General features: G+C 35.6%; 179 protein-coding genes, 2 tRNA genes and 6 pseudogenes (1 of these 187 running past the window's edge). 99 read left to right on the forward strand and 88 right to left on the reverse strand.

All coding sequences use genetic code 11. The annotated features are described in order from the left end of the window. Nucleotides 1–159 precede the first annotated feature (159 nt). Nucleotides 160–1116 carry an MBL fold metallo-hydrolase gene (locus BXU11_RS01190; protein ID WP_078210709.1) on the forward strand — a complete coding sequence of 319 codons (957 nt, stop codon included), beginning with the start codon at nucleotides 160–162 and terminating at the stop codon, nucleotides 1114–1116. Nucleotides 1117–1535: 419 nt separating this feature from the next. Here BXU11_RS01190 and BXU11_RS01195 read toward each other — a convergent pair whose 3' ends face one another. Together BXU11_RS01195 and BXU11_RS01200 are read right to left on the reverse strand one after the other, a co-directional pair. Continuing rightward, nucleotides 1536–2075: a 3-hydroxyanthranilate 3,4-dioxygenase gene (locus BXU11_RS01195; protein WP_024982489.1), complete on the reverse strand. Its 540-nt coding sequence runs from the start codon at nucleotides 2073–2075 to the stop codon at nucleotides 1536–1538. A gap of 412 nt (nucleotides 2076–2487) precedes the next feature. After that, complete coding sequence (locus tag BXU11_RS01200) at nucleotides 2488–3597, reverse strand: endonuclease (protein WP_078210710.1); 1110 nt, start codon at nucleotides 3595–3597, stop codon at nucleotides 2488–2490. A 399-nt stretch (nucleotides 3598–3996) separates the two neighbouring features. Between BXU11_RS01200 and dcuC the strand changes: the two genes are divergently transcribed. The 6 genes from dcuC to BXU11_RS01230 are packed head-to-tail and all read left to right on the forward strand — an operon-like array spanning nucleotide 3997 to nucleotide 11443. Beyond that, a complete protein-coding gene (gene dcuC, locus BXU11_RS01205; protein WP_078210711.1) occupies nucleotides 3997–5361 on the forward strand; it encodes a C4-dicarboxylate transporter DcuC in 1365 nt (454 codons plus the stop codon). A gap of 2 nt (nucleotides 5362–5363) precedes the next feature. Continuing rightward, nucleotides 5364–6515, forward strand: coding sequence for a beta-aspartyl-peptidase (iadA, locus tag BXU11_RS01210; protein WP_024982486.1), 1152 nt, complete (start codon nucleotides 5364–5366; stop codon nucleotides 6513–6515). Nucleotides 6516–6529: 14 nt separating this feature from the next. After that, on the forward strand, nucleotides 6530–7861 hold the full coding sequence (locus BXU11_RS01215) for a porin (protein WP_078210712.1): 1332 nt from the start codon (nucleotides 6530–6532) through the stop codon (nucleotides 7859–7861). 2 nt (nucleotides 7862–7863) lie between these two features. Then, nucleotides 7864–9384 (forward strand): M14 family zinc carboxypeptidase, encoded by a 1521-nt coding sequence (locus BXU11_RS01220; RefSeq protein ID WP_024982484.1) that lies wholly within the window; start codon nucleotides 7864–7866, stop codon nucleotides 9382–9384. Nucleotides 9385–9390: 6 nt separating this feature from the next. Continuing rightward, nucleotides 9391–10674 (forward strand): hypothetical protein, encoded by a 1284-nt coding sequence (locus BXU11_RS01225; protein ID WP_078210713.1) that lies wholly within the window; start codon nucleotides 9391–9393, stop codon nucleotides 10672–10674. A gap of 10 nt (nucleotides 10675–10684) precedes the next feature. Further along, nucleotides 10685–11443, forward strand: coding sequence for a lamin tail domain-containing protein (locus BXU11_RS01230; protein ID WP_189318493.1), 759 nt, complete (start codon nucleotides 10685–10687; stop codon nucleotides 11441–11443). A gap of 69 nt (nucleotides 11444–11512) precedes the next feature. Here the strand turns inward: BXU11_RS01230 and BXU11_RS01235 are convergent, their stop codons facing one another. From BXU11_RS01235 to BXU11_RS01300, 13 genes are all read right to left on the reverse strand, one after another. Further along, nucleotides 11513–12220: a (Fe-S)-binding protein gene (locus tag BXU11_RS01235; RefSeq protein WP_078210715.1), complete on the reverse strand. Its 708-nt coding sequence runs from the start codon at nucleotides 12218–12220 to the stop codon at nucleotides 11513–11515. Nucleotides 12221–12333: 113 nt separating this feature from the next. Continuing rightward, the gene (locus BXU11_RS01240; protein WP_078210716.1) at nucleotides 12334–14433 is read right to left on the reverse strand and encodes an FAD-binding and (Fe-S)-binding domain-containing protein; all 2100 of its coding nucleotides are present in this window, start codon (nucleotides 14431–14433) and stop codon (nucleotides 12334–12336) included. A gap of 430 nt (nucleotides 14434–14863) precedes the next feature. Continuing rightward, complete coding sequence (locus BXU11_RS01245) at nucleotides 14864–15604, reverse strand: hypothetical protein (RefSeq protein ID WP_078210717.1); 741 nt, start codon at nucleotides 15602–15604, stop codon at nucleotides 14864–14866. 167 nt (nucleotides 15605–15771) lie between these two features. Further along, complete coding sequence (locus tag BXU11_RS01250) at nucleotides 15772–16611, reverse strand: hypothetical protein (RefSeq protein WP_078210718.1); 840 nt, start codon at nucleotides 16609–16611, stop codon at nucleotides 15772–15774. Between the two features lie 690 nt (nucleotides 16612–17301). Next, the gene (locus tag BXU11_RS01255; RefSeq protein WP_078210719.1) at nucleotides 17302–17958 is read right to left on the reverse strand and encodes an aspartate kinase; all 657 of its coding nucleotides are present in this window, start codon (nucleotides 17956–17958) and stop codon (nucleotides 17302–17304) included. A gap of 120 nt (nucleotides 17959–18078) precedes the next feature. Next, a complete protein-coding gene (locus BXU11_RS01260; RefSeq protein ID WP_078210720.1) occupies nucleotides 18079–18438 on the reverse strand; it encodes a YraN family protein in 360 nt (119 codons plus the stop codon). A 471-nt stretch (nucleotides 18439–18909) separates the two neighbouring features. Then, nucleotides 18910–19806, reverse strand: a complete 897-nt coding sequence (locus BXU11_RS01265) for an LD-carboxypeptidase (protein ID WP_078212007.1) — start codon at nucleotides 19804–19806, stop codon at nucleotides 18910–18912. A 343-nt stretch (nucleotides 19807–20149) separates the two neighbouring features. Beyond that, nucleotides 20150–20443: a type II toxin-antitoxin system RelE/ParE family toxin gene (locus BXU11_RS01270; RefSeq protein ID WP_078210721.1), complete on the reverse strand. Its 294-nt coding sequence runs from the start codon at nucleotides 20441–20443 to the stop codon at nucleotides 20150–20152. Further along, complete coding sequence (locus BXU11_RS01275; RefSeq protein WP_024982476.1) at nucleotides 20440–20688, reverse strand: hypothetical protein; 249 nt, start codon at nucleotides 20686–20688, stop codon at nucleotides 20440–20442. Before BXU11_RS01275 ends, BXU11_RS01270 begins: the two co-directional genes overlap by 4 nt. A gap of 129 nt (nucleotides 20689–20817) precedes the next feature. Next, nucleotides 20818–24186 (reverse strand): transcription-repair coupling factor, encoded by a 3369-nt coding sequence (gene mfd / locus BXU11_RS01280; protein WP_078210722.1) that lies wholly within the window; start codon nucleotides 24184–24186, stop codon nucleotides 20818–20820. Then, nucleotides 24179–24787, reverse strand: a complete 609-nt coding sequence (locus tag BXU11_RS01285; protein WP_078210723.1) for a hypothetical protein — start codon at nucleotides 24785–24787, stop codon at nucleotides 24179–24181. The genes mfd and BXU11_RS01285 overlap by 8 nt, the downstream gene beginning before the upstream one ends. A 449-nt stretch (nucleotides 24788–25236) precedes the next feature. After that, nucleotides 25237–27354: a glycoside hydrolase family 97 protein gene (locus BXU11_RS01295; RefSeq protein WP_078210725.1), complete on the reverse strand. Its 2118-nt coding sequence runs from the start codon at nucleotides 27352–27354 to the stop codon at nucleotides 25237–25239. A 280-nt stretch (nucleotides 27355–27634) separates the two neighbouring features. Further along, entirely contained in the window at nucleotides 27635–29299 is a 1665-nt protein-coding gene (locus tag BXU11_RS01300; protein WP_078210726.1) for a DUF6377 domain-containing protein, read from the reverse strand. A gap of 287 nt (nucleotides 29300–29586) precedes the next feature. Between BXU11_RS01300 and BXU11_RS01305 the strand changes: the two genes are divergently transcribed. Together BXU11_RS01305 and BXU11_RS01310 are read left to right on the forward strand one after the other, a co-directional pair. Then, entirely contained in the window at nucleotides 29587–30525 is a 939-nt protein-coding gene (locus tag BXU11_RS01305) for an L-threonine 3-dehydrogenase (RefSeq protein ID WP_078210727.1), read from the forward strand. Nucleotides 30526–31067: 542 nt separating this feature from the next. After that, nucleotides 31068–32297, forward strand: coding sequence for an IS4 family transposase (locus BXU11_RS01310; protein ID WP_078210728.1), 1230 nt, complete (start codon nucleotides 31068–31070; stop codon nucleotides 32295–32297). A gap of 352 nt (nucleotides 32298–32649) precedes the next feature. Here BXU11_RS01310 and BXU11_RS01315 read toward each other — a convergent pair whose 3' ends face one another. Next, nucleotides 32650–33180 carry a hypothetical protein gene (locus BXU11_RS01315; RefSeq protein WP_078210729.1) on the reverse strand — a complete coding sequence of 177 codons (531 nt, stop codon included), beginning with the start codon at nucleotides 33178–33180 and terminating at the stop codon, nucleotides 32650–32652. Between the two features lie 338 nt (nucleotides 33181–33518). Here BXU11_RS01315 and BXU11_RS01320 point away from each other — a divergent pair, with 338 nt between their 5' ends. Then, nucleotides 33519–34235, forward strand: coding sequence for a hypothetical protein (locus tag BXU11_RS01320; RefSeq protein WP_078210730.1), 717 nt, complete (start codon nucleotides 33519–33521; stop codon nucleotides 34233–34235). 557 nt (nucleotides 34236–34792) lie between these two features. Here the strand turns inward: BXU11_RS01320 and BXU11_RS01330 are convergent. Next, on the reverse strand, nucleotides 34793–35680 hold the full coding sequence (locus tag BXU11_RS01330) for a winged helix-turn-helix domain-containing protein (RefSeq protein ID WP_078210732.1): 888 nt from the start codon (nucleotides 35678–35680) through the stop codon (nucleotides 34793–34795). Between the two features lie 111 nt (nucleotides 35681–35791). On the opposite strand from BXU11_RS01330, the gene BXU11_RS01335 reads away from it, so the two are divergent. Beyond that, nucleotides 35792–36340 carry a hypothetical protein gene (locus tag BXU11_RS01335; RefSeq protein ID WP_078210733.1) on the forward strand — a complete coding sequence of 183 codons (549 nt, stop codon included), beginning with the start codon at nucleotides 35792–35794 and terminating at the stop codon, nucleotides 36338–36340. A gap of 971 nt (nucleotides 36341–37311) precedes the next feature. Here BXU11_RS01335 and BXU11_RS01340 read toward each other — a convergent pair. After that, complete coding sequence (locus tag BXU11_RS01340; RefSeq protein ID WP_078210734.1) at nucleotides 37312–39186, reverse strand: M1 family metallopeptidase; 1875 nt, start codon at nucleotides 39184–39186, stop codon at nucleotides 37312–37314. 202 nt (nucleotides 39187–39388) lie between these two features. Further along, nucleotides 39389–40996: a S8 family peptidase gene (locus BXU11_RS01345; protein ID WP_078210735.1), complete on the reverse strand. Its 1608-nt coding sequence runs from the start codon at nucleotides 40994–40996 to the stop codon at nucleotides 39389–39391. 249 nt (nucleotides 40997–41245) lie between these two features. Between BXU11_RS01345 and BXU11_RS01350 the strand changes: the two genes are divergently transcribed. From BXU11_RS01350 to BXU11_RS01360, 3 genes are all read left to right on the forward strand, one after another. Beyond that, nucleotides 41246–42556: an NCS2 family permease gene (locus BXU11_RS01350; protein ID WP_078210736.1), complete on the forward strand. Its 1311-nt coding sequence runs from the start codon at nucleotides 41246–41248 to the stop codon at nucleotides 42554–42556. 248 nt (nucleotides 42557–42804) lie between these two features. Beyond that, on the forward strand, nucleotides 42805–48288 hold the full coding sequence (locus BXU11_RS01355; RefSeq protein ID WP_078210737.1) for a T9SS type A sorting domain-containing protein: 5484 nt from the start codon (nucleotides 42805–42807) through the stop codon (nucleotides 48286–48288). A gap of 3 nt (nucleotides 48289–48291) precedes the next feature. Next, nucleotides 48292–48984 (forward strand): SusE domain-containing protein, encoded by a 693-nt coding sequence (locus tag BXU11_RS01360; RefSeq protein WP_078210738.1) that lies wholly within the window; start codon nucleotides 48292–48294, stop codon nucleotides 48982–48984. A 75-nt stretch (nucleotides 48985–49059) separates the two neighbouring features. Here the strand turns inward: BXU11_RS01360 and BXU11_RS01365 are convergent, their stop codons facing one another. Both BXU11_RS01365 and dprA read right to left on the reverse strand, forming a co-directional pair. Further along, on the reverse strand, nucleotides 49060–49917 hold the full coding sequence (locus tag BXU11_RS01365; RefSeq protein WP_078210739.1) for an MBL fold metallo-hydrolase: 858 nt from the start codon (nucleotides 49915–49917) through the stop codon (nucleotides 49060–49062). Nucleotides 49918–50298: 381 nt separating this feature from the next. Beyond that, complete coding sequence (gene dprA, locus BXU11_RS01370; protein ID WP_078210740.1) at nucleotides 50299–51399, reverse strand: DNA-processing protein DprA; 1101 nt, start codon at nucleotides 51397–51399, stop codon at nucleotides 50299–50301. 234 nt (nucleotides 51400–51633) lie between these two features. On the opposite strand from dprA, the gene BXU11_RS01375 reads away from it, so the two are divergent. After that, nucleotides 51634–52617, forward strand: a complete 984-nt coding sequence (locus BXU11_RS01375; RefSeq protein WP_078210741.1) for an SPOR domain-containing protein — start codon at nucleotides 51634–51636, stop codon at nucleotides 52615–52617. A gap of 155 nt (nucleotides 52618–52772) precedes the next feature. On the opposite strand, the gene BXU11_RS01380 is transcribed toward BXU11_RS01375, so the two are convergent. The 6 genes from BXU11_RS01380 to BXU11_RS01405 form a co-directional block, all read right to left on the reverse strand. Continuing rightward, nucleotides 52773–55043 carry a helix-turn-helix domain-containing protein gene (locus BXU11_RS01380; protein ID WP_078210742.1) on the reverse strand — a complete coding sequence of 757 codons (2271 nt, stop codon included), beginning with the start codon at nucleotides 55041–55043 and terminating at the stop codon, nucleotides 52773–52775. Nucleotides 55044–55287: 244 nt separating this feature from the next. After that, entirely contained in the window at nucleotides 55288–55854 is a 567-nt protein-coding gene (locus BXU11_RS01385; protein WP_024980478.1) for an OmpH family outer membrane protein, read from the reverse strand. 227 nt (nucleotides 55855–56081) lie between these two features. Continuing rightward, nucleotides 56082–56942, reverse strand: a complete 861-nt coding sequence (locus tag BXU11_RS01390) for a bifunctional 2-polyprenyl-6-hydroxyphenol methylase/3-demethylubiquinol 3-O-methyltransferase UbiG (RefSeq protein ID WP_078210743.1) — start codon at nucleotides 56940–56942, stop codon at nucleotides 56082–56084. 178 nt (nucleotides 56943–57120) lie between these two features. Further along, nucleotides 57121–58992, reverse strand: coding sequence for a tRNA uridine-5-carboxymethylaminomethyl(34) synthesis enzyme MnmG (gene mnmG, locus BXU11_RS01395; protein WP_078210744.1), 1872 nt, complete (start codon nucleotides 58990–58992; stop codon nucleotides 57121–57123). A gap of 194 nt (nucleotides 58993–59186) precedes the next feature. Then, nucleotides 59187–59606: an rRNA maturation RNase YbeY gene (ybeY, locus tag BXU11_RS01400; protein WP_078210745.1), complete on the reverse strand. Its 420-nt coding sequence runs from the start codon at nucleotides 59604–59606 to the stop codon at nucleotides 59187–59189. Further along, the gene (locus tag BXU11_RS01405) at nucleotides 59599–62895 is read right to left on the reverse strand and encodes a hypothetical protein (RefSeq protein ID WP_078210746.1); all 3297 of its coding nucleotides are present in this window, start codon (nucleotides 62893–62895) and stop codon (nucleotides 59599–59601) included. Before BXU11_RS01405 ends, ybeY begins: the two co-directional genes overlap by 8 nt. Before the next feature lie 145 nt (nucleotides 62896–63040). Between BXU11_RS01405 and gltX the strand changes: the two genes are divergently transcribed. Continuing rightward, nucleotides 63041–64555, forward strand: a complete 1515-nt coding sequence (gltX, locus tag BXU11_RS01410) for a glutamate--tRNA ligase (RefSeq protein ID WP_078210747.1) — start codon at nucleotides 63041–63043, stop codon at nucleotides 64553–64555. 213 nt (nucleotides 64556–64768) lie between these two features. Next, nucleotides 64769–65749 (forward strand): SPFH domain-containing protein, encoded by a 981-nt coding sequence (locus tag BXU11_RS01415; RefSeq protein WP_078210748.1) that lies wholly within the window; start codon nucleotides 64769–64771, stop codon nucleotides 65747–65749. Between the two features lie 17 nt (nucleotides 65750–65766). Here BXU11_RS01415 and BXU11_RS01420 read toward each other — a convergent pair whose 3' ends face one another. From BXU11_RS01420 to BXU11_RS01435, 4 genes are all read right to left on the reverse strand, one after another. After that, nucleotides 65767–66018 carry a DUF6327 family protein gene (locus BXU11_RS01420; protein ID WP_078210749.1) on the reverse strand — a complete coding sequence of 84 codons (252 nt, stop codon included), beginning with the start codon at nucleotides 66016–66018 and terminating at the stop codon, nucleotides 65767–65769. Nucleotides 66019–66021: 3 nt separating this feature from the next. Beyond that, nucleotides 66022–66372 (reverse strand): phage holin family protein, encoded by a 351-nt coding sequence (locus BXU11_RS01425; RefSeq protein WP_078210750.1) that lies wholly within the window; start codon nucleotides 66370–66372, stop codon nucleotides 66022–66024. An 8-nt stretch (nucleotides 66373–66380) separates the two neighbouring features. Beyond that, a complete protein-coding gene (locus tag BXU11_RS01430; protein ID WP_078210751.1) occupies nucleotides 66381–66710 on the reverse strand; it encodes a YtxH domain-containing protein in 330 nt (109 codons plus the stop codon). Between the two features lie 303 nt (nucleotides 66711–67013). Next, nucleotides 67014–69053, reverse strand: a complete 2040-nt coding sequence (locus BXU11_RS01435; protein WP_078210752.1) for a glutamine--tRNA ligase/YqeY domain fusion protein — start codon at nucleotides 69051–69053, stop codon at nucleotides 67014–67016. A gap of 186 nt (nucleotides 69054–69239) precedes the next feature. Between BXU11_RS01435 and folB the strand changes: the two genes are divergently transcribed. Together folB and BXU11_RS17800 are read left to right on the forward strand one after the other, a co-directional pair. Then, nucleotides 69240–69599 carry a dihydroneopterin aldolase gene (gene folB, locus BXU11_RS01440; RefSeq protein ID WP_024980488.1) on the forward strand — a complete coding sequence of 120 codons (360 nt, stop codon included), beginning with the start codon at nucleotides 69240–69242 and terminating at the stop codon, nucleotides 69597–69599. Between the two features lie 116 nt (nucleotides 69600–69715). Further along, a tRNA-Cys gene (locus BXU11_RS17800) sits at nucleotides 69716–69786 on the forward strand. Between the two features lie 520 nt (nucleotides 69787–70306). On the opposite strand, the pseudogene BXU11_RS01445 reads toward BXU11_RS17800, so the two are convergent. The 3 genes and pseudogenes from BXU11_RS01445 to rnr form a co-directional block, all read right to left on the reverse strand. After that, a pseudogene (locus BXU11_RS01445) lies at nucleotides 70307–70980 on the reverse strand (LysE family translocator). Nucleotides 70981–71053: 73 nt separating this feature from the next. Continuing rightward, on the reverse strand, nucleotides 71054–71719 hold the full coding sequence (locus BXU11_RS01450) for a head GIN domain-containing protein (protein WP_078210753.1): 666 nt from the start codon (nucleotides 71717–71719) through the stop codon (nucleotides 71054–71056). A 7-nt stretch (nucleotides 71720–71726) separates the two neighbouring features. After that, complete coding sequence (gene rnr / locus BXU11_RS01455) at nucleotides 71727–73907, reverse strand: ribonuclease R (protein ID WP_078210754.1); 2181 nt, start codon at nucleotides 73905–73907, stop codon at nucleotides 71727–71729. 119 nt (nucleotides 73908–74026) lie between these two features. Here rnr and BXU11_RS01460 point away from each other — a divergent pair, with 119 nt between their 5' ends. Together BXU11_RS01460 and rpiB are read left to right on the forward strand one after the other, a co-directional pair. After that, entirely contained in the window at nucleotides 74027–74260 is a 234-nt protein-coding gene (locus BXU11_RS01460) for a hypothetical protein (RefSeq protein WP_078210755.1), read from the forward strand. A 909-nt stretch (nucleotides 74261–75169) separates the two neighbouring features. After that, nucleotides 75170–75601 (forward strand): ribose 5-phosphate isomerase B, encoded by a 432-nt coding sequence (rpiB, locus tag BXU11_RS01465; protein WP_024980493.1) that lies wholly within the window; start codon nucleotides 75170–75172, stop codon nucleotides 75599–75601. Nucleotides 75602–75683: 82 nt separating this feature from the next. Here rpiB and BXU11_RS01470 read toward each other — a convergent pair whose 3' ends face one another. From BXU11_RS01470 to BXU11_RS18400, 3 genes and pseudogenes are all read right to left on the reverse strand, one after another. After that, the gene (locus tag BXU11_RS01470; protein ID WP_078210756.1) at nucleotides 75684–76793 is read right to left on the reverse strand and encodes a M48 family metallopeptidase; all 1110 of its coding nucleotides are present in this window, start codon (nucleotides 76791–76793) and stop codon (nucleotides 75684–75686) included. A 4-nt stretch (nucleotides 76794–76797) separates the two neighbouring features. After that, nucleotides 76798–77169, reverse strand: coding sequence for a DUF898 family protein (locus BXU11_RS18395; protein WP_255373933.1), 372 nt, complete (start codon nucleotides 77167–77169; stop codon nucleotides 76798–76800). A gap of 36 nt (nucleotides 77170–77205) precedes the next feature. After that, a pseudogene (locus BXU11_RS18400) lies at nucleotides 77206–77715 on the reverse strand (YjgN family protein); the annotation flags it as partial. A 281-nt stretch (nucleotides 77716–77996) separates the two neighbouring features. Between BXU11_RS18400 and BXU11_RS01480 the strand changes: the two are divergent. The 7 genes from BXU11_RS01480 (at nucleotide 77997) to BXU11_RS01510 (ending at nucleotide 83922) form a co-directional block, all read left to right on the forward strand. Next, nucleotides 77997–78326, forward strand: coding sequence for an iron-sulfur cluster assembly accessory protein (locus BXU11_RS01480; protein WP_024980496.1), 330 nt, complete (start codon nucleotides 77997–77999; stop codon nucleotides 78324–78326). A 10-nt stretch (nucleotides 78327–78336) separates the two neighbouring features. Then, nucleotides 78337–79785, forward strand: a complete 1449-nt coding sequence (gene sufB, locus BXU11_RS01485; protein ID WP_024980497.1) for a Fe-S cluster assembly protein SufB — start codon at nucleotides 78337–78339, stop codon at nucleotides 79783–79785. A 79-nt stretch (nucleotides 79786–79864) separates the two neighbouring features. Then, nucleotides 79865–80254 carry a four helix bundle protein gene (locus BXU11_RS01490; protein ID WP_078210757.1) on the forward strand — a complete coding sequence of 130 codons (390 nt, stop codon included), beginning with the start codon at nucleotides 79865–79867 and terminating at the stop codon, nucleotides 80252–80254. Between the two features lie 41 nt (nucleotides 80255–80295). Beyond that, nucleotides 80296–81048, forward strand: coding sequence for a Fe-S cluster assembly ATPase SufC (sufC, locus tag BXU11_RS01495; protein ID WP_024980500.1), 753 nt, complete (start codon nucleotides 80296–80298; stop codon nucleotides 81046–81048). A gap of 82 nt (nucleotides 81049–81130) precedes the next feature. Further along, complete coding sequence (sufD, locus tag BXU11_RS01500) at nucleotides 81131–82444, forward strand: Fe-S cluster assembly protein SufD (protein WP_078210758.1); 1314 nt, start codon at nucleotides 81131–81133, stop codon at nucleotides 82442–82444. A gap of 118 nt (nucleotides 82445–82562) precedes the next feature. Further along, nucleotides 82563–83162, forward strand: a complete 600-nt coding sequence (locus BXU11_RS01505) for a Uma2 family endonuclease (RefSeq protein ID WP_078210759.1) — start codon at nucleotides 82563–82565, stop codon at nucleotides 83160–83162. 184 nt (nucleotides 83163–83346) lie between these two features. After that, nucleotides 83347–83922, forward strand: a complete 576-nt coding sequence (locus BXU11_RS01510) for a chalcone isomerase family protein (RefSeq protein ID WP_078210760.1) — start codon at nucleotides 83347–83349, stop codon at nucleotides 83920–83922. 64 nt (nucleotides 83923–83986) lie between these two features. Here BXU11_RS01510 and BXU11_RS01515 read toward each other — a convergent pair whose 3' ends face one another. Next, entirely contained in the window at nucleotides 83987–85333 is a 1347-nt protein-coding gene (locus tag BXU11_RS01515; protein ID WP_078210761.1) for a serine hydrolase, read from the reverse strand. A gap of 199 nt (nucleotides 85334–85532) precedes the next feature. Here BXU11_RS01515 and BXU11_RS01520 point away from each other — a divergent pair, with 199 nt between their 5' ends. From BXU11_RS01520 to BXU11_RS01550, 7 genes are all read left to right on the forward strand, one after another. Next, nucleotides 85533–86747 (forward strand): aminotransferase class V-fold PLP-dependent enzyme, encoded by a 1215-nt coding sequence (locus BXU11_RS01520; protein ID WP_078210762.1) that lies wholly within the window; start codon nucleotides 85533–85535, stop codon nucleotides 86745–86747. A 13-nt stretch (nucleotides 86748–86760) separates the two neighbouring features. Continuing rightward, complete coding sequence (locus tag BXU11_RS01525) at nucleotides 86761–87186, forward strand: glutathione S-transferase N-terminal domain-containing protein (RefSeq protein ID WP_078210763.1); 426 nt, start codon at nucleotides 86761–86763, stop codon at nucleotides 87184–87186. Nucleotides 87187–87188: 2 nt separating this feature from the next. Further along, a complete protein-coding gene (locus BXU11_RS01530) occupies nucleotides 87189–87611 on the forward strand; it encodes a SufE family protein (RefSeq protein ID WP_078210764.1) in 423 nt (140 codons plus the stop codon). Between the two features lie 30 nt (nucleotides 87612–87641). Beyond that, entirely contained in the window at nucleotides 87642–88055 is a 414-nt protein-coding gene (locus BXU11_RS01535) for a GxxExxY protein (RefSeq protein WP_078210765.1), read from the forward strand. 119 nt (nucleotides 88056–88174) lie between these two features. Next, nucleotides 88175–88498: an SUF system Fe-S cluster assembly protein gene (locus tag BXU11_RS01540; RefSeq protein WP_078210766.1), complete on the forward strand. Its 324-nt coding sequence runs from the start codon at nucleotides 88175–88177 to the stop codon at nucleotides 88496–88498. 152 nt (nucleotides 88499–88650) lie between these two features. Continuing rightward, nucleotides 88651–89160: a DUF2480 family protein gene (locus tag BXU11_RS01545; protein WP_078210767.1), complete on the forward strand. Its 510-nt coding sequence runs from the start codon at nucleotides 88651–88653 to the stop codon at nucleotides 89158–89160. Between the two features lie 225 nt (nucleotides 89161–89385). Continuing rightward, on the forward strand, nucleotides 89386–90315 hold the full coding sequence (locus BXU11_RS01550) for a DUF3078 domain-containing protein (protein ID WP_024980511.1): 930 nt from the start codon (nucleotides 89386–89388) through the stop codon (nucleotides 90313–90315). Between the two features lie 57 nt (nucleotides 90316–90372). Here the strand turns inward: BXU11_RS01550 and BXU11_RS01555 are convergent, their stop codons facing one another. Then, nucleotides 90373–93021 (reverse strand): glucosidase, encoded by a 2649-nt coding sequence (locus BXU11_RS01555; RefSeq protein WP_078210768.1) that lies wholly within the window; start codon nucleotides 93019–93021, stop codon nucleotides 90373–90375. Nucleotides 93022–93278: 257 nt separating this feature from the next. Between BXU11_RS01555 and trpS the strand changes: the two genes are divergently transcribed. Then, a complete protein-coding gene (gene trpS / locus BXU11_RS01560; RefSeq protein ID WP_078210769.1) occupies nucleotides 93279–94259 on the forward strand; it encodes a tryptophan--tRNA ligase in 981 nt (326 codons plus the stop codon). A 307-nt stretch (nucleotides 94260–94566) separates the two neighbouring features. Continuing rightward, nucleotides 94567–95706, forward strand: a complete 1140-nt coding sequence (locus tag BXU11_RS01565) for an ATP-binding protein (protein WP_078210770.1) — start codon at nucleotides 94567–94569, stop codon at nucleotides 95704–95706. On the opposite strand, the gene BXU11_RS01570 is transcribed toward BXU11_RS01565, so the two are convergent. Next, nucleotides 95689–95961: a DUF1294 domain-containing protein gene (locus BXU11_RS01570; protein ID WP_078210771.1), complete on the reverse strand. Its 273-nt coding sequence runs from the start codon at nucleotides 95959–95961 to the stop codon at nucleotides 95689–95691. The two genes, BXU11_RS01565 and BXU11_RS01570, sit on opposite strands and share 18 nt — an antisense overlap. Nucleotides 95962–96051: 90 nt before the next feature. Between BXU11_RS01570 and BXU11_RS17985 the strand changes: the two genes are divergently transcribed. The 3 genes from BXU11_RS17985 (at nucleotide 96052) to BXU11_RS01580 (ending at nucleotide 99029) form a co-directional block, all read left to right on the forward strand. Further along, complete coding sequence (locus BXU11_RS17985; RefSeq protein WP_223253645.1) at nucleotides 96052–96579, forward strand: BRO family protein; 528 nt, start codon at nucleotides 96052–96054, stop codon at nucleotides 96577–96579. A 72-nt stretch (nucleotides 96580–96651) separates the two neighbouring features. Beyond that, on the forward strand, nucleotides 96652–96870 hold the full coding sequence (locus BXU11_RS17990; protein ID WP_223253646.1) for a hypothetical protein: 219 nt from the start codon (nucleotides 96652–96654) through the stop codon (nucleotides 96868–96870). Between the two features lie 35 nt (nucleotides 96871–96905). Then, nucleotides 96906–99029 carry a Tex family protein gene (locus BXU11_RS01580; RefSeq protein ID WP_078210772.1) on the forward strand — a complete coding sequence of 708 codons (2124 nt, stop codon included), beginning with the start codon at nucleotides 96906–96908 and terminating at the stop codon, nucleotides 99027–99029. A 60-nt stretch (nucleotides 99030–99089) separates the two neighbouring features. Here BXU11_RS01580 and BXU11_RS01585 read toward each other — a convergent pair whose 3' ends face one another. Then, nucleotides 99090–102764 (reverse strand): HYR domain-containing protein, encoded by a 3675-nt coding sequence (locus tag BXU11_RS01585; RefSeq protein ID WP_078210773.1) that lies wholly within the window; start codon nucleotides 102762–102764, stop codon nucleotides 99090–99092. A gap of 227 nt (nucleotides 102765–102991) precedes the next feature. Between BXU11_RS01585 and BXU11_RS18570 the strand changes: the two are divergent. Next, nucleotides 102992–103123: pseudogene (locus BXU11_RS18570) on the forward strand (S1 RNA-binding domain-containing protein); the annotation flags it as partial. Nucleotides 103124–103193: 70 nt separating this feature from the next. Here the strand turns inward: BXU11_RS18570 and BXU11_RS01595 are convergent. From BXU11_RS01595 to BXU11_RS01605, 3 genes are all read right to left on the reverse strand, one after another. Then, complete coding sequence (locus BXU11_RS01595; RefSeq protein ID WP_078210775.1) at nucleotides 103194–104540, reverse strand: S9 family peptidase; 1347 nt, start codon at nucleotides 104538–104540, stop codon at nucleotides 103194–103196. Nucleotides 104541–104643: 103 nt separating this feature from the next. Further along, nucleotides 104644–105219, reverse strand: coding sequence for a hypothetical protein (locus tag BXU11_RS01600; RefSeq protein ID WP_078210776.1), 576 nt, complete (start codon nucleotides 105217–105219; stop codon nucleotides 104644–104646). 2 nt (nucleotides 105220–105221) lie between these two features. Continuing rightward, nucleotides 105222–105488 (reverse strand): DUF2089 family protein, encoded by a 267-nt coding sequence (locus BXU11_RS01605; protein WP_078210777.1) that lies wholly within the window; start codon nucleotides 105486–105488, stop codon nucleotides 105222–105224. A gap of 138 nt (nucleotides 105489–105626) precedes the next feature. On the opposite strand from BXU11_RS01605, the pseudogene BXU11_RS01610 reads away from it, so the two are divergent. After that, nucleotides 105627–106292 (forward strand): annotated as a pseudogene (locus tag BXU11_RS01610) (helix-hairpin-helix domain-containing protein); the annotation flags it as partial. 816 nt (nucleotides 106293–107108) lie between these two features. On the opposite strand, the gene BXU11_RS01615 reads toward BXU11_RS01610, so the two are convergent. The 5 genes from BXU11_RS01615 to rseP form a co-directional block, all read right to left on the reverse strand. After that, entirely contained in the window at nucleotides 107109–109169 is a 2061-nt protein-coding gene (locus BXU11_RS01615; protein ID WP_078210778.1) for an AAA family ATPase, read from the reverse strand. Nucleotides 109170–109173: 4 nt separating this feature from the next. Further along, entirely contained in the window at nucleotides 109174–109671 is a 498-nt protein-coding gene (locus tag BXU11_RS01620) for an ABC-three component system middle component 4 (RefSeq protein WP_078210779.1), read from the reverse strand. Between the two features lie 2 nt (nucleotides 109672–109673). Next, on the reverse strand, nucleotides 109674–110921 hold the full coding sequence (locus tag BXU11_RS01625; RefSeq protein WP_139363426.1) for an ABC-three component system protein: 1248 nt from the start codon (nucleotides 110919–110921) through the stop codon (nucleotides 109674–109676). Nucleotides 110922–111275: 354 nt separating this feature from the next. Then, a tRNA-Asn gene (locus tag BXU11_RS01630) sits at nucleotides 111276–111349 on the reverse strand. A 133-nt stretch (nucleotides 111350–111482) separates the two neighbouring features. Continuing rightward, a complete protein-coding gene (gene rseP / locus BXU11_RS01635; protein WP_024980526.1) occupies nucleotides 111483–112826 on the reverse strand; it encodes an RIP metalloprotease RseP in 1344 nt (447 codons plus the stop codon). 279 nt (nucleotides 112827–113105) lie between these two features. Between rseP and BXU11_RS01640 the strand changes: the two genes are divergently transcribed. The 6 genes from BXU11_RS01640 to hflX all read left to right on the forward strand — a co-directional run bounded on the left by BXU11_RS01640 (nucleotide 113106) and on the right by hflX (nucleotide 123140). Next, nucleotides 113106–114146: a Gfo/Idh/MocA family oxidoreductase gene (locus tag BXU11_RS01640; RefSeq protein WP_078210781.1), complete on the forward strand. Its 1041-nt coding sequence runs from the start codon at nucleotides 113106–113108 to the stop codon at nucleotides 114144–114146. 89 nt (nucleotides 114147–114235) lie between these two features. After that, nucleotides 114236–115447 (forward strand): MFS transporter, encoded by a 1212-nt coding sequence (locus BXU11_RS01645; protein ID WP_078210782.1) that lies wholly within the window; start codon nucleotides 114236–114238, stop codon nucleotides 115445–115447. Between the two features lie 392 nt (nucleotides 115448–115839). Further along, entirely contained in the window at nucleotides 115840–118677 is a 2838-nt protein-coding gene (locus BXU11_RS01650; RefSeq protein ID WP_078210783.1) for a TonB-dependent receptor, read from the forward strand. 24 nt (nucleotides 118678–118701) lie between these two features. Then, the gene (locus BXU11_RS01655; protein WP_078210784.1) at nucleotides 118702–120057 is read left to right on the forward strand and encodes a DUF5689 domain-containing protein; all 1356 of its coding nucleotides are present in this window, start codon (nucleotides 118702–118704) and stop codon (nucleotides 120055–120057) included. A 401-nt stretch (nucleotides 120058–120458) separates the two neighbouring features. Beyond that, the gene (locus BXU11_RS01660; RefSeq protein ID WP_078210785.1) at nucleotides 120459–121322 is read left to right on the forward strand and encodes an RHS repeat protein; all 864 of its coding nucleotides are present in this window, start codon (nucleotides 120459–120461) and stop codon (nucleotides 121320–121322) included. 585 nt (nucleotides 121323–121907) lie between these two features. Next, nucleotides 121908–123140 carry a GTPase HflX gene (gene hflX / locus BXU11_RS01665; RefSeq protein WP_024980532.1) on the forward strand — a complete coding sequence of 411 codons (1233 nt, stop codon included), beginning with the start codon at nucleotides 121908–121910 and terminating at the stop codon, nucleotides 123138–123140. 48 nt (nucleotides 123141–123188) lie between these two features. Here hflX and BXU11_RS01670 read toward each other — a convergent pair whose 3' ends face one another. Next, a complete protein-coding gene (locus tag BXU11_RS01670; protein WP_078210786.1) occupies nucleotides 123189–124553 on the reverse strand; it encodes a S9 family peptidase in 1365 nt (454 codons plus the stop codon). 166 nt (nucleotides 124554–124719) lie between these two features. On the opposite strand from BXU11_RS01670, the gene BXU11_RS01675 reads away from it, so the two are divergent. Further along, entirely contained in the window at nucleotides 124720–125436 is a 717-nt protein-coding gene (locus tag BXU11_RS01675) for a PPC domain-containing protein (protein ID WP_078210787.1), read from the forward strand. A gap of 111 nt (nucleotides 125437–125547) precedes the next feature. Here the strand turns inward: BXU11_RS01675 and BXU11_RS01680 are convergent, their stop codons facing one another. The 3 genes from BXU11_RS01680 to BXU11_RS01695 all read right to left on the reverse strand — a co-directional run bounded on the left by BXU11_RS01680 (nucleotide 125548) and on the right by BXU11_RS01695 (nucleotide 127794). Beyond that, nucleotides 125548–126450 carry a CPBP family intramembrane glutamic endopeptidase gene (locus BXU11_RS01680; RefSeq protein WP_078210788.1) on the reverse strand — a complete coding sequence of 301 codons (903 nt, stop codon included), beginning with the start codon at nucleotides 126448–126450 and terminating at the stop codon, nucleotides 125548–125550. A 77-nt stretch (nucleotides 126451–126527) separates the two neighbouring features. Then, on the reverse strand, nucleotides 126528–127292 hold the full coding sequence (locus tag BXU11_RS01685) for a DUF3667 domain-containing protein (RefSeq protein WP_078210789.1): 765 nt from the start codon (nucleotides 127290–127292) through the stop codon (nucleotides 126528–126530). A gap of 325 nt (nucleotides 127293–127617) precedes the next feature. Then, a complete protein-coding gene (locus BXU11_RS01695; RefSeq protein WP_024980534.1) occupies nucleotides 127618–127794 on the reverse strand; it encodes a twin-arginine translocase TatA/TatE family subunit in 177 nt (58 codons plus the stop codon). 244 nt (nucleotides 127795–128038) lie between these two features. Between BXU11_RS01695 and BXU11_RS01700 the strand changes: the two genes are divergently transcribed. The 7 genes from BXU11_RS01700 (at nucleotide 128039) to BXU11_RS01730 (ending at nucleotide 136496) form a co-directional block, all read left to right on the forward strand. Continuing rightward, nucleotides 128039–128494 carry a peptidase gene (locus BXU11_RS01700; protein ID WP_223253647.1) on the forward strand — a complete coding sequence of 152 codons (456 nt, stop codon included), beginning with the start codon at nucleotides 128039–128041 and terminating at the stop codon, nucleotides 128492–128494. A gap of 7 nt (nucleotides 128495–128501) precedes the next feature. Continuing rightward, entirely contained in the window at nucleotides 128502–129989 is a 1488-nt protein-coding gene (locus tag BXU11_RS01705) for a GH3 auxin-responsive promoter family protein (RefSeq protein ID WP_078210792.1), read from the forward strand. Between the two features lie 113 nt (nucleotides 129990–130102). Further along, a complete protein-coding gene (locus BXU11_RS01710) occupies nucleotides 130103–131782 on the forward strand; it encodes a hypothetical protein (RefSeq protein ID WP_078210793.1) in 1680 nt (559 codons plus the stop codon). 7 nt (nucleotides 131783–131789) lie between these two features. Next, a complete protein-coding gene (locus BXU11_RS01715) occupies nucleotides 131790–132773 on the forward strand; it encodes a hypothetical protein (protein ID WP_078210794.1) in 984 nt (327 codons plus the stop codon). 31 nt (nucleotides 132774–132804) lie between these two features. Continuing rightward, a complete protein-coding gene (locus tag BXU11_RS01720) occupies nucleotides 132805–134115 on the forward strand; it encodes an MATE family efflux transporter (RefSeq protein WP_189318494.1) in 1311 nt (436 codons plus the stop codon). A gap of 40 nt (nucleotides 134116–134155) precedes the next feature. Further along, nucleotides 134156–135220, forward strand: coding sequence for a hypothetical protein (locus BXU11_RS01725; protein WP_078210796.1), 1065 nt, complete (start codon nucleotides 134156–134158; stop codon nucleotides 135218–135220). Then, nucleotides 135180–136496, forward strand: a complete 1317-nt coding sequence (locus BXU11_RS01730; protein WP_223253648.1) for an O-antigen ligase family protein — start codon at nucleotides 135180–135182, stop codon at nucleotides 136494–136496. Before BXU11_RS01725 ends, BXU11_RS01730 begins: the two co-directional genes overlap by 41 nt. On the opposite strand, the gene BXU11_RS01735 is transcribed toward BXU11_RS01730, so the two are convergent. Further along, entirely contained in the window at nucleotides 136432–137538 is a 1107-nt protein-coding gene (locus tag BXU11_RS01735) for a glycosyltransferase (protein WP_078210797.1), read from the reverse strand. The two genes, BXU11_RS01730 and BXU11_RS01735, sit on opposite strands and share 65 nt — an antisense overlap. 290 nt (nucleotides 137539–137828) lie before the next feature. Between BXU11_RS01735 and BXU11_RS01740 the strand changes: the two genes are divergently transcribed. Continuing rightward, nucleotides 137829–138812 (forward strand): UDP-glucuronic acid decarboxylase family protein, encoded by a 984-nt coding sequence (locus tag BXU11_RS01740; protein ID WP_078212008.1) that lies wholly within the window; start codon nucleotides 137829–137831, stop codon nucleotides 138810–138812. 24 nt (nucleotides 138813–138836) lie between these two features. Further along, nucleotides 138837–140186, forward strand: a complete 1350-nt coding sequence (locus BXU11_RS01745) for an exopolysaccharide biosynthesis polyprenyl glycosylphosphotransferase (RefSeq protein WP_078210798.1) — start codon at nucleotides 138837–138839, stop codon at nucleotides 140184–140186. Here the strand turns inward: BXU11_RS01745 and BXU11_RS01750 are convergent. The 4 genes from BXU11_RS01750 to BXU11_RS01765 are packed head-to-tail and all read right to left on the reverse strand — an operon-like array spanning nucleotide 140183 to nucleotide 144348. Beyond that, nucleotides 140183–141367 (reverse strand): glycosyltransferase family 4 protein, encoded by a 1185-nt coding sequence (locus BXU11_RS01750; protein WP_078210799.1) that lies wholly within the window; start codon nucleotides 141365–141367, stop codon nucleotides 140183–140185. The genes BXU11_RS01745 and BXU11_RS01750 overlap by 4 nt on opposite strands. Then, nucleotides 141367–142461, reverse strand: a complete 1095-nt coding sequence (wecB, locus tag BXU11_RS01755) for a non-hydrolyzing UDP-N-acetylglucosamine 2-epimerase (RefSeq protein ID WP_078210800.1) — start codon at nucleotides 142459–142461, stop codon at nucleotides 141367–141369. The genes BXU11_RS01750 and wecB overlap by 1 nt, the downstream gene beginning before the upstream one ends. Nucleotides 142462–142468: 7 nt before the next feature. After that, nucleotides 142469–142996, reverse strand: a complete 528-nt coding sequence (locus tag BXU11_RS01760) for an ORF6N domain-containing protein (protein WP_078210801.1) — start codon at nucleotides 142994–142996, stop codon at nucleotides 142469–142471. A 32-nt stretch (nucleotides 142997–143028) separates the two neighbouring features. Further along, on the reverse strand, nucleotides 143029–144348 hold the full coding sequence (locus tag BXU11_RS01765; RefSeq protein ID WP_078212009.1) for a phenylacetate--CoA ligase family protein: 1320 nt from the start codon (nucleotides 144346–144348) through the stop codon (nucleotides 143029–143031). A gap of 153 nt (nucleotides 144349–144501) precedes the next feature. Between BXU11_RS01765 and purD the strand changes: the two genes are divergently transcribed. After that, a complete protein-coding gene (purD, locus tag BXU11_RS01770; RefSeq protein ID WP_078210802.1) occupies nucleotides 144502–145776 on the forward strand; it encodes a phosphoribosylamine--glycine ligase in 1275 nt (424 codons plus the stop codon). 81 nt (nucleotides 145777–145857) lie between these two features. On the opposite strand, the gene BXU11_RS01775 is transcribed toward purD, so the two are convergent. Continuing rightward, nucleotides 145858–146088, reverse strand: a complete 231-nt coding sequence (locus tag BXU11_RS01775) for a hypothetical protein (RefSeq protein WP_024980552.1) — start codon at nucleotides 146086–146088, stop codon at nucleotides 145858–145860. A gap of 147 nt (nucleotides 146089–146235) precedes the next feature. Here BXU11_RS01775 and BXU11_RS01780 point away from each other — a divergent pair, with 147 nt between their 5' ends. Continuing rightward, entirely contained in the window at nucleotides 146236–147165 is a 930-nt protein-coding gene (locus BXU11_RS01780; protein ID WP_078210803.1) for a DUF6427 family protein, read from the forward strand. Nucleotides 147166–147375: 210 nt separating this feature from the next. Here BXU11_RS01780 and upp read toward each other — a convergent pair whose 3' ends face one another. Beyond that, nucleotides 147376–148029, reverse strand: a complete 654-nt coding sequence (gene upp, locus BXU11_RS01785) for a uracil phosphoribosyltransferase (RefSeq protein WP_078210804.1) — start codon at nucleotides 148027–148029, stop codon at nucleotides 147376–147378. A gap of 86 nt (nucleotides 148030–148115) precedes the next feature. Here upp and BXU11_RS01790 point away from each other — a divergent pair, with 86 nt between their 5' ends. From BXU11_RS01790 to BXU11_RS01805, 4 genes are all read left to right on the forward strand, one after another. Beyond that, nucleotides 148116–148721 (forward strand): DUF4254 domain-containing protein, encoded by a 606-nt coding sequence (locus BXU11_RS01790; RefSeq protein WP_024980555.1) that lies wholly within the window; start codon nucleotides 148116–148118, stop codon nucleotides 148719–148721. Between the two features lie 136 nt (nucleotides 148722–148857). Then, nucleotides 148858–149847, forward strand: a complete 990-nt coding sequence (locus tag BXU11_RS01795; RefSeq protein WP_078212010.1) for a glycosyltransferase family 9 protein — start codon at nucleotides 148858–148860, stop codon at nucleotides 149845–149847. 233 nt (nucleotides 149848–150080) lie between these two features. Then, entirely contained in the window at nucleotides 150081–152864 is a 2784-nt protein-coding gene (locus BXU11_RS01800) for an outer membrane beta-barrel protein (protein WP_078210805.1), read from the forward strand. Between the two features lie 81 nt (nucleotides 152865–152945). Then, the gene (locus BXU11_RS01805; protein ID WP_078210806.1) at nucleotides 152946–153707 is read left to right on the forward strand and encodes a GLPGLI family protein; all 762 of its coding nucleotides are present in this window, start codon (nucleotides 152946–152948) and stop codon (nucleotides 153705–153707) included. 89 nt (nucleotides 153708–153796) lie between these two features. On the opposite strand, the gene BXU11_RS01810 is transcribed toward BXU11_RS01805, so the two are convergent. Beyond that, nucleotides 153797–154105, reverse strand: a complete 309-nt coding sequence (locus BXU11_RS01810; RefSeq protein ID WP_078210807.1) for a hypothetical protein — start codon at nucleotides 154103–154105, stop codon at nucleotides 153797–153799. Nucleotides 154106–154194: 89 nt separating this feature from the next. Beyond that, entirely contained in the window at nucleotides 154195–155247 is a 1053-nt protein-coding gene (locus tag BXU11_RS01815; protein ID WP_078210808.1) for a ferredoxin--NADP reductase, read from the reverse strand. A 141-nt stretch (nucleotides 155248–155388) separates the two neighbouring features. Here BXU11_RS01815 and BXU11_RS01820 point away from each other — a divergent pair, with 141 nt between their 5' ends. The 13 genes and pseudogenes from BXU11_RS01820 to atpG all read left to right on the forward strand — a co-directional run bounded on the left by BXU11_RS01820 (nucleotide 155389) and on the right by atpG (nucleotide 167821). Continuing rightward, nucleotides 155389–155724, forward strand: coding sequence for a PadR family transcriptional regulator (locus BXU11_RS01820; protein WP_078210809.1), 336 nt, complete (start codon nucleotides 155389–155391; stop codon nucleotides 155722–155724). Between the two features lie 12 nt (nucleotides 155725–155736). Next, nucleotides 155737–156444, forward strand: coding sequence for a hypothetical protein (locus BXU11_RS01825; RefSeq protein WP_078210810.1), 708 nt, complete (start codon nucleotides 155737–155739; stop codon nucleotides 156442–156444). Nucleotides 156445–156658: 214 nt separating this feature from the next. Then, nucleotides 156659–158119 carry a DUF5687 family protein gene (locus BXU11_RS01830; protein WP_024980565.1) on the forward strand — a complete coding sequence of 487 codons (1461 nt, stop codon included), beginning with the start codon at nucleotides 156659–156661 and terminating at the stop codon, nucleotides 158117–158119. Nucleotides 158120–158169: 50 nt separating this feature from the next. Beyond that, nucleotides 158170–158864: pseudogene (locus BXU11_RS01835) on the forward strand (ABC transporter ATP-binding protein). Between the two features lie 191 nt (nucleotides 158865–159055). Beyond that, entirely contained in the window at nucleotides 159056–161566 is a 2511-nt protein-coding gene (locus BXU11_RS01840; protein ID WP_369803197.1) for a gliding motility protein, read from the forward strand. Between the two features lie 4 nt (nucleotides 161567–161570). Further along, nucleotides 161571–161963 carry a polymer-forming cytoskeletal protein gene (locus BXU11_RS01845; protein WP_024980568.1) on the forward strand — a complete coding sequence of 131 codons (393 nt, stop codon included), beginning with the start codon at nucleotides 161571–161573 and terminating at the stop codon, nucleotides 161961–161963. Further along, a complete protein-coding gene (locus BXU11_RS01850; RefSeq protein WP_024980569.1) occupies nucleotides 161944–162171 on the forward strand; it encodes an AtpZ/AtpI family protein in 228 nt (75 codons plus the stop codon). Before BXU11_RS01845 ends, BXU11_RS01850 begins: the two co-directional genes overlap by 20 nt. A 514-nt stretch (nucleotides 162172–162685) precedes the next feature. Next, nucleotides 162686–163849 (forward strand): F0F1 ATP synthase subunit A, encoded by a 1164-nt coding sequence (gene atpB / locus BXU11_RS01860; RefSeq protein ID WP_078210813.1) that lies wholly within the window; start codon nucleotides 162686–162688, stop codon nucleotides 163847–163849. A gap of 103 nt (nucleotides 163850–163952) precedes the next feature. Further along, entirely contained in the window at nucleotides 163953–164144 is a 192-nt protein-coding gene (gene atpE, locus BXU11_RS01865) for an ATP synthase F0 subunit C (protein WP_078212011.1), read from the forward strand. 90 nt (nucleotides 164145–164234) lie between these two features. Further along, a complete protein-coding gene (locus BXU11_RS01870; protein WP_078210814.1) occupies nucleotides 164235–164735 on the forward strand; it encodes a F0F1 ATP synthase subunit B in 501 nt (166 codons plus the stop codon). 2 nt (nucleotides 164736–164737) lie between these two features. Next, nucleotides 164738–165271, forward strand: coding sequence for an ATP synthase F1 subunit delta (gene atpH, locus BXU11_RS01875; protein ID WP_078210815.1), 534 nt, complete (start codon nucleotides 164738–164740; stop codon nucleotides 165269–165271). Nucleotides 165272–165309: 38 nt separating this feature from the next. Continuing rightward, nucleotides 165310–166887 (forward strand): F0F1 ATP synthase subunit alpha, encoded by a 1578-nt coding sequence (gene atpA, locus BXU11_RS01880; RefSeq protein WP_078210816.1) that lies wholly within the window; start codon nucleotides 165310–165312, stop codon nucleotides 166885–166887. A gap of 73 nt (nucleotides 166888–166960) precedes the next feature. Continuing rightward, complete coding sequence (gene atpG, locus BXU11_RS01885; protein WP_078210817.1) at nucleotides 166961–167821, forward strand: ATP synthase F1 subunit gamma; 861 nt, start codon at nucleotides 166961–166963, stop codon at nucleotides 167819–167821. Between the two features lie 54 nt (nucleotides 167822–167875). Here atpG and BXU11_RS01890 read toward each other — a convergent pair whose 3' ends face one another. After that, a complete protein-coding gene (locus tag BXU11_RS01890) occupies nucleotides 167876–168145 on the reverse strand; it encodes a hypothetical protein (protein ID WP_078210818.1) in 270 nt (89 codons plus the stop codon). A gap of 232 nt (nucleotides 168146–168377) precedes the next feature. Between BXU11_RS01890 and BXU11_RS01895 the strand changes: the two genes are divergently transcribed. From BXU11_RS01895 to BXU11_RS01935, 9 genes are all read left to right on the forward strand, one after another. Beyond that, nucleotides 168378–168821, forward strand: coding sequence for a GNAT family N-acetyltransferase (locus tag BXU11_RS01895; protein WP_078210819.1), 444 nt, complete (start codon nucleotides 168378–168380; stop codon nucleotides 168819–168821). Between the two features lie 293 nt (nucleotides 168822–169114). Continuing rightward, a complete protein-coding gene (locus BXU11_RS01900; protein ID WP_078210820.1) occupies nucleotides 169115–170578 on the forward strand; it encodes a lipopolysaccharide biosynthesis protein in 1464 nt (487 codons plus the stop codon). A gap of 70 nt (nucleotides 170579–170648) precedes the next feature. Beyond that, nucleotides 170649–171083 (forward strand): dUTP diphosphatase, encoded by a 435-nt coding sequence (gene dut / locus BXU11_RS01905; RefSeq protein ID WP_078210821.1) that lies wholly within the window; start codon nucleotides 170649–170651, stop codon nucleotides 171081–171083. Nucleotides 171084–171219: 136 nt separating this feature from the next. Beyond that, nucleotides 171220–172236 (forward strand): sugar phosphate nucleotidyltransferase, encoded by a 1017-nt coding sequence (locus tag BXU11_RS01910; RefSeq protein ID WP_078210822.1) that lies wholly within the window; start codon nucleotides 171220–171222, stop codon nucleotides 172234–172236. Nucleotides 172237–172249: 13 nt separating this feature from the next. After that, nucleotides 172250–173599 (forward strand): lipopolysaccharide assembly protein LapB, encoded by a 1350-nt coding sequence (locus BXU11_RS01915; protein ID WP_078210823.1) that lies wholly within the window; start codon nucleotides 172250–172252, stop codon nucleotides 173597–173599. Then, on the forward strand, nucleotides 173599–174372 hold the full coding sequence (locus BXU11_RS01920) for a DUF4292 domain-containing protein (protein ID WP_078210824.1): 774 nt from the start codon (nucleotides 173599–173601) through the stop codon (nucleotides 174370–174372). Before BXU11_RS01915 ends, BXU11_RS01920 begins: the two co-directional genes overlap by 1 nt. 55 nt (nucleotides 174373–174427) lie before the next feature. Continuing rightward, nucleotides 174428–175618: a murein hydrolase activator EnvC gene (locus BXU11_RS01925; protein ID WP_078210825.1), complete on the forward strand. Its 1191-nt coding sequence runs from the start codon at nucleotides 174428–174430 to the stop codon at nucleotides 175616–175618. Between the two features lie 209 nt (nucleotides 175619–175827). Then, nucleotides 175828–177240: a murein hydrolase activator EnvC gene (locus tag BXU11_RS01930; protein WP_078210826.1), complete on the forward strand. Its 1413-nt coding sequence runs from the start codon at nucleotides 175828–175830 to the stop codon at nucleotides 177238–177240. A 59-nt stretch (nucleotides 177241–177299) separates the two neighbouring features. Beyond that, nucleotides 177300–178037, forward strand: a complete 738-nt coding sequence (locus BXU11_RS01935; protein WP_078210827.1) for a 1-acyl-sn-glycerol-3-phosphate acyltransferase — start codon at nucleotides 177300–177302, stop codon at nucleotides 178035–178037. A gap of 185 nt (nucleotides 178038–178222) precedes the next feature. Here BXU11_RS01935 and recA read toward each other — a convergent pair whose 3' ends face one another. From recA to BXU11_RS01955, 4 genes are all read right to left on the reverse strand, one after another. Continuing rightward, nucleotides 178223–179230, reverse strand: coding sequence for a recombinase RecA (gene recA, locus BXU11_RS01940; protein ID WP_024980587.1), 1008 nt, complete (start codon nucleotides 179228–179230; stop codon nucleotides 178223–178225). 137 nt (nucleotides 179231–179367) lie between these two features. After that, nucleotides 179368–179880: an acyl-CoA thioesterase gene (locus BXU11_RS01945; RefSeq protein WP_078210828.1), complete on the reverse strand. Its 513-nt coding sequence runs from the start codon at nucleotides 179878–179880 to the stop codon at nucleotides 179368–179370. A 22-nt stretch (nucleotides 179881–179902) separates the two neighbouring features. Continuing rightward, complete coding sequence (locus BXU11_RS01950; RefSeq protein ID WP_078210829.1) at nucleotides 179903–180286, reverse strand: DoxX family membrane protein; 384 nt, start codon at nucleotides 180284–180286, stop codon at nucleotides 179903–179905. Between the two features lie 5 nt (nucleotides 180287–180291). Beyond that, complete coding sequence (locus tag BXU11_RS01955) at nucleotides 180292–181440, reverse strand: DNA polymerase III subunit delta' (RefSeq protein ID WP_078210830.1); 1149 nt, start codon at nucleotides 181438–181440, stop codon at nucleotides 180292–180294. 350 nt (nucleotides 181441–181790) lie between these two features. On the opposite strand from BXU11_RS01955, the gene BXU11_RS01960 reads away from it, so the two are divergent. The 7 genes from BXU11_RS01960 (at nucleotide 181791) to BXU11_RS01990 (ending at nucleotide 205386) form a co-directional block, all read left to right on the forward strand. Next, nucleotides 181791–182231, forward strand: a complete 441-nt coding sequence (locus BXU11_RS01960; protein ID WP_024980591.1) for a hypothetical protein — start codon at nucleotides 181791–181793, stop codon at nucleotides 182229–182231. Nucleotides 182232–182343: 112 nt separating this feature from the next. Further along, complete coding sequence (locus tag BXU11_RS01965; RefSeq protein WP_078210831.1) at nucleotides 182344–183636, forward strand: hypothetical protein; 1293 nt, start codon at nucleotides 182344–182346, stop codon at nucleotides 183634–183636. A gap of 123 nt (nucleotides 183637–183759) precedes the next feature. Next, nucleotides 183760–185217, forward strand: a complete 1458-nt coding sequence (locus BXU11_RS01970) for a gliding motility-associated C-terminal domain-containing protein (RefSeq protein ID WP_223253649.1) — start codon at nucleotides 183760–183762, stop codon at nucleotides 185215–185217. Between the two features lies 1 nt (nucleotide 185218). Beyond that, nucleotides 185219–188803: a type IX secretion system membrane protein PorP/SprF gene (locus tag BXU11_RS01975; protein WP_078210833.1), complete on the forward strand. Its 3585-nt coding sequence runs from the start codon at nucleotides 185219–185221 to the stop codon at nucleotides 188801–188803. 119 nt (nucleotides 188804–188922) lie between these two features. Continuing rightward, complete coding sequence (locus tag BXU11_RS01980) at nucleotides 188923–200412, forward strand: hypothetical protein (RefSeq protein WP_078210834.1); 11490 nt, start codon at nucleotides 188923–188925, stop codon at nucleotides 200410–200412. Then, on the forward strand, nucleotides 200397–203666 hold the full coding sequence (locus BXU11_RS01985) for a T9SS type B sorting domain-containing protein (RefSeq protein ID WP_078210835.1): 3270 nt from the start codon (nucleotides 200397–200399) through the stop codon (nucleotides 203664–203666). Before BXU11_RS01980 ends, BXU11_RS01985 begins: the two co-directional genes overlap by 16 nt. Before the next feature lie 757 nt (nucleotides 203667–204423). Further along, nucleotides 204424–205386, forward strand: a complete 963-nt coding sequence (locus BXU11_RS01990; RefSeq protein ID WP_024980596.1) for a type IX secretion system membrane protein PorP/SprF — start codon at nucleotides 204424–204426, stop codon at nucleotides 205384–205386. Between the two features lie 381 nt (nucleotides 205387–205767). On the opposite strand, the gene BXU11_RS01995 is transcribed toward BXU11_RS01990, so the two are convergent. The 18 genes and pseudogenes from BXU11_RS01995 to hemA all read right to left on the reverse strand — a co-directional run bounded on the left by BXU11_RS01995 (nucleotide 205768) and on the right by hemA (nucleotide 222527). Further along, complete coding sequence (locus BXU11_RS01995; protein WP_024980597.1) at nucleotides 205768–207369, reverse strand: fumarate hydratase; 1602 nt, start codon at nucleotides 207367–207369, stop codon at nucleotides 205768–205770. 118 nt (nucleotides 207370–207487) lie between these two features. Further along, a complete protein-coding gene (locus BXU11_RS02000) occupies nucleotides 207488–208228 on the reverse strand; it encodes a hypothetical protein (RefSeq protein WP_078210836.1) in 741 nt (246 codons plus the stop codon). A gap of 43 nt (nucleotides 208229–208271) precedes the next feature. Beyond that, nucleotides 208272–209711, reverse strand: coding sequence for a nucleoside recognition domain-containing protein (locus BXU11_RS02005; protein WP_024980599.1), 1440 nt, complete (start codon nucleotides 209709–209711; stop codon nucleotides 208272–208274). A gap of 3 nt (nucleotides 209712–209714) precedes the next feature. After that, the gene (locus BXU11_RS02010) at nucleotides 209715–210149 is read right to left on the reverse strand and encodes a hypothetical protein (RefSeq protein ID WP_078210837.1); all 435 of its coding nucleotides are present in this window, start codon (nucleotides 210147–210149) and stop codon (nucleotides 209715–209717) included. An 11-nt stretch (nucleotides 210150–210160) separates the two neighbouring features. Further along, nucleotides 210161–210874, reverse strand: a complete 714-nt coding sequence (locus tag BXU11_RS02015) for a 3'-5' exonuclease (protein WP_024980600.1) — start codon at nucleotides 210872–210874, stop codon at nucleotides 210161–210163. 75 nt (nucleotides 210875–210949) lie between these two features. Further along, on the reverse strand, nucleotides 210950–211420 hold the full coding sequence (locus BXU11_RS02020; protein ID WP_078210838.1) for a methylated-DNA--[protein]-cysteine S-methyltransferase: 471 nt from the start codon (nucleotides 211418–211420) through the stop codon (nucleotides 210950–210952). 562 nt (nucleotides 211421–211982) lie between these two features. Continuing rightward, entirely contained in the window at nucleotides 211983–212390 is a 408-nt protein-coding gene (locus BXU11_RS02025; RefSeq protein ID WP_024980602.1) for a c-type cytochrome, read from the reverse strand. A 60-nt stretch (nucleotides 212391–212450) separates the two neighbouring features. Beyond that, entirely contained in the window at nucleotides 212451–213455 is a 1005-nt protein-coding gene (gene hemB, locus BXU11_RS02030; RefSeq protein ID WP_024980603.1) for a porphobilinogen synthase, read from the reverse strand. A gap of 32 nt (nucleotides 213456–213487) precedes the next feature. Further along, nucleotides 213488–214429: a DUF4421 family protein gene (locus BXU11_RS02035; protein WP_024980604.1), complete on the reverse strand. Its 942-nt coding sequence runs from the start codon at nucleotides 214427–214429 to the stop codon at nucleotides 213488–213490. Beyond that, nucleotides 214420–215322, reverse strand: a complete 903-nt coding sequence (gene hemF, locus BXU11_RS02040) for an oxygen-dependent coproporphyrinogen oxidase (protein WP_078210839.1) — start codon at nucleotides 215320–215322, stop codon at nucleotides 214420–214422. Before hemF ends, BXU11_RS02035 begins: the two co-directional genes overlap by 10 nt. Then, nucleotides 215319–215654, reverse strand: a pseudogene (locus tag BXU11_RS17805) (GNAT family N-acetyltransferase); the annotation flags it as partial. The pseudogene BXU11_RS17805 and the gene hemF, both read right to left, overlap by 4 nt. A gap of 263 nt (nucleotides 215655–215917) precedes the next feature. Beyond that, nucleotides 215918–216751 (reverse strand): Bro-N domain-containing protein, encoded by an 834-nt coding sequence (locus tag BXU11_RS02050; protein WP_078210841.1) that lies wholly within the window; start codon nucleotides 216749–216751, stop codon nucleotides 215918–215920. Nucleotides 216752–216821: 70 nt separating this feature from the next. Then, nucleotides 216822–217400, reverse strand: a complete 579-nt coding sequence (locus BXU11_RS02055; protein WP_078210842.1) for a GNAT family N-acetyltransferase — start codon at nucleotides 217398–217400, stop codon at nucleotides 216822–216824. A gap of 59 nt (nucleotides 217401–217459) precedes the next feature. Beyond that, entirely contained in the window at nucleotides 217460–218485 is a 1026-nt protein-coding gene (gene hemE, locus BXU11_RS02060; protein ID WP_078210843.1) for a uroporphyrinogen decarboxylase, read from the reverse strand. Between the two features lie 108 nt (nucleotides 218486–218593). Next, nucleotides 218594–219262, reverse strand: a complete 669-nt coding sequence (locus tag BXU11_RS02065) for a uroporphyrinogen-III synthase (protein WP_078210844.1) — start codon at nucleotides 219260–219262, stop codon at nucleotides 218594–218596. Then, on the reverse strand, nucleotides 219262–220254 hold the full coding sequence (hemC, locus tag BXU11_RS02070; protein WP_078212012.1) for a hydroxymethylbilane synthase: 993 nt from the start codon (nucleotides 220252–220254) through the stop codon (nucleotides 219262–219264). Before hemC ends, BXU11_RS02065 begins: the two co-directional genes overlap by 1 nt. 135 nt (nucleotides 220255–220389) lie before the next feature. Further along, nucleotides 220390–220815 carry a GxxExxY protein gene (locus tag BXU11_RS02075; protein ID WP_024980611.1) on the reverse strand — a complete coding sequence of 142 codons (426 nt, stop codon included), beginning with the start codon at nucleotides 220813–220815 and terminating at the stop codon, nucleotides 220390–220392. Nucleotides 220816–221270: 455 nt separating this feature from the next. After that, entirely contained in the window at nucleotides 221271–222527 is a 1257-nt protein-coding gene (gene hemA / locus BXU11_RS02080) for a glutamyl-tRNA reductase (protein WP_024980612.1), read from the reverse strand. Between the two features lie 228 nt (nucleotides 222528–222755). Here hemA and BXU11_RS02085 point away from each other — a divergent pair, with 228 nt between their 5' ends. The 6 genes from BXU11_RS02085 to BXU11_RS02110 all read left to right on the forward strand — a co-directional run bounded on the left by BXU11_RS02085 (nucleotide 222756) and on the right by BXU11_RS02110 (nucleotide 228366). Further along, a complete protein-coding gene (locus BXU11_RS02085) occupies nucleotides 222756–223631 on the forward strand; it encodes an AraC family transcriptional regulator (RefSeq protein WP_024980613.1) in 876 nt (291 codons plus the stop codon). 131 nt (nucleotides 223632–223762) lie between these two features. Then, a complete protein-coding gene (gene hemH / locus BXU11_RS02090; protein WP_078210845.1) occupies nucleotides 223763–224779 on the forward strand; it encodes a ferrochelatase in 1017 nt (338 codons plus the stop codon). Nucleotides 224780–224841: 62 nt separating this feature from the next. Next, on the forward strand, nucleotides 224842–225390 hold the full coding sequence (locus tag BXU11_RS02095; protein WP_078210846.1) for a CopD family protein: 549 nt from the start codon (nucleotides 224842–224844) through the stop codon (nucleotides 225388–225390). A gap of 139 nt (nucleotides 225391–225529) precedes the next feature. Continuing rightward, the gene (locus BXU11_RS02100; RefSeq protein WP_223253650.1) at nucleotides 225530–227002 is read left to right on the forward strand and encodes a PAS domain-containing sensor histidine kinase; all 1473 of its coding nucleotides are present in this window, start codon (nucleotides 225530–225532) and stop codon (nucleotides 227000–227002) included. A gap of 11 nt (nucleotides 227003–227013) precedes the next feature. After that, the gene (locus tag BXU11_RS02105) at nucleotides 227014–227796 is read left to right on the forward strand and encodes an enoyl-CoA hydratase/isomerase family protein (RefSeq protein ID WP_024980617.1); all 783 of its coding nucleotides are present in this window, start codon (nucleotides 227014–227016) and stop codon (nucleotides 227794–227796) included. Nucleotides 227797–227964: 168 nt separating this feature from the next. Further along, nucleotides 227965–228366, forward strand: a complete 402-nt coding sequence (locus BXU11_RS02110) for a hypothetical protein (protein WP_078210848.1) — start codon at nucleotides 227965–227967, stop codon at nucleotides 228364–228366. Nucleotides 228367–228437: 71 nt separating this feature from the next. Here the strand turns inward: BXU11_RS02110 and BXU11_RS02115 are convergent, their stop codons facing one another. The 3 genes from BXU11_RS02115 to BXU11_RS02125 form a co-directional block, all read right to left on the reverse strand. Then, a complete protein-coding gene (locus BXU11_RS02115; protein ID WP_078210849.1) occupies nucleotides 228438–229091 on the reverse strand; it encodes an HD domain-containing protein in 654 nt (217 codons plus the stop codon). 103 nt (nucleotides 229092–229194) lie between these two features. After that, a complete protein-coding gene (locus tag BXU11_RS02120) occupies nucleotides 229195–230181 on the reverse strand; it encodes an acyl-ACP desaturase (protein ID WP_024980620.1) in 987 nt (328 codons plus the stop codon). A 32-nt stretch (nucleotides 230182–230213) separates the two neighbouring features. Beyond that, nucleotides 230214–230686 carry the 3' portion of a 1-acyl-sn-glycerol-3-phosphate acyltransferase gene (locus tag BXU11_RS02125; protein WP_078210850.1) on the reverse strand. It continues 262 nt past the right edge of the window, so only the last 473 of its 735 coding nucleotides appear in the window; its start codon lies off the right edge, out of view; it ends in the stop codon at nucleotides 230214–230216.

Here is a 230686-nt window from a genome sequence, read left to right on the forward strand (position 1 = left end):
AGTAAACACCAAAAAATCAAGACTTTCTGCTGATTGAAGTCCTTTTGAGAAGCCGTAAAAGTAACCTAAATCCCAAAATTAAGGTAGATTTCATTTAGAAAAAACAGTCATTTTCCGCAGAAGCCGTACTTTTAACCTTTAATTTTCAATGTAGAAAAGATGAGAAAAATTTTTGGATGGGTGCTGTTGTTTTTAGTGTCCACGATAGTTTCTTTTGGACAAAAAGCAAAACCCTTTTTTGAAGTGGTGCCTTTGGGAGTTTATGGCGGAATCGATGAACGCAATTTATCGGCCTATTTAGTGGCTCCTTTCGGAACAAAGGAATACGTTTGTTTAGATGCTGGAACCGTTCATTCAGGTATTGAAAAAGCAATTGAAAAAGGTACTTTCTCGGTGTCTTCAAGTACAGTTTTGCGCCAATACATCAAAGGCTATTGTATTTCACACGCGCATTTGGACCACGTGTCGGGATTGATTATCAATTCACCTGCTGACTCGACCAAAACCGTTTACGCCATAGCTCCTGCTATGAAAATGATGCAAAACCATTATTTCAACGACCAGACTTGGGCGAATTTTGGCGATTCAGGCATAGGTAAACCCTTGAAAAAATACCATTTCGAAACCCTTTCTTTTGGGAAAACAATACCCATTTCGAATACGTCAATGACGGTACAAGCGTTTCCGTTGAGTCACGTAAATCCCTACGAAAGCACAGCCTTTTTAATAAAAAAAGACAACAATGCGATCTTGTATTTAGGTGATACAGGACCTGACTCCGTAGAAAAAACCACAAACCTAGCCGACCTTTGGAAGACCATCGCACCCTTGATTCAAAAACAAGAGTTGAAAGGTATTTTTATAGAAGTTTCGTTTCCTAACGAACAACCCGATGGATTCTTATTCGGACATTTAACGCCTAAACATTTGATGAAAGAAATGCAGGTTTTAGCAGCACTCACTGGAAAAGGAGCCTTGCAAAAATGTAAAATCATCATTACCCATTTGAAACCTCCAGCTGCTGCTATCCAAAAAATAAAGCAACAATTAGCGGCTCCAAACGAGTTGGGATTGACTTTTGTTTTTCCTGAACAAGGCGTGCGTATGGAGTTGTAGTATACAATTGAAAAAAATGAAACATAGGAGACATTTTAGTTTCTATTTTTTTTAACCATATAAACTTAAGGGCATTTAAGTTTTGTTTAAATCCATAGTGTGTTTGGTAAAAAGCTTAACCGCAAAGGGCGCAAGGTTTTACGCAAGGGACGCAAAGTGAAAGAGTATTGCTTTGTGTAAAAAATTTAACCACAAAGGACACAAGGTTTTGCACTAAGTTCGCAAAGGAAGCTATAAAAACTTTGTGCTTCTTCGTGACTTCTTTGTGTTGCTTAGTGGTAAAATGGTCACATAGTAAATTCTTAAATGACCTTAAATGCCTTCTATGGTTCACAAAATAATAGCATAATTCACAAGTATTTACACAAAGGATGCAAAACTCCTATGCCTTATATGTTTTAAAAATTTAGTGCAAACGTTTACTTCTTCCCCATAAATCTTGGGTCGGTATCCATCACGGTGCCACAATTTTGGCAAGTACGCAACGCCTCAGAACTATAGAAATGTTGAAAATGAGGGAGAAAATCTTTTTCAATGTTGTGGAGTTCAAAATAGACTTCGTGCAGTTTATGATTACAAGAGTCACAATGCCAAAGCAAACCATCGGTAAAACCCAATCCTGCTCTTTTACGTTCAATGACTAGTCCAATAGAACCTTCGGAGCGAACGGGCGAGTGTGGAATTTTAGCGGGATGCAAATACATATCTCCTGCGTGCAATTCCATTTCCTTACGCTGCCCTTCTTCTTGGATGATGACTTTTATACTACCTTCGAGTTGGTAAAACAGTTCTTCTGTTTCGTTATAGTGGTAATCTTTTCGGGCATTCGGACCCGCCACAATCATCACTATATAGTCGCCAGAATCAACATAAAGATTCTTGTTGCCAACGGGTGGTTTTAATAACTCACGGTTATCTTGAATCCATTGGTTGAGGTTGAAGGGTTTTGCTATGGCCATTGTTTTTGTACTAAAATTGGAAAGGCTAAGATAAGGAAAATGATACTATCAAATGATACTATCAGAAACCGTTTCTCTTCCTACTTCAGGGAATTCGCTTTAAAAAAGTTAGCAACGACTCAAGCATAGCGAACCGCGAAGTAATACTAATAAATTATATAAAATAGTTCATTTTGTCAGTTCGAGCGCAGTCGAGAACCCTTGTTGTATCTCGACTGCGCTCGATATGACAAAAATTCGATTGGGGTTTATTGAAATAGTGTTTAGTATAATTACACCAATTATCATCGAAATTGAAATCAAATGTCACAAATTCCATTAGCTTTAATAATTCGTGCCATTAAAACATATTGTAGTTCGTTATTTATTAGTGAATTCGTGGCGGAAATTTTTAAACGCGAATGCCGAGTCCCTATTTCCCTTCTCTAATCAAATAGACATATACTGGGAAATGGTCACTGTACCCAACTTCGGTTAGGGAATGCCTAAGTGGATAGCCTTTGAATTTTCCTTGCGTTTGAATGAGGTAATTCCGCTGGAATATGCCTGCTTTCCAATACTGCCAAGTCGAATAATCTGAACTTAGCCAAGTACCTGTAAGCATAATTTGGTCAAAAATATCCCAAGCATCTTGGTGCGCAATTGTACCCAAGCCTTTGCTCAACAAAGCCTCAAACGGATTGAAGATTTCGTGTGGAGCTACCGCTGTTTTTTTTCCTTTGGCTCCTAAAGCCAATTTTATACTCTTGTTATGAGGGCCATCGTTGAGGTCGCCCATCGTAATGATTTTTGCATTGATATTGAGTTGTTGTAGCGAATCGATGATTTTCTTGTTCAGTTTTCCAGCGGCTTCTCGGTATGCACTTGTTTTTTGTTCGCCACCCGAACGAGAAGGCCAGTGATTGACAAGTAGATGGATTTCTTCTCCTTCTAAATAGCCGCTAACCAGCAATTGGTCTCGAGTGTAAATTCTTTTGGTTGGTGCTAGAATGGGAACATCATCTTCAGTTTTTTCAGCCAATGATGCAGCGGTATTGGTTTTTTCAGACTCTGGAGTAACATTCAAATACAAGGGAATCACACTGTAATTTGTCGGACGAAACCATTTTTTTCGGTATAACAAAGCCACATCAATGCCACGTTTGTCGGGTGAATCAAAGTGGATGATGCCATATTCAGCCTCTTGTAATTGGGATTGTTGAATCAAATCTTCGAGTACGGCTCGGTTTTCGATTTCGCATCCGCCAATGAAGGTGGGCAATTCTTTATTTTCGGGCGTGCCAATTTCCGAAAGGACTTGAGCCAAATGGCGGAGTTTGGTTTGGTATTTTGTTTTCGTCCATCGTTGCAAACCATCGGGTGTCCATTCTTCGTCAAAAGTATCGGGGTCATTGATGGTGTCAAAAAGGTTCTCAAAATTGTAAAATGCAACCGTATGAATTTTGAATTTCTTGGTTTGAGCCTGTAACGAAAAAAGCCAAGGCAATTGAAATAAGCAAATTAAAAGAGTCTTATAAATCATATCAAAAAAATAGCGAAAATAAAGTTAAGTGATTTTAGATTAACATTCTAATTTTCAACCAAAAGACACTTCTTCTAATTGTATTTTTAATCCCAAATCCGCGAAATCAAAGCAGAATAAACACTTTGTAAAAAACACTTTGCTGCAGATTAACACATATTAACAAAGCCTGTTAAACCTTTATTAATACGCAAGTTCTTTGATTTTTATCATAAAAGCTTCCCTCACTAATTTTTAAATTTGCATAATTTCTTACATTTTAGAGGATGTGTCTCACATTCGACTTTCACTCTATTTATTGTAACGCACTTTCGGAAATAATAAATTTCATACCTTTATACAACACAAAACACTAATCAACAAGAACTTAGATGTTGAATAAATTTTAAATCAAGTATTATGATATTAGCAGGATCACTAATTGCAATCGTTTTCATTGCAATCGTAGCAAGGTTATTAATCAAAAACTATTATGCCCATGCTGTTTTAATTATTAGCGGCTTGTTAATGCTTGGAGTCGCCTCAGTGTTGGGTTTTGAAATGCCAAAACTAGACAAACCCACCGGCTCTGCATTCTTCGATATTTTTGAGTATATAAATATCGCTTTTAGTCAAACTAATGCAAATGTTGGCTTAATGATTATGGCCATTGGCGGATTCGTAGCCTTTATTGATAAAATTGGCGCCTCAGATGCCTTGGTGTATCTGGCCATGAAACCCCTTTCTTTACTCAAAAAATACCCCTACATCATTGCCTCAATGGTGATCCCTATTGGGCAATTTCTATTCATTTGTATACCATCGGCGGCAGGTTTAGCCCTTTTGATGATGGCCTCTATTTTTCCAATCATGGTCAATTTGGGTGTCAGTCGGCTTTCTGCGGCATCGGTAATTACAGCTTGTACGGCCTTTGGAGTGGGTCCAGCTTCAGTAATCACTGCGCGCTCGGTTAAAATTATCGAAACCGATTCAGTATCGCATTTTTTTAATTCACAAATCCCATTGATGGTGCCTTTGACCATCGCATTAATGATCACTTATTACTTTGTCAATAAATATTATGACAAAAAAATGAAGGTGGAAGTTACTGCCGTTGAAACCAAAGAAATCGAATTGAAAGTTCCGGTTTTTTATGCCATTATTCCCATTTTACCGCTCATCATTTTATTAGTTTTTTCAGATCTTTTTCAGTTTTTTGAAAATCCGATACGCGTCAATACCACTATGGTGATGATCTTTTGTGTTTTTGTGGGGATTGTATTTGAAGCGATTAGAACGCGAGACGTCAAAGTGGTTTTTAATTCTTTGAAAATCTTCTTCAACGGAATGGGAGATATTTTTAAATCGGTTGTGACGCTTATCATTGCTGCCGAAATTTTCTCTAAAGGATTAATTGCGTTGATGTTCATTGACGGCTTAATTACTAGTTCACAAAGTCTTGGTTTGGGTGCTGATGGCATCAGTATTGTAATGGCTTTAATGATTTTCCTAGCTTCGATTTTGATGGGAAGTGGCAATGCAGCCTTTTTTGCTTTTGGCCCATTAGTTCCCAAACTCACGGGTGAATTGGCTGTTTCCACCACACACATGATTTTACCAATGGAATTTGCTGCTTCAATGGGTAGAACGGTTTCCCCTATTTCAGGTGTACTGCTGTCAACTTCTGAAATCGCTAAAGTTTCCCCTTTTGATATTGCCAAACGCAATGCCATTCCGTTCGTTGTTGCCTTATTAGTCATGCTTATTCACCACTTTATACTATAGTTATGTTAAAACTTATTCAAAACGCCACCGTTTATGCCCCAGAATTTTTAGGCAAAAAAGACATTCTTATTGCTGGAGAAAAAATAGTTGCCATTGAGGATACTATTGACGTTTCGACCCTGTTCTCAGAAGTGATTGATTTTAAAGGTAAAATCCTAACTCCAGGTTTAATTGACCAACATGTGCACATTACGGGCGCAGGAGGTAAACATGGCTTTGGTTCTATGACACCCGAAATCATGTTGAGTGAATTTATTGCTTGTGGTACTACAACTGTTGTAGGATTATTAGGGACTGATGGAAGTGCTAGAAGTATAAAAACTTTGTATGCCAAAGCTAAATCATTGGAGTCTGAAGGAATCTCGGCCTATATCTTGACCAGTTATTTTGGGTTGGATGCCGTTACTTTCACCCAATCGATACAAGATGATATGATTTTTATCGATAAAGTAGTGGGTTGTAAAGTAGCCATCAGCGACGAAAGATCTTCGTACCCTGAAGCTATTGATTTACTTCGTGAATTAAAACAAGTGCGAGTGGGTGGCTTAATCGCTGGAAAAAAAGGTATTCTTCATATCCATCTAGGCGCGCTAAGTTCTAGAATGGACGTTTTGTTAGAATTAGTTCAGAAATACGAATTCCCAATCGAACATATTTCTCCAACGCACGTGGGGCGTACCCTTCCTTTATTTGAACAAGCCATTGAGTTCGCCAAACTGGGCGGGATGATCGACATTACTTCAGGCGGAACCAAGTATACGGATCCCTACAAATCTGTGCTGTATGCTCTAGAAAAAGGCGTATCCATCGATAAAATGACCTTTAGTAGCGATGGTAATGCTGGAATCGGAATTGTCAACGAACAAGGCGTTACTATCGGCTTCAAAAAAGCACCGATTCATTTGAATTTAAAACAAGTGGTATTGTTAGTGCAAGAAGGAAAATTACCCATTGAACAAGCCTTTAAGTTAATCACTACTAATCCAGCCAAAAATTTGGCTTTAAAACATAAAGGAAGTATAAAAGTAGGTTTCGATGCCGATTTTTGTGCTTTCACCAACGATTTACAACTGACTGATGTAATCGCAAGAGGTAAACAAATGATGAAAGATGGCAACATCATTGTTTATGGAAATTTTGAAACTAAAAATTAATTAACAGCTACACTATGAATGTAACAAAACTAAATCATTACCTGATTGTATTGTTGTGTTTTGTCTTTGGCGCCAGTACTTATGCTCAAGACGACGACAAAGATAACTATGATAATGATGAAGATATTAACTTAGACTCAAGCTCTAGTATCGTACGTTTAAAAAGGAATTACAACATTGGAGATGGTATCAATTTTATCTCTGAAAATGGTTCCTCGATGAACATTACTCAAAGCGTTCAATCATTATATCTAATGAACACCTCCGACGATTTTGAAACGATGAATTCCCAGTTTAGAATCCGAAGAGCTCGTATGAAAGTGAGCGGTAACCTTTTTGACAAGAAATTGTATTACAGAATTCGTTTGAATTTTGCCTCGGATTATCAAAGTACCACTTCTGGAAATCGTTCGTTCAATAACCTTTTACAAGACGCTTATATCGAGTATCGTCCAGCCAAAGGCCACCGCATCAATTTTGGTCTAAGAGCCGATTATTTGGATTCTAGAGAAACCAGAATTGAAGGTGAGGTATTAGGATTCATTGAACGAAGTGAACTTTCGAGTGCATTCGACGCGATATTTGATTACGGAATTCGTTATCAAGGTCAATTTAGAATCGGCGGTCAATTGTTCAAACCTTACGTTTCCATCACAACAGGTGAAGGACAATCCGGGTTAACCAAGAACTACGGCGGATTTAAATATGGCGCCCGTTTGGATTATCTTCCTTTTGGATCCTTTTCTAAACTTGGCGAATTCTACATGGAAGATTTGGCCAGAGAAAAAAAACCAAAATTGGTACTCGGAGCCGTGTACAGCTACAATGACGGTCAAACCTCAGCCAAAGGAACTAACGGTGGTCGTTATTTGTATGGCGATGCGAACCAAAATATCGTGCTGCCTGATTATCAAAAATTTGGGGTTGATTATATGTTCAAATACAGAGGATTCTATTCTTTGGGAAGTTATTTCATGACCCAAGCCAGTGTTCCTAACAATATTGCCGGTGAATTTTCTTTGTCGGGTAAATTTACACCCTACACCGGAACGCCCGAAGAAGCCAAAAATAAAGTCCTTTCCAGATTAAACTTAGGATCTGGTTTCAATGTTCAAGCGGGGTATTTATTGCCTTCTAACTGGTCTTTTGGAGTTCGTTATACCCAATTGTACCAAGATGAAGTGTCCAATTCCTTCGATACATACGATAAAAACTATTCACTTGTAGCTACCAAATATTTAGCAGGTCACGATTTGAAAATTCAAACCGAAATTGGAAAATCGAACATCAAAGGTGGCGCCAATGACTATTTATACGGACAAGTAATGGTAACTATACAATTATAACAATGAAAAAAACAATCCTTACCATAGTTGGTTTTCTTTTTGCCCTGAACCTCATGGCGCAAGAAAACGACATCTACTCGACCTTTTTTAAAGATCCCGAAAAGCAATTTCCTGTACCAATTACCAATGGCAGCGATTATTATACGAGTTACAATAATGTGATCAAGTTTATCGATAATTTGGCCGTAAAATTTCCCGAAACGATGACCGTTTCCACTATTGGAAAATCACAACGAGGCAATGCAACACCCGCAATTATTTTAAACAAAAAAAGCAGTACTAACGATGCTCAAAAAGTAAAAGTAACCTTCTTAGGATGCATGCACGGTGACGAACCCATCAGTACCGACGCCATGCTCAATACGTTATATGAAATTTTGGAGAATCCCGCCTATAGTTCGTATTTGGATAAAGTAATCCTGCAAATCGTTCCGATGGTAAATGTGGATGGTCATAAAGACGAAACCCGTTTTTCAAATGATGAAACCGATTTGAACCGAAACTTAGGTATTTTAAATGTTCCTGAATCAGTCAATATCAAGAACGCTATCAATGCTTTTGATCCGCAGGTCGTGATCGATTTTCATGAGTACAATCCGAATCGAAAAGATTTCTTAGATATAGATGATTGTTTGACCTCTTCATATGATGCCATGTTTTTATTTTCAGGCAATCTCAACGTAGATGCTTCCATTCGAAAAATGATCGAAACTGATTTTGTTAACCCAACGAAAGCCTTTTTAGAAAAAAATCAAAGAGTAGTCCGTAATTATTGTACTTCGCAACGCATGGACAACGAAGTCATTCTAAATATTGGCGGTATTACCTCGCGTTCAAGTGCTACCAATTATGCTTTACAAAATAGAATTTCGATTTTGATGGAAATTCGAGGAGTGACAGAGAAAGAAAAAGCAGCCAAAAGAAGAATTGAAACCTCAACCCTAGCCGCACTTTCGTACTTGGACATTGCCAATACATTAGCAGACAAGATCAAATCAACCGTTGACAAAGCCAATCAAAAAGCTGTTGAGGGCAAAACAGAGATTGTTATTGCTTCAAAACCAACGATGATTGAATCGAACTTTCAATTTGTAAATACGTGTACCAATGCCTATTCGATCTACAAATTCAAAGCCAAAGACAACATCAATCATATCGCAACAGCCACTAGAAAACGTCCTGAAGGATATGTGATTATTACCAAAAGTAAGCCACTATTCAATGTATTGAGAACCTCAGGAGTGGATTTTTCAATAACCGAAAAAGCGTACGAAATGGAAGTAGAAACGTATATCCCTGCCGCTAATGATACGTTCGAATTGCAAAAAGAAACCATGACTATTCCCGCTGGCTCCATCTTGATTAACGCCCATCAAAAAATGGGAAATACCGTGATCGACCTCTTGGAGCCTGAAGGAAACAATTCGTTGTATCAAAACAAGATTTTAAAAACATTACCCAATTCCGATAGGTTACGACTACTACGCGTGAATTTGAGTCAAATCGTTCAACTACAAAATTAATTTATCATGCAAAAAATATTTACTTATACCATCGCTGCAGTATTACTCATCAGTACGTACAGTAATGCACAAGAAATAAAGGAGGCCAAAAAAACAGATTCGACCTTTATTTACAAAAATGGAGAAGGTACCTTCATCAATCTGGGTAAGAAAAACAAATCCGTGATTAATATTTCTGGGACCATTCAATCGGGTGCCGCCTTCAACAAAGCCGATAACGGAACCGATACCGAAAACACCAGCAGAATGTCGATCAATATGGCACGTATCTACTTGAACGGTTCTTTTTTGAATGATAAAGCACGTATTGGTTTGGTGACTGATTTTACGGGAACCAAAGGCCTTTTGGAAGCTTGGGTAGGACTGAATCTTTACAAAAAAAACGCCTACCTTTATTTTGGAGAAAAAAGAACGAATACCAATAATAGATTGGCTTTAGAAGACGAACGCTTTGCTCAAAACATCTCACAAACTATAGCTGGACAGTCCAATGACGGCATTGCTTATGGCGGATTGATGCAAAACTTTGTAGGCGCAACACGTGAAGGAGGTTTGTTCATTGAAACGAATTTCACAATTGGAGGAGTTAGATTGTATCCCTCAGTATCGATCACCACGGGAGATGGTCAAATTGCATTTGGTGAAAAAGCCGATTCAGGATTGAAATATGGTGGTCGTTTAGACATCATGCCTTTGGGTGATTTCATCAAAAACAATGCGTTTATTAGTCACGATTTGTACTACGAACCATCGTTAAAAGTAGCTTTTGGTGTAGCCGGCAGCTATAATGTAAAAGCCAGCGAAGCTAGAGGAAGTGGTAATGGTATCATCACTGGAATTTTTGATAAAGACGGTAAAGCGGCCTATGCTGATTACCGAAAAGTAGTAACCGATTTCATCGTCAAATACAAAGGATTTTCTTTCATTGGAGAGTATACTCATGCCTCAGTGAATGGAAAAGATTTGTACAGCAACAGCTCGGCTTCTACCCTTTTGAATGCAGAAACTTCAGCTTCTAAATACAACATGGGGTATGGCGTGAATTTACAATCATCATACGTAACCCGCAACGGATGGGCTTTTGACACTCGCGTTTCTTTCATTGAACCTGAAGTAGCATCGGTAACTTCTTTGGTCCAAAAAGAAAATTGGTACACAGTGGGTGTCAACAAATACTTAAAAAACAATGCCCTGAAAATTGGTTTGAACACCTCTTATGTGGATCGCAAAATTGAACCTACCAACACATCCAACTGGAACACCAATCTTGGTGTACAATTAACCTTCTAAAATTATGATCATGAAAAAATATTTATATATAAGCTTATTAAGTGCTGCATTCTTCACCGGTTGTTCCTCTGATTTCACCGAAGAAAAAGTGGAGATTCCAACCAATGCCTTTCAAGAATTGTTGATTTCAGAAATTGCCACATTTGTGAACACCGACAATTCCAAAAGAAATCATTACATCGAATTGTACAACGGAACAGATAATGCTATCGATTTATCCAACTACGTCATCGGTTACCAAGCGACCACTGATGAAGCGACTTTATCTGAATGGAATTTTACAGATGCCAACAATTCACTTCCATTAACTGGAACATTAGCGAGCATCAAAACCTATGTTATTGCTTCAGTACAAGCTGATCCGGCTGTGGTAAAAAGCGATGTAACTTGGGGTACAACAAGTTCCGCTAATGCTAGCGCCAGTTTACCTTTGCAGTTAAGTGGGAACAGCGCTATCGCTTTATTGAAAAAAGATGCAGCTGGACCCCATACCATCAATGGTGCAAAATATAAAATTATCGATGTGTTTGGAAGTCCAAAAGTAGCCCGAGTTACTGCGGCAACTTCATCTTCTAGAAACAACTTTATTTGGTCGATCGCAGGAGAATCCGCTGAAACCCGAAACAATACGTTTTGGAGAAAGAAAACCGTGACCAAACCTAATACCGATTGGTCGGTTTCTAAAGGAACTACTGCTACCGATTCAGAATGGAACATCTCTGCACCAAGAACATGGGATTATTCTAATATTGGATCTTATTCTAATTAAATCCAAAAAAATAACAAAGAAGCCAGCAATTTTGCTGGCTTCTTTGCTTTATAAACCTTTCAAATCTTCTTATCGCGTCACTTCTTCAATCAAATAAAAAATAGAAGTAAACGATATTCCGCTCGATTTTTCTAAACCAATTTCACACGTTCTACTGGTGGAATAGCCACTAGTACAATTACTCGGTATTTGATTTTTAATATCTCTTAATCCGTATTCGTTTAATTGAGGAATCAAGAAACCACGGTCACCCGCAAAGCCACAACAGTTGCTGTCAATCATCGTTACGTCCTCAGCACAATAGTGCGCCAAAGCCAATAATTGGTCCATTTTTCCGATTTTCTTTACCGAACAAACAGGAAAAATAGTCACTGCTTCCTTTTTCTTTTTTACGGTTAATTTGGGTAGGACAAAGTCCAACATAAAGGCAATTGGGTCAACAATTTTCAAATTGCTGGTGAATTCTTCTTTGGAATGGTAAAAACAAGGACTCATATCGTACAAAATAGGATACTTGCCATTCTCTGAAACACTTAGCAAATCCGCTTCTAAAAGTTGGGATTGCTTATGATTCACCTCGGCAAAACCTTTGCTCGAGAACGGCATTCCACAACAATGCGCATCCAATTCTTTTGGATAAATAATGGTATAACCCGCCCGCACCAACAACTGATGGGTCAGTGCTGTGAGTTGTAAGTCTTCTTCTTTTTGAAATTCGTTTTTTCCCATCGCACGGTTGATGCAGGAAGGGAAATACACTACTTTTAAATCAGCCATTTTTCTTTATTTTTTGCCACGAATGCACGAATTAATCCTCAATCTATTTTACCGCAAATTATTCTCTACACCTACTTAAATTTAAAATCGTGAATTAGTAGCCAATCTTTCGTTTACTTAATTTTATCCGCTCCTTTCGGGATTTGGGGAATCCATTTAGGAATATTGCCTCCTGAAATCCAATGTAATCCACTAGAAATCGATGACATAATTCTCGTCCCAAAAACCGAATGAAAAAACGACACTACTTTTAACCCCATTCGCATTATCGCGGTAGTACTTTCCATATTTGAACCTATGTAGTCGGCCACTTTCTTTTGAGTATCCGTAATCGCGTCGGCTCGCCAGTGTTTGACAAACTTACCCGTATCAATGTGAACCGGACAAGCCAAAGCACACAAACCATCGGTAGCACAAGTTTCATCCAGTTGATAGGTAACATCTTTCCGAATGTCTGCCAATCGTTGCGGGTCGTCATTAGTTGCTTCTAATCGACTGATTTCTCTAGCAATAACGATGCGTTGTCTAGGTGAAAGCGTTAATCCTTCGGAAACACAATGCGGCTCACAGAATCCACATTCCATACATTTATCGATAATATCGTGAGATTCTGGTAAAGGTTTTAAGTGTTTCAAATGCGCTTTTGGATCTGGATTGATCAAAACATCAGGATTGATTTGGTTCTTGGGATCAAAGATCTTCTTAATGCGTTTCATAATGTCATAAGCCGCCGCTCCCCATTCTTTTTCCACAAAAGGGGCCATATTACGTCCCGTTCCGTGTTCCGCCTTTAAAGAGCCTCCAAATTGATCCACAACAATTATCGCCAATTCGGCCATTAAGTCTTCATAGCGTTGCACTTCCTTCGGATTCGAGAAATCTTGTGAAAACACAAAATGCAAATTTCCTTCTAACGCGTGTCCAAACAAAACCGCGTCGTGGTATTGGTGTTTTTTGAATAAGGCTTTTAGTGCCACACAAGCTTCTGCCAATTGCGGTAGCGGAAAAGCCACATCTTCAATAATCACTGTGGTTCCTGTTTTTCGTAAACCGCCTACCGTTGGTAACAAACCTTTTCTGGCCTTCCAATTAAAATAATATTGTTTAGGGTCTGATGTGAATTCATAATCCGTAAAAGTCGGTATACTCACAATTTGAGCTTTCACTTGTTGTTGTTTTTGCAACAACACTTCTTTATCATTGTCTCTACATTCAACCAATAAAGCACAAGCGTCTTCGTGTAACGTTTTAAAATAATCAGGTGCTTCGGAATCATTTTCTACCGAGCGAATGGAATCTCTGTCTAGCAATTCTACGGCGGCAACAGGACTTGATTTCAACAAAATCGTCGCGTTACAAGCATCCTGAATCGAATTGAAAATCAACAACGAGCAAGATTTATGCTTTTCGTCTACAACCGTCTTGAAAGTCACATTCGAGATAAACGCCAAAGTCCCTTCAGAGCCCACCATCAAATGCTTGATGATTTCAATAGGGTCTTCATAATCCACCAAAGCATTGATGCTGTAGCCCGTAGTATTTTTGATTTTAAATTTCTGACGAATGCGCTCCTCCAAAGCCGGATTCGCAATAATAGTATGTCGTAAGTCCTTAATTTCCTCAATTAAATGCGCCTGAGTTTCATAAAACGAAGCCACACTTTCCGCATCGGCTGTGTCTAGAACTGTCCCATCGTGCAAAATCATTCGAATATCAGCAATGGTTTTATACGAATTTTGAGCCGTTCCGCAGCACATCCCGCTGGCGTTATTGGCTACAATTCCACCAATCATCGCCGCACCAATAGAAGCTGGGTCGGGACCAATTTTTAGTCCGTGTGGCGCCAAAAAAGTATTCGCTCGAGCGCCTACAATTCCGGGTTCTAGTTTTATCTTTTGCTTGTCATCTAGTAATTCGTAATGCTTCCAGCCGTGCGTCGCCACGACCAAAACCGAGTCCGTTATCGCTTGTCCCGACAAACTCGTTCCCGCCGCTCGAAACGTCAAGGCAATATTCAAGGCATTTGCCGCTTTGATAATCGCCACCACTTCAGCTTCAGCATGTACCAAAAGCACCATCTTCGGAATCAACCGATAAAAACTCGCATCCGTTCCGTAAGCCAAGGTTTGCAAAGGATTCGTCAATATGCGCCCCGAGTCGAGCACAGCTGCTATTTGGTCTTTAAACTTTTGATAAGAAGGAGATAATGACATTATATTATTTTTAAACCACAATTAAAGCAGGTAAATTTAAGCATTAGTTGTTGTCGCAGCACAAAAAAATCAGATGCATTATTTTTTTTAGAAGCAGTAAAAATAGGCTTTATCAAAAGGCAAAGTCCCGCTGTCCTTCCTATCTTTTTTTAGCGCTATTCGGTTTGAAAAACCGCCTAGCCCTAAAAAAAGGATATTCCCTCCCATCGGGGCTAGGCGAGGACTTTTGGTTTTCATAATAAAAAAAACAATGATGTTTTGATACTATTGCTGTTCTCATTTGCTAGCGCGATGCCTCTGGCTCGTGCTAATAGTTAAGTAAAATCTATCGTATGGAGGTTGCCGATTTGTATTGTATGAATTGTGGATAAGAGGGTGACGCTAGCGTTAGCGGGACTATTGATTGCAAATTCGAGTTATCAGGGTAATTTTACTTCTTAAGTTTCTTGTTTATGTATTCATTCATATTTGTATTTGTATAAATTTTATATTTTCCTGTGTCTATTATTTTGAAGATTTTATAATTTTCTTCGAATAAATATGAAATAGCATTTGAGTAAAAGCTTAAATCTTTTCCAAGCGAAATTGTTCGGTTATTTAAATGATAGAATTGATCGATAGCATCAAGCATATTTACAATATGTCCTAGTAACTCTGTTTCAATAGTTGAGTTTAGAATCATTACTTCAGTCAGTAGGAGCTTAATTTTGTCAGTTTTGTATTTTAGATATTCTCTCCAATTTACAAAACTATTTATACGTGACTCTGTAACTTGTGATGCAGGATTTATATTTTTACAAGCCTCGTTTATTATTTCTTCTGTTAAGTTTAAATCTCTATTGTTAATGTTTAACATTTCTGACAACCAAACCAATTCATTGTTGACATAAACTAATTTACTACGAATATATTTATTCGTTTTTAGATTTCTATCTTCTTTTGGAAGATGCTGGTTAATTAAAAAAAATATTGATGTAGCAACGATTGAATAACATATTTTTAAGTATATGTCGCCAATGATATAAAAAGAATGAGAAGGCGCGGAAAAGTTTTTAAATAAAATTTCTATTGTAAGTATTGACAAAAGAGAAATAAAAAAGGCAAATTTTATTTCTCTTTTTATAGATTTAAGTTTTATAATAAAACTTATTGAATTTCTTTTTTTAGCCATTTGTTCCTATAAATTTGGTTACTAGCATTACTTATGTTTAATTCTTAAGGATGAATTTATCTACTAAAGTAAACCATTTTTAGGATTTGCCAAAAGTAGAAATGAAAAATGGTCTATTAAGCTAATTGCCCAAATCCGTTGGTAGCTGTTACTGGTAGTTTATTTTACTAAAACCGATTAAAATTATATCTTTTTAAGTGAGTTTCGGGATCCTTGAATATGTAATTTGTGTTTTTCGAAAGTTCATAAACAACAACGTTTGGTTTTGAAGGATAGGGTGAAATAGATTCAATAATATTTGTAAGAGTAATTTTTCCAACTTCAATTAATTTATTTACTGCATCATCATCATTTTCCCAATTTTTAAAAACAAATTTATTAATTTCAGAATGTGCTTTATTTGTCAGTTGTGCGATTGTGTTTTCATCCTTAGTCGCGCTCATTGAATGAATAAAAATATGATCTGTAAGTATATTGGTTTCACTACCAACCATATGATTACCTTTAATATTATAATTTCCAACTCGGATTCGGAATGGATTATTTTCTACGGAAAATAAAGCTATAGATGTTGGATTAAATCCCCCTTGTAGAGTTATAAATACATCTCGAACAAATGGATACATAATTTTATCGTCCTTGATGGAATTTAACAAAGCAACGGTGTCTATGTTTCCATTTAAATCAGTAAATTTTATGTAAAGCTCATTCTGCTTACGAAGCATTTCTTCTGTGATATTATCTGTTCCAAAAGAAGATTCTAAATCTTCAATAATTTCATCAAATGAATTATTATGTCCTAATTCATTAAGTTTCCAAACGTAATTAGAAATGTCAGAAGTTTTGTAAAATTCACCAACGCAAGCAATTGCTAAATTATCGAGCAAAACAGAAACTTTTTGTGCATCGTTTTTCTTAATTTCTTCATCACCAATTTTTAATTCAAAATTAGTGTCAGCTAAAATAAGTATAAATTTATTTGTCACAATGTATGCGATACTCTCCATAGTCTATATGTTTATTACGAATGATTGTTAAATTGCCAATAACTGGTATAAATACGAAATAAACCTTCGTGTGTACACTTATAATCGGGCAGATAACCAAAGGCTGTTATCGCTTCAGGCATTCCAAATATATTTAATTATTCCTACAAATCATAATCAAGCTATTTATTTAATAGCAGTTTATAAGCTAATTATAAAACACCTACAAGGTTTTGAAAACCTTGCAGGAGTAGGGATTTTAGTGACCCTTTCAGAGTTTCAAACTCTGAAAGGGTTGTATTCATAACGTTAGGTGTTTTGAAAACAATTCGTCTTTTCTAGCCCCGGGAGGAGCCTACCGTCTGGACACATTTTCTGATAGGCCACGGATTGAACGGATTTAAACTAATAAATTTGTTGTGGTGAAAAAAAATGTGTTGAAAAAACATAAGTTTTGTAAATAATATTTTTAATATACAACCAAAAATCAGCGATAATCTGCCCAATCTGCGTGCCATTTTAACATAAAAATATTTCTGTCCAGACGGTAGCCTCCCATCGGGGCCTAAAGACCAACATTTGGCCTATTTATCGGCAACTCAAACTTCATGTTTATCGCCTTAAAGTAGCAGAATTTTTCCATAAAAAAAGCTTCGTAAGACCTGAACGGTTTTAAGAAGCTTTGTTACATAACTATTTTAGGGCGTATGCCTAATTCTTCAAGTCTTTAATCACTTTAAAAGCAACATCTACCTCATCTTCGCTCACCAAAATAGTAAACTCATTAGAAGTTGAAATCACCTCGTTGATAATGACTCCTTCCCAGGCCAAACGCTGAAATATAAAGTAATAAATTCCAGGAACAACAATGTTTTCTTTGGGTAATTTAACCGTGATCGAAGCCAAATTTTCTAATTTCTGAATCAGTTTTTCGTTAGCAAAATGCTTGTCTACCAAATGATTCACGCTATTACTCACTACAATATTCGTTTCATTTACTCCACGAGAAGAGGTGTAAAAAATATCCGAAAACGTATTGATATCCGTAATTAAATCCGCTTGTTTGTTCAAAACCGTATCCGATGCCGCAAAAGTATAATCCGTCAGCTCTGAACGCACCGTGATTTCACCAATATTGCGAATCACTTTATTGATTTTGTGATTCAATTTAAAATCCAATTCCTCCGTTAATCGTTTCAAGGCCATCACCACAGCGCCTTGTTTTACTTCTTTACCAAAATCACTTTCCAGCTCGGTCATAATATTCCGAGACAAAGACGTCAAATTGATAATGCCCATCGAAAGTGCATTCAATAAAAAAGGTTTGGTTTTGATGTAATTTTCAACAATAGATGAAACGGTTTTCATAACAAAGTCATTTTTTAAATGGATAAAAAGAAAAATATTTAACTGACAAAATGTGTTAAAATATTTTGCAAATATAAATAAAAAACAAAATGTTACAAATGTAACAAAGGATTTTTTCCATTAAAAATGATAAAAAGCATCGGTAAGGTGTTCAATTGCAAAGGATTCCTTTTCTTTTTGGATCGCAATAATGTCAAATCTCACATTTACATCGATTTCGTTGAGGGTCACATAAGCATCAACAGCTTTTACTAATAATTGGATTTTTTTTGGTTTTACAAAGTCCTGAGGCAATCCAAACTCGATAGAAGACCTTGTTTTGACCTCAACAACGGCCAAAACATCTTCTTTTTGAGCCAAAATATCAATCTCCGCCTTCTGAAAAATCCAATTCGTTGCTAAAATCGTGTACCCTTCTTTTTTCAGAAAATCAACCGCTAGCTCCTCGCCTAGTTTTCCTAATTCGTTATGTGCTGCCATAATTTAAATCAAAATCCTTATGAAATTTTAAACATATGAGTCATTTCAGTTTTTTAAAAACCATAAAAGGCATTGTAGGTCATTTAAGATTTGAATAGGAATGTGCATTATCCCATTCATTATAATGCAAACCCAAATCAGACTTTAGCCAAAATACAGCATAATTTGGGCTAAAGCCTTTCTAAATTCAAATTAAAAAACATCCCGCTAAAGCAGGATGCAATTGATGATTATGAAAACTATTACTCTCACTATTTCAATCTATGGAATCTGTTTTTAAACAATCATAAGAAAACACATATTTAAGAACTCAGATTATTGTGAATTAATCGAATAAAAGAAAACCATCTTTCTTAGTGAGCCTTGTGCCTACCTTTGTGACCTTCGTGGTTAAAACCCAACTTATATGCCCTTCAATTATGGTTCAATAAAAAATAGAAACTTATATGACTTCTATGTTTAAACCAAAAACTATTCAAAAACCACAGTAGAGCCTGTAGCGGTAACTTCAAGTGTAATGGTGTTTCCCAAAATCAACGCGCGATTGTCCTTAATATGCCCCGCTGGGAAATTATACACCACGGGAATGTTATAGGATTTGGTTACATCTTCAATAATTTCAAGCGCATTTTTGCCCCAAGGAATATCGTTATCTTTCATTTTGGTCATACCGCCTACGATAATTCCTTTGATGCTTTCCAAACAACCATTGCGTTTCAAATTCATCATCATACGGTCGATGTGGTACAAATACTCATCCAAATCTTCGATAAAAAGAATTTTATCCGAACAATCAATTGCAGAAGGCGAACCAAACAAACTATACAAAATCGATAAATTCCCACCTACCAATTCTCCTTTGGCTTTGCCCAAACGATTCATTGGAGTAGGTTCAATAGTGTAGGCTAAAGGTTGTCCAAACAAGGCTTTGTACAAAGTAGCAATCGATTCTGGAGCGGTTCTAGGAATACTCACAGGCATAGTTCCGTGAATGGTTTTGTAGCCCAACGTATTCAAATGATTGTGTAAAACCGTAACATCACTAAATCCTACTATCCATTTAGGGTGCTTTTTGAAAGTTGAAAAATCCAATAAATCAATCATTCTCACCGTTCCGTAACCGCCGCGAGCGCACCAAATAGCTTTAATGTTAGGATTATCCATTTGCTTTTGAAAATCGGCAGCACGTTGCGCATCTGTCCCCGCCAATTGATTTTGGTCTAAACCAATGGTGCTTCCAATCACCACTTCGAGCCCCCAACTGTGCAATAAATCGATAGTTGGTTGTAAATTATCCTCAATGTTTTTTCGAGCGGTAGCCACAATGGCAATAGTATCTCCTTTTTGAAGCGTAGGTGGTGTAATCATCTTTTTTTGAGCTTGAGCATTAGTAAAAGTACATACATAAAACAAGAGCGCCAAAACTGCACGCACAGGAGTCAAGAAACAGAACGGTTTCTTATGTATCTGAGCATCGCAATTGAAATGGGGTGAGATTGGCATTCGAACGGATTATAAAAACAAAGATATACATTTCTAAAAAAAGGCCATACCATCATATTATAATCGAAGAAAAATAAGAGCAAAATGAGTCAACTAGATTAAAGATCTCGATTGCTCCCTCCCAACAATTCCATCAACTCCAAATAGCTACGGGTGGTTTTGGCATTATCGAAAGTGTGTATAAAAATTAATTTAAATGAGTTTGAATTTAATAGTTATCCAACTTCTTGGGGTTTTGTCTTCCGTCAAAAACATCCAAAATAATAACACGATCAGCTGTTCTTTCATATAGTATCTTGTAACTCCAAATACTAATGTGACGAAATTTTTGCTTGTTGATTATTGGATCAATAGCGTATTCAAAATTATCGTTTTTTAAAGTTTCTGCTAGATCAATGATTTTATCCACTACCATTACGGCATTTTGAGGGCTATCTTTGAGAATATAATAGTAAATAGAAGCCAGTGAATTGGATGCTTCTTCGGACCAAAGCAAAATCATTTTTTAATAGAAAAAATACGCTTTCTGACTTCCTCTGTAGTAACGGTTTTTGCTCCATTAGCAATAGACTCGCTAATAGATTCAATGTGATTTATATATTGATTTTTGGTTAACGGTTTACCATCAATCGTATGAGCAACAATATAATTCCCATTTAAAACCCTATCAATTTCATCCAAAAGGCTATCATCTTGAATGCTTTGTAGTTTTTGGATAATCTTGGTTTTATGTTGCTCTAAATTCATTATTAAATTTTTAGTGAAGTAAAGTTATTAAAAAATGAAATAGCCTTTAGCTAAAACTCCATTAATTTTGAATAAAGCCCATTCCTATTCATTTTTGTCTAAAAAATTGAAATCGGTTTTTAAAAATTATTACTCCCCTCCCAACAATTCCATCAATTCCAAACATCTACGGGTGGTTTTGGCATTATCGAAAGTAAGTAACAAACGAAGGCCTGCTGGGGTTTGCTTTTCTTTCATTTTGCATAGATTAGGATGCTTTTGTACAAAATCCAAGACTTTATTGAAGCGATTCGATTGGTAAAAATCCGATTGTTGGTCGGAAACAAAATACCCAATCATTTTGCCTTGTTTTAGTACTAGTTTTTCGATGCCTACGCGGGTGGCAATCCACTTAATGCGAATGCTATTCATTAAGGCATTGGCTCTTGCTGGCAAAGGACCAAATCGGTCAATCAACTTATTAATGAAAACCGTGAGTTCTTCTTCATTTTTGACTTCTCCTAGTGCGTTGTACAGCAGCAATCGCTCCGAAACGGTATTGATGTATTCATCTGGGAATAACAACTCAAAATCGGTGTCGAGTTGCAGGTCTTTGACGTATTGTTTGGTTTCGATGTTGTTCTCTTCTGGATACAACTCTTTGAATTCATTCTCCTTGAGTTCCTCAATGGCTTCGTTCATAATTTTTTGATAGGTATCAAAGCCAATCTCATTGATGAAACCACTTTGTTCGCCTCCCAACAAATCTCCTGCGCCACGAATCTCTAAATCCTTCATCGCAATATTGAAACCACTACCCAATTCGCTAAATTGTTCCAAAGCTTGAATGCGTTTTCGGGCTTCTTCGGTCATCGCAGAATACGGCGGACAAATGAAATAACAAAATGCTTTTTTATTGCTTCGTCCCACACGTCCGCGCATTTGGTGCAAATCTGAAAGTCCAAAATTATTGGCATTATTAATGAAAATGGTGTTCGCATTAGGCACATCCAATCCACTTTCGATGATGGTGGTGGCTACCAAAACATCGAATTCACCGTTCATAAACGCCAACATTAATTCTTCGAGTTTTTTGCCATCCATTTGCCCGTGACCAATGCCTACCCGTGCGTTGGGCACCAAACGCTGAATCATACCAGCGATTTCTTTAATATTTTCAATACGGTTATTGATGAAATACACTTGACCATTGCGCTGAATTTCATACGAAATAGCATCTCGAATGGTTTCTTCATTAAAACCCACCACGTGCGTTTCTATCGGATAACGATTGGGCGGTGGCGTAGTAATTACCGATAAATCTCTGGCCGCCATCAACGAAAACTGCAAGGTTCTTGGAATAGGCGTTGCTGTAAGGGTAAGCGTATCTACATTAGCGGCAATGGTTTTGAGTTTGTCTTTTACATTTACCCCAAACTTTTGCTCCTCGTCTACTATCAATAAACCTAAATCTTTGAAGACCACATTTTTGTTAACCAATTGATGTGTCCCAATCAAAATATCTAACTTTCCTTCGGCGAGTTGCTTTAGAGTTTCTGCTTTTTGCTTGGCGGTTCTAAAACGGTTCAAATAACCCACAGTCACGGGCATATCTTTCAATCGCTCGCTAAACGTTCGGAAATGTTGGTAGGCCAAAATTGTGGTCGGCACCAAAACCGCGACTTGTTTGCTATTGTCCACGGCTTTGAAAGCAGCACGAATTGCCACTTCGGTTTTACCAAAACCTACATCCCCACAAACCAATCGGTCCATTGGGCGTTCGCTTTCCATATCGGCTTTGACATCCTGAGTCGATTTTACTTGGTCGGGCGTGTCTTCGTAAATAAATGAACTTTCCAACTCGTTTTGCAAATAACTATCGGGCGCAAATTGAAAGCCTTTTTCCAAACGACGTTTGGCGTACAACTGAATCAAATTGAACGCAATATGTTTGACTCTGGCTTTGGTTTTTTGCTTTAAAACTTTCCAAGCATTCGAGCCTAATTTGTAAATTTTGGGTGGCGTTCCGTCTTTGCCATTGTATTTCGAAATTTTGTGCAGCGAATGAATGCTCACATACACAATGTCATTATCAGCATACACCAACTTAATGGCTTCTTGGGTTTTGCCTTCGACTTGTATTTTTTGCAAGCCTCCGAATTTCCCAATTCCGTGGTCAATATGCGTCACATAATCGCCAACAGAGAGTGAGGTCAGTTCTTTGAGCGTTAAATTTTGCTTTTTCGAATAGCCGTTTTTGATGCTGAATTTGTGATAGCGTTCAAAAATCTGGTGGTCGGTGTAACAAGCGATTTGGTTTTCTTCATCGATAAAACCTTGATACATCGGCAACACGATGGTGTGGTATTGCTTTCGAATATTTTCGGCATTGGCTTCGTCTAAACTTTCAAAAATATCGTGAAAGCGTTTGACTTGTCCGTCATTGGAACAAAACAAATAATTTTTGTAGCCGTTAAAATGGTTTTCGTTCAGATTATTCAATAACAAATCGAATTGTTTGTTGAACGACGGCTGTGGCTGAATATGAAATGGAAAGTCGTTTGCGATTTTAAACACAGCTTTGCTCCCCCATTCGACCACCGAAAAATCCAAAGCGCGCTTGATGAAACTGGCTTGGTTCAAGAACAATTGCTCGGGAGTGGAGCGTTTGATTTCTTGGGATAATTTCGAGAAAGCTTCTTCGGCTTTGCCAAATTGTTTGTCTAAATCGACCAATAACAACTCGGTATTTTGAATAAAAATTACCGTTTGTGGCGAAATATAGTCTAGAAAAGATTCTCGATTTTCTTGAAAAAAAGAGTTTTCTACATTGGGAATAATCGTGATTTTTTTCTTGGTCTCAATCGATAATTGGGTGGCAACATCAAAGGTTCGAATACTTTCAACTTCGTTGCCAAAAAACTCGATGCGGTACGGATTATCATTCGAAAATGAAAATACGTCTACGATTCCTCCACGCACGGAAAACTCTCCGGGTTCGGTAATAAAATCAACTCTTTTGAACTCGTATTCAAACAATACCTCGTTGATAAAATCGATAGAAATCTTATCATTGACCGCAACTTTCAAGGTGTTTTTGTCCAATTCCTTTCGGGTAACCACTTTTTCAAAAAGGGCTTCGGGATAGGTGACAATCACGGCAGGTTTTTTACGCGAATTAATGCGGTTCAATACCTCAGCACGCAACAACACATTGGCGTTGTCGGTTTCTTCTATTTGATAGGGTCTTCGGAAAGAGGCGGGATAAAACAACACGTCTTTTTCGCCTACCAATTGCTCCATATCGTTCAAGTAATAGGCAGCTTCCTCTTTGTTATTGAACACCAACAAAAAAGGCAATTCGGTTTGGGTAAACAAAGAACGCGTCACAAATGAAAAAGCAGAACCCAACAAACCTGTCAAATGCAATTTGGTTGCTGGATGTGTCGTCAAACTCGCACTAATTTGAAGGGTTTTGGGCGATTTTTCGTAGGTAGTATATAAAATAGGCTTACTCAATGCGTGATGTATTTGAAGGTAAAGTAACCGTTGATGGGATGGCTCTGGCGGTATCTTTGATCATTTGCAACATTTCGGTTTCACCAAATTCAATCGGAATCTTCATTTTCATATCCACTTTGTCCATTTCACGTTGCAACGCAATGAGTTCTAAGTTGATTTCGGTGATTTGGCGCACCACTTTTTGCGCAGGTATTTGTGACAAATGCAAATACATATCCAACAAACTCACATTGGTGAGTAGAATGGAAATCCTACTTTTGATAGAAGGCGTATTGTATTGATCCGGAATATTGTCTTTCATCTCCGTTACCTTTTTGGTCAGCGCTTTCGATTTTTTTTGAAAAGCACTAATCGAACTTTGAGGTTTTTGCGATAATTCGTCCATAAACGTGCGCCACTGACTCCAAAACGAAAGACTATTTTGCGCTACATCATTAACAGGAGCACTTTGAAAATCCCACCCTTTGTTGATTGTTTTAAAAATAACTTCTTTTCGTTGGGCTTCTTTTTTTTGAGCTTCCAGTCGGAGTTTGTTGTCATCGTTACAAGAAGACAAAGAAATTAGGGCTATAAAAAGGAACCAGATGGGTTGTTTCATTTGAAAAATAAATTAAAGGCTCAAAGTTACAAAGTAAATTTTAGTTATCAGTTTTCAGCTTTAGGTTTTCAGCCACGAATGCACCAAAACTTATTAAATCAGAATTGGCAATGCCTGATGAATTCGTTTCCTATTTACACACCCAATTATCCCAAAAAAATTCGTGAATTCGTGCCAAAAAAATTAGCTGCAAAAAAGAACCGTAGGTTCGACCATATTGTAGGGATGGATTTTAATCCGTCCTATTTTGAAAACATTTAAAAAGAAGCCACGAATGCACCAATTCTAATTGAATCAGAACGTATGAATTCGTTTCCTATTTACACACCAATTATCCCAAAAAAATTCGTGAATTCGTGGCCAAAAAAAAGCCCGATCCAAGATCGAGCTCTTTCAAAACCAAAACAAATTAATCTAAACTATTTAAAATTGGGTGCTAGCCCTGTGTTTTACTTTTTAACTTCCACAATGCTCACCGCATATCCGCCACCTGGAGCAGAGAATTGCGACAATTGCGATTTGCTATTCACCTTGACTTTTCGAATAGTGTACGCTTGTGGATTGGTTTTATAATGCGCGTCTTTGGCATCGGCATAAATGGTCGCTTCGTACGTTTTGCCTTTATCTAGAAAGTCTAATTTTATTTTCGAAGTTCTTGGCGTTTCACCGTTTACATTTCCGACAAACCAATTGTTTGTTCCTTTGGCTTTTCTAGCCACGGTAATATAATCTCCTGGCTCGGCTTCGAGGTATTTACTCTCGTCCCAATCCATCGCAACGTCTTTTATGAATTGAAAAGCGTCAAGGAATTTGTTGTAATGTTCTGGGAAATCGGCCGCCATTTGTAAAGGGCTATAAAGAGTAACATACAACGCCAACTGATTGGCCAAAGTGCTGTTGACATGAGATTTGTTATTCGGACTAAACGAACTGATGTTCATTTCGAAAATACCCGGCGTATAATCCATTGGACCACCCAACAAGCGCATAAAAGGCAAGAGCGTCACGTGATTCGGTTTGGAACCACCAAAAGATTGGTATTCCGTCCCTCTAGCCGATTCGTTGGCGATCAAATTAGGATACGTTCTACAAATTCCAGTAGGACGCACCGCTTCGTGGGCGTTGACCATAATTTGGTATTCGGCCGCTTTTTCTACGGCGTATTGATAATGATTGTTGCTAAATTGGCTGTAATGATTAGATCCTAACGGCAAAATATTCCCAACATAACCACTTTTTACTGCATCATACCCGTTATCTTTCATAAATTGATATGCTTTGTCCATATGGCGCTCATAATTACGGACAGATCCCGAAGTTTCGTGATGCATGATCATTTTTACCCCTTTGGCCTTTGCATAGTCACGAATCCCTTTGACATCAAAATCTGGATAAGGAGTAACAAAATCAAATACATAATCTTTAGAATGCCCAAACCAATCTTCCCAACCTTCGTTCCAACCTTCGACCAAAACGCCATCAAATCCGTGTAGCGCAGCAAAATCAATATATTTTTTCACATTTTCGGTAGTGGCACCGTGTCGACCATTGGGTTTTACTTTCGTGTAATCCGTTACTCCAAGTTGTACCGAAGGCAATTCATCGGTATATGACCAAGAGCTTTTATCGGTAATCATTTCCCACCAAACCCCAACATATTTCATGGGTTTGATCCAAGAGGTATCTTCAATTTTACAAGGATCGTTTAAATTCAATGTCATTTTAGAAGCCAGTATTGTACGGGCATCATCGCTGACCATAATGGTTCTCCAAGGAGAATTGTGTGGCGCTTGCATCAAGCCTTTGTCGCCAATTTGGTCAGGAGTCAACCACGATTCGAAAATCATGTTTTTGTCATCCAAATTCAAATGCATACAAGAATAATTGATCAATGCCGCTTCGTGCAAATTGAGATACAATCCTTCTTTGGTTTTCATCAACAACGAAGTTTGTACTCCCGTTGGAGAAAAGGTGGTTTGCGATAAATTGGCCGTTTTGGCTTTTTCGCTAAATCCTCTAATTTCGGATAATTTTGAAGTAGTATAATCGTATTCTTGCGTATCATAATCTCCCGGAATCCAAAAAGCAGTGTGATCGCCGGTCATGGCAAACTGCGTTTTTTCTTCTTTGATTACAAAATACGATAAGTTTTTTTGCAATGGGAATTCATAGCGAAACCCTAATCCTTCATTAAATAATCGGAAACGAACCACCATTTGTCGTTCGGTTTCTTTTTGATTTAAAGTAACTGCTAATTCATTGTACTGATTACGAATGGAAGCCACTTCGCCCCAAACCGGTTTCCAACTTTCATCAAAAGTAGCGGTTTTAGTATCAGTAAGTACAAAATCATTTCGTAAGGATTTTTTATCATTTTTTAATTCAAATCCTAATTTACTGGGTTTGATCACTACTTTGCCTTTGTAACTTAAGGTGTAACTTGGTGTGCCATCCGAAAGCAATGAAAATGTCATGAGCAATTGTTTATCGGGCGACTGTAATTTCTGGGCTTGTACCGAAGTCATTCCGATCCAAAATAGGAAAGCGGAGAATAAGAAGTGTTTCATTTTTTTAATTTAAAAAGGATTAAACATAAGTAAAGTGCGATTCCAAAAAGAAAAACAAGCGTTACACTTGATCTATAAATAACCGAAATCGATATAATCAATAGCTTTTAAAATTCCCTTTCGGCATAAAAAACTACACCTACAAAATTAGCCGCTTTATCACAGTGAAAACGATAGCGTAAAAAAAAAGTAGATTGAAATTTTTGTAACTATTTATATTTTAGTTATTTACAAAAACAAAGTAGGTAAAAAAAGTGGGCGGATTATGAATAAAAAGTGGTTACTTTTCCTGAGAAGTTCCAATTAACAGCACTTGATTTTCAAATTCTTCTCTTGGACCTCGTGCTTTGTTTTTTAATTGCGAGCGGTAATTGTAAATGGTAGACACTGAATATCTCAAGAACACTGCAATTTTAGCACTGTCTTTTATTCCTAAACGAATCAAAGCAAAAATGCGTAATTCGGTGTTGAGTAATTCGCCTTTTTTCAAATGAATCGCATCTTGATCAGACAATAAATTAGAAAATTCTTCTTTAAATGTTGGAAACAATTCCAAGAAGGTTTGGTCAAATTGAGTGTAAAACTCCTTTAATTCTTTTTCAACAGCCGCATTCGATTTGACCAATTTGAGCAACTCATTTACTTTACCTGCTGTGGCCATTACTTTGAGTTTTTGGCTGAATTCCTCAAGTTTACCAATATAATCCGAGCATTGGTCCATATAACGACCAATGTAAATTTCCTTTAACAAACTGGCCTCGGCCAGGGTGGCATTGGTAGCATTCAAGCGTTGGTTGATTTCTTTTAAGTCCTGATTCAAATTAGAAAGTTGTTCATTGGCCAAAGTAAGAGCTTTTTGAGCCGCAGCTACTTTTCGCATTTGTTTGAAAAGCAAAACCAAAGCAGCTAGCAGAATTATCGACAAAACACTTACCGCTATCAAAAAAATGGTCAATTGTGTACGATTGGTTTCATTTTTATGATCGTAAGCTTGATTAATGATGGGCAGCATTTTGGATATTTCATAGGTACGCAGTTTGGCATTACAAAACAACGCATCTTCCAAAGAGCGCTTGATGTACGTGTACGCCCTATCAATATCGCCTTCTTCATACAAGATAAAAGCTATTTTTCGTAACGAAATATTTTCTTTTTTGGCCAATTGCAAATCAGAAATAGCCGAAAGAATCAACCATTTTTTTTGTTGTTCCTTGTCCTTTTTTAACCGATAACCCTCAGCAATCAAATACGCTAAAACCGCTTGATCTGGATCTTGGGCAGAAGTAGTGCTATAAAAAGAACGTAGCGAAGCAATCGCTTGATCGTATTGCTTTTTTTCAAATAAAACATCGGTATTGGCAATACAAAATTCTCGGCTTTTCGGCTGAAAATACAACATAGAAGCATCTCGGTAGCGTTGAGTCAATGCCTTATACTTTTGTTTTTCTATAGTCGAAGCTGCGTATTCCGTTAAGTAACCATAAACAATGCGGTACGTTCCATAATAATAACCCTTCAAGTTGGGGGTTTGATTTACGGGTATTGAGGCCAACAAATCCATCGATTCTTTGTACATGCCTGAAGTACCTAATATCATGGCCACATTGAGTTGAGCCCCATTTACTCTTTCTAAATCGTTTAAAAATCTTGCTACTTGCCCACTTTTCCGAGCATAAGTTAGCGCCGAGTCCAATTGATAAGTGGCGTATTCTGAATAAAGTTGTCCGTAAATAGCATACCGTTGCTCGTTGGAAGTACTATAACGCAATACTTCTTTGAGATGCAGTAAGTGCGTTTCCTTTTTTTTAGTAGTCACCGAATAGTTCTCAACGGTTCGATCTAATTTTTGCAATAAAGAAGCCATATCATCCTGTCCCAAAAAGTAATTGGGGTACAATACAGCCAAAAAAAGAAAAACCAATGGTAAAAAAACGCTTCTATTCATTAGGTAAAAATAGGGATAATTTCATTTTCCTTTCTCTAAATTAACCCTATTTAAGATTTTGATGGCTTTACTACCTGCCAAAAGCTCCTCAAAGGGACGGATTAGTACTTCAATTTTTTGTTTTCTAAACTTCGACAGTATAAATTCTATTATTTTTTACTCACTTTCTAATTTTTTAAAGATTAAACAACATACAATTACATTTTTTTATTAAATTTATTGTCATTTTTGCGAAATCGATATTTTTAAGATAAATTCTTATCTTTGTTCTCCTAAAACGGCAACTTATGAATCCAAAAATATTAATCATTGGCGCGTGTGGTCAAATCGGAACGGAACTGACCCAAAAATTGAGAAAAATTTACGGTACCGAGAACGTCATCGCCTCCGATATTCGAAAACTGAATGTAGATGTGGTCAACTCGGGTCCTTTTGAAGTCATCAATGCGCTCGATTTTAACCAAATCGAACATTTGGTCGAAGTACACCAAATCACCGATGTCTATTTGATGGCCGCTTTGCTCTCGGCTACTGCCGAAAAAAACCCAGCTTTTGCTTGGGATTTGAATATGAATTCCTTGTTTCACGTCCTGAATTTGGCCAAAGCCGGAAAAATCAAAAAAATATTCTGGCCTTCGAGTATTGCGGTTTTTGGACCCACTACTCCCAAAGAAAATACCCCACAATACACCATTATGGAGCCTTCGACCGTGTATGGCATTAGCAAACAATCGGGCGAAAGATGGTGTGAATACTACCACAACCTTTTTGGTGTAGACGTGCGCAGCATCCGTTATCCGGGCTTGATTAGCTGGTCCTCACCTCCGGGCGGCGGCACTACGGATTATGCGGTAGACATTTACCACAAAGCCCTCGAAAACCAATCGTACGAATGTTTCTTGTCGGCTGAAACCAAAATGCCAATGATGTATATGGACGACGCCATTGCCGCTACCATCCAAATTATGCAGGCACCAGCGGAGCAAATCAAAATTCGTTCCTCGTACAACTTGGCCGCGATGAGTTTTACACCCTCCGAAATCGCTGCCGAAATCCAAAAGCACATTCCTGATTTCACCATCAGCTATGCACCCGATTTCCGTCAAAAAATTGCCGATAGTTGGCCTGCCAGCATCGACGACAGCCGTGCACGTGAAGATTGGGGTTGGAACCACCATTTTGCCCTCGACAATATGACGGTAGATATGCTTGAACATTTGAAATAAAATAACAACTGGCTAATGTTGTTAAACATATAAGTCATTGAAGTTTTTCATATAATTAGAAGCCGATAGTAGCCCATAGAAGTTGTATTCGTGCATTCTTGGCTGTTATTTAAACATAAGGCACATAAGGACATTTAAGTTATCCCTTTTCTTAACTTAAATTCTTTATGTGCCTTAGTTTTTTTTTGGACAATTCATCAAGAGCACACGAACAGATTTTACCACACTTCCCCTCCCGTGATACGCTATATCTTTGCTGCCGAACCCCGTCAGCAAAGGATGCCGCTCCTCCCGGGGCTAGAAGAGACGAATTGTTTTCAAAACACCTAGTATAAATAAAACTTTCCTCCTGCAAGGTTTACAAAACCTTGTAGGTGTTACAGTTCCTAGATTATAAACAGTAAGAAAACAGGTTGCTTTATATTTTGAAGAATATTTGAAAAACCATAAAGCAAAATAAAACTTCATAGCTATCCGAAAGTCTAAAATAAAAAATGCCTGAGAATCCCGTATTTTTGATTTTGCGAAACAAATAATACTTTATGGGACTCTTCAGGCGAAACAAAAATATCAAAAAACCAGTTATTCGACAAATTATTGACCTTGTTCCTCGATGGATGCTTGAATCTTGTGCTAAAAAACACAGTTCCGACAAAGGCTGTATTAAATACAAGACTTACGACCAATTTGTTGCATTAACTTACGGACAGCTTAATAAATGCTACACTTTAAATGATATTTCCACTGGAATTGGGGTCAGTGAGACTTTTATTGGGGATTTAGGACTGATTCAAAGTCCAGCACGATCCACGATGAGTGATGGCAATAAAAAACGTGATTGGAAAGTGTTTGAATCCCTATATTACAGGCTTTTGAAACATTATGGAAGAGTTTTAAAAAGTGAATCTCAACGTAGTATTATCAAAGAAATTAAAGAACAAAACATAAAATTGATAGACAATACCACAATCAGTTTGTGCTTGAATATGTTTGACTGGGCAAAGTTTCGGACAGCAAAAGGTGGCTTAAAAATACACACCTGCTGGGATGATAATTTACAAATCCCGAATTTGGTAAATATAACCGAAGCTAAAACACACGATCGGTATGGTATAGGCCAGTTAGTTTTCTCAAAAGGAACCATCGTTGTGGAAGACAGGGCTTATTTTGATTTCGCATTGATGCTGCATCGAATTCAAGCAGAAAATGTTTTTGTAACTAGGATTAAGACAAATACTTTGTACGAATCCATCCAAGAGTTGGATTTGCCAGATGAAGAAGACCAAGACATTATCAAGGACGAAATAGTTGTTTTAAACAGTAGTAAAGCCATAGAGACAGGTATTAACCAAGAAAGACTAAGATTAGTCCATGTGTATAAGCAAGACGAAAATAAGATTATCGAAATAATAACCAATAATTTAGAATGGTCAGCAAGAACAATAGCCGATTTGTATAAAAAGAGATGGGATATCGAATTGTTTTTCAAGGCGATGAAACAAAATCTACAGATAAAAACATTCTTGGGTACAAGTGAAAATGCGGTTAAATCGCAAATTTATATCGCTTTGATTTGTTATTTGTTGCTTGAATTGATAAACAGAACCATATCAAAAAAGACAAAGTCATTCTCAAATCTGGTTGAAAAAATCAGAATCTGTTTAGTGTATTATTTAAGTTTAGATTATATCTGCAATCAGGTTGGAGATGGAGCCAAAAAAATAAGATCAGAACCAGAATTAAAATTCAGTTCTGACTTATTTTCAGCATAATAAAAAAGTAAACGCCTATTTATAATGGGTAACAAGGTATTTTATGCTCATTCATTAAAACTTTCGGATAGCTATGATAAAACTTCACTTATCCACCCGATTATTAGGTGTATACACGAAAGTTTATTTCGTATATATACTAATTACCAGCAATGTTGAAAAAAATCGAGGCTTTAAAAGGAATGTAAAGTAATTATTTAGTATTTTTATATTTCAATTAAAATTAATTTTATGCACTACGATAAAGAAGATAATAGTAACACATCTCAAGATTCGGGAAATAGTGGAAGACAAACTCCAGAAAGAGATACATCAACTTACCAGGAAAGATCAGAAAACCAAAGTGGTATACTTAAGAAATAAAATATATTGTCGAATAAATTAATACTAAAATTAGTGATGCTAATATCAGATTTATTGATGTTTTAAGATCTTTTATTCGGCTATTTTGGTTTTTTAATCTTTTGCCTATACAATTTTGTAATGAAACAATTCTGTTTGAAAGAAAAAGTTCAAGTTCATCTTTAGATTTGTCAAAAATATCTGTTTGCAAAATTTCGCTAGGAATTGTGCCTTTTAAACCTTCTGCTTTGGGATAAAGTATTCGTGAAAGAAAGAATAATGCAATAAGAAAAAACAAAAGAAAAATTAAGCTAATTTGGTTAAGTAATGAATATTCATCATAATTTTCACTCTTGCTCACTAAGAAGCCAATAATAGAAACACAAACGGCAAATAAAATTTGGAAATAATTATTCGCTTTACTGATTGTAGTATTTTCTGAAATAGTTATTTCATCCATTAAAAGTTCAGCTTCTCCTTTGACTAATAAAAGTGCTTCTTTATCTATACGATTTAAGATCTGTTTATTTTCTTTTTCCATGTTTTAAAGATAGAAAAATATTTAAAAAAAACACTGCCGGTAACACACGTGGCTGTTGCACAACTAAAAAAAAAACTAAATCTAACTTTTAATCATTTTTTTTAAACAAATTAACCATTGAAAATCAACATATTATATTTTAAATAATTTAATAAATCAGAATTTTAAGAGGGAATTTTAGTTGTGCAACAAGAACACACGTCTTGCACCATTTGCGAATTTAGTGGAATTACCGTTTTTTATCGTATTTTCGTTTAGCCGAAAATACTCGTCTTCGTAAGTCGCAAACAGCGCAAGGCGCAAGAACGTTGTGCGACAGTTAACCAAAAATCGTGAAAATGGACGAGAATTCATATTTGAGAAAACCACCAATAAATCTAAATGCAAAACAAGTAATCGCAATAAATGCGTTGTCTTTTAGTGTAGATATTTGTGAAATAGCTTTTGAAGAATTAATTAGAGATTTAGTAAGTTTTAGTAATAATCCCAAAAGTGAGAAACTCATTTTTCCAAAAATATTCTCAAACGTTTGGACAATTATAAATAACTCGTGTTTATTCAGAAATATATTAGAAAAACATTTCGGAGTTTTAAAAACAGATATTAGTATGCTTGAGTTTAATAAAGCGAAAAGAATTCGTAATACAAATCAACATATCGAAGATAGAATTAATGAAATTCTGACATTAGAAACGTTACCGATTTATGGTTCGCTATCTTGGTACAGAAACATAGAAAACTCAAATAATGTTGAACAATTTTTTCTGTTTTCAGGTGTTTTTGATGATATTAAAAAAGCTGGAGGAGAAATGATTACTCCTAATAAAGATAAATCTAATAGAATTATTGACGAATTAATTTTCAGCAGTGTTACAAAACTTAACGAAAACAATTATCCAACATTAACAATTTCATTATACAAAATAATGGAAGATATTACTTTTTGGGTTGAATATTTAGAATTAGAAATTTCTAAAAATATGAATGGAAATGAAAACATAGAAAGACACAAAACAAATTTATATGCTAAATTGAAAAGTCATTGGACAGAATAACCGATCGCACAACAGGCTGTTTGGCAAGATTGCGAATTTTGTAGTAAATACACGTTTATTTCTCGCAAGAAATTTTATCTTTGATAGAAAATAATCGGTTGCGAACCTTGCAACCTCGCCAATCACCGGAACGTCAGGCTGTGAAAAAACCTCTTTTTCTACCCTCACTAATGCGAGCGTCTCAATCGTACCCAATATCATCAAAAGCTTATAATGTTCAACGCTCTTGTGACAAATTTGAAATATTTATCATCGTTAGCACGAGCCAGAGGCATCGCGCTAGCTGTTGAACTTAATGCTGCTAGTGGTTCGAAGTTTCTAACATTTACAATCTCAAGGAAAAGCAATGTTTTATGAAAACAAAAAGTCCTCGCCTAGCCCCGATGGCAGTGGAAATCCTTTGTTGCCGGGGTTCGGCAATAAAGATTGTAACGAACAGCGGGACAACTCGTGTGGTAAGCAAAGAAGTACTGCTCCTAAAAAAACACACACGAATTACACGAATTGGCACAAATACATTCCTTCGAATTCCCATTTGGCAGCCGTGTTAGTTTTCCTTAGGCGGTTACTTCCAGCTTGTATCCTTTGCCGCGTACCACTAGGATGTTGCTCTTTGGGTCAAGTTCTAGTTTTTTTCTGAGTTTTGAGATGAACATATCCAGACTACGGCCGACTATAACGCCTTCGTCTTCCCAAATTTCTTTTTGTAAGCGGCTTCGGGCTATGGTTTCGTTGGGAGCTGAAGCAAAGATGCGCAACAGACGTGTTTCGGTTGCGGTGAGAACTTCGGTTGTTTCATTGATTTGCAGTTGACGTTGCTGCGTATCAAACACCACCGAACCAAAAGTAAATAGTTTGGCATCCTCTGTTTTAGCTACCGTTTTTTTCGGCTTAGTTGGCTTCAAAAAAACAAAACCAAGCAAGGCAAAAAATGACAAACCACCCAAAAGATAAGCATAGTTTGTTGCGATGCCATTGGGTTTAAAGGTAATGTTCATGGTATAACAAGCCACCGGTTGCTTTCTTCCTAGACAGGCTACAATATCGTCTTTTTTATTTTTGGAAATGGCGTATCCATAAGCGACAGTCGAGTTGGCGCAATTAAGCACGCTAACTACATAATCGTTGGCGAGCGGGTCTTTGGCTAACCAACGCTGCGTCGTTTTCACCAGAGCATCGGGCTGAAAGCTAAACGCATTCTCAAAAGTGATTTGATACTCGTTTTCGGAAATCTTTTTTATAGGAAGCACTCTTGAAGTACTGTCGCCAGACTGCAGGAGTATGTCGTGTCCGATGCGACGCAATAACACTTCTCGTTTAGAACTAGCATAGTTGTCATTATCCCCGAAGCTAAACCCAACACTGATTACAACAATGAATAAGAGTCCCATCCATCCGAAGAGGTAGTTGCGTTTTCTGGAATGGAGATATTGTGTAAATTGCATAGTGTCAAGTTTATATTTACAAAGTTTACATTTTTATTTACAATCCCAATTGCTTCAGCCTTAAAATATTCAAATACATTCGCAGTATCAATTTTAAAAAACAGCAACGTTATGAAAAAAACCATCTATTTGTTGACCTTAGCCCTGACTTTACTAAGCGGAGTAGTCTTGGCTAATTGTGAAATGAAAAATGAAAACAATTCCCCCAAGAAACCAAGCTCAATTGCTGACAAAAAAGCCAATGAAAAAGCAAGAAAAAAATGGGAAGCTTCTCCTGATGGAAAACGGTATATGGCTTGGAAAGTTTCTCCATTGGGAAAAAAAGTACAGGCTAGTTATGAAAAAATAAAGCCTTCTTTAAAAGCTTTCAACAAAATGGAAGCTGTAGTTATTTGTATTAATTATCAGCGTCCAAGTACAAATAATTCGGGACCAAAATGGCTTATTGTGGAAATTAATGGCGAACGATATATGATGCAATTCATTCCTAAAGAATTCGAGCAATTAAAAGACCTAAAAGTTAACGACAAAATAACAATCAAAAGCCGCAGCGCCGGACTTTCTGATAATCATCCCTATTTGATTTTATCGAGCGACTATATCGAACACGACAATAAGGTACTTTTTGAACGTGATTTGAGCAAAAATAATGGTTGTTAAGGACTAGATCGCGTGGTTTTAGTTATCTTCTCAAAGCATTCCTGTTTGAACGCTTTAAATTCACAAGCAATATGGTACTTGAAAAATACAACCCTATCTGAATTAACCATTCCGAAGCGATAAAAAGAGCGATTGAACAAGTTCTGGGAGAAAACCAATATGAGATAGCACATATTGGTGACAGAGGAACAACCATCGATATAGAATTTTTAACGGGAGTTGGAACCTGTCATGGATTCGGGGTTGCAAAAGACAATAAGAGAAATGTCTACAAAGTTATATTTTAATAAAAAGTTGAAATCCGGTCTTAGAAAAATAGAAAATGGTGAAGTGTGTTGCGTAAACCTTTTTGACTTCCGCTAGACTAGTGCGAGCGTCACGCTCCTCCCCCCACAATCCATACAAGACAAAATTAAACCTTCTTACGATGGGTTAGCACGAGCCAATGGCATCGCGCTAGCCATTGAAATTAATGCTTCCAGTGCACGAAGTTGGTAGCATTTACAATCTGACTTAACAGCCATATTGCCAATTCGATATTGCTGTTTTTATTATGAAAACAAAACGTTCTAGCTAAAATCCTAATAGTTTGCAACTTCACACCTGACAGATTTTAAAAACCTGTCAGGTGTGAAGTTGAAGTATTTATAATCTAACGAAACAGCAATAGTATCAAAATGATATTGCTGTTTTTGTTATGAAAACAAAAAGCTCTCGCCTAGCCCCGATTGTAGTGGAAATCCTTATGACCCGTGGTTCGGGGCATAAGATTATAACGGAAAGCGGGACAACTCGTGTGGTACGCAAAGAAGTGCTGCTCCTAAAAAAATAAACACAAATGACACGAATGGGCACGAATTCGTAGTCAAATGGTAGTTCTTTCTTCAACCCTGTCAGAGTTTTGAACTCTGACAGGGTTAAATAAAAAAAGTCTAGCTTTCACTAGACTTTTTTAAGGTATTTCGAAAAAATTATTTAACTTCCAAAATGTTGTTGGCGGGTTTTACATCGGCTAGTAAACCACTAGGGTCGATGGTGATTTTTTTGATGGCTGATTTGGGTTTGCCAATCGTCAACTCATAGGTGGGATACGCCCAAGCCCAATCCTTGGCCACCGTTCTTTTGATGGCTGGCGTTGGATTTTCTTTTTCAAAACTCATCATTCGCAACGGAATGTAGAAGCTTTCGGTAGTGCCATCGGTGTATTCTACATACAAATCGATAGGCATTGGCATACGCCCGATACGTTCTAAAGTCACCACGGTTTTGTCGGCAGCGTCTTTGGCGTCTTTTATGGCGTAATCAATCGTATTGGTGGTTTGGGTCCAATCGGTCAAATACCAGTCCAAATTGGCGCCAGAAATGCGTTCTGCGCTTCTTTTGATGTCATTTGGCGTTGGATGTTTGAATTGAAAGTCTTGGTAGTACTTTTTCAAGGTTTTCAAAAGGTTGTCTTTTCCAATCAAATAACCCAATTGCGTTAAGAAAACTTCGCCTTTGCTGTAAGAGGTGATGCTGTACCAACGGTTTTTGTCAAATCTATCGGCGTGTGTGCTTTGCGGTTGCTCTTCGCCAGAATTGGCCATAGATAAATAACTTTTGTAAGCATTGATAAAAGGATTTTCAACGGGTTTGTCAGAAATGGCATTCAGACCAAAATCTTCTAAAAACGAAGTGAATCCTTCGTCCATCCATCCGTGTTTGGATTCGTTGGAAGCCAAAACGTGTTGGAACCAAGAATGCGCCATTTCGTGACCGGTAACTCCCAATAAACCTTCGAAAGTGCCTTCGCCTAAAATCAAGGTACACATGGCGTATTCCATTCCACCGTCGCCACCCTGAATTACAGAATACTGCTTGTAAGGATAGTTACCAACGGTTTCATTGTAGACTTTCATCAACTCGACTGTTTTGGGTTGCAAGGCTTTCCAATTGGCAATAATCTTTGGATTGTTTTTGTAAATGAAATGCAAATCGACGTTGTTGGGTCCTTTGACCACATCGTGTAAAAAATTTTTATCGGCTGCCCAAGCAAAATCATGCACTTCAGGAGCGTAGAAATGCCAAGTACGTTTCCTTTGTTTTTTATTCACAGGAACGGTAACTCCTTTATCTTGATACCCTAATCCAATTTGATTTTTGTTTTGTAAATAGCCTGAACCTCCCAAAACATAGTCTTTATCGATTGTGATTTTTACATCAAAATTTCCCCAAACGCCGTGAAATTCGCGGGCGATATACGGATCGGCATGCCAACCTTCAAAATCGAATTCGGCCATTTTTGGGTACCATTGCGTCATGGATAATTCAACACCTTCTTTGTTATTGCGTCCTAAACGACGCACTTGTACTGGTACTTGTCCTTCAAAATCTAAGGTGAAAATAGTTGAGGCTCCAGGTAAAATCGGTTTGGCCAAAGTAACTTCAAGTATCGTTCCTACTTCTTTGGCCGTTGCTGGTTTACCATCTTGCTTAAAATTGGCGATATGCAAATAACCTATTTCGTTCGGCTTTAAATCTTTGATGCGGCTTTGCTTGGTTTCTACCCCATTTACCGTGGCTTTGTGCACCATTCTTCCATCTGGATCTTTGATGGATTGAATTCGAGCATCCATTTCGCTTCCGGGTTGAAAGGCATTGGCAAATAAATGATAATAAACTCTGGTGAGGGTTTCGGGTGAATTATTGGTATACACCAACTCTTGTTTTCCTTTGTATTGATAGGTTTTGACATCCATCGACACCTCCATTTTGTAATCGACATGCTGTTGCCAATAACTAGTGTTTTGCGCTGAAAGCCATCCAAAGGAAGCCATCAGAAAGGATACTACAATAATTTTCTTCATGCTTGTTGTTTTATATTACTATTGAAAAGGAATGCTTACTTCTATTCATTACGGCATTTTGCGTTAGGGATTGGAGTGAAAATCCTTTTTGAGGCTTTTTCGGCCTCAAAAAGATTGTAACGTAAAGCCCGACCCTTGTGGTAACGCCCAAACCATTTGATTTTAAAAAATGCTGTTTAGTATAGCATTAAGCAAAAAGGAATTATCCTTGAATTTTCTTTTTATTTTTTGATCCTGTGGTCATTTGTTGCGCCATTTGGAACGCATTATAAGCATTGACCATTTTAGCAGAACGCGCTACTTCGGTTGCTTTTTTCTGTTCCTTTTTTTCGCCAACTACGACATTTTCTGGCAATGGTGTTCCAGAATTCATCAGGATTTGTTTTACTTGCTTGGCGGATAATTTTGGGAAATAAGAACGAATCATCGCTGCAACTCCAGCTACATTTGGCGACGCCATAGAGGTGCCTTGCAAATATTTGTATTTGTTATTCGGAATGGTAGCATAAATTTCATCGCCTGGAGCAAAAACATCCACGTTGAAAGCCCCATAGTTGGAAAAACTAGTGATCACTTCGGGGCCGTAGTTATAATTGATTGCGCCCACGGTGATTACGTTTGCAGCAAATTCTGTTTTATAATCATCGGAATCATTAGGGAAATTGCTGTTTTCGGGTAAATCGATGTTCAATCCATCATTGCCCGCTGCATGTACAAAAAGAACGTCTTTTTTCTCGGCATATTTAATAGCATCGTACACCCATTGTTTTTGAGGAGAAAAACTTTTTCCAAAACTTCCGTTGATGACTTTCGCGCCATTGTCTGCCGCATAGCGAATAGCCAAAGCAATGTCTTTGTCGTATTCATCGCCATCAGGAACGGCACGAAGGGTCATAATTTCAACATTGTTGGCCACGCCATCTCCACCTAAACCGTTGTTTCGTGACTGTGCAACAATCCCCGCAACGTGAGTTCCGTGTAAGGCCTCTTCTTTTTCGGGTCCAGCAACAGTATTGTTTCCGTATTTGGTGTTTTTGATATCATTCACATTATCGCCTACTACTTTTCGACCGTCTAATTCGAGATTTAAATTGTAATTCAACTGGTCGTAAACGTACTTGCGGTACTCCTCCAATTGTCCTGCAAAATCGGCACCAGCGGCATTGGTCAAAATTTGTGTCATTACCGTTTTCGCATTTAATAATTCTGGATCAACCGTTGTTATGGCTTTCACTTCGTCAAGCGTATATGCTTTTTTTTGTAAATGCTTTTGCACCACTTGGTCAACATTCATGATAAAATCTACTTGCTGTTTGCCTTGCATGGCCTCGGCATATTTTTTATCATACGCGGTTTTGGCTTTTTTGTAAACCAAAGAGCCATCGTCGCCTTTTTTCACGATACGGGTCATTTCGAGGGTTTCATGTAAATCGTTACCCAAGAAATTCCAACCATGTACATCGTCGATAAAACCATTTTTATCGTCGTCAATACCGTTGCCAGCAATTTCTTTTTTATTGGTCCAAAGTACTGATTTCAGATCCTCGTGTTCGATATCTACTCCTGAATCAATAATGGCGACCACGACTTTTGATCCTTTTTTGTCTTTGATTAACTCGGCATACATTTTGTCGACACTCATTCCAGGAATACTGTCGGTGGCCAAGTCTAAGTGCGACCAGCGCTGCAATTGTTGCTCGGTTAACGTTCCTTTTTTACCAGAAAAAGTCTGCTGAGTTTGTGCTGTACCCGATAAACAAAAAGCCAAAGCCACTGCTAAAGCCCATTGGGTGTATTGTGTTTTTTTCATGAATAGTTTGGATATGTATTAGGTTTTCAAAATTAGTAGAAGCATTTAATAAAACGCCCTCTAATTAACGGTTTTTTGTGATTCTTAAATAAAAGTAGCACAAAAAAACCATCTTACTAACCAAAGCAACACAGCACATGCACAAAATCAATCACTTACAATAGTTAACATTGACCAAAAGTTTGCCAACAAGAATACTGAAAAATGTATTTTTGTAAAAAAAGTGATTTTGAACTATTAGGATAAAATATGAATAAAATAGCCGCATTTTTCAAGTTAAAAGAACGAAATACTTCATTCAAGCAAGAATGTATTGGAGGAATGGTCACTTTTCTGGCCATGGCCTATATTGTTTTTGTCAATCCCAATATCCTGGCCATGACAGGAATGCCAAAAGAAGCCTTAATTTCGGTCACTTGTATTGCAGCTATTTTTGGTACCCTTTTGGTGGGTTTGTGGGCCAATGTTCCTTTTGCCATGGCGCCTGGGATGGGCTTGAACGCCATGTTCGCTTTTACGTTAGTACTCGGAAAAGGCATGTCTTGGCAAGATGCTTTGGGTGTCGTTTTTCTGTCAGGTGTATTTTTTACTATTATTTCCCTTTTTGGGGTTCGACACAAAATTGTAGACGCGATTCCTAAAGATTTACAGCTTGCTATAGGTTGTGGTGTGGGATTATTTATAGCCTTTATCGGGTTAAAACAAATTGGTTTGGTAGTGACGCATCCACAAACTTTGGTGGGCTTGGGTAAATTTTCACCAGCAGTAGTTATCGGCTTGGCGACTTTACTTTTGACCGTAGTCCTTGAAATGTACCGCATCAAAGGATCTATTTTGATTGGCATTATTTTCGGATCAATCTTAGGCTTTGCTTTTGATCCTGCTATTGGCGCACTACCAAGCACTATCGTGGCCATGCCACCTTCTATCCTGCCGCTTTTTGGCCAATTGAATATCGTAGCCGTTTTGCACTTGAGTTTTGCCTCGGCCATTTTTTCATTTCTATTTGTGAGCTTGTTTGATTCCATTGGCACGGCCATTGCTTGCTCTTACGAAGCCAATTTGGTAACCAAAAAAGGAAAAATGCCGCATCTCAAAAAAGTGCTCGAAGCCGACGGAATTGCCGCCATGGCCAGCGGAATTTTAGGAACGAGCAATACCGTAACTTTCCTTGAATCGGCTGCGGGTATTGCCAACGGTGCCAAGACTGGTTTAAGCGCGGTGGTGGTAGCCTTGTTTTTTTGTCTTGCCTTATTTTTTTCGCCCATCATTACGCTAGTCCCCGTTTATGCCACGGCACCGGCCTTGATTTTAGTGGGTATTTTCATGTCCAAGCATTTATCGAAAATCAATTTTTCGGAATTGCATATCGCTGTGCCAGCATTTTTAACGGTTATTCTTATGCCGCTCACGTACAGTATTAGTAACGGCATTGCCTACGGATTTTCGAGTTATATTCTATTGGCGCTACTGAGTCGTAAAACCAAAGAAGTGTCTCCATTTATGTGGGGTGTTGGGGTATTTTCAATCCTAAGTCTTTGCTTAGAACAGATGGGGTAAAGCGCAATGTTCTTAAGTAAAAGGATAAAATGATTGCTGATTTTTGGTTAAAAAGGCGAAACAATCGTTAATCTAAAATCTCTAAACTTAATAACTTTAGGATAAAGTTGGGTATTCGAGATAAACATCACCATTAAAAAGCAACATGAGTTAGATAACAAAAAATAATATACTTTTCTTCTAAAATTTATCTTAATGTAAAATGATTTTCATAAAATTGTAGTAATTTATTACAAAACCCCTATTTTATGAAAACAAAATTACTTTTGCTGTTTTTGTTTTTGACGATTACCTTGCAGGCCCAAACGAATTTGGTTCCCAATGGTGATTTCGAAAACTGGACATCTTCCTCACAACCAGACAAATGGTTCAGATCTTTTAGCGGATTAGTATTCCAAAGCACTTCAGCTCAAAATGGAAGTTCGAGTACTAAAATGCAAATTACGAGTGGTACTCTTAATTTCATCAACAGTGAATTTTTTCCGGTTGTAGCCGGTAAAACGTATCGCATTACGATGTATCACAAACTGGTTACGGGAACTTTCTCGGCCATTGACCTAAGTTTGTATCACCAACCAGGTACTTTTAAAGAAGAAATTGCTAAAAAAACAACTGCGGTAACTTCCAGCACCGAATGGCGTAAATTAGAATTTGACTACACCCCAACCGTAAGCGAATCTATTGAAGTGGATATTTGGACAACCGGTACCCTGAACTCAGAAATTTTAGTTGATAATGTTTCTGTAGTTGATGCTGCTACTTTAGGACCACTATACACTTCGATTCCTGACCTTAATTTTGAGAAAAAACTAATTGAATTAGGTTACGACTCCGGTACTCCTGATGGTAAGGTGTTGACTTCAAATATAAAGGCTGTAACATCACTCACTCTTGACGCAAAAATCATAGCAGATATAACGGGTATTGAGGATTTTGTGGCATTAAAAACATTAGATTGCTTTAGTAATAGTTCGTCTTCCAGTGGCGGAGATGGTTTATTAACAAAACTGGATGTCTCAAATAACCGGGCATTAACAAGTTTAAATGTTTCTGCAAATAAACTAAAAACTATAGACATCTCGAAAAACTTGCTACTAACCTCATTAAATGTTTCTACAAATGGGGTTACTGCATTGGATGTTTCTAATAATGTAGCTTTAAATACACTTTATTGTTCTAATAACCAATTAACCACACTAGATCTCTCTAAAAATGTAGCTTTAAAGGAACTTTATTGTCCTATGAATCAATTAACCACACTAGGCCTTTCTAAAAATGTGGCTTTAAAATATCTTTATTGTAGCAACAATAAATTAACTACCCTTGATTTATCTAAAAATGTAGCTTTAATTGTCCTTTCGTGTAGTTCTAATCAATTAAGCAGTTTGAATCTCAAAAATGGTAAAAATACTTTACTAACTAATTCAAATATATTGCTTTCATCCAATCCGAATCTAAGCTGTATTTTGGTGGATGATGCTACCTATGCCAATACCAATTGGGCGGATAAAAAAGATTCTTTTGCTTTTTTCTCTCCTTATGATTGTAGCTTAACAACACAAATAGCTGATACTAAATTTGAGGACAAACTCATTGCGTTAGGCATTGATACGGATGGGAAAAATGGTGTAATCTTAAACTCAAGTATTGCAACTATATCTACATTAGATGTTAGTAATAGTGGCATTATAGATTTAAAAGGTATCGAAGGGTTTAAAGCCTTGACTGCTTTAAATTGTTCTGGAAATCAATTGAAAAAATTAGATCTTTCTAAAAACACCACGATTGCTGCTTTAAATTGTGCTAATAATCCAAGTTTAACTTGTATTCAAGTAGCTGATATTGCCGCTGCTGAAAAATGGAACACTACCAAAGATACTACAGCAAGTTTTAGTTTAGATTGTACTATTTACACGTTAATTCCAGATACTAAATTTGAAGATAAATTGATTGCACTGGGGATTGATAAAGATGGTAAAAACGGCAAAGTGGCTACCCAAAGTATAGCTGGCATAACCTCACTTAATGTTAATTACAGTTCTATAACAGATTTAACAGGAATTCAAGATTTTGTAGCTTTAACTAGTCTAAATTGTTCTAGCAATCAATTAACCACATTAGACCTTTCTAAAAATGTAAGTTTAAAAGGACTTAGTTGTTATACTAACCAATTAAACACGCTAGACCTTTCTAATAATGTGGCTTTAACTTCACTTGATGTAACAAGCAACCAATTAACCACACTTGATCTTTCTAAAAATGTAGCTTTAACATATCTAGTTTGTAATAGCAACCAATTAACTACACTAGATCTTTCTAAAAATGTGGCTTTAACTTCACTTGATGTAGCTAGCAACCAATTAACCACGCTGGATCTTTCTAAAAATCTAGCTTTAAATGTACTTTATTGTTCTAACAATCAATTAACCACATTAGACCTTTCTAAAAATGCAAGTTTAAAAGGACTTAGTTGTTATACTAACCAATTAAACACGCTAGACCTTTCTAATAATGTGGCTTTAACTTCACTTGATGTAACAAGCAACCAATTAACCACACTTGATCTTTCTAAAAATGTGGCTTTAACTAATCTAAATTGTTCTAGCAACCAATTAACCACGCTAGATCTTTCTAAAAATGTGGCTTTAACCACACTTTATTGTTCCGAAAACAAACTAAGCAGTTTGAACCTTAAAAATGGTAATAACTCTTTAATCAAGTCCGATAAAATATACCTTTCTAAAAATCCTAATCTAAAATGTATCGTGGTAGACGATGTTGCCTACGCTAACAACAATTGGGCGGGTAGAAAAGATACTTTTGCTTTTTTCTCTCCATATGATTGTAGCTTAACAACACAAATAGCTGATGCTAAATTTGAAGATAAACTCATTGCGTTAGGCATTGATACGGATGGGAAAAATGGTGTAATCTTGAACTCAAGTATTGCAACTTTAACTATGTTGGACGTTAGTAATAGTGGTATTATTGATTTAAAAGGCATCGAAGGGTTTAAAGCCTTGACTACTTTAAATTGTTCTGGAAATCAATTGAAAAAATTAGATCTCTCTAAAAACACTGCAATAGCAACTCTAAATTGCTCAAATAATCCAAGTTTAACTTGTATTCAAGTAGCTGATATTGCTGCTGCTGAAAAATGGAACACTACCAAAGATGCTACAGCAAGTTTTAGTTTAGATTGTACTGTTTACACGTTAATTCCAGATGCTAAATTTGAAGATAAACTGATCGCACTTGGAATTGATAAAGATGGTAAAAATGGTAAAGTGAAAACTGAAAGCATAGCTGGCATAACCGCACTTGATGTTTCTTCTAGTTCGATAACAGACTTGAAAGGAATTGAAGATTTTGTAGCGTTAAAAACCTTATACTGTTACAGTAATGGTTTAACCAGCTTAGATATAACTAAAAATGTTGCTTTAAAAGATTTATCATTTAGTAGCAATAAATTAACCACATTAGATCTTTCTAAAAATGTGGCTCTAACATATATTTCTTGTTCTAATAACCAATTAACCACATTAGATCTTTCTAATAATGTGGCTTTAACAACTCTTAATTGTTATAGCAACCAATTAACCACGCTGGATCTTTCTAAAAATGTAGCTTTACAAGATTTATTATGTAGTAACAATAAATTAACCACATTAGATATTTCTAAAAATGTGGCTTTAACTAAACTTAATTGTCATAACAACCAATTAACCTCACTAGATATTTCTAAAAATGCGGCTTTAACTAGTCTTGATTGTACTCTTAATCAAATAACCACGCTCGATCTTTCTAAAAATGTGGCTTTAAAAGAACTAAATTGTTATATTAACAAATTAACTACACTAGATCTTTCTAAAAATGTAGCTTTATCAGATCTTAGTTGTTTTGGCAACCAATTAACCACGCTAGATCTTTTTAAAAATGTAGCTTTATCAGACCTTAATTGTTTTGGCAACCAATTAACCATGCTAGATCTTTCTAAAAATGTGGCTTTAACTTCACTTGATGCAAGAAATAACAAGTTTCTTACTATAAATCTCAAAAATGGTAAAAACACGTTGATTACCACCAATTCAATTAATCTTACTGGAAATGCCAATCTAAAATGTATTTTGGTGGATGATGTAACCTATGCTACGGATAATTGGGTTACCAAAAAAGATGCTTCTGCCTCTTTTAATGCCACGGATTGTACTCTGTATACACTAATCCCAGATGCTAATTTTGAACAAAAATTAATAGATTTAGGCATTGATACCGATGGGAAAAATGGAAAAGTTATAACTTCTAGTATTGTTTCACTTACTAAATTAAACGTTTCAAATAGCTCAATAACCAATTTGACTGGAATTGAAGATTTTAATAGTTTAACTGAGTTAGTTTGTGAAAATAATAGTTTAACTACCATTAATTTAGCTAAAAATCAAGCCTTACTGTCTTTAGATTGTTCCAATAATAAACTAACAAGTTTAGATGTGACCAAGAATGTTAATTTGAAGACTTTATACTGCAGTAACAATGAATTAACCACGTTAAATGTTTCTCTAAACAAAAATCTAACGGAATTGTCATGTAATTCAAATAAATTGTCTGCGTTAGATGTTACCAAGAATACAACTCTAACCTCACTAAGTTGTGGCACAAATCAATTGAAAACGTTAGATGTTTCAAAGAACGTTCAATTACAATCTTTATCCACTAGTCAAAATTTACTAGAACAATTAAACGTTACTACTAACACAAAACTTGAATCTATTGTATGTAACAACAATTTACTTAGTACACTTGATTTGTCTAAAAATGTAAAAATAACCACGATTGATTGTTCGTACAATACATTGAAAAGTTTAAATCTAAGAAATGGTAATAATGCATTTGGAGCCGGGATGATGTTTGTAAAGAACTTTACCAACAACCCCGCTTTAACTTGTATAGAAGTTGACGATGCCAACTATTCTAATACAAAATGGCCTTTTTACAAAGACGCTACTGCAAGTTATAGTACAGATTGTAAATTTAGTTTACCTTCAAACAATTTCGCAATTGAATCAAAAGGAGAAACCTGCCTAAATTCAAACAATGGCGAAATAAACATTACTGCAACAGCAGCTTATGGATATAAAGCGACAATAAATGCAACTCCATATACATTTGCCAATAACAGTTTAAAAGTAACCAATCTAGCACCTGGGACTTATAAAGTAACCATTACTATTCCTGGTGAAACGTTCGAACAAATTTTTACTATAGTTATTCCTAAAGGAGCAACTATTACAGGAAAATCAAGTCTATCAGCAGAAAAAGTAGCGGTTGAAATTGCTACAGGAACGGCTCCTTATACTGTTTTCTTGAATGGAGTAGAACAATTTGAGACCAATGCTACTTCTTTTACTGTAGACGCGAAAACAGGCGGTCTATTGGAGGTTAAAACTGCCAAAGCTTGTGAAGGAATTTATGCGAAAGACATTGCAGCATTAACTGGTACAGTTTCCGCTTTCCCAAACCCAACTTCTGGGGCTTTTGAAATAGAAATACCTGCAACCAACAAAGAGGTTAGCATCAGTATTTACTCGTTAGAGGGTCAATTGATCTCTAATAAAATATATACAGTTGAAAACGGAAAAGTTCAATTGTCACTTGAGAATCAACCTGAAGGGATTTATATGACTAAAGTCGAGTTTGACCGTCCTGTTTATGTAAAAATTATTAAAAAATAAAAAATGAAACGTTTAGTATATTTATCAATCGTTAGCCTAATGGTCACTGCTTGTAGTAGCGGTGGCGGTGACGACAAACCTGAAGTTAAAAACACAGCACCTACAGTACCTGCTTTGGTAGCACCTTCTGATAACAAACTTTGTTTGAACGCCACTGTTGTATTTGAATGGAGTGCTGCAACTGATGCAAATAACGATGTAATCACTTATCAATTACAAGTTGCCAAAGACAATCAGTTTACTCAAATAGTGAAAACCGAGGATGTTCAGGGCTTAAGTAAAAGCATCAACTTAGAAAAAAATACCGCTTATTATTGGAGACTTAAATCCACAGATAGTAAAGGTCTTTCTAGTGCGTATTCATCCACCTACAAGTTTTACACTTCAGGAGATGCTGTAGTTAACCATCTTCCGTTTGTGCCTGAATTGGTGGCTCCTACCCAAAATGTGGTGTTAAATACTTCAAGTACTACACTAAAATGGAACGCTACTGATGTTGATGCCACTGATGTTTTAACTTATGACATCTATTTTGGAACCACAGCCAATCCTACTACAAAAATCAAGGAAAATAATACTTCAAAATCATTTGATGTTACTTTGGAACCTACTAAGGAATATTTTTGGAAAATAGTTGTTAAAGACAACAAAGGTGGAGAAACTACTGGACAAGTTTGGAAGTTTAAAACCAACTAATCACTAGTTTTATAAAAAAAAGCCCCGTTTTCAATTATATGAAAATGGGGCTTTTTTATGCATATTAAAAGTCTTTTATAAAACCTCTTCACATTTAAAAATCTCTTTTAAACGAACGCCTTTTTCGGTGTGTTGTACCGTAATGATTTCGTTATGGGCATCGTGTTCTAAGAACAAGAAGTGGTTGTGATCTGCGGCGGCGGTGAGTACTTTGTTTTTCTCAGGCATAGTGAGCAACGGGCGCGTGTCGTAGCCCATCACATACGGCAGCGGAATATGGCCAGCTGTTGCTAATAAATCGGCGCAAAAAACGATGGTTTTTCCTTTGTACGAAATAAGTGGTAGCATTTGCTTTTCGGTGTGGCCGTCGGCGTAGAAAATGTCAAAACCCATTTCGGTGGATACACCAAAATCACCTTCTGGACGTTGGATAAAATGAAGCTGACCGCTTTCTTGCATAGGCAAAATATTTTCGGATAAAAAAGAAGCTTTTTCGCGTGCATTGGGTTTTGTGGCCCATTGCCAATGGTTTTCGTTGGTCCAAAATTTAGCGTTTTTAAAAGCAGGTTCATAACCTGTTCTCTCTTTATTCCACTGAATACTTCCTCCGCAATGATCAAAATGCAAATGGGTCATAAAAACATCGGTAATATCATCGCGATGGAATCCGTGCTTTGCCAAGGAAGCGTCTAATGAATGACTGCCCCAAAGCGAATAATACCCAAAAAACTTTTCGGATTGTTTGTTGCCCATTCCTGTGTCGATCAAAATTAAGCGATTGCCATCTTCGATTAACAAACAACGTGCGGCAATGTCTATCAAATTATTAGCATCGGCGGGGTTGGTTTTGTTCCAAATGGTTTTGGGCACTACGCCAAACATGGCGCCACCGTCGAGTTTAAAATTTCCGGTTTCTATAGCGTATAACTTCATTTTTGATTTTTATTTTATTTCAAAAGTATGATTTATTGTGAAGAAAAATGAAAATTATAAGTTAAGATCGGGATTCGAGTGAGCGTAATGTCGTTAAGATAAGGAATAATCAATAATTTGATTGTTGATTTTTGATTAACAATTTTTGATTGCTGATGGGTAAAACATTGAAAAAACTAGTCTTTTTTATTTATTAGCAAAAAATCTAAAATTGTTAATTTTTAATCTAAAATCTCTTAATTTAAGGACATTACGCGTGAGGGATGGCAGTGGAGCTCTTTTTAGTGAAGGCATTTTTCTTGCCTTTACTAAAAAAGCGGGAACGTACAGCCCGACCCGAAGTTTTTACGTAGGGGCACGCCCAAATAAAAATATCCTCGTCTAGATCGCCTCAAACAATTTTCCTGGTAAGGGACGAATGACGCCTTTGAGTTCCATATTGAGCAAGATTCCAGATAACCTGAAAATGGGTAAATCGCAGGCTAGAGCAATGGTATCGAGCATTTCTTTGCCCGATTGTAGCAAGTAATCATAAATTTTTTGCTCTTCGGGAGCTAAAGAAACGAACAATTGTTTTTGGATAGATTTGGTTGGGGTTTGTAGGTCCCAATTGAGATGATACACCAAATCAGCCGCGTTGGTGAGTAATTGTGCTTTTTGGGTTTTGATCAACATGTTGCATCCCTGACTGTATTTGTCTGAAACGCGACCGGGAACGGCAAAGACGTCTCTGTTGTAATCGTTGGCCATATTGGCGGTGATTAAAGAACCTCCTTTTTCGGCCGATTCGATGACAATTGTTGCCTCACTCATTCCGGCAACAATACGGTTGCGGCGCACGAAGTTTTCTTTGTCCGGATTGGAGCTGCTCCAAAACTCGGTCAAGAAACCGCCGTTTTGCTCCATTTTAGCCATGTATTTTTTGTGGGTTTTGGGATAAATTTGATTCAAGCCGTGCGCCAAAACGCCAATGGTTTGTAATCCGTGTTCCATCGCCAATTGATGCGCGACAATGTCTACTCCGTAAGCAAAACCACTAACAATAATTGGGTTTAAGGGTGCCAAATCTTCGATGAATTTTTTACAAAACTCGGTTCCAGCAGAAGTAATTTGTCGGGTTCCGACGATGCTGATGATTTTGCGGTTATTCAAATCGATCGACCCTGCGGAGAAGAGCAACAGCGGACTATCGAAACAATGCTTTAATCGTTCGGGATACGTTTGGTCTTGAAAATAAGAAACACTAATATCGTTTTTTTGAATAAAATTAAGCTCGGCTTGCGCTTTGACATAAATGTTTGGCTCTTTTAGATTTTTGAGCAACATGGCTCCCACTCCATCAATGGCCGCCAATTGCTGGGATTTGGCTTGGAGTACTGATTCGGCATCGCCAAAATGATGGATTAATTTTTTGGCGACAATGTCACCTACTCCTTCTACACTTTGAAGGGCTAAGAGAGAAAATAAGGCAGTTTCGGTCATGCGATTCTTTTGGTATTTTGGCGTATAAAAATGAAATTGAAAGGACAGTAAACGACCTTAAAAAATAAAAAAACAACCCAAAAAGGATTGATTTATGGCCATTTTAAAGACTTTTTAAGTTCCTGTAAAATGAATAACTATTTGAAAGTGAAAAGTATAAAATAAAAATGAATTTGTTAATAAAAATTGTGAATAAAACTTTGATAACTATTTTCGTTCGTTAACTTTGCGAATATGAAAATCGAACAATACATCGCTCAGCTTTTGTACCGTTACCAATGTGTAGCTGTACCGGGATTTGGTGCTTTTTTAACTGAAACCCAATCCGCACAATTGCAAGAAAGTACTAATTCTTTTTTTCCTCCTAAAAAAATGATTTCGTTCAATGCGAATCTAAAAAACAATGATGGCTTATTGGCACATCACGTGGCTCAGGCTGAAAAAACATCGTATGATTATGCGGTGAGTTTGATTCAGTTTGAAGTATTTAGCTGGCAAAAAAGATTGGAAACACATGGTGTATTATCGTTTAAAAACATTGGAACTTTTCGCTTAAATGCTGACGCCAATTTGGTATTCACTGCCGAAGAAACGAACCAATACTTGACCACGTCTTTCGGGTTGAGTCCGTTTGTATCTCCGATGGTGAAAAGAGAGCTATTTGAAAAAGCGGTGGAAGCAAAAAAGATGATCGAAGAGCCAACACTTAGAACGCTTAAGGTAGAAGAAGTAGCTGAAGAGGAAACCAAAGGAACTCGTTACCCATTTTTACGTTATGCAGCTATTTTTGTTTTAGGCTTAGGTATCACTTCAAGTGTAGGCTACAGTATTTATCAAAAGGAAATTGAAAACCAAACTTTATTGGTAGAAACATCGGTACAAAAAAAGGTGCAAAACAAAATTCAAGAAGCTACCTTTTTTATTGAAAGTCCAATTCCTACGGTAACTTTGTCTGTAAATACAACAGCTAAAAAAACAGCGGCTCCTTTGCGTTATCACATTATGGCAGGAGCATATCGCAGTGAAACAAATGCCAATAAAGAATTGCAAGGCCTTAAAAAATTAGGCTACGAAGCCAAAAGAATTCCAATCAACAAAAATGGGCTTTATCCTGTAGTTTACGGTAGCTATTCAAATTTTGCAGAAGCCAGAAAAGCACAAAAAGAGATTATTGAAGATCACAATCCCGATGCTTGGATTTTGATTCAAACACTATAAAAAACCAAAACCTATTCCGAAACGAATAGGTTTTTTTTATTAGCATCCTTCGCTAAATCAACTCCAAAATAAATCTGGCATAGTACTAAATCACTTTGGTTTAGGAAAATCTCATCCGAGATTATTCTCGCAAAGATCTATAAGTAACTTTGGCTTTATTGATTTAAAGTGGCTTTGTACATGCGTAATTCTTCCCAGCTAAAAGTATCACCATGCTTTTCTTTTAAAGGACCCAAAGTTTCTTCTTGGTATCCAAAAAAAGCATCGGCTAATGCTATGCGCTTCTCCTCTGGGAGCACTTCTTCAATACTAATTTTTTTCTGGCTCAACAATTTGGTCAAATGCAACATTACGGTTTCCTTGGTTACCATTCGCATCAAAGCAATTTCGGTAATGGATTTCTTTTGTAACCACAGTTCGTAAGTTTCCTCAACGGTAGTTTTCTTTTTGGCTTTACCTTTTTTATCTTTGGTTGCATATCGCTCCTTTTCAGGTGATTCTTGTAGTAAATCGCCATGTTTATCCCTATACGCCGCTTTGATTGTTTCAATTTTCTGAGCTACATAGGTTTTAATTTCAGGAGAAGTCAACTTTTCTTTGGAAATAGGCTCGCCAGCCACTACTGTAGCTAACAAAAGTTGAGCTTTCATGAGCTTCAATACAGCTTTGGTTTGTAGACTTTCTAATTGCGATATTTCGTCAAAAAAACCTTTTGATTTCTTACTATGCTGCGTTTCTTCCAATTTCCAAAGTAAGGCCTCAACTAAGGCGTCCATAGGCTTCCAAAAATAATCAAAAGCGGCATTCAGTCGGAGCTTCACATGATGGAGATCAACCGTTTCGGTGGCGAATAATTTTTGTAGTTGAACCATAAATTTAGTCGCAGGATCTACAAGTTGTTCCATAATTTGAGCTTTTTCAATGGCCCAGACGGCATGTTTCGCTTTCGTTGATGAAGTACCTGAATCTTGATAACTAAAACGATGGTTGCGCCATTCTTGGGCTAACTCCTTCCAATCGAATGTGGTACATAGAAATTGCAAAATAAAATTTTTGGTTTCAAAATGAAGTGCGGCTTGTAAATAGGGCTCGGTCGCTTTATTTTGAGCATACTCCATCACTTCTTGATCATTAGAAATACCATTCATTCTAAGCGGAGAAAGCAAAATAAGCCCTTCTAACGAACGCAAACGCGAAAGAGCAACATATGCTTGTCCAGGAAGAAAAACTTGCGATACGTCGATCGCTGCTTTGTCAAAAGTTAAACCTTGACTCTTGTGAACTGTAATTGCCCAAGCCAACTTGATCGGATATTGTACAAAAGTTCCCAAAACCTCCTCTTCGATTTCTTTCGTCAAAGGATCTACTTTGTAGCGAATATTTTGCCATTCGTACTTTTCGACTTCTATGGTTAGATTTTCTTCCGCAAAATGTACACGAATTTCTTTAGTACCCAGGGCAGCTACTACCCCCATTTTACCGTTAAAATATTGTTTTTCGAACGATACATCATTTTTAATAAACATCACTTGTGCCCCAACTTTCAATTCCAATTGCGATTCTAACGGATACATCTTTTCGGGAAAATCACCCGTAATATCTGGATAATAACGATACAACTTTTGAGGTAATTCAGCAAGCGAATCAGTATTGATCGAATCTGCTTTTGCATTGTGCGTGGTCAAACAAATATATCCTTTGTTCGCTTTAAGATCAAAATTAGGTTGTACAAACTGGTTTAAAATCGCTACATCTTCAGTCGTAATTTCATTGTTCCTCAAATGATTCAAAACAGATATAAAACGCTCATCGGTTTGTCTGTAAATATGAGTAAGCTCAATGTACAAAGGCGGATGCTGAACTAAAACCTGCGCATGAAAAAAGAATTTACCCGTATAGTGTGCACGCAAAACACTCCATTCTTGATCGCGAATAACAGGAGGTAATTGTAATAAATCTCCTATAAATAATATTTGCACACCGCCAAAGGGATTATGATTTTTGCGAACGGTCTGCATCATAAAATCCATAGCATCAAGAACATCCGCTCGCAGCATACTCACTTCATCAATAATCAATAACTCCATATTACGAATTACGGCTTTCTTAAGACCGCCCATTTTAAAATGACGTTGTAAAGTGGCTTTGGTTTCAAATTTTAAGGAGTCAGAAAATTGTGGATCAGAATAATCTGGAATAAAAGCCCCAAAAGGCAATTGAAACATGGAGTGAATGGTGACTCCGTTTGCATTTAACGCCGCAATACCTGTGGGTGCAACCACAACGGTATTTTTATGAGTTGTAGCTATAATTTGGCGCAAGAGTGTAGTCTTACCCGTTCCGGCTTTTCCTGTTAGAAAAACAGACCGATTGGTTTGATTGATAAATTGTAACGTATAAAGAGCTTCGGGAGATAAATTTTGCATGGCGTATAACTAAAAATGAAAAAAAAGATGAATTAATAGGCTAATAGCAACAAAAAAGATAATCAGCGTAAAATTTACGAATTGGAAGATAAAAAAGCAAAAAATAAACCATTACTAAGATCAAATTCAAACAAATTTAAAAAGAATAGGCATTTAAAATTGAATCGCAGCTGTAAACGTGTCACATAATAATAAAAAAGCCTTCATCTTTTCAGATGAAGGCTATATTGCGAATCATTTACGCTTATTTTTTATCGGCTGCTTTTTCTTCTTTTGCAGCTGCTCCAGCTTTGTATTTGTCATTCAAAGCTTTGATGATTTCTTTCGTAATATCAAATTTATCTTCTGCATACAAGATAGATGCGGCATCGCCAGTACCATAGATGTAAGCATAACCTTTTTCTTTACCGTACGCTTTGATAAACTTTTTCACACCACTTACAAGCGAATCCATTTCTTTCCCGCTTTCCATTTGCAATTGTTGAGATAAAGCTTGTTGCGCATAACCTAACTGTTGCTCTCTTTTTTGTAATTCAGCTCCTTTTTTTTGAGCCCATTCTTGACCGTTAGCTTGCGCTTGAGATTGAAAATTAGCAGCCTCTTGTTTGAAACGATTAATTTCAGCTTCTAACTGACGTCCTTTTTCCTGTGCTTGAGTTTTATATTTTGCCTCAAGATCTTTTGCTTCTGTGTATTCTTTCATTAATTCAGAAGTATCCACATAAGCTGTTTTTACTTCTTTTACTTCTGCTTTTTTATCACAAGACACAAATGCAATTGCAAGGGCCAGGATAAGTAATGATTTTTTCATTGGAGATAATTTATTTTAGATGTATTACAAAAATATAAAAAAATAGTTGGTATCAAACTAAAGTTTAAAAAATGGGCAAAATAAGCCAAATCAGTTTTCCTTATTAAACAAAAACAAACCATAAAAATACTCGATTAAAACTGACACATATAGCTTTAAAATGCGGAAATATTTTAAAAAAGAGTACTTCTGATACGTTTTTAAGCAAAAACTAGGCTTAAAATGGCTTAAAATCGATTTTGGCTCTTTTTAAGAACATAAATGAGCGAAGAATACTCCATTGAACGACGCGCTTTCCAATTAGAACGCAAACCAATAAAAAATGCTTTAATATAATTCATTTTTCCTTTTTTGTATTTTTCAGAAAGCAGACTCACATAAAAAGAATCAAATTTCATAGGTAGAACTTTTGTCAAATTGAAATTCTCTTTTTGAAAAAGCAGTTCGATCGCTTTTTTAGAAAAATGCCAAAAGTGAATGGGCACATCGTAGGCCGCCCAAAAATTTTGATAATATTCCGCATCATAAGATTTGAAATTAGGAACCGCTATAATTAAAGTTCCAGAAGGTTTTACTAATCGTTTCAATTCCTTTATCTGAAAATCTAAATCTGGAACATGTTCTAAGACATGCCACATCGTAATACAGTCAAAACTATGATCAGGTAAATTGGAAGTTGTTTCCTCAAAAGAAATACCTTTAGTAAAGGCAATTTTTTTTGCTTTCTCACTAGGTTCAATTCCTACTGTTTCCCAACCATTATTTTTAGCTACCAATAAAAAATCTCCTGTTCCTGCACCTATATCCAAAAGTTTTCCTTTGGATGGCTGTTCTGAGTTAATTAATTGCAATTTATTTTTCAAAGCAATTCCTTTTACAAAATGATAGGCTTTTTCAAAAAGGCTTCTTTTAGAATCGGTATGCGAAATATAATCTACACTTTCGTAATACTTCCCTAAATTATCTAAACTGGGTTGCGGATGTGTGATGAGCATATCCAAAGATTCATCGTGATACAAATCGAATTGCTCTTGAGAAACCGAATAATCTTGTACGGTTAAAAAATGTTTTTTATTCAAAATTGTCATTGGGGTGTGTTATAAAGTAAAAATTGTTATCCTTTTATCAGATAACAATTCTCGTTGATTTAAAATTAAGTTTCACGTGGAACATATTATGTATCGATTTTTAATCGTATCCCAGAAAAACTAAAAAAATAAACAATAAATTAATTTGTAAAAAAAAGAAGAATAGTAAACTTAAAAATTATCGACCCATATAAATTAAAAGTACAGAAACGTCACTTGGCGAAACACCACTGATACGAGAGGCCTGCGAAATAGTAACGGGACGAATCTTATCTAGTTTTTGACGTGCTTCTATAGACATGGATTTAATTTTTGAGTAATCGAAATTCTCAGGAATCTTTACTTCTTCTAACCTAGTCAGTTTATCAGCATTATTTCTTTCTTTTTCGATATAACCAGAATATTTAACTTGAATCTCGGCTTGCTCTAATATTTCATCGTCTAATTCATTCTCTTCAATATAGTGCTTCACCTTTTCGAATTGCAAAATATCATCTAAATCAATTTGAGGACGAGAAAAAACTTTAAACATTTTATCTCCCTGTGTTATCAATGAGGTATCCTTTGCTGCTAAAATAGGATTGGTTTCAGCCACACTAACACTAGTTTCTTTAAAAAAGGCAACCATCTTTTCAGACTCGTTTAATTTCTTTTCCATTCTGCGTAATCGAGATTCAGAAGCCAAACCAATTTCAAAAGATAGTGGGGTCAAACGAAAATCAGCATTATCCTGACGAAGCAAAGTACGATATTCAGCTCTAGAAGTAAACATTCGATAAGGTTCTTCGGTACCTTTAGTAATCAAATCATCGATCAACACTCCAATATACGCTTCATCACGTTTCAAAATAAGAGGTGCTTTATCGTGTACTTTCAAGTGCGCATTGATACCCGCCATCAATCCTTGAGCAGCTGCTTCCTCATAACCGGTAGTTCCATTAATTTGACCAGCAAAAAACAAACCTTCAACCAATTTAGTTTCGAGCGTATGCTTTAATTGTGTTGGTGGAAAATAATCATACTCGATAGCATACCCCGGACGAAAGAATTTTACATTCTCAAATCCAACAACTGAACGTAACGCTTTGTACTGAATATCTTCAGGCAAAGAAGTTGAAAATCCATTCACATACATTTCACATGTATTCCAACCTTCTGGTTCTACAAACAATTGATGTCTATCTTTATCAGCAAAGCGATTAATTTTATCTTCAATAGAAGGACAATAGCGAGGGCCTAAACTTTTGATACGACCATTAAACATTGGCGAACGATCAAACCCTTCTCTTAAAATACTATGCACCTCATTAGAAGTATACGTCATATAACAAGAACGTTGCTGTTTTAACGGAGAGGTTAAATCTGAATATGAAAATTTATGCGGTTTAGCATCTCCTCTTTCTTCATTCATTTTAGAAAAATCCAAAGAACGTCCATCTACTCTAGGAGGCGTTCCTGTTTTCATTCTTCCAGATTCAAAACCAACATTTACTAAATCTTCCGTAATACCATACGCAGCACTCTCCCCTGCTCTACCACCGCCGAATTGTTTTTCACCAATATGAATCAAACCATTCAAAAAAGTACCATTAGTTAAAACTACAGACTTCGAACGAATTTCAACACCAAGAGAAGTTTTAATTCCCTTAATCGAGCCATTCTCAAAAATCAAACCCGAAACCATCTCTTGATAAAAATCCAAATTAGCGGTACCCTCCAACATCATTCTCCATTCTTCAGCAAATCGCATACGATCACTTTGAACCCTTGGCGACCACATCGCAGGACCTTTGGATTTATTCAACATTTTAAATTGAATCGCAGTACGATCAGAAACTATTCCTGAGTACCCACCAAGCGCATCAATCTCACGAACAATTTGCCCTTTAGCAATTCCACCCATAGCGGGATTACACGACATCTGCGCAATGTTCTGTAAACTCATCGTAACCAAAAGCGTCTTCGAACCCAAATTTGCGGCAGCAGCAGCAGCTTCAGAACCGGCATGCCCAGCTCCCACAACAATCACATCATACTCACTTAAAAACATTGTAAAAAATTTAAAAGAATAATATTCTTTGTTAAGTGTTCCACGTGAAACTTATTAAAAAGGTTTCACGTGGAACATGAATAATAAATTAAAGAAAGTCTGGTTTTAATAAAATGTTTCACGTGAAACAAAAAAAAGACAATAAAAAAATTAAAACATTGTTTCACGTGAAACAATACGAGTAAAAAAATATTTTACTGTTCCACGTGAAACAGCGCTAACTTTTCATCTTCTTTTTTTCTCATTAGTAATTCATCAGCTTCTGATTTATCTTTATAACCACAATAATGAAGAATCCCATGAATAATTACGCGTCTTAATTCGTCCTCAAAAGGAACATTATAATCAACCGCGTTATCTTGAACACGCTCTACAGATATAAAAATATCACCATGAATTTCGTTACCTAAAGAATAATCGAAGCTAATAACATCAGTGAGTGTATCATGATCCAGATACTCTACATTAATTTGGTGAAGATATTCATCATCACAAAATATATAATTAATATCTCCTTCCGTTTTATTCTCAGAAACAATAACCTGAGAAATCCATTCTGCAATAGCAGTATCATTCTCTAAAACAAAATCTGATTCGTAATTAAAATCAATCATTTTTATTAAAATATTTTTGAACCTTTTGGTTGAAATTTGGCTGCAAAGGTAGTGATTGTCTGTTTAATATCTCAACACTGTTTAAGTATTGTAACAAACTAGCGGGGAGCGGCTTTGATGTATTGTTGAATGCTTTAGAATTGGATTCAGCTTTACGTTTGGTGTCCTCGCCTTGTTGTTGTAAAGCGGTTTCAAGTTTTAATAATTCTTGATTAATAGAAAGTGAGCGTTGTAAAACATCATTCTTAAAACCTTTATTCAAAAGTTGTTTTTCAAGTTGTTTCATCTGCTCTAAAATCTTCTGTCCATTTCCAGTTAGACCTTGTTTTGATAACTCATTTTGTAGCGCGTCGCGTAATTCCTTTTGCTCTTTATAAATCTGCATTATCGCTTTAGCATCACCTTCGCCGTCTTGACCTTCATTGCCTTTAGCATCCTTTTGACCTTTACTACCAGATTTAGGATCACCCTCACCAGGCTTATTCTCGGGATTCATTTGTTTTTTCATCTTATCACCTAAACCTTTTTGCTTTGAAATAATATCAGGTAATTGCATGCCTTTACCTTGCCCAGGTTTAGGATTCCCACTTTTCATACCAGATAAATTCATCTGCATATTACTCAATAACTCGCTCAAAAAATCAGCTAACTTATTGGATGAGGCAATAGAAAATTGTTGATGTGAAACTCCTTTAGAAATTATACCGTTCCCTAATTTATCAATGGCACTATCTAAATTGTATTGCACATTACCTACTTCCTTGGTTATCTCTTCTTGAATTTTAGCATTACGCAAAGAGAGCGTGAATAAGGAATCGTCTACATGTTTAAATTGTGTCTTTAAATTTTGTTGCTTTTTTAAGTTAACATTATAACCAAAAGAACCAACTTTAGATATTTTAAATTGCTTCATCACCTCCTCCTGAGAGAAAGAAAAAGAGAGTAAATTATCTAAAACTTGGCGTAACATTTTAACGTCTTCTTCTAATTGTTCTTGCTCGTTTTCAGCCATAGATTCTTTTAATTGATTACTTAAAGACTTCAATTCGTTGGCTGCCTTTTTTTGATTCGATTTAGCAGATTGCGTTTGTTTTTTATTCAACTGCTCTTTAGCTGACTTCATATCATTTGAAATAGAATTTTCCAAAGGCTGAGTGTTGGGAAGTTCCAGAGGATTTTTTAAAGATTGATTTTCTTTTTTTACATCCTCTAACTGCTCTTGTATATTCTTAAATTCATCAGATAACTTATCCTGCTGTTCCACTGCGTTCGGAGAAGGTGTGTCAGATAATTTTTGCTGTTCCTGAGAAAGCTTCTCTAATTTATCAGCAATTTGGTTGGTTTTCTTATCGACATAATACCGTTTTGTTAACTCGACTAATTGCTCCAAAGTTTTAACTTGATTACTACTGGATTGTTTGAATTGTTGTAGTTTTTCTTGAAACTCTTCATTGTTTAATTTATCATTAAGTTGGTTTAATTCGTCTAATAACTTCTTGTTTTTATCAATAGATTCAGTAACTTTCTCAAGACGTTTTTCAAGAATAGCTTTCGTTTCATCTTTGGTTTCTGTCGACTCTTTTTGTAGATTATCTTTAATTTTTTCAGCAAAAGATTTCATTAAATCATCTTGTTGCTTTTGTCTTTGAATAAAATCTTGAGCCAATTTTTGATCTTTAAATTCAAAATCTTTCTTCTCTTTTCCAAGCTTTTTTAACTTCTCTAAATCTGAAAACTGTTTACTTTGTTGTTCTAAAGTTTTATCCAAACTATTTAAATTTGAATTTTGTTGTTCAAAAATGGCATCTTGTTGTTCCGTTTTCGAATCAATGTGATTAGAAAAAACTATTGAACGAGTACTCTTAAAATTATGCAAGGCATCATTATCAAATACTTCAAAATAGAAATCATAATCAACACCCTCCTGCACTGGAAGATTAGAAGGAAATGAAAAAACAAATTGATCAAATACACCATGGTTACAATTTAATGTTCCACGTTTAGCAAACTGAGGTTTACCCTTTTCGTAGTATACTATTTGAAGCTTAGAAATACCATAATCATCATTAATCTTACCTACCAAATGGTTGCTTTGTTGCTTTACCTCTGCAGGAATATCGATCATTTCGATACTTGGAAACTGATCTTTGACAACAACGAGTTGATAACTGAGTTTTTCAAAGTTTTTAATGCTAGAATTAGAGGTAATAACTTGATAATCTGTATTTTGATTAAATATTTTACTAAAATTAAATGATTGAACTGTAGCAACAAACGGATAAGACTCCTTCCCTATCATAAACGAAATGAAATCAGTTGCATTACCAACAATTTTCCAAGAAATTTTGGTGCCTTCAGGAATAATTGCATTTCCAGTGCCCTTAACAACCTCGCGCTTTCGATTAAGATAATTAGGGAAATCCATCACCATTTCAAAACTAGCAATAGAAGGTACTGCTACAACATTCAATTCATAATCTTTAGTAATAACAGCATTAGATTCTAAATGGAAAATTAAATTTTCACTCGTATTTGTAAAATTAAATTGAAACACACCAGGTGAAATAGCCTCCATAAAATAACTTTCGTTACCAATGTAAATTAATACATTTTCAGGCACAACGTTACCAACGGCTTTGACTTGCAATACAAATTTTTTATTTTCTTGAACAGATAAACTACTATTTTGAATCACTAATTCAAATGGCGATGGTTTAACAAAAGTAGCATTATAGTGTATCACACGATTAAAACTTTGTGAAATAATAGCCGTATTACCGGAAACATAAAAAAGTAAAATGAAAAATAAAGGAATCAAAGCAATAGGAAGAAATCGCTTATTTTTCTTAAAATTAATCGCATTACTAAAAGGAATCATTACAAAAGATTGCGACATCTGCTCAATAGAGGCAACTAATAATTCAGAAGAAATAGTAGTAGGTTGAGCCAATTGAAGAAAATTAAGCAACTTATCCCCTACTTCTGGAAAATGATTTCCAATAATTTGAGCAGCTTGCTCGTAAGAAATACCCTTTTTAAGTTTGATAATTTTAAATATTGGAAACGCAATAAAACGGACCAATAAAAACAATTCTACAAAAATAAACGTCCAAAATAAAAAAGTACGAGCCGCAGGTTGAAGCCACAGAAAGTATTCAATAAATAAGGTAAATAAAAAATACAGTAGACCAAAACCAATAAAAAGTAAAATTCCACGAACTAATTCATTGGTATAAAATTTACGAGTAAAAGCCTCTAACTTTTGATATATAATGATACGAGATTCCAAGAGATAAAATATTTAAAATATAACCTATAAAATTACGATAATAACCAATTCAAAAACATAAAAAAAAGGCATAAAAGAACACCACTAAAAGAAGAAAAAAAGATTACGAAGGCTAAAATCGTATATTTGTAAAAAAATAAAAAAGATGTCAAGACCCGTAAGAGTGCGATTTGCACCAAGTCCAACAGGACCTTTACATATAGGCGGAGTAAGAACCGCACTATTTAATTATTTGTTTGCCAAAAAAAACAAAGGTACTTTCTACTTAAGAATTGAAGACACGGATCAAAATAGATTTGTACCAGGTGCAGAAGAATACATACTAGAAGCACTAGAATGGCTAGGCATAGCACCAGATGAAACCGTTGGAAAAAATGAAAAATTTGGCCCTTACAAACAAAGTGAAAGAAAAGAATTGTACCATCAATATGCAGATATTCTAATCAATTCTGGGAATGCTTACTATGCCTTTGATAGCGCAGATGATCTAGATAAAGTTAGAAAAGAATGTGAAGAACTAGGAAAAACATTCATATATAATCATACTAATAGAACACAACTTAACAATTCACTAGTTTTAACTGAAGAAGAAACCAAAGCAAAACTAGCCTCAGGTGCTGATTATGTAATACGCTTCAAAACTCCTACAGACGAAACTTTACACTTAAAAGACATCATTCGTGGCGATGTAAAATTTGAAACCAATCTACTAGATGATAAAGTATTATTCAAAAGCGATGGTATGCCAACGTATCATTTAGCCAATATAGTCGATGATCATTTAATGGAAACTACTCATGTAATCCGTGGTGAAGAATGGTTACCTTCCATGCCACTACACGTATTATTATATCGTGCTTTTGATTGGGAAGCTCCTGAATTTGCACATTTACCACTAATTTTAAAGCCTATTGGAAACGGTAAACTTTCCAAAAGGGATGGAGACAAACTAGGTTTCCCTGTTTTTCCTTTAGAATGGACTACAGCAGAAGGTACATCCTCTGGTTACAGAGAAAAAGGCTTTTTCCCTGAAGCTGTTGTTAACTTCTTAGCGCTATTAGGATGGAATGATGGAACAGAAAAAGAATTGTTTTCATTAGAAGAATTATCTGAAAGTTTTGACTTAAAAAGAGTACATAAAGCTGGAGCTAAGTTTGATCCAGAAAAAAATAAATGGTTCAATCACCAGTATTTAATCCACAAATCAGATGCAGATTTAGCACAAGAATTTAAATTAATTGTCGCTGAGAAAACCGGAGCAATAGAAAACCTAGCAATAGAAAAGCTTACTAAAATTGTTTCTTTAATTAAAGAACGTGCCAATTTTGTATCAGAATTTTGGGAACTATCCGACTATTTCTTCGAAGCTCCTACAAATTATGAAGAAAAAGCAAAGAAAAATTGGAAGGAAGAAACACCAGTATTGATGCAAGAATTAATCACAATACTAGAAGGAATAAATGATTTTACTTCATTACATATTGAAACAATAGTGAAAGATTGGATGACGAAAAATGAAATTGGAATGGGTAAAATTATGCAACCGTTTCGATTAAGTTTAGTTGGTGCACTCAAAGGCCCTCACCTGTTCGACATTGTAGAACTAATAGGAAAACAAGAAACGATAACAAGACTACAGAAAGCAATAAACACATTGTAAATAAAAGCCCTCCACTTGGAGGGTTTTTTGTTTAGTTAAGACAGTAAGGTACATAAAAATTCAGCAATATAATGAAAGAGAAAAAATAAAAACAACAATCAAAAAAACTGGTTAAAGAAATCCAATAAAGTATTAACAAAACAATAACTACATCAATTGTAACATAAAAATATATGACACGTATAAGTAGTAACGAATCTTAAAACAAAAATTATGGACGTATTTTTAATTATTACTTTAGTCTTCGGACTGTTTATTTTTCTTTCTTCCTTCTTTACAGTGAAGCAACAAACAAGCATTATTGTAGAACGTTTTGGTAGATTTCACAGTATTAGACAATCTGGTCTTCAACTAAAAATTCCATTAATTGACCGAATTGCAGGACGTGTAAATTTGAAAATCCAACAATTAGATGTTATTATCGAAACCAAAACTAAAGATAACGTCTTTGTGAAACTAAAAGTATCTGTGCAATTTATGGTGGTGAAGGAAACAGTATATGATGCCTTTTACAAATTAGAATTTCCACACGATCAAATTACTTCCTATGTATTTGACGTGGTAAGAGCTGAAGTACCAAAATTAATTTTAGATGATGTTTTTGAGAGAAAAGATGATATCGCTATCGCGGTAAAAAGAGAATTGAACGAAGCTATGACCACCTATGGCTACACCATTATCAATACCTTAGTTACTGACATAGATCCAGATATTCAAGTAAAAAATGCAATGAATAGAATTAATGCAGCTGATAGAGAGAAAACAGTGGCAGAATTTGAAGCAGAGGCATCAAGAATTAGAATTGTAGCCAAAGCCAAAGCAGAAGCAGAAAGTAAACGTTTACAAGGTCAAGGTATAGCTGATCAAAGAAGAGAAATTGCAAGAGGGTTGGTAGAAAGTGTAGATGTATTGAATAAAGTAGGTATCAATTCACAAGAAGCTTCAGCATTAATCGTTGTCACACAACATTATGATACATTACAGGCCATTGGTGCTGATACTAATTCCAATTTAATATTGTTACCCAACTCACCGCAAGCTGGCAGCGATATGTTAAACAATATGGTAGCCTCCTTCTCTGCTTCTAACCAAGTGGGAGAAATGATGAAGAAAACAGAACGTAAAAAAGTAAAAAAAGACAATAACAAAACAATTGAACTACCAGATATCAATGAAGAGACCACAGAAGAATAACAATAAAAAAGAGGCTATTAGCCTCTTTTTCTATTAATAATCCAACCTAAAATGTACGGTATTGCTGCTTGCAATAATTGCACATAATTATTGGAAAGGGTTTCTTTAAAAGATCCTAAATAACTATTTATTATATTTTTAGGCTCAAAACTCTCCCTTGTTTTTTGAAAACTTAAGACTACTTTTTGATAGTGAATTTCTTTTTGCAATTTTAAAATTTCCAAATCCCTTTCAATCTCTGCATAAGAGGCATATTTTTTTGCTTCCATAAATTAATCGTTAAAAAAGATTTCTGAAAATTTCTCTAAAATAGGTCCTTCGACGATTTTATCTTTAATCATAAACAAACCGAGTGTAACAGCAAGGTACAAACCTCCTACCACTAAAAAACCTAAAGCATTACTATTGAAATAATTTCCTAGTGCCAAAGCGGCAGCAACAGAACAAAATAACAACACCATAGCAAAGCAAAGTAAAATCATAGCAAATTTCAAAATCATAGTACTAGATTTCATCACAACTTTGAAACCCCAAAGTTTGTAATAAGCAAGATTACTCTCTATATAGGCTTGCAGTTGTTCTTGAACATCATCTGTTTTTTCTTTAAGTTCGTCTAAAGCCATAGTAAAAGTTATTTTTGAAATTTAGCATTTTTCAATTTTAGTACAGCTAACTTTTCTTCTAAGAAAGAAATAACATCCTCAGTTTTATGACTAGCGTTCGAAACTAAATTATCTAAACTTTGTTCTAAATCATCTTTGGTTAAATATACTTTTTCAACCAACTTATCAGAAACCTCATAAAGTGCTTCATTTAAATTATCTGAGGCCTCCTCTACTCCTTTTCTAATTTTTCTTCTAGTATTGCTTCCTTTATCTGGTGCAAATAAAATTCCAATACCAGCTCCAATCGCTGCTCCAGTTATAAGCGCTAAAATAGTATTACCTGTATTACTTGACATATTTTATGAAAATTTAAAGTTACTATGAATAAAGATACAACTTTATTAACAATGTAAAGTTAACAACCTAAAAAACTAATAAAAATAAGAGTGAAATTAAAAATAAGAGCCATAGATAAACGAAAAAAATAAAAAGGTAAATTGAGTCGTAAAAAATAAATAAATGGCTTAAATATAATTTATGAAAGTCAATTTTAATATAAATCAATTATAAAAAATATAAATAAAATAGAAAATAACTATAATAAAAAAGCATCCTTTTTAAGGATGCTTTTGATAATAAAAATCTATACTATTGAACAACTACAACTGAGAGTTAAAAATCGGCAAATGAATCGTGTCATGCTGTAAATTTTCTTTCACCACTTGTTGTACAAAACTCAATTGGCTTTTTAAAGACATCGTGTATAATTTTTGTAACACTTCTGATTCAAAATCTGAAAATGAAACTAGATTAGAATGTTTCAAAATCAAATTAGAAAATAATAAAGCATTATTATCATTTTTGATGTTTTTAATAACAGTTTGTATCAATAAACTATAATTAGCAATACTTTCAATATTATTAACAATTGAATTTAAAATGATCTCAGCATTATTTTGGTCTTTTTCTTTGACAAATTTATTGATCTCCTTTTGGGTATTCATTAAAAGATTGGCCTCTTTTTTATCTTTTTCTTCCCAAGCATCTTTAAGACCAACTGTTTTATTAAAGACTAATTTTGAAGAAGTTGTATCTTTATCAGTTGTAAAATAACCCAATCTTTGAAACTGAAAATGTGTTCCAGATAATGTACCAGCTAAACTTGGCTCTACAAAACCAGTAACAATTTGCAAAGAGGATGGATTCTTAAAATCTAAAAAACTCTTTTCTTTATGACTATCAGGAGCTTCATCTGTAAACAATCGATCGTACAAACGTACTTCAGCTTCTAAAGCATGCGCAATAGCTACCCAATGCAAGGTACCCGCTACTTTACGTTTACTCGCTTCGCTCCCACTTCCACTCAATGAATCTGTATCATATGTTGCATGAATTTCAAGAATAGCACCCTCAGCATCTTTGATAACAGACTCTCCTTTAATAATATAACCATTTTTTAAACGGACCTCGTTTCCAATACTCAATCTGAAAAATTTTGCTGGAGCTACTTCAAGAAAATCTTCTTTTTCTATATATAATTCACGTGCAAATGGCACTTTTCTAAAACCAGCCGTATCATCTTCTTGATTATTTTCGGCGTCTAACCACTCTACTTTATCTTCTGGATAATTGGTAATTACTAATTTAACAGGATCTAAAACAGCCATTACACGATGCGCTTTCTTATTCAAATCTTCGCGTAAACAAAAATCTAAAAGGGAAACGTCAATAATATTTTCACGCTTCGCTACACCTATAGTCTCACAAAATTTACGGATGGCAGCGGCGGTGTAGCCTCTTCTTCGTAAACCTGAAATTGTAGGCATTCGAGGATCATCCCAACCATTAACCACTTTATCTTGAACCAATTGCAATAATTTTCGTTTGCTCATAACGGTATAATTCAAGTTCAATCGAGCAAATTCGTATTGACGAGGACGCACTTTTTCAGTATCATAAATTTGATCCAAAAACCAGTCATACAACTCGCGGTGCATCACAAATTCAAGGGTACAAATAGAGTGAGAAATTTGTTCTAAATAATCACTTTCACCATGTGCATAATCATACATCGGATAGATATTCCAATCGTTTCCAGTACGATGATGATGACGGTGTAAGATTCTATACATCAACGGATCACGCATCAACATATTAGTGGAAGCCATATCAATTTTAGCACGTAAAACATGACTTCCTTCAGGAAAATCACCATTTTTCATTCCTTCAAACAAGGCTAGATTTTCTTCAATAGAACGATTTCTATATGGACCATCTACTCCTGGTTGTGTAGGCGTTCCTTTTTGAGCAGCCATATCTTCAGAAGATTGACTATCTACATAGGCTTTCCCTTTTTTAATTAACAAAATAGCCCAATCATACAATTGTTGAAAATAATCAGAAGAATACACTTCTTCGGACCAATTAAAACCTAACCATTGTACATCTTCCTTGATTGCATCGACATATTCTTGCTCTTCTTTAGCAGGATTCGTGTCGTCAAAACGAAGATTTACAGGTGCATTGTATTTTAAACCCAAACCAAAATTTAGACAAATGGATTTGGCATGACCAATATGCAAATAACCGTTAGGTTCTGGTGGAAAACGAAAACGTAACTGCTCCTTTGGAAAACCATTCGCAATACTATCTTCTATAATTTGTTCAATAAAATGAAGGGATTTTTCTTCTAATGCCATTGTTGAGTAATTTGAAAAGCAAAGATAGAAAATTAGATTAGAGTTAACAGCCCTAGCGAATACACTTCATCTAAAATATGCTTATTTTTGTATCAATAATAATCTTAAAGAGATAAGAATCTATTCTAGTTAAGAATGATTTTTACATCATCGTCACATCAATACTACCCAATAAAAATACAACAAATGAGTAAAATTAGATTAAAAAATATACGTACCTACTCCTATCATGGCTGTTTAATTGAGGAAGGAAAAATAGGTTCAGACTATTTGGTAAACTTAGAAATAGACTGTGATTTATCAACATCAGCGTTATCAGATGAATTAAAAGATACGGTTGATTATGTACTTTTAAACAAAATTGTAGAGGAAGAAATGGCCATTCGCTCCAAATTATTAGAACATGTGGCTAACAGAATTATAAATCGTGCTTTATTAGAAGCACCAAGTATTACAAAAGTAGCAGTAGAAGTTTCTAAAATTAACCCTCCTATTGGTGGTGATGTAGAACAAGTTACTATCATTATGAGTAAATCTCGATCTTAGTTTACATTTCAATACAAACTGGCATCTACAAAAGAACCGCTAAATATGTATTAATTTAAACCATGAAATTTGAATTTTAGAAATTTTATACTACATTTGCAATCCGTTTAAACAATGGCGTCGTGGCCGAGCGGCTAGGCTGGGCTCTGCAAAAGCTCCTACTCCGGTTCGAATCCGGACGATGCCTCTGAAACCTTCAAGGAAACTTGGAGGTTTTTTTATGGTTAATTTTTAGGAAAAATTAAATAAAGAAAAAGTTCGAATCCGAACTATAACTCTGAAAACTTCAAGCAAACTTGGAGTTTTTTCATGGTTAATTTTTAAGAAAAATCAGATAAAGAAAGTGTTCTAATCCGGACCATGACTCAAAAGAGATGCATAAATGTATCTCTTTTTTTATAAATATTGTAACTATTCAGCTTGTCTTACTTTCAATTGCCTCCAGCTTTAGCTGGAGTTATGATGGGGATTTATTGCATTGGCTTTAGCAAAATAAAAACAACAAATTTTGGCTAAAGCCTTTAAAAATTTCAAATATCATTTCTCCAACTAAAGTTGGAGGCAATTAATGTCAAAAAAATACCTGATTAGTTACTCATTATTATAAAAAATATGATAATCAAGAATACTAAATAAAGTGTAGTCTTAAACAAAAAAGCTTCTGAAATTCAGAAGCTTTTTTATCTTTTTTTGAATAGAAATGGCTCCTACTCTATCTTTTCTAAGGCATTTTTTACCATTTCTTTTTTGCCTGGAAAAACACCTTGTGCTATTAAAACAATTCCAAAAATCATTAAAACTACAGCAATTCCTTTTTTAATTTTATGAATGTTAGTAGGTGTCATTTTTGATTTTAATTTTTTAGCCAAAACGATTTTAATACAATCAATTAACAAATATGAAACGATAACTGATGTAAAAAAAGTAAGCATTCTAGACGTTTGCATGTCCATTTTTGGACCAACAGAAATGATAACTGCCAACCAAAATCCTAAAACACCAATATTGATAATATTCAAGAAAAAACCTTTCATAAATAAACTTCCGTAGTTCTTCTTGAGGATTTCATCTTCCAATATTTCATCTGGAGATTTCTCGGTATTTCGCAATTTTATAAAAGAAATGATACCATAAGCCAACATCACAATTCCACCGAAAATAAACAAGGAAGGTTCATCTTTAAGACTCGTTATCAAACGATAACTTCCCAAATAAGCGATAGCAATAAAAACAATATCGCCAAAAATAACACCTAAATCAAATACCATTGCAGCTCTAAATCCTTTACTAATACTAGTTTCTAGTAAAATAAAGAACACAGGGCCAATCATAAAACTTAAAAAAATTCCCAAGGAATTCCAGCTAAAATATCATTAATCATTTAATAGTGTATAGTAATTAGTGAATAGTAATTAGTGAATAGTAATTAGTGAATAGCTAAAAGTCTAGTTAAGTTACTTTTCTATTATAGTTCCACCAAGGATGGTTTCTTGATTGATTTGTTTGGGTTTACCATAAATATAAATAGAGCCTCCAGCCTTCACTTTTGCATCTACTAAGGTCGTAGCATGTATTTCAGCTTTTCCTCCCGCAGAAACGTTTATTGTAGCTTGATCGCTTATTAAATCCATACCTTCTAAGATACCACCTGACGCAATGGTAACCGCCTGACTTTTGGTTGTACCTATAAGGTCTAATATTCCACCTGAAACGGCTCTTATAGTCGCTTTTTCGGTATCTAATTCCACTTTGATGGTAGCACCTTCTTTGGTATTTAGTGTCAAAAGCGTTTGTTTGAATGGAAAATCACAAGAAACATAACTGCCTTCACTGGCATCTATGCTTTCAATTTTCTTGAAATGTAGTTCGATTTTAATATCATTTCCGGCCATTAATTTAGGAAAAGGCATTCTTAATTTTAATTGACCATTATTGTTAATAACCTCTACTTCGCTGGCTCTTGTGCCCGAAATACTGACTTTAGTTTCAGCAGCTGGAATCAACTTAACAGTTAGTCTATCAAATATTTTTACACTGTCAAAATCTCCAATATTCTTAGTTATTTGGGCTTGTACAACACTAGTTATTAGTAATGTAATCAATGCAATGTATTTTTTCATTTTTCTTCTAATTGTTTCTTTTTACAAAATTAAAATCCAATTGTTTTTTAACTAAATCGGCATTTTTAACTTTTACATAAATCTCGTCTCCTAATTGTAATAAATCATGTGAAGTCGCACCAACTAAGGCATATTGTTTTTCATCGAAAGTATAATAATCCTCTTTAATATCACGAATTCGGACCATACCTTCGCATTTGTTCTCGATGATTTCAACATAAATTCCCCATTCGGTTACTCCTGAAATAACACCCAAAAACTCTTGATCTTGATGGTTTTGCATGTATTTTACCTGCATGTATTTTATAGAATCGCGTTCAGCATTGGTAGCTAAACCTTCCATGGTTGATGAATGTAAACATTTGGTTTCATACGTTTCTTCATCAGCTGATTTTCCTCCATCAAGGTAAAACTGTAACAATCTATGCACCATTACATCGGGATACCTACGAATCGGTGAAGTAAAATGAGAATAATAATCGAAAGCTAATCCGTAATGACCAATATTATCGGTTGAATATTTGGCTTTACTCATCGAACGAATGGCTAAAGTATCAATCAAATTTTGTTCTTTTTTACCACTTACCTCTTCCATCAAAGCATTCAAAGATTTAGAGATATCACCTTTGTTTCTAAAGTCAATTTTATATCCAAATTTAGCAATCACATTTTGCATTGCAATTAGCTTATCTTCATTGGGTTCATCGTGAATTCTGTAAATAAAGGTTTTCTTTTGTTTCCCAATATATTCAGCTACTTTTCTGTTGGCCAAAAGCATGAATTCTTCAATCAAATGATTGGCATCTTTGGCTATTTTGAAGTACACGCCTTCAGGTTCTCCTTCTTGATCTAAATTGAATTTTACTTCGACTTTGTCAAAAGAAATAGCCCCTTCATTCATTCTATTTCTTCTTAAAATTTTGGCTAATTCATCCATTTTAAGAGTAGCTTCTACAATTTCGTCAGCCACCACATAGCTACTTCCTGTGATTGAAGTTTCTATTGGAATCGTATTGTCTTTGGTTTCAATGATGTATTGTGCTTCTTCATACGCAAAACGTTGGTCCGAAAAAATAACTGTTCTTCCAAACCATTGGTTCACAACTTTGGCTTTGGCATCCAATTCAAAAATAGCCGAAAAGGTATATTTCTCTTCTTGAGGACGTAACGAACAAGCGAAATTTGATAAAACCTCAGGTAACATTGGCACTACCCTATCTACCAAATATACCGAAGTGGCGCGTTGATAGGCTTCATCATCAAGTATGGTTCCTTCTTCTAGATAATACGAAACATCAGCAATGTGAACCCCTATTTCGAAATTACCATTCTCTAATTTTTTGAAAGACAAGGCATCATCAAAATCTTTGGCATCTTTTGGATCAATAGTAAAAGTCAGCGTATCTCGCATATCGCGACGTTTCGCAATTTCACTTTTTTGAATCGTAGTATCAATTTTTTGAGCAAAGGTTTCAACTTCTATTGGAAACTCAGAAGGCAAACCATATTCGGCCAAAATAGCGTGAATTTCTGTATCGTGTTCTCCTGGTTTACCGAGTACTTTTTCAACTCTACCAAAAGGACTATCCGCTCTTTTAGGCCAATCTTCGATGTGAACCAAAACGACATCTCCTTGCTCTGCCTCTCCTATTTTATCTTTTGGAATAAAAATATCCGTGTACATTTTTGGATTGGCGGTCGATACAAAAGCAAAATTCTTTTGAATGTCAATGACACCCACAAAATCAGTTTTGGCTCTTTCGACTACTTCAATGACTTCGCCTTCAGGACGTTTTCCTTTTCTTCGATTATAAACATAGACTTTTACTTTGTCTTTGTCTAAAGCACGATTCAAATTATTGGTTGGAATAAAAACGTCTTCTTCAAAATCAGGACAAATGAAATAAGCAGTCTTACGCCCCGTCATATCGATGGTTCCTTCGTAATAATCTTGACTTATGGCTTTGACCAAATAACTTCCTGGCTCTGATTCTATGATTTTTTTGGAAGCTGCTAATAGTTTCAAATCCTTAATGATTTGATTTCTACTTTGCGTATCATCAAGTGCTAGCTTTGCTCCTATTTGTTTATAATTAAAACCCTTATTAGGATTTTGTGCCAATATTTTTAAAATTTTATCGCTAAAATCTTTTTCTTTTTTGATTGGCTTTCTCAGTCTTTTACGCATATATCTTTTCTAATAAAGTCTAAAATTACAAAATAGTAACGGTTAAACACGAATGCCCTTTCGTTTTAAATTAAATATAACGTATTCTTAATTTCTATATCTTTATACAAATAACTGTTATGCAAGTTTTTAAGACTATTGCGGTATTCAATTATCCACATGAAATTGTGGTTTTACGTCACATTTTAGAGCTTGAAAAAATTCCCTTTTTTTTCGAAAATGAAACCATGCTATCGGTTGCTCCTTTTTATACCCATGCCATTGGAGGGATTCATCTCAAAATTCATCCTAACGATTTTGAAGCAGTACAACTAATCTTAAATGATCTCAATACTCATTTAAAAATTGTCTGATTCGATTTGATCTTACTTTTCAAAAATCAAAGTTGTCAACATTCATTTAAATAATAAAAAAGAAAAATTTAAAATTAAATATTTTTTGATGGTTATTATAGCGTGTTAATAATGGCAATAATTTTTTGTAAAAAATAGAAATTATGAAGTTAATTGAACTTATATGGAGTTATTAACAATGATTTTTAATACTAAAGCTTTGTAAAAGAGGTGTTTTTAATATTTAATTAACAATCGTTGATAATCGATTTTATATTGCATTTGTAAAAAAGTTTTTTTGTTTTCAATGTTAACAACTCTATTACGACTATTGATAACTATTCTAAAAATTCAACAAACTTTTCTTGTGTAATTCGATCCCATTTTGGATTACAATTTTTTTCGAAGGAAACTAAAAAAACTTCTAATTTTCTTTCTCAACTTATCAACAACATTTGTTAATTTAAAGTTAACTGAATATCAACTAATTACGTTTTGCTATTAACAATGTAAAAAATTAACATTTGTAATGAAATAAATGTGTTGATTTTAAGTATTTTATAAAAATGTAAAAATCGTATACTTTAGTTAAAATATTCTATGTGAGGTGGTTACTGAGTATCTATTTTTTAGAAGGTTTTGATCCCGTTATTTCGTTATTTATGATGTCTTTATTATTGTATGTTGATAGAAAAGCAATAGAAAATTTAATAAAAATAAACAGTCGGTAGGGCTTAGAAGATTAAAGAGTTTATAATATTCTTATTTACTGTATGATTTTTTGTGTTGATTTGGTCAATCTTGCTTTTATTAGATTGGTTTATTTACTTTAAAAGTTATACTTTTTTACTGCTGGTAAAAGCAAAATTTATAAACATAACTCAATTACTTTAGTTAAATTTGTTGCCTCACAACTTAATACAATAACTAATGAAAATTTCTATCGGTAACGATCACGCAGGACCAGATTATAAAAAAGCAATTGTTCAGTATTTAGAAGCTAAAGGACATGTAGTAACTAATTATGGTACAGATACAGAAGCTTCAGTTGATTATCCAGACTTTGGTCATCCTGTTGCTACAGATGTTGAAAATGGTGCAGCCGATTTTGGGATTGTAATCTGCGGAAGTGGTAACGGTATAGCTATGACGGTTAATAAACACGCTGGAGTAAGAGCAGGTCTTTGTTGGACCAAAGAAATTGCCTATTTAACCCGTTTACATAATGATGCTAATGTGTTGAGTATTCCAGCACGTTTTACTTCTATTCAACAAGCGGTAGAAATTGTAGAGACTTTTTTAACCACTGATTTTGAGGGTGGAAGACACCAGAATAGAGTGATTAAAATTGCTTGTCAATAAAAATTTTTTCGAGGTGCTTCGCACCAGTTGATATAAAAAAACCGCTTAGTAATTAAATAAACTAAGCGGTTTTTTATGTTTTTTATTTTTGAAGTTTTTCAAACAATGCTTTTAGTTTGAGATCTTGGTGAATGACATGATTTTTGGAGGAAATCATCGTTTTAATAGACTGAATTCTATCTTTTGTCACTGGATGTGTACTCAAAAATTCGGGTATTTCAATGCCGTGTTCTTTTTGTAAACGTTGAAATAAAGTAACCATTCCTTTTGGGTTGACCTGATTTTGCGTAACAATTCGAAAACCTTCTTCATCCGCTTCTCGCTCAAAAGTTCTTGAAAAAGATAGTGATTGCAGCGTATTGACATTGTCACCAATAACAGCCATAACGCCATTCACATCACCTAAAATAGTTGAAATAAATAGATAACCCGAAAGGTTTCGACACAGCATTTTCATTGCATGACGTTGGTTGACGTGCGCCGTTTCATGTCCAATTAATGCTACTAATTCATCATAACTTTTCATTTCGTTCAAAATACCGGTATACACTATAATAGTACCATCGGGTAGGGCATAGGCATTCATGATTTCTGAATCGATGACTTTGAATTTTAGTTTCTTTCTATTATTGAGTTGTAAACAGGCCGCAAAATCATTGAGTGCTTTCGTTTTTTCTATTTGTGGTTTTCCAAATATAGATTGTTCATCTATAAAATTTTCACCTAAGGTATCATCATAATCTTCTGGAATAAGGACAACCGATTTTTCAGCAACCCAAGGCAAAACATACAAATACGTCAAACCAATGGTTGTTATTAAGAAAAGAGCTAATAGGATATGAAATTTTAGTGGTTTTTGTACTAAAGTTTGATACCAATTGATCAAGCCTTTTTCTTTTCTGTACTGATGAATAGCAGTGATTAATACTTGATCCGTTACTTTAATGAGTTGAATGGGATCATCTCCGTGTTGTAAAAGTAGGGTGGTACCTCTATTTTCAAATTGAATGGTATTGATGAGCCACGTCGTCGTGTTTATACTTTTAGTAAAAGAGAAATCGATTGTGACTTCAGTATTCTTCAACTCTGTTTGAAAGATAATATGTCCTTTTACTGCGTCAAAAAACAGCTCAACTGTAGTTGGTACAGCTGAGCGTCCATCATAAAATATACCTTTGGAAGTGATGCTCATTTTTTTAAATAATAAATCCTAAATCTAAGAAATCACTAAGATCTTCACCCGTAGCATCTTTGAAATTTTCTTCGGTTTGCACTAGGGTATCCAAATCAATATCGCCTTCTATTTCTATGTGATCAAATACATACTTTAACGTTCTTGTGGCTACCCATGCATAGCCAAAACCTAAAGTAAAAAGTATGATTAATACATTGGTGATTCCTAAAGTTAAGAAATCTCCGCCAGTAGCTGTGGAGGTTAACTGCAATTCTTTATCTTCTTGATGAAGGCTAATATTAGAAACATAATAATCAAACAATTCTTTTTGCCACCAAAAGAAATAAATACCAAAAGTAATAGCCGTCAAGAAATAGCCTTTAAAGAAAATCAAAATATAATCATCACCATTACCAGCATAATTAAATTCAGCATCTCCAAAACGAACATTTCCTATTACATATCTTCTCATATTCATAGACATCCAAAAAGAATAAATTCCAAAGGTGATTATGGTGAAAAATATCCATTTGAAGAAGCTAAGGGTAAACTCCTTACGATCGCCTCTATAACCAAATCGAATCCCTCTCCAAGAAGTTCTAGACATTCTATAGCGATAGGAACCATGAATGGCTAATGGCATAAGTGCTAAAAAGCCCAAGTAAAAAAGAATAATACCTACAGCAGGAAGTTCAAGGAATATAAATAAATAAACTATACCAAATAAAGAGATAAACAGAAGTATGGCTTTGATAAAACCTTTAAACATTTCTCTTCCAGTACCGTGAAAGGCAAAGGAATCGCCATTAAGCTGTGTTTCGCCATAAAGATAGTGGAGTTGTTTGGCTTTTGCCCATGGATAGTACAAACCAAGTGTAATAAGGGTTAGTAACCAATTGACAATAATAATACTAAAAAATTGGCTTCCTTTTCCAGTATAGGATAACTGGTAATTTTATGGTAGTTGGGTTTTTTGTTCCATTTTTAAAATAATTAATTTTCTTGTTAATATTAATAATTTTTAAATATATAATTTTTTTAAACAATAGGAGTATAAATTTTTCTTATTGAGTTATCAAACATTAAAATGTTAAGAGGAGTGCCAAAATCTTTTTAAAGTAATACATTTGCAGTTAATTTAGACAAAATCAATATAGCCGAAAATTAAGGCCTTCAAACGGCCTAAATCACTAATAAAATAACCAAAATATATAATTACAAATGATAAAGGTTTCTGATACAGCTAAAACAAAAATCATCGATTTAATGAAAGATGATGGCTTCGATGCTGCTACTGACTATGTTAGAGTAGGAGTAAAAAGCGGGGGTTGCTCTGGTTTATCTTATGATCTAAAATTTGATAAAAACAAAGGCGATAACGACCAAATTTTTGTAGACAACAACATCACAATTGCTGTTGAAAAAAAATCATTCCTTTATTTAGCCGGAACCATTTTAGAATTTTCTGGAGGATTAAATGGAAAAGGTTTTGTTTTTAATAATCCAAACGCACAAAGAACTTGTGGATGTGGAGAATCTTTTTCTCTATAAATAAAAAAATATGAGCAAATATACCGAGGACGATTTAAAGATCGAACTAGAAACAAAAGAATATGAATATGGTTTTTATACCAATTTGGAATCCGAAACGTTTCCTATTGGTTTAAATGAAGATATTGTTCGCGCCATTTCTCAAAAAAAGGAAGAACCACAATGGATGACCGATTGGCGCATCGAAGCTTTTCGTGCTTGGCAAGAAATGATCGAGCCAGAATGGGCGAATGTGCATTATGAAAAGCCAGATTTTCAAGCCATTTCTTATTATTCTGCACCAAAAGCAGTAGATCCAAACAAGACATTAGACGATGTGGATCCAGAACTTTTAGAAATGTACAAAAAGTTAGGTATCTCTGTGGATGAGCAAAAAATGATGAACAATGTGGCTATGGATATCGTTGTTGATTCGGTTTCGGTAGCAACAACATTCAAAAAAACATTGGCAGAAAAAGGGATAATCTTTATGAGTATTTCCGAAGCCATTAAAGAACACCCAGAATTAGTACGAAAATATTTAGGCACGGTTGTTCCTCAAAAAGATAATTTTTATGCTGCTTTAAACTCGGCGGTATTCTCAGACGGTTCTTTTTGTTATATTCCAAAAGGAGTGAAGTGTCCAATGGAATTGTCTACATACTTCCGAATCAATCAGGCAGGAACAGGGCAATTTGAAAGAACACTTTTAATAGCAGACGAAGGAAGTTACGTTTCTTATTTGGAAGGATGTACGGCTCCAAGTCGTGATGAAAATCAATTGCATGCCGCCGTGGTAGAATTAATCGCCATGGATAATGCAGAGATTAAATATTCAACCGTTCAAAACTGGTACCCAGGAAATAAAGAAGGAAAAGGCGGTGTATATAATTTTGTAACCAAAAGAGGGATTTGCGAAACCAATGCTAAAATTTCGTGGACGCAAGTAGAAACTGGTTCAGCGGTAACTTGGAAATATCCTTCGGTAGTTTTAAAAGGAGATAATTCAGTAGGAGAGTTTTACTCTATTGCAGTAACGAATAATTTCCAACAAGCCGATACAGGAACAAAGATGATCCATTTGGGAAAAAACACCAAATCGACTATTATTTCTAAAGGAATTTCGGCAGGAAAATCACAAAACAGCTATAGAGGTTTAGTACAAATTAGCCCAAGAGCCGAAAATGCTCGTAATTTTTCGCAATGTGATTCTTTATTAATGGGTAATAATTGCGGTGCTCATACTTTTCCGTACATCGAAAGTAAAAATCCAACTGCCAAAATAGAACACGAGGCCACAACAAGTAAAATTGGAGAAGATCAGGTGTTTTATTGTAACCAAAGAGGTATTCCAACCGAAAAAGCCATCGCTTTAATCGTAAACGGATTTAGCAAAGACGTTTTGAATAAATTACCGATGGAGTTTGCTGTAGAAGCACAAAAATTATTAGAAATTTCGTTAGAAGGAAGTGTTGGATAATTAAATTTGTTTAAAGTTTAAGGTTTAAAGTTGAGATACTTAACTTTAAACCTTAAACAAAAAACTTTAAACAATATAAATGGCTACTATAAAACGATTTGAAGATTTAGAAATTTGGCAAGAAGCTAGAAAATTATCAAAAGAAGTAATTATACTTTCAAAGGAAACAGATTTAAGAACAGATTTTAGACTTAAAGATCAAATAAAAGCTTCATCTGGTTCAGTTATGGATAATATTGCTGAAGGATTTGAAAGAAATGGAAATGTAGAGTTTCGTCAATTTTTATCAATTGCAAAAGGTTCTGCTGGTGAAGCACGATCTCAATTGTATAGAATTTTTGATAATGATTATATAGATAAAGAAAAATTAGACAGCTTAATTTTTGAATACGAGAAGTTGAGTGGAAAAATAAATAATTTTATATCATATTTAAACAAAAAAGATTTTAAAGGGACTAAGTTTCAATAAGAACGAAAACTTTAAACTTTAAACTTTAAACAAAATAAAACATGTTAAGTATAAAAAACCTTCACGCCTCAATAGGCGACAAAGAAATATTAAAAGGAATCAACCTTGAGGTAAAAGCTGGCGAAGTGCATGCGATTATGGGACCTAACGGTGCTGGAAAAAGTACACTTTCGGCTATTATTGCTGGAAACGAAAACTACGAAGTAACCGAAGGCGAAATTATCTTAGACAACGAAGATATTGCAGAATTAGGTCCAGAAGAAAGAGCACACAAAGGGGTGTTTCTTTCGTTTCAATACCCAGTGGAGATTCCTGGAGTTTCTGTAACCAACTTTATGCGTACGGCTATCAACGAAACGCGCAAAGCCAATGGAAAAGAAGAAATGCCAGCCAACGAAATGTTGAAGGTGATTCGTGAAAAGTCAGAATTGTTAGAAATTGACCGTAAGTTTTTATCTCGTTCACTTAACGAAGGTTTTTCTGGAGGAGAGAAAAAACGTAACGAGATTTTTCAAATGGCCATGTTAGAGCCAAAATTAGCTATTCTAGACGAAACAGATTCTGGTTTGGATATTGATGCGCTTAGAATTGTAGCGAATGGCGTAAACAAGCTAAAAAGCGATAAAAATGCTATCGTTGTGATTACGCATTACCAACGTTTATTAGATTATATCGTTCCTGACTTTGTACACGTTTTATACAATGGTAGAATTGTAAAATCCGGCACCAAAGAATTGGCCTATGAGCTAGAAGAAAAAGGATACGACTGGATCAAACAAGAACAAGAAGCCTAAAAATTTGTTTAAAGTTTAAAGTCTAAAGTTATCCCATGACAACTTTAAACTTTTAAACCTTAAACTTTAAACAATTAGAAATATGTTAAGAGAAAAATTGATTTCGTCCTTTATGGCGTTCGAAGAGAAGATAGATGTACAAACTGATCTTCATGATATTCGTACTGCAGCGATAAAGAACTTTGAAAATAAGGGATTCCCCACCAAAAAAGAGGAAGCTTGGAAATATACCTCGTTGAATGCTATTTTAAAAAATGATTTCAGTGTTTTTCCAAATACCGAAAATACTATTGAGTACAAAGAAGTACAAAAATATTTTTTGCACGAAGTAGATACGTATAAAGTCGTTTTTGTAGACGGCGTGTTTAGTTCAAATTTGTCTGCTACCACGCATGATGGTATTGATGTTTGTTTGATGTCTTCTACATTAAACAAGCCAAAATACAAAATGATCATTGATACATATTTTAACCAAATTGCTAGTAAAGACGAGTCGTTGACTTCTTTAAATACGGCATTTGCTAGTGAAGGAGCTTACATCAACATTCCAAAGAGTAAAGTAGTAGATAAGCCTATTGAAATCATGTACTTTTCAACAGGTTCTGAAAAAGCTTTGTTGGTTCAGCCACGTAATTTGGTGATTGTAGGTGAAAATTCGCATGTGCAAATCATTGAAAGACACCAATGTTTAAATGATAATGCGGTTTTGACCAATTCAGTTACCGAAATTTTTGCTGCAAAACGCGCTATTGTGGATTACTATAAAATTCAAAATGATGCTGCCGAAGCGAATCTAATTGATAATACCTACGTTTCTCAAAAACAAGAAAGTCATGTCTCTGTACAAACCTTTTCATTTGGTGGAAACTTAACCAGAAACAATTTGAACTTTTATCATTTTGGAGAACGTCTTACCAGTACGCTAAACGGAATTACGATAATAGGAGAGAAGCAACACGTTGATCACTATACTTTAGTAAACCACGCAACGCCAAACTGCGAAAGTTTTCAAGATTACAAAGGAATATTTTCAGATAGAGCGACAGGTGTTTTCAATGGGAAAGTTTTCGTAGAAAAAGAAGCTCAGAAAACCAATGCTTTCCAAAAAAACAACAATATTTTGTTAAGTGATAAAGCCACTATCAATGCCAAACCACAGTTAGAAATTTTTGCCGACGATGTAAAATGTTCTCACGGTTGTACGGTTGGTCAATTGGATGAAACGGCATTATTTTACATGCAACAACGTGGAATTCCTAAGAAAGAAGCCAAAGCATTATTGATGTACGCTTTCTCGAATGCAGTTATCGAAAACATTAAAATCCCTGAACTTAAAAAACGCATTACAGCTATCATAGCCAATAAATTAGGCGTAAAATTAGGATTTGATTTGTAGTTTTAAATAAGTTTCAAAAAAAAATATAAAGGGCATAAAGTCTATCAAAGACTTTGTGCCCTTTGTGATTTATCCACTATCAAAAATTAGTATCTTTGATGTATTAATCTGCATTCTTATGGAAACAATTATTACAGACATTAACAGTTTAGATCTTTCCAAATCGTATACCTATGCCGACTACCTTACCTGGAATTTTAAGGAAAGATTAGAAATTTTGAAGGGGAAAATTTTCAAAATGAGTCCTGCTCCAAGTAGAAAACATCAGGAAGTTTCGATAAAATTATTTCGAAAATTTGACCGTTTTTTTGAAACTAAGTCTTGTAATATTTATTATGCTCCTTTTGATGTACGCCTGAAAAACTTCAAAAAAAGCACTTCAGATCAAGAAATTAGTACAGTAGTTCAACCTGATATTTGTGTAATTTGTGATAAAGATAAATTAGATGATAGAGGTTGTCTTGGTGCGCCAGATTTGATTATCGAGATTCTTTCACCGGGCAATTCCAGAAAAGAAATGGATATTAAGTTCGATTTATACGAAGAGAATGCCGTAAAGGAATATTGGATTGTAGAGCCGTATCAAAAATCAATTTTAATCTATACCCTTCAAAAAGATAAATATATTGGTCTCAAGCCCATAGCCGAAGAAGGATTAGTGCACAGTCCACTTTTTCCAGAACTGAGTTTTAATGTTGCGGATATTTTTGTGGATTAATTTTGTAGAAAAAAGGAAGTTATAATGAACCACCAACCAAAAGGTAGTGGTTTTTTTTTGGAATATATTATTCTTATTTTTTTATATTTTAATTGTTTTTATTCATAGATTTAGAAACTATTTTTTACGAATTAATCAGAAAAATAAATTTAACAAAAAACAAAAATTTAAAGCTGTTATTATTATGAAGAAAATTGTTGTACTTGTTGTATTTGTTGTTGTTCAATTTACCTCACTTTCTGCTCAAAATACATTTGTCGCTAATGGTGTAGTCATTCCTAGAACACTAGAATTTAAAGGAAAAGTAATGGATTTAAGCGGTTTTGGTGTTCGATCGAAAATGTGGGTTGATGTCTATGTTCAGGCGCTTTATCAATCTTTTTACAGCGACAAACCTTTTGAAGTGATGCAAAGCAATACCGAAATGGCTATTCGTATCCAAATTACTTCTGCTATGGTTTCCTCAGGAAAATTGACTCGAAATTTTAATAGTGGATTTGAACGCTCTGCGGGTGCTAATTTAGAGTCGTTACGTACACGAATTGAAAAGTTTAAAAGTTATTTATCTGATGAAATTGTACAAAATGATGTTTTTAATTTGATATACAATCCGTTGGATTCTTCTGTGTATGTCTTTAAAAATAATGAATTAAAAGGAACCGTTCCCGGGATTGATTTTAAAATTGCATTATTTGGAATTTGGCTTTCCAACAACCCTGTAGACGAACAATTGAAAAAGGATTTACTCGGAATAAAATAATTTAAAAATAACAAACCCGGCAACTTTTTAAAATTGTCGGGTTTGTGGTTCAATAGGGTAGAGGTTACTTCTTAAAACTTCCAATCACTCCTTTTAGCAATTCATTTACATCATATTTTGCTTCGTCGCTTAATCCCATTCTAACAATAACCAAATCCAAAGACGGAATAATAAATACCTTTTGTCCTTGGTAGCCATTGCAGGAGTACATATCACGCGGCGCGGCAGGGAAATGACCACCGGCATTCAGCCAAAAGTGCGCTCCATAACCTTCGTTAGAATCGTTGGTGGGCGTGCTTACATAATTCTCCCAATTGGCATCAAAGACTAGGTCGCCGTTCCAGTTGCCTTTATGCAAATACAATAACCCAAATTTAGCCCAATCCCTTGCGGTTGCCCATCCATAAGATGATCCAACATAATTCCCAACCATATCGGTTTCGATTAGCATGGAATGCATTCCAATTCGATCAATCAATTGTGCATACCAAAAATCCAAATATTCTTGATGGGTTTTGAACTGCTTACGCAAGATATAAGACAATAAATTACTAGTTCCCGAGGAGTAATTCCAATGCGTATTGGGAGCGAAGGCGGCTGGTTTTTCAAGCTGTACACGTCCCATATCTTCTGCTATGAACAACATTTTGGTAGCATCGCATATTTTATCATAGGCTTCTTCCCATTCCAATCCAGAATTCATATGCAACAAATCGTTGGTCGTGATTTTTTTTCGTTCATCCTTTTGCCATTCGGGAATTGGAGCGGGTTTGTTGATGTCGTATTTTCCATGTTTTTGAAGTATTCCAAAAAGAGTAGCAGTGATACTTTTAGTCATAGACCATCCCAAAATTTTACTGTTTTTGGTAAATCCAGTATCGTATTTTTCGGCAATAATTTGGTCTTTATAAATTACTAAAACCGCTCTTGATCTTATTTTCTTTTGCCCTTTTGGATCGAAGGCATTGTTTACTGCGGCAGTTAGTTTTGAATAATCCACATTAGCAAAAACAGTGTCTTTGGCTTCATTATTTCCGTAAGGGAAAGGCAAATTATTTTGTGTAAAGTTGCGTTTTGGGGTTAGATAGGGTTTTGAAACATCGAAATCATCATTGATTAAGGTGGCCCCTAAACCCTCTCGATAAATCGCTTTTCTAGTTTTTAATCCGTAAACAGAAGAAGTAGCGGTTTTGGCGTTGTCATCGATTTCATTTTTGGCAAGGTCAATCTGGTCAATATCATTATCTCCTTGTTCGATCATCTCTTGCGAGCGATGGTCAATAAAGTGCCCCGAAGCCATACTTTTGGCCGAAAAACCAGAGATTAAATCGAGTTGAGGATAGGTGGTATATCCAATATACCCAAGAACAAGCAAAAGAAGGATTCCGATACTTTTTATAATTTTCTTCATAAAATGTTATTTTTAAGCAATGTAGCAAAAAGTTGGAAACCTTGTGTTTGGTTTTATTTTTTTCTTTCCTTGCTCAAACTAAGAATGGTTTTTTCAATAAATGATGCCTATTTGGGTATCAAGTTTTATTAACAACTGTTTGCTAAAAATTAGCTACAGTTTCACTACTTTTGTATTTAGAAAAATTCTAAATTAAGTCATGTTAGATCTTCAAAAAATAAGAGCCGATTTTCCAATCCTTTCTCAAAAAGTAAATGGAAAACCTTTGGTTTATTTCGATAACGGAGCCACTTCGCAAAAGCCACAAGTAGTGATTGATGCGATTGCAAAGTATTACCAAGAAATCAACGCCAATATTCATCGTGGCGTACATACCTTGAGCCAATTAGCTACAGATGCTTACGAATTGTCCAGAGGGAAAATACAACAACATATCAATGCCAAGCACGCCCACGAAGTTTTGTTTACTTCAGGTACTACTCATGGCGTGAATTTGGTAGCGAATGGGTTTGCTTCTCTATTAAAATCAGGCGATGAGGTATTGGTGTCTGCTTTAGAGCATCATAGCAATATTGTGCCTTGGCAAATGCTTTGCGAGCATACAGGTGCTACGCTAAAGGTTATTCCGATGAACGAAAAAGGGGAGTTAATCTTGTCTGCATTTGATGAATTACTATCCGAAAAAACCAAAATCGTTACGGTAAATCATATTTCTAATGCTTTAGGAACGATTAATCCTATAAAATGCATCATTGACAAATCGCACGAATTTGGCGCAGCAGTTTTTATTGACGGAGCGCAAGCGGTCCCGCATTTGAAACCCGATGTGCAAGCCTTGGATTGCGATTTTTATGCTTTTTCAGGACATAAAATGTGTGGGCCAACAGGTACTGGAATTTTGTATGGAAAAGAAGCTTGGTTAAATAAATTACCACCCTATCAAGGTGGAGGAGAAATGATAAAAGAGGTAACTTTTGAAAAAACCACTTATGCGGATTTGCCACATAAATTCGAAGCAGGAACGCCTAATATTGCTGGAGGAATTGTCCTTGGAACTGCGGTAGATTATATGAATGCCATAGGTTTTGAAAACATTCAGGCCCAAGAGTTAGCACTTTTAGAATACGGCACACAACGCTTGTTAGAAATAGAAGGCTTGCGTATTTTTGGTACTTCAGAAAATAAAACTTCGGTGATTTCTTTTAATATAGACGGGATTCACCCATACGATATTGGGACCATTATCGATAAATTAGGAATAGCTGTTCGAACGGGACACCATTGTGCCCAACCGATTATGAATTTCTTTGAAATTCCAGGAACGATTCGAGCGTCTTTTTCGTTTTATAATACCAAAGAAGAAATCGATAGCTTAGTGGAGGCGGTAAAAAAAGCCAAAATGATGCTGTCATAAACACCTAAAAAAGATGAAGTGGATTAGTCAATTGATTTTTATTTTTGTTATAATAAGTAGTTGTAAAAGTCAAAAAATCAATGATTTTAGTACTTCATCCATCACGTATACTGCGCAATCTAGAGGAGTATATTTGAGTGTTTGCGTCGAAAATCAAAAAGTTTGGGTCATCAAAGGTAGGAATGAAAAGCCCTATGAAGTTGTGCTGACCGCGCAAGAAATGAAAGAGCTTGAAAGTGCCTTTTCTGTATTGAATTTGGAAAAAGTACCTTCATTGAAAGCGCCAACAGCAAAGCGGTTATATGATGGAGCGGCCATTGCCAACCTAGCCATTTCAGATGGAGGAAAGGCCTACATCTCCAAAAGTTTTGACCACGGATTTCCCCCAAAAGACATAGAAAAAATAGTAACCTTATTAGTTTCATATAGCGAAAAATAAGCATGAGTATCAAAGAAATACAAGACGAAATTGTAGATGAATTTTCAATGTTCGACGACTGGATGCAGCGTTACGAATACATTATTGAGTTAGGAAAAAATTTGCCTTTAATCGAGGAAGCTGCCAAAACCGATGATAATTTAATCAAAGGATGCCAGTCGAAAGTTTGGTTACAAGGCCAGCAAAACGAGGACAAAATTGTATTCACTGCCGATAGTGATGCGATTTTGACCAAAGGCATAATCGCGATTTTAATTCGCGCATTCTCGAACCAGAAACCTGCTGATATCTTGAACGCAGAGATGGATTTTATCGATGAAATTGGGTTAAAAGAGCATTTGTCACCTACCAGAGCCAATGGTTTAGTATCGATGATTAAAAACATCAAAATGTATGCTTTGGCATTTGATGCAAAAAATAATTAAACATATAAGCCATTAAAGTTTTTTTCAAAGATGAAAATAACAAGAACTTTTTTAAAAGAATTGGTGTATCAGGTAAATGGAGCAGCGATAGAAGTTCATAAAAGTTTAGGACCAGGTCTACTAGAAAACATTTATCATCAATGTATTAAAAAGGAATTAGAATTGCGCAAAATAAATTATTCTTCTGAACTTCAAATTCCTTTAACATATAAAGGATTTGAATTGGAATCAAAACTTAGATGTGATTTGTTTATTGAGAATTCGTTGGTTGTTGAATTAAAATCGGTTGCAGAAATCAATCCAATTTTTGATGCTCAACTACTTACCTATATGAATTTATTGAAGGCTCCAATGGGTTTGTTAATTAATTTTGGCGTTAAGAATATATACTATGAGGGACAAAAAACAATGGTAAATGAATATTACAGAGGACTTGATGATTAACGATAAATCAAATTTGATTATAAAATATATTTTATAAGTTTATTACTTACATGAACTTATATCCAGACTTTAGAAAATAAAAAAACTCATATGACTCATATGTTTTAAATACAAAAAAAATGACAGAAGAAATAAATACCGCCGAGTTAGGAGAAGCCATCGTAAAGAAATTAAAAACGATTTACGACCCAGAGATTCCAGTAGATATTTACGAATTGGGATTGATTTATGACGTGATGGTCAATACCGATTATGAAGTAAAAATCTTGATGACTCTGACTTCCCCAAATTGCCCCGTGGCCGAAAGTTTGCCAAGAGAAGTGGCCGAAAAAATAAAATCAATTGAGCATGTAAAAGATGCTGATGTAGAAATCACTTTCGACCCACCTTGGAGCAAGGATTTAATGAGTGAAGAAGCTAAATTAGAATTGGGAATGCTTTAATTAAAAAGGGATCAGTGTTCAGTCTTTAGTACCCAGTGTTACTGACCACTAAGGACTGATTGCTAACTACTAATTGAAAAGGAGTGTTCAGTTTTTAGTACTCAGATGAAACTGACCACTTAAGACTGACCACTGAATACTAATTTAAAAAGATGGACGAAATAGTAAATAAAGTAGCCAATAGTGCGCTAAAAGTCTTCGATTTAGAAGATCATTATCCTAGTGGCATTCGAACACAAATTGATGTTTCGCAATGGTTGTTGGATGGTTTTTTATTAAAAGAAAAAGACTTTCGGGAAGCCTTAAAAAATCAGGATTGGTCGCAATACCAAGACCATTATGTCGCGGTGCATTGTAGTACTGATGCCATTATCCCGGCATGGGCATTAATTTTAGTGACGACTTATCTCATACCTTTTACTAAAAATGTTGTGTTGGGTACCCTCGAAGATTTGAACACAGCCTTGTATCAAGACATCCTCAACCAACTCGATTATTCCGAATACCAAGATCATCCTTTGATTATTAAAGGCTGTTCCAAAAAACCAGTGCCAGAGAGTGCTTATCTTATGGCCATTCAAAAATTGCAACCTTTGGCCAAAAGTATTATGTATGGTGAGGCTTGTTCTGCAGTGCCTTTGTACAAAAGACTCAAAACGTAATTTTTTTTAGAAACCCCAGCAATGGGCATTTTTAGGAAGCAAAGTCCCGCTATCCGCTATAATCTTTTGTGCTGAACCCCAGCACAAAAGGATTTTCGCTGCTATCGGGGTTAAGGAGCTACAATTTTCCTTTTTGGTATCATTTTTAGGAGTTTATAACCATTTATTTTTCAGTGTTTTAATGGTTTTTACTACATTTGAGTAAGAACCTTAAAACCAAACAAGATGAGAGCCATTGTAATTGCCCTGTTTTTGCTTTATTCCGTTGCTGAAGTACAGGCACAAAACACCGAGAAAGAGCTAATCAAAAACACCGAGGCAGCCGTAAAGAACATCAATGATACTTTGCCGAACGGCTGGCGTAAAAAAGGAAATATTGCATTTCTTTTTAGCCAATCTAATTTTAATAACTGGATTGCAGGAGGGGAAAACAACTTGTCTGGAAATTTAGGCATCAACTATGATTTCAATTACAAAAAAGACAAACTAACTTGGGACAACAAAATCATTGCTTCTTACGGTTTGCTACAAACCAAAAATGCCGATTTTGAGAAAAAAACCGATGACCGTTTCGAATTCAATTCTACCCTAGGACAACACGCTTTTGGGAATTGGTACTACTCTTTATTTCTGAATTTTAGGACTCAATTTACCCGTGGTTATATTTATGGAAAAGATGCCAATGGAGCAGAAATCAGAACGGAGAACACCAACTTTTTGTCTCCAGGATATCTTACTTTTGGTCCTGGTTTGTTCTGGAAAAAGGGAGACCATTTACGATTGAATTTTGCGCCTTTGACCTCTAAAATGACTTTTGTAGACGATTTTTATACCTCCCAAACGGGTTATGTAGATGGAGCTTATTTTGGGGTTGATGCTAATAAAAGCTTGCGCTACGAATTGGGTTTTTATGCTTCGGCTTACTATAAGTTTAATTTGATGACGAATGTTTCTGCTGAAAACACCTTGAATCTTTATACCAATTATTTAGAAGATCCACAAAATGTTGATATTGATTATTCACTGGCTATTGTCATGAAAATCAACAGAGTTTTATCAGCCAACTTGAACTTTCAAGCCATTTATGATGACAATGCTTTTCAAGGCTTTCAAACCCGTCAAGTATTTGGGTTGGGCGTAAATTATAGTTTTTAAAATAACGGCATTAGTATAGTTAAAAAGCCCTTTCAATCATGGAAGGGCTTTATTTTTTTACTTTTCATCCAAGTTCAATCGATGAATAATCTCTGCAATGAGTCCCGTCCATCCGGTTTGATGGTTGGCACCTAATCCTTTTCCAGTGTCGCCATCAAAATATTCGAAGAACAAATAATTTTGATTAAAATTAGGGTCTGTTTGGAACTTTTCATACGGGCCATACATTGGAACGTGTAGCGATTTGTTGGGTAAAAACAAAGAAAGTAGTCGGCGGGCAACTCCTTCTGAAGCTTGTTTCATATTCATCATTACACCAGAATTCGTAGGAAATTCCACTTTATAATCATTTCCATAATAATTACAGAATTTTTCCAAAGAATCCAAAATCAAGAAATTCATGGGGAACCAAATTGGGCCTCGCCAGTTAGAATTTCCTCCAAACATTGCACCGGTGGCTTCTGCTGGGGTATAGGCTACTTCAACAGTTCCGCCTTCATAAGTAAATTGATAGGGGTGATCTTTATGATATTTAGATAAAGAGCGTACACCATAATCGGATAAGAATTCCGACTCGTCAAACATGCGTTTCATAATCATTTTCATTCGATGCCCTCGCAGAATCGATAATAATTTGCTTTCTCCTTTTCCGGGATTGTACCAACGGGAGACCAAACTCGCTAAATCTTGACGGTTAGAAATGATCCATTCTACGCGTCGTTTGAAATCTGGTAATTGATTTAATAATTCAGGTGTCAGCACTTCAACGGCAAAAAGAGGAATCAATCCCACCATCGAGCGAACTTTCATTAGTTCGGCTTCGCCATTTTCTTTATGCAACATGTCATAATAAAACTGATCGTCTTCATCCCACAAATTTACTTTATCACCGCCCATGGCTTGCATGGCGCCGGCAATATGCAAAAAGTGTTCAAAAAACTTAGAGGCCATATCTTGATACACTGGATTTTCTATGGCAATTTCGCAAGCAATACGCAACATGTTTAAGCTGTACATGGCCATCCAACCTGTTCCATCGGCTTGTTCTAAATGTCCTCCAGTGGGTAATGCCGCAGAGCGATCAAATACACCAATATTATCCATACCTAGGAACCCTCCACCAAAAATATTGTTCCCTCCTTCGTCTTTTAAATTAACCCACCAAGTAAAATTGAGTAGTAGTTTATGGAAAATGCGTTCCAAGAACACACGATCTCCTTTGCCACCATTCATTTCCTTATCGATTTCATAGACTTTCCAAGTGGCCCAGGCATGCACTGGAGGATTCACATCCGAAAAAGACCATTCATAGGCTGGAATTTGTCCGTTGGGGTGCATGTAGTAATCCCTTAGAATAACCGATAGCTGACGTTTAGCAAAATCAGGATCCAATCGGGCTAGTGGGAGTGTATGAAAAGCCAAATCCCATGCCGCAAACCAAGGATATTCCCATTTGTCAGGCATCGACAGAATATTAGCCGTGTACATATGCTTCCAAGAACTGTTTCTGCCTTTGCTTCGGTTGGCATCGGGTTTAGGCATCGACGGATCGCCTTTGATCCATTGGTACACATTAAAGTAATACCATTGTTTGGTCCATAACATACCTGCATAGGCTTGGCGCTGAAGGCGTTTTAGTTCTTTTTCTTTGATATTTTTTTGTAGATTTTCATAGAATGAATCGGCTTCTAGTAGGCGTTGTTCAAAAATCGTATTAAAGTCTTCGAATGGATCATTTTGCATCGGTGGAGTCAATCGTAATCTGACTACTTTTTTGCCTTTTGCGGGAATAATTTGCTCAAAAACTACTGAGGCTTTAGTACCTGTTTGATTTGGGTTTACAGCATCTTTTTTCTTGTTGATGACATAATTATTAATGCCATCTTTGGTATATTTTGTTGGATTTTCGGAATTATATAATCGTTTAAAGTTGGTTTCGTTATCACAAAAAAGTAACGCATCAGCTTCTTCTGCATACAAATAAAACTGCCCCACCAATCTGTGATTCACTTCAATCGTTGATTTCCCTTTACCTACTAAGGAAGGTTTGTGTTTGTAATTGTCGTAACCCCAGCACCAAGTGTTTCGAAACCAAATGGTAGGCAAAACAGTAATTGGAGCAGGTGAATCAGCACGATTTTCGATCGTTAATTGAATTAATATATCTTGTTGACTCCCTTTAGCATATTCAATGGTGATGTCAAAATAGTTGTCGTTATCGAAAATGCCAGTATCCAAAAGTTCGTATTCTGGTTGGTTCCGATTACGCTTTTTAGATTCCTTAACTAGCTTCTCGTACGGAAATGCCGCTTGTGGATATTTGTACAGCATTTTCTGATAGGAGTGGGTAGGAGTGGCATCTTGATAATAATAAATTTCTTTGACGTCTTCTCCATGATTGGATTCGCTTCCCGTAAGACCAAAAAAACGTTCTTTTAAAATTTTATCATTATGGTTCCAAAAAGCCAAGGCAAAACAAACGTGTTGTTTGTTATCTGAAATACCACCAATGCCTTCTTCTCCCCATCGATACGCTTTGGAACGGGCCATGTCGTGCGTCACACTGTTCCATGCATCACCGTTGGCTGAATAGTCCTCGCGTACGGTACCCCATTGTCTTTCGGTTAAATAGGGACCCCATTTTTTCCAACCTTTATTATCTTTTCTATCGAGTAATCGGTTTTTTTCTGCATCTATTTCTACCATGACTCCGTTTTTGTTATTGCAATTTATCGAAATAGACTCAAAAAAGCGCCATTTTATCCGTAAAAAACAAGAATCAATTTTTTTAAATTTTACTTTTTTTGGCTTATAAAATAGCAGATAGTTAAATTAGTCTGATTTTTGAATTTTAGGATCGCTATCTATTTGATAGTTTTCGGATCAAAAGCAATAAACTTTTACTAAAATATGATGATAAAGCCCGCAAACTTTGCGAACTTTGTCCTTCAGAAAAATTAACAATGGCAAAGATTTTAACAGGAGTACAAAGTACAGGAACGCCACATTTAGGCAATTTATTAGGCGCAATTATTCCCGCAATTGCATTATCGAATGATCCAAAAAATGAATCATTCCTTTTCATCGCCGATTTACATTCGATTACACAAATCAAAAATGGCGAAACCTTAAGAAATAACACCTACAGCACAGCTGCCGCTTGGCTAGCTTGTGGATTAGACGTAAACAAAGTTACCTTTTACAGACAATCTGATGTACCTCAAACAGCAGAATTGTCTTGGTACTTGAGCTGTTTTTTCCCTTTTCAACGTTTGACTTTGGCGCATTCTTTCAAAGACAAATCCGATCGTTTAGACGATGTCAATGCTGGATTGTTTTCGTATCCAATGTTGATGGCTGCTGATATTTTATTGTATGATGCCGAATTTGTACCTGTAGGAAAAGACCAGTTGCAACACCTTGAAATTACTCGTGATGTCGCTTCTCGTTTCAATCACCAAATGGGAGAAACTTTCGTCTTGCCCGAAGCCAAAATCCAAGAAGACAGTATGTTGATTCCTGGTACCAATGGCGGAAAAATGAGTAAATCGGCAAATAATGTCATCAATATTTTCTTGGATGACAAAGCGTTGCGCAAGCAAATTATGAGCATCGAAACCGACAGTACTCCATTAGAAGATCCAAAAAATCCTGATACTTGTAACGCTTTTGCTATCTATAAATTATTGGGTAATGAAGCCCAAATTGCCACGATGAGAGCCAATTATTTGGGAGGCAATTATGGCTATGGTCACGCCAAACAAGCCTTGTTTGAACTGATTGTAGAAAAATTCAAAACCGAAAGAGAACGTTACAAGTATTACATCAATAACTTGACCGAAGTAGACGCCTTATTGAAACATGGTGCCGAAAAAGCAGCAACCATCGCCAATGGCGTTTTGGATCGCGTACGCTTGAAATTAGGTTTCGAGTCGTTACAGTAAACGTTACTACGAATAAATTATGAAAGGGAATATTCCGTTGGGGTATTCCTTTTTTGTTTCAAATACGTTGTGAAAGTAAGCCCACACCTTAAGCTGATTTCGTTACTTAACCTCTTTTCCATATAAAAAAACAAGCAATACATTTCAATAATTAGCTACAAATAGTATAGTCCTGTTTTTTTCAACTGACCAAATTAATGTAAATTCAGTCAACTAACTGACTGAATTTACATTAATTTGGTCAACATACTGACTGAATTTACATTTTTTGAGTATATTTGTATCTAAATTTAAAAATTTGCAGGCTATGGATTTTTTAGAAAGAGGCATAGATGTATTGTTTGCCAAAAGAGTATTACCCAACAAAGTACTTATTTTATTGGGCGCAAGGCGAGTGGGAAAAACTGCTTTCATCAAAAATTATCTTTCTTCCATTCCAAAAACAGATTATTTACAGTTAAATGGTGAAGATATTGACGATGCCAGTTTACTCAAAGAACGTTCGGTGCGTAATTATAGCCGTCTTTTGGCCAATGTCAAATTATTAGTAATTGACGAAGCGCAAAACATCCCCGACATTGGTTTGATTCTGAAATTAATTGTAGATTCTATTGAGGGTATTAAAATCATTGCCACAGGATCATCGGTTTTTGATTTGTCTAATAAATTAGGAGAACCTTTGGTGGGAAGAAAAAATACGATTTACTTATTTCCACTGGCTCAGATGGAATTTTCCAACTATGAAAGTTTCAAGGAAACCACTCAAAAATTGGAAGAACGATTGCTTTTTGGCTCCTATCCTGAACTTGAGCAATACCCAGATTGGAACGACAAAATCAACTACTTGAAAGAAATACTCAATTCCTATTTATTGAAGGATATTTTGGTGTATGAAGGTATCAAACATTCTAACAAAATTTTAGAGGTTTTAAAACTGATTGCCTTTCAAGTAGGACAAGAAGTTTCACTGCAAGAATTAGCCAGACAATTAGGTATTTCTAAAAATACGGTAGAAAGTTATTTAGACTTACTTTCCAAGGTGTTTGTTATTTATAAAGTACCTGGTTTTAGCAGAAATTTACGAAAGGAAATTACCAAATCCAATAGGTGGTATTTTTATGATAATGGAATTCGCAATGCTATTATTTCCAATTTTAATCGATTAGACAATCGCACCGATGTTGGTGCATTATGGGAAAATTATTTGGCTTCCGAACGAGTAAAATACCAAAATTACACTCAAAAAGTAGTAATCAATTATTTTTGGCGTACGTATGACCAACAAGAATTGGATTGGTTGGAAGAAGAAAATGGCCAGCTACGAGGTTACGAATTCAAATGGAATGAAAATAGAAAAGCGAAAGTCCCCACAGCTTTTGCAAAAGCCTATCCTGAAGCTAGTTTTGAAGTAATCAACAAACAGAATTATTTAGATTTTATAGTCTGATGAAACAAAACAAATGGCCATAATTTGTAATATAACTATTAACCAAAACTTCAAAAGATAACTGGTTTTCCTTGTTTTATGTCTGAATAAAAGCATCGCTAATCCACTACCTAGAGTTCCTCCGAAGAACACGAAGGTTAAAAGTGTTGTTTCGGGGATTCTTCTTTTATGTTTATGAGTTACTATTTTGTCATAGCCTATTACAAAAAAAGCGAATATGTTAATCAATAAAAGAAAGTAAAAAACCAAGTTCATTTGGGTAAAAATTGAAGTCAAAGATAAAAGAAGTAAGTTGTTTTTCTTATATTTAGAATCCTTATTTAAGTCATAAAAATCTAATTAATTATGAGCCCAATTAAATTATTCGAAGCCAAAAAAGTACGTAGCCATTACGATGCTGAAAAAGAAATTTGGTATTTCTCAGTTATTGATGTTATTCAGATTTTAACAGATAGTACTATCCCTAAACGATATTGGATTGATTTAAAGAAGAAGCTAAATAACGAAGGAAGTGAAGCGTACGATAAAATCGTACAGTTGAAAATGCTTGCCGAAGATGGTAAAAATAGATTGACAGATACCGCCGATACGGAAACTTTATTGCGCTTAATTCAATCCATTCCTTCTCCAAAAGCAGAACCGTTCAAGCAATGGTTAGCAAAAGTGGGCTATGAACGAATGCAAGAATTGGCAGATCCCACCCAAAGTTTAGACCGTGCTCGTGAAAATTGGCAAAAATTGGGACGTAGCGAAAAATGGATTCAGCAACGAATGACTGGACAGGAGACTCGCAATAAATTAACCGATTATTGGAAAGAATCTGGTGTTGAAAAACAGGATGAATTTGCAATGTTGACCAATATCATTCACTAGGAATGGACAGGATTATCTGTTAAAAATCATAAAGAAATAAAAGGCCTGAAAACTCAAAATTTAAGAGATCATATGACGGAAGCTGAATTAATTTTTACAGCTCTCGCAGAACTTTCTACCCGACAAATTGCCGAAACAGAAGAAGCCAAGGGGCTTTTAGAAAATGCAAAAGCCAGTAAGAAAGGAGGAGCAATTGCCAAAAACGCCCGACTAGCTTTAGAAGAGAAAACTGGAAAAAGTGTAGTAACAGGAGAAAATTTTCTACCACCAAGTCCAAAAGAGCTAGAGTAAATTTAGCTATTTTAGCCGTCCGAAAAATTCAAAAAATGACCAACCTACAATTCATCGCCCAAAAGGTAGCTACCGCATCCATAAACATTCAAAACACGGTTCAATTATTACAAGAAGATTGTACCATTCCTTTTATTTCGCGTTACCGAAAAGACACCACCGGCAATCTAGACGAAATACAAATCGAACAAATTGCCAAACTCCAAAAAGAGTACGAGGCCATCTTGAAACGAAAAGAAGCCATCCTCAAATCCATCGAAGAGCAAAACGCATTGACTCCCGAATTGGATAAAAAAATCCAACAAAGTTTTGACCTACAAGAGTTGGAGGATTTGTATTTGCCGTACAAAAAGAAAAAAAGAACCAAAGCCGATGTCGCTCGTGAAAACGGACTAGAACCTTTGGCCAAAATTATAATGGCACAGAAAAATGACGATGTCGATTTCTTGGCTACGCAATACTTGAACGATGCCATTCTCAATGAAGAAGCGGCTTTACAAGGCGCCAGAGAAATTATTGCCGAATGGATTAACGAAAATATTTATGTTCGTAAACAACTGCGCCGTTTGTACGAACGCAAAGCCACCATCACCACCAAAGTAGTCAAAACGAAAAAAGACGAACAAGAAGCACAAAAATTCAACCAATATTTCGATTGGTCTGAACCGTTGACCAAAGCACCTTCGCACCGACTCTTGGCGATGCTGCGTGCCGAAAATGAAGGGTTCATCAAGTTCAAAGTAGAAGCTGATATTGACGAGGCCTATGATGTAATCGACGAATTGGTGTTGAAAGGTCAAAGTCCAAGTACATCGCACGTACAATTGGCTATTGAAGATTCTTACAAAAGATTGCTGCAACCTGCCATTGCCAACGAAACCTTGCAAGAAGCCAAAGCCAAAGCCGATGCCAATTCCATTCAGGTTTTTGCGAATAATTTAGGGCAATTATTATTGGCTCCACCTTTGGGCGAAAAACGAATTTTAGCCATCGACCCAGGATTTCGTTCGGGTTGTAAAGTGGTTTGTTTGGACGAAAAAGGCGATTTGCTCTACAACGAAACCATCTATCCGCACGCGCCACAAAATGAAACCGCTATGGCCATGAAAAAGATAAAATCAATGGTAAACGCCTATAATATTGATGCAATTTCAATAGGAAACGGAACAGCATCGCGCGAAACCGAATTCTTTATCAAAAAAATTGCTTTTGATAGAGCGGTTCAGGTTTTCATCGTTTCAGAGGCTGGTGCCTCAGTATATTCGGCATCAAAAATTGCTCGTGAAGAATTCCCAAATTTTGATGTCACGGTTCGGGGTTCGGTTTCTATCGGTCGCCGATTGAGTGATCCTTTGGCCGAGTTGGTAAAAATTGACCCAAAAGCCATTGGCGTAGGCCAATACCAGCACGATGTGGATCAAAGTAAATTGAAAGAAGAACTGGATACAACGGTGGTTCGATGTGTAAACTCTGTGGGTGTCAACATCAATACGGCGAGTAAACATTTGTTGAGCTATGTGAGTGGAATAGGAGAGAAGCTAGCCGAAAATATTGTGAATTACCGTTCAGAAAATGGTCCTTTTGAAGATCGAAAACAACTCAAAAAAGTACCTCGTTTGGGCGAAAAGGCTTTTCAACAAGGAGCAGCTTTTATTCGAATTAAAGACGGAAAAAACCCACTGGATAACTCGGCCGTTCACCCCGAAGCTTATTCAATTGTAGAAAAAATGGCCAAAGATTTGAAGTTGAAAGTAACTGATTTGATTGCTAACAAGGAGAAAACAGCCTTAATTAAACCAGAAAATTATGTTACGGCTGAAATAGGTTTATTGACTTTAAAAGACATTATTAAAGAATTAGAAAAACCAGGTTTAGACCCGAGAAAAGCAGCGAAGGTTTTTGAATTTGATCCGAATGTAAAAACAATTAAAGACGTAAAAACAGGAATGATTTTGAACGGAATTGTCAATAACATTACCAATTTTGGTTGTTTTGTAGACTTGGGTATTAAAGAAAGTGGTTTGGTACACATTTCTCAGCTCAAAGCAGGCTTTGTAAGCGATGTAAACGAAGTAGTCAAACTCCACCAACACGTTACCGTAAAAGTAACGGAGGTTGATGAGGATAGGAAGCGTATTCAATTGACGATGGTTTTGTAAAATAAAAAAGTCCCGATATTGTCGGGACTTTTTTTATGGTCATTTTTTTAATACTTAAATCTATTTTTTGATCACTTTTTTGATCGCTTTTCCATTATCATTTGAAATTTCAAATATGTAAACACCAGAAGCTAAATGTGAAATGTTTACAGTATTCGAGTTTGTTTTTAATACTTTTGAAAGGATAAATTGTCCATTTACATCAAATATTTTCAATTTGGTATTATTTAGAGCATTCGTTTCAATTGTAACGAATTCCTTTGTTGGGTTTGGAAATAACTTTAAAGAATTTTCTAAATCAAAATCTTTTGTCCCCAGGGTATTCATCACAAAACAAGGACTGGTTAAAGAACAGCCATTTTTGGTAACTTCAACAGCATAGCTTCCTGATTTTTTGGGTGTAAAATTAGAATTGATCTCATTTGGAATCACTGTAGAAGTACCATTATCACATATAAACCATTTATAGACTGCTCCGGTTTCGGCAACAGATAGTGTGCCAGCACTATTCGTAACTGTAATATCAAGACCTTTTACTGTTACTATTTGTTTTGCAGTCGAACTATTATTACTTGCGTCTTTTACTGTCCATGTTACTATTGTTTCTCCTATAGGAAAACTTGCCGGAGCATTATTGGTAACCTGACCAACAGAACAATTATCACGAGTTACTGGAGTTCCTAATGCAACTCCTGTTGCTTTACAATTTAATGTGGTATTTACCACTACTGCTGCCGGAGCCGTTATCGTTGGCGGTGTTACATCTTTTACTGTTACTTTTTGGGTTGCCGTTGCAGTATTATTGCTTTTATCTTTTACAGTCCAGGTTACAATTGTTGTTCCTAAATCGAAAAATCTTGGATTATTATTAGTTACTGAAGCTACCGAACAATTATCACCTGTTACGGGTGTTCCCAGTGTAACTGCTGATGTGAAACAACCTGTATTAGGCAAATTTACCGTTACTGCTGCCGGAGCGGTAATGGTAGGAAAAGTAGCGTCTTTTACCGTTATTATCTGTGTAGATGTTCCAACATTACCGCTTGCATCTTTTGCCGTCCAGTTCACGGTTGTATTTCCTACAGGAAAAACAGCCGGAGCATCATTTGTTACTGAAGCTATACTACAGTTATCTGATGCTACTGGAACTCCTAATACAACGCCTGTTGCTGTACAATCTACATTTGCATTTACCATTACCGCTGCCGGAGCTTTGATAGTTGGTTCTTGAATATCAGCATCTGTGATGATTATAAAATTCTTAGTTATTGTTGAAGATTCACTATCTGTTATTTTACAAGAATAATTTCCGGCTGTTAATCCCGTAACTTCCTTAGTTGTTGCGCCATTAGACCAAAGGTAGGTATAAGGTGCTTTTCCGTCATAAACATTTATTATTGAAGCCGAACCTGTAGCACTGCCTATACAAGCAGCATTTGTTTGAATCGTTGTTGCATTTACAGAAGGCGTAACAGGCGTTCCTTTCAGACGAATGATATAAGAAGAAGAAAAACCTTTATAGGAAGAAAACACGCCGCTAACATTAATTTTTCCATCAGGAAATAAAGAAAGTGAGTAAATCGGAGCTGGAAATCGGTTTCCTGTATCAAAGGAAGTGTCTATAGTTCCATCAGTATTTAAGCGGGTTAAACGGCTTGTCGAAATTCCCTGAAAAGTATCAAATTCGCCTCCTACAAGTATTTTTCCGTCTGGCTGTAAAACCAAAGAACTAATTTCTATACCATATCCTGTTCGTGCAACATCTTGTCCAACCGACTGAGTAAACGAAGGATCTTTACTTCCATCAGCATTCAAACGAATCAGATAATTTTGATAATCTCCATTAGTTGGAGAAAAAAGACCAGCTACTAGTATTTTTCCATCAGGCTGCAAAGTTAGATTTCCAACACCAATTGCAAAATCATAAAGCGTTCCAATATCAAACGAAGTGTCTTTGCTTCCGTCCGGATTTAAACGAACCAAATACTTTTGAGCAATTCCATTAAAAGTAGCAAATGCCCCTCCTACAAGTATTTTACCATCAGGTTGTGCTACTATAGAAGAAATTCCTTTAGTAAAATCAGAACTATATCCAGCTGTAAAAGAGATATCCTGAGTACCATCGATATTCAGACGAAACAATTTTCTATAAGGCAGGTTCGGATAATTATCAACAAAACCACTTAAGAGTATTTTTCCATCGGGTTGCAAAGCAATAACTTCAACATTATAATCATATCCAAATGTCTTAATAAAGGAAGAATCCAGCGTACCATCAGGATTTAGTCGCACCAAGTAACTTCTACCTGAAACCCCATAATCCGTAAATTTTCCTCTTACAAATATTTTCCCATCCGATTGCAACAGTATAGACTGAACTTCATCATTGAATTGAAACTGAGGGTTAAATGAAGTGTCCTTGCTTCCATCAAGATTTAAGCGAATCAGTTTTTTTTGTGTAACTCCCTGAAAATTGTCAAAATATCCTCCTACCAAGGTCTTTCCGTCCGTTTGTACCGCTGAGCAATACACAGATGCATCAAAACCTGTGTCTTTATTGAAAGAAGAGTCCCTACTGCCATCAGCATTTAAACAAACTATACCTCTGTCAATAATTTGCCGGCAGTAAGTAAAATCACCACCAATAAGTATTTTTCCATTATTTAAAAGAGCTATTGAAAGAACATTGGCTTCCATTTTCCCGCTAAGCAGATTTGCTCCATTTTTAAAAGAAGCACCTGGAAAAGAACCATCAAAACTACCATCAGCATTAAAACGATAAACAGTATCATTATCATTATATTTATAAAAGTTTACAATCAATTTACCATCAGGCTGTAAGCTTATTTTGTTAATACTTTGATAATTCATAATTTGAAAATCAGTTGGGGTAGTAAAGGAAGTGTCTTTACTGCCATCGGCATTTAAACGGATCAAATATTTCTGAGCCACTCCCTGATAGCTGGAAAAGCCACCGCCAATAATTACTTTTCCGTCATTTTGCATTACAATAGAATATATTCCACCACCTGGAAATCCTGTTCCTGTAATAAATGAAGTGTCTTTGGTACCATCTGGATTTAAACGTACTATTTCAGTTTCTTTAACTCCCCGAAAAGTACTAAAATGACCGCCAACAATTATTTTTCCATCACCTTGAACAGCTACTGCGTCAAGATTATCATCAAATCCGGTTCCTATATTAAAAGTTGTATCAACACTTCCATTGGCGTTCAAACGAATCAAATATTTCGAACTTAAGTTTCTTGAACTACTGTCATTTGCTATAAGTATTTTTCCATCAGGCTGCAATGTTATAGAATTTACAAAAGACGCAATTTGAATAACAACTTCTATTTGAAAAGAGTCATCTTTACTGCCATCTTCATTTAAACGTATAGCCCAAGTTTTACCATAGTAATCATTACCTCCTATAAGTATTTTGCCATCCGGTTGTAAAGCAAGACATTTTATAGTAAAATTAATGTCATGGATATAATTAAATGTAGGATCGACACTACCGTCAGGATTTAAACGAATTAATACTTTGCTTGGCGCGTTCCTGTAGCCAGATCCATTGATAATTATCTTCCCATCAGGTTGAGTGAGCATATGCGTTACTCCACCGCCGAATCCCGGTCTTGGACCAAAGTTGTGTTCTACATCTGCTAGATTTTGAGCAGATATTGTAAAGAATTGTAAAAAGAAAATTAAAAAGAGCAAAGTTTTTTTCATGTGTAGGTATTTATTGTTTTTTTTTGGTACCAGTAATCGATACGATTGTTTGTTATTGCATGGGCCGTTACTTTATTTTGATATTTTGTCATACGCCTCTTTAGTCGAACGGACGAGGATTTTCAAACGTACCAATTTAAAGTTTAGTAGATTTACTAGATTTTTTTCAAATATAAACATATTTTCATAAATAATTTCTTATGCAATAAACATATTATTGCATAAGAAATATCTCCAAACTCAAAGCAGGCTTTTTAAGGTGCGTAAATGAAGTGGTGAAGCTACACCAACACGTTGAAGTAAAAGTAACCGAAGTCGATGAAGAAAGAAAACGCATTCAGTTGACGATGGTTTTGTAAAATAGAAAAATCCCAAAATTCATACTGTTCATTGAATTTTGGGATTTCTAAATTTGTAAGCAGACGGTTTTTATTTTATAGCGATTATCCAAGAGCTCATTTTATCAAGCACTTTTGGTGAAATTGTTTGCTCAATTTCGGCATATTCGTTGATAGCACCCGTTGTACATTCCTGAAAAAGATGATTCATGCCTTGAAATTCGTAGGTTTCGAAATTTTTGTTTTTAGCCTTTGTCAATGATTTTTTTATAGCTTCCAAATTTTCTTTTGCAGGTACTTGAAAATCCAAACTTCCGTTGATAGCCAAAACCGGAATCTTTACCTTAGAAACGTATTCGTCTGGATTAAAAGCAATAAAGTATCTGAACCAGGCATTTTTAATTTGTTTTTTTTCAGCTTCTGCTACTCCTTCTCCTGAGGTTTTAATAAAATTATCAAAGTCGGCATCAAAAGAGGTGCCTTTGTAATTTTTTATAAAATCATAGATCATTCTGTTTATTTTATTGCTTTTTTGAAGCTCTTCGTCACTCATTCCCGCTAGTTTTCCTCCCAAGTAAATTTGCTGTATCAAAAGTTCGTTTATAGGTTGACCTGGTCCAGCCATTAAGACTAAAAATTTAACGTCTTTGTTTGTACTAGCTACAATGGGAGCAATCATTCCTCCTTCGCTATGACCAATTAAACCAATGTTTTCAAAACCTTTTGCTTTTAAAAATTGTACTGCTGCATTGATATCTGTTGCAAAATTTAATGAAGTATCTTCATTACTCCCTTTTGATGAACCACCAATTCCGCGATCGTCTAGCCTGAGTGTAGCAATACCTTTTTTAGCAAAATCATCAGCGATTACTGCAAATGGTTTGTGACCAAAAAGTTCTTCATCACGATTTTGTTTACCTGAACCCGTAATCATAATCAAAATGGGCTGTTTTTTATTGAAATTGTTAGGTTCAGATAATGTGCCAGCTAAAGTATTTTTGTCTGAAGGATTGACAAAAGTTACTTCCTCTGTTTTATATGTAAAGGGTGCTTTTGGAGTTTGTGGTCTGTTCAATTTTGGCGCAAGCTCATCACCTTTAATTTTAGAAAGTATCAAGGGTAATTCCATTCCACCTTGTTTAAAAGTGCCGTTAATGCTTTCATTTGTTACTTTTCCGGAGTAGGAGATTCCTAATGCAGGAAGCTCAAGCGTTAATTGATCAGCAGAATAGCTTGTTGTACTAACCGGAATATTTGTGGCCCCTTGTTTTGGACTGTCAAGAGTTGAAATAAGTTTTTCACCCTCTTTTTTAATGTGAAAAACCAGTGGCAATTTCATTCCTTGAACGTCTAGTTCACCTTGCCAAGAACCCGTTATTTCTTGTGCAAAAATAAACTGAATGCTTAATAGTAAAATGCTTAAAATTTTAGTTTTCATAATGATTAGTTAATTAAATTAGTAGACAATAGTTTTCTAACCTTGACAAATTTTGGTTTTTGTCAAAGTAAATTTTGAAAGGAAAAGAATTTTGATTTTTAGTTTATATCACCAATAAATTTTGAATATAAACCTGGTGAAACAATATAAAAATGAATAATAGAACTACGAATAAAATAATATGATACCATTTCTTAAAATTTGTAGCTGTTTTAAAACCATTATAAATTAAAACAAAACCGTACATCGAAATACCAAGAACTATTAAAACAGAAAAAGTAAATTGAATTAAATCAACAGTTCCTCCAATTCCTGAATTTATTTTTAAGTTTTTAGCCAATGCATCCATTCCGCTAAATTTTATACAAAGAAGGACAATACAATTAAGCATTTGAGAAATTAATACGGTGTTTACAATGTCGATAAACCTAGTTTTCTTATTTAGTATTAGCGCAAATAAAAATAGAAATACAATTGCAGATAGTATACTGATACCTACGAATATAAAGGCATACTCAATAGTTAGATTCTTATTGTCAGAAAAATGAAAAATACTATCCATTTGTGTTTTAGTAAAAAAACAAACAAAACAATTTACAATTAAAAAGACGAAACCAACAAGGAACAATTGTTTCTCTGAATATCTAGAAAAAGGATTAAAAATACTTTGCCAATTCATAACTATGATTTTAAATTTTTAATTTTTTCGATCAAATCGTCCATTTTATTGCGCATAGTAGGATAGGAGTTTCCGGCTTGTTTTGCCATTTCTTTTATACTGCCGCTGGATAAAAAAAATTCTAAAACAAAATCTTGTTCATCCCTGGTCAATTTTAAGTAAAGTGGCAAATCATAATTTCCGTTTACTTCGGTTTCACATTGATCGCATTTCATTTGACTAACCCGTAAAGCATTTTCACAACTTGGGCAAACAATTGGTAATTTCATTTTAATAAAGTTAAAAATATTTTTAACAAAGTTAAAATAAATTTTATGATATAAAACTTATTTTTAAAAAATATTTTTTTATCTCATTAATAACCTGAACTCAATTAATAATTTGGGTTGAAAATATTGTACAAAAAAGCTAGCAAACATTTGTTGAGTTATGTGAGTGGTATTGGAGAAAAGCTGGCCGAAAATATAGTGACGTATCGTTCTGAAAATGGTCCTTTTGACGATAGAAAACAACTCAAAAAAGTACCGCGTTTGGGAGATAAAGCCTTCCAACAAGGCGCAGCATTTATCCGAATTGCCAATGGTAAAAATCCATTAGACAATTCGGCAGTACATCCCGAAGCTTATGCCATAGTAGAAAAAATGGCCAAAGATTTGAAAACTTCTGTTACTGATTTGATTGCCAACAAAGAAAAAATTGCGCTCATCAAACCCGAAAACTACGTAACACCCGAAATTGGGATTTTGGGTATCAAAGACATCCTCAAAGAGCTCGAAAAACCAGGATTGGATCCAAGAAAATCGGCCAAAATATTTGAATTCGACCCGAATGTCAAATCCATTAAAGATTTGAAAACCGGAATGATTTTGCCCGGAATCGTAAACAACATCACCAATTTTGGTTGCTTTGTTGATATCGGAATCAAAGAAAGCGGTTTGGTACACATTTCCCAACTCAAAGCGGGTTTCGTAAGCGATGTCAACGAAGTAGTCAAACTCCACCAACACGTTGAAGTAAAAGTAACCGAAGTCGATGAAGAAAGAAAACGCATTCAGTTGACGATGGTTATTTAAAAATGGAAATCTCAAAAAAGAAATTCCAAATTCCAATGCGTCACACTGAGATATCATTTTAAACTAAAAAAGCAATATAAGATGACATTATGCTATGTAAACGTTTTCTTTTAAGCAGCAATACTCCCCTCTCGAGAGGGGCTTGGGGTGTGTTTTCATTTTGAGAGGATATTTTAATTCCTAAACTTAAAACGTTAATGGTAGCGCAATCGAAGAGCAAATTCTAATGCGTTTCTTGAAATCTTTCAATTAAGATGTATAAATAAACAAAGCCCGGCAAGAAAATTTGTCGGGCTTTGGTTGTTTACAGCTATGGTGAATTTAAAACTAAATAGGTTAAGCTTAATCCTGTTCTAATACTAAGTTTCATTTCAAACTTATTTTCCCTTGCTCAGTTTTTCAATCTCTTTCTTTACTTCATCCATCAATTGCTGTTCCGTTGGTAAATACAATAAATTCTTTTTTTAGTTCCATTCTATTTATGATTTATTGAATTGTGAACGCACTGCGTTCACAATTGGAAACGTTCTGTAAAATTGGCGATTCCTCTCCAATTGACTAACAGAAAAACCATTACCAAACTCAGCCTGCAAGTCTTTAAACAACGGTTTTATTAAAAAATTACCTTAGCCACGCTTGTTCTTAATAGTGAACTCTGATTTCACCATTTGCAAACCCATAATGTTTCAAAGATTGTTTTCAAAAAGGTTTTGAATGTCTCTCTCCAATTTAAAAGGTTTTTCCTTTACTTGTTCAAGGGTATTGGATGTATTGTGGTATAAAATTATCAATGAGTTTTATTAATTTACAGAAATTTTATTCCGTTTCGTCTAGATCAAAGAAAATATCTCCATCTATTTCTTCTCTCAATCCATCATATAATTTCATTTTATCTTTGAAATTATCAATAGGAGAAGCATCATTAATAAAACCAATTTCAGCTCCAACAATATTTGAATTGACAGAATAATGTTTTCTAACATATGGTTTTAAATCACTACTCATAGATTCTGGAATGTCATTATCAACAACTATTATTTGAAAACTATTTGAAGATTTATTAAGCGATATTAAATACTTGTAGATATTTTCATATTTTTTTGAATCATTCATTCCTTCAGCAATATCTTCTTTTACATCTGTTTCTAGTAAATCTTTATCCTTAGTCTTTCCAATATATTTTGCAATAGTATCAATCATTAAAAAAGATGGGTAATTTACACTGTTTTCAGATGCATAAAGCATTAGACTAATAAAATAGCCCACCGAAGTTATTGTTCTTACACCACCAGATGTAATTTGTTCATACTCTCTATTTCTTATGTTTGGTAAAAATGTTTTAGGAGAAATTATGACACTTTGTGTGTTTTTAACACCAACAAAATTTACAAAATCTTTTAGTTTTATGCCTAAATCTTTAAAGACAGCATCTAACTTTGGTGCATTTTCTTTTAAATCTTTTAATGTCCCGTTAAGTTCGCCTATTTTACTGTCTAAATCTTTTATTTCGTCATCATTGATTGATTGTTGAATTCTTATCTTATAAAAATGTTTTAAATTTTTTCTATCACTCTCTAAACTACCAACTCTATGAGATAAAGCATCCCTTTTATTAATAAATGGAGAAACAATATCTATAGACTGTTTATCTAATAAAAACCTTAATTCTTCTAATTCACCTGCTTTTGATTTAATTTTATCTTCTTTATTTTGAATAGATTCTTTAAGAGCATCATAAATTTTTTCAATTTCTTTTTTTCTTCTTCTTAAACCATTTAATTCTCCTTTTATACTTGTTGAATCAGAACTTGTATAATGTTCTTTTAGTTTGCTTAAATTAATTGATTGTTCACAGATAGGACAATCCGCCTTTCTATCTTCTATTTTTGGAAATTTATCTATGACTTCTAACGTTGCATTTGCTTTTCTAATGTCATTACTATATTCATTTCTTAATGATATGTTTTGTCTAATTTCTTGTTGATTAACATTTAATTCTTGACTAATTTCTGAAATTTCACTCTCTTTTTGCTGAATTTCTTTTCTTAAATAATCTAAATCAGAACTATCCTTAATAATTTCTTTATCAATATTTTTTAATTCATTAATGATTGTATTTACTTCATTATCAATATTTCCTAGTTTTACTTCCAAATCTTTTAATGAATCAACTTCTGTTTCTTTAAGGAAAGAGGAAACTGATTTATTTTTTTTCTCTAATTCGCCTTTTAAATTGATTTTTTCTGCAATAATTTTTTCTAGTTCTAATATTTGACTATCTAATACGTTATACATTAATTTAAAAGTTTCACGTAATTTTACTAAATAAGGTTGGTTGTCTCCAAAAATTTTTTTATTTCCAATTTTATCTTGATCTAAATAATTATACTTAAAAACGTCTCTAAAACTCAATCTTTTCATTTTAGAATCGGCCTTACTAGGAGCCTCTTTTAGTTTAATAATTGGAATATTCATTGACGATAAAAGAAAATCCGAAAAATACCCATCTTCACTAGTTTGAACATAATTCGGTGAATAATATTTAGGAAAAAAATTATTTATCTCATTATGTGAACATTTATAGACTTCTATTTCACTAGTTGGCTTAAAAATATCTCTTTTAATAGTATAAACTTCACCTCGTAAAGCAACTTCAAGCAAGCAATATTTACCTGTAATTTCAATTTCATCATAAAAATCAATTTTACTTGAACCTAAACAATAATTTATTAAATTAAGTATACTTGATTTACCAGTATCTGAATCACCATAAATTATATTTAATCCTTTTTTAAATGGGACTTCATAATTCTTTCTGCTTCCAACTAGAATTAGATAATTTACTATTAGTTTAGGTGTTGCTATTTTTAGTGCCATTATATTATAAATGTGATTGTATAATTTGATTAATTTTTGAATGTGTCATACTTAATAAAGGTTTCATTTGTGATAACAATTTTTTTAACCTTTGAAAATATATTGATTCAAGTTGATCAGCATATTTAATTCCATTTTCATTTATTAAGTAATAAATTTGAGAATCCTCACCAATTTTAATATCTAATAAACCATATGAGATTAATATGTTTAATACTAATTTAACTTTAGTAAAATCAAACAACTGGCTTTTATTCGGGAACATAGCTTCAATTGAATAAATTTCCGAGTTATTAAGACTTAATATTTTCTTATGTTTTTCATCTAATATTTTATTTAACAATATAGGATGCTTAGTTAAAAAATCAAATTGGGTAATCCTCTCAAGATTAAACACAAATTCTTTTTTTGTAAAATCCGAAAGAATGAAAAGTTGAAATAATAATTTTCCAACAGTTAAATTAACTTCATCGTCTGGAATATATATTGGTAATCTTCCCATAATTATTCTTTATTTAATGCCTTTTTGAACTCCTCGAAGCTAATTATATCGTGTTTTTTATCCCACCAAATGCTACTGTCTTTATCAGCAAGCTGATGTAACATTCCAAATTTTTGTATACTTTGGAGAGGTGGATATAAAGAAATTAAATGCTTTTTATCTTCTTCTAATATTTTTTTGTGCACTGCTGTTAAAAGTTCATTAGAATTCTTATGGATACCGTTTATCATCTCGCCAAATTCAATAAAATACAATTCTTGAATTTTTGTATACAATGGTTCCAAAGTATTAATTTCAACACCTAATGACTTAAGTTTTCTGATTGTAAATTCAGCATTATAAAAAGCCATTTTTGAACTGCTCAAAAGTGTTGAATGAATATCTGCCATTATTAATTTTAAAACAAATATCTCTTCATCATACTGTCCTTTATCATTAAATTTTTCATGAATCTCAATAGATTGAATTTTCTGATTCTTCAAAAAATCATTTAGTTCAAAAATTAATGCATCAACAATAACATTTTTTTCTTTTGGTACGATTATGCTAAAATGATCATCGTCAGAGTATATTATTGATTGACTGTCGGCATCCAATGCAATTGAACTTTCTTTAGAGACTATTTTATCATAGAGTCCTTGTCCATAAATTCTTTTAGGTAGACTCTTACTTTGAACCCATTCATTATTCATGGCTGTAATGCTTTCACTTAACGCGGCTAAATCATTTGCTTGTACATTGTTGATTAATGATTTTCCAAAATTTGCTATTATAGAGCCCGAATGTGGTGTTGCAAGCGATACATATAATTTAACCTTTGAATCAGTATTTTTTTTTAAATTATCTAATATATATCTTTTAGCAACTAAGCCTCCCATACTATGTCCTATTAGAATAATATTTTTATAATCTGCACATGTATATTGAATTCTTGATTCTAATAATTTACTTAATTCGGGTATTGGAAGATTTATTCGGTTTTTATTTTTAGTTAAAAAATTAAAGACTGCTTTAGATTTAGGAAAAATATTAAGTAATTCTGTATGATACTCAAATAGTGCAATGTTGAAATTATTAAATATTTCTGTATCCTTAATTAAATAATCAATTAATGACATTGAACCATCATTTTTTTTCCAAGTTTCCTCACTGCCTATAAAACCGTGTATAAAAATTATTAAATTTTTTTTGTCTAAACAATTATGTACAAAATTTATCATCTCTAAAATATAAAAAATAATTCTTCTCAACAATTACTATTTCCTCATCCGTCAACCTATTCAATGCATACATCATTTGGTCAATTTCCTAATCTGAATAGCCATTTTAATGACTATCCACACAAACTTACAAAAAATGTGTTGGGAAGTAACTTAATAAATTGAAAAAAAAACAAAATTATCTTACAAGTAATTTGTATCAATAAATGACAATCAAAAGGGTAATTTTTTAGAATGAAAGCAAAATCCAACCCAAGGTTTTAACGCATAAAAAAAGCCCAACATTGCTGTCAGACTTTTAAGCTCCTCCGCCGCGGCGGACTCGAACCAAGTTCAAAAGTTTATTCCATAAAAAAAGCCCGACATTGCTGTCAGGCTTTTAAGCTCCCCCTCTTGGGCTCGAACCAAGGACCCTCTGATTAACAGTCAGATGCTCTAACCAACTGAGCTAAGGAGGAAACTGTGTATTATAATGCGTAGTAGGAACGTTTTCTGTTGCTATGACTGACATTGTTTGTTTGTCTTAGCGGTGGCAAAGATACACCTAATTTCAAGTTCTGCAAACAAAAAATGAACTTTTTTTCATTTTTTTTATCTTCCCACAATGGCCTTGTAGATGTCGTTTCCGTTGGCAAATAAAAGTAACGAGATAAGTAAAACAAAACCAACCATTTGAGCATTCTCTAAGAATTTGTCACTTGGTTTTTTGCCGCTAATGATTTCGTATAATAAAAATAGGACATGGCCACCATCCAAGGCTGGGATAGGCAATAAATTCATTACTCCCAACATTATTGACAACAAAGCCGTGATACTCCAGAATACTTCCCAGCTCCAAGAACTAGGAAAAATATTAAAAATAGCTGCAAATCCGCCCACTTGTTTGTACGCTTTGGTTTCTGGATTGAAAATCATTTTCAATTGCTTGCCGTAGCCTAATACTTGATTGGTTCCTTTTTCAATACCCACAGGGATCGATTCGAAGAAGCCGTATTCTTGTTTACTGATTTTGTAATACCCTAATTTCTCTAAAGATTCTAAACCTAGTGCACCAACATGAACGCCTAATTTGGCCTCGTTATTAACAATGACTTGCACCGGTACTTCTTTTTGATCACGAATCACAACCGCTGGAAGGGTTTTGCCTTTATTCGCTTTTAGGATAGCTGATACTTGATCGTAATATTTAGCAGGTTGCCCATTTAAGGAAACCATCACGTCTTTGGCTTGTAATTGTTTATTTAGTGATTCTTCAGGAATAACGGTAATAGCAAATGGCATACGGATGCCTACAAGAGGCCCTTTTTCTAGTTGTGATAATTGGTCAACAACATCAACAGGCATAGTGATGGTTTGAGCAACACCATTGCGTTCAATGTCGATTTTTTTACCCATGATAAGCTTGATGTTGATTTCGCTGTCGAATTTTTCGATTTTTTCACCATCAATGGCCACCAAATGATCGCCAGTTTGAAAACCGATTTTGTTCATCACCGGATTTTCAATTAGTAATCCGTCTTTCATATCCTTCATGGCTACAAAATCCTCGCCGTATACAAAAGCCATTCCTATATAAATAATGAAAGCCAAAATGAAGTTTACCGTAACGCCTCCCAACATAATAATCAAACGTTGCCAAGCGGGTTTCGAACGGAATTCCCAAGGTTGTGGGGGCAAGGCCATTTGTTCCTTGTCCATACTTTCATCGATCATCCCAGAGATTTTTACATAACCACCTAGAGGCAACCAACCAATACCATATTCGGTTTCGCCGATTTTCTTTTTAAGTAACGAAAATTTAAGGTCAAAAAACAAGTAAAATTTCTCTACTCTAGTTTTGAATAATTTGGCAGGAATAAAATGTCCCAATTCGTGAAGAATAATTAATAAGGACAAACTCAATAAAAATTGAGCAAACTTGATAACGATTTCCATTGTATACTTTTAGTTCTTAAATAACGCACAAAAATAGCGTTTTATATTTTATTTGATGGTGCAATATACTACTTAGGATTTTAATTGTTTGTTAATTCGGTAGTCTCCTTATGAATTAAAAATGCGTCAACTCTTTTTTGTTTGATTTTTTAGGAAACAATTCTTGAAGCCGAATGTCAAAATTTGGCCAAAATCAATACAAAAAGAAACTGGCCTTATAATTCTACGTAAATTTGCCAAATTGCCAAATTCTTTCAATTTTTTAATCTCTCTTAATTTATGCAAAAAATAGAAACAGCTTTACTCTCCTACGGCATGTCTGGAAAAGTATTTCATGCTCCTTTTCTCGATTTACATCCTGGTTTTGAAATAACGGGTGCTTGGGAACGAAGTAAGAAATTGATTCAAGTTGATTTCCCTCGAGTAAAGAGCTATGCTTCTCTAGAAGAGTTATTACAGGACGATTGCGATTTGGTAATTGTCAATACGCCTGTAGGCACACATTATGAATACGCCAAACAAGTCTTGCTAGCCGGAAAACATGCCATAGTAGAAAAAGCCTTCACCACTACCGCTGCCGAAGCCCAAGAATTAGCTGCTTTGGCGGAAGAAAAAGGACTACACTTGGCCGTTTTTCAAAACAGAAGATGGGATAGTGACTTCAAAACCGTTCAAAAAGTAGTGCAGGACAAAATCCTTGGCGATATCGTAGAAGCCGAGATTCATTTCGATCGCTATAATCCCAATTTGAGTCCCAAAGTTCATAAAGAAACCCAAAACGCAGGTGCTGGAATTCTAAAAGATTTAGGGCCGCACATTATTGATCAAGCCTTGTGTTTGTTTGGTTTTCCCAAAGCGGTAAGTGCTGATATTCGCATCACACGAGCTCATTCTTTGGTAGACGATTGGATCGATATTACCTTATTTTATCCCGAACTGCGTGTGCGACTCAAAGCGGGTTTTTTTGTACGAGAACCACATCCTTCGTATACGCTTCACGGCAAGAAAGGCTCTTTCTTAAAACCGCGTGGCGATGTGCAAGAAGACGAATTAAAATTAGGCAAAAAACCCAATGTGACCATTTGGGGTACTGAACCCGAAGCCTTACAAGGAGCGTTGCATACCGAAATAGGAGGGAAGGTGATCAAAGAAAAAGTACCTACACTACAAGGCAATTACTATGCATTTTTTGAGGGTATGTATCAAGCCATTACACACGGAAAACCAGTTCCCGTTTCAGCTCACGAAGGACTACAAGTCATGCAAATCATTGAAGCCGCGATACAAAGTCATCAAGAGGAAAAAAGAATTCAGGTATAATATAGAATGCAGAAAGTTTAAACAGGTTTTAAATTTGAATTGAAAACCTTTTATTAAATTTGATTGTAAAACACTAAAAATCAACTATATTGATTTATTTTAATTTTTTAGAACGCCTCAAAAAGAAAGGAAAATACAAGAAAGCGTATAGCGAAGTAAAGGAGTCTTACCTCAAACGCATCCGTTGGGCTGTGTCCTTTTTTTATTTTGGAATGGGCTTGGTGTTTGCCACTTGGGCCAGCCGAATTCCCACTATCAAATCAGAGCTCAATTTATCTGAGAGCGAATTGGGAACGATTTTATTTGCGCTTCCTTTGGGGCAGTTGACCATGATGCTTTTTTCGGCCAAGATCGTGACCCGTTTTGGCAGTAATGTCACCTTACCGATTTCAATTTTATTATACACATTTAGTATGACCAATTTGGGCTTGGCACAAACCGAATGGCAATTGGCAATTGGGTTATATCTCTTGGGATTGACCGCTAATTTAACCAACATTTCCGTCAATACCCAAGGTGTTTATACCGAAGGCTTGTTCCGACGCAACATTATGCTGTCTTTTCACGGTGTATGGAGCATGGCAGGATTTACAGGAGCCCTAATCGGATTGGTGTTGTTAGGATTCAATATTTCTACTTACACTCATTTTGTGATAGTAGGGATAGCAGTGTTTGTGTTGGTAGCCACCAATTATACTTTTTTAATCAAAGCCAAAGAAAGTCAAGGTGCAGCCAAGAAACAATCTTTTTTTAAAGTCGATACCACCTTGATGTGGTTAGGAATTATAGGTTTTTGTAGCATGGCTAGCGAAGGGGTAATGTTTGATTGGAGCGGCGTATATTTCAAAGATGTTCTCCAGGTCAAAGGATCCTTGAGTGTTTTAGGCTATACCTCATTTATGATCATGATGGCGTTAGGACGCTTTTTTGGCGACCGACTCACTCAAAAAATAGGACGCAAAAAAGTCATGCAAATCAGCGGATGTCTCATCTCGATCGGGTTACTCACAGCAGTCATTTTCCCTTATTTAATCCCCGCAACTCTTGCGTTTATGGTCGTAGGTTTAGGAGTTTCAACCATTATTCCAACCATGCTAAGCATAGCCGGAAAGCACCCAACCATTCCCACCAGCCAAGCCTTAACGTCAGTTTCTAGCATCAGTTTTCTTGGTTTCCTTATTGGGCCGCCCGTTATTGGCCACATTGCCGAAGCTTTTGGATTGCAATTTTCCTTTGCTTTCATTGGAATTTTTGGTTTTCTCATCGCCATCATGGTTTCTAAAATAAAAATACAGGAGTAGTTTTTTAGGAGCAAACGTCCCTACTTTTCAAGACCAGTCGTCCTGCTGTACACTATATCTTGTGGTCCCGAACCCCGGAACCACAAGGATACCGTTCCCATCAGGGCTAGACTACCTATTTTTATTTTCAAAAAAAGTATTGCATTTTTGTAAATCTTAATAGTTTTTGTATTACATTTATAAAACAGAATAATTAATTATCAAGCACTTATATAATACACCTTCCAAAATACCACTTTGTATTTTTTACAATATTTGAGTTTTTATGCTCAAATTTCCAAAAACGTTTTATTAATTAATTTGGGGTGTTACACTCCAAAAACTGTTTTATTGGAGGATTTCCTTAAAAAGATCCTCCATTAAAGCTGTTTTTTTATTTTATAAAAACGCCTATGCAAAAAAAACTATTGGTTATTTTTTTATGTTTATTGTTTAAAAAAAATTATGCCCAAAACGCAACTGGATTTACCCTAAAAGTTATCGAGGCCCAATCCAAAAACGCCCTTGCTTCAGTAGTGGTCACGATTCAAAACACTTCTTTTTTGCAACTCACTTCATCAACAGGAACGGTCGTATTTGAACAGCTTTTGCCTAATACCTATTATGTTTTGGTACATTCTCAGGGTTATAAGGATCAGTTACTTTCCGTAAACGTTCATCGAAATACGATGTCTGATTTAGGCACCATTCTACTCAGCCCCGACCTAATGTTGGAGCAACAAAGTGCCACTATTGCACTCAACGAGGACCAACTCAACGATGATTTTAATAGTTCCGAAAGTACTGCACCGTTACTACAAGCTTCTCGAGATGTGTTTCAGCAAGCCGCTGCTTTTCAATGGGGACAAAGTCGTTTTAGAATTCGAGGTCTCGATGCCGAAAATGCCACGTTGCTTTTGAACGGTATCGCCTTAAATAAACTCTATGATGGTCGGCCGCAATGGGGAGATTGGGGTGGGATTAACGATGTGTTGCGCAACCAGGAAATTGCTATCGGTACCGCAGCTTTCGACTACAGTTTTGGCGGAATTCTAGGCGCTCAACAGATCAATACCCGAGCTTCTAGCTATCGATCTGGAATACGACTCTCTTTTGCGGGTACTAACACCACCTATAACTGGCGCATGATGGCGACTTATGCTTCAGGGGTTTCCAAAAAGGGTTGGGCATTGGTGATTTCGGCGGGGAAAAGAATGGGAGTAAATCCCTATTTCGAAGGCACCCATTTTGATGGAAATTCGGCTTTTATCAGTATCGAAAAGCAAATCAATGAAAAACATGCGTTCAATTTTACCGGAATTTATACTCCCAATTCACGCGCGAAAACCGCTCCCAACACTGCCGAAGTTTTTGCACTTATGGGCGCACAATACAATTCGTATTGGGGCTTTCAAGAAGGCAAAAAACGAAACGCCAGAATCAAAACCGTAGAAGAGCCGCTACTCCTACTCAATCATTATTTCAAAATCAACGACAAAACACAACTCCAATCCGCAGCGCTTTACCAATGGGGAAAAATTAGCAACAGCACTATCGATTTTCAAAATGCCAATAATCCTGACCCCACTTATTATCGAAAAATGCCGAGTTATTTCAGCTCACTTTTCGAACGAGACAACGGCGAATTTTCTGGAGCTTTCATTCCGGATACCGAAAATGCCGAAAAAAGCCGTTTAGCTTTTTTAGAAAATCCACAAATCAATTGGAATGCGCTTTACCAAGCCAATCAAAAACCAGTTTTGGATGGCAAAGGAAACATTCTTAGGTACGAACCTTCAAAAAGCAACTATATCGTCTATGAAGATCGAGCCGATGAAACCGTTTGGGCCGCCAATAGTCTCTTGAATTCTCAATTTTCAGAGCATGTTTCCATCACGGCTGGTGCTCATTTTAAAACATCAAAAACGCAGCAGTATCAAAAAGTGGTCGATCTTTTGGGAGGTTCGTATTTTGAAGATATTGATGGGTTTTATACCGGTGATCAAGCGCAATCCGACTTGAATCATCCCAATCGTCAAGTGGTCGAAGGCGATAAATACGGCTATAATTATTTCATGAAAGCGCAAGTCATACAGGCATTTACTCAGTTTCAATTCCGATTTAATTCGATTCATTTTTATGTAGGACAACAATTTTCTAGCACCAGTTATCAGCGCGAAGGATTGTACAAAAACGGGATTTACGAAAACAATTCTTTAGGAAAGAGCGCTAAAGTGACCTTTGAAAATTTCGGATTCAAAGCTGGAATGACCTATAAAATTTCTGGCAAGCAAGCCTTTTTATTTCATGCCGCCCACTTAAGTAAAGCCCCCACAATTCAAAATACATTTCCCAACGCCCGGTTGAATAATACGATTGTTGCTGCTCTTTCTAGCGAAACCCAAAGCAGTTTGGAAGCGACTTATCAATACCGAACGCCTTTTTTGAAAATGCGTTTGACCACTTATTTTGCGTTACAAAAAAACACTACCAATCATTCCTTTTTTTATGCAGAAGGAATTTTTGACGACGGTGCGGGCTATACCAATACTGACGCCTTCGTGGGACAAACCTTAACGGGACTTGACAAACAAAATTTGGGTGCTGAATTAAGTCTTGAATATCCTATTAGTAGCACCTTAAAAACGACACTGGCAGCTGCTTACGGTCGGTATATTTATGCCAGCAACCCCAACGTTACCGTAACCAATGATGCCCAAGCTTCGCTCCAAAACACCAATCCTGTTTTTGATTTTGGAAAAGCCATTCTTAAAAATTACTATCAAGAGGGAATGCCTCAACAAGCCATTAGCCTTGGAATAGAATATAGAGACCCGCATTTTTGGTGGATAGGTACCAACTTAAATTTTATCACGGAATCTTATGTGTCGGTTTCACCTATAGCACGAACGGCAATTTTTTTCAGAAACCCTGCCAATGGATTTCCATTTCCCGAAGCGACCGAGGAAAGAGCCAAAGTGTTATTGCAACAAGAAAAATTAGATCCGCTACTCCTCTTGAACTTTACAGGCGGCAAATCTTGGCGAATAAGAGGTAAAAATTTAGGGCTTTTTGTAAGCGTTTCTAACCTCCTCGATACGCATTATCAAACAGGTGGTTATGAACAAGCTCGGAACGCCAATTTTAGGGCGCGTAATCAAGACATTTCTAGTGGTACGCCCAATTTTGGTAACAAATATTTCCAAGGCTATGGCCGCAATTATTTTGTCTCCCTCTATCTGAATTTATAATCAACCTCGTTAAATTTAAAAAGTATGAAACGTTATATTTCTTCTCTTTCAATCCTTTTTGTCTTTTCCTTCTTCTTGACGAATTGTGCTCAAGAAGATTTTGACTTTCCAAAATTAGAATGTACCCAAACTGATTTAAAAGTCAACCAAACCGTCGCTCAGGTTAAAGCCAATGCCAATGCAATTGTGGCGCAATACCCTTATGACGATAGTATAGAAGCATATGTGGTTTCGAGTGACGAAGGTGGTAATTTTTTCAAAACCATCAGTTTTCAAACCTTGGCCACGCCTACTTCGCCAGCCATTGGTTTTAGTGTACCTATCGATGCCACCAACTTATACATCGATTTTCGATTGGGCAACAAAGTCTACCTTCAACTCAAAAATCAATATACGGATATCAATTACGGTGGACTCAGAATTGGTGCTATATATGTCAATTCCTATAATGAAGGTGGCGTGGGTAGACTTTCGCAAAACGATTATAAAAAAGTGCTGTTCCCTTCTTGCACCATTATCGAAGAATCGCAATTGACCAAAGCCACGACCATTCCCGAACTGCTGAATGACGCCAACTTAAACACTTTGGTCGAATTGCAAAACGTACAATTTACTACCGATGCTGTAGGACGAAAATACTATGAAGAAAGCGAAGACATCGGTGGCGGCACCAATTGGAATTTGATGGACCAATTAGGGAATCAGGTTATTTTTAGAACCTCAAGCTTTGCCAATTTCGCCACCAAAACAGTCCCAAAAGGAAGCGGAAAAGTCAAAGGGATTTTGACCAAATTTGGCACCGATTACCAACTCATCGCCCGTTCCGAAAAAGATGTGAATTTAACAGGCGCCAGTATCACACCCTTCTTCAAGGAAGATTTTGAAAAAGTAGTCGATAAAACCAATCTAAGTTTACCCGGCTGGACGAACTTAGCCCAAAAAGGAACGCCAGTATGGAAAGGCACGGTGTACAATGGCAATGGTTACGCCGAGTTTGCGATATCTGGAACCAAAGTAGTTTCAAATGTAGCTTGGTTAATTTCTCCCAAAATCGACTTAGATATTTACACCAATGAAATCTTGACCTTCCGCTCGGCCCAACACCATCTCGATGTCGATTCGCCTCTGAATACCTTAGACGTTTTCATTTCCACCAATTTTGATGGTGTAAACATTGCCACCGCCACTTGGACTCCCTTGAAAGCCACAGTGCCCAAACAGGCTACCCCTTGGTACCAATTCATCGGCTCGGGCGCCATAGATTTAAGTGCGTTCAAAGGCAAAGTCAATATTGCCTTTCGCTACACAGGCTCAGGAAAAAATGCCGCACTAGACGGTGCTTTTATGGTGGATGATGTGCAAATTTTTGGGGATAAGTAGGTCTCTATAATTAACTAATTTTGCTATCAAAAAATAGGTTATTATTCAGGTGTTTTTTTGGATATTAATTGCCTCCAACTTTAGAGGGATGAAATTTGAAAGCATTAAAGGCTTTAGCCCAAATTAGCTGCTTTTATTTGGCTAAAGCTAATGAAATCAATCCCCATAACTCCAGCTAAAGCTGGAGCCAATTGAAAGCAAGACTAGCTGAATAGTTACAATAATAGAAAGAGTCAATGGTTGCTGTTTTCGCCGCAAAAAATGCGGTGAATAACTTCTTTTTTCACCGCATCGCAGTTATTTTTATCTTGATTATATTCACAAAGAAATGATTTTCTAAATCGCGTATACTAACAATCATTTTTGTATTTTGGCCGTCCCAAATCAAAACCAAACCAAAAATGAAAACCTATTTCGCGGCCTTAGTGCTGATGACTTTTTCGTATGTAATACACAGTCAAACACCTAACAAACCCATTCAATTAAAGCAAATTACTGTAGTTAAAACCAACTTTAGAAACCTTAAAAGTGGGGAAGCAATTCACAAAACTTACGATTTTGACCAAGGAAAATTAGTTACTATCAAAACCTCGGATGTGACACAAAGTTTTTTTTATAACGCCAAAGGCTTGCTCGATCACACGGTAAAAGACCGCAACGGCAGCAACTGGAAAGAGGTAATCACTTATGGTTACGACGCTCAAAATCGCTTGGTTTTATTTTCGAAGATGTATGAAGAGAATGGAAGTAAGGTGACCAAAACTGTAACATATACGTATGAAGGATCCCGAATTCAACAGGTGACCAAAAAAAGCACCACGCAACAGCTTTTTGTAGAGGAAGTAGATTTTGTGATAGAAAACGGGAAGCTTGTTCGTCGTTCGGTTCGCGACAGAAACAAACAGATCGTTCACAAAACAGAGTATCTGTATGAAAAAGGGAACAACACCAAACAAACCGGACTTTTGGGGGATAAAACGATCAAATATTTTGGTTATGATGAAAAAGAATCAGCCAATTTGTTGATGGTGAAAGCTATTTTTGGACCCAATTATCAAGTGATTGTTCCTTTGGTTTCGTTTCAAGAAGAGGAGTTCGCTATCCATGATGTTAGTGTTAACAACGAAATAAAGTTCAACACTTCCACTTCGCCGATCATTAAAGCAGGCACTTTTAAATACAATGCCCAAAATTATCCAGCTTCTTACGTGTTGATCGAGGACAGCGGCATGATCAAAACCGTAAAAACATATCTTTACGAGTGATTTTTTAGGCTATCGAATGGACGAACAAATAAGCCACGAATTCACGAATTTTTTTAAATAGTAATTGGTGCAATTTTTTTAGAATCAAATAAATTTTAATTCAAGCATTCGTGGCTAACCTTTTTCACTAAGCTTCAAAAGTAATTTGCGAATTTGCGGTTCCTTTTGGATTTTGCCTCGAATTCACGATTTTTTTTAAATAGTAATTGGTGCAATTTTTTTTTAGAATCAAATAAATTTTAATTCGAGCATTCGTAGCTAACCTTTTTCACTAAGTTTCAAAAGTAATTTGCGAATTTGCGGTTCCTTTTGGATTTTGCCTCGAATTCACGAATTTTTTTAAATAGTATAGGTGTTATTTTTTTTAAATTAAATAAATTTTAATTGGTGAATTTGTGGCCACTTCCTTTCTGTCTCTCTAAAAGTAATTTGCGAATTTGCGGCCATTTTTTTTTTAAAACCAAATATTTTTTAATTCGTGAATTTGTGGCTAGCCTTCTTTTTCGAATCCGATAAAAATAATTCGTGCATTCGTGGTCACCTTCTTTAAAAGCAAATGATTAAATTTGTACCTTATTCAATGACATGTTAGAAAAAGAAAAATTAAATTTCGAAAAAACCGCTATTGTAGGGATCGTAACTCAAAGTCAAAGTGAAGACAAACTTAAAGAATATCTGGATGAACTAGAATTCTTGACCTTCACTGCTGGTGGACAAGTAGTAAAACGCTTTTGGCAAAAAATGGATAAACCCAATCCTAAGACTTTTTTGGGAACAGGAAAAATTGACGAAATTCATCTTTTTGTAAAAGAAAATGACATTTCGACCTTGATTTTTGACGACGAGTTAACGCCTTCGCAACAAAAGAATATCTCCAAAATTATCGACTGCAAAATCCTTGACCGAACCAATTTGATCTTGGATATTTTTGCACAACGCGCCGAAACTTCTTATGCGAGAACGCAGGTAGAATTGGCACAATGCATCTATTTGTTGCCTCGCCTTTCAGGTTTATGGACACACTTAGAACGACAAAAAGGAGGAATTGGGATGCGTGGTCCGGGGGAAACGGAGATCGAAACCGACCGTCGTATTGTGCGTGATCGTATCTCGTTGTTAAAAGATAAAATCAAAACCATCGACAAACAAATGGGTATTCAGCGCAGTAATCGCGGGGCCATGGTTCGTGTGGCGCTGGTAGGTTATACCAATGTAGGGAAATCAACCATGATGAATGCGGTAGGTAAGAGTGATGTTTTTGTAGAAAATAAATTGTTTGCAACTTTGGATACAACGGTACGAAAAGTGGTGATCAAAAACTTACCATTTCTGCTTTCGGATACCGTAGGATTCATCAGAAAGTTGCCTACACAATTGGTCGATTCGTTCAAAAGTACGCTTGATGAGGTGCGCGAAGCCGATCTTTTGTTGCACGTAGTTGATATTTCACATCCCGATTTTGAGGATCATATTGCCTCTGTGAATCAAATTCTTTTGGATATTAAGGCCAATGATAAGCCTACGATCATGATTTTTAACAAGATCGATGCGTACCAACATTTGACTATTGACGAAGATGACTTGATGACCGAAAAAACGCCACGACATTTTACCTTAGAAGAATGGCAACAAACATGGATGAACCGTGTGGGGCATGAAAATGCTTTGTTTGTATCGGCGATTCACAAAGAAAATTTTGAAGAATTTAGAGAACGCGTATACGAAGCCGTTCGACAAATTCACATTACGCGCTTTCCGTATAATAAATTTTTGTATCCTGATTATAAGGATGCCATCGAAAAAGAAGACAAAGAATAAAAAAAGCCCCAAAATTCAGATGATTTTGGGGCTTTTTGGTTGAGATGTTTAGTTTTTCAAAATCCATGTACTCATCGTATCCAAGACAATGGGAGCGATAGTTTGGGTGATGCTTTCATATTCAGCGACCGTTCCGGTTTTTGCCTCTTGGAATAAGTGGTTGAGGTTAGGAAATGCTGTGATTGTTCCTTTTTTATTTCCTCCTTTTAGTAGGGAAGCTTGGATGCCAGCTAAGTTTTCAGTCGCTTTTACTTGTACATCCAAAGTACCGTTCAAAGCAAGAACAGGCACTTTGATTTTTGACCAATAGGTATCGGGATTTAATTTTAGGAAATAAACATACCATGGACGAGTAATAGCACTGGTTTGTTGGACAACAAATTCATCTATTTGACTTTCTGTAAGACCTTGATTTTGGGTTAATTTCTTAAATTCTTCACGAATGTAGTTTTGAAAATCCGTTTTTAATTGTTGGCCAGTATAGTTGATAATGAAGGCATATACTTTTTCGTTAAATGCGGTAGTAGTTGCAATTTGGTAAGCTGTGGCGCCTTGTGCTTTGGCAATGGATTGGGTTTGTAGCAACATCATTCTATCTATGGGAATTCCAGGGCCCGCCATCGAAATCACAAATTGTACTTTTTTATTTTCAGCGGCCACCATTGGGGCAATTAAACCGCCTTCGCTATGACCTAAAACACCAATTTTTTTAAATCCTTTGGAGGTTAAAAAAGCTACAGCAGCTGAGATGTCTGAGGCAAAATTAGCTGAGGTATCTTCAGGGTTTCCTTTGCTAGATCCTCCAATGCCTCGATCATCTAAACGCAATACGCCAATACCTTTTTGAGCAAAATCATGAGCAATTACAGCAAAAGGTTGGTGACTAAAAATTTCTGAATTTCGATCTTGTGCGCCAGATCCTGTGATTAATACCACTACTGGAAATTCTTTTTTGTTTTTGGGCAAGGTCAAGGTTCCTGCCAAAGTATTTTTGTCTTTTGGGTTTACAAAAGTCACTTCTTGTATAGGGTAGTCGAATGGTCCATTAGGTTGCTGCGGACGAATGGTTATTTTTCTTGTCAAAACCAGTGGATAAGTCCCGCCATTTTGTACAAACGTACCCTCGATAGCAGTTCCATTAAAAACGCCGCTATATTTTAGATTCAGATCAGGAGCGGTGAGTTGTAATTCATTGTTCAAAAAGGTAGTTTCCTTAACGGGAATACCTTTGGCACCTTGCATTGGACTTTCAAGTGAAGTTTGATATCCCTCACCATTTTTTTGTATGGTGAAAATTAAGGGTAATTCCATGCCCTGAAAATTTAGTTTTCCTGTCCAGGATCCCTGAATTTCTTGAGCAATAATCGATTGGAAGGTTATTAAAAGAAATACTAGAACGCTTTTTGTTTTCATGAATTTTGTATTGTAATGAACTCCTAAGGTAATTCAATACAGTATAAAACACAAATCATTTTATAGTAGTTAGGATTTTGATTTAATAATTATTTATTGCTGAAACAGTATTGGTAATCAGTTTTTTAATAACTTTAATATATAAATCAATTAAAACTAGCATTTTATGAAATCAATTCTCAAATTAAGGAAGTTAGCCATTCTATTAGTATTGACATTGCCAATTGTATCTTTAGCCCAAATCATCACCAAAAAAGTAAGCTTCCCAGTAGGAAAATCTTCTACTGTAATTCAAGGTTCGATTACGGGTGATCAAACTATTGATTATACAATAGGAGCCAATCAGGGACAAAAACTTAATGTGACGTTAACCGATAAGTCTGGAGGGGCATATTTTAATGTACTACCTCCGGGTTCTCAAGGAGAAGCTGTTTTCATCGGTCAGAATGAAGGTAATAAATGTAGCATTACTTTAAACCAAAGCGGAACTTACAAAGTTAGAGTATATCAAATGCGAAGCACGGCTAGACGCGGGGAAAAGAAAAGTTTTTCGCTTCAAATAAGTATTCCCGGTGCATCTAATAATGGAGATGCTAAAGTTGCAGGTACTAAATACAATGCTACAGGTGATTTGAGGGCAGCAAACGGATCTAAACCTACTTCGGCAAAGTTTGGCGTAATTCGTTCTAATGGGGGAGCAGAAGTGCATGCTACTATGCCAGGAAAAAGCAAACGTGTTTTTGTGTTTTCACAAGGTGAATGGACTTGTAAATCTGGAAACTGTAAATTGTCTTTTGCAAAAATTAGCTCCGATGAATGGGAAATTATTTGTAACGGAACCGAGAAATATTACATCCCAGATGCTGTAATTTACGGTGGATAATACTTAAAAAATATTCTTATGTTCCCCTTTGGAATGTATAAATGACCGATTCGCAATTGTGAATCGGTCATTTTTTATGTATAAAAAGAATGACCTTTCAGTTACTCCAAATCAATCTTTTTTAGTCAACATAGTCCAAATAGATTGCGATGAATAGCGATTTTTATACACTATTTCTAAAAAAATCACTAAAATTATTATTTCGATTGTGCTGAATACAATCAAACGATTAACACTTGCAATTTCAGCTGCAAAAGGAGCAATCGAGGTAACCGCGTCACCTTTTGATGCTACAAACAATGCTAAAAAGGAATTGTTTCCAAAATGAAGTCCCCAAGCAAAAAACAAAGAGCCTGTTCGCCAAGCTGCATAAGCAAAAGCACAAGCGTGCAAAAAATATGGAATTCCTGCGATAAATGTATCCCCCCAAGCTTTAACATTACCAATATGTAATTGACCAAAAAGGAGCCCTTGCAGCGCAATTACTACTGGCAAAAAAGGAATTATTCTATAAGTAGCTTGCATCAAATAGCCCCGGAAGTAGAGCTCTTCACAAGAGGTTTGTATCAAATAACCCACAACGGTTATGAGTAAAATAGGAATCTCATTTGCTAAATTTTCTTTAAAACCAATGTAAGAGACTACCTTTTCTGGCATAATGATAACAATTAAGAGGATAAACGTCGCAGAAATCAACCATTGAAATAAGACACCAATGCCAAAATCTTTCCAAAGCATTTTTTGGGATGGAGCATAAATGCTAAAAAAAGGCCTACCAAAAACAAGCCATCCAAAAAACAATAAAAAAAAGAGTGGAAAAATAAAGGAATACAAAACGCCAATTGTAGACAATGGATTAATGTTCAAATATTGATAAATAATCATAGAAGGAATGCTGCCTAATTGCAGAAATAAATAGCCTAAAATCACCATAAATAAGTAGATCAAAACAGAATGTCTACCTAGTTTTGACCAATCCAAATAGTGTGTAACTTCTTTGATGGAATCTTTCATAGCTAGTTATAGTTTAATTATTTAATGTTTTCCTGTCTAGTACAAGTATTGATAAAAAAAATTAAACCATACATTTTCTATATTAATTTTCCTCCACTCATTAAAAAATGAGTTAACCAATATACAAACATGAAAATGGTAGAAAACAACATCCCAAAAAGAACGGATAAGGATGTTCTAGAAAAAATACTAAATTTTGAATAAAGTTTATTATCATAGAAAAATTGGTGCAAAAACCATACAGAATACCCAAAAACCACATAAGCTAAAATATCATAAACTACCTTCAGAAAAGTTAAGTTTGAAGTAAGAATAGAAAGAATAGTCACCACTTTGGTTATGATTAATACTGCCGAAGCTTTGTAAACATTCATAATTAAATGTTCGGAAAAATTAAATTTACTTTTTTTAAAGAAAAGAAAGGTAAATACCGAAACCACTGGAATCGTAATAAAAATATAAGTTTTAGGATTATCACGGACAAAGTCAAAATATTGAGTAAGAATTTTGGTAGAGCCACTATCTTCAGAACTTATAGCTGCCTCACTAACCGTTGCATATTTATCCAAAAAAATTCCTGCAGCAGATAGTAACAAATATAAACTCATATAGTTCATATGATTTACCCGTTTCCCTTCAATATATTCTCGTATTGAAAAACCAGGTCGGATTGCCAATTCTTTCAAAGTAAAAAATAAATCATTTTTGAATAACGAATAGAACTTATTGGCAATATCCGTTTTAAAAATGTGCTTAAAGGAAAAGCGCGAAGTGCTTGTTTTTTGCCCACAGTTGTAGCAATAAGAACCTGTGGTTTGGGAGTTACAATTCAAACAATTCATCAAAAATTAGGATTTTTTTCGAAAAAATTGAACAATAAAGATAACAATACAAATACTTAAAATCGGATAAATAAAAAACAAGTCCGCTCTAATTACAGGAGTTTTTTCTGATTGTGACCATATTTGTACTACTATTTCCCATAGGATATAGAGGAATAACAATATGGCGGTAAGTTTTTGAAATTTAGTTAGTTGCATAGTGCTATTTTTTTACTAATGTAGTAAAAAGTAAGTCAACTTTTTTATGTCACAAAGAAAAAACTCCAAACTCTTTGCGTTTGTGGCAAGAGTTTGGAGTTGTATTGTGATAATTTTGAAACGTATCTTATTTTGTTTCTTCTTCTTTTTTAGTTGTAGCAGATTGCTCGTCTTTGGCTGCGTTTTTAAATTCTTTAATGCCGCTTCCCAATCCTTTCATTAATTCTGGAATTTTTTTACCTCCAAAAAGTAATAAAACGATACCCACTATAATAAGGATTTCAGTAAGTCCAATTCTTCCCATGATTGTGTTTTTTATAGCCGAAGCCAATTGGTTTTATTTAACGTTGCAAATGTATACAGAATTCCTTAATCTAAATGAGATTACATGAAATATTTATAGTTTTTTGAGTTAAAAATAGGATTATAGACCTTATGCTGAATTGATAAAATCATTAATCCTTATATTTGTCAAAATATCAGGAAGTATGTTTATAAATCGTTTGCTGCCCAAGGGACTCAAGGAATTGATACTCATGAAAAAAAGGTTGATATTAATTAACCAAGAAAACTTTGAAGAGTTATTTTCATTCCGATTGAGCCTTTTGAATGTTTTTGTAGCGGGTACTTTAAGTGCTTTTTTTTTAATTCTCATCACTACGGTATTAATCGCCTTTACTCCTTTGAGAGAATATATACCGGGATATGCTTCGACGCAATTAAAAAAAGAGGCCACTATTTTAGCCTTAAAAACCGATTCATTGACCCAAGCGATCAAAAAAAACGAAGCCTATCTCAAAGCGATACAAAATGTTTTAACGGATAAACTAGAACATGTAACGTTTAATAAAGATTCTATTTTGGCACAAACTCAAACAGCGATCGATCCTGAAACACTAAAAGTGTCTGAAGAAGAATTGAACTTACGCAATGAAGTAGCCGCAGAAGAAAAGAAAGCAAATTCCACCCAAGTTTCAAAGAAAAAGACCACCGTCAAAAAATAAAAAAAGCATGTCTTTAAAAGCCTTTTTAGCAAAATTATTTGCTCAAAAAATAGTAAAAAAAACACAGCAATGGAGTCAAAATCCATTAGCAACGCAACAAGCTGTTTTTAGAAATTTAATACAAGAAGCGCAGAACACTGCCTTTGGTCAAGACCATAATTTTGAGCACATTAAAACACATGCCGACTTTGTGCAGCAGGTGCCAATTCGAGATTACGAAGGATTAAAACCGTATGTTGATCGAGTAGTAAATGGAGAAGAAAATGTACTGTGGAAAGGCAAACCGCTTTATTTTGCCAAAACTTCTGGAACCACATCTGGTGCCAAATACATTCCGCTGACCAAAGAATCAATGCCATATCATATTGAAGCGTCGAGAAATGCTATTTTACATTATATTCACGAAACAGGAAAAACAGATTTTGTGGATGGAAAAATGATTTTCTTGCAAGGAAGTCCCATTTTAACCGAGAAAAACGGTATCAAATTAGGAAGATTATCAGGTATAGCCGCTCATTATGTCCCAGGCTATTTGCAAAAAAACAGAATGCCTTCTTGGGAAACCAACTGTATTGAAGATTGGGAAACCAAAGTGAATGCTATTGTAGAAGAAACCGTAAAAGAAGACATGCGAGTGATTTCTGGAATTCCGTCTTGGGTGCAAATGTATTTCGAAAAATTGCAACAAAAGGCTCAAAAGCCAGTTGGAGAATTGTTCAAAAACTTCAATCTTTTCATTTATGGAGGTGTTAATTTTGAACCCTATCGCGCCAAATTTGAGAATTTAATTGGTAGAAAAGTAGATAGTATTGAACTCTTTCCTGCTTCCGAAGGTTTTTTTGCTTACCAAGATTCTCAAAAAGAGAAAGGAATGTTGTTGCTTTTGAATTCAGGAATTTTTTATGAGTTCATCAAAAGTGATGATTTTTTTACTGAAAATCCAAAGCGTTATACCATAGGCGAAGTCGAATTAGGCGTAAATTATGTATTGATTATTTCTACCAATGCGGGACTTTGGGGCTACAATATTGGTGATACAGTACAATTTACTTCATTGAAACCTTATCGCGTTATGGTTTCGGGTAGAATCAAACATTACATTTCTGCTTTTGGGGAACACGTGATTGGCAAAGAGGTAGAAAGTGCTTTGCAAGAAGCGATTCAAGGCAGCGCTATTCGCATCAATGAATTTACGGTGGCTCCGCAAATCACGCCAAAAGAGGGATTACCTTATCACGAATGGTTTATTGAATTTGAAAACGAACCAGAGGATGAGGTTGCTTTTGCAGTAGCTATTGACCAAGCGATGCGCAAGCAAAATATCTATTATGACGATTTGATTGTAGGCAACGTTTTGAGAAAAGTAGTCATCACCAAAGTCGCCAAAAACGGTTTCCAAGACTATATGAAATCCATCGGGAAATTGGGTGGACAAAATAAAATTCCGAGATTGAGTAATGATCGGAAAATAGCCGATGTATTGCCTAAAATTTAATAAAGAAAATTGATTTGTACTCAGTTTACCGTATGGTACAATTTAATAATTTTACAATAATTTGCCAAAAAAAACTTTTACTTACCTTTGAGAAGTGATAAAAAACAAAGAAGATGAATACAACCAAACATATATCAAGATCTAGAGCGCAAGAATCTTCTGCGGCTATAGAAAAAATGTACATTACGATGCGCCATTTATTCAACCGTGGGTTTTATAAACCAATGGGAATTTCGGGAGATACCTTACGGGAAGCTTTATTGGCTTTACGCCCAGAGATTTATGGTTCTATTGCCGATGAAAAAGTAGAATTGAATGGGTTATTATACGTTATCGAACGACTTCCAGTAGGGATTGAAGAATGTCGATTTATTAATCTTACTTCGGATGAAGGGTATTCTAAATCGCATTTTCAGGCTATTGTTCCGCCAAAGCGAAGAAGAAATTGTTACCGAATTGACGAAGAACAAATGAATGTTGAAATCACTCGCGGGCGTTCCGATATTTATGATATTTTGACGCATCTGACCTTTATTTTTATCGAATCGCATAAAATCAAGGAACGTGTTTTGTTAGATGATGCTGGCGAAGTTTCTAGAGATTGGCTAAAATTGGAAGCCGCCGTAAACCAAACGAAGAAACTAACACAAATCGAAAAAGAAAAAGCGATTTCGCATGCGTCTAATATTTTAGGAAGAACTTTTGAAGAAGTATTAGACATTTATGATGCTTTTGGTTCAGAGAATGCACCTGATCGTTTTCTGCATGTAATCTATTGGTTAGGAAAATTAGCCATCGAGGAAGTGGTAGACAACAATAAAAGAACCATCACTTTTAGTCCTATTTTGAGAGAACGTTTGGGACACCATATTCATGGTGAAGTTTGGGCGAATAATATCAAAGAGGTTTTACAATCCAAAAACTTATTAGACCGACCTATTCACGTTATTAGTGCCAACATGCACAGTGTGATGAATTCTATTTTTGCCACACCACTACTCAAATCGAAGTTTAAGGATCAATCTGACTTTGTGATTTATGAAGAATTGAGTAACTCAGGCGCCAAAGAATTACGCAAGCAAGTAGAAACGGTGGCCGAGAAAAACGGAATGGTATTTTTGCCTGATACTTCAGGAACCAATATTGATGTGCAATTGTTTGATACCGCCAAAATTGATTGGTCCAAAACCGCTTTTCCAAAGGCACAATTAGGAGACAAAGCGCCTGTTTTGATTGTTATGGATTATGCTTTTGGAGAACAAGCCTATGAAACCATTGATGAATTATTAAAGCCTTATAAAAAAGAGACCTTGCTCAATGTACAGTCGGTTTCTATTATGGGAAAAGCTGGAATTCTCGAAGGCGGCAAAGGTGATATTATGATTCCAAATGCCCATATCAACGAAGGAACAGCAGATAATTATTTCTTTGAAAATGAATTGACCGCTGAGATGCTCGAAGGTAATGACATCGCTGTTTTTGCAGGACCAATGGTTACCGTTTTGGGAACATCACTTCAAAATAGAGATTTGTTGAAGTTTTTTCATGAATCGACTTGGGGCGTGATAGGCCTAGAAATGGAAGGGTCCTATTATCAAAAAGCGATTCAATCGGCCTCTAAAATCAGAAAGAGTGTACCAAAAGATATCAAAGTGCGTTATGCCTACTATGCTTCGGATAATCCTTTGGAAACTGGAAGTACTCTAGCCTCTGGCGGATTGGGAACTACTGGTGTAAAGCCAACGTATTTGATAACGATTAAAATTTTAGAACAAATCTTGAATAGTAAATAAATAACTAATGAGTACACCTTCGCATAGCGATTCAGAAATTGATGTATTTCAAATTACTACCAAAGTGAAAAAGGGTTTCGAACGATTGAATACGCTGCTGTTCAATTGCATTCAGTTTTTTGTACACCAATGGAAAATAGTTGTTGCCTTATTAATTATTGGTTTTGGTTTGGGATTATTTTTGGATAAAAGCAATAAATTGTATACCCATGAAATCACTGTGATTCCCAACTTTGGAAGCGTCGATTATTTGTATGCTAAAATCAATTTGATTCAATCAAAAATTAATGCTGGAGATGCCGATTTTTTGCAAAAAGAAGTAGGATTATCCCACCCAGAAGCTTTAAGAAAGATTGAAATCAAACCCATAGCCGACGTCTATAAATTTATTGAAGACAAAGAACGCAACTTTGAGTTGATTAAATTAATGGCCGAAGTTGGAGAAGTTAAAAAGGTACTAGAGGACAATATTACCAGTAAAAACTACACTTACCATAATGTATCAGTCCTTACTAATGGAATCGCGAATGAAAAGGAGTTGATTACGCCTTTACTGAATTACCTAAATCAATCAGACTATTTTTCAGCAATGAAGGAGGTGGAAGTCGCAAATTTGAAACAAGCTATTGCACAAAATGATACCATTATTCAACAAATAAACGGAATTCTTAATGGGTTTTCGGCCAATGTAAAAAGTAGTTTGAAAAATGACAAGCTCATGTACTACAATGAAAACACCCAACTCAATGATATTATAAGATCTAAAAGGGATTTGTTATTTGATCAGAGTAAGAATAGGTTGAAAGTAATCAACTTTCAAAAAACAATTAAAGAGATAACCTTCACCATGAACAGTACTACTTCAAAAGTAGTAAATGGCGTAATGAAATTTGTATTGCCATTATTTCTGATTTTGTCGTTTGTATTTATTCGTTTGTTCATCCGATTTTATCAAAAGCAAGTGGCTAAATCCAAAACTGCAGCTTCATAAAAATCTCTTTCTTTTACAAACAAAACCTAATGTGTTAAGAACTCTTCGCTTTCATTTCCTTAAGACCTTTCAAAATTCTGTAGTTAGGCAAAGTCTGCTAACCTTGTTCATTAGGGTTTTTGGGGTAGTACTTTTGTTTGGTTTTACGTTGTTTTTAACGCAAAAGTTTACTCCTCAAGTAGTAGGACAATATGATTTTGTCCGGACTTTTCTTTTTGCTATCGGAAGTATTTGTTTATTGGGTTTTGATCAATCCATATTATATTTCAAAGGGCGTTTGTATCCAGAGTACTCTTTGGGACATTTGAAAAAAGTATATCTAAAAATGGTCTTAATGCTGTTTTTTGCTTCCCTGCTTTTATTGGTTTTCATAGTAGTATTGGATGCTTCAGTGGTTACACAATTTTTCTCCGACGATGCAACTTATCACCTTTTGTTAAAAGCTTCGGCAGCTTTGTTTTTTTATGGTCTTTCAATTCTAAATGTCGAGGTTTTTAGGGCGTTAGAGGAAATAGCAGTAGCTGAACTATTTCGGAATATTTTCAAATACTTACCTATAATTGTAGTTGCTTTTTTATTAGTGCAATGGCAATTAGAACCCTATTTGGTGGATGCTTTTTTGTTGAGTTTTGTTTTTATGGGAATTTTGACCACCGTATTGACTTTTTACTTTTTTACCAAAATACCAGCTACTTATTCCACTGATTGTTTTTCTTCTCGAGAGATTATCACACATTCCTTTCCTATTGCTGTAAGCGGAATGGCTATTTTTTTGATGATGAGTTTTGACATCTTGTTTTTAAAAAAGTATTTTGGTGACGCAACTGTTGCTTATTATGCTGTGGCGGTCAAGTTAATGACATTGTTGTCTGTTATTATTTTGACGGTAAACATTACTGTTTCGGCAGCTATAGCAGCCAGTTTTTCGAATAAAGAAATAGATAAAGTGCAGCAAATTGTGCAAAATAGTTCCCGATTAATAGTAGCGATTACACTGCCTGCAGTTTTTGTGTTGCTTATTTTTCCAGAGTTTATTTTACAATTTTTTGGCTCCAATTATGTAGTTGCGAAAGAAGCTTTATTCATATTGGTTTTGGGACAAGGTTTTTGTGCTTTTTTTGGATCGGCTCCTGTTTATCTGAACATGACAGGCCGACAACACATTTTTCAGCGCATTGTTTTACTAGCGCTTTTGCTTAATTTTATTTTAAACTATTTTTTAATTCCCTCGTACGGAATGATAGGAGGTGCGATAGCTTTTTCTGTCAGTGCTTTGTTTTGGAATTTTAGTACGGCACTTTTTGTATATCTTAAAGACGGTGTTAAGTTGTTTTTGAGTTAATTTCTAAATTTTTTACGCATCTTTATTATTTATCATCAAAATGTCTTTTATTATAAAAAAAAATACCGCTACTTTTTTACTTCTTTTTGGTCTCAATTTGGGACTTGCCTTTGCCGCGAGTTTTTTTTTACCACCGAAATTCTTTTATGATGCTGCCATCATAGCTTATGACAAAGGCAATGAAATTGGTTATTTTGGAAGCTATCCACTGACCATTCTTTTTTATAAAATTACGGGATTGTGTTATCTGCCTTTTTCTGTAATCGCTTTGATTCAATTTCCAATTTTGATGCTGATTCTTTACAAAATTGGAATTCCAAGTACCTTTGAAAAAATTACGATTAAGAACGTTTTAGTGTATTTTTCTTTTTCGATTATTGCTATTTTTATTTCAATGCCTTCAAAAGAGTTTCTGACTTTTTTGTACCTTTCTACTATTGTCTTCTTGTTTCAAAATAAAATTTTTAATTTCAAAACGAACTTATTAATTGCCTTTTTGCTTTTTGTTTTTTTTGGTGCAGTATATCGTCCTTATTTTGTATTACTTCCTATTGTTGCCATGAGTATGTATTGGATCTCTTGTATTAAAATCCAAAATCGAACTTTTGCTACCTTGTGTTATGGTATTGGAGTTATGATTTTGTTGTCTTTGAGTTACGGAGTAGTACAAGGTAAATTTTTATCAGAGCAAACGCGCGAGTTCTTAAATTTAACCCGATTGAATTCGCCTGATGCCAATTCGATCATTTTATCACCAGTAAAAACAGATACGTGGTATGGTGAAATCATTGGAATTCTATATGGTTTTTTTACAGTAAACCTGCCTTTAAATGGGCTAAAACATTTTTTGAAGCCACAAATCTTACTATTTGTAATTTGGCAAATGTTCCTTTTTTATATCTTGTTGGTTCGGTTGGCACGTTGTATAAAGGATAAAAATGAGTATGTTTATGAACTATGGATACTTCTTTTTGTCTTCTCATTTTTTATACTTCAAGGTGTTTTTGAACCGGATTTGGGATCAGCAATTCGACACAAAATGGGAATTTTTCCACTAATTTATTATGCATTATACTATGACCATTTCCGAAAAGAATTTCAATAAAATTTTCTCCTTTTTTTTGGTTGCGATTGCTTGTACCTTAATTTTCAGGAAGCCTTGTACTTGGTTAATTTTTGCTTTTGCGGTTTTTAATATTTTCTATTTTAAGAAAACACAATGGTCTAAAAAGGCCTTGATTTTAGCAGGCATCATCGCTTCCCCTTTTTTGTTAGAATTAGTGTTTTTTTTTAACAATGATTCTTTGGCTCAAGGGATTAAATCTATTGAAAAAACGTCGGCATTGGTTTTGTTTCCCTTATTTATTTTGGGGAATTACCAAAGGATTTCTTTTTCGAAATTGTTGCGGTATTATGTGAATGGTACGACGTTAGTAATGATTGTTTTTACGCTTCGGTTTGTATTGGTTTATCCGGAGTACGTCACCAAGTATTGGCATGGTGTTCACCTTTGGGAAATGGGTTATGTTTTTGCCAATTCTATCGGAATTCATGCGCCTGCGCTCAATATGCACTTGGCTTTTGTGAGTGTAGCGGCTTTGTATTTGTTATTAGATTCTTGGCAAATAAAAAAGGATTATAGAACTTCCTTTTTATCCGTTTTGGTGTTTGTGTTTTCTTTTTTCTTTGTGCTTTTGGTCAATACTCGAATGGCATTATTCAATGTACTTACAGGTTATTTATTTGTAGTGTTCTCGTTTTTTTTAGTGCATTTTAATTTAAAAAAAATGATGTTGTATAGTGTTGTCATCGGTGGAGTAGTACTCGGAATTTTAATACTCTTTGTTCAAAAAAATCCTTACATGAAAGAAAAATATGGTTCGGTGACGTTTGCTTATATGGACAAGGTGGGGAAATTGGACGAAATTGAGCATCCCGAAATAAAGGTTTTTAATGCTTTGGTAACCAGAGTTTCTATTTGGAAATCGGCTTGGGAGTTATCGTTACAGCATTTGCCTTTTGGCGTGGGTGCTTCGGATGGAAAACCGGAATTAGTGAAGTATTATAAACAAACCCATCAGTATTTTTTGGCGGAATATGCTTTTCCTACCCACAATCAGTTTCTTGATTTTTTATTAAAATTTGGTGTTTTAGGACCTCTTGTAGTGTTGCTTTATATTGGTACAATTGGCTATTTGGGAATTGATTTAAAAAATGCATTGGCCTTTTCGTTCTTTTTTCTTTTTTTTACTTCGAACTTAACGGATGATTTTTTGTTGCGTTTTGATGGAATTACGTTTAGTGGTTTTTGGTTTTCTATTTTTGGAAGTCTTTGGTTGCAGCAAAAAAATACTGTTCGTACAATTCCTGGAGTGCCGTAAAGTTTTTGGTTTTATCAAATAAATTAACGCATCTTGATTCTGCATTTTTGCCAAATTCGGCTCTAACATTTGGATCTTCCAATGTTTTAAAATATTTTGTTAGCTCTGACGTTTCTTGGAACAAAAAGCCAGTTTTGTTGGGAAGAATGAGATCATTATTTCCAGCAATTTGTGTAGCAACAATTGGTTTTTGTAATGCCATAGCTTCAAGTATGGCGATGGATAATCCCTCCCAAAGCGATGTTTGAAGATAAATATCGAAAGAATTTAAGTGCTCATAAACTTTTTGTTTGTTTATAAACCAACCGGTTACTTTTATATTTGGCGCTGTAAGCTCTTCTCGTTCTTCGCCATCACCGACCCAAACAAATTGATAGTTTGGAAATTGTAAGGCAATTGAATTAAATAATTTTGGATTTTTTTGGGCAGTAATTCTTCCTGTAGTACCAATGGTTAATTTCGGATTAACAAAGGGTTGTAAATAGCGTTGAATACTCGCAATGTTGATCCCATTTCTAATCATTTCGGATTTTCCTAGTTGTTTTGCTAATTCAAATTCAGAGTCACCACAAGCGATAGTGATTCCTCCGAAGATTTTTTGAAAAAATTTCTCGATGGACCAATATGCTTTTTTGGCCATAGGAGAACTATCGGTGCGTAGAAAAGCATAGCCATGGGGCGTATAAAAAACGAGAGGTTTTGGGTTGAGAAAGTAGCAAGCGATTCTTCCTAGGACACCAGCTTTGGAGGAATGCAAATGCACCACATCGGGTTTGATTGCTTGAAGTTCATGAATTAAGGTTTGTATGGCTTTGAGGTCGGAAATAGGGCTAATTTCTCGTTTCATCGCTACTTTTTTATTTGGGAGGGCAGCGAACAATTGGGCTGCTTTTTGCGGATCGATTTCTTTGCGCTTGTCGCTATAGAGGATGAAAGTAGACACTTTTTGACGGATAGTTTCTTTTTCAAAATGATGGGTTAAATCTTCAAAATAGGTATAAACGCCTCCGCCTAATGCTTCGATGATATGTACAACTTTCAATTTTTTTCTTTTTGCTTGGAAAACAAAAATAAAGTTTTCTAGAGAACTTATACTAAAATCTGGTTGTAATTGAGTAAAAAATAATGCCAAAATGCCTGTTGTAGCTCTTTAGCCCTGGGAGTAGCGGCATCCTTTGCTTTTTTTCTTAAAAAAAGCAAAGATACAGCGGATCACGGGACGATGTAACCTAAAATGCCTTTGCTGGCTGCTTCTAGAGTAAAAGAATGGCGAGGTTTGTGGGTGAGTTTTCTTCAAATCAATTACATTTGTTATTCAATACTATGGAAGCAATGAAAAGAATACTTATCACTGGAGCAGCTGGATTTTTGGGATCGCATTTGTGTGATCGTTTTATTAAGGAAGGATATCACGTAATTGGGATGGATAACTTGATTACGGGAGATTTAAAAAATATCGAGCATTTATTCAAATTAGAACATTTTGAGTTTTATCATCACGATATTACCAAGTTTGTGCATGTTCCCGGAAAGTTGGATTATATTTTGCATTTTGCTTCGCCAGCAAGTCCTATCGATTATTTAAAAATCCCGATTCAAACCTTAAAAGTTGGGTCATTAGGCACTCATAATTTATTGGGATTGGCGAGAGTTAAAAAAGCCCGTATTCTTATCGCATCCACTTCAGAGGTATACGGAGATCCTTTAGTACATCCACAAACGGAGGAATACTATGGCAACGTAAACACCATTGGACCTCGTGGTGTGTATGATGAGGCGAAACGTTTTCAGGAATCCATTACGATGGCGTACCATACCTTTCACGGAGTAGAAACTAGAATTGTTCGTATTTTCAATACTTATGGCCCCAGAATGCGTCTCAATGATGGTCGTGTAATTCCAGCATTTATTGGACAAGCCATTCGAGGCGAAGACTTGACTATTTTTGGCGATGGGATGCAAACGCGTTCGTTTTGTTATGTAGACGATCAAGTGGAAGGCATTTTTAGATTGTTGCATTCGGATTATGTATATCCCGTAAATATTGGAAACCCAGACGAAATTACGATTAAAGATTTTGCCGAGGAAATCATCAAACTAACGGGCACTTCTCAAAAAGTGGTGTATCATCCATTGCCAATAAATGATCCTTTGCAGCGTCAACCAGATACAACCAAAGCTAAAGAATTGTTGGGTTGGGAAGCCAAAGTGAATCGTGCAGAAGGGATGAAAATCACTTATGATTATTTCAAATCGCTATCCAAAGAAGAGTTATCTAAGGAAGAACACAAGGATTTTTCGAAATATATTTTTTAATTCCAAAGCTCATTTTCATCATCAGTGAAGACCAAAACCGGTAGATATTCAGGATATATTCGACCCTTTTCCTATGTTTTGGACTGCGGAATCATTTTAGTAGCGGCTATTTATTGTACCGATTTACCTATCATATCGTTTAGTATTATTGCCTTAATTATGGCTTGGTTGGTTATTGCATCGACCTTAGGATTTTATGAAGTATATCGGTATACTAAAGTTATTGCTATTCTGAATTGTGCTTTCAAGCAGTGGATGCTATTTTCATTATTTTCGTTAGCCGTTATTTTTATCAACAATCCTAGTGCTAGTATTCAAAAGACGCTCTTTTTTAGTTCGATTGTTATAGCGGTTGTATTGTTTTTTAAATTGGAGATTTACTATTTTCTGCAAAAATTCAGAGTACTTTTTGGGGGCAATTTTAGAAAAGTGGTCCTTTTGGGTAGTCCCAAAAATATTGCGCCATTGCAACATTTTTTTACCGAAAACCCAGATTATGGTTATGTATTAAAAAAAGTATTCGACTTAGAACATCATCGTAAAGATCATATTAAGGAAAGTTGTGAGTATGTTTTGATCCATAAAATCGACGAGATGTACTGCGCGATGGACGACTTGAGCCAGAAACAAATATCTGATTTGGTTGATTTTGCCGATAATAATTTGAAGACTTTGAAGTTTATTCCCAACGAAAAACAAATCCTTTCTCGCAACTTTGTCTTTGATTATTACGATTATATTCCCGTGATATCTTTGCGAACTATTGTTTTAGATAGCGATTTGAATAAAGCTATCAAAAGAGGTTTTGATCTTGTTTTTTCCTTGCTCGTCATCATCGGAATTTTATCATGGCTTACTCCAATTTTAGCAATTATCATCAAACTAGAGTCCAAAGGACCTTTGTTTTTTGTGCAGAAAAGGAATGGACTTAACTATCGAGAATTCAATTGTTATAAATTCCGCTCCATGAACGTCAATCCAGAAGCTCATTTGGAACAAGTCTCTAAAAACGATCCAAGAATTACTCGGGTGGGACGATTTTTACGAAAAACCAGCATTGACGAATTGCCTCAATTTATTAATGTTTTTTTCGGACAAATGTCGGTAGTGGGACCAAGGCCGCATATGGTGAGTCACACCGAAATGTATGCACAACGCGTCAATAAGTTTATGGTGCGTCATTTTGTAAAACCCGGCATTACAGGTTTGGCACAAACCAAAGGCTATCGCGGCGAAGTAGAAAAAGAAACGGATATCATTCACCGAGTGAAATATGATATTTTTTATATGGAAAACTGGTCAATTTTGTTGGACATCAAAATCATTTTCATGACGATTTTCAACACCATCAAAGGCGAAGAGAAGGCATATTAAATTACATTTTCAGTTATTAATTGCTGGATTTGTTGTTCCAAATCAAATTCTTTTTGGGCAGTGGCGAATATTTCTTTTTTCATCAGTTGAATGTTGGACTTTCCAGTATCTGAAATTTTGACTAAAACCGAATTCAAGTTTTTAAAATCACCGACCGGAGCCACCCAACCTAATTTATTTTCGTGGACAATGGTTTCACCTTCGCCACCTCCGAAGTAAAGTACCGGAAATCCTAGAGCACCATATTCAAATATTTTAGAAGGAACCGAACCATAAATTCTAGTTTTTAAAGGAATGAGGGCAATGTCAAATTGTTTTAATTTTTCGTGGAGTATGTGGCGTTCCTGCATTCCATGAAAAATTATTTTTTTATCAGGATTTTTTTCCAAGAAGTCTTCAAGTGCTAGTTTTTCGGCACCATCTCCAAAAATGTGTAATTCGATATTGAGTCCCTCTAGCTTTATTTTTTGGCACAATTCTAAAACCCCTTGGGCAACACCTAATAATCCTGCGTAAAACAATTTAATGGGTTCGTTTAAATTTGTATGGATTTGAATTCCTTCCGTTTGATGATCTGGAAAGTTGCGATACAAATAGCATTTTTTCTTTGGAAATAGTTCTTTTATGTGCGCTATGATTTCGTTGGATTGTCCTAGAATCACTTCAGCTTTGGCATAAATAAAGCGTTCAAAAAACAAGGAAACTTTATGTGAAATACTCCCAGCTTTTATGGCTTTAAGTTCGATGGCTGCGGTGGGCCATAAATCGGAAACGTTCAAGAGAATGGTTTTTCTAGTAATCCAAAGTGCCAAAACCGCGACAAACGAAAGCAAGAGCGGAGGCGATTGTACAATGACTTTTTGAGGTGTTTTTTTGAAGAGTATATTCAAAAAAAGCATACTCGAAAACGATAAAACTGAGAGTGTTCTCTTGAAGATGTTTTTGCTTACACTCGGATAAATCCAAAGACGTTTGACGGTAATGTTTTGCCTGTTTTCTACAACCGAAAATTTACCTTTATACTCAGGAAATAATTCGCCTTTTGGGTAATTTCCCAAAGGACAAAGAACCGTTACTTTATAATTATTTTGACTCAGTTTCAAAGCCAATTGCTCAATTCTATTGGCGGCGGCTCCTTTTTCTGGCGGATAATAATTGGATATAATGAGAATGTCTTTCATTAGATTTGAAGTAAAATAGCAACAATTCGTTCCGAAGCTTTTCCGTCCCAAAGCTCAGGAATTCCATATGTTTTTTTAGAAGTACTTTCTTTGTTTAAAAACGCTTCAAAGTGCTTTTCTAGATTTTTTATAGAAGTTCCTACCAAAGTATTTGTGCCAATGGTTTGGGTTTCGGGACGTTCGGTGTTGTCGCGCATAGTAAAACACGGAATGCCCAAAACGGTTGTTTCTTCTGAAATTCCGCCTGAATCCGTAATCACAGCAAAACTATTTTTGATGAGAAACATAAAGTTCAAATAACCTTGTGGCTCCACAAAAAGAATGTTTTTTAGATCTAAATTTCTTTCTCCTAAAATAGCTTTGGTTCGAGGATGAATCGGAAAAATTACTTTTTTATCACCAGCTAATTTATCAATGCCCAAAAGCAATTGAATTAGCGATTGTTCTTCGTCCACGTTGGAAGGGCGGTGGAGGGTAAGAATGATATAATTTCCAGTTTTTAAATTAAATTCTTTCCAAAAAGCAGGTTCCGTTATCCGATTCAAATTTTGGTATAAAGTGTCTATCATCACGTTGCCCACAAAATGAATTTGAGAGGAATCGACACCATTTTTTAATAAATTTTCAGCTGCAGAAGTGGAGGTGGTAAAGAAATAATCGGTAATGCTATCGGTTACAATTCGGTTGATTTCTTCGGGCATAGTCAGATCCCCCGAACGGATTCCAGCCTCAACATGGGCGACTTTTATATTTTGTTTTTTGGCGACAATCGCACAAGCCATCGTCGAATTGACATCGCCCACCACCAACACTAAATCGCAGGGATTGTCTATCATTTCTTTTTCAAAAGCGATTAGGATGGCTGCCGTTTGTTCTGCTTGCGAACCACTTTTTACTTCTAAATTGGCATTAGGTTTTGGAATATTTAGTTCTTCAAAAAAAGTATCACTCAAATTTTTGTCATAATGCTGTCCGGTATGAATTAGCCGATACGATATTTTGTATCCTTCTTTTTGTTTTTTTTCGATTGCTTTTATTAACGGTGCAATCTTAATGAAGTTGGGTCTTGCTCCTGCAATTATGGTGATTTTCATTTTTTGTCTATTTTTTATACCCAATCGTTGTTTTCTTTGGTTCGTTCTCTTTTTTCTCAGTCAACTCATCCAAATACGAAAAAACCAATTCAATATTCTTGTCGTGATTTTCTAGTTTTTTCTGAATCTGCAGGATGTCTATTTTTAGCTCCGTAGTGTCCAAAAGCATTTGTCTTACTTTGGCAAAGATGCGCATAATTTGGATATTCACCTGAATGGCTTTATCGCTTTTTAATATACTCGATAACATTAAAACACCGTGTTCGGTGAAAGCCATCGGTAAATAGCGCAAGCCCATCTTATCCGAATTGGAGATCACAAATTGTGACCTCCAATTTTCAAACTCTGATTTAGTAAGCTCAAACATAAAATCTTCTGGAAACCGTGATATATTTCTTTTTACAGCTTGCTTTAAAACTCTAGTTTCAATCCCGTAAAGTGTAGCCAAATCACGATCCAGCATCACTTTTTGGTTACGGATAAAGTATATTTTGTTAGCAATAGTTTCTTCCGAAAGTAGCGAATTGATAGTCATAGGTTCTCTTTTGAAAACACTAATATACGATTTTATTTACTTTTTAAAAATGAAGTAAACTGCTTCAATTTCCCACGTTGACTCCGTTCAAGCTTTTCTTTTCGAATGAAACTAAAAATTAATCCACTTTCTAAATACAAGGCTATCGCACTTTCAATTTTTTGAATTTGTGCTGTGGTCAAATCGGTTGGACTTACATATTCAATTTCAAACGAATCGATTTGGGTTTGTTTGATGATAAATTCTTTGATAGTACCGTCGTCTTCTATGATGCTTTTGGTTACATAATAAAAAGTCAGTCCTGGTGATTTTTTTCCACTTGGTAATTGAGCCACATCATTGGTTCGCCCAATTAGTTGTTTGAGAATAGGTTTTTTTGGAGTGCTTTTTTCATCCAAAATACCAATATCACCCAAGTCATAGCGAATAAAAGGATGCGCTTTATTGAAGAGAGAAGTAATCACAATTCGTCCAGGTGTTCCATTCGGAACCGCTTGATTGTTTTCGTCCAAAATTTCTACAAACAAGGTTTCAGCGTTGACTTGCCATTCTCCATCTTGATTTTGAAAAGCAATCAAATCCAACTCAGAGGCACCGTATTCATTAACTACTGGGATTCCAAATTGCTTTTCTAATAAGGTTTTGTCTTCCGGGAAAAGCATTTCTGAAGTGACTACACACACCTTCAGCGTTGGACAAATCGTTTTGAGCACTATGTTTTTTTGCTGTAAAAATTTGGCAAACAAAACAATCGAAGAAGTATAGCCATTGATATAATTGAATTTTTTGGTCTCGAATGGTTTCAAAAATCCTTCTAAAATAGTATCCGACAAATCAAAAATTGGAAAGCGATAGCGATGACTCAAAAAGTCTTTCAATCGTTCTTTTCTATAGCCCAAAAAATCCATCGGAATGCCGTAAAATCGGGCTTGATAGGAGCTGTTAAAATCGATACCGTGCCAACCGAATCGTGTAATATTCGATGCCCAAGTTAGCGCATGGGCGTATTTGTCTTTGGCAAAAACAAAAGGAGTTCCACTTGAGCCGGAGGTTTTATTGAGATAAACATTTTTGGTTGTAAAGTCTTTCGACAAACGTTCCGCCAATGGTTTTTGAAGATGATATTTGTTCAAAACAGGTAAATCATTCCAGTTTTCAATGCTTGTTTTGCCAACCAATGTTTTATAAAAAGCATTGTTCTCTAAATGATACGCCACAATTTCCTTCTTTTTTTTGGCTAAAAAGGCCTGGTGTTCGGTATCGGATAATTTAAAAATGGTATCCAATTCCAATTCTGCTTCACGAATTGGGAAACCATTAAGTCGAAGGGTTAAATTAAAAAGACGAAACATTGCATAAAATTTTATCAAAAATAAACTATCTAAGTGGGCATCGGTAGATATACACGAACTTTTTACAATTAAATTATTTTTTACGTTCAAAAGCAATTATTTTTGCATCACTTCTTTAAAAGGAGAAAAATCAACACAATAAACCACTACAACATGAATATTTTACTATTAGGTTCCGGCGGAAGAGAACACGCTTTTGCTTGGAAAATGACTCAAAGTCCACTTTGTGACACGCTATTTGTGGCGCCTGGAAATGCAGGAACAGCAACGATAGCAACCAATTTAGATTTTAGCGCTACAGATTTTGAAGCCATCAAAGCCGTAGTGATAAAAGAAAACATAGAAATGGTAGTCGTAGGGCCAGAAGACCCATTAGTAAAAGGCGTGTATGATTTCTTTTTGAATGATGCCGATTTAAAACACATCCCTGTTATTGGCCCATCAAAAGTGGGAGCACAACTAGAAGGAAGTAAGGAATTTGCTAAAGAATTCATGATGAAGCACCAAGTTCCTACTGCAGCTTACGATAGTTTTACAGCCGAAACAGTAGAAAAAGGGTGCGAATTTTTAGCGACACTTCAACCGCCATACGTTCTTAAAGCCGATGGATTAGCTGCTGGAAAAGGCGTTTTAATTATTCAGGATTTAGCCGAAGCCCAAACCGAATTACGTAACATGTTGGTAGGTCAAAAATTTGGCGCTGCAAGTTCAAAAGTAGTTATCGAGGAATTTTTGGACGGAATTGAATTGAGTTGTTTTGTATTAACCGATGGTAAAAGCTACAAAATTTTGCCCACCGCCAAAGATTACAAACGCATTGGTGAAGGGGACACGGGATTGAACACTGGCGGAATGGGAGCGGTTTCTCCTGTGCCTTATGTAGATGATGTTTTGATGGAAAAAATTGAAACGCGAATTGTACAACCTACCATTGCTGGTTTGCAAAAAGATGGCATTCCGTACAAAGGTTTTGTGTTTATTGGTTTGATTAACGTGAATAATGAACCGATTGTAATTGAGTATAATGTTCGTATGGGGGATCCAGAAACAGAAGTTGTTATTCCTCGATTGAAGTCAGATTTAGTGGAGTTGTTTTTGGCAGTAGCCAATGAAAAACTAGACGAATTCAATTTAGAAGTTGATGAAAGAAGCGCTACTACCGTAATGCTAGTTTCAGGAGGTTATCCAGAAGATTTCGAGAAAGGGAAAGTAATTTCAGGATTAGAAAAAGTTGAAAACTCTATTGTTTTTCATGCGGGTACCAAATTAGACAACGGAGCTGTTGTTACTAATGGTGGACGCGTAATGGCGATTACTTCTTACGGTGCTACTTTTCAAGAAGCGTTACAGCAATCTTATGATAATGTCTCTAAAATTCAATTCGAGAAAATGAATTATAGAAAAGACATCGGATTCGATTTGATCTAGAAATAATGATACAACAAAGCCCAGTAATGTCAACAACTACTGGGCTTTTTTTATTTTAGATCTTAAAAAATGAAGCGGTTCTTATTTTAAGAAAGAATGTGCTGTTGTGTCTTGATTTTCAGTTCCTGCTTCATCAAAAATTTGTAATTGCTTGATCCAATACACCATGGCAGCAGCACAAATGATCATAAATACCCAGTTGATCGTGTTGGCACCAAACCAAGAAATAAGCTCTAAATCACGTAACCAATCCAATGGTTTTAATAAAATGTCTACAAATAAAAATTGTATGGCTTCAAAAAATGCTTTCATAATAGTATGATATTTAATAATATATTTTGGTTTTGTTAGTTTGAAAGAAACTGGTCCATCAAATATTCTAATAATCTTTGGTCGCTTGCGTCCTTCGTTTTTTAAACATGTATTATATTTACAGTCACAAAAGTATAAAATATCCTTATGATTACAAGTGTTTTTAAAAAATCTACTCCATTAAATTATTCGCTAGTAGCAATATTGATGTTGTTTTTCTTTTTAGTGTATCAATCTCAAGAAATAGCTAGCCTTAATTCTGTAGTATTGATTACAGAAAAAGTATTTGTATTCTTATTTTTGATAGGCACACTTTTTATTACCAATTTTATTTCTAAAAAGAATGGATTGAGCAAAGACAGTACCTACACGGTTTTGTTTTTCTTTTTGTTCCTTCTTTTTATACCCTCGATATTCAATAATCTAAAGCTTGTTGTAACTAATTTGTTATTGCTTCTCGGCCTTCGTCGCTTACTTTCATTACAGTCCTTGAAAGCAGCTAAAGAAAAAATATTTGATGCGTCACTTTGGATATTGTTGGCCTCTATCGTTCAACCTTGGTGTATATTGTTGCTGTTGTTGGTTTTTATTTCCGTATTTTTTCATGTTTCCAATGACTATAGAAATTGGGTTGTGCCATTTATTGCGTTGTTAGCCGTGTCTATTGGTTTTTTGGTTTTCATCACTATTCAAGAAACTACCATTCAAGAATTTTGGCTAGACAAGTTGTATGTGGATCTTTCTCTGAATTATTTCACCAACATTTATCAAAATTGGGCTTTTTCTATATTGGTTACTATAGCCCTTTTTTTCTTGGTAATCATGTTGTTTTCTTATGGCAGTAAACCACAATTACTACATAGTTCCTATAAAAAAATCATTGCATTTTTTGTATTGGCTTTGGCTGTTTTTTTTCTGTCGCCTGGCAAGAATAACGAGTTGTTGTTGTTTACTTTCGCACCATTGTCCATAATGGCGAACAACGCATTAGAAGTTTTTCAACAAAAGTTAAAGCAAGAAATGATATTAGGAGTGTTAATGCTATGCAGCTTGGTACTTTTTTTCACGCAAGTATAATTCCTTTAACGCTATACTAAACCATATATTTTTTTAATCTCAATAGTTGGGCTTTACCACAAGGGTCGGGCTCTTACGTTACAATCTTTTTGAGGTAGAAAAAGCCTCAAAAAGGATTTTCACTGCAAACGAAGTTCACTGAATTCCTATGAAAATAGTATGAGTGAAGTAATCCCTAACGCAAAAGGTTGCATCCAATAGCATTGCATTTTATAATTTAACGCCATAGGCCAAATCGCCAGCATCACCCAATCCGGGAACGATATAACTTTTTTCGTTTAACTTTTCGTCTATGGAGCCCACCCATAAATGACAATTGCTTGGCAAATGTTCTTTTAAGTAAGCAATTCCTTCAGGCGCAGCAATAACCACCGCAATGTGAAGCGACGACGGGTTTTTAGTCGCCATTATTTTTTTGTACACTGCTACAATCGATTGTCCGGTGGCCAACATCGGATCCACTAATACTACGGTTTTTTGATCAATGTCGGCTATGGCTTGGTATTCAACTAAAATATCAAAGGAATCATCATTATTTGGATGATGACGATAAGCAGAAATAAATCCATTTTCTGCGGCATCAAAATAGTTCAAAAAACCATTGTGTAAGGTCAATCCCGCTCTTAAAATAGAACAAATAACCACAGGATCTTTTATAGCTGTTGTTGATTTTATTCCCAAAGGCGTTGGAATAGTTACGGATTCATAGGGAAGAATTTTACTCAATTCATAGGCCATGATTTCGCCAATGCGTTCTATATTTCTTCGAAAACGCATGCTGTCTTTTTGAACATCAACAGCTCTAATTTGTGCCAAAAAATGATTTAAAACACTATTGGATTCTGATAAATTATGAATTTGCATGAGATTCGAATTTGGATTTGAATTTTATTGATATTTTTTATGGTATAAAAGTATAAAAAGTATCTTTGTCTTTTAAATTTATAAATATGTTTTCAAAATTAGCGTATTCCGTATTCGAGCAAAGCATCAAAGATTATCATCAATTTGATAGCGTCGATCAACCTATAAACAATCCATTTCCAAAAGAAAAATTCGAACATTTATTATACTTGAAAAACTGGATTGACACTGTACAATGGCATTATGAAGACATCATCCGTGATCCGAATATCGATCCAGTTGCAGCTTTGACTTTGAAAAGAAAAATCGATGCTTCGAATCAAGAACGTACCGATATGGTAGAATACATCGATAGTTATTTTCTTCAAAAATACAGCGGTGTAGCGGTAAAAGATTCAGCAAAAATCAATTCTGAAAGTCCAGCTTGGGCATTTGACCGTTTATCAATTTTAGCTTTGAAAATTTATCATATGAACGAAGAAGCGACTCGTGCTGAAGCTTCTCAGGAACACAGAGACAATTGTCAAACCAAGTTAAATATTCTTTTAGAACAAAGAACTGATTTGTCTACAGCCATCGACGATTTGTTGCAAGATATTGAAAACGGTGACAAATTCATGAAAGTGTACAAGCAAATGAAAATGTACAACGACGATGATTTAAATCCTGTTTTGTATCAAAATAAGAAATAAAACAAAATAATGGAACCATTAAGAAATTAAGAAAATTTAGCCAAGCTTTATGAACTTACTTTCTTAATGGTTTTTTAATGCCTTAGTTCTATTGTCAAAAAAAATTCAACATATCGCGATTATCCGACTTTCGGCTATGGGAGACGTGGCGATGACCGTTCCTGTTATTCGTGCTTTTGCTCAGCAGTATCCCAAAGTAAAAATTACAATGGTCTCTCGACCTTTTTTTCAACCTTTCTTTGAAGAGATTCCCAACCTTACTTTTTTTGCTTTTGACGAAAAAGTAAAACACAAAGGATTTTTGGGGCTAGTACGTCTTTTTCGTGAGTTGCATTCGCTTAAAATAGATGCTTTCGTAGATTTACACAATGTACTTCGTTCTCAGGTCGTGCGAACCCTTTTTAGGATATCTGGAAAACAAGTGGTAGCCGTAGATAAAGGCAGAGCTGGCAAAAAAGCCCTAACACGTCCTGAAAATAAGGTTTTCAAACCCCTGACCACGATGTTTGAAAGACATCGCCAAGTTTTTAAAGAACTGGGTTTTACTTTAGATTTATCCAATCCTATTTTTCCTGAAAAAGCGGTTTTATCCGATGAGATCTTGAAAATCATTGGCAATCCGTCTAAAAAATTAATTGGTATTGCTCCTTTTGCTCAATATGAATCGAAAGTCTATCCTTTGGATTTAATGCAGGAAGTCATTTCAAAATTAGCAGTTAATCAAGACCAAACTATTTTGCTTTTTGGTGGCGGAAAAAAAGAAAAGGAGCTGTTGGATACCTTGGCAAAACCATTTGATAATGTAATTAACATAGCAGGAAAAATCAAGTTTACACAAGAACTACAATTGATTAGTAACCTTGATGTAATGTTGTCTATGGATTCAGGCAATGCACATATTGCCGCGATGTTGGGCGTAAAAGTCATTACACTCTGGGGAGCAACCCATCCTTACGCTGGTTTTTCGCCCTTTAACCAACCCTTAGAAAATACCTTGGTGGCTGATAGAAATCTGTTTCCAAAGTTACCTACTTCGGTATATGGAAATAAAAAAGTAGAAGGCTATGAAGATGCTATGCGCACGATTGCTGTTGATTCTATTTTAAAAGCTTTGAAATTGTTATAAGTAAGTAATTTAAGTTGCATTCTTAGTTAATCCTAATATTACCTTAGTGTTTTATTGAAAGAATAATTTTATCAATTTTTTAACTAATAGTTTTTAATTAATTCGTATTAAAAATACTACTTTGGCTCGCTGTGAGTTTGCTCTTACAAGTAAGAGTTAAATTTAAGCGAATAGAGCATTTTTTAGATGCTTTGTTATCGTGAAATTTTAATACAATTAAACAGAAACTATTTATGCAAAGAATTACAGGATTAATAACAATTTTGTTTTTATGTTCATTTTCAGTCTTTTCTCAACAATCACATCTCTCGGGTACTCTAACCGATGGAAATGAAAAAGCACCCGTTTACAATTCAGTTGTTGCTTTATTAACTCCCGTAGATTCTATTTTATATAAGTTTACCCGTTCCGATAAAAAGGGAAATTTTAATTTTAAAAATGTAAAAGCAGGAAACTATATCCTGATGACTTCACATTATCAATATGCCGATTATGTAGACCCTATAATTATTAAGGAAAACGAAAATAAGTTGGAAACGATTGCTTTGAAAAGCAAGATAGAACTACTCCGTGAAGTGGTTATAAAAACCGGTTCGATCAGAATTAAAGGGGATACTACCAGTTACAGAGCAAGTGATTTTGTTGTTAGTGAAAACGCAAACGTAGAAGAGCTTTTAAAAAAATTACCTGGAATACAAGTAGATAAAAATGGAACCATAAAAGCTATGGGTGAAACGGTGCAAAAAGTTTTGGTAGATGGTGAAGAATTTTTTGGAGATGACCCAGGTATGGCGGTAAAAAACTTACGAGCCGATGCAGTAAAAGAAGTACAAGTTTTTGATAAGAAAAGTGATCAAGCCGAATTTACAGGAATTGACGATGGTAACACCAAAAAAACAATTAATTTAAAATTAAAAGAGGATAAGAAGAAAGGATATTTTGGTAAAATAGACGGAGCCAATGAGCCATTTACAGCTGCTGATTCCCGATACAATACTAATCTTATGTTTAGTAGTTTTAAAGGCAAAAGAAAACTATCTGCATTTTTACTAAACGGGAATACTGGTCAAGATGGACTAGGTTGGGAGGATAGTGAAAAATTTGGATCTCGCGATGACAGTTTTAGTATGAACATGGATGATGATGGTAATGTAAATTATGAATGGGCAGGAGATAATAATGATGATGAGCCTTACGTAGATTCTCAAAATGGATTTATCAAAAACACGAATGCAGGAGTACAATACTCTAATAAGTGGAATGAGAAACAAAATTTGAATGTATCTCCAAAATTCAATAAGCAAATTTATACTAATAATAATAGTAGATTTTCTCAAACACAAGTTGGAGAAACCCAATTGAATGTGGATGAATCGACAGTAACAAACGTAAATAGAAGCAATTTTAAACTCAAAGCTATTTATGATGTAAAATTAGATTCAGTAAATTCTTTGAAAATTACAGCCAACTCAAATTTTTATGATACCGAAAGTGATGACTTTAAAAAAGGAATTACAACAGGAAATGGTGGTATATTGAAGAATGAACAACAGCGTGCTTTCATCACAAATTCCGATAAAACTGCATTGTCTACAAGTATTTTGTTCAAACATAAATTTGCTAAACCGCGTCGAACGTTTGCTGTAAATAGTAGTTGGAATATGTTGAGTACCAACTCTAATAATTTTTTAAAATCTTCAAATGATAGTTATATCGATGGTGTTTTTGATACAAAAAATGATATAAATCAAAATAAAATTGGTGATAGAACCAATGAAAATTTTTCAGCTAGTTTTAGTTATTCAGAACCTATTGCTAAACAATTCTCCCTTCAGTTCGCTTATCAAATTGCTTATGATACAGGGAAAAACAACTTTTATACCTATGATTTTTCAGCAAATACAGGAAAGTATGATCAATTGGTTGCTTCATTGTCGAATGAATTTGACCAAGCAATAATTACTCACAGACCCAATTTAAAATTGAGTTACAATGCTAAAAGATTCAATTATAGTGTAGGAAGTGGTTTTGGCTTTACTTCTTTTGATTTGTTTGATAAAACGATGGTAAAACAATACAAACGCAACTATACTAACTTTTTTCCTTCTGCAAGTTTCTCATTCAAGTATAAAGGCAATAGCAACTTAAGGTTTAAATATCAAGGATCAACCATTCAGCCTACTCTTGATCAATTGCAACCGTTAAGAAATAATCAAGATTTTTTTAATCAAACACTAGGGAATCCGGATTTAAAGCAATCTTTTACAAATAAAATAGAAATATTCCAACATAGTTATGATATGTTGACGGAAACTCAATTTTATCAAGGACTTTATTTTAACACAACGACAAATGCTATTATTTATAGTAGTATAGTCGATCCAGAATCAGCTAAAACCATTTCTAAACCTATTAATTCTAATGGAAATTTCTCAGGGAATATTTATTTAGGATACGGATTAAAACTCAAGAAAATAGATGTCAGAGCTGATTTCAGTCCCTTTTTTGGGTTTAATAAAACAGCCCAAAGTATTAATGAAAAATTAGGTAGTGCTGAGAATTTAAATACCGGATTTTCGATTTATTTAAACAAGTCCAAACAAAAGCAATACGATATTACTGTAAGCAATAGGTTTACCTATAATCGAAACAGTACTACTCAAAACAGTGAAATTAAATCGTTCAACGTTAATGCTTTGAGCTTAGACATGGGCGTTTATTTTGCCGAAAAATGGAAACTATCTACTGATTATAGTTTAAATACAAGACAAAAAACGGTTGATTTTCAAGACAATCTAACCAATCAATTGTGGAATGCTAGATTACAACGTACTTTTAAAAACGACGAATTTACGGCCTATTTTATGGTACGCGATATTTTGAATCAAAACATAGGCATACAAAGAAATATTTCTGGAAATACCATTAGTCAGGAACAAAACGATAGGCTAAAAAGATATGCTATGATAGGTTTTACCTGGAATTTTAAAAATAAAGGTGAAATAGAGAAAAAATAGATTACTTGCTAATTAGGTTATAATAAGTAAAAATCCCAATGAATACTACAACTTGTAACCTTAACTCATAACTTAAAAACAATGAAAACAATAATTTTTTTTATAACAGCACTCTTTTTTACAATAACATCAACTGCTCAGCAATTTATAGATAAAGCTGTAATTGAATATGAAGTAAATACCAATCTAAAAAAGACGATGAGCAACGATAGTTGGGATGAGATGATGAAGGACAATCTTTCGGACCTTAAAATTTCTTATTTCAACTACACTTTTGCCGATAATAAAAGCGTATTTAAATTTGATAGATGGAGTCCAAAAACAAGAATTCCAAAATACCTTAAAGATTCAGATGAAGAAAACAGCTGGTATTTTGATTTTAATTTAGGAATATTCAATATGCAAAAGCAAATTATAGGTACTAATTTTGTTGTATCTGATAGTATTCCAAAAATTGAATGGAAGATTACGAACGAAAACCGAGAAATTGCGGGTTATAATTGCAGAAAAGCAGTTGGTAAAATACTGGATGACGTCTATGTATTTGCATTTTACACTGATGAAATTACGATTTCTGGTGGTCCAGTTTCAATAAGTGGTTTGCCTGGTATGATTTTAGGGCTTACCATTCCACGACTATATACTTCTTATGTAGCTACTAAAGTAGATGTCTCAGTTAAAGATACTACCATTATAAAACCCATTGCAGCCAAAAAAACATATGACGTAATAGGTTTAAAATCGTTGATGGAAGAGAAAACAAAGGAATGGTTTACCTATGGTGAGGATAAAGAAGAAAACAAAAGACAAAAAAATATGTTCTTGTGGAATGCTTTTTTATAGTAATCAGTAATAAAAATTGCAAATTCCAAAAGTTATAGCTCTTGGAATTTGGAATTTTTTTATTGGGATTTGATGAATTTGGAATTTCATCATAAATAAATCTTCTCATCTCGACAGCGTTCAAGGATATACCTTTTCAAATTCGAAATTGTGGCTTGATAATTCGGAGCTTCATAACCAAAACGCTCGTGTTCCATTTGTTCTTTCTCGATAGCGTTGCAACCTTTGAGCACTTCTTTCAGCATATCGAGCATCGCCAATTCTTTGTTCTTGGCTTGTTGAAATTTGAATTCCACAATTTCATCTTGCAAGGCTTCGCAATAGTCCATCAATTCTAACACTTCAGGTTCATCCAAAAGATAGTCTTTGTTTTTAAAAATTTCACGTATCGATTTCATAAAACGCAGCTAATTTCAGTTTCAACAATCAATAATAGCATTCAAAATAACGGACTAACGACTAAGGACTGACCACTGAATACTATCTATTACACATCATCAAAATCCACACGAAGTGTCGCTGATGTTGGATAGGCTTGACAACTTAGAATTAAACCTTCGGCAATTTCATCATCAGAAAGAATTGAATTTTTCTTCATTTCGGCAGTACCTTCGGTGATACGACATAAACAGCTGCTGCAAATTCCACCTTGGCAAGAATAAGGAGCATCGATACCTTGTTTAAGAGTCGCTTCAAGTAGGGTTTGTTTGGCCGACATTTCGAAAGTAGTTTCTTCGTCGTCTACCAATACGGTAATAGTAGTGTGACCATCTATAGCTGCAGAAATGGTCTTTTCTTGTGTAGAAGAAGTAAACAATTCAAACTTAATAGCCGATTCTTTTACATTTTTCTCTTTTAAGATTGTAGAAACGGTTGTAATCATTTCTTCTGGACCGCATAAAAAGTACTTGTCGAAATTCAAAGCGGCGTGTTTTTGCGTAAGCACAGCATTCACAACCGATTTGTCAATTCGGCCAAAAAAGCCTTCTCCAGCGTGTACTTTGCTGTAAACATAATGTACGAAAAGACGTCCAACATATTGCAATTGCAAGTCGTGTAATTCTTGATGAAAGATGGTTTCTTCAGGAGTTTTATTACCGTAAACCAATACAAAAGAACTTTTTGGTTCGCTTTTTAATACCGATTTTAAGATAGAAATTACAGGAGTGATTCCGCTACCTGCTACAAAAGCAGCGTAGTTTCTTTGACGCTCGGCATCAGGAGTGAAGGTGAATTTCCCCTCAGGTTGTCCTACTTCGAGTACGTCTCCCGCTTTTAATCGGCTAGTGGCAAATTGAGAGAATAGTCCATTTTTTACCGCTTTTACGGCAATGCGCAACTCGCCACTTTCAGGAGCAGAACAAATAGAATAAGCTCTGCGAATCTCTTGATTGTCTAGGGTTAAACGCAAGTTAAGGTATTGTCCTGCGGTAAAAGTATAATTGGAGGTAAGTTCTTCTGGGACATTAAAAAGTATGGAAACGGCGTCTTTGGTTTCGCGTTTTACTTCTTTGATAAGGAGTTTTAAAAAGGATGGCATAGGTTAATTTTTTTTACAAAGATAGCAAAGACCATAACTTGGATAGCGCAACCGATTGAATTTTTTATACCTAATTTTGTTATGTATAAGAATCTTATGTATATTTGAATTTCAAAAACAGATTTTCTAATCCTTCAAAATATGAAAAACTCACAGTTATACAAAGGCAGTCTCAACACCATTATTATGAAGTTGTTGGAAGAAAATGGCAAAATGTACGGGTACGAAATTACCCAGAAAGTGAAGGCGCTGACGCAAGGAGAATTGACCATTACCGAAGGTGCTTTGTATCCAGCGTTGCATAAATTGGAAGCGGAAGGATTGCTTGATGTAGAGATAGAACGAGTAGACAACCGCTTGAGAAAGTATTATAAACTCACCGAAAAAGGAACTACAGAAACCGTTAATCGATTGGCAGAATTGGAAGATTTTATCCGAAATATGCAAAGTTTAGTGAATCAAAAATTAGAATTTTAATTTTTCATAAAAATGAAACTTACCGCCGAACAAATAGACCAATTATATACATTCACACGCCAACATTATGTAGAGTGGTATGATCTCCAAACCGAATTGGTAGATCATTTGGCTAATGCAATTGAGGAACAATGGCAAAAAAATCCCAAGCTTTCGTTTAATGAAGCTTTGCAAAACGAATTCAAAAAATTTGGCGTTTTTGGCTTTATGGATGTGGTGGAAGGCAAACAACGATTTTTACAAAAGAAATACAATCAGATTGTTTGGGCTATCGTGAAGACTTTTTTTACGCTACCCAAAATTATGGGAACAATTGGCGCCACTGGCTTACTGTTTTTGTTGCTAAAAGCAAGTCATTACAACGGCGATTGGGTGTTGCTTTTCTATGGGTTATTGGTTGTTTTTGCTTTTTATGGAATGATTTCAAATCGGTTGAAACACAAAAAACAAATTCAGAATCAAGAAAAACGCTGGTTGTTTGAAGATATTTTACACCAACATGGGAGTTTTGCTGGCGCGATAGTTTTGCCACTAAATATTTTTTTACAACTCTTTAATCGAGCTGAACATTACTTGGATAATACATATCTTTTAGGTTTTGCTAGTTTCTCATTGGTGCTTATGACTATTTTGATGTATGTTGTCTTTTTTGAAATTCCATCACAGTCTAAAAAATACCTTTTACAAACCTATCCAGAATATTCTTTGGCTAATTTTTGAAGGCTATTGCCATGAATGTTTAAAAAAGAGCCAAAATTTTTCACGATTAAGAAATGAAGAAAAGTTAAGTTTTCTTAGACTCAATGAACCTTAATAACTTAATGGTTCAAAAAATAAATGAATTTTAATTTATAAAAGTTACATTATCGATTATAAAACCTTGTAACGTTTTATATCTTTTGTTTACTTACTTTTCAACTAAACCCAAATAACTATGTTTTTACGTTTTATTTACCTCGAGTGGAAAGCCTTTTTGCGTTCAGCTTCCTTTGGAACGAGCTTGGCGATGCGAATTTTAATGGGCTTTTTGATTGCTTATTTTACCTTGTTGTTTTTAGTGCTAGGAATTGGGGGTTTTTACGCCCTTAAGAAAATGAATTTAGACCCATTAGTAACGATTAATAAATTTTTGGTCTACTATTTCCTGTTTGATTTGGCTTTTCGATTAATGCTTCAAAAAATCCCTGTGCTCAACATTCGTCCTTTGCTGGTGTTACCGATTAAGAGACCTACGATTGTGCATTTTTCTCTAGGAAAGACAGCCTTATCTTTTTTCAATATTTTGCACGCTTTTCTTTTTATTCCTTTGAGTGTCGTTTTGATTTATGAAGGGTATGATGTGGCATCTGTAGTGTATTGGCATTTGGGTGTTTTTGCTTTGGTGTACATCAATAATTTTTTGAACATTATATTGAGTAATAAAGACCAATTATTTGGTGTTTTTCTTGCGATTCTTGCAGTGCTCGGTGGATTACAATATTACGGTTATTTTGATGTAACGCTATACAGTGCTCCGTTTTTTGAGGCTTTATTTCATACTGTAGGAGTGTTTCTTATTCCACTTGTAATCTTAGGATTGTTGTACTATTATACCTTTGTTTATTTCAAAAACGAATTATATCTCGATGCTGGTTTGGCGGTTAAAGGAGAAATCGCTAAAACCGAAGATTTTACTTGGTTGAATCAATTTGGAACTTTGGGTACCTTTTTAAAGAACGACATCAAGTTAATCAAAAGAAACAAACGTTCTAAAACAACGGTTCTTATGAGTGTGCTGTTTTTGTTTTATGGATTGATTTTCTTTGGCAATCCAACACAACCTGAAGTAATGTACATTTTTGCAGGAATTTTTGTTTCGGGTGGTTTTTTATTCACATTTGGCCAGTTTGTACCGAGTTGGGATAGTTCGTATTATCAATTAATGATGACGCAAAATATTCCGTATCGTGGCTATTTGAATTCCAAATGGTGGTTAATTGTAATAGCAACTTTTGCTTCTACGATTTTGGCTAGTTTTTATCTTTATTTTGGGTGGCAAGTGTATTTGACCATTGTGGCTGGTGCGATTTACAATATTGGAATTAATTCACATTTGGTCTTGTTGGGAGGTGCTTTTACGAAAACACCTATTGATTTAACCCAAAGTAAAGGTGCTTTTGGTGACAAAAAAGCGTTCAATGTCAACACCATGTTGCTTTCGATTCCAAAAATGGTGTTGCCCTTGCTTTTGTATGCCTTAGGGAAATATTTTGGCGGACAAGCATTAGGTTTGGCCCTTGTTGCTCTTGCAGGAGTGATTGGCTTTGCCTTGAGAAACTGGGTATTCCTTCAAATCGAAAAAATTTACAAAAGAGAAAAATACAAAACCATTGCGGCTTACAAACAAAAAAGCTAATTAAAACAAAAACACTTCTAACCTCTAACTTTTAACCTCTCACTTCTCACATGATACAAGTACAAAACCTTTCAAAATCATACAACGGAACCACCGTTTTAAAAATAGACCAATTAGAAATTCCAAAAGGAGAAAGTTTTGGATTGGTCGGAAATAATGGTGCTGGAAAAACCACTTTTTTCAGTTTACTACTTGATTTAATTCACCCAACCACTGGTGCCGTTATTAATAATGGTGTTCAAGTGAATACCAGCGAAAGTTGGAAACCTTTTACGGGTTCCTTTTTGGACGAAAGCTTTTTGATTGGGTATTTAACCCCGAGGAATACTTTTATTTCATTGGAGATTTACGCGGACAAAACAAAGCCGATGTGGATGCTTTATTGGCAAAACACGAAGAGTTTTTTAATGGCGAAATCCTAAAAAACAAAAAATACTTGAGAGACTTGTCTAAAGGAAATCAAAAGAAAGTTGGGATTATCGCTACTTTAATAGGCAACCCTGAAGTCGTTATTTTGGACGAACCTTTTGCCAACTTAGACCCAACGACTGTAAACCGATTGAAAAAAATCATCAAAGAATTGGCTCAAAATCCAGACGTAACCGTTTTAGTTTCTAGTCACGATTTGTTGCATACCGTTGAAGTTTGTAACCGAATTGTCGCTTTGAATAAAGGAGAAGTAGTGAAAGATATTCAAACATCAACTGAGACTTTAGCCGAGCTAGAAGCGTTTTTTGCGGTTTAAATTCGAATATTTCAAAAAGAAACGTATTTTTACCAGTCATTATACTAAAATGATGTTTTTCAAGTTAAATGATAAAACGTTTCCTATTGAAGACTACCGGTTGTAAGCCTATTTTTATCCTACTTTTTTTCGTTTTCTTGATAGCTTGTTCTACCAAGAGAAATACTTTTTTGGCCAGAAATTCGCACGCCTTGAGTACTAAATATAATATTTTGTACAACGGTCAAATTGGCTTAGACAAAGGAATCAATGGGCTTACATCGGGTAATAAAGATAATTTTTGGGAGTTGTTACCTATTGAAAGAATGCAGCTTTCGGAAAGTACAACAGCTGAAGACAAACCCAAAAATGCCGATTTTGAATTGGCCGAAACCAAGGCCACCAAAGCCATTCAAAAACACTCGATGAACATTGGTGGGCGTGAGGTCAATTATCAAATGGACGAAGCCTATCTTTTGCTTGGGAAAGCGCGTTATTACGACCAACGTTTTGTGCCAGCTTTAGATGCTTTCAACTATATCTTATACAAGTATCCCGAAAGCGATAAAATATACGAAGCTAAAGTTTGGCGCGAAAAAACCAATATGCGCTTGGGCAACGATGCTTTAGTGGTAAAAAACATCAACAAATTACTCAAAGACAAGGAATTCAAAGACCAACCTTTTGCAGATGCCAATGCACTTTTGGCTGAAGCTTTTTTGAATTTAGAACAAAAAGATAGTGCCGTTGCAAAACTCAAAATCGCGGTAGATTATACTAAAGTAAATGAAGAAAGAGCTCGTTATCGCTTTATCTTGGGACAATTGTATCAAGAATTAGGAAAAAGAGACAGCGCGCTTTTTTGCTACGATGCGGTAATTGAAATGAATCGCAGTGCTAAGAGAGAGTATATTATTCAGTCCTACGCTCGAAAAGCCCAATTGTTTGATTATGAAACGGGGAATCCCAATGCTTTTGTAGCCATTTATAACGAACTAATGGAGGATCGGGAGAACCGCCCTTTTTTAGATGTGATTTACCACAATGTGGGATTGTTTTATGACAATTATAAAAAACCAGATTCAGCGGTTATTTTTTACAAAACATCTTTGAAAAACCAGCCAAAAGAACCTTATTTATCGGCATCCAATTATAGAAATATAGGCAATATTTATTTCAAGGCGACGGATTATACTTTGGCAGCTAAATATTATGATAGTACTTTAGTAAAGCTTAATCCCAAAACAAGAGAATTTTATAAAATTCAAAAAAAGCGTAAAGATTTAGACGAAGCCATTCGATTAGAAACTAGCACCAAAAGAAATGATAGTATTCTGAAGGTTTTGGCTTTTAGCCCGACAGAGCGAGAGGACTATTTTGGGAAATATATTGTCACAATCAAAAAGCAAGATTCTATTAAACGAGTTGATGCTGAAAAGCAAAAGCAAAAGTTAGCGAATATTGAACGTAATTTATCGGCTTCTTCCTCTGATCCTTCCGTAGTTCCTACGGGTCCTGGATTGCCAAACAAAAATGCATTTTTGCCTCCAAGCGACACTCAACAATCCGAATCAACCAACACGTTTTATTTTTACAACCCGAAAACGGTAGCTTTTGGTAAAATTGAATTCAGAAAAACTTTCGGGAACCGTGCTTTGGTCGAAAACTGGATGTTTTCATCGGTCAAAAAGGGAGCAACAAACACTTCTGTTGAAGAGACAGCAGACACTGAAATTGTTGTAGAGAAAGCCGTGGAAGATCCCCGCTACACTTTGGCCTATTATTTAGATCAATTACCAGTTTCTGCTTCAGCTATGGATAGCATCAATCGAGAACGTAATCTTGGGTATTATCAATTGGGAGTAGTTTACAAAGAAAAGTTTAAAGAATATGAATTAGCAATTAGTAAACTAGAACAGTTGCTTACTTTTCAGCCCGAAGACAAGTTGATTCCGCCCACGCTTTATAATTTGTATAAAATGTACGAAAGCAAGGCTACTTTACAAGCGGAGAGAGTAAAAAAAGCTATAACAGCACAATATCCTGATTCTAGATACGCAAGAATACTCAATGATCCAACTTTTGATAGCTCAAAGGATAAAGAATCTCCTGAGAACACCTATAAAATGTGTTATGAATGGTTTAAGGAAGATAAGTTTTCGGAGGTAATTCAGCGGTGCAATCAAATGATTGAACAGTTAACCGGAGAGGAAATAGTAGCCAAATTTGAGCTGCTCAAAGCCAATGCTTTGGGTAAAATAAAAGGATTGCCAGCTTACAAAGAAGCGATGCAATATGTTGCTGTTACTTACGCGGCTACCGAGGAAGGAAAAACAGCTGCCGATATTGTGAGCACTCAGATTCCTATTTTGGAACGTATGGCTTTTAGCACAGTGGAAAGTAAAAAATGGAAAATTATTTTTAGAATTCCAATCGAAGATTACAAGCAAGAACAAGCCATAGAGCAGTGGATTAAAAATTTTGTAGCTAAGGAAAATCTTGAAAATTTGTATTACACTTGCGATAATTATACCGACACGGAACGTATCATTTGTTGGCATGGTTTTACTTCTCAATGGTATGCCAATGATGTATCGGTGATTTTTAATAAAACAGGTTCGCCCTCAGAGATCCAAAAAGCGATTCCGATTAGCAACGAAAATTATTCGATTGTGCAAATGAAGAAAAATTTAGACTCGTATTTAGTTCCCAAAACACCCTAATAATATGTTCTCCAAAAAAGAAAAACAGCCCTACACAGATTTACTCGGAAAAACTAATAGAATTGTTGAAGCTACCCAAATTAAAGGGGATATTTTTTCGGCCGCCGATTTTAGATTGGATGGTGAATTGATTGGAAATTTTACCTCTAATGGCAAGCTTGTTATTGGTCCAACGGGCAAAGTAGTAGGCGATGTGGTTTGTAAGAGTGCCGAGATTGAAGGCGTTTTTAAAGGCAAATTGATGGTAGCTGAATTGTTGAATTTAAAAGCAACGGCTACAGTAGAAGGCGAAGTTGTCATAGGGAAATTAGCCATAGAACCTGGGGCTATTTTTACGGCCAATTGTGTGATGAAAATACCCGAAACTAACACATCTGATGGCACCGATTCCAAATAAACGCAAGCCTAATAAGTGGCTGGCCTTAATCAATATTCCTATTCAAATGGGCGTGTTGATTTTTTTGTTTGCCTATTTAGGCGATTGGCTAGACGAAAACCACCCAAGTCCAAGAATATATTATGTCAAAATTTTAGTAATTGTCGGTGTTTTTTTGGCCATGTACAATGTGTATCGACAAGTAAATGAAATCAATAAAAATCAATAAATGAATCTTAGCGTTCTAAAAAAAATAATCCCAGTTTTACTTGTAGTAGGGCTTCTTTTTGTGGTACACACTTCTCTTTTTAATGTTTTAAACATCAGTACGCACTCTTTTATTTATCCTTTGGAGGAGCTTTATTTTTGGTTTACTGTTTTTAGTATGTTGGTTATCATAACTTTACTTTTGGTGCAGAAGAAAAGTTTTGACAATGTTGGAATGAGTTTTTTATTGACCACAAGCGTAAAAATGATATTTTGTTACTTGATTGTACGGCCCGTTTTACAAAGCTCAAGCCCAGATAATACAATAGAAAAGCTGAACTTTTTTGGTCTATTTGTTGTATTTTTGGCCATTGAAACTTTGTTCACCATTTACCTTGTAAATGAAAAGAAAAAGTAGGGTTAAAAAAAGTTAAATTCGGGAAAAAATAATTTTTTATATCCTTTTGGATAATAATAAAAAATGTACATTTGCACCAAATTTTCAGAAACGTAATAAATAAAGATATTTAACTGTTATGGTGATTTCAAACAAACCACTTCGATTTTTAGTTGCAATTTTAGTAGCCTGCCTTCCTCTATTTTCTATAGCAAATCCTGTTATCGACAGTACTAAGCAAGAGGTGGTAGCAATATCTCAAGAAGAATCAGTTGCGCATCATCCTTCAAACGATGTAGCTCATGCGGCTCCAAAAGATATTAAGTCAGAAATCAAAGAATTCATCAATCACCACTTATTAGATTCACATTCTTTTAATTTTAATGCAAATAAAGAAACTGGAGAACACTACGGTTTCTCATTACCAATTATTCTTTGGGATAATGGTTTGCAAGTATTCTCTTCAGCTGCATTTCACCACGGTCCTGTAGCTGATGTTGCAGAGCATAACGGAAACTTCTACAAGTTACACCACGAAAAAATTTATAAAACCGATGCTAAAGGTACACTTACTGAAGCGCACGGTCATCCAACAAACGTTCGTCCATTAGATTTATCAATCACTAAAAGTGTAGTTGGTATTTTGTTTGTGGCAATTTTGATGTTAGTTTTATTCTCAAGCTTAGCCAAGTCTTATGCTAAAAATGGAGGAATTGCAAAAGGAGCAGGTCGTTTCTTTGAACCATTAGTAATCTATGTAAGAGACGAGATTGCTATCCCGAACATTGGAGAGAAAGGGTACAAAAAGTATATGAGTTATTTATTGACTATTTTCTTCTTCATCTTTTTCTTGAACATTTTAGGATTAACTCCGTTTGGATTCAATGTAACAGGTAATATTGCAATTACTTTTTCATTAGCTATTTTGACGTATTTAATCACAACATTTACAGCTAATAAAAATTATTGGGCACACATTTTCTGGATGCCAGGAGTACCTACCCCAATGAAATTTATCTTAGCGCCTATCGAATTATTAGGAACAATCATTAAACCATTTTCATTGATGATACGTTTGTATGCTAACATTTTAGCAGGTCACGTAGTATTGATGAGTATCATTGGGTTGATGTTTATTTTCAAAAGCTGGATTGGAAGTACTTTGTCATTCGGATTGGCATTTGCACTTTCTATTCTAGAAATATTAGTAGCGTTTCTTCAAGCGTACATCTTCACTATGTTGTCTGCTCTTTATTTTGGAGCTGGTAACGAAGAACACCACCACGAAGAAGCACACCACTAGATGTTTAATGTTAATGGTTTAGTGTTTGTTGTTTTCCAACAAAAAACAACTAACCATAAACAAAGAACTTAAAAATGAATGTTTAATTTTTAATATATATATTATGCAAATTCCAACTATTGTAGGAGCAGGATTAATTGTAATCGGAGCAGGTTTAGGTATTGGTAAAATTGGTGGTTCAGCAATGGACGCTATTGCTCGTCAACCAGAAGCTTCTGGAAAAATCCAAACAGCTATGCTTATTGCAGCTGCACTTATTGAAGGTATTGGTTTCGCTGCGTTATTCGCATCTTAATTAAGGTCTAAAAACAATAGTTACAACGGTTGGTTGTGACTATTGTTTTAAAATTAAAACATTAAAAAATAAAATAGAAATATATATATAATGGATAAGTTAATAAATGATTTTTCGTTTGGTTTGTTTATTTGGCAAATCGTAATTTTTGTTGGATTAATCCTATTGTTGAAAAAATTTGCTTGGAAACCAATTCTTGATGCGGTAAACGAAAGAGAAGAAGGAATCAAAAATGCTTTAGAATCTGCAGAAAATGCAAAGAAAGAAATGCAAGATTTGCAAGCAGACAACCAACGTATTTTACAAGAAGCGAGAGTAGAGCGTGACAGTATGCTTAAAGAAGCTCGTGAAATGAAAGAAAAAATCGTTGCTGATGCCAAAAATGAAGCTCAAGCTCAAGGTCAAAAAATGATTGAGCAAGCAAAAGCGGCAATCGAAAGTGAAAAAAATGCAGCTATGAATGAGTTGAAATTACAAGTTTCTACTTTGTCATTGAGTATTGCAGAAAAAGTATTAAAAGACGAATTATCTAACAAACAAGCTCAAACTAAATTGGTTGAGAAAATGTTAGGAGACGTTAAATTGAACTAATTATGGCAGGTACAAGAGCAGCAATTCGATATTCGAAAGCAATTCTAGACATTGCCAATGCAAAGCAAGTAGCTGAAGCAGTGAACAATGATATGAAGTTGATAGGTGATACTATTGCTTCTAATTTGGAATTAAGCACTTTCATTCAAAACCCAACTTTAAAAGTTGAGGTTAAAGAGCAAGCGCTTTTAGAAGTATTTGCTTCAGCAAATGGCGTGACCAAAAGCTTATTTCATTTATTATTCGAAAACAAAAGATTCGAAATTCTAGAAGGTATTGCTTCAGAATACAATAAATTATTTGATATTATGAATGGGGTAGAAGTTGCGAATGTAACAACTGCTATCGCTATGGATGCCGCTTTAGAAGCTAAAGTATTGGCTAAAATTGCAACCCTTTCAGATAAAAAAATTCAAATCGAAAACACAATAGATCCTTCTATTATTGGAGGTTTTGTTTTAAGAATAGGTGACAAGCAATACAATGCTTCTGTTGCTAACAAATTGCAAGTTTTAAAAAGAGAATTAAGTAACTAGTTTTATCACACATTTAAGTGTCTAAATTATAAAGTAAGATGGCGGAAATCAAACCTGCTGAAATTTCAGCAATATTAAAGAAGCAAGTTGAAAGTTTTGAATCTGGTGCTACACTAGAAGAAGTAGGAACAGTACTTAATGTTGGAGATGGTATTGCTCGTGTTTACGGGCTATCTAATGTTCAATATGGTGAGTTAGTTGAATTTGAAAATGGGTTAGAAGCAATCGTTTTGAACCTAGAAGAAGACAACGTAGGGGTGGTACTTTTAGGACCATCAACTGGAATCAAAGAAGGTTCTACTGCCAAAAGAACACAACGTATTGCTTCTCTTAAAACAGGAGAAGGAATGGTAGGACGTGTAGTAAACACTTTAGGTCAGCCAATTGATGGTAAAGGACCAATTACAGGTGAATTATACGAAATGCCATTAGAAAGAAAAGCTCCTGGAGTTATCTTCCGTCAGCCAGTAACTGAACCATTGCAAACAGGTGTAAAAGCAGTTGATGCTATGATTCCTGTAGGACGTGGACAACGTGAGTTGGTTATTGGTGACCGTCAAACTGGTAAATCAACAGTTTGTATCGATACTATCTTAAATCAAAAAGAATTTTACGATGCAGGTCAACCTGTATTCTGTATCTATGTAGCTATTGGTCAAAAAGCTTCTACTGTTGCAGGAATTGCAAAAATGTTAGAAGAAAAAGGTGCAATGGCTTATACAGTGATTGTTGCAGCTAATGCTTCTGACCCAGCGCCAATGCAAGTTTATGCTCCTTTCGCTGGTGCTGCAATTGGTGAATACTTTAGAGATTCAGGTCGTCCAGCTTTAATTGTTTATGATGACTTATCTAAACAAGCGGTAGCTTACCGTGAGGTGTCTCTTTTGTTAAGAAGACCTCCAGGACGTGAAGCTTACCCAGGTGACGTATTCTACTTACACTCTCGTTTATTAGAAAGAGCTTGTAAAGTAATTGCTGATGACTCTATCGCTAAAAACATGAATGATTTACCAGATTCTTTAAAAGGAATCGTTAAAGGTGGTGGTTCATTAACAGCTTTACCAATTATCGAAACACAAGCGGGTGACGTATCTGCGTATATCCCAACAAACGTAATTTCGATTACAGATGGTCAGATTTTCTTGGATGGAGATTTGTTCAACTCTGGGGTTCGTCCAGCGATTAACGTAGGTATCTCTGTATCTCGTGTGGGTGGTAACGCTCAAATTAAATCCATGAAAAAAGTAGCGGGTACTTTAAAATTAGACCAAGCACAATTCCGTGAATTGGAAGCGTTTGCTAAATTCGGTTCTGATTTGGATGCTGTTACTTTGAACGTAATTGAAAAGGGAAAAAGAAACGTTGAAATCTTGAAACAAGGTTTGAACGACCCTTATACTGTTGAAGACCAAGTTGCAATTATTTATGCTGGTTCTAAAAACTTGTTGAGAAATGTTCCTGTAAATAAAGTAAAAGAATTCGAAAAAGATTTCTTAGAATACATGAATAACAAAAAAAGAGCAACTTTGGATGCTTTGAAAGCAGGTAAATTTACAGACGAAATTACAGATGTAATTGAAGCTGCAGCAAAAGAAATTTCAGCAAAATATAACTAATCTAGTGAATAGTAATTAGTGATTAGTCAATAGCTAGTCACTAATTACTTATTACTATTTACTTAAAAATACAATGGCTAATTTAAAGGAAATCCGTAATAGAATTGTTTCCATTTCATCTACGATGCAAATTACATCGGCGATGAAAATGGTTTCTGCTGCAAAGTTGAAAAAAGCACAAGACGCCATCACTGCGATGCGTCCTTATGCTGAAAAACAAACGGAGTTACTACAAAACCTTTCTGCTACCTTAGATGGTGATGTAGGAGGTGAGTATACTACACAAAGAGAAATCAAAAAAGTGTTATTGGTAGCTATTACTTCTAACCGTGGTTTGTGTGGTGCTTTTAATTCTAACGTAATCAAGGAAGTTAAAGTACGTGCAGAATATTATGCAGGAAAACAAGTGGATGTTTTTGCTATTGGTAAAAAAGGAAATGATGTTTTGTGTAAAAGTTTTGCAGTAGTTGGTAACGAGAGTAAAGTTTTTGATGCCTTAAGTTTTGAGAACGTTGCTACAATTGCTGATAATTTAACACAACAATTTATTGGGGGTAATTATGACAGAATTGAATTGGTATACAACCAATTTAAAAACGCTGCGACTCAAATCGTTCAAACCGAACAGTTTCTGCCATTAGCTCCTATCCAAGCAGATAAAGCGGTTACTCCTGGAGATTACATTTTTGAACCTTCAAAAGAAGAAATCGTGTTGACTTTGATTCCTAAATCATTGAAAACGCAATTATACAAAGGAATTAGAGATTCATTCGCTTCAGAACATGGCGCTCGTATGACTGCTATGCACAAAGCAACAGACAATGCTACAGAATTACGTGACCAATTGAAGTTAACGTATAACAAAGCCCGTCAAGCTGCAATTACAAGCGAAATCTTAGAAATCGTTGGTGGAGCAGAAGCTTTGAACGCTTAATACGTTCTATACATAAAAACAAAAAGAGCCAACAGACGTTGGCTCTTTTTGTTTTTAATATTTCTTATGATTCCACTTTAATACTTGTTGTTTTTGCTTTGGTTTCTCATTGGTGCTAACCAGCACTTTTATGGCTAAAATGGAGTCTATTTTTTTCTGTTCATAAATGACTAACCAAGAATAAGATTTTGATTTTTTATTTTCCCATAGAGAAGTTGCTATTTCTTCTTCTATGGTGGGTAAGGCCATCTTTCCTTTTTTTTGTGAATAAGCTAAAGTAGAAAGTATGGAAAATAGTAGTAAAGAAAGTAATTTTTTATGCATGGTTAATTTCGGGTTAGTTTCTCTGTACTGTAACTAAAATTGTGCCAATTGCTTTTTTTTAGTTAAAAATCGTAAGAATTAGATTAAAATAGTTTTGGTGTTATTCTAATAGTTTGCAAGCATATTGTAGAATGAACTAGATTAATGTCTTATTGGATTTCCTAAAATTCCTCATCCCACATCTTTCCATCTCATCCCTTTTTTCTCTAATTTTACACTTTTAAAATTACCTATGGAAATTCAACTTAGAGAATTGAGCACTAAAGAAGAGATGCTGGCTCATATTGACATGATGCGTCATTTGTATCCCACTTTTACCATTGAAAAATACGACACCTATCTTACCGAAATGATTCCGCATAACTATAAACAGCTTGCTGTTTTTGAAGGCGAAGTTTGTTTGGGGATTACTGGTTTTTGGCAAGGGTATAAATTATGGTCTGGGAAGTATATCGAAATCGATAATTTTGTAGTGCATCCCGACTATCGTGCCAAAGGTATTGGAAAAATGATGACCGATTATATTGATGCTAAAGCCAAAGCCACGAATTGCACGATGATTGTTTTGGATGCATTTACAGGAAACTTCAATGCGCATCGTTTTTATTACAACCAAGGATATGTGCCTAAAGGCTTTCATTTTCTAAAAATCATCAACGAAGAGGGGCTTTCATAAAATTTTAAACCATATATATAAGGCATATAAGGTGATTTAAGTTTTTTCTTTGTGAACCTTGTGTAAGTCTTTGTGCTCATTGTGGTTAAATTTAACACCAAAGCAAAGGGCTAGTATTCTTATATGACCTTAAATGCCCTTATATGGTTCAAATAACAGTTGCTATTCCAAAAAGACTTCAATGGTTTCAATGTTTAAATAAAACCGTAATCTATGCGGTTAAATTTTTTTTATTAAGTCAACCTTGAATTCGCTATTTTTGTTTTCTTAAGTCAAATCAAAACCAAACTACTTTGGGATTATATAAAACTCTATTCAAACAAACTGCGATATACGGACTAGCAACCGTTTTGCCTCGTATGCTCAGTTTTTTATTGGTGCGCTTGTACACCGGAATTTTACCAACAGCAGAGTATGGCGAAGTTTCTATCGTTCTCTCTTGGATGGTTTTTTTCAACGTAATTTTATCCTACGGTATGGAAACCGCTTTTTTCCGTTTCTACAGTGCCGAAACCGATAAAGAAAATGTCATCGCTACCAGTACCATTTCTATTTTTTGGTCTTCCATTTTGTTTTTGTTTGGTGCCTTAATTTTTAGAAACACCTTAGCTTCTTGGGCTCATGTAGATGTGCAGTACATTACGTTTACCATTTGGATTTTGGTTTTAGATGCCTTGGTGATTATCCCTTTTTCAAAATTAAGGGCAAACAAACGCCCCATGATATATGCTATCATCAAAATAGGGAATGTAGTCGTAAACTTGGCACTCAACCTATATTTCTTATTGGTTTTACCAAAAATTTATGCCGATAGTCCCGACTCTTTTTTAGGGAATATGTATATCGATAATTTCGAAATTGGATATATTTTCGTTTCCAATTTGTTGGCGAGTTTGCTCACTTTTGTGGTACTTTCACCTAATTATGTTTCGTTGAAACGCAATTTTGATGCGGTACTTTGGAAAAAAATGATGCGCTACGGTTTGCCTATCTTAATTGCAGGAATTGCTTTTGCGGTAAACGAACATTTTGACAAAATTTTATTAGGCTATTGGTTGCCGGACAACATTGCCAAATCCGAAGTAGGAGCTTATTCCGCCTGTTATAAATTAGGGCTTTTTATGGTACTTTTTGCCACGGCTTTTCGATTAGGAATAGAGCCGTTTTTCTTCAGCCACGCTAGTAATGAAAACGCCCCTCAAACTTATGCGATGATTACCAAATATTTTGTCATTTTTGGTGCTTTGATTCTTTTGGGAGTTATTGTTTTTGCCGATATTTTAAAGCTATTATTATTAGACAATGAATCGTATTGGGAAGCGATGAAAGTGGTTCCTTTAATTATCTTGGCCAACTTCTTTTTAGGCATTTACAACAACCTTTCGGTTTGGTATAAACTAACGGACAAGACGATTATTGGGGCGTACATATCTATTGTTGGCGCACTTTTAACATTGCTTCTTAACTACATTTTGATTCCAACATTTAGCTATTACGGTTCGGCAATCGCTACGATTTCAGCTTATGGAAGTATGATGTTGATTTCCTATATTTTGGGCAAAAAACACTATCCTATTCCTTATGATATGGAAAAAATTGGTGCTTATTTGGGTATTTCAATTTTGTTTTCGGTGATTTCTTTTTATGGATTTAGAGAGAATTATTTCGTAGGAATCCCGCTATTGCTTGCGTTTCTTTATTTCATTTATCACAATGAGAAAACCACAATTTTGAATATTATTAAACGAAAAAAATAACACTTTGTAGGGTACGGACAAGTCGCGACTTGTCCCTACGTCACTACGAACAATAATTAAAAAATAAAAAATGACTATCAACATCATCAATACATCCGCACACGAATTACCTCATTATGAAACCATCGCTTCGGCGGGAATGGATTTGCGTGCGAATATCAACGAACCCATTACTTTGGCACCTTTGTCTAGAGCTATCGTGAAAACAGGTTTGTTTATTGAATTACCCATAGGTTACGAAGCACAAGTAAGACCTCGTAGTGGCTTGGCGGCCAAAAACGGAATCACCGTTCTCAATGCTCCAGGAACAATTGATGCCGATTATAGAGGGGAAATTGGTGTGATTTTAGTAAATTTATCCAATGAGACTTTCGTAATCCAAAACGGAGAACGCATCGCCCAATTAGTAATCGCCAAACACGAACGCGCCGAGTGGATTGTTGTTAACGAATTATCTGAGACCACCAGAGGCGCTGGAGGCTTTGGTAGCACGGGAGTAAAATAGTAAACAGTGTTCCGCTTTTAGTCTTCAGTTTACAGTCGATAAAGGCAGTGTTTGAATAAAAGCTGGTAAAAAATAATCAGAAGAGTATTTCGTTTTGTCTTAATACTTAATTCTAAAATCTTAATACAAATTTATAATGAAAATAATAGTACCAATGGCGGGACGTGGGTCTCGTTTGAGACCACATTCTTTAACCGTTCCAAAACCATTAATTCCTGTTGCAGGTAAACCAATTGTACATAGATTAGTAGAAGATATTGCCAAAATTTTAAAGCAACCGATAGAAGAGATTGCTTTTATTTTAGGAGACGAAGCCTTTTTTGGAGCCGATGTCGTGTCTAGTTTACAAGAATTAGCACAAGGATTAGGTGCCAAAGCTTCTATTTACCGTCAGGATTTACCGTTGGGAACTGGCCACGCTATTATGTGCGCCAAAGAATCTTTATCAGGACCTGCAGTTATTGCCTATGCTGATACTTTAATTCGTGCCGATTTTGAGTTAGATCCAGAAGCCGATGCTGTAATTTGGGTAAAACAAGTGGATGAACCAGAAGCCTATGGAGTAGTTAAACTTAATGAGCAAAATGAAATCGTAGAATTGGTAGAAAAACCAAAAGAGTTTGTGAGTGACTTAGCCGTTATCGGGATTTACTATTTCAAACAAGTGGAAGTTTTAAAACAAGAATTGCAAAACGTTTTGGACAACAACATCCAAAATGGAGGTGAATATCAAATCAACGATGGTATCAAAGGAATGATGGCCAATGGCAAAGTTTTCAAAACCGGAAGTGTAGACGAATGGATGGATTGCGGAAATAAAAACGTAACTGTCGAGACTAATGGTCGTATGCTTGGATTCTTGCAGCAAGACGGTGTTAATTTAATTGATCCTTCAGCAAAATTAGAGAATGCTACTATTATTCCTCCTTGTTTTATTGGGGAGAATGTTGTTTTATCGAACGTAACTATTGGACCTAATGTATCTTTAGGAAAAGCTTGCCACGTTTTTGATTCAACCATCAAAAACAGTTTGATTCAAACGCACGCTCATATCAAAAACGCAACTTTAGATAATGCGATGATTGGAAATCACGTTACCTATGATGGGAATTTTACAAGTATAAGTATTGGAGATTATTCGGTTTTAGAATAAAAAATAACGCAAAATGAATCGTCGAATTGTAGCATTCTTGGTTATGGGATTCTTTGGAATTCCTACTTGGGTTCAGGCACAAACTGAACCCGAAGAGATTGCTATGGCAAATAATGAATACCAAGACGCATTCTATGACGCGTTATTGCAAAAAGGGATTGAGAATTACGATAAAGCCATAGTGGCTCTTGAAAAATGCTTAAAATCGCAACCCGAAGAAGCAGCAGTGCATTATGAATTGGGTAAAAATTACTTCGCATTAAAAAACTTTGACAAGGCTTATACTTCTTTTGAAAAAGCAGCTACTATAGACCCAACAAACAAGTGGTTTGTCGTTGGCATGTACGATGTGACTTATGCCACCAAAGCCTATCAAAAAGGGATAATCGTTTTACAAAAACTGATCGTGTTGGACCCTAAGTTCAAAGAAGATTTAGTGACCTTGTATATGGCAACCAATCAATTGGATAAAGCGTTTGAATTGATCAATCAACTCAATGAAACCGTCGGTAAATCTGATGTACGCGAAGGCTATAAAAGTCGAATTTTATCCCAAGGGAAATATCAGAATACTGAAATTGAGCATTTGATTGGACAGATTGAGAAATTTCCAAAAGAGGAATCCAATTATATTGACTTGATTTATCGCTACTCCAAAAGTAATGAAGTAGAAAAAATGCTCGAAGTAGCCAAAAAGTTAGAACGAGAAATTCCTACTTCGGAATGGGCGCAAGTGAGTTTGTTTAAATTTCATATCGAAAAAAATGATGGCCCTAAAGCGGTTCAATCGATGAATATAGTGTTGGCAAGTAACAAAATAGATACTAAAATCAAGCATCGAGTGCTGAATGAGTTTTTACTTTTCGCCGGAAAAAATCCTCAATATGAATCGGATTTAGAGAAAGCGATTATAGTAATGGAGGCTGATCCCACCGTTCCGGTAGCCAAGGAAATTGGCAATTTTTATTACAATAAAAAGCAATGGGAAAAAGCGGCAAAATATTATGAAAAAGCCATTAAAGCCGACCCCACTATTGCCATGGAAACACCCATTTTGATGCTCCAATCGTTAACTGAGCTTCAAAAATTTGAGGTATTGGCGGCCAAGGCACAATCCTTGATGGAGTCTTATCCCTCGCAACCTCATTTTTATTATTATGCTGGACTAGCCTACAATCAGTTGCAGCAATACAAAAAAGCCAAAGACGTTTTAGAAACAGGAGTTGATTACCTTATTGACAATCCAATTTTAGAGACTAATTTTTATATTCAATTGGGAGAAACATTTAATGGTTTAGGAGATATGACGAAGAAAAATTTCTACTTTTCCAAAGCCAATCAATTAGTAAAAGAAAAGAAATAATGAAGAAATACGGATTACTTTTTGTGCTCATAACACTGATTTCTTGTAAATCTAAGTCGGTAGCAGTGATGGATATTCCTAAAGAAAACAAGTACATGACTAGTTCTGTTATCGAAAAATTATACCAAAACAAGAACAATTTTTCGACTTTGTACATCAAATCAAGTGCGAATTATGCGGATGAAAAGATGACTCAAAATGTTACGGCAGAAATTAAGATAAAAAAAGATGAACAAATATTAGTGAGTGTTCGTTTTTTGGGAATTACTATGGCCAAAGCTTTAATTACCCCTGAAGGAGTAAGCTATTACGAAAAAATTAATGGGAGTTATTTTGAAGGCGATTTTAAAGGGTTGAGCCAGTGGCTTGGCACCGATTTGGATTATTCAAAAATTCAAAATTTGTTAGTAGGACAAGCCATAGATGATTTGTCTAAAGGGAAATACAAAGAAACGCTAGAGGCAGATGAAAAGTATAAACTAGAAGATTTGTCTAAAGATAATACTCAAAAATACTTCTTTATTGATGCCTTAAAATTTGTCCTTCAAAAGCAAGAAATTGCTCAAGCCAAAGAGGGAAGAAGTATTGCAGTAGCTTATGGAAATTTTGCACAGCACACCAATATGATATTGCCTTCGAATGTGCAGATTGTAGCCTCGCAACCCAAAGGAAATACTGAAATCAATCTCAATTACAATTCGATATCAGTGAATGAAGCACTTTCTTTTCCGTATAGTGTTCCTAGTGGATATAAAAGAATTTTAATTAAGTAAATTTGAATCAAAACTTTTTTAACATGCCAAAATTCCTTCTAAGTATACTTTTTTTATGTTTGACTTCATTAGTTTGGGGCAAGAATCGCAGCAAGAAAAGTTAGAACAACGCAAAGCTCAGATCCTTCAAGAAATTAGAGAAAATGAAAGTCAATTGCAGTCGGTTAAGAAAAAAGAAAAATCGGCAGTAACGGTGGTAATGTTGCAAGCCAACAAAATCAAATTGCAAGAAAAGTTAATTAAGACCACTGAAAAACAAGCGAAGGTCTTGGGTAATGACATGTATATCAACCAAGTTAAAATTAATAAGCTTAAAAAAGAATTAGAAATACTCAAAGAAGATTATGCTCGAATGATTGTTAAATCCTACAAGAGTAGATCAGAGCAAAGTAAAGCTATGTTTTTATTATCCTCTGAAAACTTTTTACAAGCTTATAAAAGGGCACAATACATGAAACAATATTCGAGTTATCGAAAAATGCAGGGTGAAGAAATTCAATCCAAATCCCTTCAATTACAAGATTATAACGGACGATTGTCCATTCAAAAAAAGGAAAAACAAAAAGTAATTGCTGACCGAGAAAAGGAAAAACAAGAACTTGAAAAGCAACGAAAGGAACAGCAGCGCTTGGTAAATGCCATTAAAAAAGACAAAAATAAAATCATGGCTGCGATTCGTAAAAAACAATCCGAAACCAAAGCGATTGATCGTCAAATTGACCGATTAATTCGGGAAGCCATTGCCGAGGCCAATAGAAAAGCAGCCAAAGACGGAACAGCAACAGGTGGCTCGTCCTCAAGAATTGCATTAACAGCTGAGGCTAAAATTTTGGCCGATAATTTTAGAGCCAATAAAGGAAAATTGCCGTGGCCAGTAGAAAAAGGTTTTGTCTCTTTGGGGTATGGTAAACAACCACATCCCGTTTTCCCAACACTAGTAATCAATAATAGTGGTGTCGAGATTACTACTGAGTCAGGAGCTTCCGCTCGATCAGTATTTGCAGGGGAAGTGACTAATATTATGGTCCTTTCTCCTATTAATAAAGCAGTGATGATTCAGCACGGTGATTGTTTTACAGTCTATCAAAATTTAAGTTCTGTAGCTGTATCCAAAGGGGATAAAGTAGGAATCAAACAAAATTTAGGAAGGATACGAACCAATAATGAAGGTAAAACGGTTTTAAAATTTACCATATCTGAAAATGCTAATTACAACAATCCAGCGAATTGGTTGTATAATATGTAAAAGGAATGTTCGGTTTTTAAATGCCATTACCTCAAAAAAAGACATTAACTTCAATCATAATGGTTAACGTCTTTTTTTGTTTTACTTTTGTTACAAATTATTTTAACACACGATTTGATTGTAATGGCTTTTTTTGGCTTAAGATTAAAGAGTACTTTCTAATTTTATAGTTCATAAATTTTTATTTTTGCACAAAAAAAACCTTTTACATGCCTAAGTCTCTCTATGTTTTATTGTTGATTGCTTATACTTCTTTTGTTGTGGCACAGCCGTCTCAACAAAAAAAGTTAGAAGAAAGTAAAGCTAAAATTCAAAAAGAAATTCTAGCCAATGAGCAAAAACTTCAAACGGTAAAGAAAAAGGAGAAATCAGTAGTTCATGTGATTGATCTACAAAACCAAAAGATTAAACTCAAAGAATCTTTAATTGCTACTACCGAGAAACAAACGCAATTGCTGAGTAATGACATGCAGTCTAATGAATTGAAGATAAAAAGATTAGACCACGAGTTACATTTGCTAAAAGCCGATTATGCAGAGATGATTCTCAAATCGTATAAAAGCCGTTCTGAAGAAAGTAGAGCCATGTTTATTTTGTCTTCATCTAGTTTTTTGCAGGCCTATAAGCGCTTACAATATATGAAGCAATATTCTAGTTATAGAGTAATGCAAGGCAAGGAAATCGAATCAAAATCAAAAGAATTACTCAATTTTTATGATAAATTAAAAGTTCAAAAAAGCCAAAAAGAGCAGCTAATTGCTGAGAATGAAAAAGAAAAAACATCTTTAGAAGTTGAAAAAAAAGAACAACAACAGATTGTTTTATCGCTTCAAAAAGATCAGAAGAAAATTATAGCTGAAATTAAGAAAAAGCACCAACAAGCTAAAGCGATCGATAAGGAAATAGATCGTTTAATCAGAAAAGCCATTGCCGAAGCCAATCGTAAAGCGGCTTTAGCTAGAGCTGCCAAAGAAAAAGCACTCAAAGAAAAGTTGGCTAAAGAGAAAGCTTTAGCCGATAAACTTGCTAAAGAGAAACTTGCTAGAGAATTAGCTGCCAAAGAAAAGGCTGTAGCTAGCAAATCGAATATCAAAGCAAATCCGACTGTAGTGACCAAACCAAAAGTAGTTGTTGCGGCGAAAGAAGTTCCCAAAAAAGCGGCGCCTGTATCTACCACCAAAATGGAGCTTACTTCGGAAGGAAAATTAGTTTCTGATAATTTCAAGGCCAACCGCGGACGATTACCTTGGCCTGTAGATAGAGGAGAAGTGTTTTTAGGGTTTGGTACACAGCCTCACCCGGTCTACAAAACTTTAACCATACAAAACAGCGGATTGTCTATAACAACCTACAAAGGAGCCAAAGCGAGAGCCGTTTTTGCTGGAGAAGTGTTTTCAGTAATTGCAATAGCCAACAGTAAGGCCGTAATGATTCAACATGGAGATTACTTTACAGTGTATCAAAATTTGGGGACAATTAATGTAGCTAAAGGCGATAAAGTGACCGCCAAGCAACCTCTTGGAACCATTAATACGAACGCAGATGGCAAAACTTTATTGAAGTTTACCTTGTGCGAGAATGTTAATTATGTGAATCCAAAACCATGGTTATCGGCTAAATAGATTTTACTTTTACTAGCTTTTCCATTATCTATAACAATAGCATTGGCTACTTTTAAACTATGAGTATTTTAAAAATTATTTTTTGGTTTTTTTGGAGGATTTGGTTTTACATTCTAATGGCTATTCCAATTGTTGTATTCTTGCCTTTTCTTTTGATCTCTATCTTAGCCGAAAGTTGGTACCCTTATTTTTTTCGTATTGCACGAATTTGGGCTAAATTCATTTTGTTTGGAATGGGTTTTAGATATCAGGTACAGCAAGAAGCAACTTTAGAGCCCAATACCAGTTATATGATAATAGCCAATCATACTTCAATGATTGATATTATGTTGATGTTAGCTATAGTTAAAAATCCTTTTGTCTTTGTAGGAAAAAAAGAATTAGTTGCAATCCCGTTGTTTGGTTTTTTCTATAAACGCACTTGTATTTTAGTCGATCGTGGTTCAGCCCAAAGCAGGCTTGCTGTTTTTGAAGCAGCACAACAAAGAATAAATAGAGGATTAAGTGTTTGTATTTTTCCGGAAGGTGGAGTGCCTGATGATGAATCAATTCTATTGGATCATTTTAAAGATGGTGCTTTCCGATTAGCAATAGAACATCAAATTCCCATTGTACCCATTACGTTTCCTGACAATAAAAAAAGGTTCTCGTTTACTTTTTTTAGTGGTAGTCCTGGTACTATGCGTGCGTACATCCATCAACCGATAAGTACTAAAGGTTGTACACTTGAGGCAAAGAAAAGAATTAAAGAGGATTGTTATCAGATCATTAAAAAGCAACTTTTGATGAGTGAATAGTAAATTATAAGAGTAATCTTTATATTTCACCTTTTTATTTTTTAATATTTCGTACAATACACTTTTATTTTTTAAATATGCGATTCTCAGCGACATAAAAAATAAGAAATTATTGATGTAATTCAAAAAAAAATACCGTTTCAAGTGAATGAAACGGTATTTTATTATTATTTAAGAATCAATTTTTATTCGTTAGCGAGTTCTTTGATTCTATTTTTAATTTTTATTTCTAATTCATCAGCCAATTCTGGATTGTCTTTGATTAATGTTTTTACAGCATCTCTACCTTGACCTAATTTGGTATCACCATAGCTAAACCAAGATCCTGCTTTTTTAACAATTTCAAATTCAACGGCTAAATCCAAAATTTCACCGGTTTTAGAAATACCTTCACCATACATAATATCAAATTCGGCTACTTTGAAGGGTGGTGCTACTTTATTTTTTACAATTTTAACTTTAGTTCTGTTTCCTAATACGTTTTCCCCATCTTTAATTTGGGTTGAACGACGGATGTCTAAACGTACAGAGGCATAAAATTTTAACGCGTTACCTCCAGTAGTGGTCTCTGGATTGCCAAACATTACGCCGATTTTCTCTCTCAATTGGTTGATAAAGAAAACCGTACAATGAGTTTTGCTGATGGTTCCTGTAAGTTTTCGTAAGGCTTGAGACATCAATCGGGCGTGTAATCCCATTTTTGAATCTCCCATTTCACCTTCAATTTCGCTTTTTGGCGTTAAGGCTGCCACAGAGTCAATCACCACAATATCGATTGCTCCAGAACGGATTAGATTTTCGGCAATTTCTAAGGCTTGTTCTCCGTTATCAGGTTGCGATATGATTAAATTTTCGATATCTACACCCAATTTTTCTGCATAATTTCTATCGAATGCGTGCTCCGCATCAATAAAAGCAGCAATTCCACCTGCTTTCTGAGCTTCTGCAATCGCATGTAATGTTAGGGTTGTTTTACCAGATGATTCTGGTCCATAGATTTCTATAATTCTTCCTTTTGGGTATCCATTTACGCCTAATGCTAAATCAATACCTAAGGATCCTGAAGAGATGGTTTCTACTTCTTCAATGGCTTTATCGCCCATTTTCATTACGGTACCTTTTCCGTAGGTTTTGTCTAATTTATCTAGCGTTAATTGTAACGCTTTTAATTTGGCTTCTTTGTCTGAACTCATCTTTTCTTTCGTCTTTTTTTGGGTTGGAAACTCTATGATTGGCGTGTAAAGTTGTTGTTTCTTACTTGTTTACGTAAAAATACATTTTTTTAATGTCTTATCCATGCTTGCTTTCTATTTGTGTTAATAAAAAAGCGTTAGTCGTTAAATAAGGCCTTTAATTCGGTTGCGTCGTGAGGGCTCATTTTTCCTGCGAGCACCAAACTGAGTTGTTTACGACGTAAAGCGGCATCAAAACGTTGTCTTTCTAGTTCGGTTTCTGGAATAATAGGTGCTACTTCTACAGGCCTTCCGGTGTCATCAACGGCTACAAATGTGTAGATGCCTTCGTTGGCTTTGGTTCGCAAACCAGATTCGCGATCTTCAATCCAAACATCAATGTAAATTTCCATGGAACTTTTAAAAGATCTGGAAATTTTAGCCTCTAAGGTCACTACACTTCCTATTGGAACGGCTCTATTGAAAGCCACATGGTTAACAGAAGCGGTCACCACAATTCGTCTTGAGTGTCGTCGTGCAGCGATACTTGCGGCGCGATCCATACGTGCTAGTAATTCACCGCCAAAAAGATTGTTTAACGGATTGGTTTCGCTAGGTAGTACCAAGTCGGTCAATATGGTTAAGGATTCAGAAGGATGTTTTGAAATCATATAGTTATGTAAACAATTAAATTTAATTGAGCAAGTACACCGCAAGTACGGCAGGAATGAAATAGATGACAATTGTTCTTGCACCATCATAATCTTTGGCTATTCTTTGACCAAACAATAGCATGAGTAAGGTTATACAAGAAAACAAAGCGCCATAGTATCCGTACAGTTTCCCATTGGTGATGTACAGTTCGATACTGCCAATGATGCATAATATTCCTGAAATAATTTCTAATAGTAATACGTGTGCTAAGGCCAAGGGTACTTGTTTTTTTAAGGGTGTTTGTGCAAAATGCCCTTTTAGCCAGGAAACATTATCTTTCCAATAAAATATTTTATCATATCCAGATTGTAAAAAAGTAATGGCCAAAAATACAAGTAATAATAAAGAGGCGGTATTATTCATGATTGTTATTTTTTATGGATTAATCGAGTTAATTGAATGGATAAATCGGTCAAAATGATTTTAGCATTACCATTTCTTTCAATATGGTACATGGCTTCTGCTATTTTTTCATAAATAGGCTGAATGTTGCCACCATGAATGAAAGGGGCAAAATTTTCCAACTTAAATTTTTCTACTTTGGGTTCCATATACACCAAAGAATTGGCTTGATAGTTCAGTAATAGCGCTTGTCGGAACATTTCGATACAAAAGGACAAGAATTTTTTTTGTCTTTCCCTTCCTAATTGTGCTATTTGTTCACTCCACTCAATCAAGTCTTGAATGGCACTGGCGTTTCCTTTGGCTTTAAAAGCAGCACGTACCCAAACTACAAACCACTCTTCAAAAACTAAATCATCTGCATCTTGATGCAATAAATGGAGTGCTTTGTTATAATTTCCTTGCGCTTGATGAGCTATATTTTGAGCAATTTTTGAATCAATGTTATGTAATTCAATTAATGCTTTTGTAATTTCTGTTTCTGGAATACCATTAAAATGAATGGCTTGACAACGCGATCGGATGGTAGAAATGAGCGATTCTTCATTTTCAGTAATTAAAATGAAAATGGTTTTTTCGGGTGGTTCCTCCAAAAGTTTTAACAATTTGTTTGCGGCTGCGGTATTGAGTTTATCCGCCATCCAAACAATCATTATTTTGTGTCCTCCCTCGTACGATTTTAGAGCTAAAGATTTAAGAATTTCTTGCGCATCATCTACTCTTATTTCACCTTGCTTATTCTGTACCCCTAAAAATGCGTACCAATCCGATAAACTGCCATAGGGGTTTTGTAATACAAAAGCTCTCCATTCTGAAATAAAATCGATGCTTTTGGGTTTGCTTTTTACCTCCTCGGTACTTACAGTGGGATACACAAAATGCAAATCGGGATGTCCTAGGCTTTCAAATTTTAGATTACAACTTTCATTCCCATTACTATTATCAGAAAGGGTGTTTTGACATAAAATATATTGTGCATAAGCAATGGCGGTAGCTAATGTTCCCGAGCCTTCTGGTCCTGTAAATAATTGTGCGTGAGGTATTCTGCCAGAAGAGGCACTTTGAGTGAGGTGATTTTTGATGTGTTTTTGACCTAGTATAGCTGAAAATTGCATTGAGCAAAGATAAAAGAAATTGATAAAGTCTAAAATATTAGAGTGTAATCTTTATCGTGATGTAAATTTGGTGAGTTTTTATTTTTTTGGTTTGTAAATAATTACTGTTTATTAACAATTTTTATTTGTTAAATTTTTAATTTTCTTGACTTTATTTCTTGTTAATACTTGATGTGTTTTGACGTATAAGTAGCATAAAAACAAGGGTTAAAGACTTTTTTTATCGATGAAATACATTTTTTTTTAATATATGTACTATTTTTTACGCATAAAATTATGGCTAAAAGTTGTGAGTTAATTTAATTTGTTTATTTTTGTTATTAACATTTTAATTAACAAAAAAGAAAAGCATGAAAGGGAAAATTATTTTTTTTGGGTTAGTATTATTATTAACAGTTGGAGTTGCTTCAGCACAAACTAAAGCGCCTCAGAGTATTATTAGTAGAACAGCTTTGGTAAAAAAATACTATTCAAAGCCAGAATTGGAAACTTTGCAAAAAGGACCTTTGTTGGAATTGTATATTGAGAGAATCAAAGTGTTGGTTAAAACGTTACCTTATATTGCCTTGGTTAGCAAACCAGGAGTTACTTTGACGGATTTAGGTATTCCAGAAGATGCAAACAATACTAAAGCATTGAATACTCAAGCGGAAAGTATGAATTCATTTTTGGATGTAACCGTTGATTTTCAAAGAAAAATGGTGCCTTATGCAGATAAAGGAAATTTAATTTCAGCTATTTTATTCTACGAAGAAACTTTAAAATCTTTAAACAGTCTAGGAGATAATTAACTCCTAAGACTTGTTTTTTATAAATAAGTTTACAAATAACCTACCTACTAAAATAACCAATTTATCGCAAGTCATCGATTTTTAAAAGAAACGCCCTAAATCTTTAAATCTTATGAAAAAAATAACTCAGATTTTAGCTTTAATGCTATTGTTTACTTGTTCTGTTCAGGCACAACAAGAAAAAGGTATTTTTGGTTCTTTGAATTGGTTAAACAATTGGACGGAATTTAAGCCTACCCGATTAGATTATGGTGAGGCGAATCAAATTTTAGCAGGTAACATATCAACGGACACCAAATTGCTGAAAAGAAATATTTATCTTTTGCAAGGTCCTGTTTATGTAAATAATAATGCCGTTCTTACTATTGAACCAGGTACAGTAATTATTGGTGATTTTGGTTCAGGAGCTGCTTTAGTCATTACCAAAGGAGCAAAAATTATGGCTGATGGTTTAGAAACAGATCCTATTGTTTTTACTTCTAGTCGTAGTTTGAAAAAACCAGGAGACTGGGGAGGAATAATTATACTTGGTGATGCACCAATTAACAAGTTTGGCGGTGTCTCTTCTGTGAACTATGGTTTGGATAATGCTATGACGGTTTATGGTGGTTCAAATCCTGCTGCTAATGCTGGTGTTTTACGTTATGTTCGCATAGAGTATGCAGGTAGCAAAGTTAGAGGAGATGAAAACTTCAATGGTTTACTATTAGCAGGAATAGGAAATGCAACTGTACTTGAAAATGTGATGGTAAGTTTTTCGGCAGGCGATTCTTTCACTGTGTACGGTGGAGACGTAGCCATGAAAAAAATGGTTTCTTTGAAATCTAGTGCTATAGATTATAAATTTAATTATGGAGCACAATCTAAATTAGATAATTCTTTGGCTATTCGTTCTTCTTACATTTCTAGTAGTACTACTGCTTACCGATGTTTAGATGTAGCTTCTTATTTGCAAAAAGCTGAAGTTGATTTTACTAAAAAACAAACCAATGTAGTAGCTACGAACATGACATTGGTTAATGATAGTGCCGATTTGTTAGCAGACATGCAAAAAAATCTTATTAAGGATGCGGTTAGAGTGGCCGAAAATTCTTTTCTTGAATTAAAAAGAAGTGTGATTTCAGGTTTTAATCCAGCTGTAATTTTGGATGCTAATATTGAAGTAACTGCTACCAATTTGAAAAAAATTAAGTTAGAGCAATTGTACATTAATTCTTGTAAAGGAAATATTTTTACAGAGTTTAACCCTAATAATGAAGAGTTAGAAAATTGGTACGGAAATAGTGCTTTTTTTAATGTGTATGACAAACAAAATAATTCTGAAGCTTTTTTAGATGCTTTTAATGAAAAAAGACCTGATTTCAGATTAAAAATTTCAAAAATTACGGCTTCAAATAACAACTAGTTTATTTTTAAAGATAAAAACTTTGATTGTCCCCCAACGATCGAAGTTTTTATTTTTATAATCATAAATTTATGTAAAAATCTGATTTTCGATATGTACAGGCAGCACAATAAAGTCTTTTTTTTGCTTCGTTTTTTATTTTTATACATTGGATTAGCTCCGTTTATATCGTTAAAAGCTCAAGTCTCAATAGGAAAACCTACTTTCCCTTTTACACAAATTTGTGCCAATCCTGTATTCAATACCTTTGAAGTCAATTTTAGTTTTACGCCTACCACAGGACTTAGTGTTTCCAATCAGTTCATTGTAGAACTTTCAGATGGGGCAGGAAGTTTTGCGACTCCAACAGTGCTACATACTAGTGCAGCAGGCGCTATTACTACCTCTCCTGCTAAGATTACTTTTGCAGTTCCGGTTACTACTAGTGGTGAGAATTATAGAATTCGCGTTCGTAGTACTGCACCAATAGCCACCAGCCAATCGTCTAATTCTTTTCCAGCCTATTACAAACCGCAAGATGCTCAATTTACGATAAACAACAACGATTATAATGTAGTGATTTGCACAGGCGGTTCCTATGTTTTATCTATCGATAATCCTGGAACAGGAGCTAATGATTCTCCTCTCAAATATCCAGGACTTACATTCAATTGGTTTCGTGATAATGGTCCCACGGTGTTGCCTACAAAAGTGGCCTCAGCTGTAGGAGGCAATTATACGGTATCTACTCCAGGGGTATACTATGCTGAAACGAATTATGGCAGTTGTACCTCTGATTCCTATTCTAATAGGGTAACGGTCACCTCGTCTTCTTCTGGCGCAACTGCGGTGATTACGTCAAGTTTAGGTAATCCTTTTTGTAGTAGTCAAGGCACTACTGTTTTGTCGGCTACCCAAGGAAATACTTATCAATGGTTTAAAGACAATCAGGCCATCGCTAATGCAACAAAACAAACGTATTCAACGGCTGTCCCTGGTAAATACAGTGTTAAAATTGGTTTTGGCTCTTGTGATGCCAATGCCAGTATCGATTTGCAAGAAGGTACATTTAATGCTAGTTTAAACGTGCCGGCGACTAGCTCCATTGTTCCTGGAGAAAATTTAAATGTGGCAGTTTCTACTGATGCTACGAATCCATCATATAAGTGGTTTTTAAACGGGAATCAAATTCCAAATGTAACAGCCAGTACTTATAGCGCGACCGTTAAAGGAACTTATAAAGTGACCATAACACAGCCAGGTAATTGTGCGATTTCCAAAGATCTTATTTTTGAAGTAACCTATACTACGGATCCCAACCCGTTTCCTGAAGTTTCCAATATTCCAAATATCATCAGTCCTAATGGTGATTTTATCAATGACACCTGGGTGCTCCCTTTAGAATATGTCAATGGAAAAGATGTTGAAGTGGTAATTGTTAGTGCTTTTGGCGAAGTGGTAGTTCAAACCCGTAATTACCAAAACGATTGGCCTACGATCACCAATCCTATTGATTTTAAAAATGTGAATCCGATCTACTATTATATTATCACGACCCCCGACAACAAGGTAAAAAAAGGATCCATAACTGTGATTAAATAATATGAGGAAAATTTTACTATTTATTATCATTTCAGTTGGTTTACACCAAGAACTCTATGCTCAAACCAATCAGGTGGAGGATGGAGTTGTTTCATTTTCCTTACCCTTTAGAAATTCTTTAAAGTTTAATCGCTTTGTAATTAATCCAACATTTAGTTTTGTTCGAGAGCAAAACACCTTTGCAACGATATATAGCAAACGACAATGGTTGCAGTTTAATGATGCACCCACAACTTATGTTGCGAGTTATTCGGGTCGATTTTTAGACAATGAAGGAATTGGAATTGGTGTTTTTCAACACAATATTGGCGTATTGACCACTTTTGGAGGAATAGTAAATTTCACACATAATGTTGAATTGGAACAAGACAGCAATCTTACTTTTGGATTGAATCTTGGTGCTTACAAAAGCGGTTTAAATGCTGGTAAAGTAATTACTAATGGCGTTGCCGATCCCTCTTTAAACAATATCCCCTCTAATTTTTTACTCACCGTGAGTCCAGGGATTAACTATGGTACTGCATTTTTAGATTTTGGAGTGGCCTTTAATAATATGATCACTTACAACTTCTCAAGTGCTAAAATGCTGCAAGACGATCTAGAAAAGGGCATTCAAGCGCATGTCATGTACACAGGCTATTTGGACACCTATGGCCTTTTTGATAAAAGTAAATTTTCAGCTTTAATTCGTTCCGAGTTCAAAAAAGAAAAAACCATCCTATCTGGGACCGCTACTTTTGCTACCCCATTAGGGATTTGGGCGCAAGCGGGATATAACAGTTTGTATGGTTTGTCAGGGGGTGTTGGAATGAATATTACACCGACGATTTCCCTTGAATATATAACAGAAAAAGGATTGTCAGGGTTTTCTAATTTTGGATTTTCTCATGAAATTGTTCTAGCCTATAAGTTTAAAAGTAAAAACTATTACCACGGAGATGATGAGGAGACTGCTGCGTTGATTGTGCCTAATGTAGCACCTCCTCCAAAAAAATCTGTAAAAACAGCCCCAGTACAACCCAAACAAAGTACGCTATTGTCTCCAATAGACAAGGCGAATTTGGAGGCTGCACGTAAAGAGGCCCAAGCAGAAAGAGAACAATTGCGTTTGGCCAAATTAAAAGAAATTGCTGATGCGAAAGCCAAAGCAGATGCAGATGCGAAAGCGAAGCTATTGGCCAATGAAGCAGCACAAAAAGCGGCTATAGAAGCGGAACGATTGAAGCAAGCCAAATTGGCTGCTGATGCAAAACTAAAAGCAGAAGCGGCTACTAAGGCTAAAACAGCAGTGCCGTCTACTACAGTAAATGATGCAGCTGAAAAAGCACGTTTGGCTAAACTTGCAACCGATGCCAAGGCAAAAGCAGATGCAGAAGCCGAGCGTTTACGTAAAGAAAAATTAGCTGCAGAAGCGAAAGCTAAAGTTGAAGCCGATGCAAAAGCCAAAGCTGCTGCGGATGCCGAGCGTTTACGTCAAGAGAAATTAGCTGCTGAAGCCAAAGCGAAAGCCGACGCAGAAGAAAAAGCTAAAGTAGAAGTGGATGCCAAAGCCAAAGCTGCTGCGGATGCCGAGCGTTTACGTCAAGAGAAATTAGCTGCAGAATCTAAAGCGAAAGCCGATGCAGAAGCGAAAGCTAAATTAGAAGCGGATGCCAAAGCTAAAGCTGCTGCGGATGCTGAACGTTTACGTCAAGAGAAATTAGCTGCTGAAGCCAAAGCGAAAGCTGACGCTAAAGCAAAAGAAATAGCCGATGCAGAAGCAAAAGCTAAAGTAGTAGCTGACGCCAAAGCCAAAGCTACTGCGGATGCCGAGCGTTTACGTCAAGAGAAACTAGCTGCTGAAGCCAAAGCGAAAGCTGACGCTAAAGCAAAAGAAATAGCCGATGCAGAAGCGAAGGCTAAATTAGAAGCCGATGCAAAAGCCAAAGCTGCTGCGGATGCTGAACGTTTACGTCAAGAGAAATTAGCTGCTAAAGCAAAAGAAATAGCTGATGCAGAAGCCAAAGCTAAATTGGAAGCAGACACTAAAGCCAAAGCTGCTGCCGATGCTGAGCGTCTACGTCAAGAGAAATTAGCTACTGAAGCCAAAGCGAAAGCGGACGCCAAAGCAAAAGAAATAGCTGATGCAGAAGCCAAAGCTAAATTGGAAGCAGACACTAAAGCCAAAGCTGCTGCGGATGCTGAACGTTTACGTCAAGAGAAATTAGCTGCTAAAGCAAAAGAAATAGCTGATGCAGAAGCCAAAGCTAAATTGGAAGCAGACACTAAAGCCAAAGCTGCTGCCGATGCTGAGCGTTTACGTCAAGAGAAACTAGCCGCTGAAGCTAAAGCGAAAGCCGACGCTAAAGCCAAAGAAATAGCTGATGCGGAAGCGAAAGCTAAAGTAGAAGCGGACGCAAAAGCTAAAGCTGCTGCGGATGCCGAGCGTTTACGTCAAGAGAAATTAGCTGCAGAAGCCAAAGCGAAAGCCGATGCAGAAGCGAAAGCTAAAGTAGAAGCGGACGCAAAAGCCAAAGCTGCTGCGGAAGCCGAGCGTTTACGTCAAGAGAAATTAGCTGCAGAAGCCAAAGCAAAAGCCGATGCAGAAGCGAAAGCTAAAGTAGAAGCTGATGCCAAAGCAAAAACTGCTGCCGACGCGAAACAAAAATCGGATGCTGAAGCAGAGAGAATTCGCTTGGCTAAAATAGCTGCTGCCGCTGCAGTTGTTCCAGTTGTTAAAGACGCGAGTGCTATAGCTATTGATGATTTGGCCAAACAAGCAGAAACCTCTAGTCAAATGCAAAAATCGTTAATCGCTCAATTAGATCAGAAGGTTGCGGCTAAAGCCAAAGAATTGAGAGACATGAAGGAAGAAAATGATTTGAGCGAGCAAGGTATTTTTAAAGAGCCACAAGAAATTAAGAGCACTGTTAATGATAATGCAGTGATTGAATCGTTGAAATCACAAATTTCAGCCATGAACAAGATCCAAGAGGATAACATTGTTAAAATCAAAAACTTGTTTGATGAACGTATCAAAAAAGGAGCTAGCCCTACCGATGCGTTGAGTATAAACTATTTAAAATCGATCGATCAATTAAAAGCAGAACAAGCGGCAAGTGTTCAAACTAATACAAAATTAGTACAGTCCTTAGAGAACATTAAGGTCGCTGTAGAAGTTGAGAAGAAACGACGCATCAAACGTGCCAATTCGTTGAATTCTTCTGATCGTTTGGCGCAGGATCAAGCAGCCTTGAAACGCATCAAGGAGACCACGAAGCTGAGTGCCACTCCTTTGACGGTGAGCGATTTTGACTATGGAGAGGAACAATCGAATATGCAAATTATGAAACGTGTAGAAAATACACCTAGTGGCTATTATATGATTATGGCGGTTCACAAAGATGTCGCTAAACGTGATGCCTTCTTGACCAAAGCCGTAGCCTCGGGAATGAAAAATGTATCATTCTACTACGATGCCAACACTAGTAGTTATTACATCTATAACGGCATGTTTGATAATTTACAAGAAGCACAAGAAGAAATTAAAAACAAAACCACGAATGCTTCTACCAGTAAAATGGTGATTATAAAAGTGGAAAATTAAGAAGAACAGTTAAAATATTACGATATACCATATAGATAACCATTATAAAAGTTTTTTTTATCGTTGCTTTTTCCTCCCCAAGAATTAGCAACGATAAAAGTAAATACCATACCAAAACCATGAAGAAACCTACTATTTTACACCTGCTATTTTTGGAGTTTTTTACCTTTATTTCCAAGAATATATCTTTGTTGCGCAAGTTCCATTTGCCAACATTTCCAATTGTTCAGCAGTCTAAAAACAGATGCCTTTCGTATGCTTTGGCTATGGTTGGGATGTTGTTTTTTATGTCACAAGGCTCGTATGGGCAAAATTTGAAACCTTTCAATATTCGTTTTGACAAAAATGTAAAGGGTGATCAACTAATGATTGGAAATAATATTCTGAGTCAGGATAATACTAATTTCAATGATAAAGATTCTTACAATTCAGATATTGACATGCAATATGTGAATATTGACAGTGATCCTACTACTTTTAGTTCTAGTAGCGCCGTATTGACTGTCCCAAATTCTAATGCTCCGGGCGCTCCATGTTATAAAATTGTGTACGCCGCATTGTATTGGTCTGGAATTATCAGAGATGGGGATAATTCAGTGGATAGAACAAAATTTACTTCTATTAAATTCAAAACGCCAGTAGGAGGTTATAATGACATTACTGGAGAATTAATTTATGATGCTATTAATCAGTCTAATGGTATTGGTAGAGATAAAAACAGACCTTATGCTTGTTATGCAGATGTTACTTCTTTAGTACAGCCCTTGACCGATGCTAATGGAACGTATACTGTAGCGAATGTCCTTTCTAGTACGGGGTATAATTCTAGTACGGGATTATCTGCTGGCTGGTCGTTGTATATCGTTTATGAGGACCCTAAATTACCCGCACGTTCAATAACATCGTATGATGGTTTTAGTGGGATTAGTGGAACAACTACTTTGGACATAACTGTTTCTGGATTTAGAACCATACCTAAAGGACCTGTAAATGCAAGTTTTGCTTTTGCGACCTTAGAAGGTGATAAGAAGATAGATGGCGATTATTTGGAAATTAATGGGGTGAAGCAAAGTGCTGCGACAGCAACAGGAACTACTCTGAGACCTACGGACAATTTTTTCAATAGTTCGATTACTTACATCGATCCAAATACTAAAAAAACAGCCAATTTTACAGCACCCAACCGTACTCCAGCTAGTAGCAATACTTTGGGGTATGATGCAGGTATTATTGAATTAAAAAACGATAACAATTCTGCTATAAAGAACGATGCCACTTCCGCAAAGATCACTTTAGGAAGTACTGGGGATGTTTACTTTTATTATTTTAACGCTATCGCGGTTGAAGTTATTGAACCTAAAATCATCTTGACAAAAAAGGTATTGAAAGGTGGTGTGGATGCAGCTAATCAGCCGGTAAAATTAAGTGAAGTTTTGACCTATGAACTTCAATTTCAAAATGTAGGTAATGACAACGCTAAAACTTTTACTATAGAAGATAAATTACCTGCAAATACTAATTTTAATTATCCAGCAGACATTGAGGCGCCATTACCAGCAGGAGTGACGCATACCTACAATGCAACTACAAGAACAATTACTTTTAGGATACCAGATAACTTAGTCAATAAGAATGGAAATCTTAGTACCCCTATTCGTTTTAAAGTTCAAGTGGTGCCTACTTGTGAAAACTTAACCGAGCCTTGTAATAATATCATAAAAAACACCGCCAAATCTAAATATACAGGAGAAATCAATACCAATGATGGAAAAGGCTTTGGGGAAGATAGTTTTTCGTCTTATTCTGCTTGTACTATTAGTGTGCCCGAATCGACCAACTTTTTGGTAGGGGTAGACGATTGTAAAAAGAGAAATGATGTATTGTGTGGTGATAATGTAACGATATCAGCTACTGGTGGATACGCTTCTTATTCTTGGTCAACGAGTCCTACAGGGCTTCCGGTAATAGGAACTTCTCAAACGCTGACAGTAACCAAACCTGGAACGTACTACGTAAAAAATACTGCAACACCGCCTTGTGTGGATTTAGAGGAAATAATCACCGTGGCCGACTATGCTGCAAAACCAAAAAATCCTTTAATTGATATTGCCGATAACATAAACCCAGCAACGGGTCTAATTGATAAGTGTGTGAATGACGGTAGTGTATTGCCTAAATTTTTCTTATGTGGGAATAAGGAAAATGCGCATAAAGACATCAATTTATCTTCTTTAGGAGCGACAAGAATCACATGGGAAAAAACCACTTGTGTCCCTGACCCTAATTTGTCTGATTTATGTGCCAATGTAAGCCCAACCTGTACTTGGACCTCAGCCATCCCTGATGGTAACACATTTAGAGCCGATACTGCAGGGCAATACCGCGTTTCTATCTATTTCGGAGGTTGTTTTAGTCGTTTTTATTTTAATGTGTATAAAAATGAATTAAACTATACTGTCGATAAAAAAGATATGATTTGTGGGAAAAACGGTAGCATTACCATCAATGGTCTTGGAACGAATTACGAATATAGTTTAAGCAAAAATTCTGGCTATCAATCTAGTAATACGTTTAATATTACTACTGAAGGAACTTATACCGTTTTCATTAGACAAGTAGGTGTTGCTACCAATCCTTGTATTTTTGAAATACAAAATATTCCTATTTATAAAATTGTATTCAATCCTATTGCGCCTGTCATCACACAACCGTTATGTCATGATTCAAAAGGAAGTATTAAAGTATATGGAACAGCTTATAACGGCGCCCAATACACTTATGAGCTATTTAAAGGAGGAGTTTCTGTTGAAAAGGTAATTAATAGTACAGCTTCAGAATATGAATTTACTGGTAAGGACGCGGGAGTGTATACGTATACGGTGGCTACTCAAGACGGCTGTAGCTATAATGGAACGGCCGAAATTATTGCACCAGCTGCCTTAACCGCATCCCCAGCAATCACCAAACCCTTAACATGTGAGAATGGGGAAATTACCGTTACGCCAAAAAATGGTACGGCTCCCTATTACTATTATGTAAACGGATCCACAACTTCACAAACCGATCCTAAAATTGTGATTACTAACGCAGGGACTTACTCCATTAGGGTGTTGGATAAAAACAACTGCTCCTACACCATCCCGGGCATCAGAATAGACGCCAACCCTAAACCAGTATTCACTGTGGCGGGGACTAACATCAACTGTTATGGAGCTAACACTGGAACCATTAAATTTGATGTAACCAATGCCAATGGTTATACCTTGGCGTACAGTATTGACAATGGTGTGACCTATGTAGCCAATGGCACTTTCTCTGACTTACCAGCAGGTACCTACAAACCAATCCTAAGATACACTCTTAGTGGTGTAAACTGTTTTGAAACCCGACCTGATATTAACCTTACTGAACCCACTACAGCCTTATCGGCTTCTGCTGGAGTATCAGAATTAGCAGGTTGTGGGCCCGCACCAAATAAAAACTACGGAAAAGTCCGCATTACCAATCCACAAGGAGGAACGCCTTTTGCTGGACCGAATCCTTATTTGTTTAATTTTAATAACCCCGCAAATCCAGCTGATTGGACAACAGTAAACGATGCTTACAAAGCTCCAGGGACTTATACCTTGTATGTCAAAGATGCTAACGGTTGTATTTTTAGTGCGCCCGTTATCTTAGATCCAGAACCCGCAGAGCCCGTAATTAACTCTACACCACAAATTGATTACAATTGTGACGGTTCGGCTACTAGTACGGTTACGGTGCAAAATCCTGCCAATGCGTCGTATACTTATGAGTATTATATCGACAACAAGCCGAATACACCGATCACGAATAATGTCTTCGTGGGTGTTACATCAGGACTTCATTCCATACGAGTAGACTACAAATTGAATAGCGTACCTACACCAAGTAATTTGCTTTTTGAAAATTTTGGATACGGAGCAGATGTTGAATCTCCTGGAATCAATACTACTTTTTATTGTTTTGAAAGACAAGTAGTCGCTACACAATGTAGAAATAGTATTGAAATAAATGATGGTGATTATTCGGTAACTGCAAGAATCGTTAAACCTTTTGGACCTTGGATACAACCTGGCGATCACACTCCCCAAACTGTCCCTCCAACGCCTAATGGAAGATGTTTAGTGGTGAACTTAGGAGACAAAATTGGTACAACGGATGTTATTTATAAAAAAGTAATTAAGGACATCATCCCCAATCAACCCATAAATTTTGAGTTGTATGTAAAGAATTTACTTAACAAAACTAACAATCAAATAGATTGTAATCTGGCAGTAGCCTTAGTGGATGCCACAGGAAAGGAAATCCAAACCTTTACAACCGGTGATGTCCCTAAATCTGAATTATGGGAAAAATACCCTAAAACGCCTATCACTTTAGATCCAGGAAATAATACCACGCTAACGTTTATTATTCGTTCCAATAAAAGTAATAGAAATGGGAACGATGTGGCGATTGATGACATTAAAGTATTCCAACTCCCAAAAAGCTGTATTGCTTCAAAAAGTTTCCCTTTAACTATTGCTACCGGAAAAGCCTTTACCGCTGAAATTACAGGTACTAAAAACGTAACTTGTAATGGCGAAATCAATGGCGAAATCACTATTAGTGCCACTAATTTTGATACCACTACAGGCTACCAATATTCCCTAGATAACGGAACGACTTGGGATACAACCGTATTAACCACGTCGCCTTATACAATCACCAATTTAGGACCTAAGGCATATACGGTAGCTGTTCGCCCAATTGGGTCTACCGTTACGGCTTGTACCAAAACGTTTCCTCCAGTAAACATTAGTCAACCAGCTCCAATTGTTGTGAATGCTACAAAAACTAAAGCGACTTGTCTTACTGGAGCGACCATTGATGCGAGAAGTACAACAGGAGGAACTCCAGCTTATAAATTTGAATTAATAAATACTGTGGCACCTAATACGGTGATCGCGTTTCCAGCTAATGGAGTTTTGCCCGATGTTGCTCCTGGTACCTATCTCATCAAAGCTACTGATGCCAATAGTTGTTCGAATCCAACAGAGTACAGCATTACTATTGATGCAGTACCAACTATATCTGCAGCAGTTGTTCCGAGCACAGCGATGTGTTTTGATCCAACTACTGGGGCTAAGATTAACGTGGCAATTACTGGAGGCGTAGCACCTTACAGCTACCAAACCAGTTTAAACGGTGGTACTTTTAGTGCCTCTAGCGCGACGTTTACTACACTATCATTTACCCATACGGCTGCTGTAACAGGCAATTATGTCTTTAGAGTAACCGATAGTAACGGTTGTCCTGCTGAAACAGCACAACAAGTAATTAATGCTAAAGTAACCGCGAATACGCAAGTAACTACAGATTTGGATTGTGATCCAGCGCCAGGATCTCCAGATGCTGTGATTACAGGAACTATTTCAGGCGGAACTGCACCCTTTACGGTGGTACTAACCTCTGGACAAACGACAGGAACACTTGCTGGACCTGTAGGGACTGCTACTACTTTTACCTATACAACAGGTGTGTCAGGTACCTACCAATTTGAAATTACGGATGCTATTGGTTGTAAAACCACTACTTCTGCCACTATTAATGCAAAAATTGCGGTGACTGCAAAAGCAACAGTAACCGATGTTAAGTGTAATGGTGAAAATAACGGAAGTGTCATTCTTGAAGCGTTGACTGGAGTGGCGCCTTATACTTTTGCGATCACTGCTGGTACTGCTACAACCGGTTTGTCTACTAATACAACGGCAAATTATTCCGGTTTAGCGCCAGGAACTTATAAATACACGGTTACCGATAAAAAAAATTGTCAAGAAGAATTTTCATTTGAAGTAAAACAACCAGACGCTATAGAGATCAACGCTAGTATCAAAACGCCTTATACGTGTGACAGTGAAGCTACAATTGAAGCTATAGCTACCAAAGGAAATGGAGGCTTTACCTATGTATTGAAAAGAACCGTTGCGACGGTAGAAACAACAGTAGCTACAAATACTACAGGGCTTTTCCCTAATTTGAGCGTAGCAGGAAGTTATACCGTAACGGCTACTGATGCTAAAGGATGTTTTCTTACTTCGGCTCCTTCTTTGGAGATTGTGGCTTTGAATCCGCCAACAAACCCTGTTTTTACTGAAAAACCAATTACTTGTAAGCCTACAGAATTAACCAGTGAGGTTACCATTAGTGTAACAGGTGGAAAAGGCAATTTGAAATATGAAATTACCGCTCCACTTGCTGCCGTTACGAGTATAACTAGTGCAACAACACCAGTGACTTTTACAGGATTAACAGCAGGAGCAGCAGGTACCACTTATGCTTTTAAAGTGACTGATGAAAATAATTGTTCGGTTACCGGAACGTATACTGTAAAAGATGTATTGCCTGTAATTGTTAATGGTTCATTAGTAGCCAATGTTACTTGTAAAACAGCTGCAGACGGAAAGTTAAAATTCACTGTTTCTGGCAATGCTGGAGTGTTTACCTATGAACTTAGAAATAGCCTTAATGCAGTAGTCCCAAGTGGGCAATCTACACAAACAGGAAATGTTATTGACTACATAGGTTTGGCGGCAGATACATATACCTTAACCGTAACTAATCCTAGTACGGAGTGTAAGGCTACAAAAGTTTTAAAAGTGGATGAGCCAAATGCAGCTTTAGCAATTACAGCTCCAACTATTTCACCTATTACTTGTTTAGTCAATGGTAAAGTGGTGATCAATACCGTTGGAGGCTGGGGAAATAACCGTTATACACTTAAACAGCCAGATGGTTCAGTTGTTGGTCCACAATCTACCGCAAGTTTTAATGTAACTCAGCCCGGTCCGTATACCATATCGGTTACAGATTTAAGTGGAAATGGATGTACCAAAACAGATACGTTTACGATGGCTGTTATTGTTACACCAAGTGCCAGTATTGATTTGACATTGTCAGATTTATGCTATGATACTGCAGGAAAGGCGACTATTGTGGTAACGCCTACAGTCCCTTCGCCAACTTATATGTATAGCATTAACAACGGAACGTATCAATCGAATGGAACTTTTGGATTATTAGATCCGGGCAGTTACATTGTTAGGGTGAAAGATACTAGTACCGGATGTATTCTAACTCTGGCTGCTCAACCTATTGCTCAGGAATTAAAATTCAATGCTGTTTTGGACAAGTCTGCTAATTGTCTTGGTCAGAATATTGAAATTAAAGGGACAGTTTCAGGTGGTACGGTAGCTTATACCTATACCGTAACAAAAAATGGTGGGGCAGCTTCTACACCAATAGCGGTTACAGGTACCACATTTATTTACACAGATCTTACAGCTGATACAACCATACAAAATACTTATTTGTTTACTTTAACAGATGCTTCTTTGCCTGGTTGTAGTTTAACTTCAACAGTGATTGTAGCTCCAAAAACAAATCCTGAATTTACAGCGACTCCAAATTCTACTATTTTATGTAACGGTGATGCAACAGGTTCTATTACAGTAGTTATTGACCCGAATAAGGGAGCAAGTCCTTATATAATAGATGTTGTAAATACAACTACTTCAACTTCCTATGGAACCAAAACTACTGGTTTGCCAGCTGGTTTTTATACTGTAAAAGTTACTGACGCTAAAGGATGCTCCCTTGAAAAAACAAGTATAGAGATAAAAGAACCTTTAAAAATAACTTTTAAAGAGGATATACAGCCAATAACGTGCGTTGGGGCAGGATTGTCTTATGGTTCGATTTCTGTAACAAATTTAGTTGGGGGTTCAAAAGTTGCTAATGTTGGACCACCAGTAGTTTTAGACGGTCCTTTTACTTATACATTGACTAATAATATTGGAAAACCAACTCAAACAGCTCCACATGCGATTTCAGACACAAGAGGAGATTATACTTTTACAGTTTTAGATTTTGGGATTTATGAACTAACAGTAACCGATGCTAATGGTTGTTCACTGACCAAAACGATTAGTATGGCTTCTCCACCAGAGGAGATGGATATTATTATTACAGGATCTCCATCTTGTAGTACAGCAGAATTATTGGTTTCAGTAAATCCTAAAGTAGTTGGAGGGCCTTATCATTTTGCATTGTATCCAATTGTTTCTGCTTCTACACCACCATATAAATATGATGATAATATGGCATCTTATCAAGATGCTCTGAATATGGTTGATGACACAAATCCTCAATATTTACAATCTCTTTTTACAGGTTTAAACCCAGGAGTAACATATTCATTTATTGTATATGATGAAACAACTAGATGTTATTATTTCAAACAAGCAGAGGCTCCTACACAGACTCTCTCCACTTTGGATATTGCTATAACACCGGCTAATGTAACTTGTCAAGGAGCTGGCAATGGAAAAGTTTCTTTCACTCTTAGCGATTTTAATGTTGCAACTAGTCATGTGAAATATAAAGTGTTTAATTCTCAAACTAATGTAGAGTATTTGCCTGCTATTGCTGGTATGGTGACAAAGGCTAGTGCTATTGCAGGATTTGATATTCCTGATTCGTTAATTCCAGGTACTTATTATATTTTATTTACAGAATACGATAATGTAGGAGCAGTTGATCTTTGTATCAATTCGTCTAAGACTTTTACAATAACACAATCTGTAGTACCATTAACTTTAACAGCCAATTCTGATAAGAATGATAATTGTGGAATTAACAAAGGTATAATTGAGGCTTTTGGACAAGGCGGAACGACGATTAAAGAAGATCTTACGGCCACTCCACCCATAAGTGCAGTTCCTTATTTGTATCAAGTATTTGTTGATAATGGTACTCCTGGTGTCATTGATGCTTTATTAGATATTCCACCGACTGCTGCTTCATTTACTGTTGCTTCTCATACAAGTAATACATTTAATAAAGAAGCAGGTCATTATATAGTATATGTAAGAGATGCTTATGGCTGTATTGTGTACAAGTTTGTTGAGGTAAAATTAGATCCTGCACCAGTCATTACAGCGGTAGTTAACAGTGCTTGTGCTGCTGAAGGTGCTTTTGTTATTGATGTAGTAAATACAACTGTTAATGGTATTGCTCCATATACTTATAGTCTAGATGGAGGTGAATTTGTTGCACAAACAGCCTTAAGTTTTTTTTACATCAATATTTCTTCTGGAGATCATACTGTTGAAGTTAAAGATTTTAATGGATGTAAATTTAAAGTAACATTGCCAAAAATTGCTGTACCTCTTGTTGTTAATGCAAGTTTTACAGCACCACCTACTTGTAAAGTAGCCAATGGTGAAATTACAGCTGTGGTAACAGGCGGATCGCCAGCTCCAGCGGCACCTGCAAATCATTTTGAGTATACTTTAATAAATAATACTGTTGTTACGACTCCAAATGTGGTTCAACTTGATAATGCTGTGTTTACAAATCAAGCCGCAGGAAATTATACAGTTCAAGTTAAAGATTTAGTAACAGGTTGTACGAAATCAACTACAGTAGATTTTTTAATTCCAACAGATGTAGATGTACTTATAACCGATATAAGTACAACTCCTATAGATTGTAATGCATTAAATGGTACCAACAATAATGGAACTTTAACGGTTAATTTAAGACAAGTAAATGACAATCTTGATTATACGTATGCCTTGTCCGGAACGTTGAATCGCCCAGCCCAACCATCAAATGTTTTCAAAGATTTAACTCCAGGAACTTATGATGTTACGGTTACATCCGGTAGAGGTTGTCAAGCTACTGTATCTGGTGTGATTATTGCTGATCCAGTCGCCGTAACGGCTACAGCTACTGCAACTCCTTTTAGTTGTGCTGTAGATCCTGCCAAGACAACTGCGGTTGTTGAAGGTTTTGGCGGTACTGGAACCTACACTTTTAGTACAGATGGGTTCAATTATTTTACAAGTAATAGTACACCAGTTGCCGATAATAAATACACTTTTAATTTAGTGGATAATAGTGCCATTCAAGATCCAATTTTTTATGTAAAAGATTCTAATGGATGTGTTCAAACAACAAAATTGGCGACACCATTAAATCCGTTACCTAAATTAATGTCAGCCAAAGCAACCCTATCTACTATTGCAGGATCGCGAATGGATTGTCTTAATGGTAGAGAGTTGATTCAAATAGATGTAGTTGGTGGTGCTACTCCTACTAATTTTAGTTATCAAGTTGCTATTGATGGAGGAAATTATGATGCGTTAGTACCAATTACCGCTGGTGCTACTTCATTCACTTATCCTGCTACATCAATAGGAAGTTTTTATGAATTTAAAATAACGGATAATACAACAGGTTGTAGTATTATTTCAAATGCGTACACCGTTCCAGTATTCAACACCATGACCGTAACGGCTAGTGCATTTAAAAATGTAGATTGTGCTACTAATGCAACGGGTCAAATTGAAATTAATATTAGTAACTATACCGGTGCTTATAATTATACTATTTTAAAAGGTGGGGTTCCTACAACTTTTACAGGTGCAGGAAATACAACAACTAATCCAATGGTACTCAATCATGGTTTAGTTGCTGGAACAGATTACACCGTAAGCATTGCCCAAACAGCATATCCAAGTTGTATAAAACCATCTAATACTGTTATCATTACTCAGCCAGCGGTTTTAGATGTAACCGGAATGATAGTAAACGTTAAAAATCAAAATTGTAACACTTCAGGAGCAGTAGTTACTGTTGATGATACTACTATTGTGGGTGGAACACTAGGCTTTCAATTTGCTTTTGTGCCTACTGGAACAAGTCCAATAGGGTTCTACTCTTTTTCAAAAACCAAAACAATTGCGACATCAGCAACAGCTGCGTCACCTTATCTAATCGACGTATATGTAAAAGATGCTAACGGATGTTTCCGTTTTGTAACAGTGCCGATTTCATTAGATCCCGAACCAACTGTAACCGCAACGTTTGCCAGTCAATGTCCGTCGCCAACGGGTTATACCATCAATGCATTGGGTACAGGTGTAGGAACTTTACAATATAGTTTGGATGGCAATAGTTTCCTACCATCATCTTCATTATCTGTAACTTCTCCTGGTGATTATACTGTTTGGGTAAAAGATGCCAATGGTTGTATTGCAAAAACAGCTACACCAGTAACGATTTTTGAACCATTACAATTACGAGCTGACATAACTACCCTATCGACTTGTACAGCTGCAGATGGTGAGGTAACCCTAACGGTTAGTGGTGGATCTGCTATTCCGGCAAATTATGAATATACAATTGGATTTGGTGGTACTTATGGTTCTTCCAATGTATTCTCTGGTTTAGCAGCAAGTGCAACACCTTATAGGTTTTATGTTAGAGATAAATCCACAGTGCCAGCTTGTGAAAAATGGGTGGACGTGATTATGTTCTTGCCCAATCAAAATATTGATTTTGTTCCAGTTGCAACTCCAGTTACTTGTAACGGAGATTCGGATGGTACGATTAGGGTTAACATGGCTCCTTCAACACTAGGAGTAAATGATAATCCAATTTATACTTATGCTTTAAAAGGAACAACTATAGGTGGTGTTCCAGTTACAATACCTGCAACGGGTGCTCCCTTCAAACCTCTCCATTGTTCAGCGGTTTAGCAGCGGGTACGTATACTGTCACCGTTACTTCAGGAAGAGGTTGTTCAGTTTCACAACCTATAGATGTTGATGAACCTGATCCAATTCTGGTACCAACTCCAACAGTAGTTCCATTTGGTTGTGCCACAGGAAATTCAAGTAAAAATGCTACCATTACCGTTACTGGAGTGACAGGTGGTTCAGGTACCTACTTACAATATGAATTTATTAAAGTAGGTAATCCTATTCCTGTTCAAAAAAGTGACAATCCTATTTATATTGAAGCGGATTTTTCAGGAGGTTCTTACATCGTAAATGTGTATGATGAGAATGGTTGTCCAGGTACTTCGGCTCCAATTATCATTGCTCCTTTTGTGCAATTGGATAAAGTAAATGTGAATGTTACGCGTCCAATAACTTGTAATCCTACCACAGAAGATATTGATGTTTCAGTAACAACAATTGGTGTTGGTACAGCGACTAATTTACAATATACAGTCGAGGATGTTATTTACGATACTACCACTACGCCACCAACGGCGATTAAAGGAACTGCATATAGTTTAGCTCCAGTTTCAGTAGTTGCTGGTGTAGCTACATTCACCAATTTACCTGTGGCTAATTACTTAATCACAGTTAAAAACTTAGATACGAATTGCGAAATCATCGGGGTACACTACGTAAACGAACCGAACACTTTCGACTTGACTATCGACAATGTAGTAGATGTAACTTGTTTAAATGACACTAACGGAAGTGCGAGAGTGACTTTAATAGATAGAGTACCTTCGCCATTTGATAATGCTGGACCATTTGATTATACTTTAGTAGATGCTCTTGGGAATTCATTACCAGGTGGTTCTTCAACAGCAACAGGCACGGTGAACTTGACCAACTTAGCTAAGGGAACCTATACGATTACTGCGACTTTGACAGGTCCACCAAACTGTACCGTAAGTAAAAACTTTACGATTGGAGGTCCAAATGAAGCTTTAGTTATTGGCGGATCTCATACTGAAATTACTTGCGTAACAGGTAACAATGACGGTTCAATTGCTGCAACAGCTTCTGGTGGATGGCCAGGTGGGTATGAATTCCAATTGGAAGAAACCTTGTCCGGAACCACTATTTCAACCTGGAGTACGACTAGTACTTTTAACGGCTTGACCGCTGGAAATTATGTAGTGAAAGCGAGAGATCCAAGAGGATGTGAAGTGTTCAGAACAGTAGTTTTGACTAATCCAACGCCAATTGCTTTTAACGCTATACCAAGCACTACTTTGTTGACTTGTAAAGGAGATACCTCTGCAACCATAACTGTAAGTGCTCCAACAGGCGGTCAAAACGGGAACTACTTATACACCTTGAATACAATTTCGGCTACGCCAGTGATCAGCTCAGGGCCACAAGCAGATCCAGTGTTTAGTAATTTAGGCGCAGGAACCTATACCGTAACGGTAACAGATGGCTGGGGTTGTGGAACGACTTCTGCTGCTATTGATATTACTGAGCCAACAGAGGTTGTGGCAAGTTTGGTATTGGCAACAACACAAACTTGTAATATTTTATCTAGTATAACCTTAAGTGCAACTGGTGGTAAAGGAACGTACACGTATAGTGCAGACAGTGCTTTTACGGTTTCTGCTAACCCACTTTTGTATGGCACTTTTGCGACAACAACTACGATACTCAATGTACCTGTAGGAACTTACCGTTACTACGTACGTGATGTGAACGGATGTATTAGTGTCGTTTCTAATGATGTTAAGATTGAACCGCTACCTGTTTTGAAAGTAGATCTTGATGTACAAAATGCGAAAATCAATTGTAAAGGTGATGCCAATGGAGTGATTGTAGCAACCGCAACAGGTGGTTTAGGCAATTATATTTATACTTTATTAGATGGTGTAGGTAATCCAGTAGCATTTACTCCGGTACAAACCACTCCAGGTAATTTTACGCAATTGCCTGCAGGAACTTATAGTGTTCGTGTGAATAGTGGAGTAGATTGTCAAGTAGTATCCGTTTCTGAAGTGATAGAAGAGCCATTAACATCATTGACGGCAAGTGCAGTACCTACGCCAATTACTTGTAACGGAGCGGCCAATGGTGTCATCACTGTAACCGCATCTGGCGGAACGGGAGCGATTAAGTATGCGATTTCACCACGAATGGATCAGTTCTTTGATACCGGTGTGTTTGATCAATTGGCCCCAGGTACTTACCAAATCATAGTACAAGATGCCAATGGTTGTTTTATTCTTTTATCCGAAGAAATCACCGAGCCACAACCTATTTTTGTGAATACCGTGGCAGGTTCTGAAATACAAGAGGTATGTTTTGGAGATAAAAATGCAGCTTTTGATATCAACATCACTGGAGGTGTGGCGCCTTATAGCGTAAGTATTGACAATATCAATGGAACGTATTTCACTGGAACAGCGACTCAAAACGTTTTTGCCTTTACTGGATTAACTGGTGGCGATCATACCGTGTACATCAAAGATTTCAACGGTTGTACAGCTGAATGGTTGGTGGCTTTAGATAAATCTGTAAATCTAGATCCAAAAGCTAGTGTGGTCTATGGTTGTGAGTTCAATTCGCCAAGCAATACGGTAACGGTTGCACTAGATGCTAGTGTAGACCCTACTTTGGTGGATTATGCTTTAGATGGCTCAACGGTTTTCCAAGCGAGCAATATTTTCAAAAATGTTGCGCCAGGTTTCCATACCATCACGGCAAGACACTTGAATACGTGTGAAAAAATCACGACTTCGTTTGAAGTAATTGGATATACACAATTGACGCTTACTATAGCTGACGGAGGCTTGAATGAAATTGTTGCTACGGGTGCAGCTGGAGCAGGTAATTATAAGTATTCATTCGATGGAGGAAATAGCTTTAGCACCAACAATAAATTTATTTTCTATAAATCTGGTGATTATACGGTAATGGTACGTGATGCCAATGGATGTGAAGCTACGGCAACGCGTTATTTTGAATTTATTGATATCAAAATACCAAATGTGTTTACGCCAAATGGTGATGGTAATAATGATACTTGGTTGCCAACCAATACGATCAATTACAAAGATTTGACGATTAGTATTTTTGACCGTTACGGCCGAAAAATAGCTAACCTTAGAGTAGGTCAAGGTTGGGACGGAAGATACAATAGTCTCGAATTGCCAACGGGTGATTATTGGTACATTTTGAAATTGAAAAATGAGCAAGATGATCGAGAATTTGTAGGTCACTTTACTTTGATGCGTTAAGGGAAAGGAATAATGAGTGATGAGAAAGTAAAATTTTTACCATTAAGAGATTAAGAAAATGAAGGTTTTTAGGGCTCAATGCAACTTAATCTCTTACTGGTGAATTAAAAGCAATTAAAATTTTTATCATTAAGAGATTAAGAAAATGAAGGTTTTTAGGGCTCAATGCAACTTAATCTCTTTATGGTGAATAAAAGCAAGTAAAATTTTTACCATTAAGAGATTAAGAAATATGAAGGTTTTTAGAGCTTAATGCCTCTTAATTTCTTACTGGTGAATTAAAAGCAATTAAAATTTTTATCATTAAGAGATTAAGAAAATGAAGGTTTTTAGAACTCAATGAACTTAATCTCTTAATGGTGAATAAAAGCAATTAAAATTTTTTATCATTAAGAGATTAAGAAAATGAAGGTTTTTAGAGCTCAATGCCTCTTAATTTCTTACTGGTGAATTAAAAGCAATTAAAATTTTTATCATTAAGAGATTAAGAAAATGAAGGTTTTTAGAGCTTAATTGACCTTACTGTCTTGAGGGTTAACTAAAAGAAGATACATTTTTTTACCAATATGAGCGTAAGAAAATAGAGCAAAACTTAATGAACCTTAATGCCTTAATGGTAAATTTTATAATTTAAATGTTAAATTTTTAAAACCCGCACGATTGCGTGTAGCACATAAGAAAAAGAATCCCCCAATGGGTTAATTATTCCTTCTTTTCCCACAAAAGAAGAAGGAATACACCAAAAAAATCTACTATAATGAAGAAGATATTAGTTTCATGTTTACTTTTAATTGGTTTAGCAGGGCAAGGGCAAGAGTTGAATTTGCCGGTTTGGACACAATATTTAGCGGATAATCCTTTTATGCTTTCGCCTACTTATGCTGGTATTGGAGATAATTTCAGAATCCGACTCAACGGTTTAACGCAATGGGTAGGGATCAAAGACGCCCCCAACAACCAATCTGTTTTTGCCGATTTTCGAATAGCCGATCAATCCGGAGTTGGGTTGTCAGTGTATAATGATAGAAATGGAAACACAAGGCAAACCGGTGCCAAGGCTTCTTTTGCGCACCACATCATTTTGGATTATTATTCCAAACAGTATTTGTCTTTCGGTTTGTCTTTTAATATCAATAATTTCCGTGTTGATATTGACAATTTGGATCCAACCAATCCTGATGCCGCTATTAATAACAATCGTTTTACATCCAACAATAACTTTGATGTGGGTCTTTTGTATCGTTTGAATAAATTTTATGTGAGTTTTAATGCGAGTAACTTGCTGCCCAAAGATCTGGATAAATTTATCGCTTTAGAACCCGATTTGGTGCGTAACTATCAAGTATATACTGGCTATGTTTTTTCTGACGGAGGCTACAACCGTGCCGAGATTGAACCTTCAATGTACTTCCAATATTTTGAATCGGATCGTCGTTCGAGTACGGATATCAATATCAAATACCGTAAATACAACAGTTATGATGATTACTATTGGGTAGGTGCTTCGTACCGTTTTCTAAATGATCAAATCGGAAAACCCTTGAATGTTGGACCTATGGTTGGTTTTCAAAAATCTAAATTCTATTTTGGCTATTCGTACCAAATCACCATGAATGATTTTGCTGCCGCCAATTCAGGAACACATATGCTCACCCTAGGTTTTGATTTCTTCCAAGGCTCTAGTAACTGTCCTTGTACCCAAAATCCTGTGAACGATTAGTTAGTTGGTTAGCATTCCATGGATTATTTTTAAAAACCATGTAAGGCATTTAAGGTCATGTAAGATGATTTGAAATTACAAAATGACTGTGTTTTACAGCAATGGATTTTAGCGCTATGATTTGGCTTGCTGGAATGAATTCCAGCCCTACAAAATGTACCGATTCTACGACTCTTTTATGTGATTGTTATAGTTTCTTCGGAACGATTTTATATTGTAGTAACGGATTTTAATCCGTTGAATTTTGATGATTTTTTATCTTGTGTTGATTGGTTTTTGCGGTTGATGTAGTTTTTTAAATCTGTGTTCCAAAATAGAATAGGCATAAAAAAACCGCTCATTCTTTAGAACTGAGCGGTTTTTTGTAGTAAAGACTTTTCTTTACAAATTCGCAAAGAAATCATTTCCTTTATCATCTGTAATAATAAATGCAGGGAAATCTTTGATGGTGATTTTACGAACGGCTTCCATACCTAATTCTTCAAAATCGACTACTTCAACCGAGAGAATGTTTTCTTTTGCCAAAATAGCTGCTGGTCCACCGATTGATCCCAAATAGAATCCACCATAGGTTTTGCAAGCGTTCATTACGTCTTTTGTTCGGTTACCTTTGGCCAACATTACCATACTTCCCCCATTTTTTTGGAACTCCTCAACGTACACGTCCATACGACCTGCAGTTGTGGGGCCAAAACTTCCTGAAGGCATTCCTTCTGGTGTTTTAGCAGGCCCTGCGTAATATATTGGGTGGTTTTTAAAGTATTCTGGCATTGGTTTTCCGGCATCTAACAACTCTTTGATTTTAGCATGTGCAATATCACGAGCTACAATCAAGGTACCGTTTAGTTTTAATCTAGTTTTGATAGGATATTTAGATAACTCAGCCAAAATTTCTGGCATAGGCTTGTTCAAATCAATCTCAACAGCGGCTTCTAAATGTGGTGGTGTTTCTGGTAATAATCGTTTTGGATTCACTTCCAATTGTTCAACAAAAATACCGTCTTTCGTAATTTTTCCTTTGATGTTTCTATCCGCAGAACAAGAAACGCCTAATCCCACTGGACAAGAAGCAGCATGGCGCGGCAAACGAATGACACGAACATCATGTGTAAAATATTTACCTCCAAATTGTGCTCCAATCTGACTTTGTTGACAAATTAGTTGCACTCTTTTCTCCCATTCCAAATCTCGGAAAGCTTGACCTGCCATGTTTCCAGAAGTAGGCAAATGATCAAAATAACCTGCAGAAGCTTTTTTTACAGCGGCCAAATTAGCTTCGGCAGAAGTTCCTCCAATCACCAAAGCCAAGTGGTAAGGTGGGCAAGCTGACGTACCTAAATCCATAATTTTAGCACGAATAAAAGCATCTAACGATTTCTCATTTAATAAGGATTTCGTTTGTTGGTATAAATAGGTTTTATTCGCCGAGCCTCCACCTTTAGCTAAAAACAGAAATTCATAAGAAGCCCCTTTTTTAGCATAAATATCAATTTGAGCCGGAAGATTCGATCCTGAATTTTTTTCTTCAAACATGCTAATAGGGACAATTTGAGAATAACGGAGGTTTCTTTCTTGGTAAGTATTAAAAATTCCTCTAGACAAATATTCTGCATCATCAACGCCGGTGTATACATTTTCACCTTTTTTGGCCATCACAATAGCTGTTCCCGTATCTTGACAAGAAGGCAATTCACCTTCGATCGCTACAGCAGCATTTTGTAGTAAGTTGTAGGCTACAAAACGATCATTATCGGTGGCTTCTGGATCGTCCAAAATGGCTTTCAATTTTTCTAAATGTGAGGTACGTAGCATAAAAGAAACGTCTCTCATGGCTTCTTGCGCCAATAACTCCAAACCTTTTGGATCAACGGTTAAAATCTCGCGTTCGCCTAATTGTTCCACTTTTACAAAATCGGAAGTAATTTTTCGGTATTGCGTTTCGTCTTTCAAAATTGGATAAGGATCCTGATATATAAAGTCCATAGTGTAATTTTTTATGAAAGGTAAAGATAAGAATTGTTGAAATACAGCCTATTGATTTTTGTCAGCTTCTCTTTTAGAATGGGTATAAATTAGTCCAAAACATTCGAATAAGAAAGACTTATTCGATTTTGTGGTATTCATTAAATGTCATTTCCTTTTTAAAATAAGGCAATTGCTTAGTCGTAATCAGTTGCTTTTTCCACTGATTGTTTTTGAATCCAAAAACAGTTGAATCACTATATGATAAAACACCTTTTTCCTCTTCTTCTGTAGCATCATCAGATGGTTCAAAAGATACAGTTTTACAATAAAAGGATTGGGGTTCTGCTGTTTCCTCTGGATTGTGAATCTCAACCCAGCTCCCCCAACCACTATCAAAAACAGATTCCCATTGGTGTACTAATTGTAGTTGGTATTTTTTTATAAAAAATAAAAAGTTTTGCTGAGCATAGCCACAAGCAGGATATCCAAAACGAATTGTGACAAAGGGAGATTGTTTACTAGTTGCATCGCTCAATCCCAAAGACCCACTCCATTCAGAACCATTAGTATAGTTGGGAATTATGATTCTTGAAGAAGCAATCTGTTTTTTATCTTTATAAAAATCAAGACGATAACTCATCGTAAGTAAGCTATCCTTATCCATTTTTTTATCCAATAGATGCGCAAGGACAAAAAAGTTTGGATTCAATTCTCCTGAATCATATACAAAAACGGTATCCGTCTTTAGTATCTTATCCGTTGTTCTTCCTGCAATTAATTTTGGTTTTTCTTGAATTGAAGTTTCGGATTTACTTATTACTTCCTGTTTTTGACAACTGATAAAAAAAGCAAATAAAATGAACAGTAGAATTCTCATAATAGAATAGATTTAGGGGAAAATTGGCTATTGATTCTTTATACTAAAAAAACCAGCTCGCTACGAAAATAGCCGTAATCACACAAATCACATCTACCAACAACATCGTTCCTAAAGCATAACGGGTATTTTTGATATTTACCGAACCAAAATAAACGGCAATCACATAAAAAGTACTTTCGGCGCTACATTGAAAAATACTGCTGAGTCTTCCGGTCATCGAATCGGCTCCAAACGTATTCATGGAATCAATCAAAAAGCCGCGTGATCCTGCCGAACTAAACGGTCTAAGCAAAGCTACTGGCAACGCATCGGTGATTTGTTTGTTAACTCCCATATTAGAAAATGCAAAAGCAACCCAATTGCTCACAATTTCGAATAAACCACTATTTCGGAACAAAGAAATAGCGACCAACATACCCAAAACGTAAGGAAAAATCGTTACGCCTGTTTTTACTCCATTATTGGCTCCCGTTACAAACGCTTCGTAAACTGTGGTGCCTGCCTCTGTAAATTTCTTTTCTTTTACAAAAGATAAAATCAGCGTAAAAGCAATAATAGCTACTAATATTAAAGCTGAAAGATTAGAAGTAAAATAATTTTTACCAATTAAATCCAAGTGATTCACATACATCAATAAACCTACAATAGCGGCGATTAAAACCATTAATCCTAACACTAACGAAGCACTTTTAAAATTGATTTTTTGTTTTATACCTACAATTAAGAAAGCCGCAATGGTTCCGATGAAAGAAGTAATAATACAAGGCAACATTACATCGGCTGGATTGCTAGCTCCTGCTGCTGCACGATAACCAATGATAGAAGTAGCAATCAATGTAAGTCCCGATGCGTGCAAACACATGAACATGATCTGCGCATCACTGGCTTTATCTTTTTCTGGATTGATGGTTTGCAAACTTTCCATCGCTTTTAATCCAAAAGGAGTGGCTGCCGAATCTAACCCTAAGAAATTTGCAGCAAAATTCAAGGTCATATAGGAAATCGAAGGATGATTTTTAGGAATACTGGGAAATACTTTTACGAATACTGGACTTAATACTTTCGCTAGTTTTTCGGAAGCACCCGAAATGATTAATAATTCCATTAATCCACAGAAAAAAGCCAGGTAAGCCATCAATGGTAAAATCAAATCGAGCAAGGTACTTTTACATGTTGGCAAGAGCCCATCAGATTTTTGAACGCCGCTAAATACTTTTACCACTTTGTTTTTATACACATAAGTAGTGTCGGCATTTAGGGTATCTCGGTTGATGACCATGGTTTGGTCGGGAGCCTTTTTGAGACTGTCTTTGATAAAAACTGGCATTTGCTCTAGATAGTGTTCCGATAGTAAAATTGGATCGTCTTTTTTGCCATTCAAAACATGATCGATAGTATAACTATTGCCCGAAAACAAACTCACTACTACAAAAAGGATGGAAGAAATAAATATCACCAACCAAAATCTACTCAATACCATAATTTATAATTTTTGTAAATGTAATATTTTGTTTTTTGATAAAATAGTAAGAACCAAAAGAACACTTTGTTGAAGAAAAATTATGTAATAACCGTAAACTAAACTATCATAGGAATTGTAAAGAGAAATAATCATCAATCCTAGTGTTAAAACAATCAACAACAAACTAATTTTTTTTCTATTATAAAAAAGTAATAAAGGCGTAAGCACCAGTGAAAAAATTACTAGAATAAACGCTAAAAATTCAAAAACATCTAAAAAAGTAATAGATTGGAAAGTAAAAAAATCAACCAAATACTTAATAAAAGGATCATAATAATAGTCCGTAAAACCACCTCCATCCAAAGCACAACCGATGATTATAACTTTATTAAAAGGTAGAAATAATGAAATAAATCCAACAAGACTAAAAATTAAAAAAAAAGCTTTTTTATACATTTAGCGTTAATTTACACGTGAATAATCTCCTCGTCAATCAGCAAATCTTCTCTGCGAAGACGAAGGAAAATCTGCGCCACGGCAATAGTATCTTTCTCACAATAGGTTACGATGCGATCGATGTCTTTCTCAACATAAAAAACATGTCCGACTTGGCTGCCATCGATATCGCCTTTTGGCGAAGGAATACCGAGCACTTTACACATTAGTTTTAGGGAAGTAAAATGCTTATAATCGCCAAATTTCCATAATTCTAAGGTGTCCAAATGCGGAATCTCCCAAGGTTTTTTGCCAAATAAATTGAGTTTATCAGGAATAGGCATTTGGTTGATGATCATTCGGCGGGCTAAAAACGGAATATCAAATTCTTTTGCATTATGACCACACAACAGGTGTTGTGGCTGATTAAAATGATTGTTGATGAGATTACAAAAGTCTTTCAATAACTGTTTTTCTTCTCCAAAAAAAGAGGTCACTCTAAAATTACGAATGTCACCTTTGATGATAAAAAAACCTACCGAAATGCAAACAATTTTTCCAAACTCGGCCCAAATTCCTGCGCGGTCATAAAATTCTTCTGGCGTAAAATCGTCTTTGCGTTGGTATAGTGTTTTGTGGTCCCAAAGGGCTTTCATTTCGTCATCCAAAGTATTGAAATCAGCAACTTCAGGAACGGTTTCTATGTCTAGAAAAAGAATGTTATTGAGGTTTATTTTTTCGATCATTTTGTAAGTGATTTAGTCGCGAATTCACGAATTTAAATAATTGAAAATAAAATTCGTGAATTTGTGGCTATATTTTCAGAAAAGTATTTGTTGACCGGATGGACTTTCGTGTTCGAGTAGCCATTTTTTGCGCCACAATCCGCCAGCATAACCGGTAAGGGAGCCATCAGTTCCAATAACTCTGTGACAGGGCACGACTATCCATAGCGGGTTTTTTCCGTTAGCCGAAGCGACTGCTCGAATGGCTTTGACATCGCCTAGTTTTTTGGACAAATCCATATAACTACAGGTTTTTCCGAAGGGAATTTCGAGTAATGCTTGCCACACTTTTTGTTGGAATTCGGTTCCTTTGGGATTAAGTTTGAAATCAAAATGGGTGCGATTGCCTTGAAAATACTCACTAAGTTGGGTAACGGCTTCTTGCAAAACAGTTGGAATTTCAACGGAAACCTGTCCCTCATCGGCAACGGAAATTTGAGAAATGCCTTTTTCGGTGCCTGTAATTTGGGCGATTCCTAGTGGTGTATTGATAGCAACGGTTTCCATAAGTTGGTGTGAATTGAAACGCAAAGTACTAAAAGTTTTTGGATGAATGGCGGTGATTGCCCCACGGATTGAACAGATGAAACGGATTTAAAAAAAACCGAAATGGCCTTAAATGGTTAAAAAAGATAACCGCAAGGGGCGCAAAGATTTACGCAAAGTTCGCAAAGAAATAACTTAAATGACCTTATATGCTTTAAATGGTTGAAAAAGATAACCGCAAGGTTCACAAAGAAAAACTTAAATGAACTTCTATGGTTAAAGAAAAAAAGTAACCGCAAATTTTTGCAAATTGTTTTTTTGTCAAAATTGCAGTGATTGAGCCACGGATTGAACTGACAAAACAGATTTTAAAAAAACTTAAATGACCTTATATGTCTTAAATGGTTTTAAAATTTACAGTACTAAACTGAATTCAAAAAAAAGAACCATTCGTTTGTACAAATGGTTCTTGTGTGGTGAGCCCTGATCGTAACGGCATCCTTTTCCGCCGGGGTTCGGCGGGAAAGATATAGTGTAGAGCAGGAAGTAGCTCCTAATCCTTCGACTTAGCTTAGGATTGTTCTTATTTCAAATTGGAATAGATGTAGGCTTCTAATCCTTTTAATTCTTCGTCGGACATGGCTTTGGTGATGGCAAAGTTGGCTTTCATTACTTCATATTGCGCAGGATCCATAATTGGTTTTGCCTCCTCTTTAAGGAAAGCGATAAGATTGCCGTTTTGTTCTTTGTAAGTTTTGGCCATGTCTTGAACGCTTGGACCAATAAGTTTGGCATCCACACGGTGGCAAGCAATACAAGCGCCTTTGCCTTCAAAAATTTCTTTTCCTAATGCCGCTGGAGTTGAAGCTGTTGTTGCTGTGGTTTCGGTTGGTGTTTCAGCTGGAGTTGCTGTGGTGCCAAAGGGTTCTTGACTTTCTTTTTTACAAGAAAGGAAAACTACAGCAGTGGCTAAAATGACAATTTTTTTCATAGTAAGTAGTGTTACAGGGGGTTCTTAATTGGTCATTATTTTTTGGCTTGGTTGCTTAAATTATTGGTTTTGTTGTTTCAAAAGTATCGCGGCTTCTTTGGCAAAATAAGTTGAGATTAAACTCGCGCCAGCTCGCTTGAAACACATTAATTGTTCCATCATAATTTTGTCATGATCGAGCCAACCTCGCTCTGCTGCGGCTTTAATCATGGCATATTCGCCCGAAACATGGAAAACTGTAACGGGTACATTCACGGCATTTTTAACCTCGCGCACGATATCCAAATAGGCTATTCCAGGTTTGACCATCACCATATCGGCACCTTCTTCAACATCAGACAAGGCCTCTTTGATAGCTTCGATGCGATTGGCATAATCCATTTGGTAGGTCTTTTTGTCTTTTGGTACTTCAATTTCGGCTTCTCTTGGAGCACTGTCTAGCGCATCGCGAAACGGGCCATAAAATGCAGAAGCATACTTGGCCGAATAACTCATAATCCCCACGTGATGATAGCCTGCGGCATCCAATCCTTGACGCAAACGCAATACGCGTCCGTCCATCATATCGCTTGGTGCTACAAAATCGGCTCCTGCGGTTGCATGCGAAACAGCCATTTTTACCAAAGCGTCGTTGGTAGCGTCATTTTCTACATCGCCATTGGCAATGATTCCGTCGTGACCATAAATAGAATAAGGGTCTAAAGCCACATCGGGCATCACTATCATTTCTGGACAAGCCGCTTTGATGGCGCGAATGGCTTGTTGCATTAATCCGTTGGGATTCCAAGCTTCTTTACCTGTATTGTCTTTTAGCGCTTCGCTAACTTTTACATAAATATTGACCGCACGAATGCCTAATGCATAAATTTCTTTGACCTCTGCAACTGTTAAATCAATCGAACGGCGGTAGATTCCCGGCATAGAGGGAATTTCGACTTGTACATTCTCACCCTCTGCTATAAACATTGGAAACATAAAATCGGTAGGACTTAAAGTGGTTTCTCTAACTAAGCTTCGGATGGATTCGTTCACTCTTAAGCGACGGTTTCTGTGTAGTGGGAACATATTTTGTTATGGTTTATATTTTCAAAAATTAACTAAAGACCAATAGCCTTGGCTCCTTTGTCGTACAGTTGTTTTACTTTTTTGGGCGGATCAAATCGATAGCCTGCTGTTACTCTAAAAGTGCTAATGTCTTCATTGAAACGAATCGAGCTATTCACGTCTTGTGAAAAATTAGTATAGTTTACATTTACAAAAGTAAAAAAGGAATCTGAGTTATAGCCTAATTTTAGGTTAATAGTAGACTGAATTACGCTGGAAAAATCGCCATCAACATGATTGAATCCCGCTCCAACTGCAATTCCAGAGGATACTAGAACATGATTGCTTATTACCCAATTGTAATAATAGGAGGGAGCAAGAGTGCCCACAAGGATTTTAACTCTATTTTCGTCATTGCCGTCGTTCAAATTTATACTGGTGTGATATATTGAAAGGGTAGGGATAAAACTACCTGAACTTTTGGTTTGCCATTGGTTTTGATTGGCTATAGTTTTGAATGAAAATTTGGGATTAAAAATATAAGAAGTTGTTCCTCCTATTTTAACAGAGCGCATATTTGGTAATGCAATATCAAAATTATCCAAAGCGGCATAAAATCCTTTTTGATTGGAATACAATAGCGTCTGCATCCATTGCTTGATGATAAAACGGGTATTGAAGTTGACCAATCGCGAATTGGAGTTGTCTTTATTTACAGCAAAAAAAACAGGAGAAATGCCGTAGCTTACATCAATAAACTTGTAACTCAGACTAAATCCAATTTGTTCTTTTCTGTTGGGAACTAAGTTGACATAATTGTCTATTCCATTCACCTTAGAAACAAATTGAAAATCATTTGAAGTAGTATAAAAATAGAGGCTCGCAATTACTTTTTCATCATAGGATTTAAAATAGTTTTTTTGCGCCGATGGTTCTTGTGCCTTGCAACACAAAAGGCCAACAAACCAAAAAAGTACTATTTTTTTTAAACCCATTCTTTTGGCTGCATTAAAGTGGTAATTAATTTTTCTTCCTCGCTTCCCGCAACTGGATGATGGTCATAGACCCATTGCACGTGCGGTGGCAAAGACATCAAAATACTCTCAATTCTTCCGTTGGTTTTCAAGCCAAACAAAGTGCCTTTGTCGTGTACCAAATTGAATTCAACATAGCGTCCACGGCGAATTTCCTGCCAAGTGCGTTGCTCTTGATTGTACGACAAATTTTTTCTTCTTTCTACAACGGGAACGTAAGCTTGAAGGAAACTATTCCCTACTTCGGTAACGAAATTGTACCAATCTTCCATACTCATTGTTTCAGAAGCTTTGCAATAATCAAAGAATAAACCTCCAATGCCTCGCGCTTCGTTGCGATGTGCATTCCAGAAATAGGCGTCGCATTGTTTTTTATATTTTGGATAAAACTCAGGATTGTGCTTGTCGCAAGCGGATTTGCAGGTTTGATGAAAATGAACAGCATCTTCTTCAAACAGATAATAAGGCGTTAAATCCTGTCCTCCTCCAAACCATTGCTGAATTACGTTTCCGTTGTCATCATACATTTCAAAATAACGCCAATTGGCGTGTACTGTGGGAACCATTGGATTTTTGGGATGCAAGACCAAACTCAATCCGCAGGCAAAAAAATCAGCTTCACCAACTTTGAATAATTGCTGCATACTGTCTGGCAATTTACCGTGTACTGCCGAAATATTGACCCCGCCTTTTTCGAAAACAGCACCGTTCTCGATTACGCGTGTTCTTCCGCCTCCACCTTCTGGGCGATTCCAAAGGTCTTCTTTGAATTTGGCCTGACCATCAACCGCTTCTAATCCTGCTACGATTTGGTCTTGTAGGTTTTGTATGTAAGTGTAAAATTTGTTTTTCATTTTTTAAATTCAAATAATTCCATATCTAAAGGAAGTCCATTAGTAGGTGTAAACTCTGCAATCAAAGTTCTTTGCCAAATAAAACCATTATTTTTGGCCACTTTAATGCTTCCTAAATTTGTTTTGTGCGCAATAATTTGAAGCGTTTTCAATTCTAAGACATTGTTAGCAAATTTTAATACTGCTTTTACTGCTTTAGAAACCAAGCCTTTTCCTTCAAAGGTGTTTCCGATACAATAGGCGAATTCACCTATTTTATTAGTCCAATCAATTTTTTTAATGATAATTAATCCGATGATTTGTTGGTTATTTTTATTTCGAATAGCAAAAGTAAAATTTGTTTTTTCTTAGATTTCTTTATTCTTAATTGAAATATATACTTCCGATTTTTCTAAAGAACTATTCATTTCCAATGTAACTCTGGAAAAAAGGGTTTGAATCGTTCCTTATTTTTTGGACATAAACTGATACAACTGAATGGAATCAGTTTGTTGAAGTTTATTTAATATATAATTCTTATTATTCATCATCATTTACCACACTCTTTTACCGCTTTCATAAATATTTTTAAAATTCTATATTTGTTGTGGTTTCTTTATTCTAATTCTTTTTTATTTTCCAAATAATCAGAAGCATTTAGTTTGTTTACTACTTTTTTTCCTGTTTTTTGTTCAATTTCCTTACGTGTATTTCCGGCAATTGTTCCGCCTTGATTTGCAATTTTTTTGTTTTCTGAAAATGTTTTAGGCTTCTTTTCTTTGCTAATTTCAGTAGTTGTTGCTTCGGCTAACATATTCAAAACCAATTCCAAATTACTCATGTTATCTCGCAAATTTTCTTTTTTCAATCCTTTGTGATTTTTATATTCTTTAACCGATAATCCGCTCCAGGCTTTGGTAATTTCATCGGTTAAGATGGCGTATTCTTGTCCTTTTTTTACACCACGATTATCCCATTCGTCGGTAAGTTCTTTTCTTACTTCGATGCTTTTTAAACGCTGGTTGACCCATTCTTTGGAATATCCTTTTTTAAGGTAGGTCTCCATAAGTCGGTCAAAACCTAATTCTGGATCTTCAATTTCATCGATTCTTTCTCTACCCACTTGTGCTAACCAAAGCTTAAAAGGTTCTGCTTTTTTGGACGGAACAGATTGAATTAAACGAAAAAGTTGTTCAGTATCAGCAACATCGGTTTTATAAAACTTTCCATCTGAAGATTGCATTTTCAGTTGGTTACAATTTGTAACCAACTGACTTCCTTCTTTCTTAAGACGGTTTTTAAGTACTTTCCAGTAGTTATTCGGGTTTTCGCTTTCGGAAAGCACTCCGACAACATCAACAATTGAGAAAAACCATTTCTCCTCTTCTTCATTCCAAACAGAACGAATTTGTTTTTGTTCAAATAGTTTTATAGCAGTTTCTTTGGTCATATTGATTTAGTTAATTTTTCATATAAGTAAAATTTATTTGTTAGCGGTCATATATGGTATCCCCTTTTATTTATCGGTGTTTGTTTGCAACAAACCTGTTATTAATGGCGATTTCATAATCTGATTTTAACAATCCATAATAATTAATAGCTTCTAAAACTCCGTCACCATTTTTAAATTCTTCTCGTAAAGTTCCTTCTAATATAAATCCGTTTTTTAAAGCAATTTGTTGACTTCCGAAATTTATTTTTGAAGTACAAATAAAAATCTTATTCATTTTTAATTCATTGAAACAAAATTCAATTACTTCTGAAACTGCTTTTGAAATAATTCCTTTCCCTTCAAAATCAGTATCAATAAAATAGAATAATTCGCATTTTGAAATATGATAATCTATTTTTTTAACACCAATATATCCTATTAATTTATTGGTTTCTAAATTTTTTACAAAGAAAAAAAAGTTCTCTTTGTTTTTTTCTTTTATAGTATTAAATTCTAAAAAATTCTTCGTTTCTTCAAGATTCAAACAATGAGATAATGTAACAGGAAATGTGTTTTTAAGTCTATCTTTATTTCTATCAATCAAATCGAAAAATCCTTTAAAATGAATATCTTCTATTTTGTCGAGTTTCCAATTATTGAATTTCATATTATAGTTTTTGGATATTCTAAAACTTGCAGGGACTGATTACTAAAAACTGCTACCGCCTACTTTTTATACTCTTTAACCGCCTCCACAAAAGCCTTGGCATGATCCACAGGAATATTGGGTAAAATTCCGTGACCTAAATTAACTATATAATTGTCTTTTCCGAATTCGTCAATCATTTCGTGTACCATTTTTTTGATGGTTGGAATGGGTGAAAGCAATCTACTTGGATCAAAATTTCCTTGCAAAGTGATTCTTCCTCCAGATAAATAACGTGCATTTCTTGGCGAGCAAGTCCAATCTACTCCAAGGGCAGAAGCTTTACTTTTTGCCATGTCGTTTAAGGCAAACCAACAACCTTTTCCGAAAATAATAACTGGTGTTATTTCTGCTAAAGCTTCAGTAATTTGATTGATATATTGAAATGAGAATTCTTGGTAATCCACAGGTGACAACATTCCGCCCCAAGAATCAAAAATTTGAACGGCGTTTACGCCAGCTTTTACTTTTTCTTTCAAGTATAAAATAGTGGTGTCAGTGATTTTTTGCAATAAGGTATGCGCGGCAACTGGGTTAGAGAAGCAAAAACCTTTTGCTGTATCAAAACTTTTAGAACCTTTTCCTTCTACCGCATAACAGAAAATCGTCCAAGGTGAACCTGCAAAACCAATTAAAGGCACCTCATCATTTAGCATTTCTTTGGTGAGTTTCACCGCATCCATTACGTACCCTAAGGTTTCTTCGATATTTGGAACAATCACTTGATTAACTTGCTCCATAGTACGAATTGGATTTGGAATAATCGGCCCTAAATTGTCTTTCAATTCAACGTGAATTCCCATAGCACGTGGCACTACCAAAATATCCGAAAACAAAATCGCAGCATCTGGTCCGACGATACGAATAGGTTGTACGGTAATTTCAGCAGCTAATTCTGGCGTTTCACAACGCGTGAAAAAGTCGTATTTGTCACGCAATGCACGAAATTCTGGTAAATATCTTCCTGCTTGACGCATCATCCAAACTGGTGGACGTTCTACAGTTTCTCCTCGTAATGCTTTTAAAAATAGGTCGTTCTTTAACATAGTTTTCGGTTTTCAGTGCGCTGTTTTCGGGCTGTTCCTTAAAATGACACTTGCTATTATTGATTTTATTTTTATATCTTAACCCTTTCAACGGGAAGGGGTTTTTGTTTATTCATATTCTGCAATTACATCGTCGATCACTGATTCAATAGTGGGCTCATCAGCCACGATGATGTTTTTAATCTTGTGTTTTTCTAAAGCTTCAGCAGTGGTTTCTCCTATACAAAAGCAGTTTTCTTTTTTAATGACATTGTTTTTTAGGTAGCTTTCTACTCCCGATGGGCTGAAAAAAAGTATGCCATCTAATTTTTCAAGAATCTTACAAGGCGTTAAAACGGTTTCATAAACTTGAATCTCATTGAATAGTACTCCAGCCTCTTTTAAGGCCTTTGGTAAAGTCTCTTTCCGTAAATTACCACTAAAGAAGGTGTAGCTTTCATGACCGTAAATCAAAGCAATAATTTCGGCTAAATCAGCTGCATATCCGGTATAGGCCACCACATTGAATCCAGCTTCCGACAAAAGAATCTTTGTTTTAAGTCCAACACAAAATACTTTTTTGGATTTTAAATGATCAACGTTTTCCAGCTCAAGTATACGCTGCGCTGCATTTTGACTTGTAAAAATCAAATTGTCGTTGAGGTTCTTGAGATCAAATTCTTGCTTGTTTATAGCAATAAAATCCTCTTCGAATAATTCAAAACCAGCGACTAACAGTTGCGGACGCTGCGCATCCGAAAGTGTTTTAGTTGATAAAATAACTGCTTTTGAATTCATTATTTCTTTAGTTTTTCTTTTATCGTTTTCATCAACTCGGTGCCGCCATTGTTGAGGATTTCTTCGGCTGAATGGTAGCCTAGGTTTTTCCACTCTTCGATGGGTACGACTTTGTTGATGGCTATTTTTTGTTGTCCGTCGATGGAAAAAAGAACGCCTTCGAAATGAATGGTATCTTCTTCCTCGTTATATGTTGCCAAAGCTCCGATGGGTGCGGTACAACCTCCTTCGAGACGGCGTAAAAATTGACGCTCGATGTGGGTGCACACCTCGGTTTCGATATCATTCAATTCGGATACAGCTTCGCGACAAAACTCGTCCTCGGCCATGGCTACCACTACCATTGCTCCTTGTGCTGGTGCGGGAATCATCCAATCAAGAGCCTCCCCAACCCCTCCAAAAGAGGGGCTATTTATGATGTATGAAGCGCTACTTGCTCCCCTCTCTTTTGGAGAGGGGCTGGGGGTGAGGCTTAATCTTTCTAATCCTGCGGCGGCAAAAACGGCTCCACTCCAGTCATTGTCTTGCAATTTTTGCATACGAGTATTGACATTGCCACGAAGGTCTACCACTTTATGATTGGGATATTTGTTGAGCCATTGGGCTTGACGACGCAAACTTCCGGTGGCGATGGTGCCGCTACCTTCTAGAAAATCTAGATTGCCTTTGTGTACCAAAATGTCTAGGGTGTTCGCCCTCTCTAAAACGGCGGCTTGCACAATGCCTTGCGGCAAGGCGGTGGGCACGTCTTTCATAGAATGTACCGCGATATCAACTTGACCGCTAATCATAGCGACATCAAGAGTTTTGGTGAAAATTCCGGTAATTCCTAATTCGTATAATGGTTTGTCCAAAATGATATCGCCTTCTGATTTCACAGCAATAATCTCTGTTTTGTATCCTAAGTCGTTTAGTTTTTTCTCGACCGTGTGGGCTTGCCAAAGCGCGAGTTCGCTATCGCGGGTTCCGATACGTATTGTTTTTTCTGCCATTTTACGTTTTTTTACCATTAAGGTATTAAGGGACATTAAGCTTTGTGTTGTATATAAGAAAATTAAGTTTTAAAACTTTTAGACTTAATTTTTTAATCACTTAATGGTTCAATTTCTTCACGATACTATTTATATTTAATCTATTAATCTTGCAAAATAATCATTAACAAGAGGTTTCATTGATTTTGTTATATTCAAAGTATTAAAATTAATTATCAACCCTTGAGGTCTTTGTAATAATTTCATATACGTAAGTAATTGTGCTTCGTGAATTGGTAAAAGATTTTCTATTGCTTTTAATTCAACTACTACGCAATCATTTACAAGTAAATCTATTCTCAAATCAGATTCTAATTCAAGATCGTAATAATCTATTTTGACGACTAATTGTTGTTTAACATCATATCCGTTTTGTTCTAATTCATATTTAAGGCATTGCTCATAGATACTTTCTAAAAGTCCAGGTCCTAAAGCTTTATGCACTTTTATGGCAAGACCTGTAATTTCATATGCTAATTGAGTAACCTCTTTTTTTGTCGTATATTTTTTTGTTTTTACCATTAAGATATTAAGGTAATTAAGTTTTTGTATATTATATTTTTAAAATGCTTTGCTTAGTTCTCTTAATATTTTAATGATAAAAATATTTCTAAACCAAGGCTTTGTTTATTAACCATTAAGGTATTAAGGGGCATTAAGCTTTGCGATGAATGTAAGTTAATTAAGTTTTAAAACACATAAACTTAATTCTCTTAATGCCTTAATGGTAAAAAATATTCTAAGTCAAGGTTTTGTTTTGTTCTTACCTTCACGATATTAAGTTGATTGATTTTTTTTCTATATTATATTTTTAAAATGCTTTGCTTAATTCTCTTAATGCCTTAATGGTAAAAAATATTCTAAGTCAAGGTTTTGTTTTGTTCTTACCTTCACGATATTAAGTTGATTGATTTTTTTTCTATATTATATTTTTAAAATTCTTTGCTTAATTCTCTTAATGCCTTAATGGTAAAATTTTATTTCGCATTAGTTTCTATTTGAAATACTTTTTCTATCCATTCGATGCTTTCATCTACCATGGTGTCTTCATCTTTTAGGTGATTGGCAAAATGGGTTGTGATTTTTTGAATGATGCGATTGCTGATGATTTCGGCTTGTTCTTCGTTGAAATCGGCTAATTTCTTGCTTTGAAAATTCAACTCGGCTTCTTTGATTCCATTCAATTTTTCTTTCAAAGCATGAATCGTTGGCGCAAATTTTCTGGATTTGGTCCACACCATGAATTCATTTTTGATGACTTCGATAATTGCTTCGGCGGCTGGAATGTGTAATTTTCTGTTTTCTAAAGTTTCATCGGTCATTTGCGACAAGTGATCCAAATGAATCAAGGTCACTCCTTCTATTTCGGTAACATTTTCATGTACATTTTTAGGAATGGATAAATCTAGAATCAGCATGGGTTTTTTCAGATTCAAAATGGCTTTGTCAACCGTAGGATTTTGAGCGCCTGTAGCCACTACGACCACATCGGCTTTTTGCAATTCGAGATGCAATTCGGAATGATCTTTTACAATCAAATTCAGTTTTCCGGCTAATTTTTCGGCTTTGTCTTTGGTTCTGTTAATGAGTGTAATGTGTTCGTTTTTGGTATGTTTTACCAAATTTTCGCAGGTATTACGACCAATTTTTCCGGTACCAAAAAGTAAAATATTCTTGTTCCCGATATCTGGAACGTTTTTCATAATGTATTGTACTGAGGCAAAAGAAACCGAAGTAGCGCCAGAACTTATATCAGTATCGGTCTTAATTTTTTTGCTAGCTTGAATGACAGAATTGACCAATCTTTCTAAATAAGCATTGGTTAAGTCCATGGCTTTCGACTCGGTAAAGCCGTTTTTTAGTTGACTGATGATTTCGAAATCGCCTAAGATTTGGCTGTCTAATCCCGTTCCTACTCTAAAAATATGATTAATAGCGTCTTGATTTTTGAAAACGTACGCTACTTTTTGAAATTCTTCAACGGTACCTTGGCTGTTCTCACACAACAATTTGATCAATTGAAAAGGATGCTCTGCATACCCATAAATTTCGGTACGGTTACAAGTGGAAGTAACGATTAATGCCGGTATTCCCTCGTTTTTTGCCTGTTGTAGCAAATTGTTTTTGGCTAAGGCATCCAAACTAAATTTACCTCTAATTGCAGCATCGGCCTTTTTATAGCTTAATCCAACCGAGTAAAAGTAGTGGTGCTTAGCGCTTTGATTTTTTTCCATAAATACAGTTCCTGTAAAAGTGGAACAAATCTAGAACTATCGCTTGTATAAAAACAACGCTAAAAGTTCTTTTTGTGTCGCTCAATGCTTTTTTGGATTTATTTCGTTATTTAAATGCAAAAACGTTTATTTTTGTAGCAATTACAAGGCTTAACTAGTTATTTATTTAGAGTGATTCTAAATAAATAAGATTCGTTAAAAACTTTTTTCAAATAAAAAAATGTCGCTATGGGTTCACAAGAAATCATAAAAATAGAAGAAGATTTTATTTTATTGCGCTTTCAAAACGACGGTGCAATACCCTTTCATATGCAACATGAAGTGAGTAATGGTTTAATTCAATTTCATTTTGGATTAAAAGGAAAAGCAAAATTTTTATTCAATCAAGGCAGCTATGCTTTAGAAATGAATGAAGAAAAGTCCTATCTGTTCTACAATCCACAGAAAGAATTACCGCTTAATCTAGAATTGGCTCCCAATACTTGGATGATTTCGATTCTGATTTCGATACAAAAATTTCATGGACTATTTTCTAATGAAGCCAGTCACATTCCTTTTTTGAGTGACGAAAACAAGGATAAAAAATATTATAAAGAAGGTGATATTAGTCCTTCGATGGCGATCGTATTAACGCAATTGTTCCATTACAATTTAAATCCTTCGATCAAAAACTTGTATTATAAAGGCAAAGGATATGAATTGCTGAGCTTGTATTTTAATCGTTCCGAAGATCCTGATGCGGAACAATGTCCTTTTTTAATAGACGAAGATAATGTCTTGAAAATTAAAAAAGCCAAAGCAATTATTATTGCCAATATGGCTGAACCACCGGGTTTACAAGAACTTGCCGATACAATTGGCTTGAATTTGAAAAAACTAAAAATGGGTTTCAAACAAATTTACGGCGATACTGTTTACGGCTTTTTGTTTGATTACAAAATGGATTATGCCCGTCAATTGTTAGATAGTGGTTCCTATAATGTGAACGAGGTGGGTTTAAAAATTGGCTACAGTACCGGAAGTCATTTCATAGCTGCTTTCAAGAAGAAATTTGGTACCACGCCGAAGAAATATTTGATGTCGATTAACTCTTCCATACCATAAACCATCAGTTTTAACTATCTCTCAGAAAAAAAAAGAATAAGTACCATAACCGATAAAAACAAGGTTTCTTTATTTTTGAAACTGAAAGCAATAAATGCTAGTTTTCATCCCAAAAAAATAAAATAAAAAACATGAAAGGTGTATTATTAGTCAACTTAGGTTCTCCAGAAAGTCCAACAGCAAAGGACGTAAAACCATATTTAGACGAATTTTTAATGGACAAATACGTAATAGATGTTCCTTATTTATTGCGTGCCTTACTCGTTCGAGGCATTATTTTACAAACCCGACCTAAAAAATCGGCAGAGGCTTATGCCAGAATTTGGACTAGTGAAGGTTCTCCTTTGATTGTACTTTCGAAAAAGATGCATCAAAAAGTAAAACAGTTGGTAGACATACCCGTGGCTTTAGCAATGCGTTATGGAACCATGACCATTCAAAAAGGCTTGCAAGAACTCAAAGATCAAGGCGTAACAGAAGTGATGCTTTTTCCTTTGTATCCGCAACACGCTATGGCTTCAACCACTACTATTGTGGTTTTGGCTGAAGAACTACGTCAAAAGTATTTCCCAGAAATGACATTTACGAATGTTCCAGCATTCTACAACAAACCCGATTATATTCAAGCACTTTCAAATTCCATCAAAAAACACTTGGAAGGATTTGACTATGACCATTTATTATTCTCGTATCACGGTATTCCAAAACGTCACATTCGCAAAACCGATGTAACCAATTCGCATTGTAAAATTGATGGTTCTTGCTGTAACACGCCTTCGCCAGCACATGAGTTTTGCTACCGTCATCAATGCTATGAAACGACCAAACAAGTAGTTAAATTATTAGGCATTCCAGAGGGCAAATACAGCCAAACCTTTCAATCGCGCTTAGCAGGAGACAAATGGCTTACTCCTTATACTGATGTTGAAATCAATAAAATGCCAGAACAAGGGATTAAGAAATTAGCCGTTGTAACGCCAGCTTTTGTGGCCGACTGTTTAGAAACGCTAGAAGAAATTGCCATGGAAGCCAATGAGCAGTTCCTACATCATGGTGGGGAAGAATTTATGGCCGTTCCTTGTATGAATGACGAAGATGAATGGTGTGGTGTGGTAGCCAATTGGATTAACCAATTCAAGAAAGTGTAAATTTGTTCAAGGTTTGAAGTGGCTACAATACCTTCAAACCTTGAACTTGAAATCAAAAATAAATGGAACTCTACAACTACCTCAAATCCTTACATATCATTTTTGTAGTGACATGGTTTGCGGGATTATTTTATATCGTTCGCTTGTTTGTCTACCAAATTGAAGCTGCCGATAAACCCTCTCCCGAAAAAGAAATTTTACAAAAACAATACAATCTAATGGCCTATCGTTTGTGGTATATCATCACTTGGCCTTCGGCAATTATTACTTTTTTTGTTGCTTTTTGGTTGTTGCTTTTTACTGATTTAGGTAAAAGTTGGTTGCAAATGCCTTGGATGCATGTCAAACTAGGTTTTGTGTTTTTATTGTATTTGTATCATTTTAGATGCCATCAAATTTTTAAACAATTACAACGTAATGAAGTAAAATACACCACCAATTATATGCGTATTTGGAATGAAGGAGCAACACTTATTTTATTTGCAGTGGTGTTTTTGGTAGTGCTCAAAAATGCCTTCAACTGGGTGTATGGCGTGATTGGTATTTTTTTATTTTCAATCATTATCATGTTGGGCTTTCGTTTTTACAAAAGAATAAGAGAAAGGAAATAGTGGTCAGAATTCAGTTTTTAGTGATCAGTTTCCAATCTGCGCCTGTTAAAATTTTGCCTGTTTGTAAATTTAAAAACCTAATTATTCGTTTGCAAAATAACTGAACACTAACAGTCTGAGCACTGAATACTATAAAATTATGCTAAACAACTTCAACATTTCGATGCTTTCCTTACGGACTAGGATTTTCCTATCGATGATTGTTGTTATTGTAGTTTCAAGTGTTTTATTAGCGTCAATTTCGATTTTACAATTTAAAAACGAAGCGCGAGATTACCATCAAGAGCGTTTGGAGCGGAAAGAAACCGCAGTAAAAGAGCATATCAATTATGTGTTATCGACCACAACCTATCCGCTAATTCAGAATAACTTACCCTTAATTTTTAAAGATAAGATCCATGAATTGTCTCAAATTCATAATGTAGAGATCAATATTTATAGTCTAGAAGGACATCTTTTGAAATCCTCCAAGGAATCATTTTCTATTGATAAAAAAGCGCCACCAGTTCCGAAATACATACTTAAGTTAGTGCGTTCCTCTATTGATAAACGTTTTGTGGATATCAAATCAGTCGATGGAGTCAAGAAGCGATCGTCTTATAGTCAAATTAAAGACGATAAATTCAAACCGCTGGGGGTGTTGAATTTGCCCTATACAGAAGACGATAGTTTTTATCAAAAGGAATTGCAAAGTTTTCTAATTCGTTTGGGACAAGTGTATTCCTTCATGCTCATAGTCGCTTTTGCTTTGGCGTATTTCTTGGCGACCTACATTACCAAATCGCTGAAAACTATTGCCGATAAAATGAGCCAAACCAATATTGAGCAGAAAAACGAAAAAATTGTCTTGGATGCGAATAGCCGTGAAATTAATTTATTGATTCGTTCCTATAACGAAATGGTCGATAAATTAGAGAAAAGTGCCCTTAAACTGGCGCAAAGCGAAAGAGAAGGTGCTTGGCGCGAAATGGCCAAACAAGTGGCGCATGAAATTAAAAATCCATTAACACCTATGCGATTAACGGTACAAAGTTTCCAAAGAAAATTTGACCCTAATGCCGATAATGTCAAACAAAAACTCAACGAATATTCTGAGACTTTAATCCAGCAAATCGATATTATGAGTGCTGTAGCTTCGGCTTTTTCGAACTTTGCCTCGATGCCTGCCCAGCAAAACGAAACATTGAATGTGGTTGAGGTTGTTGAATTGGCTTTGGATATTTTCAATGAAGAATATATTGTTTTTGAGAGTCAGTATCCAGCCATTATTTCGAGTATGGATCGCTCGCAACTCATTCGTGTCATAACCAATTTGGTCAAAAATGCTATACAAGCCATTCCAGAAAATCAGGCAGAAAAAATTATCAAAGTAGTTGTGAAAAGAGAGCAAAATCAAGTGGTTATTTCAGTTCAAGATAATGGAGTAGGAGTGTCCCAAGATGTAATATCAAAAATATTCGAGCCAAAGTTTACCACAAAATCTAGTGGTATGGGACTCGGATTAGGAATTATTAAAAACATTATAGAAAATTACAACGGAACCATTACCTTTGAAACACAATTAGGAAAAGGCACCACTTTTAGGGTGACTTTGCCCATCATTCAACCCTAAAAAACTAAACTATGAACTACGAAAATATTTTAATTGACGTTGAAAATAATATCGCTACCATTACCATCAATAGGCCTTCAAAGCTTAATGCCTTAAATATTAATACCATTTATGACTTAAATAAAGCCATAAAAACTCTTGGAAAAAATAAGGAAGTTAAAGTGATCTTACTCACCGGAAGTGGGGAAAAAGCATTTGTTGCGGGTGCAGATATTGCCGAATTTTCCGAATTTACTATTGAAGAAGGAACCGGTTTGGCTAGTGATGGTCAAATCCAGTTGTTTGACTTGATTGAAAATTTAAAAACACCAGTTATTGCAGCTATCAATGGTTTTGCTTTAGGAGGTGGATTAGAATTGGCGATGGCTTGCCACTTCAGAATTGCTTCAGACAATGCCAAAATGGGACTTCCAGAAGTTTCTTTAGGAGTCATTCCGGGTTATGGAGGAACACAACGTTTGCCACAACTCATCGGAAAAGGTCGCGCTATGGAATTAATCATGACTGCTAGTATGATCGATGCCGAAACCGCCAAAAACTATGGTTTGGTAAATCATGTTGTACCACAAGCAGAATTATTGGAGTTCGCCAAAGGAATTGCTCAAAAAATCATGAAAAATTCTCCTTTTGCTATTGGTCGAGCTATAAAAGCCATCAACGCTAATTATAAAGATGGTAAAAATGGTTTTGAAATCGAAATCAAAAACTTTGGAAAATGTTTCGGAACAGCTGATTTTAAAGAAGGAACTACCGCATTCTTAGAAAAAAGAAAAGCCAATTTTACCGGTAAATAATCAGGGAGTAAAGGGCCTTTTTTTGGTGATTAGTAACGCTAAATAGCCCCTTTTGTTTTTCATATACCTATTGCATTTTTGACATTCAACTATCAGATTATTTTTTATTGATATTTGAATGTCAAATTCTTATTAGCCCAATTTATAAATTAAATAAACTTATTTGTCATGTCCTTTCAACCTGTATTTGCTGAATTTTGGCAAAAAGTAATTGCCAGTATTGAAGATCGTTCTTTTGCTAAATTAACTTTGGCTAAAACCATTGGGGATACGGAATTAAAAAACATCTACGCGCGACCGATAATTGCAGAAGATAACAGCTTGCAATTCTCAATAATTGCCCGCTATAAAACTGAAGAAATTGAAAGTTTTCATTCGATAGACGAAACGTTTTTCGTGTTGAGTCCGTACATGAATAATCCCTTTTTGACCGCCTTGCTTTTTACTTCAGAAATGGATTTGACATTCAAATTGAACAAAAAAAGAGTAGGCAGTTTGACAGAAAGCGAGCCTACTTTTAAAAATGCTTCGGATGTTATGTTGGAATTAAAATCTAGAGAAGATAAGTAATGTGTGGTGTTCTTTGGTTTTACGTTAATACAGTACTATAGCCACTGAATACTAAAACTGCCAACTGAACACTAAACTTCCCCTTCCCACTCGGCATAAAACTGAGATAAGAAATTTTCCATGTATTTATGCCTTTTCGATGCTAATGCTGCACCGGTTTTGGTGTTCATTTTATCTTTTAGCAACAATAATTTCTCGTAAAAATGATTGATGGTTGGTGCCTGGCTTGTTTTATATTCTTCCTTGGACATACGTAAATTAGGCGCAATCTCAGGATCATATAAAGCTCTATTTTTGAACCCGCCATAATTAAATGCTCTCGCAATTCCAATCGCACCAATGGCATCCAAACGATCGGCATCTTGCACAATATCCAATTCAATGGATGAAAAAGTACGCTCCGTTTTGCCGCCTTTAAATGAAATATTAGCAATAATTTGTACCACATGCTCAATGATTTCTTGAGAAACTTGGTGTTCTTCTAAAAACTTCCGAGCCGTTTTGGGTCCAATAGTTTCATCGCCTCCATGAAATTTACTATCGGCAATGTCATGTAGTAAAGCCCCAAGTTGGACGACAAGTGTGTCACAGATTTCCGATGAAGCAATAAGTAAAGCGTTTTTATAGACCCTTTCTATATGAAACCAATCATGTCCTCCCTCTGCATCGGCAAGTGTTTGTTTTACAAAAAGAATCGTATCGTGAATTAGTTTGGCGTGATTCATAGGAGTTGTTTTGATTTGAAAAAAAAACTGATTTCAAAGTGATGTTCTTCAAAATCAGTTTTTATGAGCTTAATTTTAATCTGTATTAGTTAAAAATGAAGGATTATAATCTAGCTGGTTCAACCCATTTGAAAATATAAGACTCGGATGGAATCACCAATCGTTCGGATATTTTGGCCATTCGAGAAGGAAGTTTCATTAGGTAATCTCTAGCTTTTTCGGCTTCGTCTGTTAATCCACCAATTTTATCAATTTCCCATTTATCAATCAATTTCTGCATTATTTCTACATAATCAGAAGCGGTGTAGACTCCAATTCGTTGTGCCGAATCTGAAAATTGTTCAAAAGCAGAGCTGATTTTTTGTCCAGATTCTCTCAAGAAATGAGCTGGCATCACAATTTTTTGCTTCATCATGTATTGAAAAGCCAACATCATTTCGCTTGGGTCTACTTTGAAAATTTGATTTACAAATTCACTATACGCATGATGATGACGCATTTCATCGCCAGCAATCATTTTACACATTTTGGATAGTTTTTTGTCACCAAAATTTTTAGCAATTTGCGATACACGGTTATGCGACACATAAGTAGCTAGTTCTTGAAAACTCGTATAAACAAAATTTTTGTAGGGATCGGTTCCGGTACCAATATCAAAGCCGTCATTGATTAAATGTTGCGTAGTAACCTCTACTTCGCGCATATTTACTCGGCCAGACAAATACAAATATTTGTTTAATAGATCACCGTGACGGTTTTCTTCACCTGTCCATTGACGGATCCATTTGGACCAACCGTTGCGTTCTTGATTATCTACTCCTTCTACTTCCATCAACCAGGATTCATAAGTTGGTAAAGCTTCTTCAGTAATGGTGTCACCTACAAGCGCTACCCAAAAATCATAAGGTAAATCTTTGGCAATTTCTCTCAATTCTTTCACTTCATCTAAGAAGGTATCGCTCTCAGAGTTTGGTAAAAAATCAGAAGGCTGCCATATTTTTTCTACCGGAATTAGAAATTGGTCTACAAAACTGTCGACGTTTTTTTCTAAAAACTGCATCACTTCTAATCGAATGTTTTTTATTGACATGGTATTTATTATTTAGGTATTGGTTTTATATTTTAGTAGCGTATTTCGCTAACGACAGCTGCTTCGGTTTTTTGAATTAAATCTGCAAAAGCAAAGTCTTTTACGGCCATGGGTTCATGTATAGTAAAAGTTAGTCGGTTGCCTAATCCCATTGGGAAAGCGCCAAAACGCACCATTTTCCAAGAATTATTTATAGTAATGGGCACCACATAAGCGGAAGGTGCATATTTACATAATATTTTTAATCCGCTTTGTGCAAACTCCTTTGGTTTTCCTGTTTTACTTCGGGTGCCTTCAGGGAAAATAACGGCTGAACGAGTATTTTTTTCTATATATTCTGACAAACCTTTAATAGTTGGGATGGCTTGTTTAGGATCTTTTCTATCAATCAACACCGAACCTCCGTGGCGTAAATTATAGGATACACTTGGAATGCCACTACCCAATTCCTTTTTGCTTACAAATTTACAATGGAAACGACGCATAAACCAGATCATGGCAATGA

The sequence above is a fragment of the Flavobacterium sp. LM5 genome (genome assembly GCF_002017945.1).
Classification (GTDB): Bacteria; Bacteroidota; Bacteroidia; order Flavobacteriales; family Flavobacteriaceae; genus Flavobacterium; species Flavobacterium succinicans.

What these genes read in the sequence shown, in the direction of transcription:
- BXU11_RS01355 (WP_078210737.1), top strand. Translation starts at nt 42,805, where the DNA reads ATGAAAACAAAATTACTTTTGCTGTTTTTGTTTTTGACGATTACCTTG.
- atpG (WP_078210817.1), top strand. Translation starts at nt 166,961, where the DNA reads ATGGCTAATTTAAAGGAAATCCGTAATAGAATTGTTTCCATTTCATCT.
- BXU11_RS02075 (WP_024980611.1), bottom strand. Translation starts at nt 220,815, where the DNA reads ATGGTAAAAACAAAAAAATATACGACAAAAAAAGAGGTTACTCAATTA.
- BXU11_RS01540 (WP_078210766.1), top strand. Translation starts at nt 88,175, where the DNA reads ATGACAGAAGAAATAAATACCGCCGAGTTAGGAGAAGCCATCGTAAAG.
- BXU11_RS01285 (WP_078210723.1), bottom strand. Translation starts at nt 24,787, where the DNA reads ATGAAACAACCCATCTGGTTCCTTTTTATAGCCCTAATTTCTTTGTCT.
- BXU11_RS01375 (WP_078210741.1), top strand. Translation starts at nt 51,634, where the DNA reads ATGAAAATCGAACAATACATCGCTCAGCTTTTGTACCGTTACCAATGT.
- BXU11_RS01750 (WP_078210799.1), bottom strand. Translation starts at nt 141,367, where the DNA reads ATGAAAGACATTCTCATTATATCCAATTATTATCCGCCAGAAAAAGGA.
- BXU11_RS01420 (WP_078210749.1), bottom strand. Translation starts at nt 66,018, where the DNA reads ATGGAAGCAAAAAAATATGCCTCTTATGCAGAGATTGAAAGGGATTTG.
- BXU11_RS01430 (WP_078210751.1), bottom strand. Translation starts at nt 66,710, where the DNA reads ATGTCAAGTAATACAGGTAATACTATTTTAGCGCTTATAACTGGAGCA.
- BXU11_RS01390 (WP_078210743.1), bottom strand. Translation starts at nt 56,942, where the DNA reads ATGACAATTTTGAATAAAAAACATTTTTTAACCGTACAAGATTATTCG.
- hflX (WP_024980532.1), top strand. Translation starts at nt 121,908, where the DNA reads ATGTTAGAAAAAGAAAAATTAAATTTCGAAAAAACCGCTATTGTAGGG.
- BXU11_RS01995 (WP_024980597.1), bottom strand. Translation starts at nt 207,369, where the DNA reads ATGGACTTTATATATCAGGATCCTTATCCAATTTTGAAAGACGAAACG.
- BXU11_RS02085 (WP_024980613.1), top strand. Translation starts at nt 222,756, where the DNA reads ATGGGTTCACAAGAAATCATAAAAATAGAAGAAGATTTTATTTTATTG.
- BXU11_RS01870 (WP_078210814.1), top strand. Translation starts at nt 164,235, where the DNA reads ATGGATAAGTTAATAAATGATTTTTCGTTTGGTTTGTTTATTTGGCAA.
- BXU11_RS01815 (WP_078210808.1), bottom strand. Translation starts at nt 155,247, where the DNA reads ATGCCATCCTTTTTAAAACTCCTTATCAAAGAAGTAAAACGCGAAACC.
- BXU11_RS01315 (WP_078210729.1), bottom strand. Translation starts at nt 33,180, where the DNA reads ATGGAAAAAGAAAATAAACAGATCTTAAATCGTATAGATAAAGAAGCA.
- rseP (WP_024980526.1), bottom strand. Translation starts at nt 112,826, where the DNA reads ATGGAAATCGTTATCAAGTTTGCTCAATTTTTATTGAGTTTGTCCTTA.
- BXU11_RS17985 (WP_223253645.1), top strand. Translation starts at nt 96,052, where the DNA reads ATGAGCCCAATTAAATTATTCGAAGCCAAAAAAGTACGTAGCCATTAC.
- BXU11_RS01640 (WP_078210781.1), top strand. Translation starts at nt 113,106, where the DNA reads ATGCAAAAAATAGAAACAGCTTTACTCTCCTACGGCATGTCTGGAAAA.
- BXU11_RS01270 (WP_078210721.1), bottom strand. Translation starts at nt 20,443, where the DNA reads ATGATTTTGCTTTGGTCCGAAGAAGCATCCAATTCACTGGCTTCTATT.
- BXU11_RS01330 (WP_078210732.1), bottom strand. Translation starts at nt 35,680, where the DNA reads ATGCAATTTACACAATATCTCCATTCCAGAAAACGCAACTACCTCTTC.
- sufC (WP_024980500.1), top strand. Translation starts at nt 80,296, where the DNA reads ATGTTAAGTATAAAAAACCTTCACGCCTCAATAGGCGACAAAGAAATA.
- BXU11_RS01650 (WP_078210783.1), top strand. Translation starts at nt 115,840, where the DNA reads ATGCAAAAAAAACTATTGGTTATTTTTTTATGTTTATTGTTTAAAAAA.
- BXU11_RS01275 (WP_024982476.1), bottom strand. Translation starts at nt 20,688, where the DNA reads ATGAATTTAGAGCAACATAAAACCAAGATTATCCAAAAACTACAAAGC.
- BXU11_RS01920 (WP_078210824.1), top strand. Translation starts at nt 173,599, where the DNA reads ATGAAGAAATACGGATTACTTTTTGTGCTCATAACACTGATTTCTTGT.
- BXU11_RS02010 (WP_078210837.1), bottom strand. Translation starts at nt 210,149, where the DNA reads ATGTATAAAAAAGCTTTTTTTTTAATTTTTAGTCTTGTTGGATTTATT.
- BXU11_RS01655 (WP_078210784.1), top strand. Translation starts at nt 118,702, where the DNA reads ATGAAACGTTATATTTCTTCTCTTTCAATCCTTTTTGTCTTTTCCTTC.
- dut (WP_078210821.1), top strand. Translation starts at nt 170,649, where the DNA reads ATGACTATCAACATCATCAATACATCCGCACACGAATTACCTCATTAT.
- BXU11_RS01265 (WP_078212007.1), bottom strand. Translation starts at nt 19,806, where the DNA reads ATGATTACACCACCTACGCTTCAAAAAGGAGATACTATTGCCATTGTG.
- BXU11_RS01935 (WP_078210827.1), top strand. Translation starts at nt 177,300, where the DNA reads ATGAGTATTTTAAAAATTATTTTTTGGTTTTTTTGGAGGATTTGGTTT.
- BXU11_RS01740 (WP_078212008.1), top strand. Translation starts at nt 137,829, where the DNA reads ATGAAAAGAATACTTATCACTGGAGCAGCTGGATTTTTGGGATCGCAT.
- rpiB (WP_024980493.1), top strand. Translation starts at nt 75,170, where the DNA reads ATGAAAATTTCTATCGGTAACGATCACGCAGGACCAGATTATAAAAAA.
- BXU11_RS01505 (WP_078210759.1), top strand. Translation starts at nt 82,563, where the DNA reads ATGGAAACAATTATTACAGACATTAACAGTTTAGATCTTTCCAAATCG.
- BXU11_RS01695 (WP_024980534.1), bottom strand. Translation starts at nt 127,794, where the DNA reads ATGGGAAGAATTGGACTTACTGAAATCCTTATTATAGTGGGTATCGTT.
- BXU11_RS01215 (WP_078210712.1), top strand. Translation starts at nt 6,530, where the DNA reads ATGAATGTAACAAAACTAAATCATTACCTGATTGTATTGTTGTGTTTT.
- BXU11_RS01580 (WP_078210772.1), top strand. Translation starts at nt 96,906, where the DNA reads ATGACCAACCTACAATTCATCGCCCAAAAGGTAGCTACCGCATCCATA.
- BXU11_RS01530 (WP_078210764.1), top strand. Translation starts at nt 87,189, where the DNA reads ATGAGTATCAAAGAAATACAAGACGAAATTGTAGATGAATTTTCAATG.
- BXU11_RS01565 (WP_078210770.1), top strand. Translation starts at nt 94,567, where the DNA reads ATGGATTTTTTAGAAAGAGGCATAGATGTATTGTTTGCCAAAAGAGTA.
- BXU11_RS01615 (WP_078210778.1), bottom strand. Translation starts at nt 109,169, where the DNA reads ATGGCACTAAAAATAGCAACACCTAAACTAATAGTAAATTATCTAATT.
- BXU11_RS01385 (WP_024980478.1), bottom strand. Translation starts at nt 55,854, where the DNA reads ATGAAAAAATCATTACTTATCCTGGCCCTTGCAATTGCATTTGTGTCT.
- BXU11_RS01190 (WP_078210709.1), top strand. Translation starts at nt 160, where the DNA reads ATGAGAAAAATTTTTGGATGGGTGCTGTTGTTTTTAGTGTCCACGATA.
- BXU11_RS02035 (WP_024980604.1), bottom strand. Translation starts at nt 214,429, where the DNA reads ATGGGTTTAAAAAAAATAGTACTTTTTTGGTTTGTTGGCCTTTTGTGT.
- atpE (WP_078212011.1), top strand. Translation starts at nt 163,953, where the DNA reads ATGCAAATTCCAACTATTGTAGGAGCAGGATTAATTGTAATCGGAGCA.
- BXU11_RS01600 (WP_078210776.1), bottom strand. Translation starts at nt 105,219, where the DNA reads ATGAATTGGCAAAGTATTTTTAATCCTTTTTCTAGATATTCAGAGAAA.
- dprA (WP_078210740.1), bottom strand. Translation starts at nt 51,399, where the DNA reads ATGACCGAAACTGCCTTATTTTCTCTCTTAGCCCTTCAAAGTGTAGAA.
- hemB (WP_024980603.1), bottom strand. Translation starts at nt 213,455, where the DNA reads ATGTTCCCACTACACAGAAACCGTCGCTTAAGAGTGAACGAATCCATC.
- BXU11_RS01765 (WP_078212009.1), bottom strand. Translation starts at nt 144,348, where the DNA reads ATGTTTCGTCTTTTTAATTTAACCCTTCGACTTAATGGTTTCCCAATT.
- atpB (WP_078210813.1), top strand. Translation starts at nt 162,686, where the DNA reads ATGGTGATTTCAAACAAACCACTTCGATTTTTAGTTGCAATTTTAGTA.
- hemF (WP_078210839.1), bottom strand. Translation starts at nt 215,322, where the DNA reads ATGAAAAACAAATTTTACACTTACATACAAAACCTACAAGACCAAATC.
- BXU11_RS01825 (WP_078210810.1), top strand. Translation starts at nt 155,737, where the DNA reads ATGAAACTTACCGCCGAACAAATAGACCAATTATATACATTCACACGC.
- mnmG (WP_078210744.1), bottom strand. Translation starts at nt 58,992, where the DNA reads ATGTTTTTAAGTGAGTATGATGTGATTGTTGTGGGAGCTGGGCATGCC.
- BXU11_RS01715 (WP_078210794.1), top strand. Translation starts at nt 131,790, where the DNA reads ATGAGTACACCTTCGCATAGCGATTCAGAAATTGATGTATTTCAAATT.
- BXU11_RS01415 (WP_078210748.1), top strand. Translation starts at nt 64,769, where the DNA reads ATGGACGTATTTTTAATTATTACTTTAGTCTTCGGACTGTTTATTTTT.
- BXU11_RS02000 (WP_078210836.1), bottom strand. Translation starts at nt 208,228, where the DNA reads ATGAGAATTCTACTGTTCATTTTATTTGCTTTTTTTATCAGTTGTCAA.
- BXU11_RS01360 (WP_078210738.1), top strand. Translation starts at nt 48,292, where the DNA reads ATGAAACGTTTAGTATATTTATCAATCGTTAGCCTAATGGTCACTGCT.
- BXU11_RS01990 (WP_024980596.1), top strand. Translation starts at nt 204,424, where the DNA reads ATGAAGAAGATATTAGTTTCATGTTTACTTTTAATTGGTTTAGCAGGG.
- BXU11_RS01310 (WP_078210728.1), top strand. Translation starts at nt 31,068, where the DNA reads ATGGGACTCTTCAGGCGAAACAAAAATATCAAAAAACCAGTTATTCGA.
- BXU11_RS01685 (WP_078210789.1), bottom strand. Translation starts at nt 127,292, where the DNA reads ATGAATTGTTTGAATTGTAACTCCCAAACCACAGGTTCTTATTGCTAC.
- BXU11_RS01830 (WP_024980565.1), top strand. Translation starts at nt 156,659, where the DNA reads ATGTTTTTACGTTTTATTTACCTCGAGTGGAAAGCCTTTTTGCGTTCA.
- BXU11_RS01705 (WP_078210792.1), top strand. Translation starts at nt 128,502, where the DNA reads ATGTCTTTAAAAGCCTTTTTAGCAAAATTATTTGCTCAAAAAATAGTA.
- BXU11_RS01225 (WP_078210713.1), top strand. Translation starts at nt 9,391, where the DNA reads ATGCAAAAAATATTTACTTATACCATCGCTGCAGTATTACTCATCAGT.
- BXU11_RS01220 (WP_024982484.1), top strand. Translation starts at nt 7,864, where the DNA reads ATGAAAAAAACAATCCTTACCATAGTTGGTTTTCTTTTTGCCCTGAAC.
- BXU11_RS01780 (WP_078210803.1), top strand. Translation starts at nt 146,236, where the DNA reads ATGATTACAAGTGTTTTTAAAAAATCTACTCCATTAAATTATTCGCTA.
- BXU11_RS01255 (WP_078210719.1), bottom strand. Translation starts at nt 17,958, where the DNA reads ATGAAAACCGTTTCATCTATTGTTGAAAATTACATCAAAACCAAACCT.
- sufD (WP_078210758.1), top strand. Translation starts at nt 81,131, where the DNA reads ATGTTAAGAGAAAAATTGATTTCGTCCTTTATGGCGTTCGAAGAGAAG.
- gltX (WP_078210747.1), top strand. Translation starts at nt 63,041, where the DNA reads ATGTCAAGACCCGTAAGAGTGCGATTTGCACCAAGTCCAACAGGACCT.
- BXU11_RS01380 (WP_078210742.1), bottom strand. Translation starts at nt 55,043, where the DNA reads ATGCAAAATTTATCTCCCGAAGCTCTTTATACGTTACAATTTATCAAT.
- BXU11_RS02065 (WP_078210844.1), bottom strand. Translation starts at nt 219,262, where the DNA reads ATGAATTCAAAAGCAGTTATTTTATCAACTAAAACACTTTCGGATGCG.
- BXU11_RS01915 (WP_078210823.1), top strand. Translation starts at nt 172,250, where the DNA reads ATGAATCGTCGAATTGTAGCATTCTTGGTTATGGGATTCTTTGGAATT.
- iadA (WP_024982486.1), top strand. Translation starts at nt 5,364, where the DNA reads ATGTTAAAACTTATTCAAAACGCCACCGTTTATGCCCCAGAATTTTTA.
- BXU11_RS01965 (WP_078210831.1), top strand. Translation starts at nt 182,344, where the DNA reads ATGAAAAAAATAACTCAGATTTTAGCTTTAATGCTATTGTTTACTTGT.
- upp (WP_078210804.1), bottom strand. Translation starts at nt 148,029, where the DNA reads ATGCAAATTCATAATTTATCAGAATCCAATAGTGTTTTAAATCATTTT.
- BXU11_RS01345 (WP_078210735.1), bottom strand. Translation starts at nt 40,996, where the DNA reads ATGAAAAAAACACAATACACCCAATGGGCTTTAGCAGTGGCTTTGGCT.
- BXU11_RS01525 (WP_078210763.1), top strand. Translation starts at nt 86,761, where the DNA reads ATGAAGTGGATTAGTCAATTGATTTTTATTTTTGTTATAATAAGTAGT.
- BXU11_RS01570 (WP_078210771.1), bottom strand. Translation starts at nt 95,961, where the DNA reads ATGAACTTGGTTTTTTACTTTCTTTTATTGATTAACATATTCGCTTTT.
- BXU11_RS01435 (WP_078210752.1), bottom strand. Translation starts at nt 69,053, where the DNA reads ATGGCATTAGAAGAAAAATCCCTTCATTTTATTGAACAAATTATAGAA.
- BXU11_RS01550 (WP_024980511.1), top strand. Translation starts at nt 89,386, where the DNA reads ATGAGAGCCATTGTAATTGCCCTGTTTTTGCTTTATTCCGTTGCTGAA.
- BXU11_RS02005 (WP_024980599.1), bottom strand. Translation starts at nt 209,711, where the DNA reads ATGGTATTGAGTAGATTTTGGTTGGTGATATTTATTTCTTCCATCCTT.
- BXU11_RS02115 (WP_078210849.1), bottom strand. Translation starts at nt 229,091, where the DNA reads ATGAATCACGCCAAACTAATTCACGATACGATTCTTTTTGTAAAACAA.
- recA (WP_024980587.1), bottom strand. Translation starts at nt 179,230, where the DNA reads ATGAGTTCAGACAAAGAAGCCAAATTAAAAGCGTTACAATTAACGCTA.
- BXU11_RS01480 (WP_024980496.1), top strand. Translation starts at nt 77,997, where the DNA reads ATGATAAAGGTTTCTGATACAGCTAAAACAAAAATCATCGATTTAATG.
- rnr (WP_078210754.1), bottom strand. Translation starts at nt 73,907, where the DNA reads ATGCGTAAAAGACTGAGAAAGCCAATCAAAAAAGAAAAAGATTTTAGC.
- BXU11_RS01335 (WP_078210733.1), top strand. Translation starts at nt 35,792, where the DNA reads ATGAAAAAAACCATCTATTTGTTGACCTTAGCCCTGACTTTACTAAGC.
- BXU11_RS17990 (WP_223253646.1), top strand. Translation starts at nt 96,652, where the DNA reads ATGACGGAAGCTGAATTAATTTTTACAGCTCTCGCAGAACTTTCTACC.
- BXU11_RS01460 (WP_078210755.1), top strand. Translation starts at nt 74,027, where the DNA reads ATGCAAGTTTTTAAGACTATTGCGGTATTCAATTATCCACATGAAATT.
- ybeY (WP_078210745.1), bottom strand. Translation starts at nt 59,606, where the DNA reads ATGATTGATTTTAATTACGAATCAGATTTTGTTTTAGAGAATGATACT.
- BXU11_RS01545 (WP_078210767.1), top strand. Translation starts at nt 88,651, where the DNA reads ATGGACGAAATAGTAAATAAAGTAGCCAATAGTGCGCTAAAAGTCTTC.
- BXU11_RS01535 (WP_078210765.1), top strand. Translation starts at nt 87,642, where the DNA reads ATGAAAATAACAAGAACTTTTTTAAAAGAATTGGTGTATCAGGTAAAT.
- atpA (WP_078210816.1), top strand. Translation starts at nt 165,310, where the DNA reads ATGGCGGAAATCAAACCTGCTGAAATTTCAGCAATATTAAAGAAGCAA.
- BXU11_RS02110 (WP_078210848.1), top strand. Translation starts at nt 227,965, where the DNA reads ATGTCCTTTCAACCTGTATTTGCTGAATTTTGGCAAAAAGTAATTGCC.
- BXU11_RS01805 (WP_078210806.1), top strand. Translation starts at nt 152,946, where the DNA reads ATGAAAACAATAATTTTTTTTATAACAGCACTCTTTTTTACAATAACA.
- hemA (WP_024980612.1), bottom strand. Translation starts at nt 222,527, where the DNA reads ATGGAAAAAAATCAAAGCGCTAAGCACCACTACTTTTACTCGGTTGGA.
- BXU11_RS02025 (WP_024980602.1), bottom strand. Translation starts at nt 212,390, where the DNA reads ATGAAAAAAATTGTCATTTTAGCCACTGCTGTAGTTTTCCTTTCTTGT.
- BXU11_RS01240 (WP_078210716.1), bottom strand. Translation starts at nt 14,433, where the DNA reads ATGTCATTATCTCCTTCTTATCAAAAGTTTAAAGACCAAATAGCAGCT.
- BXU11_RS01725 (WP_078210796.1), top strand. Translation starts at nt 134,156, where the DNA reads ATGTCTTTTATTATAAAAAAAAATACCGCTACTTTTTTACTTCTTTTT.
- BXU11_RS01620 (WP_078210779.1), bottom strand. Translation starts at nt 109,671, where the DNA reads ATGGGAAGATTACCAATATATATTCCAGACGATGAAGTTAATTTAACT.
- BXU11_RS01675 (WP_078210787.1), top strand. Translation starts at nt 124,720, where the DNA reads ATGAAATCAATTCTCAAATTAAGGAAGTTAGCCATTCTATTAGTATTG.
- BXU11_RS01470 (WP_078210756.1), bottom strand. Translation starts at nt 76,793, where the DNA reads ATGAGCATCACTTCCAAAGGTATATTTTATGATGGACGCTCAGCTGTA.
- BXU11_RS01200 (WP_078210710.1), bottom strand. Translation starts at nt 3,597, where the DNA reads ATGATTTATAAGACTCTTTTAATTTGCTTATTTCAATTGCCTTGGCTT.
- purD (WP_078210802.1), top strand. Translation starts at nt 144,502, where the DNA reads ATGAATATTTTACTATTAGGTTCCGGCGGAAGAGAACACGCTTTTGCT.
- BXU11_RS01490 (WP_078210757.1), top strand. Translation starts at nt 79,865, where the DNA reads ATGGCTACTATAAAACGATTTGAAGATTTAGAAATTTGGCAAGAAGCT.
- BXU11_RS01260 (WP_078210720.1), bottom strand. Translation starts at nt 18,438, where the DNA reads ATGGCAGCACATAACGAATTAGGAAAACTAGGCGAGGAGCTAGCGGTT.
- BXU11_RS02020 (WP_078210838.1), bottom strand. Translation starts at nt 211,420, where the DNA reads ATGGAAACCGTTGCTATCAATACACCACTAGGAATCGCCCAAATTACA.
- BXU11_RS01660 (WP_078210785.1), top strand. Translation starts at nt 120,459, where the DNA reads ATGAAAACCTATTTCGCGGCCTTAGTGCTGATGACTTTTTCGTATGTA.
- BXU11_RS01945 (WP_078210828.1), bottom strand. Translation starts at nt 179,880, where the DNA reads ATGATTTCAAAACATCCTTCTGAATCCTTAACCATATTGACCGACTTG.
- BXU11_RS01895 (WP_078210819.1), top strand. Translation starts at nt 168,378, where the DNA reads ATGGAAATTCAACTTAGAGAATTGAGCACTAAAGAAGAGATGCTGGCT.
- BXU11_RS02015 (WP_024980600.1), bottom strand. Translation starts at nt 210,874, where the DNA reads ATGATCGAAAAAATAAACCTCAATAACATTCTTTTTCTAGACATAGAA.
- dcuC (WP_078210711.1), top strand. Translation starts at nt 3,997, where the DNA reads ATGATATTAGCAGGATCACTAATTGCAATCGTTTTCATTGCAATCGTA.
- sufB (WP_024980497.1), top strand. Translation starts at nt 78,337, where the DNA reads ATGAGCAAATATACCGAGGACGATTTAAAGATCGAACTAGAAACAAAA.
- BXU11_RS01845 (WP_024980568.1), top strand. Translation starts at nt 161,571, where the DNA reads ATGTTCTCCAAAAAAGAAAAACAGCCCTACACAGATTTACTCGGAAAA.
- BXU11_RS01670 (WP_078210786.1), bottom strand. Translation starts at nt 124,553, where the DNA reads ATGAAAACAAAAAGCGTTCTAGTATTTCTTTTAATAACCTTCCAATCG.
- folB (WP_024980488.1), top strand. Translation starts at nt 69,240, where the DNA reads ATGAGTAAAATTAGATTAAAAAATATACGTACCTACTCCTATCATGGC.
- BXU11_RS01230 (WP_189318493.1), top strand. Translation starts at nt 10,685, where the DNA reads ATGAAAAAATATTTATATATAAGCTTATTAAGTGCTGCATTCTTCACC.
- wecB (WP_078210800.1), bottom strand. Translation starts at nt 142,461, where the DNA reads ATGAAAATCACCATAATTGCAGGAGCAAGACCCAACTTCATTAAGATT.
- BXU11_RS01760 (WP_078210801.1), bottom strand. Translation starts at nt 142,996, where the DNA reads ATGACTATCAATTCGCTACTTTCGGAAGAAACTATTGCTAACAAAATA.
- BXU11_RS01295 (WP_078210725.1), bottom strand. Translation starts at nt 27,354, where the DNA reads ATGAAACACTTCTTATTCTCCGCTTTCCTATTTTGGATCGGAATGACT.
- BXU11_RS01450 (WP_078210753.1), bottom strand. Translation starts at nt 71,719, where the DNA reads ATGAAAAAATACATTGCATTGATTACATTACTAATAACTAGTGTTGTA.
- BXU11_RS01680 (WP_078210788.1), bottom strand. Translation starts at nt 126,450, where the DNA reads ATGAAAGATTCCATCAAAGAAGTTACACACTATTTGGATTGGTCAAAA.
- BXU11_RS01925 (WP_078210825.1), top strand. Translation starts at nt 174,428, where the DNA reads ATGTTTGACTTCATTAGTTTGGGGCAAGAATCGCAGCAAGAAAAGTTA.
- BXU11_RS01960 (WP_024980591.1), top strand. Translation starts at nt 181,791, where the DNA reads ATGAAAGGGAAAATTATTTTTTTTGGGTTAGTATTATTATTAACAGTT.
- BXU11_RS02050 (WP_078210841.1), bottom strand. Translation starts at nt 216,751, where the DNA reads ATGACCAAAGAAACTGCTATAAAACTATTTGAACAAAAACAAATTCGT.
- BXU11_RS01515 (WP_078210761.1), bottom strand. Translation starts at nt 85,333, where the DNA reads ATGAAGAAAATTATAAAAAGTATCGGAATCCTTCTTTTGCTTGTTCTT.
- BXU11_RS01250 (WP_078210718.1), bottom strand. Translation starts at nt 16,611, where the DNA reads ATGGAGAGTATCGCATACATTGTGACAAATAAATTTATACTTATTTTA.
- BXU11_RS01305 (WP_078210727.1), top strand. Translation starts at nt 29,587, where the DNA reads ATGAATCCAAAAATATTAATCATTGGCGCGTGTGGTCAAATCGGAACG.
- BXU11_RS01605 (WP_078210777.1), bottom strand. Translation starts at nt 105,488, where the DNA reads ATGAAATTACCAATTGTTTGCCCAAGTTGTGAAAATGCTTTACGGGTT.
- BXU11_RS01955 (WP_078210830.1), bottom strand. Translation starts at nt 181,440, where the DNA reads ATGCAATTTTCAGCTATACTAGGTCAAAAACACATCAAAAATCACCTC.
- atpH (WP_078210815.1), top strand. Translation starts at nt 164,738, where the DNA reads ATGGCAGGTACAAGAGCAGCAATTCGATATTCGAAAGCAATTCTAGAC.
- BXU11_RS01245 (WP_078210717.1), bottom strand. Translation starts at nt 15,604, where the DNA reads ATGGCTAAAAAAAGAAATTCAATAAGTTTTATTATAAAACTTAAATCT.
- BXU11_RS01910 (WP_078210822.1), top strand. Translation starts at nt 171,220, where the DNA reads ATGAAAATAATAGTACCAATGGCGGGACGTGGGTCTCGTTTGAGACCA.
- BXU11_RS01425 (WP_078210750.1), bottom strand. Translation starts at nt 66,372, where the DNA reads ATGGCTTTAGACGAACTTAAAGAAAAAACAGATGATGTTCAAGAACAA.
- BXU11_RS01555 (WP_078210768.1), bottom strand. Translation starts at nt 93,021, where the DNA reads ATGGTAGAAATAGATGCAGAAAAAAACCGATTACTCGATAGAAAAGAT.
- BXU11_RS02055 (WP_078210842.1), bottom strand. Translation starts at nt 217,400, where the DNA reads ATGAAATTCAATAATTGGAAACTCGACAAAATAGAAGATATTCATTTT.
- BXU11_RS01350 (WP_078210736.1), top strand. Translation starts at nt 41,246, where the DNA reads ATGAATAAAATAGCCGCATTTTTCAAGTTAAAAGAACGAAATACTTCA.
- BXU11_RS01585 (WP_078210773.1), bottom strand. Translation starts at nt 102,764, where the DNA reads ATGAAAAAAACTTTGCTCTTTTTAATTTTCTTTTTACAATTCTTTACA.
- BXU11_RS01800 (WP_078210805.1), top strand. Translation starts at nt 150,081, where the DNA reads ATGCAAAGAATTACAGGATTAATAACAATTTTGTTTTTATGTTCATTT.
- BXU11_RS01710 (WP_078210793.1), top strand. Translation starts at nt 130,103, where the DNA reads ATGAATACAACCAAACATATATCAAGATCTAGAGCGCAAGAATCTTCT.
- BXU11_RS01300 (WP_078210726.1), bottom strand. Translation starts at nt 29,299, where the DNA reads ATGAATAGAAGCGTTTTTTTACCATTGGTTTTTCTTTTTTTGGCTGTA.
- BXU11_RS02100 (WP_223253650.1), top strand. Translation starts at nt 225,530, where the DNA reads ATGCTAAACAACTTCAACATTTCGATGCTTTCCTTACGGACTAGGATT.
- BXU11_RS01795 (WP_078212010.1), top strand. Translation starts at nt 148,858, where the DNA reads ATGGGAGACGTGGCGATGACCGTTCCTGTTATTCGTGCTTTTGCTCAG.
- BXU11_RS01975 (WP_078210833.1), top strand. Translation starts at nt 185,219, where the DNA reads ATGAGGAAAATTTTACTATTTATTATCATTTCAGTTGGTTTACACCAA.
- hemH (WP_078210845.1), top strand. Translation starts at nt 223,763, where the DNA reads ATGAAAGGTGTATTATTAGTCAACTTAGGTTCTCCAGAAAGTCCAACA.
- hemE (WP_078210843.1), bottom strand. Translation starts at nt 218,485, where the DNA reads ATGTTAAAGAACGACCTATTTTTAAAAGCATTACGAGGAGAAACTGTA.
- BXU11_RS01365 (WP_078210739.1), bottom strand. Translation starts at nt 49,917, where the DNA reads ATGAAGTTATACGCTATAGAAACCGGAAATTTTAAACTCGACGGTGGC.
- BXU11_RS01520 (WP_078210762.1), top strand. Translation starts at nt 85,533, where the DNA reads ATGTTAGATCTTCAAAAAATAAGAGCCGATTTTCCAATCCTTTCTCAA.
- BXU11_RS01890 (WP_078210818.1), bottom strand. Translation starts at nt 168,145, where the DNA reads ATGCATAAAAAATTACTTTCTTTACTACTATTTTCCATACTTTCTACT.
- BXU11_RS01320 (WP_078210730.1), top strand. Translation starts at nt 33,519, where the DNA reads ATGGACGAGAATTCATATTTGAGAAAACCACCAATAAATCTAAATGCA.
- BXU11_RS01790 (WP_024980555.1), top strand. Translation starts at nt 148,116, where the DNA reads ATGTTTTCAAAATTAGCGTATTCCGTATTCGAGCAAAGCATCAAAGAT.
- hemC (WP_078212012.1), bottom strand. Translation starts at nt 220,254, where the DNA reads ATGGCAGAAAAAACAATACGTATCGGAACCCGCGATAGCGAACTCGCG.
- BXU11_RS01730 (WP_223253648.1), top strand. Translation starts at nt 135,180, where the DNA reads ATGCATTATACTATGACCATTTCCGAAAAGAATTTCAATAAAATTTTC.
- BXU11_RS01820 (WP_078210809.1), top strand. Translation starts at nt 155,389, where the DNA reads ATGAAAAACTCACAGTTATACAAAGGCAGTCTCAACACCATTATTATG.
- BXU11_RS01595 (WP_078210775.1), bottom strand. Translation starts at nt 104,540, where the DNA reads ATGAAAACTAAAATTTTAAGCATTTTACTATTAAGCATTCAGTTTATT.
- BXU11_RS01235 (WP_078210715.1), bottom strand. Translation starts at nt 12,220, where the DNA reads ATGGCTGATTTAAAAGTAGTGTATTTCCCTTCCTGCATCAACCGTGCG.
- BXU11_RS01340 (WP_078210734.1), bottom strand. Translation starts at nt 39,186, where the DNA reads ATGAAGAAAATTATTGTAGTATCCTTTCTGATGGCTTCCTTTGGATGG.
- BXU11_RS02095 (WP_078210846.1), top strand. Translation starts at nt 224,842, where the DNA reads ATGGAACTCTACAACTACCTCAAATCCTTACATATCATTTTTGTAGTG.
- BXU11_RS01775 (WP_024980552.1), bottom strand. Translation starts at nt 146,088, where the DNA reads ATGAAAGCATTTTTTGAAGCCATACAATTTTTATTTGTAGACATTTTA.
- trpS (WP_078210769.1), top strand. Translation starts at nt 93,279, where the DNA reads ATGGCAAAGATTTTAACAGGAGTACAAAGTACAGGAACGCCACATTTA.
- BXU11_RS01980 (WP_078210834.1), top strand. Translation starts at nt 188,923, where the DNA reads ATGAAGAAACCTACTATTTTACACCTGCTATTTTTGGAGTTTTTTACC.
- BXU11_RS01510 (WP_078210760.1), top strand. Translation starts at nt 83,347, where the DNA reads ATGAAGAAAATTGTTGTACTTGTTGTATTTGTTGTTGTTCAATTTACC.
- BXU11_RS01950 (WP_078210829.1), bottom strand. Translation starts at nt 180,286, where the DNA reads ATGAATAATACCGCCTCTTTATTATTACTTGTATTTTTGGCCATTACT.
- BXU11_RS01930 (WP_078210826.1), top strand. Translation starts at nt 175,828, where the DNA reads ATGCCTAAGTCTCTCTATGTTTTATTGTTGATTGCTTATACTTCTTTT.
- BXU11_RS02120 (WP_024980620.1), bottom strand. Translation starts at nt 230,181, where the DNA reads ATGTCAATAAAAAACATTCGATTAGAAGTGATGCAGTTTTTAGAAAAA.
- BXU11_RS02105 (WP_024980617.1), top strand. Translation starts at nt 227,014, where the DNA reads ATGAACTACGAAAATATTTTAATTGACGTTGAAAATAATATCGCTACC.
- BXU11_RS01850 (WP_024980569.1), top strand. Translation starts at nt 161,944, where the DNA reads ATGGCACCGATTCCAAATAAACGCAAGCCTAATAAGTGGCTGGCCTTA.
- BXU11_RS01810 (WP_078210807.1), bottom strand. Translation starts at nt 154,105, where the DNA reads ATGAAATCGATACGTGAAATTTTTAAAAACAAAGACTATCTTTTGGAT.
- BXU11_RS01195 (WP_024982489.1), bottom strand. Translation starts at nt 2,075, where the DNA reads ATGGCCATAGCAAAACCCTTCAACCTCAACCAATGGATTCAAGATAAC.